General features: G+C 43.1%; 187 protein-coding genes, 6 tRNA genes and 1 riboswitch (1 of these 194 cut by a window edge). Of the genes, 116 read left to right on the top strand and 77 right to left on the bottom strand.

Annotated elements, in window-relative coordinates; all coding sequences use genetic code 11:
• Nucleotides 1–145: the 5' portion of a type IV-A pilus assembly ATPase PilB gene (gene pilB, locus AAEY72_RS05570; RefSeq protein WP_352309754.1), read on the bottom strand. Its footprint begins 1,562 nt before the window's first position; 145 of the gene's 1,707 nt are visible here — the first part of the coding sequence; it begins with the start codon at nt 143–145; its stop codon lies off the left edge, out of view.
• Between the two features lie 732 nt (nt 146–877).
• On the opposite strand from pilB, the gene tpiA reads away from it, so the two are divergent.
• From tpiA to pnp, 14 genes are all read left to right on the top strand, one after another.
• Complete coding sequence (gene tpiA, locus AAEY72_RS05565; RefSeq protein WP_194620583.1) at nt 878–1,678, top strand: triose-phosphate isomerase; 801 nt, start codon at nt 878–880, stop codon at nt 1,676–1,678.
• A gap of 214 nt (nt 1,679–1,892) precedes the next feature.
• Entirely contained in the window at nt 1,893–2,201 is a 309-nt protein-coding gene (secG, locus tag AAEY72_RS05560; protein ID WP_010197739.1) for a preprotein translocase subunit SecG, read from the top strand.
• Between the two features lie 142 nt (nt 2,202–2,343).
• A tRNA-Leu gene (locus AAEY72_RS05555) sits at nt 2,344–2,427 on the top strand.
• A gap of 126 nt (nt 2,428–2,553) precedes the next feature.
• Nucleotides 2,554–2,630, top strand: a tRNA-Met gene (locus tag AAEY72_RS05550).
• Nucleotides 2,631–3,079: 449 nt separating this feature from the next.
• Complete coding sequence (gene rimP / locus AAEY72_RS05545) at nt 3,080–3,580, top strand: ribosome maturation factor RimP (RefSeq protein WP_010197742.1); 501 nt, start codon at nt 3,080–3,082, stop codon at nt 3,578–3,580.
• Nucleotides 3,581–3,721: 141 nt separating this feature from the next.
• Nucleotides 3,722–5,206: a transcription termination factor NusA gene (gene nusA / locus AAEY72_RS05540; protein ID WP_010197744.1), complete on the top strand. Its 1,485-nt coding sequence runs from the start codon at nt 3,722–3,724 to the stop codon at nt 5,204–5,206.
• Nucleotides 5,207–5,370: 164 nt separating this feature from the next.
• Nucleotides 5,371–8,094, top strand: coding sequence for a translation initiation factor IF-2 (infB, locus tag AAEY72_RS05535; protein WP_010197746.1), 2,724 nt, complete (start codon nt 5,371–5,373; stop codon nt 8,092–8,094).
• Between the two features lie 203 nt (nt 8,095–8,297).
• Nucleotides 8,298–8,708 carry a ribosome-binding factor A gene (locus AAEY72_RS05530; protein ID WP_352309753.1) on the top strand — a complete coding sequence of 137 codons (411 nt, stop codon included), beginning with the start codon at nt 8,298–8,300 and terminating at the stop codon, nt 8,706–8,708.
• Nucleotides 8,708–9,763 carry a tRNA pseudouridine(55) synthase TruB gene (truB, locus tag AAEY72_RS05525; RefSeq protein ID WP_352309752.1) on the top strand — a complete coding sequence of 352 codons (1,056 nt, stop codon included), beginning with the start codon at nt 8,708–8,710 and terminating at the stop codon, nt 9,761–9,763. Before AAEY72_RS05530 ends, truB begins: the two co-directional genes overlap by 1 nt.
• 409 nt (nt 9,764–10,172) lie before the next feature.
• Nucleotides 10,173–10,697: a type 1 glutamine amidotransferase domain-containing protein gene (locus AAEY72_RS05520; RefSeq protein WP_352309751.1), complete on the top strand. Its 525-nt coding sequence runs from the start codon at nt 10,173–10,175 to the stop codon at nt 10,695–10,697.
• 81 nt (nt 10,698–10,778) lie between these two features.
• A complete protein-coding gene (locus tag AAEY72_RS05515) occupies nt 10,779–10,940 on the top strand; it encodes a hypothetical protein (RefSeq protein ID WP_194620586.1) in 162 nt (53 codons plus the stop codon).
• A gap of 108 nt (nt 10,941–11,048) precedes the next feature.
• Nucleotides 11,049–11,225, top strand: coding sequence for a hypothetical protein (locus AAEY72_RS05510; RefSeq protein WP_189583622.1), 177 nt, complete (start codon nt 11,049–11,051; stop codon nt 11,223–11,225).
• 419 nt (nt 11,226–11,644) lie between these two features.
• Nucleotides 11,645–11,911: a 30S ribosomal protein S15 gene (rpsO, locus tag AAEY72_RS05505; RefSeq protein ID WP_010197757.1), complete on the top strand. Its 267-nt coding sequence runs from the start codon at nt 11,645–11,647 to the stop codon at nt 11,909–11,911.
• A gap of 670 nt (nt 11,912–12,581) precedes the next feature.
• Nucleotides 12,582–14,696, top strand: a complete 2,115-nt coding sequence (pnp, locus tag AAEY72_RS05500) for a polyribonucleotide nucleotidyltransferase (protein WP_352309837.1) — start codon at nt 12,582–12,584, stop codon at nt 14,694–14,696.
• 81 nt (nt 14,697–14,777) lie between these two features.
• Here the strand turns inward: pnp and AAEY72_RS05495 are convergent, their stop codons facing one another.
• From AAEY72_RS05495 to AAEY72_RS05465, 7 genes are all read right to left on the bottom strand, one after another.
• On the bottom strand, nt 14,778–15,470 hold the full coding sequence (locus tag AAEY72_RS05495; protein WP_352309750.1) for a tetratricopeptide repeat protein: 693 nt from the start codon (nt 15,468–15,470) through the stop codon (nt 14,778–14,780).
• Between the two features lie 248 nt (nt 15,471–15,718).
• Nucleotides 15,719–16,354, bottom strand: coding sequence for a hypothetical protein (locus AAEY72_RS05490; protein WP_352309749.1), 636 nt, complete (start codon nt 16,352–16,354; stop codon nt 15,719–15,721).
• A gap of 206 nt (nt 16,355–16,560) precedes the next feature.
• A complete protein-coding gene (locus tag AAEY72_RS05485; RefSeq protein WP_352309748.1) occupies nt 16,561–17,481 on the bottom strand; it encodes a haloalkane dehalogenase in 921 nt (306 codons plus the stop codon).
• 143 nt (nt 17,482–17,624) lie between these two features.
• Nucleotides 17,625–18,197, bottom strand: coding sequence for a hypothetical protein (locus AAEY72_RS05480; protein ID WP_352309747.1), 573 nt, complete (start codon nt 18,195–18,197; stop codon nt 17,625–17,627).
• A 27-nt stretch (nt 18,198–18,224) separates the two neighbouring features.
• The gene (locus AAEY72_RS05475) at nt 18,225–18,794 is read right to left on the bottom strand and encodes a hypothetical protein (protein WP_352309746.1); all 570 of its coding nucleotides are present in this window, start codon (nt 18,792–18,794) and stop codon (nt 18,225–18,227) included.
• A 152-nt stretch (nt 18,795–18,946) separates the two neighbouring features.
• Nucleotides 18,947–19,204 carry a YheV family putative metal-binding protein gene (locus AAEY72_RS05470; protein ID WP_352309745.1) on the bottom strand — a complete coding sequence of 86 codons (258 nt, stop codon included), beginning with the start codon at nt 19,202–19,204 and terminating at the stop codon, nt 18,947–18,949.
• Nucleotides 19,205–21,412 (bottom strand): M3 family metallopeptidase, encoded by a 2,208-nt coding sequence (locus AAEY72_RS05465; protein WP_352309744.1) that lies wholly within the window; start codon nt 21,410–21,412, stop codon nt 19,205–19,207.
• A gap of 454 nt (nt 21,413–21,866) precedes the next feature.
• Between AAEY72_RS05465 and AAEY72_RS05460 the strand changes: the two genes are divergently transcribed.
• From AAEY72_RS05460 to AAEY72_RS05450, 3 genes are all read left to right on the top strand, one after another.
• On the top strand, nt 21,867–22,979 hold the full coding sequence (locus tag AAEY72_RS05460; RefSeq protein WP_352309743.1) for an AOC03_06830 family ribosome hibernation factor: 1,113 nt from the start codon (nt 21,867–21,869) through the stop codon (nt 22,977–22,979).
• Nucleotides 22,980–23,191: 212 nt separating this feature from the next.
• Nucleotides 23,192–23,947: an endonuclease/exonuclease/phosphatase family protein gene (locus tag AAEY72_RS05455; protein WP_010200741.1), complete on the top strand. Its 756-nt coding sequence runs from the start codon at nt 23,192–23,194 to the stop codon at nt 23,945–23,947.
• A 73-nt stretch (nt 23,948–24,020) separates the two neighbouring features.
• A complete protein-coding gene (locus tag AAEY72_RS05450) occupies nt 24,021–25,016 on the top strand; it encodes an NADP-dependent oxidoreductase (RefSeq protein WP_352309742.1) in 996 nt (331 codons plus the stop codon).
• 168 nt (nt 25,017–25,184) lie between these two features.
• Here the strand turns inward: AAEY72_RS05450 and AAEY72_RS05445 are convergent, their stop codons facing one another.
• From AAEY72_RS05445 to AAEY72_RS05435, 3 genes are read right to left on the bottom strand one after another with little or no spacing between them, the layout of a single operon-like run.
• Nucleotides 25,185–25,802, bottom strand: coding sequence for an alpha-ketoglutarate-dependent dioxygenase AlkB family protein (locus tag AAEY72_RS05445; protein WP_352309741.1), 618 nt, complete (start codon nt 25,800–25,802; stop codon nt 25,185–25,187).
• An 11-nt stretch (nt 25,803–25,813) separates the two neighbouring features.
• A complete protein-coding gene (locus AAEY72_RS05440) occupies nt 25,814–26,704 on the bottom strand; it encodes an alpha/beta fold hydrolase (RefSeq protein ID WP_352309740.1) in 891 nt (296 codons plus the stop codon).
• Between the two features lie 39 nt (nt 26,705–26,743).
• Entirely contained in the window at nt 26,744–28,657 is a 1,914-nt protein-coding gene (locus AAEY72_RS05435) for an ABC transporter ATP-binding protein (RefSeq protein WP_189584125.1), read from the bottom strand.
• Between the two features lie 357 nt (nt 28,658–29,014).
• Here AAEY72_RS05435 and AAEY72_RS05430 point away from each other — a divergent pair, with 357 nt between their 5' ends.
• The 3 genes from AAEY72_RS05430 (at nt 29,015) to AAEY72_RS05420 (ending at nt 32,004) form a co-directional block, all read left to right on the top strand.
• Nucleotides 29,015–29,863: a DMT family transporter gene (locus tag AAEY72_RS05430; RefSeq protein WP_189583590.1), complete on the top strand. Its 849-nt coding sequence runs from the start codon at nt 29,015–29,017 to the stop codon at nt 29,861–29,863.
• Nucleotides 29,864–30,056: 193 nt separating this feature from the next.
• Nucleotides 30,057–30,947 carry a fructose bisphosphate aldolase gene (locus tag AAEY72_RS05425; RefSeq protein ID WP_352309739.1) on the top strand — a complete coding sequence of 297 codons (891 nt, stop codon included), beginning with the start codon at nt 30,057–30,059 and terminating at the stop codon, nt 30,945–30,947.
• A gap of 151 nt (nt 30,948–31,098) precedes the next feature.
• A complete protein-coding gene (locus AAEY72_RS05420) occupies nt 31,099–32,004 on the top strand; it encodes a hypothetical protein (RefSeq protein ID WP_352309738.1) in 906 nt (301 codons plus the stop codon).
• A gap of 100 nt (nt 32,005–32,104) precedes the next feature.
• On the opposite strand, the gene AAEY72_RS05415 is transcribed toward AAEY72_RS05420, so the two are convergent.
• Both AAEY72_RS05415 and thiC read right to left on the bottom strand, forming a co-directional pair.
• The gene (locus AAEY72_RS05415) at nt 32,105–35,917 is read right to left on the bottom strand and encodes an autotransporter domain-containing protein (protein ID WP_352309737.1); all 3,813 of its coding nucleotides are present in this window, start codon (nt 35,915–35,917) and stop codon (nt 32,105–32,107) included.
• Nucleotides 35,918–36,265: 348 nt separating this feature from the next.
• A complete protein-coding gene (gene thiC, locus AAEY72_RS05410) occupies nt 36,266–38,215 on the bottom strand; it encodes a phosphomethylpyrimidine synthase ThiC (protein ID WP_352309736.1) in 1,950 nt (649 codons plus the stop codon).
• Between the two features lie 248 nt (nt 38,216–38,463).
• A riboswitch (TPP riboswitch) is annotated at nt 38,464–38,610 on the bottom strand.
• A gap of 303 nt (nt 38,611–38,913) precedes the next feature.
• On the opposite strand from thiC, the gene pstS reads away from it, so the two are divergent.
• From pstS to phoU, 5 genes are all read left to right on the top strand, one after another.
• Nucleotides 38,914–40,080: a phosphate ABC transporter substrate-binding protein PstS gene (gene pstS, locus AAEY72_RS05405; RefSeq protein WP_189583584.1), complete on the top strand. Its 1,167-nt coding sequence runs from the start codon at nt 38,914–38,916 to the stop codon at nt 40,078–40,080.
• A 208-nt stretch (nt 40,081–40,288) separates the two neighbouring features.
• Nucleotides 40,289–41,242 carry a phosphate ABC transporter permease subunit PstC gene (gene pstC, locus AAEY72_RS05400; RefSeq protein ID WP_194620604.1) on the top strand — a complete coding sequence of 318 codons (954 nt, stop codon included), beginning with the start codon at nt 40,289–40,291 and terminating at the stop codon, nt 41,240–41,242.
• Between the two features lie 89 nt (nt 41,243–41,331).
• Nucleotides 41,332–42,240: a phosphate ABC transporter permease PstA gene (pstA, locus tag AAEY72_RS05395; protein ID WP_189583578.1), complete on the top strand. Its 909-nt coding sequence runs from the start codon at nt 41,332–41,334 to the stop codon at nt 42,238–42,240.
• A 77-nt stretch (nt 42,241–42,317) separates the two neighbouring features.
• Complete coding sequence (gene pstB / locus AAEY72_RS05390; RefSeq protein ID WP_194620605.1) at nt 42,318–43,238, top strand: phosphate ABC transporter ATP-binding protein PstB; 921 nt, start codon at nt 42,318–42,320, stop codon at nt 43,236–43,238.
• Between the two features lie 286 nt (nt 43,239–43,524).
• Entirely contained in the window at nt 43,525–44,307 is a 783-nt protein-coding gene (gene phoU, locus AAEY72_RS05385; RefSeq protein WP_352309735.1) for a phosphate signaling complex protein PhoU, read from the top strand.
• A gap of 242 nt (nt 44,308–44,549) precedes the next feature.
• On the opposite strand, the gene AAEY72_RS05380 is transcribed toward phoU, so the two are convergent.
• Both AAEY72_RS05380 and argH read right to left on the bottom strand, forming a co-directional pair.
• Nucleotides 44,550–44,840 (bottom strand): oxidative damage protection protein, encoded by a 291-nt coding sequence (locus AAEY72_RS05380; RefSeq protein WP_010200774.1) that lies wholly within the window; start codon nt 44,838–44,840, stop codon nt 44,550–44,552.
• A 450-nt stretch (nt 44,841–45,290) separates the two neighbouring features.
• Nucleotides 45,291–46,664: an argininosuccinate lyase gene (argH, locus tag AAEY72_RS05375; protein WP_352309834.1), complete on the bottom strand. Its 1,374-nt coding sequence runs from the start codon at nt 46,662–46,664 to the stop codon at nt 45,291–45,293.
• Between the two features lie 227 nt (nt 46,665–46,891).
• On the opposite strand from argH, the gene AAEY72_RS05370 reads away from it, so the two are divergent.
• From AAEY72_RS05370 to AAEY72_RS05345, 6 genes are all read left to right on the top strand, one after another.
• Nucleotides 46,892–47,917, top strand: a complete 1,026-nt coding sequence (locus tag AAEY72_RS05370; RefSeq protein ID WP_352309734.1) for a histidine kinase — start codon at nt 46,892–46,894, stop codon at nt 47,915–47,917.
• A 180-nt stretch (nt 47,918–48,097) separates the two neighbouring features.
• Entirely contained in the window at nt 48,098–48,835 is a 738-nt protein-coding gene (locus AAEY72_RS05365) for a LytR/AlgR family response regulator transcription factor (protein ID WP_189583566.1), read from the top strand.
• A gap of 194 nt (nt 48,836–49,029) precedes the next feature.
• The gene (gene hemC / locus AAEY72_RS05360) at nt 49,030–50,064 is read left to right on the top strand and encodes a hydroxymethylbilane synthase (protein ID WP_352309733.1); all 1,035 of its coding nucleotides are present in this window, start codon (nt 49,030–49,032) and stop codon (nt 50,062–50,064) included.
• Between the two features lie 160 nt (nt 50,065–50,224).
• The gene (locus AAEY72_RS05355) at nt 50,225–51,211 is read left to right on the top strand and encodes a uroporphyrinogen-III synthase (RefSeq protein WP_352309732.1); all 987 of its coding nucleotides are present in this window, start codon (nt 50,225–50,227) and stop codon (nt 51,209–51,211) included.
• Between the two features lie 99 nt (nt 51,212–51,310).
• On the top strand, nt 51,311–52,312 hold the full coding sequence (locus AAEY72_RS05350) for a hypothetical protein (protein WP_352309731.1): 1,002 nt from the start codon (nt 51,311–51,313) through the stop codon (nt 52,310–52,312).
• A gap of 50 nt (nt 52,313–52,362) precedes the next feature.
• Nucleotides 52,363–52,854: an acyl-CoA thioesterase gene (locus AAEY72_RS05345; protein WP_352309730.1), complete on the top strand. Its 492-nt coding sequence runs from the start codon at nt 52,363–52,365 to the stop codon at nt 52,852–52,854.
• A gap of 96 nt (nt 52,855–52,950) precedes the next feature.
• Here the strand turns inward: AAEY72_RS05345 and ribBA are convergent, their stop codons facing one another.
• Both ribBA and AAEY72_RS05335 read right to left on the bottom strand, forming a co-directional pair.
• A complete protein-coding gene (gene ribBA, locus AAEY72_RS05340) occupies nt 52,951–54,063 on the bottom strand; it encodes a bifunctional 3,4-dihydroxy-2-butanone-4-phosphate synthase/GTP cyclohydrolase II (RefSeq protein ID WP_189583552.1) in 1,113 nt (370 codons plus the stop codon).
• Nucleotides 54,064–54,391: 328 nt separating this feature from the next.
• On the bottom strand, nt 54,392–55,681 hold the full coding sequence (locus AAEY72_RS05335; protein ID WP_352309729.1) for a replication-associated recombination protein A: 1,290 nt from the start codon (nt 55,679–55,681) through the stop codon (nt 54,392–54,394).
• A 380-nt stretch (nt 55,682–56,061) separates the two neighbouring features.
• On the opposite strand from AAEY72_RS05335, the gene AAEY72_RS05330 reads away from it, so the two are divergent.
• The gene (locus tag AAEY72_RS05330) at nt 56,062–56,574 is read left to right on the top strand and encodes a type IV secretion protein Rhs (protein ID WP_352309728.1); all 513 of its coding nucleotides are present in this window, start codon (nt 56,062–56,064) and stop codon (nt 56,572–56,574) included.
• A gap of 81 nt (nt 56,575–56,655) precedes the next feature.
• Nucleotides 56,656–57,624: a hypothetical protein gene (locus tag AAEY72_RS05325; RefSeq protein WP_352309727.1), complete on the top strand. Its 969-nt coding sequence runs from the start codon at nt 56,656–56,658 to the stop codon at nt 57,622–57,624.
• Between the two features lie 136 nt (nt 57,625–57,760).
• Here the strand turns inward: AAEY72_RS05325 and gltA are convergent, their stop codons facing one another.
• Nucleotides 57,761–59,041 carry a citrate synthase gene (gene gltA / locus AAEY72_RS05320; protein WP_010200792.1) on the bottom strand — a complete coding sequence of 427 codons (1,281 nt, stop codon included), beginning with the start codon at nt 59,039–59,041 and terminating at the stop codon, nt 57,761–57,763.
• 1,027 nt (nt 59,042–60,068) lie between these two features.
• Between gltA and sdhC the strand changes: the two genes are divergently transcribed.
• From sdhC to AAEY72_RS05220, 20 genes are all read left to right on the top strand, one after another.
• Nucleotides 60,069–60,455, top strand: coding sequence for a succinate dehydrogenase, cytochrome b556 subunit (gene sdhC / locus AAEY72_RS05315; RefSeq protein WP_010200793.1), 387 nt, complete (start codon nt 60,069–60,071; stop codon nt 60,453–60,455).
• A 20-nt stretch (nt 60,456–60,475) separates the two neighbouring features.
• The gene (sdhD, locus tag AAEY72_RS05310; RefSeq protein WP_227500963.1) at nt 60,476–60,862 is read left to right on the top strand and encodes a succinate dehydrogenase, hydrophobic membrane anchor protein; all 387 of its coding nucleotides are present in this window, start codon (nt 60,476–60,478) and stop codon (nt 60,860–60,862) included.
• Nucleotides 60,863–61,323: 461 nt separating this feature from the next.
• Nucleotides 61,324–63,174 (top strand): succinate dehydrogenase flavoprotein subunit, encoded by a 1,851-nt coding sequence (sdhA, locus tag AAEY72_RS05305; RefSeq protein WP_210540909.1) that lies wholly within the window; start codon nt 61,324–61,326, stop codon nt 63,172–63,174.
• Nucleotides 63,175–63,354: 180 nt separating this feature from the next.
• Nucleotides 63,355–64,065, top strand: coding sequence for a succinate dehydrogenase iron-sulfur subunit (locus AAEY72_RS05300; RefSeq protein WP_010200796.1), 711 nt, complete (start codon nt 63,355–63,357; stop codon nt 64,063–64,065).
• An 856-nt stretch (nt 64,066–64,921) separates the two neighbouring features.
• A complete protein-coding gene (locus AAEY72_RS05295) occupies nt 64,922–67,801 on the top strand; it encodes a 2-oxoglutarate dehydrogenase E1 component (protein WP_352309726.1) in 2,880 nt (959 codons plus the stop codon).
• A gap of 141 nt (nt 67,802–67,942) precedes the next feature.
• Nucleotides 67,943–69,193, top strand: coding sequence for a 2-oxoglutarate dehydrogenase complex dihydrolipoyllysine-residue succinyltransferase (odhB, locus tag AAEY72_RS05290; protein WP_194620615.1), 1,251 nt, complete (start codon nt 67,943–67,945; stop codon nt 69,191–69,193).
• 246 nt (nt 69,194–69,439) lie between these two features.
• Nucleotides 69,440–70,894: a dihydrolipoyl dehydrogenase gene (gene lpdA / locus AAEY72_RS05285; protein WP_352309725.1), complete on the top strand. Its 1,455-nt coding sequence runs from the start codon at nt 69,440–69,442 to the stop codon at nt 70,892–70,894.
• A gap of 159 nt (nt 70,895–71,053) precedes the next feature.
• Nucleotides 71,054–72,220 (top strand): ADP-forming succinate--CoA ligase subunit beta, encoded by a 1,167-nt coding sequence (gene sucC / locus AAEY72_RS05280; RefSeq protein WP_240216310.1) that lies wholly within the window; start codon nt 71,054–71,056, stop codon nt 72,218–72,220.
• A 151-nt stretch (nt 72,221–72,371) separates the two neighbouring features.
• Complete coding sequence (sucD, locus tag AAEY72_RS05275) at nt 72,372–73,247, top strand: succinate--CoA ligase subunit alpha (RefSeq protein ID WP_110922029.1); 876 nt, start codon at nt 72,372–72,374, stop codon at nt 73,245–73,247.
• 115 nt (nt 73,248–73,362) lie between these two features.
• Entirely contained in the window at nt 73,363–74,361 is a 999-nt protein-coding gene (pseB, locus tag AAEY72_RS05270; RefSeq protein ID WP_352309724.1) for a UDP-N-acetylglucosamine 4,6-dehydratase (inverting), read from the top strand.
• Nucleotides 74,361–75,533 (top strand): UDP-4-amino-4,6-dideoxy-N-acetyl-beta-L-altrosamine transaminase, encoded by a 1,173-nt coding sequence (gene pseC / locus AAEY72_RS05265; protein ID WP_352309723.1) that lies wholly within the window; start codon nt 74,361–74,363, stop codon nt 75,531–75,533. The genes pseB and pseC overlap by 1 nt, the downstream gene beginning before the upstream one ends.
• Nucleotides 75,526–76,215: a pseudaminic acid cytidylyltransferase gene (pseF, locus tag AAEY72_RS05260; RefSeq protein ID WP_352309722.1), complete on the top strand. Its 690-nt coding sequence runs from the start codon at nt 75,526–75,528 to the stop codon at nt 76,213–76,215. Before pseC ends, pseF begins: the two co-directional genes overlap by 8 nt.
• The gene (gene pseG, locus AAEY72_RS05255) at nt 76,212–77,330 is read left to right on the top strand and encodes a UDP-2,4-diacetamido-2,4,6-trideoxy-beta-L-altropyranose hydrolase (RefSeq protein WP_352309721.1); all 1,119 of its coding nucleotides are present in this window, start codon (nt 76,212–76,214) and stop codon (nt 77,328–77,330) included. The genes pseF and pseG overlap by 4 nt, the downstream gene beginning before the upstream one ends.
• 58 nt (nt 77,331–77,388) lie before the next feature.
• A complete protein-coding gene (gene pseH / locus AAEY72_RS05250) occupies nt 77,389–78,297 on the top strand; it encodes a UDP-4-amino-4,6-dideoxy-N-acetyl-beta-L-altrosamine N-acetyltransferase (RefSeq protein ID WP_210540901.1) in 909 nt (302 codons plus the stop codon).
• A gap of 1 nt (nt 78,298) precedes the next feature.
• Nucleotides 78,299–79,339 carry a pseudaminic acid synthase gene (gene pseI, locus AAEY72_RS05245; RefSeq protein WP_352309720.1) on the top strand — a complete coding sequence of 347 codons (1,041 nt, stop codon included), beginning with the start codon at nt 78,299–78,301 and terminating at the stop codon, nt 79,337–79,339.
• Between the two features lie 20 nt (nt 79,340–79,359).
• Nucleotides 79,360–82,848, top strand: a complete 3,489-nt coding sequence (locus AAEY72_RS05240) for a capsular polysaccharide export protein, LipB/KpsS family (protein WP_352309719.1) — start codon at nt 79,360–79,362, stop codon at nt 82,846–82,848.
• On the top strand, nt 82,841–85,054 hold the full coding sequence (locus tag AAEY72_RS05235; RefSeq protein ID WP_352309718.1) for a polysaccharide pyruvyl transferase family protein: 2,214 nt from the start codon (nt 82,841–82,843) through the stop codon (nt 85,052–85,054). The genes AAEY72_RS05240 and AAEY72_RS05235 overlap by 8 nt, the downstream gene beginning before the upstream one ends.
• Before the next feature lie 378 nt (nt 85,055–85,432).
• Nucleotides 85,433–86,305 (top strand): UTP--glucose-1-phosphate uridylyltransferase, encoded by an 873-nt coding sequence (locus AAEY72_RS05230; protein WP_352309717.1) that lies wholly within the window; start codon nt 85,433–85,435, stop codon nt 86,303–86,305.
• 3 nt (nt 86,306–86,308) lie between these two features.
• Entirely contained in the window at nt 86,309–87,976 is a 1,668-nt protein-coding gene (gene pgi, locus AAEY72_RS05225) for a glucose-6-phosphate isomerase (RefSeq protein ID WP_352309716.1), read from the top strand.
• A gap of 48 nt (nt 87,977–88,024) precedes the next feature.
• Nucleotides 88,025–89,371, top strand: coding sequence for a UDP-glucose/GDP-mannose dehydrogenase family protein (locus AAEY72_RS05220; protein ID WP_352309715.1), 1,347 nt, complete (start codon nt 88,025–88,027; stop codon nt 89,369–89,371).
• Nucleotides 89,372–89,465: 94 nt separating this feature from the next.
• Here the strand turns inward: AAEY72_RS05220 and AAEY72_RS05215 are convergent, their stop codons facing one another.
• On the bottom strand, nt 89,466–90,953 hold the full coding sequence (locus AAEY72_RS05215; protein ID WP_352309714.1) for a phosphohexomutase domain-containing protein: 1,488 nt from the start codon (nt 90,951–90,953) through the stop codon (nt 89,466–89,468).
• Nucleotides 90,954–91,135: 182 nt separating this feature from the next.
• On the opposite strand from AAEY72_RS05215, the gene mazG reads away from it, so the two are divergent.
• The 8 genes from mazG to yjgA all read left to right on the top strand — a co-directional run bounded on the left by mazG (nt 91,136) and on the right by yjgA (nt 98,964).
• Entirely contained in the window at nt 91,136–92,002 is an 867-nt protein-coding gene (gene mazG, locus AAEY72_RS05210) for a nucleoside triphosphate pyrophosphohydrolase (RefSeq protein WP_352309713.1), read from the top strand.
• A complete protein-coding gene (locus AAEY72_RS05205; RefSeq protein WP_352309711.1) occupies nt 91,999–92,373 on the top strand; it encodes a ComEA family DNA-binding protein in 375 nt (124 codons plus the stop codon). The genes mazG and AAEY72_RS05205 overlap by 4 nt, the downstream gene beginning before the upstream one ends.
• 166 nt (nt 92,374–92,539) lie before the next feature.
• Complete coding sequence (pcnB, locus tag AAEY72_RS05200; RefSeq protein ID WP_352309710.1) at nt 92,540–94,846, top strand: polynucleotide adenylyltransferase PcnB; 2,307 nt, start codon at nt 92,540–92,542, stop codon at nt 94,844–94,846.
• Entirely contained in the window at nt 94,839–95,369 is a 531-nt protein-coding gene (gene folK, locus AAEY72_RS05195; RefSeq protein WP_352309709.1) for a 2-amino-4-hydroxy-6-hydroxymethyldihydropteridine diphosphokinase, read from the top strand. Before pcnB ends, folK begins: the two co-directional genes overlap by 8 nt.
• Nucleotides 95,370–95,445: 76 nt before the next feature.
• On the top strand, nt 95,446–96,246 hold the full coding sequence (gene panB / locus AAEY72_RS05190) for a 3-methyl-2-oxobutanoate hydroxymethyltransferase (protein WP_352309708.1): 801 nt from the start codon (nt 95,446–95,448) through the stop codon (nt 96,244–96,246).
• 64 nt (nt 96,247–96,310) lie between these two features.
• Nucleotides 96,311–97,231, top strand: coding sequence for a pantoate--beta-alanine ligase (gene panC / locus AAEY72_RS05185; protein WP_352309707.1), 921 nt, complete (start codon nt 96,311–96,313; stop codon nt 97,229–97,231).
• A 50-nt stretch (nt 97,232–97,281) separates the two neighbouring features.
• Entirely contained in the window at nt 97,282–98,241 is a 960-nt protein-coding gene (rapZ, locus tag AAEY72_RS05180; RefSeq protein WP_352309706.1) for an RNase adapter RapZ, read from the top strand.
• A gap of 210 nt (nt 98,242–98,451) precedes the next feature.
• The gene (gene yjgA, locus AAEY72_RS05175) at nt 98,452–98,964 is read left to right on the top strand and encodes a ribosome biogenesis factor YjgA (RefSeq protein WP_010200860.1); all 513 of its coding nucleotides are present in this window, start codon (nt 98,452–98,454) and stop codon (nt 98,962–98,964) included.
• A 153-nt stretch (nt 98,965–99,117) separates the two neighbouring features.
• On the opposite strand, the gene AAEY72_RS05170 is transcribed toward yjgA, so the two are convergent.
• Nucleotides 99,118–99,738 (bottom strand): thiol:disulfide interchange protein DsbA/DsbL, encoded by a 621-nt coding sequence (locus tag AAEY72_RS05170; RefSeq protein ID WP_210540887.1) that lies wholly within the window; start codon nt 99,736–99,738, stop codon nt 99,118–99,120.
• A gap of 415 nt (nt 99,739–100,153) precedes the next feature.
• On the opposite strand from AAEY72_RS05170, the gene ubiG reads away from it, so the two are divergent.
• The 4 genes from ubiG (at nt 100,154) to AAEY72_RS05150 (ending at nt 103,249) form a co-directional block, all read left to right on the top strand.
• Nucleotides 100,154–101,035 carry a bifunctional 2-polyprenyl-6-hydroxyphenol methylase/3-demethylubiquinol 3-O-methyltransferase UbiG gene (gene ubiG / locus AAEY72_RS05165; RefSeq protein WP_352309705.1) on the top strand — a complete coding sequence of 294 codons (882 nt, stop codon included), beginning with the start codon at nt 100,154–100,156 and terminating at the stop codon, nt 101,033–101,035.
• A 71-nt stretch (nt 101,036–101,106) separates the two neighbouring features.
• Nucleotides 101,107–101,817: an HAD family hydrolase gene (locus AAEY72_RS05160; protein WP_352309704.1), complete on the top strand. Its 711-nt coding sequence runs from the start codon at nt 101,107–101,109 to the stop codon at nt 101,815–101,817.
• Nucleotides 101,818–102,057: 240 nt separating this feature from the next.
• Nucleotides 102,058–102,831, top strand: coding sequence for a YciK family oxidoreductase (locus AAEY72_RS05155; protein WP_352309833.1), 774 nt, complete (start codon nt 102,058–102,060; stop codon nt 102,829–102,831).
• Nucleotides 102,832–102,982: 151 nt separating this feature from the next.
• A complete protein-coding gene (locus AAEY72_RS05150; protein ID WP_010200867.1) occupies nt 102,983–103,249 on the top strand; it encodes a DksA/TraR family C4-type zinc finger protein in 267 nt (88 codons plus the stop codon).
• Nucleotides 103,250–103,355: 106 nt separating this feature from the next.
• On the opposite strand, the gene AAEY72_RS05145 is transcribed toward AAEY72_RS05150, so the two are convergent.
• On the bottom strand, nt 103,356–104,561 hold the full coding sequence (locus AAEY72_RS05145; protein WP_352309703.1) for a CobW family GTP-binding protein: 1,206 nt from the start codon (nt 104,559–104,561) through the stop codon (nt 103,356–103,358).
• Nucleotides 104,562–104,616: 55 nt separating this feature from the next.
• A complete protein-coding gene (gene ompR, locus AAEY72_RS05140; RefSeq protein WP_025651114.1) occupies nt 104,617–105,375 on the bottom strand; it encodes an osmolarity response regulator transcription factor OmpR in 759 nt (252 codons plus the stop codon).
• Between the two features lie 359 nt (nt 105,376–105,734).
• Between ompR and AAEY72_RS05135 the strand changes: the two genes are divergently transcribed.
• Nucleotides 105,735–108,272, top strand: coding sequence for a helix-hairpin-helix domain-containing protein (locus AAEY72_RS05135; protein ID WP_352309702.1), 2,538 nt, complete (start codon nt 105,735–105,737; stop codon nt 108,270–108,272).
• 145 nt (nt 108,273–108,417) lie between these two features.
• On the opposite strand, the gene AAEY72_RS05130 is transcribed toward AAEY72_RS05135, so the two are convergent.
• From AAEY72_RS05130 to AAEY72_RS05120, 3 genes are all read right to left on the bottom strand, one after another.
• Nucleotides 108,418–108,882 carry a hypothetical protein gene (locus AAEY72_RS05130; RefSeq protein WP_352309701.1) on the bottom strand — a complete coding sequence of 155 codons (465 nt, stop codon included), beginning with the start codon at nt 108,880–108,882 and terminating at the stop codon, nt 108,418–108,420.
• A gap of 435 nt (nt 108,883–109,317) precedes the next feature.
• Nucleotides 109,318–110,154 (bottom strand): hypothetical protein, encoded by an 837-nt coding sequence (locus AAEY72_RS05125; protein WP_352309700.1) that lies wholly within the window; start codon nt 110,152–110,154, stop codon nt 109,318–109,320.
• Nucleotides 110,155–110,577: 423 nt separating this feature from the next.
• Nucleotides 110,578–111,882 carry a saccharopine dehydrogenase family protein gene (locus AAEY72_RS05120; protein WP_352309699.1) on the bottom strand — a complete coding sequence of 435 codons (1,305 nt, stop codon included), beginning with the start codon at nt 111,880–111,882 and terminating at the stop codon, nt 110,578–110,580.
• Between the two features lie 470 nt (nt 111,883–112,352).
• Between AAEY72_RS05120 and AAEY72_RS05115 the strand changes: the two genes are divergently transcribed.
• The gene (locus AAEY72_RS05115) at nt 112,353–112,508 is read left to right on the top strand and encodes a DUF1328 domain-containing protein (RefSeq protein WP_010200882.1); all 156 of its coding nucleotides are present in this window, start codon (nt 112,353–112,355) and stop codon (nt 112,506–112,508) included.
• A 141-nt stretch (nt 112,509–112,649) separates the two neighbouring features.
• Here the strand turns inward: AAEY72_RS05115 and AAEY72_RS05110 are convergent, their stop codons facing one another.
• From AAEY72_RS05110 to AAEY72_RS05095, 4 genes are all read right to left on the bottom strand, one after another.
• Nucleotides 112,650–112,943, bottom strand: a complete 294-nt coding sequence (locus tag AAEY72_RS05110; protein ID WP_189583409.1) for a 4a-hydroxytetrahydrobiopterin dehydratase — start codon at nt 112,941–112,943, stop codon at nt 112,650–112,652.
• Nucleotides 112,944–113,191: 248 nt separating this feature from the next.
• Entirely contained in the window at nt 113,192–113,485 is a 294-nt protein-coding gene (locus AAEY72_RS05105; RefSeq protein WP_352309698.1) for a GNAT family N-acetyltransferase, read from the bottom strand.
• Nucleotides 113,486–113,778: 293 nt separating this feature from the next.
• Nucleotides 113,779–115,113: a fatty acid desaturase family protein gene (locus tag AAEY72_RS05100; protein WP_352309697.1), complete on the bottom strand. Its 1,335-nt coding sequence runs from the start codon at nt 115,111–115,113 to the stop codon at nt 113,779–113,781.
• Between the two features lie 322 nt (nt 115,114–115,435).
• On the bottom strand, nt 115,436–116,731 hold the full coding sequence (locus AAEY72_RS05095) for a flavin reductase family protein (RefSeq protein WP_352309696.1): 1,296 nt from the start codon (nt 116,729–116,731) through the stop codon (nt 115,436–115,438).
• 514 nt (nt 116,732–117,245) lie between these two features.
• Here AAEY72_RS05095 and ettA point away from each other — a divergent pair.
• Entirely contained in the window at nt 117,246–118,907 is a 1,662-nt protein-coding gene (gene ettA, locus AAEY72_RS05090) for an energy-dependent translational throttle protein EttA (RefSeq protein WP_010200887.1), read from the top strand.
• A 113-nt stretch (nt 118,908–119,020) separates the two neighbouring features.
• Here ettA and plsB read toward each other — a convergent pair whose 3' ends face one another.
• Nucleotides 119,021–121,798 carry a glycerol-3-phosphate 1-O-acyltransferase PlsB gene (gene plsB / locus AAEY72_RS05085; protein WP_352309695.1) on the bottom strand — a complete coding sequence of 926 codons (2,778 nt, stop codon included), beginning with the start codon at nt 121,796–121,798 and terminating at the stop codon, nt 119,021–119,023.
• Between the two features lie 293 nt (nt 121,799–122,091).
• Between plsB and ybaK the strand changes: the two genes are divergently transcribed.
• Complete coding sequence (gene ybaK / locus AAEY72_RS05080; protein WP_352309694.1) at nt 122,092–122,580, top strand: Cys-tRNA(Pro) deacylase; 489 nt, start codon at nt 122,092–122,094, stop codon at nt 122,578–122,580.
• A 70-nt stretch (nt 122,581–122,650) separates the two neighbouring features.
• Nucleotides 122,651–123,025, top strand: coding sequence for a 5-carboxymethyl-2-hydroxymuconate Delta-isomerase (locus AAEY72_RS05075; protein ID WP_352309693.1), 375 nt, complete (start codon nt 122,651–122,653; stop codon nt 123,023–123,025).
• Between the two features lie 54 nt (nt 123,026–123,079).
• Here AAEY72_RS05075 and AAEY72_RS05070 read toward each other — a convergent pair whose 3' ends face one another.
• Nucleotides 123,080–123,547 (bottom strand): hypothetical protein, encoded by a 468-nt coding sequence (locus AAEY72_RS05070; RefSeq protein WP_352309692.1) that lies wholly within the window; start codon nt 123,545–123,547, stop codon nt 123,080–123,082.
• A 145-nt stretch (nt 123,548–123,692) separates the two neighbouring features.
• The gene (locus AAEY72_RS05065; RefSeq protein WP_352309691.1) at nt 123,693–125,513 is read right to left on the bottom strand and encodes an acyl-CoA dehydrogenase C-terminal domain-containing protein; all 1,821 of its coding nucleotides are present in this window, start codon (nt 125,511–125,513) and stop codon (nt 123,693–123,695) included.
• Between the two features lie 405 nt (nt 125,514–125,918).
• Between AAEY72_RS05065 and AAEY72_RS05060 the strand changes: the two genes are divergently transcribed.
• Nucleotides 125,919–127,058, top strand: a complete 1,140-nt coding sequence (locus tag AAEY72_RS05060) for an FUSC family protein (protein ID WP_352309689.1) — start codon at nt 125,919–125,921, stop codon at nt 127,056–127,058.
• 81 nt (nt 127,059–127,139) lie between these two features.
• Here the strand turns inward: AAEY72_RS05060 and aroE are convergent, their stop codons facing one another.
• Nucleotides 127,140–128,000, bottom strand: coding sequence for a shikimate dehydrogenase (gene aroE / locus AAEY72_RS05055; protein ID WP_352309688.1), 861 nt, complete (start codon nt 127,998–128,000; stop codon nt 127,140–127,142).
• Nucleotides 128,001–128,372: 372 nt separating this feature from the next.
• Here aroE and AAEY72_RS05050 point away from each other — a divergent pair, with 372 nt between their 5' ends.
• A complete protein-coding gene (locus tag AAEY72_RS05050; RefSeq protein WP_352309687.1) occupies nt 128,373–129,047 on the top strand; it encodes a hypothetical protein in 675 nt (224 codons plus the stop codon).
• 15 nt (nt 129,048–129,062) lie between these two features.
• Nucleotides 129,063–130,091 carry an aminotransferase class IV gene (locus AAEY72_RS05045; RefSeq protein WP_352309686.1) on the top strand — a complete coding sequence of 343 codons (1,029 nt, stop codon included), beginning with the start codon at nt 129,063–129,065 and terminating at the stop codon, nt 130,089–130,091.
• 10 nt (nt 130,092–130,101) lie between these two features.
• Here AAEY72_RS05045 and AAEY72_RS05040 read toward each other — a convergent pair whose 3' ends face one another.
• On the bottom strand, nt 130,102–130,245 hold the full coding sequence (locus AAEY72_RS05040; protein WP_352309684.1) for a DpnD/PcfM family protein: 144 nt from the start codon (nt 130,243–130,245) through the stop codon (nt 130,102–130,104).
• Nucleotides 130,246–131,010: a DpnI domain-containing protein gene (locus AAEY72_RS05035; protein WP_352309683.1), complete on the bottom strand. Its 765-nt coding sequence runs from the start codon at nt 131,008–131,010 to the stop codon at nt 130,246–130,248.
• Between the two features lie 169 nt (nt 131,011–131,179).
• Here AAEY72_RS05035 and mltG point away from each other — a divergent pair, with 169 nt between their 5' ends.
• The gene (mltG, locus tag AAEY72_RS05030) at nt 131,180–132,475 is read left to right on the top strand and encodes an endolytic transglycosylase MltG (protein ID WP_352309682.1); all 1,296 of its coding nucleotides are present in this window, start codon (nt 131,180–131,182) and stop codon (nt 132,473–132,475) included.
• 165 nt (nt 132,476–132,640) lie between these two features.
• A complete protein-coding gene (tmk, locus tag AAEY72_RS05025) occupies nt 132,641–133,273 on the top strand; it encodes a dTMP kinase (protein WP_352309832.1) in 633 nt (210 codons plus the stop codon).
• A 302-nt stretch (nt 133,274–133,575) separates the two neighbouring features.
• Here the strand turns inward: tmk and AAEY72_RS05020 are convergent, their stop codons facing one another.
• The gene (locus AAEY72_RS05020) at nt 133,576–135,807 is read right to left on the bottom strand and encodes a cation:proton antiporter (protein ID WP_352309680.1); all 2,232 of its coding nucleotides are present in this window, start codon (nt 135,805–135,807) and stop codon (nt 133,576–133,578) included.
• Nucleotides 135,808–136,471: 664 nt separating this feature from the next.
• Between AAEY72_RS05020 and AAEY72_RS05015 the strand changes: the two genes are divergently transcribed.
• The 9 genes from AAEY72_RS05015 to AAEY72_RS04975 all read left to right on the top strand — a co-directional run bounded on the left by AAEY72_RS05015 (nt 136,472) and on the right by AAEY72_RS04975 (nt 144,653).
• Nucleotides 136,472–137,926, top strand: a complete 1,455-nt coding sequence (locus AAEY72_RS05015) for a Do family serine endopeptidase (RefSeq protein ID WP_352309679.1) — start codon at nt 136,472–136,474, stop codon at nt 137,924–137,926.
• A gap of 245 nt (nt 137,927–138,171) precedes the next feature.
• Nucleotides 138,172–139,380: a hypothetical protein gene (locus AAEY72_RS05010; protein ID WP_352309678.1), complete on the top strand. Its 1,209-nt coding sequence runs from the start codon at nt 138,172–138,174 to the stop codon at nt 139,378–139,380.
• A gap of 433 nt (nt 139,381–139,813) precedes the next feature.
• Entirely contained in the window at nt 139,814–140,719 is a 906-nt protein-coding gene (gene dapA / locus AAEY72_RS05005; RefSeq protein ID WP_189583329.1) for a 4-hydroxy-tetrahydrodipicolinate synthase, read from the top strand.
• A 147-nt stretch (nt 140,720–140,866) separates the two neighbouring features.
• Nucleotides 140,867–141,187, top strand: a complete 321-nt coding sequence (locus AAEY72_RS05000; protein WP_352309677.1) for a hypothetical protein — start codon at nt 140,867–140,869, stop codon at nt 141,185–141,187.
• A 140-nt stretch (nt 141,188–141,327) separates the two neighbouring features.
• Complete coding sequence (purC, locus tag AAEY72_RS04995) at nt 141,328–142,041, top strand: phosphoribosylaminoimidazolesuccinocarboxamide synthase (protein WP_010196111.1); 714 nt, start codon at nt 141,328–141,330, stop codon at nt 142,039–142,041.
• A gap of 273 nt (nt 142,042–142,314) precedes the next feature.
• Nucleotides 142,315–142,698 carry a CDI toxin immunity protein gene (locus AAEY72_RS04990; RefSeq protein ID WP_352309676.1) on the top strand — a complete coding sequence of 128 codons (384 nt, stop codon included), beginning with the start codon at nt 142,315–142,317 and terminating at the stop codon, nt 142,696–142,698.
• Nucleotides 142,699–142,876: 178 nt separating this feature from the next.
• Nucleotides 142,877–143,326, top strand: a complete 450-nt coding sequence (locus tag AAEY72_RS04985; protein ID WP_352309675.1) for a hypothetical protein — start codon at nt 142,877–142,879, stop codon at nt 143,324–143,326.
• 312 nt (nt 143,327–143,638) lie between these two features.
• The gene (locus AAEY72_RS04980) at nt 143,639–144,271 is read left to right on the top strand and encodes a DNA-3-methyladenine glycosylase (protein WP_352309674.1); all 633 of its coding nucleotides are present in this window, start codon (nt 143,639–143,641) and stop codon (nt 144,269–144,271) included.
• A gap of 70 nt (nt 144,272–144,341) precedes the next feature.
• Nucleotides 144,342–144,653, top strand: a complete 312-nt coding sequence (locus AAEY72_RS04975) for a YqfO family protein (protein ID WP_352309673.1) — start codon at nt 144,342–144,344, stop codon at nt 144,651–144,653.
• Between the two features lie 178 nt (nt 144,654–144,831).
• Here the strand turns inward: AAEY72_RS04975 and AAEY72_RS04970 are convergent, their stop codons facing one another.
• The 4 genes from AAEY72_RS04970 to AAEY72_RS04955 form a co-directional block, all read right to left on the bottom strand.
• Nucleotides 144,832–145,194, bottom strand: coding sequence for a hypothetical protein (locus AAEY72_RS04970; protein ID WP_352309672.1), 363 nt, complete (start codon nt 145,192–145,194; stop codon nt 144,832–144,834).
• A gap of 202 nt (nt 145,195–145,396) precedes the next feature.
• Nucleotides 145,397–146,086, bottom strand: a complete 690-nt coding sequence (locus AAEY72_RS04965; protein ID WP_352309671.1) for a hypothetical protein — start codon at nt 146,084–146,086, stop codon at nt 145,397–145,399.
• Between the two features lie 1,140 nt (nt 146,087–147,226).
• On the bottom strand, nt 147,227–147,430 hold the full coding sequence (locus AAEY72_RS04960; protein WP_010196100.1) for a CsbD family protein: 204 nt from the start codon (nt 147,428–147,430) through the stop codon (nt 147,227–147,229).
• Between the two features lie 454 nt (nt 147,431–147,884).
• Nucleotides 147,885–149,114 carry an NADH:flavin oxidoreductase/NADH oxidase family protein gene (locus tag AAEY72_RS04955; RefSeq protein ID WP_352309670.1) on the bottom strand — a complete coding sequence of 410 codons (1,230 nt, stop codon included), beginning with the start codon at nt 149,112–149,114 and terminating at the stop codon, nt 147,885–147,887.
• A 178-nt stretch (nt 149,115–149,292) separates the two neighbouring features.
• On the opposite strand from AAEY72_RS04955, the gene AAEY72_RS04950 reads away from it, so the two are divergent.
• Nucleotides 149,293–149,979: a TetR/AcrR family transcriptional regulator gene (locus AAEY72_RS04950; protein WP_352309669.1), complete on the top strand. Its 687-nt coding sequence runs from the start codon at nt 149,293–149,295 to the stop codon at nt 149,977–149,979.
• 211 nt (nt 149,980–150,190) lie between these two features.
• The gene (locus AAEY72_RS04945; RefSeq protein WP_352309668.1) at nt 150,191–152,353 is read left to right on the top strand and encodes a molybdopterin oxidoreductase family protein; all 2,163 of its coding nucleotides are present in this window, start codon (nt 150,191–150,193) and stop codon (nt 152,351–152,353) included.
• Nucleotides 152,354–152,484: 131 nt separating this feature from the next.
• Here the strand turns inward: AAEY72_RS04945 and AAEY72_RS04940 are convergent, their stop codons facing one another.
• Complete coding sequence (locus AAEY72_RS04940; RefSeq protein ID WP_352309667.1) at nt 152,485–153,810, bottom strand: D-amino acid dehydrogenase; 1,326 nt, start codon at nt 153,808–153,810, stop codon at nt 152,485–152,487.
• 92 nt (nt 153,811–153,902) lie between these two features.
• Nucleotides 153,903–154,655, bottom strand: coding sequence for a CAF17-like 4Fe-4S cluster assembly/insertion protein YgfZ (gene ygfZ, locus AAEY72_RS04935; RefSeq protein ID WP_352309665.1), 753 nt, complete (start codon nt 154,653–154,655; stop codon nt 153,903–153,905).
• Nucleotides 154,656–154,954: 299 nt separating this feature from the next.
• On the opposite strand from ygfZ, the gene AAEY72_RS04930 reads away from it, so the two are divergent.
• Both AAEY72_RS04930 and hemL read left to right on the top strand, forming a co-directional pair.
• On the top strand, nt 154,955–155,308 hold the full coding sequence (locus AAEY72_RS04930; protein ID WP_057758016.1) for a zinc ribbon domain-containing protein YjdM: 354 nt from the start codon (nt 154,955–154,957) through the stop codon (nt 155,306–155,308).
• 103 nt (nt 155,309–155,411) lie between these two features.
• Nucleotides 155,412–156,713 carry a glutamate-1-semialdehyde 2,1-aminomutase gene (gene hemL, locus AAEY72_RS04925; RefSeq protein WP_352309664.1) on the top strand — a complete coding sequence of 434 codons (1,302 nt, stop codon included), beginning with the start codon at nt 155,412–155,414 and terminating at the stop codon, nt 156,711–156,713.
• 133 nt (nt 156,714–156,846) lie between these two features.
• On the opposite strand, the gene AAEY72_RS04920 is transcribed toward hemL, so the two are convergent.
• Entirely contained in the window at nt 156,847–157,245 is a 399-nt protein-coding gene (locus tag AAEY72_RS04920; RefSeq protein WP_352309663.1) for a lysozyme inhibitor LprI family protein, read from the bottom strand.
• A gap of 283 nt (nt 157,246–157,528) precedes the next feature.
• On the opposite strand from AAEY72_RS04920, the gene AAEY72_RS04915 reads away from it, so the two are divergent.
• A complete protein-coding gene (locus tag AAEY72_RS04915; protein WP_352309662.1) occupies nt 157,529–159,277 on the top strand; it encodes an AMP-binding protein in 1,749 nt (582 codons plus the stop codon).
• A gap of 127 nt (nt 159,278–159,404) precedes the next feature.
• On the opposite strand, the gene AAEY72_RS04910 is transcribed toward AAEY72_RS04915, so the two are convergent.
• Nucleotides 159,405–159,836 carry an Mpo1-like protein gene (locus AAEY72_RS04910; protein ID WP_352309660.1) on the bottom strand — a complete coding sequence of 144 codons (432 nt, stop codon included), beginning with the start codon at nt 159,834–159,836 and terminating at the stop codon, nt 159,405–159,407.
• A gap of 390 nt (nt 159,837–160,226) precedes the next feature.
• Between AAEY72_RS04910 and ppx the strand changes: the two genes are divergently transcribed.
• From ppx to tilS, 3 genes are all read left to right on the top strand, one after another.
• A complete protein-coding gene (ppx, locus tag AAEY72_RS04905) occupies nt 160,227–161,753 on the top strand; it encodes an exopolyphosphatase (RefSeq protein ID WP_352309659.1) in 1,527 nt (508 codons plus the stop codon).
• Between the two features lie 198 nt (nt 161,754–161,951).
• Nucleotides 161,952–162,755 (top strand): acetyl-CoA carboxylase carboxyltransferase subunit alpha, encoded by an 804-nt coding sequence (locus AAEY72_RS04900; protein WP_352309658.1) that lies wholly within the window; start codon nt 161,952–161,954, stop codon nt 162,753–162,755.
• Nucleotides 162,756–163,118: 363 nt separating this feature from the next.
• Nucleotides 163,119–164,693: a tRNA lysidine(34) synthetase TilS gene (gene tilS / locus AAEY72_RS04895; RefSeq protein ID WP_352309656.1), complete on the top strand. Its 1,575-nt coding sequence runs from the start codon at nt 163,119–163,121 to the stop codon at nt 164,691–164,693.
• Nucleotides 164,694–164,723: 30 nt separating this feature from the next.
• Here tilS and AAEY72_RS04890 read toward each other — a convergent pair whose 3' ends face one another.
• Entirely contained in the window at nt 164,724–165,221 is a 498-nt protein-coding gene (locus tag AAEY72_RS04890) for a GNAT family N-acetyltransferase (protein ID WP_352309655.1), read from the bottom strand.
• A 229-nt stretch (nt 165,222–165,450) separates the two neighbouring features.
• Here AAEY72_RS04890 and proC point away from each other — a divergent pair, with 229 nt between their 5' ends.
• Together proC and AAEY72_RS04880 are read left to right on the top strand one after the other, a co-directional pair.
• Nucleotides 165,451–166,281: a pyrroline-5-carboxylate reductase gene (gene proC / locus AAEY72_RS04885; protein WP_352309654.1), complete on the top strand. Its 831-nt coding sequence runs from the start codon at nt 165,451–165,453 to the stop codon at nt 166,279–166,281.
• Nucleotides 166,282–166,413: 132 nt separating this feature from the next.
• Nucleotides 166,414–166,983 carry a YggT family protein gene (locus AAEY72_RS04880; RefSeq protein WP_010196074.1) on the top strand — a complete coding sequence of 190 codons (570 nt, stop codon included), beginning with the start codon at nt 166,414–166,416 and terminating at the stop codon, nt 166,981–166,983.
• A gap of 81 nt (nt 166,984–167,064) precedes the next feature.
• On the opposite strand, the gene AAEY72_RS04875 is transcribed toward AAEY72_RS04880, so the two are convergent.
• Nucleotides 167,065–167,871 carry a hydroxymethylpyrimidine/phosphomethylpyrimidine kinase gene (locus tag AAEY72_RS04875; RefSeq protein ID WP_352309653.1) on the bottom strand — a complete coding sequence of 269 codons (807 nt, stop codon included), beginning with the start codon at nt 167,869–167,871 and terminating at the stop codon, nt 167,065–167,067.
• A gap of 453 nt (nt 167,872–168,324) precedes the next feature.
• Here AAEY72_RS04875 and AAEY72_RS04870 point away from each other — a divergent pair.
• From AAEY72_RS04870 to AAEY72_RS04860, 3 genes are all read left to right on the top strand, one after another.
• A tRNA-Ser gene (locus tag AAEY72_RS04870) sits at nt 168,325–168,414 on the top strand.
• Between the two features lie 176 nt (nt 168,415–168,590).
• Nucleotides 168,591–168,667: transfer RNA gene (locus AAEY72_RS04865), tRNA-Arg, on the top strand.
• A gap of 277 nt (nt 168,668–168,944) precedes the next feature.
• The gene (locus tag AAEY72_RS04860; RefSeq protein ID WP_352309652.1) at nt 168,945–169,598 is read left to right on the top strand and encodes an RDD family protein; all 654 of its coding nucleotides are present in this window, start codon (nt 168,945–168,947) and stop codon (nt 169,596–169,598) included.
• A 62-nt stretch (nt 169,599–169,660) separates the two neighbouring features.
• Here AAEY72_RS04860 and AAEY72_RS04855 read toward each other — a convergent pair whose 3' ends face one another.
• The 11 genes from AAEY72_RS04855 to AAEY72_RS04805 all read right to left on the bottom strand — a co-directional run bounded on the left by AAEY72_RS04855 (nt 169,661) and on the right by AAEY72_RS04805 (nt 179,319).
• Nucleotides 169,661–170,641, bottom strand: a complete 981-nt coding sequence (locus AAEY72_RS04855) for a calcium/sodium antiporter (protein ID WP_060490271.1) — start codon at nt 170,639–170,641, stop codon at nt 169,661–169,663.
• Nucleotides 170,642–170,953: 312 nt separating this feature from the next.
• Nucleotides 170,954–171,334 (bottom strand): aspartate 1-decarboxylase, encoded by a 381-nt coding sequence (gene panD, locus AAEY72_RS04850; protein WP_010196068.1) that lies wholly within the window; start codon nt 171,332–171,334, stop codon nt 170,954–170,956.
• Nucleotides 171,335–171,434: 100 nt separating this feature from the next.
• Nucleotides 171,435–172,016, bottom strand: coding sequence for an aminoacyl-tRNA hydrolase (pth, locus tag AAEY72_RS04845; RefSeq protein WP_352309651.1), 582 nt, complete (start codon nt 172,014–172,016; stop codon nt 171,435–171,437).
• A gap of 205 nt (nt 172,017–172,221) precedes the next feature.
• The gene (locus tag AAEY72_RS04840; protein WP_010196063.1) at nt 172,222–172,911 is read right to left on the bottom strand and encodes a 50S ribosomal protein L25/general stress protein Ctc; all 690 of its coding nucleotides are present in this window, start codon (nt 172,909–172,911) and stop codon (nt 172,222–172,224) included.
• Between the two features lie 432 nt (nt 172,912–173,343).
• Nucleotides 173,344–174,291 carry a ribose-phosphate pyrophosphokinase gene (locus AAEY72_RS04835; RefSeq protein ID WP_010196062.1) on the bottom strand — a complete coding sequence of 316 codons (948 nt, stop codon included), beginning with the start codon at nt 174,289–174,291 and terminating at the stop codon, nt 173,344–173,346.
• A 110-nt stretch (nt 174,292–174,401) separates the two neighbouring features.
• Nucleotides 174,402–174,477: transfer RNA gene (locus AAEY72_RS04830), tRNA-Gln, on the bottom strand.
• A 242-nt stretch (nt 174,478–174,719) separates the two neighbouring features.
• Nucleotides 174,720–174,795: transfer RNA gene (locus AAEY72_RS04825), tRNA-Gln, on the bottom strand.
• Nucleotides 174,796–175,009: 214 nt separating this feature from the next.
• Nucleotides 175,010–175,489, bottom strand: coding sequence for a hypothetical protein (locus tag AAEY72_RS04820; protein WP_201593611.1), 480 nt, complete (start codon nt 175,487–175,489; stop codon nt 175,010–175,012).
• 77 nt (nt 175,490–175,566) lie between these two features.
• The gene (gene ispE / locus AAEY72_RS04815; protein WP_502945348.1) at nt 175,567–176,523 is read right to left on the bottom strand and encodes a 4-(cytidine 5'-diphospho)-2-C-methyl-D-erythritol kinase; all 957 of its coding nucleotides are present in this window, start codon (nt 176,521–176,523) and stop codon (nt 175,567–175,569) included.
• Between the two features lie 54 nt (nt 176,524–176,577).
• Nucleotides 176,578–177,222, bottom strand: a complete 645-nt coding sequence (gene lolB / locus AAEY72_RS04810) for a lipoprotein insertase outer membrane protein LolB (protein WP_352309648.1) — start codon at nt 177,220–177,222, stop codon at nt 176,578–176,580.
• 180 nt (nt 177,223–177,402) lie between these two features.
• Nucleotides 177,403–179,319, bottom strand: coding sequence for a tetratricopeptide repeat protein (locus AAEY72_RS04805; RefSeq protein WP_352309647.1), 1,917 nt, complete (start codon nt 179,317–179,319; stop codon nt 177,403–177,405).
• 441 nt (nt 179,320–179,760) lie between these two features.
• Here AAEY72_RS04805 and hemA point away from each other — a divergent pair, with 441 nt between their 5' ends.
• The 4 genes from hemA to AAEY72_RS04785 all read left to right on the top strand — a co-directional run bounded on the left by hemA (nt 179,761) and on the right by AAEY72_RS04785 (nt 183,911).
• Entirely contained in the window at nt 179,761–181,158 is a 1,398-nt protein-coding gene (hemA, locus tag AAEY72_RS04800) for a glutamyl-tRNA reductase (RefSeq protein WP_352309646.1), read from the top strand.
• A 413-nt stretch (nt 181,159–181,571) separates the two neighbouring features.
• Nucleotides 181,572–182,708 carry an aminotransferase class V-fold PLP-dependent enzyme gene (locus AAEY72_RS04795; RefSeq protein WP_352309645.1) on the top strand — a complete coding sequence of 379 codons (1,137 nt, stop codon included), beginning with the start codon at nt 181,572–181,574 and terminating at the stop codon, nt 182,706–182,708.
• A 272-nt stretch (nt 182,709–182,980) separates the two neighbouring features.
• Nucleotides 182,981–183,418, top strand: a complete 438-nt coding sequence (locus AAEY72_RS04790; RefSeq protein WP_352309644.1) for a YeeE/YedE family protein — start codon at nt 182,981–182,983, stop codon at nt 183,416–183,418.
• Between the two features lie 73 nt (nt 183,419–183,491).
• Entirely contained in the window at nt 183,492–183,911 is a 420-nt protein-coding gene (locus tag AAEY72_RS04785; protein ID WP_240216239.1) for a DUF6691 family protein, read from the top strand.
• Nucleotides 183,912–184,036: 125 nt separating this feature from the next.
• On the opposite strand, the gene AAEY72_RS04780 is transcribed toward AAEY72_RS04785, so the two are convergent.
• Nucleotides 184,037–185,701, bottom strand: a complete 1,665-nt coding sequence (locus AAEY72_RS04780) for an AMP-binding protein (RefSeq protein WP_352309643.1) — start codon at nt 185,699–185,701, stop codon at nt 184,037–184,039.
• Nucleotides 185,702–185,991: 290 nt separating this feature from the next.
• Between AAEY72_RS04780 and AAEY72_RS04775 the strand changes: the two genes are divergently transcribed.
• Nucleotides 185,992–188,127 carry an NADPH-dependent 2,4-dienoyl-CoA reductase gene (locus tag AAEY72_RS04775; protein WP_189583222.1) on the top strand — a complete coding sequence of 712 codons (2,136 nt, stop codon included), beginning with the start codon at nt 185,992–185,994 and terminating at the stop codon, nt 188,125–188,127.
• A gap of 98 nt (nt 188,128–188,225) precedes the next feature.
• On the opposite strand, the gene AAEY72_RS04770 is transcribed toward AAEY72_RS04775, so the two are convergent.
• Complete coding sequence (locus AAEY72_RS04770; RefSeq protein WP_352309642.1) at nt 188,226–189,188, bottom strand: hypothetical protein; 963 nt, start codon at nt 189,186–189,188, stop codon at nt 188,226–188,228.
• Between the two features lie 239 nt (nt 189,189–189,427).
• On the opposite strand from AAEY72_RS04770, the gene AAEY72_RS04765 reads away from it, so the two are divergent.
• Complete coding sequence (locus AAEY72_RS04765; protein ID WP_352309640.1) at nt 189,428–190,630, top strand: serine hydrolase domain-containing protein; 1,203 nt, start codon at nt 189,428–189,430, stop codon at nt 190,628–190,630.
• 72 nt (nt 190,631–190,702) lie between these two features.
• On the opposite strand, the gene AAEY72_RS04760 is transcribed toward AAEY72_RS04765, so the two are convergent.
• From AAEY72_RS04760 to AAEY72_RS04750, 3 genes are read right to left on the bottom strand one after another with little or no spacing between them, the layout of a single operon-like run.
• Nucleotides 190,703–191,605, bottom strand: coding sequence for a tetratricopeptide repeat protein (locus AAEY72_RS04760; RefSeq protein ID WP_352309639.1), 903 nt, complete (start codon nt 191,603–191,605; stop codon nt 190,703–190,705).
• A 26-nt stretch (nt 191,606–191,631) separates the two neighbouring features.
• On the bottom strand, nt 191,632–192,189 hold the full coding sequence (locus tag AAEY72_RS04755; RefSeq protein ID WP_352309638.1) for a hypothetical protein: 558 nt from the start codon (nt 192,187–192,189) through the stop codon (nt 191,632–191,634).
• 3 nt (nt 192,190–192,192) lie between these two features.
• The gene (locus tag AAEY72_RS04750; protein ID WP_352309636.1) at nt 192,193–193,449 is read right to left on the bottom strand and encodes a PAAR domain-containing protein; all 1,257 of its coding nucleotides are present in this window, start codon (nt 193,447–193,449) and stop codon (nt 192,193–192,195) included.
• 551 nt (nt 193,450–194,000) lie between these two features.
• Here AAEY72_RS04750 and AAEY72_RS04745 point away from each other — a divergent pair.
• Entirely contained in the window at nt 194,001–195,104 is a 1,104-nt protein-coding gene (locus AAEY72_RS04745; protein ID WP_010196024.1) for an alkene reductase, read from the top strand.
• 165 nt (nt 195,105–195,269) lie between these two features.
• Here the strand turns inward: AAEY72_RS04745 and AAEY72_RS04740 are convergent, their stop codons facing one another.
• Nucleotides 195,270–196,271 (bottom strand): pirin family protein, encoded by a 1,002-nt coding sequence (locus AAEY72_RS04740; RefSeq protein WP_352309635.1) that lies wholly within the window; start codon nt 196,269–196,271, stop codon nt 195,270–195,272.
• Between the two features lie 168 nt (nt 196,272–196,439).
• Nucleotides 196,440–197,753 (bottom strand): BaiN/RdsA family NAD(P)/FAD-dependent oxidoreductase, encoded by a 1,314-nt coding sequence (locus tag AAEY72_RS04735; RefSeq protein ID WP_352309634.1) that lies wholly within the window; start codon nt 197,751–197,753, stop codon nt 196,440–196,442.
• A 363-nt stretch (nt 197,754–198,116) separates the two neighbouring features.
• On the opposite strand from AAEY72_RS04735, the gene AAEY72_RS04730 reads away from it, so the two are divergent.
• The 9 genes from AAEY72_RS04730 (at nt 198,117) to pgsA (ending at nt 210,261) form a co-directional block, all read left to right on the top strand.
• Nucleotides 198,117–198,995 (top strand): branched-chain amino acid ABC transporter permease, encoded by an 879-nt coding sequence (locus tag AAEY72_RS04730; protein ID WP_010196018.1) that lies wholly within the window; start codon nt 198,117–198,119, stop codon nt 198,993–198,995.
• Nucleotides 198,996–199,044: 49 nt separating this feature from the next.
• Nucleotides 199,045–200,142: a branched-chain amino acid ABC transporter permease gene (locus AAEY72_RS04725; RefSeq protein WP_352309633.1), complete on the top strand. Its 1,098-nt coding sequence runs from the start codon at nt 199,045–199,047 to the stop codon at nt 200,140–200,142.
• Complete coding sequence (locus AAEY72_RS04720; protein WP_194363516.1) at nt 200,139–200,906, top strand: ABC transporter ATP-binding protein; 768 nt, start codon at nt 200,139–200,141, stop codon at nt 200,904–200,906. The genes AAEY72_RS04725 and AAEY72_RS04720 overlap by 4 nt, the downstream gene beginning before the upstream one ends.
• On the top strand, nt 200,906–201,748 hold the full coding sequence (locus AAEY72_RS04715) for an ABC transporter ATP-binding protein (RefSeq protein WP_010196012.1): 843 nt from the start codon (nt 200,906–200,908) through the stop codon (nt 201,746–201,748). The genes AAEY72_RS04720 and AAEY72_RS04715 overlap by 1 nt, the downstream gene beginning before the upstream one ends.
• A gap of 5 nt (nt 201,749–201,753) precedes the next feature.
• Nucleotides 201,754–203,724 carry an AMP-dependent synthetase/ligase gene (locus AAEY72_RS04710; RefSeq protein ID WP_352309632.1) on the top strand — a complete coding sequence of 657 codons (1,971 nt, stop codon included), beginning with the start codon at nt 201,754–201,756 and terminating at the stop codon, nt 203,722–203,724.
• Nucleotides 203,725–203,870: 146 nt separating this feature from the next.
• Nucleotides 203,871–205,100, top strand: coding sequence for an ABC transporter substrate-binding protein (locus tag AAEY72_RS04705; protein WP_189583181.1), 1,230 nt, complete (start codon nt 203,871–203,873; stop codon nt 205,098–205,100).
• 391 nt (nt 205,101–205,491) lie between these two features.
• The gene (gene acs, locus AAEY72_RS04700; protein WP_352309631.1) at nt 205,492–207,462 is read left to right on the top strand and encodes an acetate--CoA ligase; all 1,971 of its coding nucleotides are present in this window, start codon (nt 205,492–205,494) and stop codon (nt 207,460–207,462) included.
• Nucleotides 207,463–207,682: 220 nt separating this feature from the next.
• Nucleotides 207,683–208,837, top strand: a complete 1,155-nt coding sequence (locus AAEY72_RS04695) for an NAD(P)/FAD-dependent oxidoreductase (protein ID WP_352309630.1) — start codon at nt 207,683–207,685, stop codon at nt 208,835–208,837.
• 743 nt (nt 208,838–209,580) lie between these two features.
• Nucleotides 209,581–210,261, top strand: coding sequence for a CDP-diacylglycerol--glycerol-3-phosphate 3-phosphatidyltransferase (pgsA, locus tag AAEY72_RS04690; protein ID WP_189583172.1), 681 nt, complete (start codon nt 209,581–209,583; stop codon nt 210,259–210,261).
• Nucleotides 210,262–210,390: 129 nt separating this feature from the next.
• On the opposite strand, the gene AAEY72_RS04685 is transcribed toward pgsA, so the two are convergent.
• Complete coding sequence (locus AAEY72_RS04685) at nt 210,391–210,885, bottom strand: pyridoxamine 5'-phosphate oxidase family protein (RefSeq protein WP_189583168.1); 495 nt, start codon at nt 210,883–210,885, stop codon at nt 210,391–210,393.
• 452 nt (nt 210,886–211,337) lie between these two features.
• On the opposite strand from AAEY72_RS04685, the gene purL reads away from it, so the two are divergent.
• From purL to AAEY72_RS04670, 3 genes are all read left to right on the top strand, one after another.
• Nucleotides 211,338–215,336: a phosphoribosylformylglycinamidine synthase gene (gene purL, locus AAEY72_RS04680; RefSeq protein ID WP_352309628.1), complete on the top strand. Its 3,999-nt coding sequence runs from the start codon at nt 211,338–211,340 to the stop codon at nt 215,334–215,336.
• A 235-nt stretch (nt 215,337–215,571) separates the two neighbouring features.
• Entirely contained in the window at nt 215,572–215,748 is a 177-nt protein-coding gene (locus AAEY72_RS04675; RefSeq protein ID WP_352309627.1) for a hypothetical protein, read from the top strand.
• A gap of 134 nt (nt 215,749–215,882) precedes the next feature.
• Nucleotides 215,883–216,740 (top strand): restriction endonuclease, encoded by an 858-nt coding sequence (locus AAEY72_RS04670; RefSeq protein ID WP_352309626.1) that lies wholly within the window; start codon nt 215,883–215,885, stop codon nt 216,738–216,740.
• A 145-nt stretch (nt 216,741–216,885) separates the two neighbouring features.
• Here the strand turns inward: AAEY72_RS04670 and AAEY72_RS04665 are convergent, their stop codons facing one another.
• From AAEY72_RS04665 to AAEY72_RS04610, 12 genes are all read right to left on the bottom strand, one after another.
• Nucleotides 216,886–217,779: a hypothetical protein gene (locus AAEY72_RS04665; RefSeq protein WP_352309625.1), complete on the bottom strand. Its 894-nt coding sequence runs from the start codon at nt 217,777–217,779 to the stop codon at nt 216,886–216,888.
• A gap of 1 nt (nt 217,780) precedes the next feature.
• A complete protein-coding gene (locus AAEY72_RS04660) occupies nt 217,781–217,957 on the bottom strand; it encodes a hypothetical protein (RefSeq protein ID WP_352309624.1) in 177 nt (58 codons plus the stop codon).
• A 119-nt stretch (nt 217,958–218,076) separates the two neighbouring features.
• Nucleotides 218,077–219,102, bottom strand: coding sequence for an L-threonine 3-dehydrogenase (gene tdh / locus AAEY72_RS04655; RefSeq protein ID WP_352309623.1), 1,026 nt, complete (start codon nt 219,100–219,102; stop codon nt 218,077–218,079).
• 77 nt (nt 219,103–219,179) lie between these two features.
• Nucleotides 219,180–220,370: a glycine C-acetyltransferase gene (kbl, locus tag AAEY72_RS04650; protein WP_352309622.1), complete on the bottom strand. Its 1,191-nt coding sequence runs from the start codon at nt 220,368–220,370 to the stop codon at nt 219,180–219,182.
• A 233-nt stretch (nt 220,371–220,603) separates the two neighbouring features.
• A complete protein-coding gene (locus AAEY72_RS04645) occupies nt 220,604–221,350 on the bottom strand; it encodes a pyridoxine 5'-phosphate synthase (protein WP_352309621.1) in 747 nt (248 codons plus the stop codon).
• A 44-nt stretch (nt 221,351–221,394) separates the two neighbouring features.
• The gene (locus AAEY72_RS04640) at nt 221,395–222,270 is read right to left on the bottom strand and encodes an N-acetylmuramoyl-L-alanine amidase (protein WP_352309620.1); all 876 of its coding nucleotides are present in this window, start codon (nt 222,268–222,270) and stop codon (nt 221,395–221,397) included.
• A gap of 65 nt (nt 222,271–222,335) precedes the next feature.
• Nucleotides 222,336–223,589: a hypothetical protein gene (locus AAEY72_RS04635; protein WP_352309619.1), complete on the bottom strand. Its 1,254-nt coding sequence runs from the start codon at nt 223,587–223,589 to the stop codon at nt 222,336–222,338.
• Between the two features lie 60 nt (nt 223,590–223,649).
• On the bottom strand, nt 223,650–224,423 hold the full coding sequence (locus tag AAEY72_RS04630) for an MOSC domain-containing protein (RefSeq protein WP_352309831.1): 774 nt from the start codon (nt 224,421–224,423) through the stop codon (nt 223,650–223,652).
• 213 nt (nt 224,424–224,636) lie between these two features.
• Nucleotides 224,637–225,050: a ribosome silencing factor gene (rsfS, locus tag AAEY72_RS04625; RefSeq protein ID WP_010195955.1), complete on the bottom strand. Its 414-nt coding sequence runs from the start codon at nt 225,048–225,050 to the stop codon at nt 224,637–224,639.
• A gap of 129 nt (nt 225,051–225,179) precedes the next feature.
• Complete coding sequence (locus tag AAEY72_RS04620) at nt 225,180–226,115, bottom strand: nicotinate-nicotinamide nucleotide adenylyltransferase (RefSeq protein WP_352309618.1); 936 nt, start codon at nt 226,113–226,115, stop codon at nt 225,180–225,182.
• Nucleotides 226,116–226,474: 359 nt separating this feature from the next.
• Complete coding sequence (pta, locus tag AAEY72_RS04615; RefSeq protein WP_194620713.1) at nt 226,475–228,622, bottom strand: phosphate acetyltransferase; 2,148 nt, start codon at nt 228,620–228,622, stop codon at nt 226,475–226,477.
• 132 nt (nt 228,623–228,754) lie between these two features.
• On the bottom strand, nt 228,755–229,987 hold the full coding sequence (locus AAEY72_RS04610; protein WP_352309617.1) for an acetate/propionate family kinase: 1,233 nt from the start codon (nt 229,985–229,987) through the stop codon (nt 228,755–228,757).
• Nucleotides 229,988–230,686 lie beyond the last annotated feature (699 nt).

Genomic DNA, 230,686 nt, shown 5'->3' with positions numbered 1-230,686 from the left:
ATTTATTGTCTACCAAATAAGGCACGAGTCCGATCTGCTGCTGCTGTGATTCCGTCTGCGCAGTTTTCATATGCGCTTCGCTCACGACACCTTCGTTAATCAGCTGCTGGGCTAGACCACCGTATTTATTGGCTGTAATAGACATAATAACCTCTCTTTGATATCGAATGTTTTGCTAAAATCCGCTTGCTAGGCATTGATAGTTTTCATGAGTAGCCTTTTATCACTAATTATCGCTAATGCTTGTTGTAACCGTTTGAGATAAATAATTTTAAGCGGCTGCCATTTTTTAGTATTAGGGTCTGTTGAACATTCAAATATTAGGACTGCTGATCGCTAAAATCGCATCAAATTAGGCGTAAACCGACGATAATGTCGAGACCTTAGCTATGTTTACAACAACGCTTGGGGTGATTTTAGCATCAGCCTTTCAGGGCAGGGCTATTTTTTGCCAATACATGGCGAAATTGTCTAACCTAGAATGACTAGGCGTCAAAAACTTCACTGCGTATTGTCTAAAAAATAGCCACTGCCAGTGCCACATTTGAATGTTCAACAGACCCTAATAACACCGTGTGGAATTGATATTGTTTTAACGGTTATGTTTTTCAAAAGCTATATATATAGAATATGGAACTATATAAAGATGGAACTATATATAAGGTATGCTGCTATTTAAAGTATTTCGCCCTTAACTTAGACCATGAGGCATTAATCTACAGAGCGCCATAACTGAGTAAAATACAATGAAAACAGGATGGCCATAAAAGCCATTCTGCTGCAGGTCGCACTATACTATAGCACTTGTGAAATATTTGTTATACTGGCGCGCATATAAGCCAAATTGGCAGGAATACATGAGACAAGGTAGATGAGTATGCAAGCTTGGGTAATTGGCAATTGGAAGCAGAATCCAGCAACGAGCCACGACGTCAATGCGCTACTAGACAACTTATTAACTGCAGTTGATACTGAAGAGCAAGTGGTCAAAAATAGCTGCAGGTTAATGGTGGCTCCCAGTTGTATTCACTTAGCTGCTGTCAGCGCCCGCTTAAAAGATACCTCAGTGCTGTGTGCCGCGCAAGATATTAGTGCGCATAGCGCGAACACTGGTGCGTATACGGGGGATTGTTCTGCGCAGCAAGTTGCTGATGCTGGCGCAACTTGGACGATACTTGGTCACTCTGAGCGCCGTCAATACCATCAAGAGACTCATGAAAGCTTGCTGCAAAAGCTGACTCATGCGTTGACGCAAAATTTAGGCGTAGTATTTTGTATTGGTGAAACCCAAGCACAATATGACGATAAGCAAACACTGGCGGTCATTGATACTCAATTATCGGTTGTAAAGGATTTACTTGCGCAACAGCCCGAGCTTGCTGCTTCATTGTCTGAGCGCTTAATCATTGCCTACGAGCCAGTATGGGCGATTGGGACGGGCAAAGTGCCAACAGTAGCAGAGGTTAGCACCACGCATCAACATATTAAGCAAACCGTCACAGGCTTTGCTGAGTCGTTAGAAGCAATGACTGTACTATATGGTGGTAGCGTCAATGTTGATAACGCCGATAGTTTTGCGGCAGATCCCATGATAGATGGCGCATTGGTTGGTGGTGCTTCATTAAAAGCAGACAGTTTTCTGATGATTGCCAACGCTTTTAGTCGCGCGCTTGGTTAGGGTAAGGTGATGAAACAGCGATTTAATCGCTAACTTGTCTAAAAAATGTCTTTATCAGTTGGCAAAAGTAGGTTTAACAGTGCCCTTGCAATCGTGTACAATGCGCCTTATTTATATAATCGATTTGGCAGCATTACAAGTTAGTTGCTACCACTATTAACTCTAAGATTTATTTTCCGTTATCTGTCGTCATTACGCGGCAAAAGAGGCCACCATGTTTACGTTTATATTAGCCCTGCATATTATCGTGGCGATTGCCATGATCGGCTTGATCTTGATACAGCATGGTAAAGGGGCAGATGCTGGGGCTTCTTTTGGTGCTGGCTCGTCAGGTACGGTATTTGGTGCCGCAGGAACTGCCAACTTTTTAACACGTGCGACTGCAGTATTGACAGTCATATTTTTTATCACCAGTATGACCCTTGCTGTTCATGCACGTAAGCAGGCAGAAGATCAGTTTCGTTTAGATGTTCCTGTTTCAGCTCCGCAAACGCCGCGCCCATTAACGCAAAATCCTGAGTAAGTGTCTTTTAAGTAGGCAGTGCTTGCTATTTTGGCACGTTAGATTTACAATGCTTTTCTGTTTTCGCAAGACCTTATCTATTGATGCCTACCTTAAGCATCATTTACGGTAGATTAAACGTTAGAGAACAGAGTAGCAAAATGCGATTGTGGTGGAATGGTAGACACGCCATCTTGAGGGGGTGGTGGCGAAAGCTGTGGGGGTTCAAGTCCCCCCAATCGCACCAAGTTTTATAGACGTAGCATATAGCGTCAGGTTGGATTTTTTAGTAGAGAATACTTAATTTAGAATTTATTTAAAAAAAGTATTGACACTTCTACGAAACCTCCCTATAATATGCGTTCTAGATTGATGCGGGGTGGAGCAGTCTGGTAGCTCGTCGGGCTCATAACCCGAAGGTCGTTGGTTCAAATCCAGCCCCCGCTACCACTTTTTATACTGATGTTTTGTACACTAAATTTGTCAGTGCCGATTAGCCCACCATTATGTTTGTGGGTTTTTTTGTATCTGTGAGTCAGGGTTGTCGCGGTATCTGCCCTACTTATGCTAAGCTCTATGCCCATAGAGTACTATACTTACTATTCATCTACTTACCGCCACTTGCGTGACTATTCGCAAGCGACGCTGCCTTTTACTTCATACTCTTTTATTGATCATTTTGCTTTATATATAATAAGCACATTCATCAGCTGAGCTTGATGTTCCTAGGTAATGTCCTTATATATAGTAGATGTTAACCGAATATAATACTGAGCTAGTGCTATTATATAATAGATAAAACACCTAACGATTGCTGTGAGCCGCGCAAATAAAAAAGTAATAAATAATGTGGTTCATTAAGTACGACAGATAAGTAAATAGGAAGATATAAATAAATTATGAAGCTTTCGACTAAAGTTGCAGAACTAACTACTATTATTGCCCCTGCGGTAGCTGCATGTGATGTGGCGCTGTGGGGCGTAGAGTTTACCCCACAAGGTAATCGCTCGTTATTGCGTATTTACATTGAAGCTTTACCTGAAGAAAAAGCACAGGATAAGCAGGTAAGTATCGAAAACTGTGCGGCGGTTAACCATCAGGTAAGCGGCATCCTAGAGGTGCATGATCCTATTGCTGGTGAGTTCATTTTAGAAGTCTCCTCACCTGGTTTTGATCGGGCGTTCTTTTCAGATGACCAAATGTATGATTACGTCGGTCAGACTGTGAGCTTGCGCTTGATACAAGCCATTGGTGAAGGCGATAAAAAACGCCGCAAAGCAACAGGTACTTTAGACAGTATCGATGCAACGTCTTTAAAATTGACGTCTACCGATGGTGAACAGTTTGAGATTGCTTTGAGTAACATTGATAAAGCCAACTTGATTTATGAAGATGTCTAATTTCAATATTCAATGGTAACGCAATTCAGTATTAATCAATATTTTGACCCCTAAATAGGGCGTGACTGACGATGACAACACAACGTCAATATGCCAATTATAAAATTTAAGTCAATTATAAAATGATAGGACAGGTATAGCATGAGTCGTGAAATCTTAACGGTAGTAGAAACTGTCAGTAATGAAAAGGGCTTAAATCCTGAAGATATCTTTGAAGCTATAGAAGACGCTTTGGTGGTATCAACCAAGAAAAAAGTCTATACCGAACAGCCAGAAGTAGAGGTGCGGGTATCAATTGATCGTGCAACTGGCGATTATGATACATACCGTTATTGGACAGTGGTTGCCGATGAAGACCATGAAATGCCAGCCTGTCAGCTTGCTATTACCGACCTTGATCAAGAAGAATGGTCAATTGGTGATATTAAAGAAGAACAGATTGAATCCATTGAGTTTGGTCGTATTGCTGCCACGCAAGCCAAGCAAGTTATCATTCAAAAAATACGTGAAGCTGAGCGTGCGCTAGTAGCAGACGCTTTTGAGCCACGTGTTGGTGAAATGATGTATGGCGAAGTAAAAAAGCAAACACGCGATGGCTATATCATTGATTTGGGTGATAACGCCGAAGGCTACTTATCACGTGATCAGATGCTACCACGTGAGCAATTACGAGCGAAATCTCGTATCAACGCCATTTTATATCATGTAAACCGTGAAAATCGTGGTGCCCAGTTATTATTGTCGCGCACTCATCCTGAAATGCTCTCGGCATTGATGCAAAAAGAAGTGCCTGAAATTGCAGAACAAATCATTGAAATCCGTAACGTTGCTCGTCTGCCAGGTACTCGTGCTAAAATAGCCGTCAAAACCAACGATCATCGCATTGATCCGGTTGGCGCTTGTATCGGTATGCGTGGTACGCGTATTCAAGCGGTTCAGCAAGAGTTGGATGGTGAGCGTATTGATGTGGTGGTTTGGTCAGATGATCCGGCTCAATTCATTATTAGCTCTTTAGAGCCAGCAGATGTTAGTAGTATTATCCTAGATGAAGACATGCAGACCGCTGATATTATCTTTAGCACCAACGATCAGTTAGCGCGTGCGATTGGCTCACAAGGTCAAAACGTCCGTTTAGCCTCTGAATTAACGGGCTATAAGCTTAATATGATGCTCGAAGAAGAGTATCAGCAGCGTCAACAAAACGAATCGAAAGCGTTCATTGAATTGTTTTATGAGCGTCTAGAAGTCGATAAAGATTTAGCTCAAGCGCTTGTCGATATTGGCTTTACCAGTATCGAAGAAGTGGCTTATGTGCCAGTTGAGACTTTCTATGACATCGAAGGTTTAGACGACGAAGCGATTGACATGATTCAAGAACGTGCTAAAGAAGTCGTCATCGCTGATGAGCTAGTCAAACAACAAAACATGAAAGAGCCAAGTCAAGAGTTACAAGATCTTGAAGGAATGACCGTCAGTTGGGCTTATAAAATGGCTCAAAAAGACATCATTACTGTTGATGACTTGGCAGAACAAGCCGTCTTCGATTTAGAAGATATCGAAGGATTAGATACTGAAACCGCAGGAAAACTCATCATGAAAGCTCGGGAATCTTGGTTCAATGAATAAGCGGTAACTGCATATCGCTGTCTTTTAGTGATATGCTATCGATAATAAAGTGCTGGTATAAAGTCGCATAATACATGCAACCTAACCACCAGCCTTAACCCAATCATTTGTAGCCAACAACTGAATTGAACATATAGCAAATAATAGACAGTAGGTGATAATAAATGGCAGATAAGACCGTCAAAGAACTGGCAGATATGGTAGGCAAAACCGCAAGTGCTGTAAAACAGCAACTGGTAGATGCTGGACTGCCTGCTCGCGCAGAGGATGACCTAGTCACCGAGCTTGAGCAAGAGAAGTTGGTGACGTATTTAAAGCAAAGTCATGGTCAGCAAGATAAGCGTCGTATTAGTCTCAAGTCTAAAACAACGAGCACCGCGCGTGTGACCGGCTCTTCAGGTAAATCTAAGAGTGTCAATGTGGAAGTGCGTAAAAAGAAAGTATTCGAAAAGCCTGATCCAGAAAAAATGGCTGAAGAGTTGGCTGCGCGTGAGCAAGCGATGATTGAGTCGCAAGAACGTGCTGCTAAGGACGCTGAAGAGCGTGCTGCTACTAAGAAAAAATCTGAAGAGCGTCAAGCAGCAACCTTAGCTGCGATGCGTGCCAGCTTAGGCTCTAGCAAAAAATCAGACGATAAGAATGACGACATTTCTACTTCAGTTGTTGTGAAAAAGGGCGGTAAGACTACTATTGAAGTCAAGCCTAAAGAACAGCCGAAGAAAAAAGTTGCTGCTACGAAACCTAAAGTTGAAACAGCAGCTGAGCGTAAAGCTCGTGAAGTACGTGAAAAAGAAGAAAATCGTCTACGCGAAATTGAGACAGAAACACGCCGTGTTCAAGCTGAAGAAGCGCAAAAGCGCACACTTGAGCAAATGCGTAAAATGGCTGGTAAATATACGGATCAGCCTGCTGCTGAAGTTCGCAAAGATGAGCCATTGGCTGAAGGTCTAGTCGGTGACGCATTAGAAGAATCATTTGAAAAAGAACGTCGTGAAATCAAGCGCGGTGCAAGTAGCACTGGTGCTCGTGGTCGTCGTCGTAAAAATCAAGATGAGCGTGAGATCAAAAACCGTAAAAATGGTTTACGTTCAACGCAAGCGTCACAGCATAAGTTTGAAAAACCTGTTGAAAAAATTGTCTATGATGTCGAGATTAGTGAGCAAATTACTGTCGCAGATCTTGCCCAGCGTATGGCAGTTAAAGCCCGTGAAGTCACTAAATTACTCATGAAAATGGGTGAGATGGCTCGTGAGTCAGATACGATTGATCAAGCGACAGCCAGTTTGATTGTTGAAGAAATGGGTCATAACCCAGTACCAGTTAGTGATACTAAGGTTGAAGACGATCTACAATCTGCAGTCAATGAACGCAGCAGTAACGTGCAAACACGTCCACCAGTCGTAACTATTATGGGTCATGTCGACCATGGTAAGACTTCATTGCTAGATAAAATTCGTGAAACGAAAGTAGCGAATGGCGAAGCAGGTGGTATCACTCAGCATATCGGTGCTTACCATGTAAAAACCGGTCGCGGTGTGATTACTTTCTTAGATACCCCAGGTCACGCAGCCTTTAGTGCTATGCGTTCACGTGGTGCGCAAGCGACTGATATCGTTGTACTGGTTGTCGCAGCTGATGATGGCATGATGCCGCAAACGGAAGAAGCTATCGACCATGCACGTGCTGCTGGTACGCCGCTTATCGTTGCCATTAATAAAATGGATAAGCCGGGCGCTGATCCTGACCGCGTACTCAATGAGTTGACTGCCAAAGAAGTCGTCTCAGAAGAGTGGGGTGGCGATACACCAATGGCGCGTATCTCAGCCAAAACGGGTGAAGGTATTGACGAGCTATTAGAATATATCAGCATCCAAGCAGAACTAATGGAATTAGAAGCGCCGTTAGATGGTGCTGCGCAAGGTGTGGTGATTGAGTCAAGACTTGAAAAAGGTCGTGGTCCTGTTGTTAGTGTTCTAGTCAAAAAAGGCACACTAAAACAAGGCGACTTGGTTCTAGCGGGCGAGCATTACGGTAAAGTCCGTGCGATGACTGATGAACATGGTCAGCGTATTCAGTCAGCGGGTCCTTCTATCCCTGTAGAGATTTTAGGATTACCTGAAACACCTGCAGCTGGTAGCGAATTCCTAGTCGTTACAGATGAGAAAAAAGCCCGTGAAGTGGCTGATTTCAGAACCAATCGCGAGCGTGAACGTCAACTTGAGCGTCAGAACGCCATGCGCTTAGAGAGCATGTTCGATCAGATGGAACAAGGCAATGTGTCATTCTTGAACATTGTATTGAAAACTGATGTCCGTGGTTCGCTCGAAGCATTACTATCGGCACTGAATGAGCTGTCAACTGACGAAGTAAAAGTTCGCGTCATCAGTTCAGGTGTTGGCCCTATCTCGGAGTCTGATGTAACGCTTGCAGAATCTAGCGAAGCGGTATTGTTAGGCTTCAACGTTCGTGCAGACGCGACCGCACGTCGTAAAGCAGATGCAGCCAACATGGATATTCGCTATTACAGTGTTATCTATGGCTTGATTGATGATGTAAAAGCAGCCATGAGTGGAATGCTTGCGCCTGAACATCGTGAGAAAATCCTGGGTGTTGCTGATGTTCGAGAAGTATTCCGTTCTAGTAAGTTCGGTGCAGCTGCCGGTTGTATGGTGGTTGAAGGTACAATCTATCGCAATAAGCCTATCCGTGTACTGCGTGATGACCAAGTTATCTTTACTGGTCAGCTGCAATCATTACGTCGCTATAAAGAAGACGTTAATGAAGTACGTACTGGGATGGAGTGTGGCCTAGCCGTTCGTGGTTATGATGTCGAAGCTGGTGATAAGATCGAAGTCTTTGAAATTCAAGAGTTCGAACGTACTATCTAAAGTCACCGCTCGATAGTAAGGTCTCTAATCATGCAAGACGCTTAATCAGCTGAGCATATTAGTATCTCCTTCATATCTAGCTGTACTTAGGCCTAGCAGGTACATCCTGCTAGGCCTTTTTTAACAAATATCAGCCCTTAAATGTATTAATAAGCAAACGGGCTAATCCATAAAAATAGGCCATATCAAATTAAGGTAACAATATGAACCAACGTTTACAGCGCTTATCCGATCAAATTCAGCGTGAGCTTGCTGTTCTTATTCGTGACGCAGTCAATGACCCGCGTCTGACTGGTTTTGTCACTATCTCTAGTGTCAAGGTCAGCCCAGACTTAGGGTATGCGGACGTTTATGTCACCATCATGGAGCCAGAGCTTAATGACGCGATGACCAAAACCAACCACGAAGAAAGCATCAAAGTGCTGAATAAAGCGGCAGGTTTTTTGCGTACCGAATTGAGCCATAGTCTCAAAACGCGTACGACTCCACGTCTGCGCTTTCACTATGATGAAGTAACGGCTCGTGGCAACTATATGATGGACTTGATCAGTCAAGCGGTCATCAAAACTGAGCAGAATGAAGATGAAGTCGACAGCCAAGAAAATGATGATTAATGACAATGACTAGTCAAAAGACAACGGATAAACAAAAAGTCTCCGGCGTTATCTTAGTTGATAAGCCACAAGGTATGACGTCACAGCAAGTGGTCTCAAAAGTGAAGTATTTGTTTAAGTCTCCTGCACATGACAGCAAAAAAGCTGGTCATACAGGTACGCTTGATCCCATGGCCACTGGTCTATTGCCTATTTGTATGGGTGAGGCCACGAAGTTTAGCCATTATCAACTTGATGCCGACAAATCTTATCAAGCGACGATATTGCTTGGTAGCCAGACAGATACTGGTGATGCTGATGGTCAAATCGTTGGACAGGTGTCTATTCCAACTTTTGATCAATCAATATTGGACAAGGTTGCTCAACAGTTTTTAGGGGCTCAGCAGCAAATACCACCGATGTATTCTGCCTTAAAAAAGGACGGTAAAAAGCTTTATGAGTATGCCCGTGCTGGTATCGAAGTAGAACGAGCGCCAAGAGATATCGTGATTAAGGCTATTGATTTAAAAGCTATTGATAACGAGCAGATTCAATTGACGGTGACTTGTACAAAAGGTACTTATGTGCGCGTATTGGCAGAGGATATTGCCAAGATAATGGGCACATTAGGGCATTTAATCGCATTGCGCCGTATGCAGGTCGGAAAGTTTAGCATAGTGGAATCGATTTCTTTATCAGCGTTAGAGGCGCTATCGTTAGATGAGAGACAGGCACAGCTCCTTGCTATTGATGCATGTGTCAATATCGAGGCTGAGCTTACATTGACTGCTGAACAGTATACCCGTGTCCATATGGGGCAACGATTGAATGTCTTTGAGCAGCTTACTGATGATTTGCGCGATTATATTTCAACCAGTATTAGCCATCAGTCTTCTGTTTCAAAAAGCAATGACACCCCACTAGATAGCGATATCGTCAGTAGTGACGATGAACAACCATTGCTCCACGAGATAGCGGTAGATATACGCTTGCTAGATGAGCAAGGGGAGTTTATTGGATTGGGCGCTGTTAGTCTCAATGGCCGACTACAACCCAAGAAATTAATCCAGCGGTAGGGTTATATTTGCTAAGCTTTTCGTGTTTCGTATGTTTCATGTGGCTATGAGCCAATTAATCCTTTTTAAACTTACTAACAGTTTACACTAATCACATATCCTCACATTTTATTGCAGGTTTCACCTATGGTGAAACCTGTTTTTTTTGTACATTAGATAAGTCAGCTAGAGAAGGCTAGAAGAGATAATCAATGTAATAAAAATAAAAAATACACTAATAAGAAAAATTTACAATAATAAAAGACGCTTAGGGAATAGTTTCAATAAGGAAATTTTTGCTACTGGAGTCTCGATACTAAATAAAAACAAAGAAGTACTATAAAAACAAGAAGTACTCGTAACAAAAAAAACAGATAAATCAACAATAAAATTTATATATAGAATCACAAATATAAAGACGAGAAATATTATGAAAACGATCGCTTTCTTACTACACAATAATTTTGAACAAGCAGAGTATGAAGATGTTAATAACCAACTGAAAGAAAAAGGTTATAGCACACTGCTTATTACTACTAACGAAGACAAAAAAGTTCAAGCGATGAATCAGGATGTCAATAAAGGTGACACTTTCACCGCTGACATCTTTGCAAGTGAGGCTAAAGTTGATGATTATGACGCGCTAGTAGTGCCAGGTGGTACTGTAAATGCAGATACCATTCGAGGCAATAAAGAAGCTCACAGTATAATCAATGCAATTAATGAAGCAAGTAAACCGTTGGCGGTTATCTGCCATGCACCTTGGGTACTTATTAACACGGGTATCGCAAAAGGTAAGACCTTAACGGCGTACCACTCATTGCAAACAGATTTGGAAAATGCGGGAGCAAACTTCGTTGATAAAACCGTACAAATTGACGGTAACTTAATTACTTCGCGTAATCCAGATGATATCGAAAATTTCGTTGATGCTATCGATAAAGCCTTGTTTTAACTGGCTTTGTAAGATATTAACAATGAACATATAGCATTAATCTACCAATAACTATAACCAACCATGATCGAGGAAAATATTATGTCAAACTCTAATCCAAACGATACCAAGCTTGAGCAACAACGTTCTGAATCAGCAACTGCAGCTCTTAAAAGCCAAACCGAAAATAACCATACTGAAGAGTCAGAAGCAGCGGCAGATCGTATTGCGGACAATTTAGAAAATGCTAAAGAAGACAAGTAGAGTATTTAAAGTGTCACTCATAGCTGGGTGACGCTATTACATTTTTTTAGCTTGGTATCAATAATTATAAAACTAAATAGTTCAGAAAATAATAACTTAGGAGCTAATATGAGTAATTCACCGAATAATATGGACGAGCAAGAAAAAGAGATTGAAAAGCTTGCAGAAGACATCAACCCTAGCGAACATGACACTCCGGATAGTTTAGCGGAAGTCACTACGGCAGCCCCTCTTGCTGATGATGAGCTAGGTGGTAATGCTACTGAGAGCGATGTGAAAAAGTAATACGCTAGAATTTTGTAATGGCTATCAATGTAGTTGCTGTGCTTGTAACGGCTGTGAATGTACCTTAGATTATTATATTGGCAATTTATCTTGCCATGAAACTATTATGAAAAACTGCTACTAGTTCAGCAGTTTTTTGGTATAATAACCGTCACATTTGAATTAATATTTTAGATAAAGCAGGTTGCTGAACTCACTGTTCAAAGCAGATGATTGAGTTAGGCAATATTCCGCTGATATCTGGCTTATTTTCAAGTGGTTTTTTATAACACATTGAGCTTGTCGTACACTAGGTCAACTCTAGTAATGCAGGGTTGTCCTGAATGGCGTACAAGTTACTTTATTTACTATTCTATAGCTTTTAAGATGGCTTAAATTTGAGTGCATCTTGGATGCTTTTAGCATTGCCGGAGATATTTATGCTAACTAATACTGATCGCGAACAAATCATTTCTCAATACCAGCGCGGCGAAAACGACACTGGTTCTCCAGAAGTTCAAGTAGCTTTGCTAAGTGCTCGTATTAACGATTTGCAGAACCATTTTAAAGCGCACAAAGCTGATAATCATAGCCGTCGTGGTCTTATCCGTATGGTTAACACGCGTCGTAAATTGCTTGATTACCTAAAAGGTAAAGATCTTGGTCGCTATACCACTCTTATTAGCCAGTTGGGTCTACGTCGTTAATTTAACGACAATAGTACGAGCGATCGCTAAAATAACAAATGCCATCCTGTGGCGCTATTTTGAATTTTTTGCTAAATCGCTTGGAACTTGCTTGTTGCTATCGATAAAATAGATTTTTCTAAAACGGTGTGGAATAGTTTCACACCGTTTTTTTATGCTTGTTAATATAGATGATTAATCTCAAATATTTTCACGCTATAGTTTTAGAATTTTTTGTAAAACTAAGAGTTAACTCAATGCTGATTTGAGTCGTATCTAGGGAAGACTATAAACAACAGCCCTGTTTTGCAATTAATTGGTCAATGGCTAGAAATCACTGTAAAATAATGCTTGGTCAGTTTTATGCCATTGCTACTATCTGTAGTAGCATCTTAGCAAAGATAGAAAAAACATCGTATATGTATGGTTGCTGCTTGGCATAAGCTTTGACTATATTGATGAAAAAACGAATCTGAACGACTAAAAATATGTAATAGTACGATGTCTACTGTAGACAAATGCATAAGATAGGCAGGTGACACTATCAGTCTCATCGATAGGACTTGCAGATAAGAGACTTGTTCCTCAGGAGCTAGAGACAAAGAATTTTAATGACAAATATCAGCGCGCTTATGACGTTGATATTATTTTCGTCAGTCAACATTAGGAAAATTATATGACAAATCCGACAATGTTCAATACTGTTAAACGTGAATTCCAATATGGCAGCCAGCAGGTTGTTATCGAGACAGGGCGTATCGCCCGTCAAGCCAACTCTATTTTAGTTCACATGGGTGGTGTTACTGTCCTAGTGGCTGCCGTTGTTAAGTCTGATGCGAAAGAAGGCCAAAACTTCTTTCCATTGACTGTCAACTATCAAGAAAAAATGTACGCAGCGGGTAAAATCCCAGGTGCTTATGGCAAACGTGAAGGTCGTGCGAGCGAGTTTGAAACATTAACGTCACGCTTGATTGACCGTCCGATTCGTCCGCTATTCCCTGAAGGTTATGTGAATGAAATTCAGATTACCGCGACGGTTGTATCGTCAGATAAGACTCAATCAGCAGATATCGCTGCATTAATTGGTGCTTCAGCGGCACTGGCTATCTCTGACGCGCCATTCAATGGTCCAGTCGCAGCTGCCCGTGTTGGTTTCATCAATGGCGAGTACGTACTGAACCCAACAATCGAGCAGCTCAAAGAGAGCGATCTTGATTTGGTTGTGGCTGGTACTAAGTCTGCCGTATTGATGGTTGAATCAGAAGCAGCAGAGCTTTCAGAAGATCAGATGCTAGGTGCAGTACTTTACGGTCATCAACAGCAGCAAATCGTTATTGATAACATTGCGTCAATGGCTGAAGAAATCGGTACTGCTAAGCAGCAATATAGCGCTCCTGAGCGTGATCAAGCACTTACTAGCAGCATGAAAGAGCAGTTTGGCGAGCAAGTTGCTGACGCTTATACGATTACTGATAAACAAGCGCGCTACACTAAGCTTGACGAAATTAAGCAATCAATTATTGATACGCTTGCTGGTGATGCTGAGTCAGAAGCCTATGCTGATACGGTATCTGAGCTTAAAGAAATCTATAACGATCTTAAGTATCGTACGGTTCGCGACAATATCTTGTCAGGCAAGCCGCGTATTGATGGTCGTGACCCTGAAACCGTTCGTGCGCTTGATGTGCAAGTTGGTGTATTGCCATATACGCATGGTTCAGCATTGTTCACACGTGGTGAGACGCAAGCATTGGTTACAACCACGCTTGGCAACAGCCGTGACGTCAACATGATTGACTCATTAGGTGGCACTATCCGTGATCATTTCATGCTGCATTATAACTTCCCGCATTTCTCAGTCGGTGAAACGGGTCGTGAAGGTATTCCAAAACGTCGTGAAATCGGTCATGGCCGCTTAGCACGTCGCGGTGTACAAGCAATGCTTCCAGATAGCGAACGCTTCCCGTATGTCATCCGTGTGGTATCAGAGATTACTGAATCAAACGGTTCATCTTCTATGGCATCTGTTTGTGGTGCAAGTTTGGCATTGATGGATGCAGGCGTACCAATTAAAGCCCCAGTTGCTGGTATCGCGATGGGTCTGGTTAAAGAAGGCGAGCGTTTCGCTGTACTATCAGACATCTTAGGTGATGAAGATCATCTTGGTGATATGGACTTTAAAGTTGCTGGTTCTAAAGACGGTATTACTGCGCTTCAGATGGACATCAAAATCGAAGGTATTACCCCTGACATCATGGAGCAAGCGCTTAAGCAAGCCCATGCCGGTCGTATCCATATCCTAGATGCGATGAATAAAGTATTGCCTGAGAGCCGTACTGAAATCAATGCGCATGCACCGAACTATGCCGTTATCGAAATTAATCCGGACAAAATCCGTGACGTAATCGGTAAAGGCGGCGCGATGATTCGTCAGCTAACGGAAGAAACTGGCGCAGTTATCGATATCGACGATGGTGGCACGATTCGTATCTTTGGTGAAAACAAAGCAGCAACCAAAGCAGCTATCGGTAAAATCGAAGCATTGACTGCTGAAGTTGAAGTGGGCAAAACTTACGAAGGTACGGTCGCTCGTATCGTTGACTTCGGTGCGTTCGTTAACGTCTTGCCAAACACTGATGGTTTAGTGCATATCTCGCAAATCGCAGAAGAGCGCGTTGAGAATGTCTCTGACTATCTCAAAGAAGGTCAAACCGTTAATGTACTTGTACAAGACGTCGATAACCGTGGTCGCATTAAGTTGACTATGAAAGGTGTTGAGCAGGGTTCAACCTCACCTGCTGAATAAGTACTTTCGCTTGATATAAAAAACCGCTTTGGGCTGTTAGTTAATAGCACTCAAGGCGGTTTTTTTGTAATTTAAAGAGTTTTATTCATTCAAATCGCTATAGTACTTGCAACCTGGTTGATAACCTTCATCACAAGACTGCTTATAGAGATTTTTTGCTTTACTCTTATTCTGGGTTACACCGTCGCCTACCTCATACATAAAACCAAGACTAACTTTTGCGCCAGCATCACCTTGATCAGCCGCTTTCTGATATAGTTCAAAAGCTTTCATGTGGTCTTGAGGCGTACCCATACCATAATTATATATATCAGCAAGACTAACTTTTGCGCCAGCATCACCTTGATCAGCTGCTTTTTTATACCACTCTATAGCCTTTGCATCATTTTTAAATGCACCTCTATCATCTTGATACATATATGCAAGACTAGATTGTGCAGGGGCATAGCCTTGATTAGCTGCTTTTTGATACCATTTAAATGCTTTCATATGATCCTTTGTTAAGCCCCAACCCCATTTGTACATTCCACCAAGACTGTTTTGAGCCTCATAATTTCCCTGATTGGCTGATTTTATGTACCATTCAATCGCTTTCGTATAGTCTTGTTCGATACCCGTGCCGTTGGCGTATATTTTACCAAGATCAAATTGAGCTTCAGCATTGCCTTGATTAGCCAATTTTTGGGTTTGATTGAAGTCTAATGCAATAGCTGATACAGACAACATCGCTGCTACTAGAAATACAGTTATCTTATTTATGGGCGCATTTTTCAATTTCGTATCCTAGTTATATTAAGTTCCACTATAGCTACTTTATAAATTGCTTTATTGATTAGGGAAAACATAAATAGTATAGCTCTTTGAACAAGATATTAACGTTCTCATCATATATACCTATCTCCTGTACTGAACCGCTAAGACGTTTAATCGGACAACAAAAAATCCAACGCCAAACGGTCATAGTAGACGTTCAACATTGGATTGATAAAACTCTAGAATAATTGTCTAATTAACCAGAGTAACTATTCTTGATCTAACTTGTCGATCATACCTTGATATTTTTCTTTTTTAGCAGCGATCTTTTTGCGTTTTTCTTCTGCCGTCGCGACCAAATTTTTGGCGACGTCTAAGCTCTTATCAAAGGCCGCTAATTCAAGATCTACCGCATCCAATAGTTTGCCAAGCATCATAGCCGTCGCTTTTTCAGAGACATCCTGAGTCATACCACTAGCATCAGATTTAAAGTCGTCTTTCAGCTTTGACGCCCACTGATAAATGCCTGCCATGGTAATGCTAGATTTATCCTCTTGATCAGCATTATCTTTTTTACTGGTCTTGTCTTTTTGATTAGACTTGCTGTCTTTGGTGTTTTTGTCAGACTGAGCGTCTTTATCGTCACTATTAGATTTGTCATCTTGATTAGATTTTTGATTTTTATCAGAATCTTTATTCTTGCTTGCTTTATCTGACGTATCACTTTTAGCAGTACTATCGTCTTTAGCTTCCTCGTAATCATGCTCAGCGTTGTACGCTTCAAAGTCGCCGTCCTCAAATACCACGGTATCCTCTCTGACCACTTCTACGCCAGTCACTGCTTTATTGTTGGTAGATTTTTTTGAATTCTCAGCATTAGTGTTTTTTGCATTGTTGTTTGACATAGCTTGTTATCCTTATTTAAATTTGAATGTAATAAGTTTTTATAGTATTTGCCTATAAAATGGATACTAAGCTAAGCGCATTTTTTTATCAATATATGGATATAAATATACCGTTTAATGCCTACAGGAAGATACATGCCATGGTTTAAAGCATTAAACGGTAACAATTGAGCTGCATGTGATAACGAAGAAAATATTAAATTTTCTTAATCATTATTAATAGGGTTGTCAGCAATAAACTGAGCCAGTAGCTCAGCCAGTTTTTCGCCTTGGTCTTCTTGTAAGAAATGACCACCGTCAATAATAGTGTTATGGTTTTGACCTTTAGTTCCAGGGATAAGTTTTTGCATGATTCGATCACCACCACCAGTGACAGGGTCAGAATCGCTAAACAGGGTAATGAAAGGTTTATTAAACTTGCTAAGCTCGCCCCAGGCGGCACGGTTTTTTGTTGAAGCAGGATCGTCCGGTGTGGTCGGTACTAGTATGGGGAGCTGTCTTGCACCTTCTTTGTACGATTCATCAGGGAAGGGTGCATTATAAGCATCGACTACTGCCTGTGATAGCTCGGTCGTAGTGCCACTATTAATAATGCTACCGACATGAAACTTCGGAGTATCTTGTGAGAATTGCTGCCACTTGCGGAAGCTTTCTCCTGGATCGTGATCTCCCGTGGGGAGCATGGTATTTCCAGCTGCTACTCGAGCAAATCTGTCTGGATTTTCTGCCACGAGACGTAGACCAATGAGACCACCCCAGTCTTGACAAAATAATGTGATATTTGTTAAATCTAACTGATCAAGTACGGATTGCATCCAGTCGACATGGCGCTGGTAGGTATAATCCGTACGGGCGGCAGGTTTATCTGAGCGCCCAAAACCAGGGAGATCTGGCGCGATGACACGATGTCCAGCCGCTGTCAGTATCGGTATTACTTTACGATATAGATAACACCATGAAGGCTCGCCATGTAGTAGTAAAATTGGATCGGCATCCTTGGGACCTTCATCGAGATAATGTACACGCAGCTCACCGCCTTCGCCATCATCGACCATCATATAATGCGGCGAAAAATCGTAATCGGGTAGGTTTTCAAAGCATGAATCGGGGGTTCTAAGTATTTTCATAGGGTATCCTTATCCTGATAATAAATAACCGTGCTTTCTCAAACAGTAAACACTCATTTAGCATAGCATTCAAGCCGTTATCGGTGTCATGTTTTTTGAGTGTTAAAGATGGTGCTATGCACCAGCAAACATCCTATTTGTTCTTAGATATCGATACTTTTGGGTACGTGCACATCAATACGCAGCTTAGGAAGGTCTTGTAGTTGCTGCGTCAGTAAAGGCAAGATATCGAGATGCCAGTCTAATGGCAATGAGTTTGCGACGTTCGATTCAGGAGGCGAACTGCCTACAGTACTGTGTAAATGACTATCGATAAGCGGGCGGGCAAATAGGGCAATTCTGCGGATGCCTTGATGGCGAATAAGAGGAATAAGCTGGTGGTGCAAGTCTGTTAAAGCGTCAGTGAGCCAGCGCGACCGCGTCGGATGATAAGGGTGATCTGAGATAACAAGATTGGCAATATAACTGGGTTGATTGTCATTACTGCTGATGCCAAGGCCAGCCTGTTCTCGTGTGCGTTTGTGGAGTAAACAGCTACCAGCGTTTAGACTACCGTCACGGCACACGCGACGATAGTGATGGTAGTTATCAGCGAATAGCGTCTTGGTTCGTGCGAGGATAGGGTCGAGCAGGATGCCGGCAGTATTAACTGGTAAGATAAGTAACTGGGCACTGCTGTTTAAAATAGGGGCATGCGTCAATTGTAGATTCGCCATCGTCAGCCCCTTTAAAAAATAGTATGTTTATTCTGCGTTGGCTTGTACTGTACTTTCTGCTTCTAATTGTGCGATTTGTTGTTCGAGCAAGGCAATTTGATCTTCCTTCATATCCGTCAATTTTTTATTCATCGCTAATTGTTCAGATGCCAGCTTTTCTTGGGCAGCCCAGCGTTTACGCTCATCTTCTAAGCGATCAATTTCTTCTTTGGCCAGACTATCCGTCTTTGGTAAAGGAGCGCTTAAGATGGTAGCAGGTCTTGGTACTTGACTATTTGAGTTGTCAGCTGTATCAGTGGCGGTCGCATTCTGATCAAGGACAGTCTCTTCATTCGTTATAGCGTCATCACTATTGACCTCACTGAGGACATTTTCTGCTGGCATAGCAGCAGACTGTGCAGCCTCGTTTTGCTCAGCGATTGACGGTGAGCTGTTGCCAGTTTTGCTAGTCTCAGGTACAGATTGCGCCCAAACTAAATAGCCGATAACAATGAATAGCAGTGCCAATATAATCGCTATCCAGATTTTACGGCGCGATTTAGCGGCTTTTGCTTTTTCACGTTTGCTCAACAAAGGATGCTTTTTTTTATTTTTCATACTACGGTCAATTTATGTCAAAGATATAAGTAGCCATACTATAGCAAACTCAAAATAAAAAGCCTATCTATTGCTAGATAGGCTTAAAATACTGTTAAATAATAAAGCACTTAAAAAACTTTTAAGTATCAGTATCAGTATTATTTGTTTGCTTAAGTTTTAAATTTTACCGTGCCACTGGTGCCTGTTGCCATCGCATCACGAGCGAGTTGGTCTTCCGCATGATTTTTGGCGCTGATGGCATCAGGGTCGGGGCGATGTTCCGTATGGCTACATTTAGTACATTCAATATACTCATCAGGCACAGGCGTCATAATATTTACCTGTACCACCGCGTCCATCACCTGACATTTGGGACAGCGGACACCCGCCAAAAATCGGCGCTTTGGGCGTGACGATTGATAACGCATCTAAATAACCTCGCGATTGCTTTTGGCATTGGCGGCATCGACGTTTTTAACATTGCTAAAGCCACTGTGACGCAATAAGGCCTCAATACTGGCGCTACGACCACGGAAGTTCTCAAAGTTAGTCTTGGCAGGGAAGCTACCACCAACCGATAAAACAGTCTCACGGAAAGCTTTACCGGTCACTGGATTAAAAATACCTTCTTCTTCAAACCTACTAAAAGCATCTGCAGACAATAGCTCTGCCCATTTATAAGAGTAATAACCTGCCGCATAGCCACCTGCAAAGATATGACTAAAACCATTGGCAAAGCGGTTATAGTCAGGCGTTTGCATGATGGCAATGTCGTTACGAACCGTATTTAAGGTCGCCAAGATACCATCATAATCAAGTGCTGGCGTGTGTGCATGAATCAATAAGTCGAACAGTGAGAACTCGATTTGACGTAGGGTTTGCATGCCGCTTTGGAAGTTTTTTACTGCCAGTAAGGCTGCAAGTTTGTCTTTAGGCAAGGGCTCGCCAGTCTCGACATGGCTACTGATAAGGGCAATACCTTCAGCATCCCACGCCCAGTTTTCCATAAATTGACTGGGCAGCTCGACTGCATCCCACTCAACACCATTAACACCCGCGACATCACCGACCGTCACTTGGGTTAAAAGATGATGTAGCCCATGACCAAACTCATGGAACAAGGTCAGTACTTCATCATGGGTTAATAGGCTTGGTTTGCCATCGAGGGCAGGCGTGAAGTTACCGACCATAAAGCAAACCGGTAGCTGCTGATGGTCTTGCTCATCATAAGTATAACGCGACTGAAAACCACTCATCCAAGCGCCACCGCGCTTACCGCTGCGAGCAAATAAATCAAAATAAAAGCCGCCAAGCAAGTTATCGTCAGCATCAAACAACTGATAGAAGCTTACCTCGTTATGCCATCGCGAGACAGATGTGCTCTCACTAGCTGTCTTATCACTACTTTGCTCTTGTACTTTGATGCCGTATAGGCGCTCAACAATGGCGAACAAGCCGCTAATGACTTTTGGTAATGGGAAGTATGGGCGTATCTCTTCTTGTGAAAGACTAAATTCGCTTTGTTTTACTTTTTCAGCGATATAAGCACTGTCCCAAGGCTGCAAATCATCAATGCCATAATCTTGCGCATATTTTTGCAGTTGCGCTAAATCCTGCTTAGCCGCTGGCGTGGCTTGCGTGGCCAAATCGCGTAAAAAGGTTTCTACTTCTGCCACGTTATCTGCCATTTTAGTCGATAGCGATACCTCTGCATAATTGTCAAAACCTAATAGCGTGGCTTTTTGCTCACGTAATTGTAGGATTTGACCCATGATATCGGCGTTATTCAGCGACTCACCTTTTTTATTTGTATGACCATCAAATTCTGAGGCACGCGTGACGTAAGCGCGGTACAACGTCTCACGTAGACTGCGGTCGTCAGCATGAGTCATGACCGCAAGGTAAACGGGGATATTTAAACTTGCTACGCAATAAGGGGTCGGCAACGCATCGATATCTGCTTGCGTGAGGGCGCCGCTGGCAAGCTCACGGGCTTTATACTGTTCGCCTGCGTCTGCCAATAGTGCCAAACCACTTTCGGTCAAGCCCGCTAATTGCGCTTGCTTAAGTGGTAAGGCATAGGCTTGGGTAGCATCCAATATATTGTCTGAGAACGTCGCTGACAAGGTTGAGAGTTCACTTTGAATGGCAGCAAATTTCTCTTGCTCAGCTTTAGGTAGCGCCACACCTGACATCTCAAAGCTTCTAAGCGCAAGCTCAATGGCACGAGCGCGCGCAGGCTCAAGCGCTGCAAAAAACGCTTTATCATTCACGATAGCTTGATAACGACTAAACAGCGGCTGATGCTGCCCCACACGAGTGCCGTAAGCAGACAGCTTAGGCAACAGCTCATGATGCACATGACGAATCTCATCATTGCTCATCACGCTATTGAGATGCGACAAAATACCCCAACTGCGATCTAATGCTAGATTGATATGATCAAAATTCATCACATCGCTCAGAGCTTGCTCAGCAGTGACATCAGCAGGACTGTGGTTGCTGTCAGTATGGGCTGTCATTTCATCTAAAAAAGCATTGGCATCGTCTATCGCGCTAATGACTTGGCTTTGTAATGCACTTGGTGAAACATTGGCAAAATCGACAAGACGTAAATTTGGAGAAATGGGTGTCATAAAGGTATCCGATATCTGATATTAGTGAATAAATTATTATTGGTTAAATATGGTTTGGTATAAGTGATTTGCGTGATGTAACACACAGAGTATAAAAGGCTGTTAGTTACTTTTTTATTTTGCGGTCTTATACCTATCTTATATAAAAGATGGGTTCATTTAATGAAAATGCAACCTACTCACTGACAATACAGAAAGTAAAGCGACGAGAGGGTCGATATTAAATATGTTTAAATGAGATAAACCTGCCTTTTATAACAACATAGATTGTTCTACTTACAAAGCACTATCATTTGCTTGCAAATTGACCCTACAGCAAGTGAGGTTTGACTGTTAGCATCAAGGAAATGGAATAAAAATATCAAGCCCTATTGATAAACAATTTATAGAGAAAATGACTCATAGAAAAATTTACAACGTTGAAAGTAAATGATAATAAAACAAGGAGCAGTATATGAAAGCGACTCTTAAAAGTTTACGTGAAACTAAAGCCAATCCAGCGGTCAGTATCTTTGTTAAGACACATCGAGCGCATCCAGCCAATGAGCAAGATCCAATCGCTCTAAAAAACCAGCTAAAAGTCGTAGAAGATCGCTTAACCAAAGAATATGATAAGAGTACAGCGACAACTATCTTAGATAAGATTCACGCTAAGACCAGTGAGTTAAACCACAATTATAATCTCGATACCTTAGCCATATTTGCCAGTACCGACGATGTACAAATGATCCGTATGCCCATCGATACCACAGAGCGTGTGGTGATTTCGGACAGTTTTGCCACGCGCGACCTAGTTCGTGATATGGCAAGTGCCGTTCACTACTATACAGTCGTGCTGACCCGTGATAAGGCTCGCCTGATCGAAGCATCAAATGATCGTGTCATCAGAGAGTTTGATAAAGATGACGATGCACAAAACAATATGGAAAGCATCGCATTCCCTGTCGAAAATAATGGTCTTCATACGACAAGCGATGGTGGCTCTGATCGTTCTGTAAGTAATGAAAGCAGCCATTTAAAAGAATACTTTAACCAAGTCGATAAGAGCGTACAAGAGCTGTGGGGCGAGCATAAAATGCCTCTTGTCATCGTTGGCGATGCCAAAAATATCGGTTACTACAAAGAAGTCTGTGATCGTCCAGAAAACATCATTGCCACGGTATCAAACGCCACCAATCTAGAAGATGGCAGTGCACAGCATATCGTCGATAGTGTACAAGAAGCGGTAGAAGAATATCGTACGTCATTACATCATGCTGCTTTGGGCGAGATTGATAAAGCCCGCGGTGCCAATATGTTGCAGACTGATCTACAGGAAGTATATCGTAGCGCGTTCCAAGGTGCTGGCGAGACGCTCTATGTACGCCGTGGCTATATACAATCTGCCAAAATTGATGAAAAAGCGCAGACTCTAAGTATTGCTAATGATGCTACCGCAGAAGGCGTCACTGATGATGCGATTGGCGAAATCATTGAGCATGTGATTCATAATGGTGGCGAGGCTGTGTTTATGCCGCAAGACATCATGGGTGAAGACCAACCGATTGCTCTAGTGACTCGCTACTGATTCAAAAAAACTGGCTATCAATGATGTTCATCGACGAATTCGCCATTGATAGCATATAGGTATAATATGAGAGCATTGATTCGATAAGAATCAATGCTCCTTTTGCATTGATGCACTTCTACATTACTAATTGGCCACTCGTTTTTGATGATAAGTTTTTATGCAGTGCTATCAACTTTTACTATCCAAATACTGAGTTTATGACTATATCTATGACTACCACCTCTTTTGTTCTAACCAGCTATAACATTCACAAAGGCATGTCGCCTATGAATCGCCAAGTGAAAATGCAAGGTATTGCCCATGCGCTTGAAGTCATAGAGTCCGATGTGCTGTGTTTGCAAGAGGTGCAAGGTCAAAACCTCAAGCGCAATATGCAATACAACGAATATCCTGACCAATCACAGCATGAATGGTTTGGTGAGTATCTGCAGCTGCAAAATAGCTATGGCAAAAACTCAGAATATGAAAACGGTCATCATGGCAATGCCGTGCTCAGCCGATTCCCGCTAGATCCAAAACATAATGTCAATATTACCGTCAATAAGCTTGAGCAACGCGGCGTCTTGCACTGTGAGGTACAGCCTATCGGTTGGGAGCGACCTGTCGTGGTATTGTGCGCGCACTTGAACTTATTTGAGCGCGATCGTCTCAAGCAATATGAAGCCATTGCCAACTATGTGCGCAATGAGATTGCGCCTGACCAACCGCTTATTTTGGCAGGCGATTTTAACGATTGGAAAAAACTGTCTTGTGATAAGTTGGCGTCCAGTCTCGGCATGACCGAAGCTTTCAAACATTGTCACGGCAAGCTGTCGCCTACTTTCCCAGCCAAGCTGCCAGTCCTCAGCTTAGACCGTATTTATGTACGTAATCTAAGGATTAAGGATGCATGGGTACACACTGGCAAACCTTGGTCAACGCTATCTGATCACTTGCCCATCAGTGCTGAACTGATGTTGCCATAGCGCAAACCATCTACTGAAACGCAAACCCGTGACTAAAAAATAAAATAATAGAAACCCACAAGGATGATGAACCATGTCTAATACTCAAATACCAATCACTCAACAGGCCGTACTTATTCGTGAGTTTGGCGAACCCGACGTTATGAATTATGAGGATAGTGTTGCTGTTCCTATTTTGGCGGATGAGCAAGTCTTAGTAAAAGTAGCCTACGCAGGCATTAACCCCGTTGATTACAAAACCCGTCAAGGAAAAGGGTGGGGCGCTGATAATATTCGCAAAGATAAATTTGATCATGATCAGCCAGCGATTTTAGGCTTTGATATGTCAGGAGAGGTGGTCAGTAGCAATAGTGGACAGTTTGCTGTTGGTGATAAAGTCGCCGCCTTGACTTTCAATGGTGGCTGCTATGCTGAGTATGTGGCAGTCGATGCCAAATTGCTTGCCAAAGTGCCAGAGTCAGTCACATTAGAGCAAGCAGGTGCGCTGCCCTGTATCGGACAAACGGCGCTACAATTTGTAGAGTTTGCTGATATCAAAAAAGGTGAGCATGTCGTCATAAATGCACCAGCAGGCGGCGTCGGTCATTTGTTGATCCAGTTGCTCATGAATAAAGTGTCGCAAGATAACATTAAGGTGACGGTAATTTGCTCGCCAGAAAAATATGCCAAGCTCGATGCGTTAATAGATAAATCCAAGCTGACGAGCTGGATTGACTACACTAAAGAGGAGGTATTTCCTGACTTCCAAGCCGATGTGCTGCTTGACTTGGTCGGTGGGGATGCAGGGGTACGCGCGCTTGATGTACTCAAATCTGGTGGCCGCGTTAATGTGCTACCAACGATCTGGGTTGATAAGCTCGTCGATGCTGGTAGTCAAAAAAGCTTAAACGTGGCTGGTTATAAAGCGCAGCGTAGTGGGCAAGATATGGCAAGAGTGTTAGAACAAGTGGGCACTGGTAAGCTCAAATTACAGATTCAGCAGACGTATCCGTTATCTGAAGCCGTGGCAGCACATCGCGAGCTACAAAAAGGCGATACCTTTGGTAAGATTGTTCTAAAGGCAGACTAGGGCGTGTCCTCAATTCAACCGATAGCAACCTAAATGGGCTAAAAATGGTTAAATTTTGCCAAACATCGTCAAATAGCTAGGTAATATCTCGATATTATCTGCACTATTTTCCTTGCTTGACTGCAATTTACCTCATTTTTATCACCATTTTTAAAATGATGACACGCCCTAATCGGGCAGCATCTGCCGAAACGTGAGACTAATGCGCCCTTTAGCGACTGATTTTGTCTTGGTGATGGTGTGCTTCCAGTAGGCTTGTGTATCGCCATGCATGACAATAAGCTGACCAGACTCAAGATAAAGCTCGACTTTATCTTGGGTTTTTTTATGCTTAAAGACAAATTTTCGCGTGGCACCGAGCGATAGGGCAGCGATAATTGGCTGACAGCCTAACTCTTTTTCGTCATCTGCATGATAGCCCATGCCATCGCTACCTGAGGGGTAATAATTCAACAGACAAGAATTAAAGTTAGCGACAATTCCAATATTTGCTAGTTGTTGTTCGACATGCTGTTTCATGTGAAACACTGTTTCTGACCATGGGATACTTTGGCGGGCGTGTCCAGAGTAGTGATAGCTGCTATTGTTTCCACCCATCCAAACGATTTGACGCGTGGTGACATGGGTCTTGCCAAACAAAGTGACAATGTCAGCATGCCAAGGCAGTTCGCTTAGTAAGAGGTCGTAAAGCTCATGGCTATTCTCGACAACGATGCCCAGATCATTGAGTATCCCTTCATAAGGCAATAGGTTATCTACAGGACTAGGGGCAAATAAATCAGTCATAAGCTAAAATTTTAACGATTAAAATTCTGTAGGATAAAAGTGGCGCATTGCTTCGGTGCTTCTATAGGCAATAGATGTCCGTTCTCAGGCATGATAGTAAGCTGGTTAGCGGGCACAAATTTTTGCCAATTATTACGAACTTTATCGTTAATAAAAATAGTCGGCTTGCCAATGATAAGTTGGTAAGGCACCTTGGTTTTCGCCAGCTTCTTTAATGCACCGTCGATATAAGGGATGCCAAAATAATTCGCTATCTCTTGTTCGGGAGTGAATATAAATGCATAACGTCCATCGTCTTGTTGTATTAAGCTTTGTTCGGCAAACAGGTACAAGTGCTCATCAGAGATGCGTCGATAAGCGCTCTTTTCTCGTAGGTTTTTATAGAACTCATCTATATTTGCCCAAACCTTTTGCTTGGTTAAAGCACTTTTAAAAGGTTGACGTTTAAGCTTAACGGAACGAGGTATCAGCTTATACAACAGCGCTTGCGATTTGGTAAAAGTTACCGGCTCAATCAAATACAACTCAGAGAATAGATCAGGGCGTTTAGCCGCTGCCATAGCAGTAGCGGTAGCGCCTTGTGAATGTCCAATGCCTATAACAGGACCATCTTGAGTCTGCTCTAAAAACTGAATAAGCAGATCGGCATCTTGCTCACGCGTTAATACACGGGCTTTTGGCTGGTCATACCAATAGCCGCGCATCGCGAGAGAGCTGATGTCAAAACCAGCAGAAAGCTCTGTCAACAGGGGCTTGTAGTTACCTACTGTAAAACCATTGCCACCATAAAAGTGCGCTTTAGGGCGTTTGGTTTTATTATTAGCCGATGTATTCAACGAGCTCAAATCATAATAGCGTGCCTTTTGACCACCGATATCGATACTGTTTGTGAATGCTTCCATAAAAGTAACACTGCCTTATGATTTATTATTCATCAATAATTAATTGTTTTCGCCTAAGAAGCCGCCACTTTGACGCTGCCATAAGCCAGCATACACCCCATTTAATGCCAATAGTTCATCGTGGCTACCTTGCTCGATAATCTGACCTTTATCCATGACCACCAGTCTATCGAGTGCGGCAATCGTAGAGAGACGATGGGCAATGGCAATAACTGTTTTGCCCGTCATAATATCATTCAAGCTTTCAGTAATGGCAAATTCAATCTCAGAGTCGAGTGCACTTGTCGCTTCATCTAAGAGTAAAATCGGCGCATTTTTTAGCATGACACGTGAGATGGCAATACGCTGACGCTGGCCGCCAGATAGTTTAACCCCGCGCTCGCCCACTTGTGTATCCAGACCAGTGTTGCCTTTATCATCATATAAATCTTTGATAAATTCCCAAGCCTGTGCTTGCTCAGTGGCAAGGATGATTTCTTCATCGCTGGCATCAGGGCGACCATAGGCAATGTTTTCACGGACAGTACGATGGAGCAGCGAGGTATCTTGCGTGACCATACCGATTTGTTGACGTAATGACTCTTGAGTAACTTCGTCAATCGCTTGCCCATCGATGTAGATTTTACCTTTATCCACATCAAAAAAGCGCAATAATAAATTCACTAAGGTTGATTTACCAGCACCTGAGCGACCCACCAAACCAATCTTTTCACCCGGTTTAATATCTAGATGGAAGCCATCAAGTAGTTTGACTTGTGAATGGGTAAGGGCTGTTCCGGCAGTATTAACCTCGTCAATGCGCTCGCCTTCGATATCATCGTTTTCACTTTCATAACTAAAGTCAACATGATCAAAGACGATATGGCCATCAGTCACTTTTAGCGTAGCAGCGTTAGGTGTATCAACGATAGTCTGCGGTGCAGATAGTGTACGCATACCATCCTGAGCGGTACCAATGCTTTCAAATAAGCTGGCTGTTTGCCACATAATCCACTGCGTCAAACCATTGAGTCGCAAGGCCATCGCTGTGGCTGCGGCAACAGCACCAACACCGATATCGCCTTGCTGCCATAAATAAATGCCAATCCCAGCCGTACTACTCACTAAAATGACACTAATCAGATGGGTTGAGACCTCTAAATAGCTGACCCAGCGCATTTGTGCATGAACCGTCCCTAAGAACTGACCCATGGCGTTCTTGGCATAACCCAGCTCACGGCGTGAATGGCTGAACAATTTGACAGTCATGATATTGGCATAAGCGTCAGTGATTCGGCCAACCATCAACGCACGGGCATCAGCCTGTACGATAGCCGTCCGTTTAAGCTTGGGAATAAAGAAGCGCAACGCAATGCCAACCAGGACAAACCAGATAACAAATGGGATGAGCAATAAGCTGTCTAAGTTAAATAAGATAACACCAGTCGTAATAAAATACACGATCACGTACATGAACATGTCAGTGACCGTCATCACCGTATCGCGTACGGCTAGAGCCGTCTGCATCACCTTAGCAGAAACGCGACCAGAGAACTCATCTTGATAAAACTGCATCGACTGCCCGAGCATGTGCTGATGAAAACGCCAGCGCATTTGCATCGGAAACACGCCTTGAATCGACTGAAAATGAATAAACGAAGATAAGGCAATCCAAAAGGGACTCAATAGCATGACCGCTAGCATCAAAAGGAGCATATCACCTTTTTCAGCCCACAGCGTCTGCGGCGTATAGATACCCAGCCAGTCGACGATATTACCAATCCAAGCAAACAGCATAGCTTCATAAATGCCGATACCCGCCGACAAAATCATAAAAAAGAGTAGCCAGCCACGCAAACCTTTAGTACACGCCCATAAAAACTTCATCAGCCCGTCACGAGGTGAGGGCAATGGCATAGGCGTATCAGGAAAGGCGGGTAGACGGTTTTCAAAAAAGCGAAATAGAGCATTCATAGGCAAGGGTAGAACATCAATAGCAATACGCCAAGACAAACGCTGGCAAGCATTGTCTTGAACATTTATTTGTGTGAATAGGAAGTTACGCTATTTTAACAAAACTTCGTAATCACGCCTGCATGCTAATTGTAAATTGACAATCAATAGCTGCCTACGTTTACTACCTGTTAGCAAAAGCATTATAAATAGATTGCTGTATAAAACATATTTTGTTACATTCTATGATTTTATTGAGCAGAAGATATGGCTTAGGGCCTGTTCTCATTTTTGGCTAATCTAATCGCTTCCGTTTAGGGCGTGTTTGAGTAAACGAATAATAAATACACAAAATTGCAGCTTAAAAGGTAGACGTTCATGATGTATTTAACCATCGCGGTACTATGTAGTGTCGCTGTGTCAGTACTTTTAAAAATATTACGTCAACGAAATATCGATATCCGTCAGACTATCGTCGCCGGTTACCCAGTAGCGTTCTTACTCACTTGGTTTTTATTGAAGCCAGACATCAGCGGACTTAGTCTGTTAGGAAGCGCGTGGGGGATTATCATAGCGCTTGGCGTATTGCTGCCTGCCGTATTTATCATTCTTGGGCGCGCGATTGCAGCGGTCGGCATGGTGGCAACCGATGCTGCCCAACGTTTATCACTCATCATTCCTATCGTTGCTGCTTTTTTATTATTCGGTGAGATGCTGACGGGTACTCGTATATTTGGTTTGGTATTAGGGTTTTTAGCTCTCGGTGCTTTGGTTTATCGTCCACAGCAGGGCGGCATGGACAAACAGGCGCGCCAAACGCCGCTTTGGTTATTTGGCGTCTGGGCAGGCTATGGCATTATTGATATTCTATTCAAGCAAGTTGCCAAGCAAGGGTCCGCCTTTCCGCTAACCTTATTTATAAGTTTCGGGCTGGCAGGGCTGTTACTGTTTATTTATTTGCTGATCACGCGGGTACGCTGGCAGGGCAATGCCCTCATGGCAGGAGTACTGCTGGGTGCGCTGAATATGGGCAATATTTACGCTTATGTACGGGCACATCAAGTATTGTCTGAGTCACCAAGCATTGTGTTTACTGGTATGAATGTGGGTGTCATCGCAGTGGCAACTATCATCGGCGTTGGGGTATTTAAAGAGCGGCTCAATCGTATTAATATAATAGGGCTGTTATTGGCAGTTGGCTGTGTGGCAGTACTGTTTTTAGCTTAGCAAACACCCTAATAATTTAGCCCAAATCCATCAACGTCGTTGCGATTTATAAAATCGTTAACTTATCAGATATAGGCACGCAGGGCATCCTATGATAAGGTTGCTTAAAAACAGCAAGACTGATATAAGCTGACAAAAAGCGATTTGCTTTGAGACACTTGACCTCAATGAATAACAATAGGATGTACACTCAATGGAATACCAGAAGCAATTACAGCGTATAAAAAATGGTTCAGGCTTCATCGCGGCGCTTGACCAAAGTGGGGGCAGTACGCCAAAAGCACTCGAAAATTATGGCGTGAGCAGCGACGATTATGACAATGATGATGCCATGTTCGATCTCGTACATGAGATGCGAGCCCGTATCATCACGTGTGAGTCTTTTGATAATGAGCGCGTGCTTGGGGCGATTTTATTCGAAGATACCATGGAGCGCGAAGTTGACGGTAAGTCGACAGCTAACTATCTGTGGGAAAACAAAAATATCGTGCCATTTCTTAAGGTTGATAAAGGTTTGGCTGAACAGATGAACGGCGTGCAAGTCATGCGCCCGATACCTGATTTAGATGCGTTATTGGACAAGGCCAAAAACTATCCAGTATTTGGTACCAAGATGCGTTCAGTGATTTATGAGCCCAATGTCGATGGTATCGCGCTAGTTGTGCAGCAGCAATTTGATGTCGCCAAGCAAATCATCTCAAAAGGCCTGATGCCAATCGTCGAGCCAGAAGTAAATATTGATGGCACTAAAAAACATGACTGTGAGCTGATACTTAAAACCAATCTGTTGCATAATCTGGATCGTTTAAACGACGATCACCAAGTCATGCTGAAATTGACCTTGCCAGAGGAAGCGGGTTTTTATCAAGAACTGATTGATCATCCAAAAGTGCTAAAAGTGGTGGCTTTATCGGGTGGCTATAGCCGGAGCGATGCTTGTGCTAAGCTAAAACAAAACCCAGGTATGATTGCGAGCTTCTCACGTGCCTTTACTGAAGGTCTAAGTAAGCAGCAAAGCGATGAGGAATTTTCTGAAACCATTAACAACTCAATTGAAGATATCTTTGAGGCGTCGAAAGTTTAAGCAATAGCTATTCAAAATAAAATTTATAATCCCAGTAAACTTTATGTTTGCTGGGATTTTTTTATTGCTTTAATTCTATATTGAACTTATTATTATCCGAATTAAGTTCATCCTTTTATGAGCTTATTTATCATAAAATGGAGCTCTTCTGATGAATGTACGTTACTCAAGCTTGTTATTAGTTTCTATATTAGCTTTATCTGGTTGTGGCGGTGGTTCAGATTCAGATAGTGGTGATTCTTCTGTTACTCCGAATACTGGTAGTCCTTCTGTAGAGCAAAATACTAACACTCAACAGCGCCAAGAGCCTGAACCTTTTGCTGGCTCTTACAGTGGCGTAATCAACAGTGATTTAAAAGACATCTATAATACCTATTTATCAATGAGCACTATCGTCAATAATGATGGTGAATTTTGGATGGTATATATCAATAATGGCTTCATTTATAATGCCAATGATTTAGTATTTGGTTTGATAAATGGTAGATTTGAAAAAAGTAGTAATCCAAATTTCACCTCATTATCATCAAATGCTACTGACTATAGTTTTACCAGTAATAGTGTTGGCACAAGATCCATTGATCTTGACCTTGGCAGACAAAATGGTGCTGATTTTACTTTTTTTGAAACTGTGGTTTATGAAGATGCGTCTAATCCAGAAGGCTTTGAGGAAGAGCTCCGGTACCCAGTATTCTTAGACTACAATCAAGGAAATTCTACAGATAAATTAGAGGATTACAAAAGGGTTTACCAAGGTGCCTTAGTGACTACGAGCACGCGTAGTACTGCTAGCATGGTCACGAACGCTATCTCAAAGGGAAGGATGGGATATAGTATTGTGGATGAACAGGGTTGTATTATTGAAGGGGATATTACTTTTGACCCAAAATCTATTTATCTTCGTGTGGATGGAAACGTAGACAACTCAGCCATCACTTGTCATCTAGAAGAGGGCAAGGTACATGGCCTTGTAACTAAAGATGATGATAAGTCCAAGGTTTTGATGCTTGTTAATGACGATAACAAAGAAGCATATGTATTTAGCGTCGTTAGTTAAGCAACCAAATATCTCTAATATTCAATTAAGACCAATAAAAAAAAGCTTGCCCCTAATCTAATTAGAGGCAAGCTTTATTGTTTTATAGCGGTATTAAAGATTAGAAGGTGGTTTGTAATGCAAGGGTAGCACCTTGGTCATCATAGTTATCACGCCATTCGCCGCGATAACCTGCTGATATTTTCATACTGGCAGTCGGTGCATAGCTAAGCCCGATACCGGCGATACCAATCTCTTGTCCAATCTCTTGTCCAATAGTAGTGAATTCATCATTAGGCATTCCGATGAAGCTGGCAGTAATATCAGAACGACGATCACCATTTTCGATCGCTGCCGCCAATTGACCAGTAAGTGCTAGTGTTGGGGTTAAAGCTTGCGATAGGTTTAGACCAGCTGTCCAACGCAATGATTCATATTTATTTTCATCAACCATTAAGTTGTATACACCTGCACCCGTTTCACGATAGCTATCGCTTTTTGCATGAGCGTAGTTCAGTTGTGCGAATGGACTGATATTACGTTGCTCAGTGCCAATGCGATAATCGACTCCCAAACCTGCCTGCAACGTATCGACTGAATAATCAGAGCTCGCAATATTATCAGTTAATATCTGAATATGACGCTCACCTTCAACATCACTTCTACCAGCGCCCGCATGGAAACTCATATTAGTGGCTTCGTTAACAGCATAACGTCCGTATCCGAGAACCTGCCAGCTCTTAGTTTCTAGTTTATGCTCTAAGTAGCTTTCTTCGGTATCTGCATCGCTTTCAATATAAGAGACAGCGACCCCTAAGTTAAGGTCATTGTTAATCGGAGTATCTAGACCAACAATAGCGCCATAGCCTTTAGAGTCGTAGCCAGTGATACCATTCTCGCCCTCATGACTACGGTCGTTACCGATGATTTGTGCCCAAATATTACGTTCAGGTGCAGTCGGAGTATGAGCGAAAATAGCATCGCTAACCGCGTAATTGGCATCAGTGAGGATGCGGTTGGTCGCACCCATAAATAATGGCTGTAACTGATTGGCAGCTGTCGCAAGCTGAGCCTGATTGAAGTTGATGGTAGAGTTAATCAAGCTATCAGCCAATACATTATCACCATTTGTCACGCGGTCCTGAATGGCTTTGTCTAATACATAAGCAATACCCAAATCATTCCGGTTCGATTGACTTGATACCGATTGAACAAAGGTAGTATCAGTAGTCGGAGTCGGAGTCGGAGTCGGAGTCGGAGTCGGAGTCGGAGTCGGAGTCGGAGTCGGAGTCGGAGTCGGAGTCGGTGTTGGAGTCGGTGTTGGAGTCGGAGTCGGAGTCGGAGTCGGTGTTGGAGTCGGTGTTGGAGTCGGTGTTGGTGTTGGAGTCGGTGTTGGTGTTGGAGTCGGTGTTGGTGTTGGTGTTGGCGTCGGTGCTACCATTTTCAGACTAACGGCATCAGCATTACTATAATCTGCTGCAAAGCTTACTAATGGACTATTGTCGCTGACGGTTTTGAATTCACCAGTACGAGTCGTCGCTTTTACAATGTCTTTCCATTCTTTATCTTTTGCTACATTAGCGATGACTTCGTCAGCATAAATGAACAGATTTCCTTTGCTGATATCAACTGCTCCATTAATGAGAAATTTTCCATAATTTTCATCGATTGTGCCATCTTCATCCCAATCAAGTAGACCAATAGTAAGTGTTTCATCATTGCCCATGATGTAATTACCATTAAACTTCAGCGTTCCTTGAGTAATGGTTAAATCACCTGTCCATTGCTTGCTGCTTTCACTAATCTCTAAAGTTCCTAATCCATACTTTGCAAATCCACCGTTTTCATCCTCTACGTTGAGCTTACCAGCATTGCCAGTAATTACTGCATTAGGATTGATGACAACATAGGTTCCAACTTCACCGTTATTATTACCCGTTGTTTCGAACGAAATACCTTTTCCACTTACTTCAATTAAATCATCTTTAGTAAAGTTAGCAAACAAATTAGGTTGATCTGTTGTAATTCTAAACTCACCACCATCGATAAAAATATTAGAAAGAGTAGAAGCTGTATTGCGTTCAATACTATTAGTTGATATAACACCGCCATTAACTAAGTTGAGCGTGCCAGATCCTGTATTGCCTACGATTAACTTCGGTGTGACAAATGTACTGTTATCGATAGTCAAAGTACCAACAGCGTTTGCACTATTTTCACCTCTACCACCAATATAAGTAGTATCAGTTGCTCTAGCCAAACCGGTATAAAAAGGAGTGTTTGATACTTTGAAGGTACCAGAGCCTTGCTGACCAATGACTAAGTTAGTAGTCTGGAACTGGTTTCTACCATCGATAGTCATAGTACCTTTGCCAGAAGCACTACTACCCAATATAGTATCTCCATAAACCTGAATAGTATTACCATTTATAGTAGGCGACTCTGTTTCTTCATCTGCACGAGTCATAGTGACGGTACCAGTACCATTTACACCAACTAATAAGTTGTTATCTACATTGACGTAAGCATCATTGCCGGTAATGTTTAAATTACCATTACCAGAGGTGCCGACTACCATTTCAAGAGTCTCTACTCTGGCATCGTTAATGTTTAATTCTCCAATAGCACTCTCACCATCTTCATCAAAACCGCCAACTTGAGTGACTCGGTCAACGATTAGAGTACTGTTATCACTAACATTTACAATTCCTTTGCCATTGAAACCGCCAAGTAAAAAATCTTTGGTAGTAATCTTGGATTCTTGCCCTGATACATTGATAGTACCTAAGTTTTCGACGCCAACGATAATAGTTTCTTGATTGTTCCATTTACCACCGCTAGACAGATTTACTTCGCCTACAGCACTATTTTCTTGAGCTAAGTCAGCATTGTTCGAATTTAATATAGCATTATTTGTGACGTTGATAATTCCTGAGCCTTCTCGACCTACTATTAGGCTGGAGCTAACATTAGCTACAGAGTTTACGTCGCTGATAGCCAACGTACCTTCAGAACCTGATAGATCACCTACAGACATTTTATCGCTAGTGACGGTTCCTGCATTACCAATACTTAGTGAAGCACTTTCGGTTGTTCCTATGAAAAAACTATCTTTAACATCGATTTTTGATCCTGCACCTTTAACCACCACCTTGCTTCCTGCAGAACCTATATTATTAGCAACAACTAAAGTGTTAGTGGTAAGGTTACCGCCATTTTGAACAGAGAGACTACCTGTACCATTATCGCCAACAAAGACATTATTCTGAGCAATCAAATTACTTCCAGTACCGTCAACGACTACATTGCCTATTGAGTCTGTCTCATCAGCAATAATCAAATTATTTGTTATTGCATTGCCTGATTTAGTTATATTTAAACGCCCACTAGTATTTGAACCGTAGCCTAGTATTATTTTATCAGTAGCCTTTAACTGCCCATTGTTAGTGATATTAATTTCACCATCAACGAGTCCTCCTATGGCTATAGCAGGCGCACTCAATAAAGCATTATTAACAGTCACTTTACTAAATCTATCAACACCTACAGTACTACTAACACCAGCTTCTACAGCGGCGCCATTTTCAATAGAAACGTCTGTATCTATAGCTAGCACTTTACCATCTGGGTTTGCACCAAAGTTAATTTGATTATTTGGTGCTGCAAGGACAGTTCCTGGATTAGTTATCAAAACACTACCATTGATAGCAACAATATCTTGATACTCTGTACGTTGACCATCATTGACTACAATGTCAGCTGCCATCGCCGTCCCTGACAAAGAAAGCATAGCTAGTGCTAAGGGTGTCATTATGAGCTTGCTAGCTGTTTGCGATTTACCAGACGCGGATTTACCACGAGATTTGGCAAGCTCGGAGACGCATTGATAAACACCTAAAGCACGATTAAAAACAACACGGTAAACATGATTCATACTGATAACCTTAACTCTAGTCGATGTTTAAGTAACGAATTATTACTCATTAACCGTATATTACTTGATTTAAGCCGCTTGTCTATAACTTATTACACAATTGTTTGTATTGAAATAACGACAATAAAAAAGCTCGAAACTAACGAGAGTTTCGAGCCTTTATAATGCAACGTTTTTTAGTACTTAAAATCAAACCTCTTGATACAACTGACGACTGTCAGAATGACATTTCTTGGTCATCTCCGTCCTACCTCAACGAATTTTTTCAGCAATGGCTTCACCAAATTGTCCAATGCGCTTCGTATTCAAGTTTTTAACCAAATGACTAGCATCTGTTAAGTCGCCCGCTTAAGGCATTGCTTTTTGGTTAGCGGCATTTTTGTCCAGTCCTGCCGCATAATCTCGCACGTTCTGAGTGATTTTCATCGAACAGAATTTTGGCCCACACATCGAGCAAAAGTGCGCTGTCTTATGCGCGTCTTTCGGCAGCGTTTCGTCGTGATATTCACGCGCCGTATCTGGATCGAGTGCTAGATTGAACTGATCATCCCAGCGGAATTCAAAACGCGCTTTAGATAACGCATTGTCACGTGCTTGTGCGCCTGGATGACCTTTGGCCAAATCAGCAGCATGGGCGGCAATTTTATAAGTGATGATGCCGTCTTTGACATCCTTTTTATTGGGTAGACCCAAATGCTCTTTTGGCGTGACATAACAAAGCATCGCAGTGCCGAACCAACCAATCATCGCCGCTCCAATGGCACTAGTAATATGGTCATAACCCGGTGCAATATCAGTCGTTAATGGCCCTAACGTATAAAATGGCGCGTCCGCACACAGCTCAAGCTGCAAATCCATATTTTCTTTAATACGGTTCATCGCGACGTGACCCGGTCCTTCAACCATCACCTGCACATCATGCTCCCATGCCACTTTGGTCAGTTCACCCAAGGTTTTGAGTTCGCTAAATTGCGCTTCGTCATTGGCATCTTGTAAACAACCCGGACGTAGGCCATCACCCAAACTAAAGGCGACATCGTAGGCTTTCATAATCTCGCAGATATCTTCAAAGTGCGTGTATAAAAAGCTCTCTTGTTGATGCACCATGCACCACTGCGCCATGATAGAGCCGCCGCGCGACACAATGCCCGTCAGGCGTCCGGCAGTCATTGGCACATAATCCAGCAGCACACCTGCGTGAATGGTGAAATAATCAACGCCTTGCTCTGCTTGTTCAATTAAGGTGTCGCGGAATATCTCCCACGTTAAATTTTCAGCCACGCCATCGACTTTTTCTAGCGCTTGATAAATGGGTACGGTACCAATCGGCACTGGTGAGTTACGAATCAGCCACTCGCGGGTTTCGTGAATATGATTGCCGGTGGACAAATCCATGATGTTATCCGCGCCCCAACGTGTTGCCCACGTCATTTTCGAGACTTCTTCATCGATAGAAGAACCCAGCGCTGAGTTACCGATATTGGCGTTAATTTTGACCAAAAAATTGCGCCCGATAATCATGGGCTCAGATTCAGGGTGGTTGATGTTGTTGGGAATGATGGCACGTCCAGCGGCCACTTCACTACGCACAAACTCAGGCGTGATGACCGTCGGCGTATTAGCACCAAAGCTCTCTCCATCATGTTGGCGTATGTCCGTCAAATCATGCTGCTTTTGGGTTTCACGGATGGCAATGTATTCCATTTCAGGCGTAATAATGCCGCGACGTGCGTAGTACATTTGGGTGACGTTGCCTGTTTTGCCATCAACATCTTTGGCACGGCGCGGTTTATCAATGTGAGCAAATCGTAAGTTGGCAGTGCTGATATCACGCGCGCGCGTTTGTCCATACTGACTTGACAGACCTGTTAACTGCTCGGTATCTCCGCGTTCGTTTATCCAGCCTTCACGTAGTTTTGGCAGACCTTTTGTGAGATCGATGGTGGCATTGGGGTCAGTATAAACACCTGAGGTGTCATAGACATAAAACGGTGGGTTTTGCTCCCATTCGTTCTCAGAAACGCCTTGCACAGGGGTAGGATCAAGCGTTATTTCGCGCATCGGTACTTGAATATCGGGTCTTGAGCCTTCGATATAAATTTTACGTGAGGCGGGTAAGATACGGTGTAAGTCGCGGGCATCTTCTTCAAAGCGCGCGTCTGTTTGATGACGATGGGCAGGGGTTTTTAGGGCATCTGCTTTTTTATCCGCTTTGCTGGCAGTCGCGTTGAGCGAAGCATTGGCTGGGATATGAGTTTGAGCAGCTTTTGTGTTCGAGGTAATGTCTGAAATAGTCATATGCTGTCCTAGCGTGTTGGTCTAATAGTATAGGCAACACCGCCAGAATCTGCGGGGGTAAGCATATATGATACGGACAAATTCAATCGTAAAAAAAACTGCTAGCGCTATCAAACCTAAACGTAGTCAGTGATCTTTCGCTGATTGAGGGACGGAACTGATTATTAACGCTATCCACCAGCACAAAAAATACTGGTAGAGGTTGGCGATAATAAAAAGGCATTTCTGCACGCCCTTTGTACTTGTATAACATATGCTTAAGACTTCCCTGCGTCGGTACTAACCGCATCAGGTTCGGCGGGTGATCTCTCAGCGAATGTATTAAAAGGCGGTTACTTTAATAAAGCGAATTTAATAAAGCCAGTCTTTAACACACCGCACCCCGAGTCTGTCAGTGTTGTGAATCTTATTCATACTAACAAAATTCTGCACCAACGGCTAATAGTATTTGGCTAAGCATACAACAACTTAAGGTGGCGTCTGATGGTTTCTATGAGTATGGTTGTATCATGTTGATATATATAAGTTATTGATATAATTCGTATTTATTGAAAATATAGCAGTGCTACCTGAATATTATGTAAAGCGAATGAAAGATTGTGACAACTGTCATCAAACTGTCATAAAGATTTGGCAAGATAGCACGCATATCACAAACAATGCTTTTTCATATCGTTGTTAAACTTCAGGAGTCCTACATGCGTTATTCGTTATTAGCAGTAGCCGTTAGTTGTACATTAATGCTCACGGCATGTAATAAATCAACCGACACGGCAGAGCCCACTGCTGATACTAGCAGTAGCGCTGTTACCACGGCTGAGTCAACCTCTCAAACAGCCTCTTCTGCTACCACAGGTTTTAAATCTGCTGAAAATATCGCCATGAATATCACGGGTGCAGGTGCATCATTCCCGCAGCCTATCTATGCCAAATGGTCTTATGACTACAATGGGGCAACTGGTGGCCAAGTCAACTATCAATCTATTGGTTCATCTGGTGGTATCAAACAAATTCAGTCAAAAACCGTTGATTTTGGTGCTTCTGATGCACCGATGACGCCTGAAGAGCTTGAAGAGTCTGGCCTTATTCAGTTTCCGACAGTTATTGGTGGCGTCGTGCCAATCGTCAACATCGACGGTATAGAGCCGGGCGCATTGAAGCTAGACGGTACGACCTTAGCAGATATTTATTTGGGTAAAATCAGTAAATGGAATGACCCAGCTATCAAAGCTATGAACCCAGATTTGACCTTGCCAGACGCGGCAATCACGACGGTATTCCGCTCAGACGGTTCAGGTACGACTTTTAACTTCACGGACTATCTGGCCAAAGTATCACCAGATTGGAAAGACACGGTTGGTGTTGATAAAACCGTTAAATGGCCGACCTCTGCGACTGGTGCAGGCGGTAAAGGTAATGAAGGCGTATCAAGCTACGTAAACCGTATGAAAAACTCTATCGGCTACGTTGAGTATGCATACGCTAAGCAAAACAAGATGTCACATACGGCATTGAAAAATGCAGCTGGCAACATCGTGCAACCATCAGCTGAGACCTTTGCTGCGGCAGGTGATATTGATTGGTCACAACAAGAAGGCTTTTATAAAGTCATCACCAACTCTGAGACTGACCAAGCATGGCCTATCGCTGCTGCCACCTTTATCTTAGTCCATAAGCAACCAGAGAATCCTCAGCAAGTTGCTGGCGTGTTGAACTTTTTTGACTGGGCTTATAGCCAAGGCGATGACGACGCTATGGCACTAGATTACGTACCATTCTCTGATACGGCAGTGGCCTTGTTCAAAGCAAAATGGAACGACGTAAAAGGTAGCGATGGACAGCCTGTCTATAAACCTGCTCAGTAATTCGATAGTCATTATTTAATAACGATCGAATTACCCTTTCAAACAACTATTCTCCGGTAGTTGTTTGAAAGGTTTTATCACAGCGAATTTAATCGCAAAGCCAATGATACTTATAGCCTCTGATACTTATATCTGTTGAGTTTGTTGTGATAAAACCTGATAAATACGCTCATTTTTTAATCTTATTCTATTGAATGCTGAGACACTTATGACAGACTTAAGGTCCCAACTGGCTAAACAAAAACGTTACGATGCTTTATTCGTTAACTCCACCAAAGCATTTGCCATACTGGTATTGATGTCTCTAGGTGGTATTTTAGTGTCGTTAATTGTCGGGGCTTGGCCAAGTATTCAAGAGTTTGGTCTGGGTTTTTATACCAGCAATAACTGGGACACGGTCGCCAATGAATATGGTGCACTTGCACCCATCTATGGCACCTTAGTGACCTCATTTATCGCCATTCTGATAGCCGTGCCAGTGAGCTTTGGCATTGCCATATTTTTGACCGAAATGTGTCCTGCTTTTCTAAAAAAACCACTTGGTATCGCCATTGAGCTATTGGCTGGTATCCCTTCTATCATTTATGGTATGTGGGGTTTGTTCGTCTTCGCGCCGTTTTTTGGTGATCACATCCAGCCATGGTTTATTGAACACGTCGGGCCTTTACCGATCATCGGTAAACTGTTTGCAGGCGCGCCGATGGGACTGGGGATGTTCACAGCGTCCTTGGTGCTTGCCATCATGATTATTCCCTTTATCGCTGCCACCATGCGCGATGTTTTTTCCGTCGTGCCAGACTTATTAAAAGAATCAGCCTATGGCATGGGCGCGACGACTTGGGAAGTCATGTTCAAGATTATTTTGCCGTATACCAAAGCTGGTGTGGTTGGTGGTGTTATTTTAGGGCTGGGTCGCGCATTGGGCGAGACCATGGCGGTGACTTTCTTGATTGGTAATGCCTTTAATATCAGTCCAAGCCTGTTTACCTCTGGGGTTACGATTACCTCAGCGCTGGCCAATGAGTTTGCCGAAGCGTCTAGTGAGCTGCATCTGGCATCTTTATTACATTTAGGCTTAATCTTATTTGTGATTACTTTCATTGTGCTGTCCATAGCGAAGCTCATGCTCATGCGCATGGATCATAAAGCAGGCAATCGCTAAGCCAACGTTGTATCAGCACGATAGAGATTAATGTTGTCTAAAAAGATTATCTAAAAAGGCTATCTAAAAAGATACGGGAAACGAATGTTATGCCTAATCAAGCTATCAGAGCTACTACCGCATTACCGACGAAGACAAGCTTTGAGGCACGTTATAACAAAAGCCTTTATAACAAGCGTCGTCGTCTGAATAAGCTTGGATTGGGCTTTGCGTTGTCGGCGATGGCGTTTGGTTTATTTTGGCTATTATGGATTTTACTGACCCTGTTCGTTGAAGGTTTTCAAGGATTGGTACAGTTGCCAGTATTTACGGCTGATACCCCGCCACCGATGAGCGCAGGTGGCCTACGCAACGCCATTGTCGGCTCAATCATGTTGGCGTTTTCAGGCTTGTTTATCGGGGCACCGATTGGGCTGATGACCGGTATTTATTTGTCAGAATTTTCTCAAGGCAGTATGCTAGGCAAGGTAACTCGTTTTTTAAACGATATTCTGCTATCAGCACCCTCGATTGTGATTGGTCTCTTTATTTATGCGCTGATGGTCAAAGGCAATAACTTTTCTGGTTGGGCAGGCGCATTGGCTTTGGCATTAATCGTTATTCCTGTCGTCGTACGCACCACAGAAAATATGCTCAACTTAGTGCCCAATAGCATCCGTGAAGCGGCCTATGCCTTGGGCACACCAAAGTGGCAACTGGTAACCAAAGTCACGATCAAAGCTGCCAAAGCCGGATTGACCACAGGCGTATTGTTAGCCTTTGCCAGAATCACTGGTGAGACGGCACCGTTATTATTCACCGCGCTGAACAATCAATACTTCAGTACCGATATGGGTAAGCCCATTGCCAACTTGCCCAACACCATTTATCAGTTTGCCATGAGTCCTTATGACAATTGGCATACCTTGGCATGGTCAGCGGCATTACTGATTACCTTGTCTGTATTGATACTGAATATTTTGGCGCGGTTTATTGGCAACCGTGGTCACAGCAAATAACAGCTACTAAAAATCAGGCCTCATCGATTTTTACTTAAATTTATATCACTTTTCATTGAGTTAGGTTGGATAATATTATGAATGATGTCATCAATAAAGCGCCTAAAAAAACGGCGGTTAAAAAGTCTCATATCACTGAAGACAATCTATTAACCAACCCTTTATCGACCAGTGCACAAATGGCTCAGCCAGATGCTGCAAGCTTTAACAAGCAAACACTGCATGATATTCCACAAAATATGCCGCCTGCAAAATTGGAAGTTCGAGATCTGAATTTTTATTACGATGATTTCCAAGCATTAAAAAATATCAATATTGATATCCCTGATAAAAAAGTGACCGCGTTTATTGGCCCATCAGGTTGCGGAAAATCAACGCTGCTGCGTACCTTTAATCGTATGTATGATCTGTATCCGGGCATGCGGGCAGAAGGTAATATCAATATTGACGGTGCAAATATTTTAGACAAAGACGTTGATGTTAATTTGCTACGCGCACGAGTCGGCATGGTTTTTCAAAAGCCGACACCATTCCCAATGTCGATTTACGACAATGTGGCGTTTGGTGTGCGTCTTTATGAAAAATTAAGCAAAGCTGAGCTGGATAATCGAGTGGAATGGGCGCTGAAAAAATCAGCATTATGGCCTGAGGTTAAAGACAAACTTAAAGCCTCTGGACTGTCATTGTCCGGTGGACAGCAGCAACGCTTATGTATAGCGCGTAGTGTCGCCACCAAGCCGGAGGTATTGTTACTCGACGAGCCAACTTCCGCACTTGATCCTATCTCTACCGGTGCTATTGAAGCGCTGATTGAAGATCTCAAAAACGACTATACCATCGCTATTGTGACGCATAATATGCAGCAAGCGGCACGGGTGTCAGACTATACGGTTTATATGTATTTAGGCGATATGATCGAGATGGGCGAGACGGATCAGATATTTACCAAACCGGCGCAAAAAGCGACGGAAGATTATATTACGGGTCGTTATGGCTAAGCGCATTGATGATTAATAAGTTGGGCGACGCTTAGCGTCAGCCGTCAGTCGCTTTTCATTAAGTGATAATGTCAGTCATTACGCTGATGGTTATGTACTGATCATCAAGCACTGATAATAAGACGCTGATAACAAGCAAATAGGATGAGCACTTATTGTGAGCAATCATTCGAAGTTTTTGACATTGACCGAGGTATATCGGCAGCTCGGTTTTGAGCACTCAAACAATGTGCCCTTTAATAGGCACACGGTGTCATCGAAACCCAGATTTCAGGGAATACGTTCTATGCAAAATGATAAGCATATCTCTAAAAGTTTTGACCAAGATCTTGATGAAGCGATTCGACTGTTTCTACACATGGGTGATAGCGCGGCCAATCAAGTCGCCAAGGCAATCCATGCATTAACCGATAAAAACCAAGCGTTGGCACAAGAAGTGATTGATATGGATTTTGATATCAATCGTATGGAAGTCGATTTGGACGAACATATTTTATTACTGGTTGCCAAACGTCAGCCAGCTGCCAGTGATTTGCGTTTGGTCATGGCCATCAGCAAAGGCGTGGTTGATTTAGAGCGCATCGGTGATGAAGCGGTGAAAATCGCCCAGATGACAATCAAAATTATCGCGCAAGGTAAGACTGAGTATGGGTATGCGGAAGTTCAGCATTTGAGCAACCAAGTTCGGCTGATGGTACATAATGCGCTGGAAGCTTTTAGCCAATCAAACGCTGAGCAAGCCTTTGAAGTCATGCGTAATGATAAGGTGGTCAATGATGAGTATCAGTCGGCCATTCGCGCCTTGATGACTTATATCATGGAGGACTCGCGCTATGTCTCAAAAGTCATGAATATCATGTGGGTACTGCGTGCGCTTGAGCGTATCGGTGATCATGCGCAGAACGTGGCAGAGCTAGTTATTAACTATATCAGCGGTCAGGACGTGCGTCATTCAGACTATGCTGAGGTCGAAAAAGCGGTGCAAGAAGCCAACGATCGAATGGCTGCACGCCAAGCAAGCGCAACATCCGTTAACGATGCTGGCGCAGCAAACAAGACTGAGGATTGATAGGGTATTTAACACACTTTATAGTCGATGTACTCTAAAAAGAACATAGTGCTACTGGGATGCTGTCTTCAAATTTAGGTTGCGCAGCCTCTGGGAACGCAGCACGCAAGTCAAATTTATCCCAGTAGCGTGTTTAAATTTATATAACAGTTTTATGTTCAACAGACCCTATAATCTATAAATAAAAAACGCGCTATATTATTTATATAGCGCGTTTTTTTATAGCAGAAAATCAAAAATAATTAGCTTTCTGGCGTCCAACCTTGCGCGCGCTCATAATCTTCATTGTCTAAAAATTTATCACGTTGCTCGGTTAAAAACTGCTTGGCTTTAGGATCCATCATGCTTAGATGATTTTCGTTAATCAGCATGGTTTGGTGCTCAATCCATTCTTTCCATGCTTTGTCAGAGACCGTTTCTTGCAGCTCTTGACCTTTTTTATTAGGAAAAGGTGGATGTGGCATCTTTGGCAATTCTTGCTGATATTTGCGGCAAAATACCGTATTGGCTTGTGGATTAAAACTCTCAGTCATGAGGCAGTCCTTATTGTATTATTAAATCGAATATTAGGGTCTGTTGAACATTCAAATATTAGGACTGCTGATCGCTAAAATCGCATCAAGCTAGGCGTAAACTGACGATAATGTCGAGACCTTAGCTAGGTTTACAACAACGTTTGGGGTGATTTTAACATCAGCCTTTCAGGGCAGGGCTATTTTTTGCCAATACATGGCGAAATTGTCTACCCTAGAATAACTAGGCGTCAAAAATTTCACTGCGTATTGTCTAAAAAATAGCCACTGCCAGTGCCACATTTGAATGTTCAACAGACCCTAGTATCCACCTATGATAACGGTCTTGGTGGATTTAGCCAAGCCTATCAGGTGTATAGAAGGTAACAGCCGCTTTATCTACTGATGTTAATAAAAAACCCGCCTAGAGAGCGGGATTTTTATTAATAGATGCTAGTTTTATTAAAGGTTTTACGCAAATACTTTTAAGCGTGCGCGACCATTAACGACGGCTTGCTTCACTTGATTGGGCGCTGTGCCACCTAAATGATCACGAGCTGCCAATGAGCCTTCTAGTGTCAGATACTCAAAGACATCGTCACCAATAGCATCGCTAAACTGCTGTAGCTGTGCCAAGGATAAATCACTCAAATCGACGCCTTCTTTGATACCCAAAGCGACGGCATTACCCACCACTTCATGAGCATCACGGAAAGCGACACCGTTACGTACCAGATAGTCTGCCAAATCAGTCGCTGTCGCATAGCCTTTCATAGTAGCAGCGCGCATGTTTTCTTTATTTGGGGTGATGTTCGGTAGCATGTCACCAAAGGCCAATAAACAGCCGGTAAGCGTATCGACGCAATCAAAGAGCGGCTCTTTGTCTTCTTGGTTGTCTTTATTGTAGGCGAGGGGTTGGCTCTTCATCAGGCTCAGCAAGGTCATGAGTTGACCAAAGACACGGGCTGCTTTACCGCGTACCAATTCAGGCACATCAGGGTTTTTCTTTTGCGGCATGATAGATGAGCCGGTACAGAAGCGATCTGGTATCTGCACAAAGTTAAACTGCGCTGACATCCATAGGATAATCTCTTCGCTCATGCGTGACATGTGCATCATCAAGATAGAAGCAGCTGATGTGAACTCAATAGCGAAGTCGCGATCTGAGACAGCATCAAGCGAGTTTTGGCAAATACCTTCAAAGCCCAACAGTTCAGCGGTAATCGTACGATCGATCGGGAACGTCGTGCCAGCAAGCGCGGCACTACCAAGCGGCATCTGATTGATACGGCGACGCGCATCGACTAGACGTTCAGTATCGCGGTATAACATCTCAAACCAAGCCATCACGTGATGACCAAAGCTGACTGGCTGCGCGGTTTGCAAATGGGTGAAACCAGGCATGATGGTATCAGTATGCTGCTCAGCCAAATCAAGCAAACCACTTTGCAAACGTACCAATAGTGCGATGATATTATCAGTCTCTTCGCGCAGCCATAAACGGATATCGGTGGCGACCTGATCATTACGGCTACGACCAGTGTGTAGCTTTTTGCCCACTGCACCGACGATATCTGTTAGGCGCGATTCAACGTTCATATGCACGTCTTCAAGCGCAATTGACCAATTAAATTCACCGGCTTCGATCTCTTGCAGCACTTGTTGTAGACCGTCAATAATAGTCGCAACGTCCTCGGCGCTTAAGATATCGCACTCTTTAAGCATGGTGGCATGCGCAATCGAGCCTTGAATATCATGACGGGCAAAACGTTGGTCAAAGCCAACCGAAGCGGTGAAGGCGGCAACGAAGCTATCAGTCGCTTCACTAAAGCGTCCGCCCCACATCTGTTGGCCTTGGCTGTTTTGTGGCGCTGCGTTTGTTATAGGGGCATCTGTGCTAAAATCAGTGGCAGATGAATTTTTATTTGAATCGGGATTACTAGGATTTGAAGAATTGGCGTTCATATCGGTCTAAGACAAGTCAAGAGAATAAGATCTCAAGTATAGCAAATGATGAGGTTGCCTTACTAGCTGCGCGCTTAGAGTTTTTTATTCCTAAGCTCATGGATGTCATGAGACCTTGGCAGTGGCTGCTGTATATCTTTTTTTGGTCGCTGTTTGTGACGGTGATTGACCGTCATGATTTGGCAACTTGGTCAGAATTTATGATTAAGTTTATGAGCCGATTTGTACAAAATACAGTAAGCATCATCCCTTCATTGTACTTAATTGATCATTTACGCCCTGTCTTTACACGCATGAGCATCGTTAAAGCCAGTATTTATGTGCTGATGCTACTTATGGTCGCCTCTGGCATAACCATGACATTAGTCATGTTGATCATGCTTAATGTGGGCTGGCTTGAATACAATCTGCAAAATTTTATTATAGAGGTCCTGTTCGATACCATCATTGGTGGTGGCTTTACCTTGGTATTCTTACTGTATTTTTTACGCCGCTATCGTGAAGTCAACGCGCTCAAGCAATCGTTTGAATATAAATTGACAGCGCAAAACGATGTGATTAAAGCGCGCCTTGCCCCGCATTTTTTCTTTAATACCATTAATACTTTAGTATCCCTTATCGAGTCTAACCCATCACGAGCCGCCGACTTATTACAGCACGTGTCAGCATTATTTCGTGCCAGTTTTGAGGGTGCCCGTGAGATTAGTTTTGAAGAAGAAATCGCGCTTTGCGAGCATTATCTTGCCATTGAATCTATTCGTTTGGCGGACAAGCTCATCATCAATTGGCGGCTACCTGACGAGGATGTCATGTATGACATGGTCATCACCGCTTTGATGCTCCAAAGCGTGATTGAAAAAATGCTACTCAATGTGGTTGAAATGACCACCGAAACCATTTATATCGATATTGAAGTAACGTGGCAACAGCATCGCGTGACGATTACCATCAGTGTGCAACTGCCCAAAAAAACCTTAATGGTTCACTACGATTTGCGTCAGCACATGAATTTTTATATTCAGGCCGAACGTTTACGCGCCTACTTTGGCCAAAGTGCCGATATTCAAAGTACCGTCACTAGTAAGCAAATCGTTACTGTCATAGATTACCCTCTTCAAGACGTCAGTCTATGATTTTTATCTGGTTATATTCTCTTTAGTAACTGACCGTGGCATATTTATTGCAGCATTTATACTATTATTATTTTCGTTATTAGTTTTAAAGGATGGCGATAACAGCTTAAGGATAAATGTTATTATGTTACTGATACGATTAAAGAAATATACTAGGTACGCCGTAAGAAAGGAGTTTCCATGCGGATTGTAGTTTGTGATGATGAGCCGTTAGCACGTGAGCGTTTGGTTAGGATTGTGCAGGAGTCAGGTCATCAAGTGGTTGCGCAAGCAACGACAGGCGCAGAAGCCATCGTGGCAGTGAAAACTCAACAACCGGACATCATTTTATTAGATATTCGCATGCCTGAAATGGATGGGGTTCGCTGTGCGCAAGAGCTTGCTAAGCTTGAGCACCCGCCAGCGATTATTTTTGTCACTGCCTACGATCATTATGCGATTGCCGCGCTAAAAGCCAATGCGATCGGTTATTTATTAAAACCAGCCAATAAAGATGAATTGCTAGAAGCACTTGCTAAAGCGAAAAATCTAAACGCAGCGCAGTTAAATGAGATTCGTAAGCTCGAAGATCCAATGGCACGTCCCGTCCGTGAACATATTGCGGCACGTACCCACCGCGGTGTTGAGCTGATTAAGCTCAAAGATATTTACTACTTTACGGCTGATCAAAAGTATGTCAAAGTTCGCCATAAAGACGGTATTGTCCTCATTGATGAGACCCTAAAAGAGTTGGAACAAGAGTTTGAAGACCGCCTGTTTCGGGTACACCGTAATGCTATTATTAATCTCAGCTTTTTGGACTTTTTAGAGACCTTAGATGCGGGACAGTATCAGATACGGTTTAAAGGTATTGATGAGACGCTAGCGGTTAGCCGCCGTCACCTGCCAGCGTTACGTGAAAAAATTCAGAGTATGTAACACACCATTGTCATAGCGAAATAATCATCCCATATCATCAAACCCTTATTTATGCTTAAATAGGGGTATTTTTTTGCGTCGGCAGTCATGGTAAATGGTCTTTATCGCCATTTTATAAGGTAAATTTGCATGACTGTTTCGCATTGACATCGCATGAACATTGCACTGTCGTATCGAACTTATTGAGGCCCTTTATGAGCAATCCGCAGCAACCTGCTTTGACCACTTTAAATATCGCCACACGCCAGAGTCCGTTGGCGCTATGGCAAGCTGAACATATTCGTGATCGCCTGCTAGAGATGTATCCTGACTTGACCATTAATCTGCTAAAAATTGTCACTAAAGGTGACAAAATTTTGGACACGCCATTGGCCAAAATCGGCGGTAAAGGTTTGTTTGTCAAAGAGCTTGAGCAAGCGCTGTATGAGAACCAAGCAGATATCGCCGTGCACTCATTAAAAGACGTGCCCATGCAGTTGCCGGAAGGCTTGATGCTGGGTGTTTATTGCAAACGCGCTTCACCAACGGATGCTTTTGTTTCCAATACTTATAATAGTATTGATGAGTTGCCACAAGGTGCGGTGGTTGGCACGTCAAGCTTGCGTCGTCAGTGTCAAATTAAAGCCTATCGCCCCGATCTACAAATCAAAACCTTGCGCGGTAACGTTGGTACCCGTTTGGGTAAGTTGGATGCTGGGGATTACGATGCGATTATTCTAGCGACCAGTGGTTTACAGCGTATTGAGCTTGATGAGCGCATTCGCGGCGAGCTTGATATTGATGCTTGCTTGCCTGCGGTTGGGCAGGGTGCTCTGGCAATTGAATGCCGTGAAGGTGATGATGAGGTGATAAAATTGCTTGCACCGCTCAATGATGATAAGGCTCGTATTCGCCTTATCGCTGAGCGCGCGCTAAACCGTCATTTAGAAGGTGGTTGCCAAGTGCCGATTGCGGCTTATGCCGTTCTACAAATGGCTGATGAAACAGCTGCCAACAACGATGACAATGGTAATAATGGCAACAATGATAATGGCAATGTGTTGTGGCTCCGTGGTCGTGTGGGTCAGGTCGATGGTAGTGAACTACTAAAAGCGGACAAGCGTGTCACATTAGTCGGTACGCAAGAAGAGCAAGAAATACAGGCCAATCAACTTGGTATTGATGTTGCTAATATACTGCTTGCCGATGGTGCTGGTGCTATCTTATCAGCGATTTATCATCCTGAATGATATTTGAGTAGATAATATTAGAATAAATAATATCTAAGCAAATGGCATCTAAGAATAGTATTTCTGTATGGTGAGTAGCTTAATCATAGAGTGGTAATTACTTATACTGACTCTGATTAAGCTCACTTTAATTTCATAAGCATTGTTTTATGGTCGGTTTATGATTTGTTCAACATCACAGTTCACAAATTCGCCTCACTCAACTGAGCAATCATCAGCGCTGCCGCAAGTAGTCATCAATACGCGCCCGATAGAGCGAGCAGCGCCACTGACGCAGTGTCTACAAGCGGCAGGGCTTTCGGTCATTGAGATGCCGATGTTGGCATTGCAAGCACGTGCAGCGACCGATGAAGACAGAAAAATGATGCGGCAATGGCTGGCTGGTGACTATCAAGCACTGGTTATTGTCAGTCCGACCGCTGCGGCCTCAGGGTTAGCCATGTGGCAAGCGCTTGAGGTTGAGCGTTACAAGCAAAACAACATTACTGAGCTGGCAGAGTCCGCATTGGCGGCGCTAGAGACGCCAAGCCATTTGATTGCGGTTGGTGAGGCGACTGCTGCTGTCCTCAATGATGCCAAGCTACCGGTGGCAAGTTATCAGGTGCTTCAACCTACCATTGCCAATAACGAAGGTATGCTGGCGATGCCTGAGATAGAAAGTCTACAAGCGGGCGATAAACTATTGATATGGCGCGGGCTTGGCGGACGTCGTCTGCTGGTCGATACCTTACAGGCGCGCGGTGTACATATCGATAGTATTGCTTGGTATGAGCGCATCATGCCTGACGAGGCGCAGAGTCAATATGAGCAATGGCTACAAGATTTTCAGGCACAAAACGCATCAAAAACCATAGCATCAGCAGACAGAATAAAGCCCGTCGTCGTGATCAGTAGTGGTACTGCCTTTGAGTATTGGGCAAGTATTGTTGAAGCAACAGTAATAAAGGCTTCAGAAGCGACGAATTTAGAAGCAATTGCAAATCAAAGCAAGATCGACAATGCAGTGCTTAAATTATCAGACTTTACTTATATCGTATTGGGCGAACGCTTGGCAAACATGGTCGCAGAACAGCAATTGAGCTATTGGCGTGTGGAAGATTTGGCGCCGGAAACCATTCTGGCAGCTATTAGCGCTAAAGTCCTATAGAAAAAACGATTTCTTAATAACCAGACAACACTTAAAGCGTGATACGCTTTTTTTGTTCGCTTTAAATAGGTTTAACCCTACCCATAACGGTACTGTCTTATGTCAATAAATTCTGAATCATTATCTAAGGAACCTTCTGCTATCCAGCAGCGTCGGCAAGCAAACACCTTGTTGTTGCGTCTACAATGGTTGGTGATTTTGCTACTTATCGCGGCATTATTATTCTTATATATTAGCCATCAACGTTTTCAACATAGCGTCAATGAGCGTCTGCAAAGCAACGAGCAGGTGGTCAGCCGTCTAAATGAGATGGATGATCGCATATTTGCCATGAGTCAGCAGACCTTACCAGAGCCGAACGTAGCGACCAATAACCAAGCTCAGAATCAGCTGGATTTATTGCGTATTCAAATACAGGCAGCCAATAGATTATTGGCCGACAATAACGATAGCGCAGCGATAGACTTACTACGTGGTCTGCATTGGCAATTGGCACAAAGCAGCAATGAGATTGCCCCAGCGTTGACCGTGGTCATTAAGCAAAGTTTGCTCAAAGATATCGAACGCTTGCAAGCACAAAGTGCACAACCAAGCCCATGGCAAATCCAAAATCTAGCGATTCAAAATATTCAAGATTTTTTGCACAGTCATGAGCGTGCCGCGAACAGTAATAGTAATGGCACTAGCAATAATAATGGCAATGAAGGTACTCAGCAAAGTAGAGCAGCAAGCAATAATAACCTTGCTTTGACACGCCGCCAATTAACCATTCACGAAGTTATCATGACATTGAATTTAGCGAACCAAGCCAGCAATATGCGTGAACAAGATCAGCTGGTCAGCTATCTGACGCAAGCTCGTAAACAACTAAAAACCTTAGTGCCACAGTCTTCTATGACTGCTAGCAAACAACCTGCGCAAGCAGCAAAAAATGCGACGAGTGCTGCTGAAAGTACAAACGATCTGGCCAAGAACTTAGAAACAATGAAAGCGCCAAGCGATATTCCAGAAGTACTCGATTGGTTAGATAGACTGATTGCCAATGCACCAAAACCAACGCCACTGTTGACCACGCAAATTTTGGACAAGCCCCAAAATTAGGCCGATTCTCAAAAATTGAGACACAGACAATACAAGCAATAAGGTAAGTTATGAGCAGTTTTGATAAGCAATCAGGTTTGGTCTCTGCACCAGAGTATTATCCTCGTCCTGACGAATTGGCGCATTATCCTGTTATTCATCATCAGCCGATTCACTGGGGCGAGATGGATGCGTTTAACCACTTAAACAACGTCGTCTATTACCGTTATGCTGAGTCAGCGCGTATTGCGTATTTGCAGACGTTAGGGATGTTTGATGGCAGCATGGTCACCGTATTAGCACAATCCAGTTGCCAGTATTTGCGTCCCGTGACCTATCCGGATACTTTATTATTAGGCGTTCGTTGTCAACGTTTGGGCAATACGAGTATAACCATAGAGTATCGTTACTATAGTACGGCGCAATTGGCTATCGTTGCGACGGCTGAAGCAGTCGTGGTGCGCTTAGAGAGTGATGGCAAAACTAAGTTGCCTTGGACAATCGAGGAGCGTGAACGACTGCTCGCATTAGAAACAGACGTTGGACACACGCCTAAATTTTAAAAATTAACACCTAATAAATATAAAAAGGCACGCTAACATTACGCTAGCGTGCCTTTTTTTAAGCTTGATTTTTCGACTCAATAACACAAACAGGTTTTAGTCTTGCTGCGGCGCATGCACAAAATCAACCACGTTCAGATCAAAGCCTGATAATGCATAAAACTTCATTGGTGATGACAATAGGCGCATATCACGGACACCTAAATGACGTAATATCTGTGCGCCAACACCAACGCTACGATAAGGCTGCTGCGTGAGCGTTGATTGCGATTCATTATCTGCAGCTTTATCTAACGCATCCCCTAAATCAACGGGTTGGTTGCTACCAATCCAAACCAATACACCGCGATCTGAGGCGCTAATTTCTTTTAATGCCGCTTGTACGCTCCAGCCACTACGGCCAGTCATGTCATTTTTAGCCGCAAACAAATCACGTAATGGATGGAAGCCATGAACACGTACCGTACTGACGCCTTCGCTGACATCACCTTTAACTAACGCTAAATGAGTCTCATCAGCACCAAATTCACGGAAGCGATGCAAAGTGAACGTACCATGTTCAGTCTCAAAAGGATGTGATTCTACTTCTTCTACTGTTTGTTCATTGGCGATACGATAGTTGATGAGATCAGCAATCGTACCAATTTTAAGGTCATGCTCTTTAGCAAATATTTCAAGATCATCACGACGTGCCATCGTACCATCAGCATTGATGATTTCGACGAGCACAGATGCTGGCTCAAGACCTGCTAAGCGTGATAAGTCACAACCGGCTTCGGTATGGCCTGCGCGATGCAATACGCCACCATCTTGCGCGATGATAGGGAAAATATGGCCAGGCTGTACAATATCTTCAGCTTTAGCAGTAGCAGAAACTGCCGCTTGAATCGTACGGGCGCGATCGGCAGCGGAAATACCAGTTGTAACGCCTTCAGCCGCTTCAATTGATACGGTAAAGTTGGTGCTGAATTTAGCTTCGTTGCGTTCAGACATCAGTGGTAAAGACAGCTGATGCGCACGAGCTTGTGAGATGGTCAAGCAGACTAAGCCGCGAGCATGGGTAATCATAAAGTTGATATCTTCAGGGCGCACATGGGTCGCTGCCATGATGATATCACCTTCGTTTTCGCGGTCTTCATCATCCATCAAGACGACCATTTTACCAGCACGAATGTCTTCGATAATCTCAGGAATCGTATTTAAACTCATAGTAAATCTCAATGTCTTATTATTTATAGATAGGTGTGATTTGGAATATAGAGCATTATCTACCTATTGTAGCAGCAGATGATACAAAGCGCTGTTACGGTCAAGCAAAGCGCGCTATCAGTAATGTCATTCAATAAAAAGTGACGCACTTAATAGCTTGTATAGTTCATTATGAGGTCATTTTAACGCTTTTCATCGCAACGTGCTGTGTCATCTTCCCACTATATCGTTCAGTATGTCAAAAATCGTCATAAGTATTATCAATGAGCGCTACCATTTATGCATTAAAGCACACATTGGATAATGAACTGAGCCGTGTTATACGTGGTTAGTCATTACTCGCCGCTTGGTCTTTCAACCAATCCATAAATTGCTTGCTGTGCTGCTCGCGCTGATTGTCTGCAAACTCATAAAAGCGTGTGCCAATTAAATTGTCTGGCAAATATGACTGCGGATAATAGTGGTTGGGATAATCGTGCGGGTAGACATAGTCTAGACCATAGCCTTGATTGCGCATCAATTTGGTCACGCCATTACGCAAATGGAGTGGTACGGGCGAGGCATCTTTTTCTGCCAACGCCATTGCAGCATTGATCGCTTTATACGTGCTATTGCTTTTGGCACTGGTCGCCAGATAAACCACCACTTGCCCTAAAATTAGACGTGCCTCAGGCATGCCAATAGACTGCACACTGCGCAATGCGGCATCAGCAAGGAGTAAGGCATTTGGATTGGCATTGCCGATATCTTCACTGGCCAAAATGACCAAACGCCGCGCAATAAAATCAGCAGGCTCGCCGCCAACCAGCATCCGCGCCATCCAATACAAAGCTGCATCAGGATCGGAGCCACGGACAGATTTTATCATTGCCGATATAATATCGTAATGCTGCTCGCCATCTTTGTCATATCTTACCAAAGCGGTTTGTGCCACTCGGCTGACCAATCCATCATCAATGATAACCGGCGACTGTTTAGCATCAGCCGTTTGAATGGCAAGCTCTAATACATTCAGCGCCTTTCTAGCATCACCATGTGCCAGTTGGCTAATCGTATTTTGCGCTTGTAGATCGATAGTCAGATTTTGCAGAATGTTATCTTCTTGCATGGCTCGTTGCAATACTGCGCTGATTTGCTCTGGTGTCAGAGGTTCTAGACGATACACTTGGCAACGTGATAGCAGGGCGTTATTGACACTAAAGGAGGGATTTTCCGTAGTCGCACCAATCAAGGTAATATCACCAGACTCTACAGCGCCCAGTAATGCATCTTGCTGAGCTTTGTTAAAACGATGAATCTCGTCGATAAAGACCACTGGTGATTCAAAGTTTAAAGAATCTTTGGTATCTAGCACTTCACGCAATTGCTTAACGCCAGTATTCAAGGCGGATAGCGCATGAAAAGGCCTGCCAACTGCATCAGCGAGCAGCATGGCAATGGTGGTTTTGCCGATACCTGCTTCACCATGCAAGATAATGGACGGCAGATGTCCTTGCTCCACTAAGCGTCTTAATGGCGCACCCTCTGCTAATAAATGTTCTTGACCAATAATAGCATCAAGAGTCGTGGGGCGCATACGCTGGGCGAGTGGGGTATCGGCATGAAAGTTAGGCGGCATAGGACTCTCTATTATAGGGTCGGATAATTATGGCTTTACTACAATGACAGAGTGACTTGATGAAGCTGTTTTGTACAGAATAAATATTCGGCAGTCGCTATTTTTTGTAGAAAAACAAAGCTATTTGATAATCAGTATTAGACATCAGTGGTAAAAATAAGCTAATTTATACAAACAGCCCTTAATCATTGCTCTTCATAACTATTATAGTTGAGCTGCTAGGCTAACGTAGATTGACGTTAAGAAAAATCGGCTAAGTGTACAGCTTATGTCTTAGATATTTGTTTTTAAATGCTTGTTTTTCCATGCTTGGGTTTCAGTGTTTGCACCCCTATTTAATGATTTAGCATGATTCACTAGCGTAAGGTAACTCATTAACGATGTATCAGCAGACTCTCAAGCAGTTTTTACAAGCAAGATTTTCAAAAAAACAATCACGAAAGCTGACTGCTGGCGAGATAGCGCTCGCTCATTCGGTATTCGGTAACAGTATCACGCTCGCTGATGTTCACCTTAAAACCGCGCGCTGGGTACTCAAAAATTATGCGGTCAGCCCTAATGGTAATATTTACTTCCATCCGGCAGATTGGATAGCAGATTTTAGCCATGCGTCCATTGGTAAGCAAAGTTGGCTCATACACGAGCTAACTCACGTTTGGCAGCTACAACAAGGATTAAAAGTCGTGCGTGGTGCGACTATCAATCGCCGTTATGATTATGTGCTAGAGACGGGTAAATCCTTTTTTACATATGGTATCGAACAACAGGCACGCATGGTACAAGACTATTTCGTACGTCGGCAACTTGGAAAAGACTGTCAAGATCTAGAAGCTTGTATTCCATTTCTGACCGTACATGCTGTGAATAATGCGACAGATAAAAAGTACGACTAAAAAAACGACATAAACCAGCAATGGATTGCTGTGATAATTCTAACTTTTATTATTTTGCATTAACAAAGGATATGTACTCTGATGTTTAAATTTTTGCCAGAAACGCTGGATAATGAGGCTCATGATAGCGACATGAATAAAAGCTTCTCAGACAAAAGCACCAGCTCTCTACGTTATCCCTCAACGTTACTTGTAGTAATGCTAAGCGGCATATTGCTATTGAGTGGTTGCCAGCAAGCAGACACGCAACCTGAGCCAAAGGACAGTCAAAGCACTGAACAGACGAGTGCTGAAGACAGTCAACCAATGCCGCAAAGTGATTCGGCTGCTGCGCGTATCAAACAGTTTCAGCCACTGTACGTCGCTCAAGCACAAGGGTTGCAGCGTCGACTACAAGCAGAGTATGAGTCATTACAAGCTGCTGACGCATCAGATGACGCAGATCCTTTATTGCTTGAAGGAGCAACTCAGGACACTGCTAATCAGGCCAGTACCCCAGTGACTGATAGTCTTAAGTCAGGAGCAGATGCCATCGACAGTAATGAGTCTGAGCAAGCATCAGTGCCAGTAGCCACTGATAGCGCGGTTAGTCTGGATACTGAGATGAATACCAGTACTGAAGTTGGTGAGCGCGATTTGACTGTACTTAAGCGTATCAGTCTCGAGCCGCGTAAACCTGTGATGATGATTGAAGAGCAAATGATAGAAAGTTATAAGCAAGCGATGGACGCGTTATATCAGCCTGTGACTACGCCGCTTAGTGCAGAGGATTCTGATACGCTGATTAATATAGCCACTTTGACACCGCAGTTATTCGAACATGCAGAAATCGCTGGCAGGGTCAGTGCAAAAAGCCCAGCGCTGGCTCGCTTGATTATTCAACACCAAGTCTGGGAGCAAATAGAAGCTCAGCAAGTCATCGATATGCAACAAATGAAGGTTGATCAGCAACAAGAGTTTGAGACATTGATGACTAAGTTTAATGACACCATCGAAGGGTATGATGAACAGATTGCTAAATATGAGCAGACATTAAAAGAATTCCAATAACACCCCACGTCGTTCTGAACATAAGGATTGAGTTATCAGTAATTTTTAGTAAAACCGATAATATTGATCTAAAAAACGAAGCAATAAAAAATCCCGCACGATGGCGGGATTTTTTATTGCTCAAATACTATTTTGCTTACTTGCGATCTTCGACCTTTACAAAATCACGGCGCGTTTCACCAGTATATAACTGACGTGGGCGACCGATTTTGAATGGTGCACTGTGCATCTCTAACCAATGGCTGATCCAACCAGAAGTACGAGCCAATGCAAAGATTACGGTAAACATTGACGTTGGGATACCGATAGCTTTCAAGATGATACCAGAGTAAAAATCAACGTTTGGATATAGGTTACGCTCGATGAAGAACGGGTCTTCTAGTGCAATTTTTTCTAGCGCCATCGCCAATTCAAGCTTAGGATCATTGATACCAAGTGCTTCTAATACCTCATCACAAGTCTCTTTCATTACTTGCGCACGTGGATCGAAGTTTTTGTAGACACGGTGACCAAAGCCCATTAGCTTCACTTCACGGCTTTTTACTTTTTCCATGAATTCAGGCACGTTCTCGACAGTACCGATTTCATCTAGCATCTCAAGAACAGCTTCGTTCGCGCCGCCATGTGATGGTCCCCAAAGGGCTGCGATACCAGCAGCGATACACGCATAAGGGTTAGCACCCGTAGAGCCTGCTAAACGTACCGTTGACGTAGAAGCGTTTTGCTCATGGTCAGCATGCAAGGTAAAGATTTTGTCCATTGCACGAGTGATGACATCGTTTTTCTGATAATCTACATCAGCAGGCGTGGCAAACATCATGTATAAGAAGTTTTCAGCGTAGTTAAAGTCATTACGCGGGTACATGAACGGTTCGCCTTGAGAGTATTTGTAACTCATTGCAGCAAGCGTTGGCATTTTAGCAATCAGACGAATAGCCGTGATTTCACGATGCTCTTCGTTACTGACGTCTAGGTTGTCATGATAGAAGGCTGATAAAGCACCAACGACACCAACCATAATAGCCATTGGATGCGCGTCACGACGGAAGCCTTCAAAGAACTTACGCAATTGGTCATGGACACCTGAGTGCTTACGGATCTTTTCAAAGAAATCTGCTTTTTGCTCGGCATTAGGCAATTCGCCATGAACAAGCGCATAAGCCACTTCTAAATATTCAGCGTTGTTTGCTAATTGATCGATAGGGTAGCCGCGATGCAATAACTCGCCTTTGCCGCCATCAATAAAAGTAATTTTTGATTCAACAGGTGCGGTTACTTTAAAACCAGGGTCATAAGACCAAAAGCCCGACTCTTGTAAAGCCGCAACATCGATAACTGGGCGCCCTAAAGTACCTTTAATAATTGGAAGTTCGTATTCTTTACCATCTACGGTTAGTTTGGCGTGAGTGTCAGCCATAAATTCCTCTCCATTGGTTGTAACTTGTTAGAATAAAAATATACCGACGCACAGCCTCGCGCCATTACTAGTAAAACGGTCAAAATGTTTTTAACGTATTTAATATGCAGGCTATATTAGCAGCAATTCTCTATGATTTGAAAAAACTTTTAGCAGCAAAGGCACCAACTGGTGTGGTTTCATAGTGTCTATCTACTGTAAATTTTGTATCAAAATATGTCTGCTTGGTTATTTTGCTTAAAAACTGCCCTTTTAGAGCGTTAAGGCAAACTCTATTATGCGCATAATATCTGCATCGATTTACCAAAATAGAGCAAAGCGTATTTTGGCTATCTATGCTAAAAACAGACTGCGTATGAGTAGTAGGCGAACGGAATGGGTCATCTAATCCGCTGAGCTGAGTCGTCAGGGGGGGGTTAGTATTGCACAAATTCGCTTGTTTGTTAAATAAGCCTTCTTATTTCATTAGTTTAGGGATAAATTTGTAATTGTCGCCCAGTCATTTTATAATTAGCGTTACTTAACTGGCACTCGCTTTGTGCGAATTGATAAGTGGTCATGATATAGTGTCGTTTAAAGCTGACTCTATCTATATTTAGTGACGACTAGACGGTGACTGTTTAGACCAGAGCTGTACGTGATGGTCTGATAGATCTTGTTAACTGTCCTATTTTTAAGTAATGAGCCTATTTTAATTAATCCGCTTATGGTTCATATTGATGTAGAGAAGACAGTGATCTTTTTCTATGTGAAAAGTATCAGTAAAAATAGAATAGTTAATCGCTCTAACGAATAGTGCGCTTACTTGTTGGTTAGTCGATAAGCCGCTATTAAAAAGCTTATCAATTTAACGAGTCCCGCTACACCGTTTACCATCCGACCATTTCTTCATATTTAGCGCAAACTAAACGAAGTCAGCTAGCTCTTCCTTACTTTATTCGTCTCGTGTGTTGCTCAATACCTAACTTGATACTATTTATATCAAGCATTGGTTGTTAGCAGATACAGGAGTATAACCGCAAAAAGGATGCCCGCTGTGAAAAGCAACCGACCTATTGATCTGCCTTTAAGCCAAGTGATTAGCGTTAATCGCTCACCGATTGCGATCGCCTCAATCTTGCATCGTATCTCTGGCATTATTCTGTTTTTATTGATTCCTGTCATGCTGTGGTTACTACAGAACTCATTGGCGTCGCCTGAGAGTTTTGAGACCGTATTTGACAACGTACTTGTGCGCTTTTTAGCATGGATATTCGTTGCGGCGATTGCTTATCACTTTGTGATGGGTATCAAGCACTTATTTGCTGATATGGGCATGAATGAAGAACTAAAATCTGGCCGCACTGCGTCTATGGTTAGTTTTGTGATTGCAGCGATTCTAATTGTCGCGTCATTTGTATGGGTGATGTTCTAATGATTAAAAATGATTCAGGAATCAAAAGTGCGACTGGTCTGACCGGTTCAGGCTCACGCGATTGGATTATCCAGCGTATTAGCGCTGTCGTTTTAGCTGTTTATAGTGTGGTATTGCTGGGCTTCTTTTTGACGCATGGCGACGTTACTTATCTTGAATGGTCATCATTCATGACCAGTCTGCCTATGCGCTTATTTAGCTTAGTGGCGGTACTTGCACTAGCTGGCCATGCTTGGGTTGGTATGTGGACCGTGTTCACTGATTACATTACCACTGGCAAATTAGGCTCAAGCGCAGCAGGTCTACGTTTAGTCCTACAGTCATTGATGATTATTGCTATTTTAGTGTTTTTATTTTGGGGCATCATGATTTTTTGGGGTACTGGTTTCGGTGTTGTTGCCGTTTAACTATAGCCAATCCCTATAATATGAATACGGCGTCAGGCTCGCTTAGTCTACTATTTGTAGTACTTCACTCGTCTTACTTGTACCCATATTATATTGAACAGACTATATAGATAAATCCTATTTATCTATATCCAATAACGGATGCACCCAGTAGCACTAGTGACTGATCAAGCATTATAAAGTCGTCCGTTAGTGGTTAAAAATAGTCATAGCCAATCATAGCGTTGGATATTACTGACTTAGTCAGTCACTTATATAATAGGTGCGCTATGGTTTAGTCAGTGAGCGAACCCAATATAAAGATAGATATGCAAATTAGGTGGCTAAAGGTTGTTTGCGTCATCCACTTGGATAATTTCAAGTAGGGGCGAGACAATACAGTGTTTTGTCCAGCAATAGGATGATTTTGAGACAGCCTTTTTATTTACTTCTAAGCATTAACAGGCATTAGGAAAACCGTAATGGCAACTAGACAAGATAATACCATTAGTAATATTAAGACCCTAAACTACGATGCAGTTATCGTTGGTGGTGGTGGCTCAGGTATGCGTGCTTCACTACATTTGGCAGAAGCGGGCATGAAGGTTGCAGTCCTGACCAAAGTATTCCCAACGCGTTCGCATACTGTTGCTGCTCAAGGCGGTATCGGTGCAAGTTTGGGTAACATGAGCAATGATAACTGGCACTTTCACTTTTATGACACCGTTAAAGGGTCAGACTGGTTGGGTGACCAAGACGCTATCGAATATATGTGCCGTGAAGCGCCAAAAGTCGTCTATGAGCTTGAGCACATGGGCATGCCGTTTGACCGTAACGAAGATGGCACGATCTATCAGCGTCCGTTTGGTGGTCATACCTCTAACTATGGCGAAAAAGCGGTACAACGTGCTTGCGCCGCTGCTGACCGTACAGGTCACGCACTATTGCACACGCTATATCAAAAAAACCTAGAGCAAGGTACTGAGTTCTTTATCGAGTGGATTGCTCTTGACTTGATCAAAGACGAAGCCGGCAACATCAATGGTGTTATCGCGCTTGAACAAGAGACTGGTACTGTAGCTGTATTCCAGTCACCGATTACTGTCCTAGCGACAGGTGGTGCAGGCCGTATCTTCGCCGCATCTACCAACGCTTATATCAATACTGGTGACGGTATTGGCATGGCAGTACGTGCTGGTATTCCATTACAAGACATGGAGTTCTGGCAGTTCCACCCAACAGGCGTTCATGGTGCAGGCGTACTATTGACCGAAGGTTGTCGTGGTGAAGGCGCTATCTTACGTAATAAAGATGGCGAAGCATTTATGGAGCGTTATGCGCCAACTGTGAAAGACTTGGCACCACGTGACCTAGTATCACGTTCTATGGATCAAGAAATCAAAGAAGGCCGTGGTTGTGGCCCTAATGCTGACCATATCGTTATGGATATGACGCATCTAGGTGTTGAAACCATCATGAAGCGTTTGCCATCAGTATTTGAGATTGGCAAAAACTTCGCTAACGTTGATATCACTAAAGAGCCGATTCCCGTTATCCCAACCATTCACTATATGATGGGCGGTATTCCAACCACGATTCATGGTCAAGTAATCACTCCTGATCTAGAAGCGGGTACGGATGAAGAAGGTCTATATACGAAAGGCACTGTCGTTAAAGGTCTTTACGCTATTGGCGAATGTGCTTGTGTCAGTGTTCACGGTGCCAACCGTCTAGGTACAAACTCACTACTTGATCTATTGGTATTTGGTCGTGCGGCTGGTAAGCATATCGTTGATGAATTCCATCACGCTGATCATAACTACAAGCCACTTGATCCTCGTGTGCTTGATTTTACAGTGAAGCGTTTAGACAAACTGCAACAGTCTACCGAAGGCTATAACGCTCAAGATGTTGCGGACGAAATTCGTGCGACCATGCAGACACATGCCAGTGTATTCCGTACGCAAGCAATGATGGACGAAGGCGTTGAGAAAATTTTAGCGCTAGGCGACAAAATCGACCAGATTCATTTGGCTGATAAATCACAAGTCTTTAACACGGCCCGTATCGAAGCTTTCGAAGTGGCTAATCTATATGAAGTGGCTAAAGCAACAATGATATCAGCAGCGATGCGTCATGAAAGTCGCGGCGCACACAGTGTGTCCGATTATGACCGTCCAGAAGATGATGATTATGCACCAAACGGTCGTAACGATCATGACTGGATGAAGCATACGCTTTGGTACTCAGAAGGCAACCGCATTATTTATAAGCCAGTACGCAAAGTGCCATTGACCGTTGATTATATCGAGCCAAAAGTTCGCGTCTATTAATTTTTGACTGCGCCGCTGGTCTATATGAACAGCGTTAACGTTTTATCCCTTATTAATTTATTAAAAAGGTGACCGCCAGCTACATGCTCATGCCAGCGCTGTGATAAAGATACTCTATCTAGCGCTGATATGTTGCAACCTTTGTACGCCCGCCATCACCTACGTGTGGAGTTTAGCATTATGAGCCGAGGTACTCGCACCATCGAAATCTATCGCTACGATCCTGATCTGGACGCAGCGCCACGTATGCAAACCTATACAGTTGAGTTGTTAGACTCAGATCGTATGTTGCTTGACGTGTTATTACGCCTAAAAAAGGAAGATGAAACCATCACCTTCCGTCGCTCTTGCCGTGAAGGCATTTGTGGCTCTGATGGCATGAACATCAATGGCAAAAATGGTCTAGCTTGTCTTATCAACATGAACACGCTACCCGAAAAAATTACTGTTCGTCCGTTGCCGGGTTTACCTGTGGTTCGTGATTTAGTCGTCGATATGAACCAATTCTACGAGCAGTATGAAAAAGTACACCCGTACTTAATCAACGATCAGCCAGCACCGCCAACAGAGCGTTTGCAGTCACCTGAGCAACGCGAAAAGCTAAACGGTCTGTACGAATGTATTCTATGTGCGTGCTGCTCAACCAGCTGTCCATCGTTTTGGTGGAACCCTGATAAATTCTTAGGTCCATCTGCACTATTACATGCTTATCGCTTCGTCGCTGATAGCCGTGATGGTGATACGCAAGCGCGTTTGGCACGTTTGGATGATCCGTTCAGCCTATTCCGTTGCCGCGGTATCATGAACTGCGTTTCAGTGTGTCCAAAAGGTTTGAACCCTACCAAAGCAATCGGTCATCTACGTAACATGCTGATAGACCAAGCAGGTTAAACGAGTTAAGCGCTGCTTAGTTTATGTACATATCATAATGAAACACCGTCTCAGTATTAGGCGGTGTTTTTTATTAGCTAGATTTGCGTACTGGTAGGAGATAGAAGGGGTATATCTGTTTACTATTTGGAGAGGCGCATTTGGCTAAAACGCATTAAATCGCTGGTCAAAAGTAAGCCAGTATTAACAATACGTTGGTAGTATGTAAGAAGTCCTGTTATGTAAACGAACTGTCTATATAATTAGCAGTAGAAATGCACGGAGTAAGAGGTTTATAATAGATATTCATTATGTAAATACCTACTATTGAGCAAACAAACTATGTCGTGCAAGGCATGCATGCTAAGCTATACAGCAATGTATGTTTGCCAAAAATGACAATAAATATCCTTCATAAGAAGACATTTCAGCGAAAATAGCCAATTTATAGGCTAGCTGAACGATAGGGTATTTGCAAAAGGTATTATCATTAATAAATTGGTTATAGCTGATAGCAGTATATATAAATTAATGTTGTGAAACGAGTCAGACAAGAAAACTGGACGTTCACAAATAATTTTATCAGATGGCTATTGTTTGAGCTGAGTATTGTAGTAGCGCCATCATTATTACTTGACATATTTTTTATCGATAATGATGAATGTTACTTATTACAGTAGGAACAACGATGCCTTATATTAGTTGTCAGAATATTAGTCATCTAGTTGTCAGAATATTAGTCATCAGAAATTATTAATCATCAGCAATAGCAAATCTTATTACTGTTTAAGCTCAAAAGTCAAAATATCAAATGTACAACGAACGACACAATAATAAGCACGATTCCATTCATTTATCTATCAAATAGACGATTATTATGAATAGTATAACTAAAGAAGCCGCAGACGTAGAACATACTGAACTGGCCGCTGATAATGCCAACTATATCGAAGTGCTTTATGAGCAATACCTGACCGACCCTACTAGTGTTGATACGGATTGGCAAGCGTATTTCGAACAATACAAATCGCCAAACGATGCTCAGCATAATGCTATTAAAGACCAGTTTTTGTTACTTGCTCGCAATCAAACGGCGAACAAGAGCACTCCTGCAACCACAACGACTAGCAATGCAGCTGACTGTGCCGACCCTAAGCAAATGGGCGTACAGCAGCTGATTTCTGCTTATCGTCGCCGTGGTCATCGCCGCGCAAAACTCGATCCATTAGATCTGCACCCACGCGCTGAAGTGGAAGATTTGACGCTTGAGTATCACAATCTTTCAGAAGCCGATCTAGACACCATATATCCCACCAATGATTTGAATATTGGCAAGGACGAAGCACCGTTACGTGAAATTATTGAAATCATGGAACGTGTTTATAGCCGCTATATCGGTATCGAATATATGCATGTTACCACCAGTACAGAAAAGCGCTGGATGGAAAAATATCTCGAAACCAATCTGGGTTATATTGAGTTCGATACAGACAAGCGACTATCTATCCTTGAGCGCTTAACCGCTGCCGAAGGTTTAGAGAAATATTTGGCACGTAAATATACGGGCGTCAAGCGTTTCGGTTTAGAGGGTGGCGAGAGCTTTATCCCTGCTATCAATGAAATCATCCAACGTGCTGGCGGTTATGGCACCAAAGAGATGGTTATCGGTATGGCGCACCGTGGGCGCTTGAACTTATTGGTGAATATCTTAGGTAAAAAACCTGCTGATTTGTTCGACGAGTTCGATGGTAAAGTTCAGCCAGAAAAAGGCTCAGGCGACGTTAAGTACCACAACGGCTTCTCATCTAATGTGATGACGCCAGGTGGCGAAGCGCATTTGGCTTTGGCTTTTAACCCGTCACACCTTGAAATCGTTGCGCCAGTATTGCAAGGGTCAGTACGTGCCCGTCAGGTTCGTCGTAATGACCAACCTCTTTTAGACAATAAAGGCGGTAACTCAGTCTTGCCAATAGTCATCCATGGCGATGCTGCTTTTGCTGGTCAAGGCGTGGTTCAAGAAACGTTCCAAATGTCACAAACTCGTGCTTATACCACTGGTGGTACGGTACATATTGTGATCAATAACCAAGTTGGTTTTACGACCAGTCGTCAAGAAGATGTTCGTTCAACTGAATACTGTACTGACGTTGCCAAGATGGTACATGCACCTATTTTACACGTGAATGGTGATGATCCTGAATCGGTCGTGTTTGCCGCACAATTGGCATTAGATTATCGTCATCAATTTGATAAAGATATCATCATTGATCTTTTCTGCTATCGTCGTAACGGCCATAACGAAGCAGATGAACCTTCTGCCACTCAGCCTTTGATGTACGCCGTTATTAAGAAACTGCCGACGACTCGTACTATTTATGCACAGAAGCTTATCGCAGATGGTATCTTGAGTGCTGAACAAGAAAAGCAATACGAAGATGAGTATCGTGAGTCTTTAGACCGTGGTGACTATGTTGCCAATTCACTGGTTCAAGAACCTAACGAGCAGCTATTTGTAGACTGGAAACCTTATCTAGGACATGATTTGGTTGATGACTGGGATACCAGTGTCGATATCGACATCCTAAAAGGTTACGGACGTCGTATGGCTGAAATGCCAGAAGGCTATAAGCTTCAGCGCCAAGTTCAAAAAGTCGTTGATCAGCGTTTGGCTATGCAAACTGGCGAAGAGCCTCTTAACTGGGGTGCTGCTGAGACATTGGCATACGCATCTTTAGTCGATAACGATAAAGTATTGGTTCGTATTACTGGTGAAGATGTGGGCCGTGGTACTTTCGCTCACCGTCACAGTGAAATTTACAATATCGATGATGGCAGTATGTATGTGCCGTTGGCTCATATGAGTGAAACACAAGCGCGTTTTGCCACCTATAACTCATTGTTATCAGAAGAAGCCGTACTGGCCTTTGAGTATGGTTATGCAACGACCGTACCAAACGCATTGATCGTTTGGGAAGCGCAGTTTGGTGACTTCGTCAACGGTGCGCAAGTCGTCATCGATCAGTTCATCTCGAGTGGCGAAACCAAATGGCAGCGTGTATGCGGTCTGACTATGTTGTTACCACATGGTTTCGAAGGTCAAGGCCCTGAGCATTCATCGGCGCGTCTTGAGCGCTTCTTACAGTTATGTGCTGAAGACAATATGCAGGTCATTACGCCAACGACGCCTGCGCAAATTTATCATGCCCTACGTCGTCAAGCAGTGCGTCCGATTCGTAAGCCATTGATCGTCATGTCACCGAAAAGCCTATTGCGTCATAAGTTGGCTACGTCAAATCTCGAAGAGCTGGCCAACGGTAAATTTGAAACAATATTGCCAGAAATGGATGAGCACAACGCAGACAACGTGACTCGGATGGTGCTATGTGGTGGTAAGGTTTATTATGACTTGCTAGAACAACGCCGCGCGCTCGGTCTTGACCATGTCGCCATCGTCCGTATCGAACAACTTTATCCATTGCCAGAAGAACGGTTGATTGCTGAAATTGAAAAATACAGCAACCTCAAAGAAATCGTTTGGACGCAAGAAGAACCACTTAATCAGGGCGCTTGGTATTACTTGGCACCGCATATGTTCCGTATTGTGGTACCGCATCCAACCAAGGCAAAAGTCATGGAGCCAGTAGCACGCCCTCCTAGTGCTGCCCCTGCGACAGGTTCTGCGAAATTACACGTACAACAGCAACAAGCATTAATCGCTGGCGGTCTTGGTATTAGTGTGGACGAATTGTCTAAGTAGCAGGTTGTCAAAGTAACAGACTAGATAAGACAAATGAATCAGGCGATGACAGTCAGTACGGTGTAAATACTTTAAATCGGTACTGACTGCCTATCACGACTTAATAATAAATAGCAGTATCCAAATCTAAGGAGTATATCGATGGCTGAGATCAAAGCCCCCGTTTTTCCAGAATCGGTTGCCGATGGCACAATCGTTGAATGGCATGTCACTGAAGGCCAACAAGTAAACCGTGATGACCTATTGGCCGAAATTGAAACTGACAAAGTTGTATTAGAAGTTGTGGCACCTGATGATGGAGTGGTAACCAAAATCGTTAAGCAAGTTGATGATACCGTATTGTCTGATGAGTTAATTGCAGAGTTTGAAGCGGGCGCAAGTGGCGCTGGTGCAGACGACAGTGATGCTCCTTCTGTAAATCCAGATCAGCCAGCTGCTCCAGTACAAGCAAAGCAAGCGGCAGATGGCGGTGAGCCAGTACAAGTAACAGATAAGAAAGAAGAAGCTGATCATAAAGATCAAAGCCCAGCAGTCCGTAAAGCGGCAAAAGAGAGCGGTGTCGACCCTAAAGATGTCGAAGGTAGTGGTCGTGGTGGTCGTGTAACCAAGACTGATATGGCAAGCCCGACACTAAAAGCAGACAGCTCTATCAAGTCTGATAGCGGCCGCCCAGTAGCTGAATCAGCTGGTGAGCGCACCGAAAAACGTGTGCCAATGACACGCCTTCGTAAGCGTGTTGCTGAGCGTTTATTATCAGCGACGCAAGAAACTGCGATGCTGACGACGTTCAACGAAGTTAACATGAAACCGTTAATGGACATGCGTACCAAATATAAAGATCAGTTTGAAAAGCGTCATGGCGTTCGTCTAGGCTTTATGTCGTTATTCGTCAAAGCAGCGACTGAAGCGCTAAAACGTTTCCCAGCAGTGAACGCATCACTGGATGGCGACGACATTGTTTATCATGGTTTTTATGATATCGGTGTAGCCGTATCGTCAGACCGTGGTCTAGTAGTTCCTGTATTACGTGATACCGATCGCATGAGCATGGCAGATGTCGAAAGCCGTATCCGTGAACTTGGTGGCTTGGCTCAAAAAGGCAAGCTTGGTCTAGATGACATGACTGGTGGTACTTTCACTATCTCAAACGGTGGCGTATTCGGTTCACTCATGTCAACGCCTATCTTGAACCCGCCACAAACCGCTATCTTGGGTATGCATGCCATCAATGACCGCCCTATGGCAGTTAATGGTGAAGTTAAAATCTTGCCAATGATGTATCTTGCACTATCTTACGACCATCGTATGATCGATGGTAAAGAAGCGGTACAGTTCTTAGTTACTCTCAAAGAGTTGGTCGAAGATCCAACCATGCTCCTCTTAGACCTATAAGCTTCTAAGCTTGTATTGGCAACCGCCGATACAAGCTTTTTAACTTTGGTAGCGTGGTATAAATAGTTTTTAATGATGCTACCGTTTCGAGTAGCAACGTCAGCAGCTATATTTTATTAGCGTTTTTTGATAAATAAATGTGTGGCGTTGATATAGTGTATTAACTAGCAGCGAGAAACATCGTTTATTTCTTAATAAAATAAACAATAGCATAAATGATAAATAAAATAGAAATAGGAACGTACTATGAAAGACAGTTATGATTTAGTCGTTATCGGCGGCGGTCCTGGTGGTTACGAAGCAGCTATCCGTGCAGGACAGCTTGGTATGAGCGTTGCTTGTATCGAAAAACGTGTTTATAAAGGTGAGCCAGCGCTTGGCGGTACTTGCTTAAACGTTGGTTGTATCCCATCAAAAGCACTGCTTGATAGCTCGCATCGTTATGAAGCGACCAAGCATGATCTCGATGAGCATGGTATCAGCACCGGCGATGTCGCTATTGATATCGAAAAAATGATAGAACGCAAAGAAGGCATCGTTAAGCAATTAACTGGCGGTGTTGCGGCATTATTAAAAGGTAATGGCGTTGACTGGTTACAAGGCTGGGGCACGTTGGTTGATGGTAAAGGCGCTGATAAACAAGTTAAATTTGTCGCTTTAGAAGACGAAGCAGAAAGCACTATTACCGCTAAGAATGTGATTCTGGCGGCAGGTTCAGTGCCTATCGACATCCCAGTTGCCAAAACTGACGGCGATCGTATCGTTGATTCTACTGGCGCGCTTGATTTCACCTCAGTCCCTAAACGTTTAGGCGTTATTGGTGCTGGTGTTATCGGTCTTGAGCTTGGTTCAGTATGGCGTCGTCTAGGTAGCGAGGTTGTAGTCTATGAAGCGCTTCCTAGTTTCTTAGCAGCCGCTGACAAAGACATCTCGAAAGAAGCTGGCAAAATGCTGAAGAAGCAAGGCCTTGATATCCGTGTCGATACCAAAGTAACCAATGCTGAAGTCAAAGGTGATCAAGTGGTCGTCACTAGCGAAAACAAAGGTGAGTCGAGCGAAGAGAGCTTTGATAAACTAATCGTTTGTGTTGGTCGCCGTGCTTATTCTGAAAAATTACTTGGCGATGACAGTGGCATTCAATTGACCGAACGTGGTCTTATCGATGTGAATGATCAGTGCAAAACCAATCTTGATGGCGTTTATGCCATTGGCGATTTAGTCCGTGGTCCTATGCTTGCGCACAAAGCAATGGAAGAGGGCATGATGGCTGTGGAACGTATCCATGGCGAAAAAGCTCAAGTTAACTATGACACCATCATCAATGTCATTTATACTCACCCAGAAATTGCATGGGTAGGCTTAACTGAGCAAGAAGCTGAAGCAGCTGGCTACGAAGTTAAAACAGGCTCGTTCAATCTAGCGGCTAACGGCCGTGCATTGGCTCAAAGCGAAGCAGAAGGCTCTATCAAAGTAGTGGCTGATGCTAAGACAGATCGCTTGTTAGGTATGCATGCTATCGCTGCTGGTGCTGGTGATATCGTCCATCAAGGTATGATTGCGATGGAATTTGTCTCCAGTATCGAAGACTTGCAGTTGATGACTTTTGCGCATCCAACGATGTCAGAAGCTGTGCACGAAGCGGCGCTATCTGCAGATGGCCGTGCTATCCACGCTATTCAGCGCAAAAAACGCAAGAAATAAGCAGTTGCTCGTTTAATTATTATCGATTTACAACCTGATTGTGGTATCGCTATTTTGGCGATAGCCACGATCATGAGTGCGTCAGACGTATGATTAATATATGCATGGGCGCACTTGATTTCACTTTTTATTAATTGTAAAAAATAAAGGATACAATCAATGAATTTACATGAGTATCAAGCAAAAGAGCTATTAAAAAGCTACGGTTTGCCGATTCAAGAAGGCATCCTCGCCTATAGTGGCGACGAAGCTGCTGCTGCTTTTGATAAAACGCCAACTGACATTGCGGTTATCAAAGCGCAAGTACATGCTGGTGGCCGTGGTAAAGCGGGCGGTGTAAAGCTGGTTAAAACTCGTGAAGAAGCCAAGCAAGTAACTGAAGAGCTAATCGGTACTAACCTAGTAACGTTCCAAACTGATGCTGATGGTCAGCCAGTAAATTTTGTATTAGTTGCAGAAGATATGTACCCAGTACAAACTGAGCTATATCTTGGCGCAGTGGTTGATCGTGCGACTCGTCGTGTTACCTTCATGGCATCAACCGAAGGTGGTGTTGATATCGAAGAAGTAGCAAACGAGACGCCAGAAAAAATCTTCAAAGTACATGTTGATCCTTTAGTTGGTCTAATGCCTTTCCAAGCGCGCGATGTTGCGTTCAAACTGGGTCTAGAAGGCAAGCAAATCAACCAGTTCGTTAAATTGATGACTGGTGCTTATAAAGCTTTTGTTGAAAACGACTTTGCATTAATGGAAATCAACCCATTAGCCGTTCGTGAAAATGGCGAAATCGTTTGTGTTGATGGCAAAATCGGTATCGATTCGAATGCACTATATCGTCTGCCTAAAATTGCAGCACTACAAGACAAAACTCAAGAAAATGAGCGTGAGCTTAAAGCAGCTGAGTTTGATCTAAACTATGTTGCCCTAGAAGGTAATATCGGTTGTATGGTTAACGGTGCTGGTCTTGCGATGGCGACCATGGATATCATCAAATTGTATGGCGGCAAGCCTGCTAACTTCTTGGACGTTGGCGGCGGCGCAACTAAAGATCGCGTTGTTGAAGCATTCAAGATCATTCTTGAAGACAGCAGCGTTGAAGGTGTTCTAATCAACATCTTCGGTGGTATCGTACGTTGCGACATGATTGCAGAAGCCATTATCGCTGCTGTTAAAGAAGTCGATGTACAAGTACCTGTCGTTGTACGTCTAGAAGGTAATAATGCTGAAAAAGGCTTACAAATTCTAGAAGAGTCTGGTCTTAAGCTGACTACAGCTCAAGGCCTAGCAGATGCCGCTCAAAAAATTGTCGATGCTGTAAAAGCATAATATATTTAAGGCATAGTCCTTAAAATATAAGCGTTTAAGCATAGTAGTCAACGCGTGATAGTGGCTTTTATATAGAAATTGACCATTAACATTGAATAAAAATGGTGTTGAGAGTCGCTATTACAAGACAACCGAATACAAGGAATAAATAATGAGTGTATTAATCGATAAAGATACCAAAGTATTGGTACAAGGTTTCACTGGTAAAAATGGTACGTTCCACTCTGAGCAAGCGATCGAATACGGTACTAAAGTAGTCGGCGGCGTAACGCCAGGTAAAGGCGGTCAAACGCATCTAGGCCTACCAGTATTTAATACTATGGCAGAAGCTATGGAAGCAACTCAAGCTGATGCTTCTGTTATCTATGTACCAGCACCATTTGTACTAGATTCTATCGTTGAAGCAATCGATGCTGGCGTTAAGTTGATCGTAGTGATCACTGAAGGCGTACCGACTATCGATATGCTAAAAGCAAAACGCTATCTTGAAGAAGCGGGCGATGTGCGTTTAGTTGGTCCTAACTGCCCAGGCGTCATCACTCCAGGCCAGTGCAAAATCGGCATCATGCCAGGCCATATTCATCAACCAGGTAAAGTGGGCATCATCTCACGCTCTGGTACATTGACTTATGAAGCGGTTGCTCAAACAACTAAGCTTGGTTTTGGTCAGTCAACTTGTATCGGTATCGGTGGTGATCCTATCCCTGGTATGAACCAGATTGACGCACTGAAATTGTTCGAAGCTGATCCACAAACTGAAGCTATTATCTTAATCGGTGAGATCGGTGGTACTGCTGAAGAAGAAGCTGCTGCTTATATCAAAGACCATGTAACTAAGCCAGTTGTTGGTTATATCGCTGGTGTTACGGCTCCAGAAGGCAAGCGTATGGGTCATGCTGGCGCTATCATCTCTGGCGGTCAAGGTACTGCTGAAGAAAAATTCAAAGCGTTTGAAGATGCTGGTATCGCGTATACACGTGACCCATCTAAGCTTGGCGAGAAGCTAAAAGAAGTTACTGGTTGGTAATTCAGAATTAATTCTGTAATGTAACTACTAAAACCATGTTGAAATATCAAGAAGACACCCCTACAATGGGGTGTTTTTTATTGATTTGATAATAGTGATTCTAGGGTGAGAAAAAATGTTAAGTAATTCAACGATTTTAGTGACAGGTGGCACAGGTTCTTTTGGACATAAATTTATTCCAATGACTCTTGCAAAGTATAATCCTAAGAAAATTATCATTTTCTCTAGAGATGAAATGAAGCAATGGGAAATGGCGAAGCTATTTGAGGGTGATGATCGAGTAAGGTTCTTTATTGGTGATGTGCGTGATAAAGAACGCTTATATCGAGCATTGGATGGTGTTGATTATGTTGTACATGCTGCTGCAACCAAAATTGTTCCAACAGCAGAATATAATCCTTTTGAATGTGTAAAAACAAACGTGCATGGGGCAATGAACTTGATCGATGCTTGCATAGATAAAGGTGTTAAAGGCGTAGTTGCATTATCAACTGATAAAGCAAGCAGTCCTATAAATCTATATGGTGCTACTAAACTCACTTCTGATAAATTATTTGTAGCAGGAAATGCTTATAGCGGTCAGCACGTGTCTAAGTTCTCTGTCGTAAGATATGGTAATGTGATGGGATCGCGTGGATCAGTAATTCCTTTCTTTTTGTCAATCAAAGAAAGAGGCGAGCTACCTATTACTGATGATCGTATGACACGTTTTATGATTACTTTGGAAGAAGGTGTTGAGCTTGTATGGCATGCTTTTGAAGATATGGAAGGTGGTGAGATTTACGTTAAAAAAATTCCATCAATGAATATTATGGACGTAGCAAAAGCTGTAGCACCAGAAGCTACAACTAAGGTAGTTGGTATTAGACCAGGTGAAAAACTACATGAGCAAATGATTGGCGCTGAAGACTCTTATTATACCTATGAGTATCCAGAGCATTTTAAAATCTTACCAACCATTAACAATTGGGGTCATTCACCTGAGAGAGTAAAAGACGGTAAATTAGTTCCAGAAGGTTTTGTTTATTCAAGCGATAACAACACAGAATGGATGCCAAGAGAAGAACTTGAGTCTTGGATAAAAGAAAATAAAGATAATATTGGTAAAATATAATGGAATTTATCCCATACGGTCGCCAAAATATTACAGAGGAGGACATTGACGCAGTCGTCAATGTTCTTAAATCTGACTATTTAACGCAAGGTCCTAAAGTACCAGAATTCGAAAATGCAATTAAAGAGCATTGCAATGTCGAATATGCTTTGGCAATGAATAGTGCTACTTCAGCCCTTCATGTTGCATGTTTGGCTTTAGATGTTGGCAAAGATGACATTGTTTGGACGACACCCATTACATTTGTAGCATCTGCAAATTGTGCTTTATATTGTGGTGCTACTGTAGATTTTGTAGATATTGACCCGAAGACTTATAACTTGTCCATTCAAGCGTTGAGAGAGAAGTTACAGGCTGCTAAAATAGAAAGTAAGCTACCAAAAGTGGTTATCCCTGTACACTTATGCGGCCAGCCTTGTGATATGGAGAGTATATATGCGCTTTCTAAGGAGTATGGGTTTTCTATTATTGAAGATGCCTCTCACGCAATAGGCGGCAATTATAAAAATGAACCTATTGGTAGTTGTCAATATTCAGACATCACGATATTTAGTTTTCATCCAGTGAAAATTATCACGACTGCTGAAGGTGGTGTAGCTACCACTAACGGTAAATATCTAGCACAAAAAATGGACTTATTACGTAGCCATGGTATTACTCGCGACTATGAGTTGATGACACATGAACCTGATGGCCCTTGGTATTATCAACAAGTTGACTTGGGTTATAACTATCGGATGACAGAAATGCAGGCAGCACTTGGGGCCTCGCAAATAAAAAGATTACCAAGTATCACAAAAAGTCGTCATGAAATTGCAAATAGATATGATGTGAAATTAGCCAGTCTTTCCGTGACTGTGCCTTTTCAAATTGAAAAGTCTTATTCTGGACTTCATCTTTATGTAATTAGATTAAAGCTTGGTGATATTAAAGCGACACACTTAGAAGTATTCAATGCTTTACGTGCAGCCAATATTGGGGTCAACCTTCATTACATTCCTGTCCATCTTCAGCCTTATTATCAAAAGCATTTTAATTTCCAAATGGGTGACTTCCCACAAGCGGAACAGTACTATAAAGAAGCTATTAGTTTACCTTTATACCCAGATTTAACTGAAGAGCAACAGGATTATATTGTTGAAACTTTAGAAGGCGTATTAAAAAATGACTAACATAGCAGTAATACCTGCCAGAGGAGGAAGCAAACGGATACCACGGAAAAATATTAAAACGTTCCATGGCAAGCCATTGATCTCTTACTCAATAGAAGCGGCAATGAAAAGTGAGTGCTTCGATAGAATCATTGTTTCTACTGATGACGAAGAAATAGCAGAAATATCTATAAAATTTGGCGCTGAGGTACCGTTTTTTCGTAGCAACGATCTATCTAATGATTTTGCAGGAACTACTCCAGTGATTCAAGACACTATCTTGCAACTTGATGATAATAATATTGAATATATATGCTGTATCTATGCGACAGCACCTATGTTGTCGTACCAAGATATACGTTCAGGATTGAATTCCATTACATCGGAAAAAGACTGTAACTATGCTTTTAGTATTACTACTTATGATTTCCCGGTTCAACGTTCCTTATTATTGAATCAGCAAAACAAGGTGGCAATGCACAATCCAAACCTATTTAATAGTCGTTCCCAAGATTTAGAAGAATGTTGGCATGATGCAGGGCAATTCTATTGGGGTACTAAAGATGCTTGGGAAAAAGGGTTACCCATCTTTAGCTCAAATGCTATAGGTCTAAAGCTTCCTCGACATCGCGTACAAGATATTGATACTTTAGAAGATTGGCATATGGCGGAAATGCTGTATCAAATTTGGAGCAAGGATTGAGAACGATAGGTTTTAGAGTTGACGTAGCTGAGCATATAGGAACAGGTCACTTACAACGTTGTCTTACATTAGCTCGTGAATTTAGGAAGATTTCCATCTCGAGCATTTTCTTTGTCAGAGAATACGATAAAGAATTGTTGAGTTTAATCACTATTAGTGATTTTATTTATCATGTCATTGGGTATTCTTCGTTGGAAAATATTTCTGAAGATCATTCATATTGGTTAGGAGTTTCTCAGGAACAAGATGCTCAAGAGTTCATTTATGCTGTTTCTGAGCAACCCATAGATATGATAATCATTGATCATTACTCACTTGATAGCGTTTGGGAAGACATGGTAAAAGATACAGTATCTTTACCTGTAGCAGTAATTGATGACCTAGAAAACCGCAAGCATACTTGCGATTTACTGATTGATCAAAATTACTGGCCCAATCCCAACTCTAGATATGATGGTTTGGTATCTAGCCATTGTTTACGGTTATTGGGCCCAAAGTATGCTCTGCTTAGAGATGAATTCATTTCTTTACGAGAGCCAAAAATGCAAAAATCTTCAAATAAACTTGAGACTGTATTAGTAAACTTTGGAGGCGTTGGTAATCTGCGAGTCTGGAAATCCTTTTTACCTGCTCTAGTTAAATGCCATAAGTTTAATTTTCATGTTATCACTGGCAAATTATCTTCAGAAGATTTTCATTACTGTGAAAATATAGTCAAACAGTCCAAGCATATATTTTTAGAAGAGAAAACTGATCAGATGTCATATTTAATGAAAAGTAGTGATTTTGCTTTGGGTGCTTGTGGTTCTACAGTATGGGAAAGATTCTGCTTAGGGCTAAATTCAGCCTTGATCGATGTGGCAGATAATCAAAAAGATTTGGTAAGCTATTTACATGAAAGAAATTTAATAGATTACCTAGGCAGCTTGGATAATATAACGGTAAATTCTATATCCAAATATCTTACTGATCTATCGATGAATAGTTTGAAATATCAAAAGCGTAGAAAAGAGATTATGCAGCTAGTAGATGGTATGGGCGCAGATAGAGTAGCAAAAAATATCATGCTTATTCACTCCAATAAGTATAATGAAAGAGTTTTAGGTACAATTTAGATAGATATAGGTCGGCCATACTGTATATAAATAACTAGAATAGTTAAGGGATCTAAATATGTTTAAAGGTAATTTTCGCAAATTAGTTGATGAAGACATTAATAGACTATATGAGTGGAGAAACAGAGATGAAATCCGATTGAATATGTACAATCACGATATTATAGACTATGAAACTCATGTATCTTGGTTTAATAAAGTGGGGCAGGATAGTACTAATCAATATTTTATTTACGAGCAAGATGGCAATCCTCTAGGATTAGTTTCTTTTACTAATATTGATAGTTCTAATAAAACTGCTTCATGGGCTTTTTATTCCGCAAACGTTTCGATAAGAGGAATCGGTTCTGAAATGGAAAGGTTAGCGCTTGATTATGCCTTTAAACACTTAGAGTTAAATAAGCTTTATTGCGAAGTTCTTGATTTTAACTTCCCTGTAGTTAAGTTTCATCGTAAGCATGGCTTCAAAATTGAAGGTATCAAGAAACAGCATTATTGTAGAGATGGTAAATATTATGATGTATATCAGTTGTCACTATTCAAAAAAGATTATGATAAAATCTCTAAAGACGATTTTAAACCGAGTATCAACAAATACTATAAATGGAATTTTTCGGTAGAATCTTCTAAAATTGACATTTTTGCTGATTTTTCAGGGGATAATAATCCAATTCATATTCAAGATGAGTCTGCAATAGAATTGGGGTTTGAGGGTAGAATTGCTCATGGAGCAATTTTAGTTGCTGAAATTTCACGAGTAGCTGCTTCAGATTATCCTGGACCCAACACTATCTATGTGGGCCAAGATCTAAAATATTATTCACCTGTTTATCCAGATATGGAAATAATTGGTCAAGCAAGTTTACTCACTCAAATAGGTAGATATTGTCTTATTGAATACAAGATGTTTGATAAAGATAACAAGCTATTGATGACAAGCCTTTCTGAATTCTTAATAGGTAAATAATATGAAAATTAACGATAGAAACATTGGTAGAAACTTTTCTCCTTATATTATTGCTGAAATGTCAGCAAATCATAATGGTGATATCGAGAACGCATTTCGAATAATCGAAATGGCTAAGCGTTGTGGAGCTGACGCAGTGAAAATGCAAAGTTATACGGCTGATACTATTACTTTGAACTCTAATAGAGATGAGTTCAAAATTAAAGGCGGTTTGTGGGAAGGCCAAACATTGTATGAGCTGTATCAATCTGCTTATACTCCATGGGAATGGCATAAACCTTTGTTTGATCGAGCCAGATCGATTGGTATTACTATGTTTAGCTCGCCGTTTGATACTACTGCAGTTGATATGCTAGAGGACTTGAATACGCCAGCATACAAAATCGCAAGCTTTGAAGCGATTGACTTACCACTTATTAGGTATGTTGCTCAAACAGGCAAACCTATGATTATATCGACTGGTATGGCAAATAATGAGGAGATAGCGGAAGCCATTGAAGCTGCGCGAAGTGGTGGTTGTGAGCAGCTGGCAATCTTACATTGTGTCAGTGGTTATCCAGCACCATCTAGTGATTATAATCTAAGAACCATAGTAGATATGCAGCAGCGCTTTGGATTATCGACAGGGCTGTCCGATCATACATTGGATAACACTACAGCGATAGCTAGTGTGGCTCTTGGTGCCAATATCATAGAAAAGCATGTAACCTTAGACAGAAGTGGTGGGGGTCCTGATGATAGCTTTTCTTTAGAAGCGTCTGAATTGCAGCACTTATGTGATGCTAGTCGTATATGTTGGGAAGCATTAGGTGAAGTAGATTATGGTCATAAATCGAGTGAGAAAGCCAACGTACAGTTTAGAAGATCATTATACTTTGTAAAACCATTAAAAGCAGGAGATATCATTACTCCTGACTCTATCAGAAGTGTAAGACCAGGTTTTGGGCTACCTCCCAAGATGTTGGAAAATATTATTGGCAAAACAGTATCAGTCGATGTTGATTATGCTACGCCTGTGACATCCGAAGCTATTGCAAAGTAATATAGTAGAGTATATCAAGTATGATAGATAAACAGTCCAAAGCCCATCAGAAATCCGAGTTAGCCGAGTATTTTTCAAAACGTACTCAAAATCATTGGAAAAAAAAAGTACCAACTGGTAAAGACTATCAATTCGTAGTTCATGACCCTTATGAAATATTTGGAGAAGATAGTGGTTTTGAAAAGCTATATTTGGTAGGAAAAAACTGGGTAGAAGGTACAGATAAGCCTATAGCAGTTGCTATAGGTTGTAATGACTGGAAGTTTGGATTCATTGCAGATTATTTAGATGAATTTAGAGTAGCATTTGCACCGCGTAAATTAACAAACTATAAAATGATAGGCGTAATGCAGCGTTTATCTATCAAACCTGAAGTAATAGTAATATGGGGCTACAATGAAAGCACATTTTTAAACAGGTATATAAGCTATAAAAACATAGATATATGGCGTGTAGAAGATGGCTTTATACGTTCAGCCAACCTTGGTGCTAGTGGGGCTACTCCATACTCGCTCGTTTTTGATAAGTCCGGCTTATACTATAATTCTAATAATCCTTCTGACGTTGAAAAAATTCTAAATAGCCATGATTTTAATATTAATAGCAATCTAACAGAAGAAGCGTCCAAGCTTTTACAACTCATTATAGATCTAAAAATATCTAAATATAATCCTCCAGCTATATTTCATGATACTAGTCTTAAATTAAAGAAAAGAGTGCTAGTCATTGGACAAGTAGATAATGATGCATCAATTCGATACGGTAATCCTGATAAATGGACTATGGAGGATATGGTTCGGCTAGCTAAATATGAGCACCCAGACGCAGAAATACTTTATCGACCTCATCCAGAAATATTCAAAGGGTTTCAAGAATCTAATTTTAAGAACACCAATGTAGAGCTTTTTGCTGAAATATTATCGCCTGATGAGCATATTATTGAACTATTAGAGAGAGTAGATCATGTTTATACTATTACCTCACTTACAGGGTTAGAAGCCTTATTAAGAGGTAAGACAGTAACTGTCTTAGGAAAGCCCTTCTATGCAGGATGGGGTCTGACAGACGATAGATGTATATTCGAATCAGATAGACGTACAAGGCAGCTTACATTGTTGGAATTGTTTGTTGGTGCTTATCTAATATATCCGAGATACATAGTAGGGGTTAAAGAGCAGTCTAATGATAATATATATCCATTATTCACTACTATACACAAAATACGTAGTGAAATATTACAGTTGACCTACCAAGCTGATTACAAAGATATATTAGATGATAGCTTAGAGACTTCTATACAACTTAATGTTCAGCACGCCTTGAGAAATATTTCTACTTGTAATAGTAAATCATATCAAGAAATATTCATTTTTTTTAAGCCTTACATAATAGATGATTTTGTATTGAATTACATTTGGAGTGAATTACCACAAGAGAGCAAGCAGGGTTTTTTGCGTGCTATATTGAATATATGTGATCAAGATATCATTATTGAGTTTTTATATGATATAAAGGATCAGATAGATCACTTGCTCCTAAGTGAACTAATATCCAACTTCTTCCCCAACCATAAAAATATAAGCTTGGGCGAAGTTGAAGAGTTTTTTAAAGAATTTAATGCCTTAGTTAATGAACCTCATCCACAGCAGAAAATCCTTATAGAAGAACAAAGCTTAGATGAAAGCTTGAACGAGTCGGATTTTAAAGAGCAAAACTTTATAGAGAAAAATTACAAACTAAGTAAGCTATTAACAAGCCAGCTTAATTTTTTTAGTTCAAGAAATGATTATGTTCAATCACTAGTAATTATCAAAAAGCTCATACGGTTAACAGCTAGTTCAACAGTTAAAATTAATCACCTTAATGTAGCTTCAAGAACTTTATACAATAAGTTTAGCTTCAATCAGTCCTTGGGTGTTAGCTTGTTATCAATGATGGTTAATATAGAGAAGAACAATAGGAGAGCACTAAATCAGTTTATCGATAATAAGTTCATAATTGAAAATTATAATATTCCAGCACTTATAGATGAAATATTATTATCTATAAAATTAAATCCAGAGCTAATCTCTAAGTATCGTGTTTTAACTGGTAGGAATTCTGTTTGGTTTGATATTATTGGGTCTAGCGCTTATTTAAGTACTGATAAAACCATATCTAGATTAATGGGGTTAATCGAACATGGGGATTATATCGCTTCTAAAAAACTGTTTTTAGAGTTATACAACTCAAAAAATACAAGACCTGATAAATTACTTAAGGTCTATACGGATTTTCTGCATTCTGAAGGACAGGATATAGAAGCTATAAATATACTAGAAAACTATTTAAAGTTCAATACGAGTGAATTTATTATAAAACAGTTAATACGTTTGAACATATTCATCGGTGATTTTGATAAAGCAGAAGAATATATAAACTATTGTATTAATATAGGGATGGAACTGAACTCTACATTTAGTATGCCAGTTTTACAACAAAGAGGTAGGATTGGTGAGGCATACGCGTGCTATATCAATGAAAACTTTACCAATGATATTGGTTTTTTATTAGGAAACAAGTTCAGAGAAGCTAACAATATTTCTGATATTGGCGCTAAAGATAATAGTTTGATATTAGCTGTTTACGGGCCTGGTGATGAAATCAGGTTTATGTCTATCTATAACGATTTTGAACAAGCTTATTTATCAAAAGCATTTACTATTTCATGTGATTATAGACTATATAATATTCTTTGTAGGTCTTTTAAAAATATAGATTTTTTACCTATTCGTAGAACAAGAGGCTTTAATAAAAACTACCCAGTATGTGATTATGATCGACTGCCTTCTACTACGCTTACTACTATTTTAGATAATTCTGCATTTGACAAGATAGTTGATTACGATAAAGTATATCTGGTCACAGATTTTGTAGGAAAATTTAGAGAAAGTTACTCAGACTTTACTGGTAAAAAGTATCTTTATGCTGATGTTGATCTAATTGATAAATATAAGCAACGTTTACAATCTTACAAGACATCTGGTAAAAAATTAGTGGGGTTAAATTGGAGAAGTAGCTTAACGAATTTTACTCGTATGGAGCATTACCTAGATATAGAACAATTACAGCCTCTTTTTACAAATGATAATATTCAGTTTGTAAACTTGCAATATGATGATTGTACCGAAGAGTTAGTATGGTTGGAACGTAAATTCCCTGGAAAAATGATCAATTTTAGTGATATTGATCAATATGATGATCTGGACGATGTAGCAGCTTTAATGATGTGCCTAGATTTAGTTATTGCACCTGCTACAACAGTCGCAGAATTAGCAGGCGCTTTAGGCGTAAATACTTGGTTGTTTTCTAATTCTTCACAGATTTTATGGAGAAAAGTAGATGATAAGGCGACCGATGTATGGCACAACTCAATGACTATTGTAGATGTCCCAGATAAAGGTGATAAAAATGTATTGGTCAGCGAGTTAACAATGAGACTTAATAATTTTGGTTTTTCTGATGAGTAGTATTATTTATCTTAATTACACAGCGATTGACCCTCATATAGGCTGTATTGGAGTATGCTATGCTCATTTAACATCTCTATTTAGTAGAAACATAGTAGTAGAAACCTATAGTAATTCTCAGATCAAGCAGTATTGGAAGGGCGATCGCCCTTCTTCTCTTGAATACATACAAAATAGTGCAATAGCTAATAGACTTTACGCATGTGATGGAATAGTGATAAATGGTGAAGGTACCTTGCATCATAATAGAGGTTTATTTTTGTTGGCTATAGCCGAGTATGCAATAAATATTGGTAAGCCAGTTTTTTTGATCAATGCTACCATACAAGAAATTGACGGTTTTGATGATGTTTTTGGGAGGTTTACTGACTTAGCTGTGAGAGAATTTGCTTCTTATGATTACCTGCGTCGTAAGGGCATTGAATGTCGACTAACGGTTGATAGTATAGTAAACGCGGATTTTAGTAATGACACTAATATGGACTTCAATTCAAAAATAGTAGTTAATGATTGGCATCCTCACGTAGAATCAGTTGTTTATCCTATTGTTAGCAAAGTCCAAGCTGATTATGATGTTTTATATTATCCATTACAAAATAACAAAGCCTATGAAAGCTGGCAGCACACTGTTGCTAATTATCAAACAGCAGAGTTGATTATAGCACCTAGATATCATTCAATTTATCTTAGTGGGCTAGCAGGTAAACCTTTCGTAGCTTTACCTTCTAATTCTCATAAAGTGGAAGGTATCATAAAATCATCTGGTCTTCCCTTACCAATATGTTCTCATCCAAGAGATCTTGAAGGTTTTATAAATCAGGCTCTGAAGAGTCGAAGGTTATATGAAGAATTTAAAGAGTTTTTAGAAGAAAGTAAAAATAAGGATTTTGAAGTTTTTGATAATTACTATGGTTTACCTCTTGAAAGCTATATCCTAAAAAGTACTAGGGTCATTAATCAGTGGCATGAAAAGATTGCTAACCATCATAGTATATCTGAGTCTAATTTCTATAAAGATTTACTAAGAAAAGATATGCTTTTAAGTAAAAATAGCTTAGCAGTTAAAAATGATGTTATAAAAAATCGTCTCTATACTATTTATTATAAAAAATATAGCACTATTTTTATAAAGGATAGTAATTTAATATTTAATTCGGCCCTTGCAGCTTACGGGGTAAGAGACTTTGTTGCTTCTGAAAAACTATTTCAGCTATTGATCGACTTAAATGCCAAACTTGCTTATAAATACTTAGAGTATCTATATATGGATCTAGATCGTTATCCTGAAATATTGGATGCTGCATCTAAAAACATGGATGATTGGAACCAAGCTAAATACATCTACTTACTTCATAGTCATAAAATGCAAGAGGCTTGGGAGCTACTACATTTTCGACCTTTCAGTAAAAATTTGATTGAAAAGGGAAGCCACTATTCCCTTCATTTAGATACTCAGAAAATCACAGTGATAATGGAAGGTGGTATTGGTGATCAAGTTAAGCAATCATTAGTATTCAAACCTCTCAGTGAAAATTTTTTTGAAATAAGTATAGTCTGCGATGCGAGACTAATAGCACCTTTTAAGAGAGTAAATCCCAATTTTAGTTATATAGATCAAAATGATTTTCTGAATGATCACTGTGTGATGGTGCCAGCTCAAGATTTGTTTCGCTATTTCAGGCACGATTTAGAAGATATTTATTTAACTTTAAAGGTTGATAAAAACTTGAAAGAATATTGGTCCACTTTATTTAATAGTTTTGGGAAGAGTAAAATAATTGGTGTGTGCACAGGTACGGAGATAAGTACTCCCGAGAGAATAGCTAATATATTCTCAGCTAAAAATTATAATAAAATATTTGAAGTGTACAATGATTTTTTGTATGTAAACATTGGTATACCAAAATTTAATAATATCAACGTATATGAACCGAAAATAGATAAAAAAAATGACATTGAAAATGTTTTATCGATAATAGAGTGTTGTGATTTCATAATAACACCTCCGAATAGTTTGCTGGATATCTGCGGCGGTTTAGGAAAAAATGTTATCGCCATTTCTACTGGTAATAAATTTATTTGGCGATTTGATAAAGATTATCATGATATATATCATAAGAACACTAAATGGGTTGTGACGAAAACGGTGGATAAGAAGACCATAACCATACATAAATGCATCAGTATTATTGAAACGATGTTATGATTGAGAATGTATTGCTTAATAAATTCTTGTATTATTTTGACGTCATTAATTTTCACATTATCGACTAGAAAAGCAATTGCTTAGTGAGGGATACCCTCAAAGTAACATGTCATTCGGTAATTCTCCTAAGAATAAGGGCACTTGAAAGTAAAGATTAACTGCTCAGACGTCATCAGCAGGAGATTATCATCAAAAAGTCACGCTTTACTGGTAAAGCTTTGAGCTCAGTATTTATTGTCCTATCAGTGCATTGCTAATGCTCCCTATGAATTAACCGTTCTTTTGCCTTGCAGTTAATACAGCAATCCATTCGCAGTTCAAAACTATATGTATAGCTCTCTTCCATATTTGTTTTATCTTATAATGTAACCTCTTCTTATGAAAAAAATCACTCACGCCGTTATACCCGTTGCAGGCTTTGGCACACGTATGCTACCGCTATCTAAATCTGTGCCAAAAGAGCTATTGCCACTAGGTAATCGTCCCGCTATCCATTATGTCGTCGAAGAGGCGATTGCTGCTGGTATTAAGCATATTGTCTTGGTTGGTCATGCACAAAAAAGTGCGATCGAGAATTACTTCGATATCAATGCTGAGCTGGACAGTCAGATTAGAGCGAAAGGTAAAGACGCGCTGGCGGATAGCTTAAACTGGTTACCAGACGATGTGACAGTCTCTATGATACGCCAAGGCAAGGCATTAGGTTTGGGTCATGCGGTACTCGCGGCTCGCCCCATTATTGGTGAGCATGATTTTGCCGTATTATTGCCCGACGTTGTGCTTGATCCGTTTACCAATGATATGACTGCTGATAATTTAGCCTTTATGATTGATGCTTTTGCCAACGATGCACACTCACAGATATTGGTCGATAATGTTGCCGATGAAGATGTGCATAAATATGGTATTGCTAAGCTGAGCGACGCTATTGAGATTGATGAGCAATCAGATACTAATACTAGCTTTAAAGTCGCAGGATTTGTAGAAAAACCTAGTTTAGCAGAAGCCCCCTCAAAGCTAGCTGTTGTAGGACGTTATGTCTTTAGCAATCAAATCTTTGACTATTTGACTAATACCAAAGCCTCGGTCGGTGGTGAAATTCAGCTGACCGATGCTATCGATGCCTTGATTAGCGAATACGGCGTGAATGTCACAACCATGCGTGGCGACAGCTATGATGCTGGTGACATGCGTTCATATATGCAGGCGTTTATCTATTTTGCCGAGCAACAATTAGCAGGCGATGAATAGCTGATGAATGAAATAAAGGGCGATAACGCTTACAACAGTGCTCGAAATTCTACCTACTGGCAGCAATTGCAAACGCTTGCGAAGCAACCATGGTCATTGGCAGCCTTGTTTGCGCAAGATGATAATCGTGCTGAGCGCTTTAGTATGCAAGCTGGCGCGCTATATATGGACTATAGCAAGCAATGTATCGATGAGCAGGTGCTGGCAAGTTTATTACAGCTAGCCGATAGTTGTGAATTGTCCACACGGATTGATGCACTCATGCAAGGCGCTATGGTGAATACCAGTGAAGAGCGAGCAGCCTTGCATACGGCACTACGTTTGCCCGAGACGGCAGAGCTGAAAATTGGTGACCAAAATGTCGTCTCTGACGTCCATCATAGTCTTTCACAAGTAGCGCGGTTATCTGAACGTATCCGCAACGGTACATGGCGTGGATTTTCGGGTCAAGCCATCACGGATGTGGTTAATATTGGCGTCGGTGGCTCTGATCTTGGACCGCTCATGGCGACTACCGCGCTGGACGAGTGGGCAGATACAGACATTGAAGTACATTTCGTCTCCAACATGGACGGTACTCAGCTTGATAATCTGCTCAAGCATCTTAATCCTGAGACCACCTTGTTTATCATCTCGTCCAAATCCTTTGGCACGGTTGATACGTTATCTAATGCTAAGACGGCATTATCATGGCTGCTTGCCACTGCCAAGCTGCGCGCTGGTACGGAAGACAGTGTGTTACGTCGTCACTTTATTGGCATATCGGCCAATAGTGAAAAAATGAGTGCGTGGGGTATCCATCCAGAGCATCAGCTACAGCTTTGGGAGTGGGTTGGCGGTCGATTCTCTTTATGGTCGGCGATAGGACTTGCGATTGCCATTCGTATTGGTATGGCGGGTTTTAAAGCATTATTAGCTGGTGCGCATAGTATGGACGAGCACTTTGCGCAAGCTGATTTTTCAGAGAACCTGCCAGTATTATTGGGTTTGCTTGCTGTTTGGAACAGTACTTTTTTACAGGTGAATGCCCATACCGTACTGCCGTATGATGGTCGTCTCAGCTATTTGCCAAGCTACTTAACTCAATTAGAGATGGAGAGTAACGGTAAATCGGTCACCCAACATGGCGATCATATTGACTATGATACTTGCCCGATTCTATGGGGTGAAATTGGCTCCAATGCTCAGCATGCGTTTTATCAGTTGCTACATCAAGGCACACAGCAGGTGTCTTGTGACTTTATTGCTTGTGTGCGTCGCTATAGTGGTCAGATGAAAAATGCGCCATTACAACAGCAGCATGAGCTGTCCTTGGCCAATTGCTTGGCGCAAAGTCGGGTGCTGGCCTTTGGTAATGCTGCGCTCCAAGAGTCTGAGGTGCAAGTAGCGTCTGCTGCGGCAAAATATAAATACTACCGTGGCAATCAGCCTTCAACCACGCTGCTGATCGATGAGCTGACGCCGCATAGTTTGGGAGCGCTGGTTGCGCTTTATGAACACAAGGTCTATGTGATGGCCAGTATCTGGGATATTAACCCGTTTGATCAATGGGGCGTTGAGATGGGCAAGCAGATGGCAGAATCTGTACATCAAGCCATGCAGCAAGAGGTAAGCGGTCAATTTGATACCTCTACCGATCAACTATTAAAGCATATCAAGCGTTGGTCTTAACGTTACTCGCATACTGATATTAATATAAACATATCGAAAGGTCGTTCTATGTCAGATGAACTGAGTCATAAATGTAAAAAACCGTCCGTCTGCGTGCTCGTTGGTCATAGTATTGAGGCCATTACCAGTGCCGTGGTGCTGGCAAGCTTGGGTCAGACTGTTCATTTATATGCAGACGTAGCGATGCTAGAGCGGCAGTTGCAGCAATATAGCTTTGAGCATCACTTGCAAGCGCTGTGGCAAATGTATGAGCAGCAGCAAATCATTCTAAGTAAAGCGTTGCCAGATAGTGCTGATACATTAATAAAAGGCTATGAATCAGTAGGTCATGACGAAGCGAATACTCAAAGCATTGTGGCACTTTATTGGTTGTTTTTAGACAGTATCAAGCCAGTATGGGCAGAAGACAGCTGGATTACCGCATTCAACCACAGCCATCAACAGGCGCTGCCTGTGATTATGAGTGGTATTGAGAAACTAGGCATTGTCTCAGTACTCGCTCAGAATTTGCAGCGCGCGTGGGTATATTATGTGCCGTTTGTATTCTTGCAAGACGGTGATGCTTATAGCTCGATGCTGAACCCTGCATTGTGGTTACTCGGTGAAAAAACAGCCAACAGTAGCCAGCATCTAGAAGTATTGAAGCCGTTAATGCAGCATGCGCATGCCGCTCATCATGCTGATATCGCAACGATAGAGTTTGCCCGTAGCAGTATCATGGCGATGCTCGCGACGCGAGTGAGTTTTATGAATGAGATGTCACGCTTGGCTGACAGTCAGCAGGTTGATATCAAGCAAGTCAGTCGTATTATGGGGCTAGATGAGCGTGTCGGTAGCAGCTATCTGCAAGCAGGCTGGGGCTTTGGAGGCAATACATTGCCGACCGAGCTGGCTAAATTACAGCAGTCGAGCGTGAGTCATAGTTTAGATATGCCGCTGTTACAGTCAGTCATGCACATCAATGAAGACCAAAAAGAGCTGATATTCCGTAAATTCTGGCAATATTTTGATGGCTTTATTGATAATAAAACGGTGATGGTTTGGGGCGGTAGTTATAAATCAGGCTCTGGACGTACTGCAGGCTCAGCCATACATCCATTACTAGCATTGCTGTGGTCTTATAATATTCGTACTTTGGTGTATAGCGATAAAGCACAAGATGAACTTGCCGCGCTTTATCAGCAGCAACCATTATTGCAATTGATTAATACTCCTTATCAGCAGCTAAATGCCGCACAGGCTGTTTTTATCGTTAGTTGGTCGCCACAAGATCAACTAGATATTGCCAAGCTTAATCAACAGGCGATGCCAGTATTTGATGCGCAAAATGTAATGACACGCTCGCAGATAGATAGTTTAGTGGGCGACTATTTAGGTATTGGTCGGTCTAAATAGTTCTATTCAATTTTGTTTATTGCTAAAAAAGCTCGCTGATAATAATCAGCGAGCTTTTTTTGATTTTAAGTAGGGCGTATTAAACGGTATGGATTTACGCTGGTACAGCACCTTTCGCCGCTAGCCACTGTTGAACTTCTTGAGTTTTAATAGCCAGCAGTTCTTTATCACCACGACTTTCGATGTTTAATCTGATCAGCGGTTCGGTATTGGAAGCTCGCAGATTAAAGCGCCACTCGCCAAAGTTAAGGCTCAAGCCATCAAGCATTGATTTGGTTGGATTTTCGCTGCTAAATTTTTCCTCAATAGCGCTAATAATCATTGGCGCATCATGAGTGGTGAGACGAAAATTAAGCTCGCCTGAACTTGGATAAGCTTGAATATAGCCGCTGACCAATTCTGACAAGGTTTTACCTGTGACAGACAATAGCTCGATGGTGAGCAGCCAAGGAATCATACCGCTGTCACAATAGAAAAAGTCGCGAAAGTAGTGATGGGCAGACATCTCGCCGCCATAAACAGCGCCAGAATCACGCATGACTTGCTTAATAAATGAATGTCCAGATTTACTGATGACAGCCTTACCATTATGCTCTTTAATCACTGCCTCAGTATTGTAAATGACACGTGGATCGTAGACGATTGACTCATTTGGGTACTTATTCAAAAACGTTTGTGCAAGCATGCCTACCACATAGCTACCATCGATAAATTCACCATGTTCATCGAATAGAAAGCAGCGGTCAAAGTCGCCATCAAAAGCAATACCAAGGTCGGCTTTATTTTCCAAAACCGCGTGTTGAGTCGCGACTCTATTGGCTTCAATCATAGGATTAGGGATGCCATTAGGGAAGCTGCCATCTGGTGTATGATGCAGTTTAATCACTTCAATGGGTGCGCCCGCTTGCGCAAGTTGGTCAATTAATAAATCAACGACGGGTCCCGCACTGCCATTACCTGAGTTAATAACCAGTTTCAGCGGTTTTAATTTATCGGTATCTATAAAGCTGATGACGTGATTAACATAAGCACTTTTATCAGTCAATAATTGCAACGTTCCTGATTGGTTTTCAGTGGTGAATTGCCCAGATTCTGCCAATGCTTGAATCTCTGCTAAGCCATCATCAGCGCTAATGGGTTTTGAGTGTTCTTTAACCAGTTTTAAGCCATTATAATTGATAGGGTTATGACTGGCAGTGACTTCGATGCCACCCAACGCCTGATAGTGACTGGTGGCAAAATACACCTCTTCTGTACCGCTCATGCCCAAGTCAATCACGTCGATACCCGCATCTATAATACCAGCGATGGTCGCTTGTTTTAATTGCTCGCTTGAATGGCGAATGTCACTACCAATAACGATGGCAGGTTTTAGAGTTGCCATGTCATTGTCATGAGCCTTAACCGAAGCATGATAACGCTGAGATAAAATCTGTGCAAAGGCACGACCAATACGATAAGCAATGGCTTCGTTTAGATTTACCCCAAGCTCGCCGCGAATATCGTAAGCCTTAAATGAATCAATAATAATAGGATTAAATGCAGTTTCTGGCTGATAAAAAATGGTCGCAGACGTAGACATAATGATAAAATTCCTTGCGCGTGTGCAATGATAAAATAATAAAGTAGATAGCACGATTATAAGCCAATCAAGGTTCAATGATACACTAAGCGTTCAATGATGAATAAGACACGCAGCAATCGTTATTGATTAAATTTATACTAACCTACCAAATAAAATAATAAACGAAACGAGTATCCCTCATGAGCAGTCAAAACAATAAAATAGCAGCGCCTGCACCAGTACAAGGAACGCCAACTGCCAGTGGTGAATTAGACGATTTATTGGCTTTGATGGCACGGCTACGTGTTGACTGTCCGTGGGACAAAAAGCAAACCAATCACAGCCTAATTCCTTATGCGATCGAAGAAGCTTATGAGCTAGGTGAAGCGGTACAGAGTGAGGATGATGAGGATATCAAAGGCGAGCTTGGTGATGTGCTGCTACAAGTTGTTTTCCATTGTCAGATGTATGCGGAGCAAGGTCGCTTTGATATGAGCGATGTTATCGCCACTTTACAAGAAAAGCTCATTCGTCGTCACCCGCATGTGTTTGAGGCTGAAACCCTCGAAGATGACGTGGCAGTAAAATTACGCTGGGATGAGATTAAAGCGGAGGAGCAGCAAGCGCGCGAGGCACGAGGTAAACCCAAACGTCGTCTAGACAATACCAAAGCGGGTAGTGCGCTCATGCAGGCACAAGATGTACAAAAGCAGGCATCAAAACTTGGATTTGATTGGGAAGGCGTTGCAGGGGCAGTGGATAAGCTGGATGAAGAGATTGCCGAGCTAAAGAGTGAATTGATAGATAAATCTAAAACTGAAGTCAAAAAAAATATCAGAGAGGTTGAAAAGGAGCTGGGCGATTGTATGTTTGCATTAGTCAATGTCGCCCGTAAATTGAACCTTGATGCAGAAGCAGCAACGCTGACGTGTGTGCATAAATTTAAGTCACGTTTTGGTTATATTGAAGCGCAACTGGCGGCAGCTGGCAAGCGTTTAGAGGACAGCGACATAACAGAAATGGATGCATTATGGGAAGCGGCGAAACGATATGAACGATCATCATGAACGCTCATTCTAAAGTCTCGTTTACCAGTTTAGTCAAGACTGCTATTTTAGGTTATGTTTTGGCTATTCTGATGCTTAACAATGCTAATGCTGTGCCCTGTTTTGATAATCCTCAAAGTGCTTATGATTATCTTTTATCGCAAGAAAATGCCAAAACTCAAGCGCGTGAGCAATATACCGTGAATATCAATCGTGCCAGCGAAGGCGAGCTGGTTTCGCTAAATGGTATTGGTAGTAGCAAAGCCCAAGCGATTATTTTATATCGTGAAATGTTCGGTAGTTTTAAGACAGTAGATGAGTTAGCAAAGGTCAAAGGTATTGGTGCAAAAACGGTTGAGAAAAATAGAAGACGTTTAAGTGTGCAGGATTAATGGCCGTGTTTTGCATTAATTAACCCTAATATTGACAAAATAGCACGTAAGTACATGTCATAACGCACCCAGCGCGCGCAAAATTTGTTAAACTAGTGAGTACATCCGCCTGATAAACGCTGTGTTCGTCAGGGGTGGTTAAAGAATACCGGCGAGGAGTAGATGCATGGCCGAGCGTGCCGCCAAGCAGTTAGAACTGAATAAATCTGAATTACCCAATTCCATTACTGAAGTAATTGCCACCTTGACCCGAGCTGGGTTTGACGCCTATATCGTCGGTGGCGGCGTGCGCGATACCTTATTGGGTCTGCGGCCCAAAGACTTTGATGCTGTCACTGACGCCAAGCCGCATGAGATTAAAGACGTCTTTGGCAAGCGCTGCCGTATTATCGGTCGCCGCTTTCAGTTGGCGCACGTGTATTCAGGCCGTGAGCTGATTGAGGTCGCTACCTTCCGTGGCCCGCCCACCAGCAGTGGCACCACCAATCAAGATGGTATGATCCTGCGTGATAATGTTTGGGGCGATATCCAGCAAGATTTCTCTCGTCGTGATTTTTCGATCAATGCGCTTTATTATCAGCCACTTAAAGGTGTGGTTCATGATTTTTGCGGTGCGCTTGAAGACATTGATAATAGGATCATTCGTCTGTTAGGTCATGCGCCGGTTCGTATTGAAGAAGATCCAGTACGCTTATTACGGGCGTTACGTTTTAAAGCCAAGCTCGGTTTTGAGTTTGATGAGGCATTGTCTGAGCAATTTCATGATGGTAATTGGGCGCTGCTTGAGCAAATATCACCGCACCGTCTCTATGATGAAACGCAGAAAATGTTTACGGGTGGCTATCTGGTGCCATTGTTGCCGTTATTGTTTGAATCGGGTGCGATTGATAGCTTAATTATTTATCCACCATCTGAGCCCAGTCCTTTAGTAAAACAAGTGGCTATCAATACGGATAAACGTATCGCGGCAGGCAAAAGTATCAACCCAGCATTTTTCTACGCAGCCATATTATGGGAAAACTACCTGCATCAGTTAGAAAAAGCCAAAAAGCGCAATATGCCATTTGCTGAAGCGCAGATGCATGCGGCTGGTAAAGTCATCGATCGTCAACGCATCAAGACCGCTATTCCTAAATTTGCAGAGCAGTTTATCCGTGATATTTGGATATTGCAGCCAAAACTAGCGGCTCCGCGTAGTAAACAAATCGTTCAGCTCTCTGAGCACCCACGCTTCCGTGCGGGCTTTGACTTTTTACTATTGCGCGAACAGTGCGGTGATGCTGAGCATCCGCTATCCGAATCGACCAATGATATGGGCGACTGGTGGCAAACGTATCAAACCTTGTCTGAACAAGAGCAAGAGCAAGCGATTGATGATTTCGATGAAAATATTCGTCGCGGTGCCTATAAGAAAGGGCAGCGAGGGCGCGGACGTAATCGCCAAAAGCCAGAGTCAAATATAGTGGATGAATCGATGTCTAATCAAAACAACACTAAGCGTAGCAAAGCCAATGGCAGCACTGATAAGCATAGCACTGAAAATCACAGTACTGAGAAAAATGGTCATGAACAAGCCGTGGTAAATGATTCGTCAAATATCCCCTCACGCCGTCGCCGCGCTGCCAGCCAATCTACTTCTGCCAAGCAGTTTAGTGGTAATAAAGATAAAGGTCATGACTCGCAGCAGGTAAAACAAGACAGTAATGAGCTTGCTCAGCTACAGCAGTTGTCTCTTGCTAATACCAGCAGTCAAACTGCAAATAAACGCCATCACTCTAAGCCTGCGCCATTGTTTGTCATCGAGCACGCAAACGTCGTGCCGCCATTACAAAAGCAGCTATCACCTGCTGATAAGCCTAAGCAACGTCCAGAGCCTGTGCAGAAAAAGTCAGCTACTAAGAATGCATCAGCTGATAAAGATGGACACAATCAGAATGCAAAAACTGATAGCAAGGCTGATCGTTCAAATAAGACCCAGCAGCCTAAGGATAAACAGCCAGAGGTTACGTCACCTGCTGCTAATGCCTATCCTACCCGTTCGGTAGCAAGAACGCCTGCGCTCGTCACTATGAACAATGAGCCGATACCGCATAAACGCTGTCGCCGTCAGCCAAGTGTAGACAATACTAATCTTGCTGACAGCACCGAGAAGCAAGTAGCTGCTAATAACACCGATAAAACTGAAGCGGAGTACACCAAGAAAGCACCTAAGCCAGCAGCTCAGTCTACTAGTAAAGCTAAAAAAACAGTAGAACCTGCAGCAACTAAGACGGCAGGGAATAAGACAGAAGCTAATAAAGCGACTGTATCTGCGAAAGCTAAGAAAGCAGCAGAGGCTAGGTCTACTAAGAACAGTCAAAATGCTGATAGCAAATCGTTGGCCGGTCAAGTGAGTAATAATAAAATGGGCGATAATAAAGGCCCAGTACCATCGAAACGTCGCCGTCGCCAGCCCAGTACCGATAATGTCTAGTATTGCTGACGATGTGGATAATGTTGATTGGGCAACCTGCTATGTGGGCTTGGGTAGCAATCTAACCAATGAGTTGGGTTCGCCGGTAGAACACTTACAGCAGGCATTGCAAGGGTTACGAGAGCATAAGCAGATACGCGAGGTTCAAGCTTCCTCATTTTATGCGTCGGCGCCTATGGGGCCACAAGATCAGCCTGACTTTGTTAATGCAGTGGCTGGTTTTAAGACGATATTGACCCCCTTTGAGTTGCTCGCATTTTGTCAGCAGCTAGAAGAGCAGGCTAAGCGGGCACGCTTACGACGTTGGGGTGAGCGTAGTCTGGACGTCGATATCTTGTTATATGGCGACACGCGAATTACCGAGCCGCAGCTAACCATACCGCATGCTGGACTGCTTGAGCGTAATTTTGTCTTGTTACCGCTGCGAGAGTTAGCCTCAGCGCTCATCATTGATGGTATATCGATAGATGATTATCCATCTAGTAAAGATTGGACAGGGTTAAAATTATTATCAAGCGACTGATAAATTTTGGGTCATAGGCACGATAATAGTTAAAGGTATTTATAACTAAAGGCATTGAAGATTAATCGAGGGTCATATGACGACGTTATCTACTTTAAATAAATTCAAAAAAGACGGCACCAAGTTTACTTGCTTAACGTGCTATGACTCGATGTTTGCACGGATGATGGACAAGGCACAGATTGATACCATTTTGATCGGTGATAGTTTGGGTATGGTGGTACAAGGCCATGATTCCACCTTGCCTGTAACCGTTGATGATATGGCTTATCATACGGCCAATATTGCCCGTAGTAATAAATACGCACTGATACTGGCTGACTTGCCGTTTATGAGTTATGTGACCTTGCCAGAAGCGGTCGCTAACAGCCGTCGATTGATGCAAGCTGGCGCGCATGTGATTAAAATCGAAGGCGGTAGTGAGCTTTGTGAACTGGTGACTACATTGGCGCAAGCAGGTACGCCCACTTGTGTCCATCTTGGATTGACCCCGCAATCAGTCAATGTGTTTGGCGGTTATAAAATCCAAGGTCGCGGTGACGCAGCAGCTGATAAATTGCTTGCTGATGCCAAAGCAGTGGTTGCCGCAGGTGCCGCACTTTTAGTATTAGAATGCGTACCTGCTGAGCTTGCGAAAGCGGTTACAGAAGCGGTTACAGTACCAGTGATTGGCATTGGCGCTGGCGAAGATACGGATGGCCAAGTGTTGGTCATGCATGACATGCTGGGCATGGCTCATGGCCGAGTACCTCGCTTCGTTCATGACTTTTTAACTGATGAGCGCAATAGTACGCACAGTATCGAAGGCGCCTTTGCCCTTTATCAGCAGTCAGTACGCGACGGCAGTTTTCCAACTGAGCAGCACCAATTTAGCTAATTTTTTTAGCCAGTCTTAACGAGTCTTTTGGTTTTTACGATTATCAGTAGAAGAATATTTAACGATGCCAATCATTTATCAGCAGATTTCAGAGTTGCGCGCCGCTCTACAGCCTTATCGTGGTCAAAGAAATGATAAACCAGATAGCGCTCAGCGTATTGCTTTAGTACCAACGATGGGCAACCTGCATGAAGGTCATCTGGAGCTGGTAAGCATTGCTAAGCAGCATGCCGATATTGTGGTGGTGAGTATCTTTGTCAATCCTACCCAGTTTGGGGAAGGAGAGGATTTTGATAGTTATCCACGCACCTTGGAGGAAGATGTCGCTAAGCTAGCAACGGTTGGTGCAGATTATGTTTTTGCACCCAATGTCGATGAGATGTATCCGGTATTGCCACCATCGACCACAGTTCTTGCTGGTGCCATTACCAATCAATTATGTGGTCAATCACGTCTTGGTCACTTTGATGGTGTGGGTATTGTCGTCTCTAAATTATTCAATATCGTGCAGCCTGATGTGGCGGTATTTGGACAAAAAGACTACCAGCAACTAGCGATTATCAAACAATTAGTACGTGATTTGAGCTATCCCATTGAGATTGTGGGTGCACCTATTGTTCGCGCTGTCGATGGCTTGGCGCTGTCTTCACGCAATCAATACTTGAGCGCAGCAGAGCGCAAAACAGCTCCCGTACTTCATATGGAACTGCAACGCCTAGCACAGAAACTAGCACAGCAGTTAACGAGTAATAAGCAGGGTATGCAAGGGTTTGACGCATTACTAGCAGAAACGCATCAGCGTATTAGCGATGCTGGCTTCAATATCGATTATCTAGAAATAAAAACTGACCAGCTAGGGACTATTGATACTAGTGATAGTAGTGAAGCAAACGGTAATGGTAAAAGTAGCCATTTAATGATTTTAGTCGCTGCTTGGCTAGGGCGGGCACGATTGTTAGACAACCAATTAGTGACGGTACATTAGCCGTTGTAACGTAGTAATTTGCTGGATGCAATGGACTAGGATGACGGATCATGGATGCAAACAACAGTAAGCAAACAGAGCGGGAAGTGGGGGCTGTAACGAACGATGAGCGGCTGAGTATTTTAGTCGTGTCAGGGCGTTCTGGCTCAGGTAAAACGTCAGTATTGAATATCCTAGAAGATTTAGGCTATTATTCTATCGATAATTTACCGTTATCATTGGTGCCTGATGCTGCCAAGAAGCTGGTCAGCGATAGTGGTATCAAACGCATCGCGCTTGGTGTTGATATTCGTACCCCGCGCGCTGACTTATCTAATTTCGCTGAGACCCATGACATTCTAAAACAGACTTATGGTAAGCGGGCTGTTGAAGTAGTGTATGTGACCGCGCAAGAAAGCACCTTGGTTGCACGCTTTAATGCAACGCGACGCGTTCATCCGTTGATGTCACAAGATGTTGACAGTGATAATGCTAGGCATATCGCTTTCAATCTACCAGCCGCGATCAAAAAAGAAGTTGAGCTGTTAGAGCCCATTGCCAGCCACGCTGATATCACAATTGATACCAGTATGCTTAATATCCATCAGCTCAAAGACACGTTGCGTGCCTATGTCGGTATTGACAATCAAATTGTCATTAATTTGCTGTCTTTTGGTTTTAAGTACGGCAGCCCAATTGATGCTGATTTTATATTTGATGTTAGGATTTTGCCAAACCCACACTGGAAACCTGAACTGCGCGCCTTGACTGGTCTTGACTCTGAGGTCGGCGAATTTTTTGCAGATTATCCAGAAGTGGTTGAAATGACCGACGATCTCGAAAGGTTTTTAAGCCGTTGGCTGCCTGATTTTTTACACAATAACCGTCATACCGTGACAGTGGCAATTGGCTGCACTGGTGGCAAGCACCGCTCAGTATTTATTACCGATAGTTTACAACGTCGTCTTGCCGATGCGATGCCAAACACTATAAAAGTGTTGGCGAAACATCGTGAAAAAAACCGTTGGTAGTTATTGGTAAACATTAGAATATGTCCTCAATTTAATTGATGGGCTAAAAATGGCTAAATTTTGCCAAACAGCGTCAAATAGTTGGTTAGTATCTTGATATTATCTGCGCTATTTTTCTTGTTTGACTGCAATTTGTCTTATTTTTATCGCCGTTTTTAGAGTGAGGACACGCCCTAGTACTTTTATTATTCATTATTTTGGAACGCTTTTATGATTGACTGGTCAGAACATGATATGCGCGTCTCGCGCACAGAACTCAAAAAATCCCATGAGCGCTTACAACAGTTATCGATACCACTTGCCAGCTTGTCGAAAAAACAGCTGAAAAACCTGCCAGCCAGTGATTATTTTATGGCAGAGTTGATGGCTCTTGCGGATATCACCAGTGCCACTGCGCGTATTAGACAGACCAAGCGAGTCGGCAAATTGATTAGCGAAGAAAATCGCCATGAATTGGTAAAAGCTTTATTCGATGCCTTTTTTCCAAAAGAACAAGTCTCTAAAATAGAAAGCTGGTCCGAACGTCTCAATATCAATGATGAAGGCACACTAAAGCAGTTTGTCAAACAGTATAAAATTTCAGAGCGCAACAGTCTGTATCAGTTATTGCTTTGGATCGAATACGCCAAGCACACGCACGATGACGAGCTGATGATGGAGTCTAAAGAAGATTTAGCCAGCTATATTCGCGAAGTGACAATCTTATCGGATTTAAAAGGATAGTTGTCCTAAACCAGCTATCGGTAAAGCTACTAATGACTGTATAAAACCCTATCGAAGTCTAAACACAAAAAAGCCAATCATGATTGATTGGCTTTTTTAGCGGCGTTAATACAGTCTAATTAAAGATAATTAACGTCATAGACATGCCTGTGTTTATTTTTTCTCAGCACGTGCTTTGTCAACTAAGTAATCGACAACCTTAACTACTTTGGCGTCTTCACCCGTTACCACGTACTTGCCTTGTACCACAACAGCGGGTACGCCCGATAGCTGATAACGTTTAGCGCCTGCTTGTGAGCGACCAATTTTTGTACCAACGGCAAATGAGTTATAAAGGCTGTTGAATTTCTTTTGATCAACACCTTGAGATGCATACCATTTGCTTAATGAAGCTTGGTCAAACAGTTTTTTGCCATCTTTATGAATGGCATCAAATAACGCATCATGGGTTTTGCTTTCATAGCCTAGGAGTTGAGCAGAATAAAAACCACGGGCACTGGCTTCCCAAACAGGGTTAAGCGCTGCTGGCGTTTTGAAGAATGCCACATCTTTGTCTTTGTTTTTTGCCCATTTTTCCATATGTGGATTAAGCGCATTACAATGCGGGCAACCATACCAAAAGAATTCACGCACAATAATAGCATCACCGGTGATTTTTTCTGGATTGTCTAGCACGCGATAATCTTTTCCGGCGACATAATCGGCTGCTTGTGCGCCCATACTGGCGATTCCAATGGCGAAAGCCAGACCAGTCAATGTAATGACACGTTTCATACTTTTTCCTTGAGAGGTAGAGACTGAGAGTTTTAGGAGTTTGAAGGTATAAATGACAAAGTGTCGAGTATAATCAACCTACAGTAGAGTACCGACTATAATAACGTAAAATAGGTGTGGTTGTGAACCCGATTCTTAACTAACGGTTGTAAACCTGTGAGCTATTATTTAAGGTATCTTACTTATCACTATTTGAGTTTCAAAATTGAAAATTTTAATCAAGTAAAGGCAGAAACTGCCATTGGAGCAATAGTTGCTATAAAGTAAACAGCATACGGTGATGATGACGTTCAAGTATTTGCTAACCTCATTCACAATCCGTGACGATGTACTCACGACAAAACCGCCGCTTGCATGCTAATATTAAGTATATAATCGTGCACTGTATACGATAATAACTCTAAAGGAAAATGCTATGAGCGCAGCTTTATCTTCGTCTTCTGTAAATGATCAAGCGACCAGCCGTTTCGATGATGCTGATACTAATAATACGGTTACGGATGATACTGTGGCTGATAGTACAACGGCTGCCACGATAAATGTGGATCCTAGCGAAGTCGACAAGTTTAATAAACTGGCGAGCCAATGGTGGAGCAATGCTGGCGCGTTTGCAACTTTACATGAAATCAATCCACTCCGCCTGAACTGGATAGAAGAAAATATTAAGCGCGGCTATCAAAATAGCGATGATAGTACAAACGCTAGTAAGACTGCTGAGATGGGTCTGACTGGCAAAAAAGTGCTCGATGTCGGTTGTGGCGGCGGTATATTGTCTGAGTCGATGGCACGTCGCGGTGCTGATGTGACCGGTATAGACTTAGGGACTGAAAACCTAAAAGCGGCCACGCTTCATGCCGAGCAAAGCAATTTAGAAAAGACGTTGCGCTATCAGCATATCCCAGTAGAGCAGCTAGCAAAAACCCATGCGGGTCAGTTCGATGTGGTGACATGCATGGAAATGCTTGAGCATGTGCCTGATCCAAGCTCGATTGTGCAGGCTTGTTTTGAGCTGTTAGCGCCTGGCGGTGTGTGTGTGTTATCGACGATCAACCGTAATCCCAAATCGTATCTGTTTGCTATCGTTGGCGCCGAATATGTATTGCGCTTGCTTGACCGTGGCACCCATGATTATGCCAAATTTATCACGCCTGCTGAGCTGGACAAAATGGCAGTTACTGCTGGGTTTACACGCCAAGATATCATTGGCCTACATTACAACCCAATAACCAAGCGTTACTGGCTGGCACAAAACGTCGATGTCAATTATATGATAGCCGTACAAAAGCCAAAGGCTTGATAGTTTAAGTCATTGCTTATCGTCCCATCATTAACGCACCAAACACCTCACTAATTAAAAGAGTATGCCTTATGAGCCAATTCGTCAAAGCCGTTTTATTTGACCTTGATGGGACGCTAATCGATACTGCCGCTGACTTTGTACGGATTATCGGTAAAATGAGCCGCGAAAACGATTGGCAAGCCCCGCCTGAAGCGCTTATTCGAGAACAAGTTTCTGCTGGTGCGTCAGCCATGGTCAAGCTTATGCTGCATCAAAATGGGCAAGACAGCGTTAGCGAAGATGATTTACTTGGTTTTCGTCAGCAGTTTTTGGATGATTATGCCGCAGATATTTGTATTGATAGCTGTGTATTTAGCGAGTTAGAAGAAGTGCTGACCACACTTGAGAAAAAAGGCGTACCTTGGGGTATTGTCACCAATAAGCCGCGCTATCTAGCAGAGCTACTGTTACAAAAAATGCAGTTAGATGAACGCTGTGCGGCCTTGGTCTGTCCTGAGGATGTGTCACGTTCCAAGCCTGATCCAGAGCCGATGTATATGGCATTAGAGAAACTCGGTATACCGCGCGGCGCTGCTGGCTGTGTTCTCTATGTCGGCGATCACATACGTGATATTGACGCTGGCAATGCCGCTGGCATGTCGACGATTTTGGCCGCTTATGGCTATATTCCACTTGAAGATCAGAAAAGCTTAAAGAAATGGGGTGCAGATTATATTACTGATACCCCTGCGCAGCTGAATAAACTTTTACTTGCTTCGGGTAAGTTCGAATATCTATAACTGATCCAATTATAAATAATTAAACTATAATTAGATCAATTGTAGGAACATCAACTATAAGTAAATGACTCATGAATATGTCATCTGCAATAGTTGCCTTTAAGTAAGTCCTTCTAAAAATAAATGCTTTTGAAATTAAATACCTTTAATAATAAATAACAAGCAGTGAGTCATACCATGAGCGACAATGTTAAGCAGTTGGCGACCGAGCAGAACCATCAAGCAGCCACGGGAAATGCGATGCAACCTTTAACGCACGACAATATTCGTCAGTTTGTGCCACCTGTTGATTGCTTAGACGGTAAGACTATCTTGGTAACAGGTGCAGGCGATGGCATTGGACGCGTCGCTTCATTAACCTACGCCCGTTATGGTGCCACGGTTCTACTATTGGGTCGCACGAGTAGCAAGCTTGAATATGTCTATGATGAAATTGAGAGCTTGGGTGGCAAGCAGCCAGCCATGCTACCGATGAATTTAGAAGGTGCAACCTATGCAGACATGCAGAAGTTAGAAAGGCTTATCGACAAAGAAGTGGGTCAGCTTGATGGTATATTACACAACGCTGGTATGCTCGGACAATTGACGCCGCTTGAGATGTATGACATTGATACTTTTGATCAAGTAATGAAGGTCAATTTTACGGCGACTTTTATGCTCACCCAAGCGTTGTTACCGCTGCTAAAAGATGCGAATCATGGTTCCATTGTCTTTACTTCTAGCACGGTCGGTACGCATCCTCGCGCATTTTGGGGTGCTTATGCGCTCTCCAAGCAAGCCGTCGAAGGAATGAGTGATATCTTTACTCAAGAGACGCAAAATACGACGAATCTGCGTTTTAACTGTATCAATCCTGGTGGCACTCGTACCAATATGCGCGCTCACGCTTATCCGGGTGAAAACCCAATGTCTCTTAAGACACCTGAAGACATTATGGCGGGCTATGTTTGTTTGATGAGTGACGCCAGTATCGGAATACGTGGACAAGTGGTAGATTTACAACCAAAAGATTAGCAGAGAAAGATTACTGTAAAAACCATAGCGTTATATATGTTTTTTACAGTCGCTGGCGGGTTGTAATTAGGCTTAGAAAGCCCCATCTATCTGTTCTTAAAGACTTTTATCTTATAAGATATTAATAATAATAGACAAAAAGGATAAGATTATGGCAGGTGGCTGGTCAAAAGATGGTGCCGAGCACGAACAAATGGATGCGACGGTCAATGATGCGCTTGAGCGCGCGAGGCGTGCGCAACCAACGGGTAAGAGTGCAGAATTTTGTGATGAGTGTGGCAACCCGATTCCAGAAGCGCGTCGTATTGCCGTGCCGGGTGTGCAGCATTGCGTCGGCTGTCAAACCGAGCTTGAGCAAGAGGCGAGAGCTGCTGAACTGTTTAATCGTCGCGGCAGTAAAGACAGTCAATTGCGCTAATTAGTACAAGTTAATTAAAAAAAGACCAACCCTACTATTTTACTTAGTAGTGTTGGTCTTTTTTTTGAACGTAGTATTTTTTAAAAGGTAGTCTTGTTATAGGTAACTAGGGCGTGTCTTCAATCACCAGTTCCATCAGCTCATTGTCGCAAGCCTGCCAATCTAGTGAAGATAATAATAGTGGTGTATTCTCTACTTCTGCTTTGTTAGACACTACACCGTTATCTATAACTGACTGCAAAATCACCTCTAGTCGGCTATCAATTTGGGCGCTCGCCGTGGTGATAGTCAAACTGTCAGGCGTAAAGTTAATCTTTAACCAACCATCAGAGGTGTTAACCAAGCCTTTAATACGTTGCCAGTTAGGCAGCCTTAACAACCATTCTTGTAGACCATCAGCATTAAACACATAATGTGCAGGCAAGCGCCAGCCACCTAGCAGTACATCTTGTTGTTGCTCATGATAGCGGTAGGGTAGATCGGTATCTGCCTCTATGTCTCCAAGACTTTGGTCGTTCTCTGTAGCTCGGTTAGACATCAAGCTAGTAAATGGCTTTAAAGAAGTACGAATCTGATTAGGCTTGGTTTTATCGGTAGCGCATTGCTGAGAGATGGTATGGCTTGGTTTGGTCAGCTGTGCTATCAGCGTTGATGAGTGGGTACTCAAAGCAGTTGTATTATTTGAGCTATTATCTTCGGTTCGAGAGAGAGACTTTGTCCAAATGACAGCCACCTCAGAATTGAGCATTGCTATCCACTCTTGTAAAGCCTTGAGTTCATCTGCATCCAGTTGCGTATAGCGATTGATCACTAAGACATCAGCATCACGGACGTGCGCTTGAAAACCATCGTGCGAACGATACTTTTGTTGTTGCCATTGCACACCACTTAGCACCGTAATGACGGCCTGCATATTGAGCACTGTCTGCCAATGTGGCGCGCTCAGTTGTTGTATCAACTCGCGCGGATGTGCCAATCCAGTGGGTTCGATAATAAGACGCTGCGGACGATGGTCACTAAGCAGGCGAGTAATCGCAATTTGTAGGGGCAGTTGACTGGTACAACAAATACAGCCACCACTGACTTCACGAATGGCAATGCTACCTGCATCAGCATTGTCGTCTTGCGCACTTGCTAGCAGCGCACCATCAATGCCAATACGCCCAAACTCGTTAATTAATAGCGCCCAGCGCTCATCGGCGGGCTTGCTAGAGAGTAGCTGGTTGATGACGGTGGTTTTACCCGCGCCCAAAAACCCTGTCACCAAGGTGCAGGGTATGTTTTGAATCATGGTTGATGTGGTCAAAGCCATTATTGTCTAAACCATCGTCATAAGTGGTTATAAAGCAGCAACTATAAAGTAAATACTATTCACTTTTTGCCGTTTCGACTTCGGCTTCGTCAGGAACGAACACGTAGCCTACGCCCCAAACGGTTTGTATATAGCGGGCTTGCGAAGGGTTGTCCTCTATGAGGCGGCGCAGACGTGAGACTTGTACATCGATAGAACGCTCCATCGCACCCCATTCACGACCACGAGCTAGATTCATCAGCTTATCGCGAGTTAACGGCTCACGTGGATGCTGAACCAATGCCTTTAATACTGAAAATTCACCAGTTGTTAAGGTAACGACATTGCCGTCACGTTTGAGCGTACGAGTCGATAAATCAAGTGTCCAAGGTCCAAACTCAACCACTTCTAGCTGATGACTTGGCGCACCAGGCAGCTCGCGATTTTGACGACGAAGTACCGCTTTGATACGAGCAAGCAGCTCTTTTGGGTTAAAGGGCTTAGGCAGATAATCATCCGCGCCCGCTTCAAGACCAGCGATACGATCAGCATCGCCGCCTTTTGCAGTCAGCATGATGATTGGAATATCGCCATTGTCTTCACGCAGACGCTTACAAATACTAATGCCATCTTCACCCGGTAGCATCAAGTCCAACACCACCAAAGAAAAAAGCTCACGTTGCATCAACTTGTCCATTTGACTGCCATCATGGGCAGTACGAACGACGAAGCCATCATCTTCTAGGAAGCGTTGTAATAAAGAACGCAGACGGGCATCATCATCGACCACTAAGATACGCTGAGTCAAAGTATCGGGGCTGTTATTGTCAGGCATACAGGCATCCTCTTATAAAAATTATTATTAGTAGAAATTATCAGCAAAAACACTGTCGTTATTTTATGGTTGAGCCATTTATTATAGAAATTGCATATAAATAAAAAACTTTTGTTCAATTCGTCAGTGCGTATCAATATTTGTGCTCTTGGTACTTTAGTGTATAAGATTGCACCGCCAATTGCATCACCTGTAGGCATAAATGCTGTATGCGTTTGTTTAACAAGGCTACAGAACTTAAGATAGCAACCGAATTAAGCTATAAAATCACAGATAAATAAGGAAAAGATAAAAAGGATTTTTATTCATGCAGCTTTTGCTATAATGCCAAACACCATTTATCAACGATTGATACGTCTATGAGTAGCACTGATACCTTAACGCCATCTCAAACCTCGACAAATGCACAGGTTTTGGATGCAACCACACACGCGAATATTCACGACAAGCTTGCTCGCGCGCTTGGCATTAAGACTGCTCAAGTCAATGCGTTTGTCAAACTTTATGATGAAGGCGCGACTGTTCCGTTTATTGCGCGTTACCGTAAAGAAAAAACGCAGAATCTTGACGATGCGCAGCTGCGAGCTTTAGAGAAGTCGCTCAATTATGAGCGCGACATGGCAACGCGTCGCCTTAAAATTACTGAGCTGCTTAGTACGCAAGGCAATTTGACCGACGAGCTACAGACGCGTATTGATAACGCGACGTCTAAACTTGAGCTTGAAGACATCTACTTGCCTTATCGTCCGCGTCGCCGTTCACCAGCGGCCAAAGCACGCGCTGCCGGTCTCGATGTGGCTGCTCAAGCAGTCTTAACACAAGAGATTACCCCAACAGAGGCACTGGCTGACTATCAAGCGCCATCTAGTATCTCTGACGATAGCGGTAATGAGATTGAGGTCGACTTTAGCGATATCGACAAGCAGTTGGCTGGCGTACAAGCCATCATCGTTGATGAATGGACGCAGGCGTTAGATCTGCTGGATAACTTGCGCAGTGGTTTTGCCAAAACGGCCAGTATCGTCTCGGCAGTTGCCAGTGATGATAAACGAGAAGTTGGCGAGAAGTTTAAAGACTATTTTGAGCACAGTGAAAGCCTTGCTCGTCTACCCAATCATCGCCTATTAGCGATGCTACGTGGTCGCCAAGAAAACGTTTTGGGTCTCAAAATTGAAGGCGAAGATACTCCTTTTATCGAAAAGATTATTGCTCATTTTGATATCGATGCCAAGGCACCTGCTGCCCGTCGTGAGTTTTTAGCAGAAGCGGCGAGTAGCTTGTGGAAAGAAAAATGGCGTCCGCATATTGAACATCGTCTATTGACTGAAAAACGTTTGACCGCTGAAGCAGATGCGATTGATGTGTTTGCCAATAATTTACAGCACCTATTGATGTCAGCACCTGCTGGTCGTAAGGTTATCTTAGGCGTTGATCCTGGTATTCGTCATGGCGTAAAAATGTCCATCGTTGATGCCCAAGGTCATGTCATGTTGGATAACGAAGACAAGCCAGTTGTCGCTACCGTGTATCCGTTTGCCCCTGATAATAAGATGGATGCAGCTAAAAAAGTCATCGATGAGCTGTTAAGCACTTACAACGTTGATTTGGTCGCTATCGGTAACGGTACGGCGAGCCGCGAAACAGATGCGATGATTAAAGAAATTTTGGCTGCCAATTCTGAGCTAAAAGCCAAAGCGGTTATCGTTAATGAATCAGGCGCTTCTGTTTATTCGGCGAGTGAGCTTGCCAGTGATGAGCTTGCCAATTTAGACGTATCCGTACGCGGTGCGGTTTCTATCGCGCGTCGCTTACAAGATCCACTGTCAGAGCTCGTTAAGGTTGATCCAAAAGCCATTGGCGTTGGTCAATATCAGCATGATGTCAACCAAAACCAGTTGGCCGATAGCTTGGATAAAGTCACCCAAGATAGCGTGAACGCGGTTGGGGTTGATGTAAATACGGCAAGTCCTGCTATCTTAGCGCACATTGCTGGTTTGAATAAAAACGTCGCCCAGCAAATCGTCACTTATCGTAAAGAGCACGGTGCGTTTGATAGCCGTGAGGCGCTCAAAAACGTCCCACGTTTGGGTGCTAAAACCTTTGAGCAGGCAGCAGGCTTCTTACGCATACACGACGGTAGCAATCCACTTGATGCGACTGGTGTGCATCCAGAAAGCTATGCGCTGGTTGATAGCTTACTTGCGCAAACCGGTAAAGCATTGCCGGAAGTATTGGGGAATGATGGTGTACTAAACACGATCGACACTACTGCGCTTGCTGCAAATGATGACAATATCAGCGTAAAAGCAATTATCGAAGAGCTTGCCAAACCTGCTCGCGATCCACGCCCTGAGTTCAAAACGGCTAATTTCCGTGACGATGTCAATAGCATCAAAGATCTGAGCGAAGGGATGACGTTAGAAGGCGTGGTTACCAATGTGACGGCTTTTGGTTGCTTTATTGACGTTGGTGTCCATCAAGATGGCTTGGTGCATATCTCACAGATGGCCAATGATTTCGTTGCCGATCCAATGAACCGCGTCAAGCCGGGTGACATCGTGTCAGTACGTGTTATTTCTATTGATGAAAAACGTGGTCGTATCGGGTTTAGCATGAAGCCTGAATCTGAGAAACCTGCACGCCCAGCAGCAAAACCTACTGCGAGAGATGCTGGTTCTGATGAGAAGGGTAATCGCTCGCGTAGTGACCGTCCAACTAGCAGTCGCCCAGCTGCTGATAAACGTCCGTCTAACCCACGTGGTAAGCGTCAGGATAAAGACAACGCGAGCAACAATCGTAGCAAAGCGCCAAGGGCTGATAAAACAGAAGTGCCAAGCAAAATGGGTACGTTGGGTGCATTGCTGCAAGAAGCAGGTGTGACTAAAACTAAAAAATAAGTGGCTTTATGGGTTTCTCAAGTCATTTCTAAATAATTAACAGCAATAATCAATAAAAAAGGCAGCCATTAGGCTGCCTTTTTTATTGGGAATATATTTGAAACATATATTACTAGAAATGCTTTAGCGTGGCTAATAACTCAGCTTATTGGTCGTCTTGTTCCGACTCTAATAAATCCTCTTCATCTAGCATGTCTTCTTGTGGATCTTCTTGTAGCATCTCTTGTTGTTGCATTGCTTCTTCTGGATCTTGCATGGCTTGTTGTTTGGCTTGCATAGCCTGCTGTTGTGCTTGCTGCATAGCTTGTTGTTGTACTTGCATATCTTGATCTTGTTGTTGTGCTTGAAGCTTAGGCGCCATTTGCTGTTGATTAGCGCTGCTATTCACGCTTGCTCTTGAGATGCGCTGAGTTTCGCTGATCTGAATCGAATTAGATTGATTTGGTACTGATTGATTATCAGCATTTACAGCTTCAGTCTCGAGTGTGGTAGCGGTAGTAGTGTTTTGCATATTTGCTTGTGCAGTCTCAGCAGGTGCTGCCATGGCCAAGCTTGGGATAGTAAGTGCGGCACCAATAAGTAACGATAAAGGTAGGGTACGGTTTTTCATCAGTTGATTCCTCAGTTTGCATTCTTATAGTGTCAGCTTAAAGTATTTCAAACTTGACGCTTATTTACATGCTTTCGTTTATCATAAATTAATTTAGTATTTTGAATATATATATTTAGTATATCTAACATTTAATGTGTAGATAAAATAAAATCATGACAACCGTATAGCGATTATCATGACCAATTTGAACGAAAAGCTTTATAAAATCATCTAATAAAACTCTAAGCAAGAGAATACCAACTAAGCCATTATTATTTCAGTAGTACATAGATTAAAAATCTAACAGACGAGCGCTCGCAGGTGACTTTGTGCAACTATTGTATTCTTATTGTCAGGTGAGAATATGAGCGCTGCCACCTTATCTTTAGGTATGTCAGTTACTAAATAAGCGCATGACCTACTGAGAGTCAAGCCTTTGTCCTGTAGAAAAAACTATTCGACGATGACATATCTACCAGTCGTAGGGTCGATAACGCGCTGCTGTAAGTCATTATCAGGGACACGGATAACTGGGAAAGTCTGGCTAATTTCTGTACTGTCGATTACCTCGGCATCTGCTGCTTCGCCAACGACGACGGTACGTCCAGCGTCTTCTACAGCAATGGCAGTACCGTTAGCCGTGTTGACACGTTTGATTTGATCCACGGGGGCAACGATTACTTCTTTTACCCGATACTTAGCGGGTCGAATAACACGAGTGGTTTCGATAATGACTGGCTCTACACTGCGCTCTTCAGTAATCGCAAGTTGTGCTTCTGGCGCGTCAGTTTCAGTGACTTCAGCCATAATCGGTGTCGGGAATTTGGTGCCAAAATGATTGTCACACTGTTGCATACTTAGACGGACAGGATTGCCGTTTTTGTCCATATAAACGTTGACTGGCATATCAGCAGCGATGGGAACGTATTTTCCGACCAAGGCACCCGATACCCCGTAGCGACCATTCGATTGTCCAACGCCTAAATCACAAGCGCCTACTGCATAGTCGCTAGTATTCAAGTTATTGCTGTCAACGACATTCTGTGGAATCATAACATCAGATAAGCGCATTTTTTTGACAGAGGTTTCACCAGCTTGGCGCTTGGGATTTTGATACGTATAAGGGGTATAAAATTTGGCTGAGCCATCTTTGACAGCAGTGACGCACTCGTCGTAACTGTCGTAGCCTACGTTGCCGTGAGTATCGGTCGTCATCCCAGCATTTGCATTACTGCCAATCATTGCCAGACCTGAGGTGATGACAGCGGCGGTCAATATATTCAATTTCATAGTTACTTCCTTTTAATTATAAATAGATGTGTTGTAGTCAGAATGGTGACTTGCTTATATGGCTTATTTTTATACTGAGTCATTAGTGAAAGTCGTTAGTGAAATAATCACCTATTTAATAAATAACGTCATGACGTCATAGTTTCTAATTCAACGTTTCTGCCTTAGTGTTTCTTTACTTTAACTTTTTTAATGCTACGTCAGTTGCTAATAGATGGCTGTGACATCAGGCTAAGAATGTGTAGCATAATGTATAAAAAAAGCGAAAACTGGCAACATTGTTCACCAAAAATGTACGTTATTATTATTTATTAACATCTGCTCAAAATTCATGGGAAATTTCACCTATTAAAAAACCGTACCTTGTTACCAAGATACGGTTAGTAAAACCTAAGGCTTTATCACTCTAGAATCTATAAAAGTCTAACCCTCGACTATTTCGAAGCTAAGACCTGCATGCGTTTCTAGGCGCGTTAGCAGTTTATTGCCCATTGCAGATGCTGGCGTCCAAAACCCACCACAGACATCGTCTTTGCTAATATCTTGCGCTAAACACAAGGCCGCTTGTGCCAGCATGCGTGATGTACTGCCATAGCCAGGATCTTTGTCGCCCGTTACTTTGGTATTGATGGTGTCTTTATTGGTAGTCTTTCCAAAAAGACGAATATCGTAGTAACCATTATCTTGATCAGACTTCGACGGGCCAGAGCCAGCTTTCGGTAAGACGTGCTTGGACAGTAACTCGCGGCTTGGCTTAATCATCATCGCGGTGGCAAATCCTAACAGCCCAGCGCTCAGGGCATAGCTCGACAGCTTACCTTTTATGCCATCTGTCATCCACATGGCTTCGTCATATTTAAAATCGCGTCCATATTCATAGCCGAGTAATTGGTTACTGCGATGCACGATACGGGTATTGATGCTTGCCATCACAAAAGGAGCCAACCAGCGTTTGTGCTCACTGTCATATTCTGGCTTGCTGATATTGGCTTGGCGTACGCTAGGCACGTCTTTATCATCATTAAGCAGATAAGGGTTTGCCACTTGCTTACGACGTGATTTATCTTGTCCCACTTCTTCAAAGATAGTGGCCATTGACGCAATCGTACCACCAGATAAACCCCCTTTCGCCGCTTTTACGCGCATGTGAATCACATCACAAGTGCTATCGAACTGAGCTTCTGCCTGCTGCTGGGTAAAATAAACGCCCAAATCTGACGGGATAGAATCAAAACCACAGGAGTTGACGATACGAGCACCACTCTCTTTGGCAGTTTCTTGGTATTTGTCCATCATGTCTTTGATAAAGATAGCTTCACCGGTGAGATCGACATAGTCTGTACCATTTTCGGCGCAAGACTTGATTAACGGCTCACCATATTTTAGGTAAGGGCCGACGGTTGAGATAATGACTTGTGTTTGTTTGGTCATCTTATCAAGACTGGCAGCGTCCTTACTATTGGCTATAATGATGTCTACTTTGTTCTCAAGCTTGGACTGTAATTCGTTAAGCTTGTCCTCGTCACGACCCGCTATCGCCCACGTGACGCTATCGCCATTTTTATTTTTGGCATCAGACAAAAAGCTTGTTAAATAATGGGCGGTAATTTGCCCAACGAAACTTGTCGCACCATATAAGACGATGGTGTAAGGACGCTGTTCACTACTGGTCTGCTTGTTATCATCTGCTGCATTTATAGTCTTTGAAGTATCCGTATTTGTAGCCATATTTATTATCCTTAATAAGTGTTTTTTATATGTGATCTCATACTGAATGGTAGAAATAAAAAATCATTTTTTATATGCCATTGACTCTATTCTAAGACATGTTAACCGTAAGTAGAAACCCGTTAGTGTGAACTGTGATGGTTTATAGCAGACTATAAGAGGGAAATGCTAGGGATTGAGGGGTATTTTACTATCTCTACATATAAATCTCGAAAAGCCAAGAAAAAATATCAGCATATTAAGATTTGCTACAAAGGTTACATAACCTACCGATATTATTACCAAAATGAACGTTTATCGGTGCGAAACATTGCTAATCTATGTTTGTAAGCAGTTATAGACAGTATTAAAAAAACAACAACTTAAAATGGATATTGGATGAGGTAAGGCAAATATTAGTAACGGTCGTTTATAAGGTCTGTTATATGTGTCTTAGCATCTGATTTTTGATAATTATTGAGGAGAAATCTATGTTTCGCTGGGCTATTATTTTTGCCGTAATCGCACTTATCGCAAGTTTCCTAGGGTTTGGCGGTGTCGCTGGACTGTCTGCAAACTTCGCATACATTTTACTAGCATTGGCTGTGATCTTGTTCATCGTCGCGTTTGTTAGTCGTAAAATGTAATGATAAGTTGAACAAAATAAACGTTACTCAGTAATAAGAAAAAGTCCTCGATTGAGGACTTTTTTTATGGGGATTTTTTACTAAAGATATTGCTTGAATTGTTAAATACGTCTCTATATATAAAAGAGGCGAGTTAAATAATTATAAATGTTTGGGCTGAATAATATGTTCCATACGTTTGGCCAAACGAATATCAAGACTGGTAATACCGCCCGTATCATGGGTCGTTAGACGCACATCTACGACGTTATAAGTATTGTGCCATTCAGGATGATGTTCGAGTGCTTCGGCGTGAAATGCAACTTGGTTCATAAAGCTTATGGCTTCGATAAAGTCGTTAAATTTATAGCTCTTAATGATGCCGTTACCATCGCGCTGCCAGCCAGCCAAGTCTTCTAGCTGTAGATCAATTTGTTTGTCAGATAAACTACTCATAGCGGTCTCCTTTATTATTATGTTGGATTTACTGGTCGAGTATTCGCTAGCTTTTGGTTATTAGTAGACTTCTCCATTTTAGTAAATGCTATATAAGTTTTATGATTAAAATAGGGCAAAAAACCCACCTACGTTTGATATCTTGTCACATATTTAACGATAAATATATGATTGTAGATAGCAAACAAATAGGAGGGTAGTGTGGCATCAATTGTTGGATTTTAATAGAGCTAAAGGATGGTATTCGACTATACCAAATCTTGATATTCAGGGTGCTTGCTGATGTAAGAGGCAACAAACGAGCACTGTGGCACGACTTTTTTATCCTGTTCGCGCGCATAGTCTAGCGCATGTTTGACTAGACCTGAACCGACACCGCGCCCACCCAATTCTTGCGGTACGATAGTATGGTCATAGACGAGTTTTCCGTCGCGTTCTTGATAGCTGATATAGCCAGTGTGACCATTGATTGAGGTCTCAAAACGTTTGGCTTGTTCATCATGGACAATATCTAAGTGTTTTTTGTCAATATTATCGCTCATATAGCACTCCATTTTTTATAAGTTTTCGCATCATGAATGTTTGTACGAAATGACTTGTTTTTATAGTTAGTTATTTCTTTATGTGAGTCATTGCTAGTCTTTATTATGAGTCATTGCTCATAGATATAATAGATACTTACGAATGCTTATGGTAAATACAGATAGGCGAAATGTTACCGTTAGTACTAGGGCGTGTACTCATTTCTATCCTCATTTTTATCATGATTTTTAAATGAGTACACGGCCTAGATAAGCTCTACAGATGACATTCTCTGCAATCATTCTTATAACATCTACTTGGCATAAAATAAGGCGTTTTGCACCACAGGCGGTAGATATTTGCTTAAGCCGCGCATGAGCGGTTCATCTTTTGGTTCGACAACATTATTTGCATGCGCTGGTAGATTGGATTGTGCTTGCAAATGTGCCTGCCATTCTTCTGCACTTGGTTTGCTAAAATGCTTGATACGACCTATTACTTGTTTGAATTGGCGACCAAACCGACCAGTGTTATAAGACAAGCCATACTTTTGGCAGATTGCCTGTACTTGTGGCGCGATACGAGCGTAATGGCGAGCGGGCATATCAGGAAAGATATGGTGCTCGATCTGGTGTGACAAATTACCCGTTAAAAGATGAAACCATTTGCTACCTTGAATATTACTAGAGCCAAGGATTTGACGGACATACCAGTCCCCTTTGCTTTCGTTAGCATCGAGATGGGTGTAGATATGCGCCTGTTCGGTAAAATGACCACAGAATATCACTGCCCACGTCCAGATATTGCGAGCAATATTGGCAGTGAGATTGCCGCTTAATGTACTTATGCCGCTACGGCGCCCCAACGTTACTGCTGCTAAGGCTGGCAAGGCAATATAGTCTTTGCCCACTTGCCGACCGATTTTGGCAAATAAAGCACGAGATTTCTGCTGCATGATGTTATACAGATCAGGAGAGTCCGCATACTCATCAGTGCTGATTTGAATATCATGAAAAGCAACCGCCCACTCAAATCCAAGTGCCAGTCCTGCGGTACTAAGCAGGTTGTAGCGATCTTCTGGTACCCAAGGCTGCTCATCAGTCACTCGAATCAAATGATAACCCACATCATGATCGCGACCAACGATATTGGTGAACGTATGGTGTAGATAATTGTGCGAATGCTGCCATAGTGGGGCAGGACAAACGATGTCCCAATCAAACTGCTTACTATTCAGATGCGGATGCTGCATCCAGTCATATTGCCCGTGCATGACATTATGACCAAGCTCCATATTGTTTAAGATTTTGCTAAAACTTAATAGGGAAGTACCCAATAACCAAGTCGCCACTATACGTCGTCGTGATGACAGTCGACCTGCTACAGCCAGCAGACCACGTGCCAGCACTTCACTATAGACGACGGTGGTATAAACGCGCTGAATATAGCGAGCATCATCAGCACCCAGTGAGTCCATCACGCTCTGATACAGCGTGTTTAGCTCAGCAGCCAATGCTTCTGTACGCGCTTTTGACAATTGCGAGCCGCTCAAAGTTGGATATAAACCTTGCTTTGGCGGTACAGTCGTTAATCCAGAAAATGTAGGCACGGCAGACTGGGCGGTGAACATAGAGGGTAATAAGCGCATAGATAGTCCTTAACCGAGACTGCTTAGGGTGTCAGACGACAGCGTCGGTCCAATGATTCAAGTGAGTTTTAGCATATAATATGCTAAAGCGTTAATCTATCGAAATCTGGTACAAGTTGCTGTATTTTAGTTAGTTTACCTAGAGCAGGTCTTAATTAAACAGTAATAATGATAAGAATAATTAATGAGTGAGCGGGGCTTTATTTTTGGTTCACAAGGTATTTTAAACGCTGTAAAACCGTTAATAAGGCGGTACCAACACTTTAAGTCTATCTATAAAAAATCTCTATTAAAAATAGCCGCTTAATAGAAGCAACACGCTTTATACATCTAAAATAACTTCTGTCATTGGTATATTGATACAGGTCTGAATGGATTCATAACCATTGCTGCTCACTTTGCCCGTTTGGATATTTTTGACGACACCGCTTATTTTTTGGCAGCGACACAGCTGGCATATTCCTTGTCTACAACCATAGCTTAGCCGTATGCCTGCTTGCTCAGCCCCTAAAAGCAACGTGGTGCGACTACTAAATTGCTGCTGTCGCCCGCGTAAATATACCGTTTGTGCTGCTATATCTGCCGTTTTGCTTGACTCACCTGTGCCAACGTTCATATCAGCATCGGTCAATGCCGTGCCAAAATGTTCGATAATTACGTTGTCTCGTAGTGAGTGCTTGTTGGTTAAGCTCTCTTTATCTATTGGCGGGCTTAGTGTGTCAAGGGCGCGGTAAAGCCCTGCTAATAATGAGGATGAGCCGCAGGCGAATATCATCGACTCTGCTAATGATAATGGTAGCAGTGATAAAGTTGCTGCGTCTAAGTGTCGCGTGCCTGCTAGATAGCTACTTGGATCAGTGGTATTAACCATATAATAAGCAAAGTTGGGATAGGTGGTAGCTAGTCGTTGCCAGTACGCTTGAAAAGGCGCTCTTGCCAATGTCGAACGATAATAATATAGCAAAGTAACGTGACGTCGTTGTGTCAATGCTTGAGTAATCAACCCTAACATTGGGGTAATACCGCTACCACCAGCGACAAACAAGAGGGGCGACTGCTCAGAGTGTGGCAGTCCACTTTTTTGCTTGGCTAATTTTTCTGATGTATCCGCTAAGGTAAAGTCACCGCTCGGAATGCTACTATTAAATACCGTACCAAGTGGCGCTTGTTTGGTCAGATAGTCCGAAACCAGCCCTTGCGATTTGATAGCAATAGTGACGGTAGCATGTAGAGTGTTGCTAGCGCGATCCTCAGTATTATGGTCAGCGTCATTAGCAACGCTATTGTCTACAAGATTTTTAGTAAAAATAGCATCATATAAATTTTTTGGCTGAGGAAACAGCCCAACCAGCGAGTAACTGCGCTGATGATTGATGCCATCGATAGGCACGGTCAAATGAATATATTGACCACCTTGCCAGCTATCATTGACCGAAAATGCCTGTCGTTTGAATGCCTGATTGACTTCAAATTGCAGCGCAATCAATTCTTCGTTGAGCACCTGCCGTGCCACAAGGCGAAGTTTGGGTGTGGTCAATGACCAAAACGGATGCAAGCGCGACCCAATAAAATCAACGAACGCGCGTTGGATAATCTCAGGGCGGTAGCCGGTCGTCATAGAATACCTTTTATCATATGCTTTTCAATCATTGTAAAGTCGTGCATTTGACTGCTCGCCTAACTGCTTTTGCCGTCGTTTTATCAGCGTTTATACATATTAGAACAGACAAAAGAACTCTACAATTATTGAAATATTTTATTAAGAATATCTAATATCTTAACGGCTATTCATTAATTTTGCGAAAAATTTGCTGCAACTTTTTGTGGGGTTTATAAAACAGAAGCGTATCAGGGTGATATGATTATTGTTCAAATTAGGGCTTATACTGACTATTATAGGCTGCATTCAAGCAAATAATCTTGTGCTGATAGGCGTAAAAACTTGCGCTTATAGGTGCAAAAATACGAAATCAATGCCAAAGAGTGCTAAAGCCATCTACTAGCTTGCAGGGTATGCGCCACAATGCGATAATGGCCTATAATTTGTAACCCTGATTTTGAGGTGCAGCACGCTTGGCATCATTGCTAAGTATGATTTGCTTGCCTCTTCTATGCAGTCTATCGGAGTGTTAATGGCTCAATATATTTACACGATGAACAACGTGTCAAAACTTGTTCCACCTAAGCGTGAAATCCTAAAAAATATCAACCTATCGTTTTTCCCGGGTGCCAAAATTGGTGTACTCGGTATCAACGGCTCAGGTAAATCAACCTTGCTGCGCATCATGGCAGGTGTGGATACAGAATTTAGTGGCGAAGCACGCGCGCAAACGGGCACCAAAATCGGCTATTTGCCGCAGGAACCACAGCTTGATGACAGCAAAGACGTACGTGGTAACGTCGAAGACGGCATGCGCGAAGCGTTAGATGCGCTCGCTCGTTTAGATGCTATCTATGCTGAATACGCTGAGCCTGATGCAGATTTCGATAAACTTGCTGAAGAGCAAGGCAAAATGGAAGACATCATCCAAACATGGGATGCCCATAACTTAAGCACTCAGTTAGAAAAAGCCGCTGATGCCTTACGTCTGCCGCCATGGGATGCGGATGTTAGTAAACTGTCAGGTGGTGAAAAACGCCGTGTGGCGCTATGTCGTTTGCTATTATCACGCCCTGATATGCTATTACTTGACGAACCGACCAACCATTTGGACGCCGAATCTGTCGCATGGCTAGAGCAGTTCTTGCAGAACTACAGCGGTACTATCGTTGCCATTACCCATGATCGCTATTTCTTGGATAATGTCGCGCAGTGGATTTTGGAGCTTGACCGTGGCCATGGCTATCCGTACGAAGGCAACTACACTGAGTGGCTAGAGCAAAAGAATACGCGTCTAGAGCAGCAGAATAAGCAAGAAGAATCCTTTGCTAAAGCACTGAAAAAAGAGCTTGAGTGGATTCGTAAAAACCAAAAAGGCCAACAAGCCAAGTCTAAATCTCGTGTACAACGCTTTGAAGAGTTGAACTCAACAGAGTTTCAGCAGCGCAACGAGACGGCTGAGATTTATATTCCACCTGGTCCACGTTTGGGCAACAAGGTTATTGAGATTAATGACATCTCTAAATCATTTGGCGATCGCTTGCTCTATGAAAACCTAAGTTTTAACGTCCCAGCAGGTGCTATCGTCGGTATTATTGGTCCAAATGGTGCGGGTAAAACCACGCTATTTAACATGATTACCGAACGTGATACGCCAGATACTGGAACCGTTGATTTGGGTGAAAGTGTCAAAGTCGCTTATGTTGGTCAGGTACGTGACAACTTAGACGATAGCAAAACCGTTTGGGAAGAAGTGTCTGACGGCCTCGACATCATCACTGTTGGTGAATATACCACGCCAAGTCGTGCTTATATCGGTCGCTTTAACTTTAAAGGCTCAGATCAGCAGAAGCATGTCGGGCAGTTATCTGGCGGTGAGCGTAACCGCTTGCAACTGGCGAAGACGCTAAAGCAGGGTGCGAACGTATTACTCCTCGATGAACCATCAAACGATTTGGATATCGAAACCTTGCGTGCGCTAGAGGATGCGATTCAAGTATTCCCAGGTACCGTCATGGTCGTGTCGCATGATCGCTGGTTCCTTGACCGTATCGCCACCCATATCTTGGCGTTCGAAGAAGAAGGCCCTGTTTGGTTCGATGGTAACTACTCTGAGTTTGAGACCTACCGTAAAAAGACCATGGGTGATGCTGCCACTCCTAAGCGTATGAAGTATAAGAAGATTACGAACTAATACGGCTGTTTAGTATATTGCAATCCAATAAAAAAGACCTCTAATCGTTAGAGGTCTTTTTTTGTGCTTCATTTACTTAAGATAACTGGTTATAAATCAATTCCAGCTAGAGATTAGCGCTTGCGCCCAAATTTACGCTGCTTTTTATTACTAATCTCAGTAATCGCATGGGTAATTTCCTCTTCGTCTAAGCTGGCGACTTGCTGCAAGATTTGCATCATATCAGGCGTTAGCACGTATTTGGCATGATGCGCAATGTCATGAATACGGTGGTCAAAGGTCAGTATGCCCGTTTCATCGTCCTTTTGTAGATAGTCAAGGCGGGTCAAGGCGCTAATAAAGCTAGTAAATAAGGCGCGGTCAAAGAAGTCAGGAATGTCATCCGCATACAGCACAGACAAGCGCTGACCGAGCAAGTGGCACAGATCAACGACTTCGTTTTCAGTCAGGTTGCCAGAGCCTTGTTGAGCAAGGAGGGCAAGCGTCATAAAGTAACGTTCAAGGCTTTGCTCAACTGGTGTCGCAAGCACTTGTAGCTGCTGATAGCATTTGCTATTGGACTCGGGGACGCTAAGTACACCATCACCCAACTCGACGATCAGTCCATGACTGAGCAGATTATCTACTTTTTTGTTGAGCGTTTCGGCTAAGCCATGTGCTGGATAATATAAAAACAGCTCACTTTGTAAAAATGGATATAACTGCTCGGCAATATTATCCAAACGACTGCGTTCGATACGTCCATTGCGCGCGACTAAAGCGGCTAGGAATGATAGCAGAATAAAGACATGCAAAATGTTATTGCGGAAGTAGCTAAGCAGTGCTGCTTGCTTGTCTGCGACCTGAATGATGTCGCCTAAAATATGTGGAATACGTTCGATCAGTTTGAGCTTGACCCCATAATCGATAATCTGCTGCGGGCTCATATCAGTGATGACTGTATCCTCTGAATAAGCCAGCTGCTGAGCAAGACCTTGATAGAGCGCGATTTGCTCACGGCAGATATCTTCATCTAGTGCCGCTTTGGGAGCGGATAGGAGTACTAATGACAGTAACGATACGGGATTGACCACCGCAGCTTTATTGATATGCTGCATGATTTTTACACCGATGTTGTCGACCATGGCGCTGGTTTTGGCATCGAGTGGGGTATCAGTGCGATCAGTCGGTAAGCTATTGGCTGCCACATCGAATTTTGTCATAAAGTCGCTAAGGCGAAGCGGTTTGCCAAAACTTAGATGGACATTGCCAAAAATGCGCTCAATTTTACGACCAACTTTGAGTAAGCCGATTAAAGATTCAGACTCTTTTGGCTTGCCTTTTAGTTCGCCCACATAAGTACCGCCTTCCATAATTCGCTCATAGCCGATGTAAGTTGGAATGAATACCACTGGCTTATTGGTTTGGCGTAACTGGCTGTGTACAGTCATCGCCAGCATGCCCATCTTTGGTGGTAGCAGACGTCCTGAGCGTGAGCGACCGCCCTCGATGAAGTATTCGATAGGCGTATTACGAGTAATAAGCGTATGCATATATTCGCGCAACACAGCGGTATAAAGCGCATTACCACGGAAGCTACGACGAATATAAAACGCCACCGCTCCGCGTAATAGTGGGCCTAAGACAGGCACATCTAAGTTATCACCTGCTGCAACGTAAGGGATGCTCAGACCACGCTTGTAGATAACGTAAGACAGTAGCAGATAGTCGACATGACTACGATGACAAGGCACGTAGATGATTTCGTGATCTGTTGCCAGCTCGCGCACTCGCTCAAAATGATGGACTTCTACACCGTCATAAAGCTGTGTCCATAACCACGTCAAAAATCGATCAAAGACACGAATAATCGGGTAGGAGTAGTCATTCACCATTTCATTGGCATAGCCCTTCGCGAGGCTACGGGCGTCACGAACATTGATCCCCGATGCTTCGGCCTCAGCTTCTATCGCATGCTTAATCGCTGGTGAATAAACCAGCTTATCGACCAAGTTGCGTCGATCTGATAAGTCAGGACCGAGCATACTGGCGCGCTGCTTATCTAGGTAGATTTTGAGCTGTTGTTGCAGCATGCGCACCATCTCACGATTGCCATCGGCAGCTGCGACCAACGCATAACTTGGTACGGTATCCGCCTCATTGGTGCCATCAGTGGTTGAATTGACTGAATCAGTGGCAATAGAATCAAAGACAGCAGGGCCTTCTACGTGTCCTTTAAGATTGTCATTAATAAGGGCACGCAAGTCTTGCGGTGGATGGAACTGGACAAAGGTATCGCGTCCCATCACCCCAATATTAAATAACTGCTTGGTAATGCTAGGATCTTCCCAGTTATCAGCCGTTAAAAGCTTAAAGAGGGAATCTTCTTTCTCAGGTGCGCGTCCCCACAATATAGATACCGGCACCAAACGCACTTTTAGCTCTGGATACTGTAAAACAGCAGACACCAAACGAGAAAGGCGCGGCGATAGCTGATTGTCTTTGGCATGGGGATGGTGCAAAAATATGATGGCCGCATTTTCTTTAACATTATGGGCGACGTCATTTACCCCAACCAGTGCTGGTGGCAGATTGTGCTCTTGCGTCTGCAAATCGATCAAAATACTGTTGGAGCGCGAATAATCTTGCAGCACATAAAATCTTAGCGTCTGATCGTCAGTATCAAACTCTGGCAACTCACCCAACAGCTTCGGCTTAACAGCGATATCGAGCAGTTGACCCGATACCTTGCGATATAGCTGATTGATGGGGGCATTCGAGTAAGGCTTAGTCGCAATTGCAGCGTCATCGGTTGCTGCATCGCTGCCTGTCGCTGACTGGCTATCGGTCGCGACTGGCGCTTTAAAAATCCGTTTTTTTAGGAACTTATTCTTTAAGAAACTGGGTATCATAATGGATATCAAAATTAGTAAATTGTATTGCCCTCATGATGCCATAAAAGCCATCAAAGCGATATATTGTGTCTGTATATACTGCTAATATTAATACGATTTGGTGACCATTTCGAGCGTTAAATACCGTGTGAGATGCTTAATTATTTGAGGTATAAAGGCTTTAGCGCAATGATATAGTGGCGTAAACTACTACTAAATATCAAACTTTAGATCGCTATCGGTTGAATTGAGGACACGCCCTAATCTTTACTCTCACTTATTTCAATTAAATAACCATAAGTTAAATACCTATGACTCCTGCTATCAAACTTGCCAAACAGCGCGGCCTTGATTATCAGCTGCACGAATATACTCACGACAGTAATGCCGCTTCTTATGGATTGGAGGCTGCCGAAAAACTGGGCATTCCAGTAGCTCAAGTGTTTAAGACTTTGGTGGTATCTACTGACAATGGCTCACTGGCAGTGGCTATTTTGCCAGTGGACAAAATGCTGAGCTTCAAAAAAATGGCCAAAGCCTTATCGGTTCATAAATTGATAGCCTGCAAAAAAGTACAAATGGCAGACCCTAAGCAAGTCGAACGTAGTACAGGTTACGTACTGGGCGGGGTCAGTCCCCTTGGACAAAAGAAGCGCTTGACGACCGTCATCGATATGTCAGCTGAACAGCAGCCAACCATTTATGTGAGCGGTGGTCGCCGCGGGTTAGAAATCGAATTACCACCGACACAATTGGCTGCCACTCTTGAGGCCTGTTTTGCTGATATTACCGATGACTAATGGTTAAACTCAGACTTGATATGGACACTAAATTCTCACTCATTATTCACACTTCTTTAAGGATAGACTCATGCCGCATTTAACCATCCAAGCCACACCCAATGTCAGTATTGCTCATGAAGAATCATTGCTCAAGTCGCTCAATAAAGTGCTATGGGACAGTGGTCAGTTCAAACAACAAACTGATATCAAAGCACGCATCCTACCCATCCAAACATTTCTGGTGGGTGTGGAAGATGATGAGCAGGCCAATGGATTTATTTACGCGCATCTAAAAATGATGACAGGACGCGATATTGCCGTTCGCAATCAGTTGGCAGAGCTATTGGTCGCAACGATAGAAGATCAGTTGAGCGCCGCGCAATCGGGACGTTCAGCATTGCAGATATGCGTGGAAGTTGAAGAGATTAGTGCGGTCTATCATAAAAAAATGCTTGGTGATTAGTATTAGTAATCAATATTTGCCGTGTGCTTTACCGTTACTCGTATTTTAGTAAATCTACAAATACTCGCACAGTGGCTCGCTGGCATACTTAGGTAAGACAATCACTTCAACGCTATAACCTGCCGTTTGACCTTGGGTGGCCATTAGATTACGAGCAATGCGCAATCGATAAGTCCCCGTGGCAGGCAAGCAGCCTTGATAAATGATACCGCCTTTGGTGCCATCTTGTGTGCCATTGGGCATATGCAGCACACCGACATTGGCAGTCTCAGGCGTACCAGCAAGTGATGCAATATTAATGATGGCATATTGCCAACTGTTGGCGTGAAAACGATACCAGTGCTCGTTTTCATTAGGCTTTAGCTGACCAGTTACCGTGCTACTGATAGCACCTTTAGCAAACTGAATAGGGGTGTCGCTACTTTTAGCCAACGCACTATTCGCGCTAACACCTATTAATGTGGCACTTAGCAACAGCATTTTTATCACTCGTGCGATTAACAAAGTGCTTTTGTTATTCATGGACAACATCATTATCTCCTCACTGAGTTTGTTATCTATCTATTATTTCCAGATCTAGTATTCTCTGACTTTTAGTTAAGCATAAAAAAGCGCCTAAATAATAGGCGCTTTTTTTATCAATGATTGATGAATTTATTTTTAAATCTTAATCTAAGAAAGCAAAGTTTTCGATTTTCATGGCAGTCATGCTGCTGCTTGGTGCAACCATACCTTCGGCGTGACCTGAGGTACGTGGCAATAGCTTATCGAAGTAGAACTCAGCAGTTTGGATTTTGGCTTTGTAGAACTCTGGTGATTCTGTACCGCCATTTTCAAGCTTGTCATAAGCGACAGCCGCCATACGTGCCCAGTGATAACCCATCATGACATAGCCTGAGTACATCAAGAAATCGTCTGATGCTGCTGAGATGATTTCACGGTCTTTACGTGCCATCAGCATCAAGCGTACAGTCAGAGTGTTCCACTCAGCACAAAGCTTGGTCAATGCCCAAACGAATTTACGCATGTCTTTATCAAGTGCATACTCGCCACACCATTTCATGATGCTTGAGGTGTAATCGCGGATGATTTTACCTTTAGACTGCAAGATAACCTTACGACCGAGCAAATCAAGTGCCTGAATACCAGTTGTACCTTCGTACATAGTAGCGATACGCGCATCACGAGCGATTAGCTCCATGCCCCACTCTTTGATATAACCGTGACCGCCATAAACTTGCTGACCGTGTTTGGCCGCTTCAATACCAAGCTCAGTTAAGAAGCCTTTGAGGATAGGCGTATAGAAGCCAAGTTTATCATCCCATTTTTCAAACTCTTCATCATCGCCATTGATGATGCCTTGTGCCATTTTATCAGCATAGCGGGCTGAATGATAAATCATCGAGCGACCGCCTTCAGCAAAGGCTTTTTGGGTCAATAGCATACGGCGTACGTCAGCATGATGAATGATCGCATCAGCTACTTTTTCAGGATCTTTCGTACCTGACAACGTACGCATTGAGCGACGATCTTTCGCATACGGTAGGGCGTTTTGGAAAGACAGCTCAGTGTGCGCCAAACCTTGGATGCCAGTACCGATACGAGCGGTGTTCATAAAGGTAAACATGGCTTTTAAGCCTTTGTTTGGCTCACCGATGAGGTAACCGACCGCATTATCAAAGTTTAGGACGCAAGTTGCTGATGAGTTGATGCCCATTTTGTGTTCAATAGAACCACAAGAAACGCCATTGCGCTCGCCAATTTCGCCTTCAGCATTTGGCAGAAATTTCGGTACGATAAATAATGAAATACCACGTGTGCCTTCTGGTGCGTCCGGTAGACGTGCTAGCACAATGTGAATGATGTTATCTGTTAAGTCATGCTCACCACTTGAGATAAAGATTTTGGTGCCGCCCAGCTTGTAGCTACCGTCATCTTGTGGAATGGCTTTTGACTTTACTTGACCCAAGTCAGTACCACATTGTGGCTCAGTCAGACACATGGTGCCTGCCCAAGAGCCTTCGACCAATTTATGTAGATAAGTCTCTTTTTGCTCATCTGTACCATACTGTAAGATGGTGTTGATACAGCCTGTAGATAGACCAGGATACATTGCCCATGGCCAGTTCGCCGTACCGATCATTTCAGCTTTAATTAGGTTCAATGAAGTCGGTAAGTTCATACCACCGTATTGTTCAGGATAAGAAATACCTTGCCAACCGCCTTCTACGAACTGGTCATAAGCGTCTTTGAAACCTTTAGGGGTTGTGACTACGCCATTGTCAAAATGACAGCCTTCTGCATCAGCTGGCTGATATAAAGGTGCCAAGACGTTTTCGGCAAAATCTGCCATACCTTGAAGAATCATATCAACGGTTTCAGGGTCAGCGTTTTCGCCATTGTCTAAGCTTTTATAATGCGTTTGATAGTCGAACACATCATTTATTAAAAACTTGATATCACGTAAAGGTGCTTTGTAAGTTAACATAGTCGGTCTCTTTGGTTAATTCGCTGTCGTAGACTTAGGATTGAAAACCAGAGTTTATTCGAGCGGATGTTTGCTTATTTTGATACAAATGAATGATATTGTAGATGGTGAGTTGAACTTATTAAAATATCGTCTGTAATGACAGTCGCTAAGTGTTACTTAATAAAAGTTAACTATTATGATAGTTATCCAAGTATAAGACTTCTATAACGACAAATATATAACTTATAACTAATATTCATAATTCGTACTATTATATATTAAATTAAGTTATGTGTCGGTAAAATATTCACGTTTAAATAATAGCATTACGAGTCATTTTCATTCAAACATCGTGCAAATTAAAGTAAGAAAGACAATGTTTCATCAATCGGCGCAATATCGAGGCAAGAGGAAAATCGATTTATGAGCGCATCAAAGCGTAAGGCAAGTTGGATAACTTGGCTGGCAGAACGGTTTGCCTATATTAAGTCGTTAGTGTTGGGTGAGCTGCCGCATTTGTTAACAGTTAGTCGCAGCAAAAGACCATGGCATATGCCGATTATCGCTGCCATTGCCATTAGCTTCCCCGTGTTCGTCGGTGCTTATTTTGATGCTTTGTCTTCAGGTATTAAGGCTTCGCTGGGGGCAATGATTATCCTCAACTTGCCGTTGTCAGGCACACTACCGTATCGTTTGGTGACGGTCATGGCGTGGGGATTTGCCATGGTGTTGAGCTTTGCGCTCGGACTGATCGCTCAGCAGATACCTGTGCTCAGACTGCCCGTATTTGCATTGCTTGCTTTTGCCATCGTCATGTTGGGTCGTTACTATCGACAGCCGCCACCGGCAGGATTGTTTGTGATGATGGCAGGGGCGATCGCGTTATTTATTCCTGTGCCGTTGGCGCAAGTGCTATCAGCGACAGGGCTAGTGATGTTAGGTGGTGGTATGTCGATGTTACTAGCGCTGTTATATAGTCTGTTTTTATTAGCGACGCGTCCTACTGTGCCTGCGCCCGTTTATCTTTATGAATCGGACATGATTAGCGACAGTCTCATTGTGGCCAGCTTTGTGAGCTTGGCGTTGGCCATCGCGATTTTGCTAAAGATGCCTTATCCCTACTGGGCGGCTGTGAGCTGTTTCATCATTATTCAAGGCATGCAGCTACGCACGATGTGGATCAAACAAATGCATCGCTTACTCGGTACATTAGTGGGAATGGCAGTGGCGAGTTGGATGCTGTCGTGGGGTCTATCGATATGGGGCGTTGCGATCGCTATTTTGATAATGATGCTCTGTATCGAGTCATTAGTCGATCGTCATTACGGCTTGGCAGTGGTATTTATCACGCCGTTGACGATATTTATCGCTGAATATGGCAGCATGTCGCTGGTGCCGCCCGTCGCCGAGGAGATCATTCGTGTGCGTATGCTTGATACTACGATTGGTTGCGTGGTGGGGCTTAGCGGTGGTCTGGCCATACACTCAAGCCGTTTGCGTGTGCCGCTACGACAAATAGAAGCTTGGCTGCTCGCGCGTTTTGGTCAAACAACGAAAGAATAAATGAAAGGCGTATGACAAACTTGTCTGATTCGGCTTCATACGCCTTTGTGGTTCAAAGCAACATATAAATGACGGTCTGATTTATTTGGCGTTGAGAGCTTTAGTGGCTTGTACGACATCGATGCTATGACCTGTCCAGCGCTCAAAGCTTAAGGCAGCTTGTCCGATCAGCATGCCGTAACCGTCTGAGGTCCGCGTCCCACGTGCCGAAAAATGCTCTAAAAATGGTAGAGTACGACCATACATCATGTCGTAGGCATATTGCGTGTTTAGCGTGTCGTTCAGTGGCAAGGTCTCGCCCGATAGACCAATCGATGTCGCATTAATAATAATGTCAAACTGTCCGCTCAACTCGCTAGTCGTACAAGTAGTAATCTGCTGCTGACTAATAGACGTACTGGCAGCGCTAAGCTCGCTGACCAAGTCGGTGGCTTTGCTCACTGTGCGATTGGCAATTGTGAGTGTTGCGATACCGGATTGAATCAAAGGTAATATTGCCCCGCGCGCGGCACCACCAGCGCCAATGATGGCAACGCGAGCACCATCCAGCGGCCAGCCTAAGCTGGTGATATGATTGATTAACCCTTGCCCATCGGTATTATCGCCGTACAGCGCCTCTGCTATCGGCGTGCCACTGTTTAATAGTGTTTTATTGAGCAGGAGTGTATTGACCGCACCGGCGACTTTGGCGTGCTCTGATAAGCCACCACGCGCCTGACAGCACGCATAAGCGACTTGTTTAAAGGGAACCGTCACATTGGCACCCACACCGCCACCATGAAAAAATGCCTCGACGACCGCGGCAAAGCTGGCTGCATCATCGGGACAATACTGGCGTTGATAGCGAATATCAATGCCTGCTTGCGCCGCAAATAGCGTATGTATTTCAGGAGATTTACTGTGGGCAATTGGATTGCCAATAACGATAAAGTGCTGGGTCATAAGTAGTCCGCTGGCAGTAAGGGCATGAAGGAGTCAGATTGATAACCGTTCAAACCCATTCATCATAAGGGATAACGCTATGTTTGACAAATAGGGCGGTTAAGCGACAAATACACGATTGAACATAGGGGTTTAAAACGTGAGGTCTTTAACAAATCTGTACTGTCTGGGAGTGGTATCCGTAACGTAAAGGGTAGTCAAGCGTTCAGCAGTTGGGTAAACTAGTGAGCATAAAAATCGATATCAATATGCGCTAGTAACTGCTAGGTTATCACCAAGCTTTTTAATAAAACATTCTTCATTATCAGTGGCGTATCTGCCAGCTCGTTAATACTATTTTGAGATCAATCTAAAAGTGTGAGTACATTGTCCATGTTGAATAATAACCTACAGACCTTGATGGTCAGTATGATAATGGCAGTTGGCGTGACGTTGAGTGGCTGTGATAGCACCAAAGAAGACGCCCAAGATCCAGAGGCTGGCGCGGCAACCACTAGCGAGCAGACCGCCAAAGATACTTCTACGCAGACCGCTCCGACTGACACAGCTGATTTAGATGGTGCGACTGCTCAGCAAGGCACACCAGTAAAATATGATGTACTGGCATGGGGCGCTGACCAAGTAGAGCCGATCACGGTTGATGAGCTAGATGGTATCAAAGCGACCTTTGGTAAAGTGGTGAGTACCGACGAAAACAGCCTAGACTATGCCAGTAATCCAGCTTCTAAGTATCGCTTTATGAACACCGATGCGCCTTATTTAGATATTATCGATTCCGAAAAATATCTGGAACTTGGCTGGTATTATGCCAATCCAACTGACTCTGATAAAGAAAAAGAGCTGAGTCAAAATCATGCCAAAAAATCCTATATGCTAGCGCGTCAGCTGATGGGTGATGACGGTGGCAAAGTGCTCGCTGATATGCTGAACGGTCAGATTATTAAAGATAAAACCATCGGTGGGCAAAAAATAGAGTTGGCGAAATGTGAGTTTTATAGTTGTATGCTGGTGCTTAATAAAGCTGCTGCTCAAACAGACAATAGCTAAATGGTGGAAGCTATCATGCCACCGTCCAACAGCTGGATACGCCTGCAACCTCTAAGCGAGGCTAGCGATAACGCAGCAGAGATAGCGTTAACAATGTCATTAGACAATCGCGGACTGGCATACGGTGATGGCTTTTTTACTACTATGGGCGTCATCGATGGGCTGATACTGTGGTCGGACTATCATCAGCAGCGCCTTGACTCTCATGCCGACGCTCTACAGCTCGATATCGATAGCCAAGCGCTATTGGCCACTTTGCAGACACAGGCCAAGCAATTGCAGCAAGGCATGCTTAAGCTTATCGTCACCCGCGCGGCGCAAGATGTCCGTGGTTATGGTTATGCGCCAAGTACATCCGGTAGTGCTTGCGAGGTCTGGCTCAAGTCTTCCGCCATGCCTATCGCCACTGCTGAGCAGCTACGTCTACCGAATGGACGCTTAGTGCCTGTGCAACCAGTGGCTTCTGCCACTTGCTTGTCTTCACAACTCGCCTGTCTACCGCCACCGCTTGCCGGACTTAAAAGTCTCAATCGCCTCGATAATGTGCTGGCAAGCGCTGAGCTACAACGCGTTAAAGCCCAAATATTAAAATCCAATCCCTTCTTACCAGCCAATCATTTATCGTCCAATCATTTATCAGCGAGTGCCGAACCCAATATCGGTGAGGGGCTGCTGCGTGATATGAGTGGGCACTGGGTTGAAGGGACGATGAGTAATGTGTTCTATCAATTATCAGAATCGCCATTCGCAAAATCGTCCAATCCTCCACATCTTCAAAACAACAGCAATTATCTGAGCACTGGTCAATGGTATACGCCCTCTATGGCGCAATCGGGCGTCGCTGGCGTGATGCGGCAAGTGCTTATCGATGGGTTATCCACCACAGAACAGCCAGTTATCATTAGGTCGTTATCAGATAAGGATTTACCGCATTTAAGCCAACTGTTTTTTTGTAATGCGCTACGCGGAATTATGCCAATGAGTAGTTTGAAGTTATTGTCGGGTGAAGTCGTGGGTTTTAAAAGTCAAAAAAATATCGGCTAAATAAAGCCGTTTATTCTCGCGCAAAAATATTAAATTTAGTATCAATGAAATCATCGGGATATAAAACAACCTCTTCATTACGATACATATCTTGCGCTTTTAATAGTGCTTCTTGCTCGTTTTTTGCCCTAATTTCTACGATGTTCTCCAGCAATTAGTACAACTTTCGATATTGCCCACGACCTACAAATTCGATAATGCCTTTGTCACGTAACACTTGTAATTGTTGGCGAATTTTATCTTTAATGTGATTGTTTTCGGGATGTTTGAGCTTTAACTCATCAGCAAAAGCATAAACTTGATTGAGAGAGAAATTCACATCCAATCTATCGATACATTGCCAAACATCTAATGTCCAGCCACGTGATGTGATAGATTGCTCGCGTAAAAACAAGGTTTTTTGAAATTGCTCGGTGACATTATCGCGTGGTATGACTTGCTGGTCTTTGACCAAAAACACTTTCCCCGATTCGGGCACTTTGCGCAAATCAATATTGCAACCAACCCAACCAGCGCGTTTGGCAGTAACGGATAATGGTTTGCGTTTTATAATCATGTCCGGCTGAAAGAATTGCTTAGGAATGATCAAAAAGTTATTCACCCTATATTCTTGCGAATAGGTCAGAAAGAAAAAACTGGGATTATTATCACTATTGATACGTTCAATCATAGTGTCATAAGCACCATCATTAATAATGTTGCTTAATTTTGCCTTTTTACTTTTTAGCTCATACTCCTCATGACAGTTTGAGCAATAAAAATCAGCGACAGGTTGGTTATTAACAAATTCAACCAATGGCTCGGCATTACAATTAGGGCAATAGCTTTGGTTCGCAACCCAATCTTCACTGAGTACACGAATCCTTTGGGGTTCAGATTGATAGTTTGCAGCGAGAGGTTGGTTGAAATGTAGATTCATAATAAGTTTTCGTTGTAGTAGACAAAACAAAAATATCAATAAAAGCGCAGGAATATTCAGCCATATAATTTAATCTAAACACTAAGTTAATTCACAAGCTAAGCAAATACCATTGAAAAGCGCACGGTTCAGTGCTAAATTCTAGCAAACCTCTGCCTTGCGAGTTGCCATGAGCAATCCAACACCTGAAACGCCTCCTGAACGTCCTAATGATACTCCATCCAATGAGCAAGAGGGCGCTGTTGACGAGCGCATCGCTGGCACGCCATCGAATGCCAAGCCAGTCTTGGATGAGGCTGCAGGCGAGGAAGTGCCGGCAACGGATATCTCGCTCATCAGCGGCAAGACTAAGCCGCGTAAATATAAAGTGGACAATCAATCGTTCTTTATGCAGCGTGGCTATCAGGTATTGCTTGTGCTGGGGCTTATTGCTGCGTTTCTCTTAGTCATAGTCTATCAGACACTGTTTGGACGGATTGAGCAGCCGCAGCAGATGGTCACGATCGAGCAAGGTCAGACCTACTACGGATTACTGCCGCAGTGGCAACAGCAGACGCCACTGTTTTCTGCTAGTGTCGCCAAGCTTTATATTAAGTCGCAAGTCGATGCACCACTACATGCAGGCATTTATCAATTACCAGAGAACCCAACCATCGCTGAGGCGCTACAAGTGCTCGCGCAGGGTGCCAAAGCGGCAATGGTAAAAGTGCAAATTATCGAAGGTAAAACGTCTAAAGACTTATATCAATCGCTACGTGATAACGACAATATCAAAAAAGAAGTGCTAATAGCAGACAGCGGTGATGCTAGTAACGCCAGTATTGCTCAAGGGCTGGACTTGGTCGGTATATTGCCAAAGAGCGTGACCAACAGTAACGACCCTATCGTCAATCATAATCTTGAAGGGTGGTTTGCGCCTGACACTTATTATTACGGCGAGGGCACCAGTGACAAGCAGGTATTGACGGATTTGTATAAGCGTCAGCAGCAAGCGTTGACCAAAGCATGGGAAAATCGTGCGCCTGACCTGCCTTATAAAAGTCCTTATGAAGCACTGGTAATGGCCTCTATTATCGAAAAAGAAACCAGCGTGGCAGAAGAGCGTCCCTTAGTATCAGCGGTGTTTAAAAATCGCTTGGATAAAGGCATGCGCATGCAGACCGATCCGACGATTATCTATGGTATGGGCAGCCGCTACGATGGTAACATTCGCCGTAAAGACATCGACGAAAAAACATCCTACAACACCTATCAAATCGATGGTTTGCCGCCTACACCGATTGCGCTACCGTCTGCGGCCTCTATCGAAGCCACCTTACATCCAGCGGATAGTGAAGCGCTGTATTTTGTGGCGACAGGGAATGGTGGGCACAAATTCACCAATAGCTTGGCTGAACACAATCAGGCGGTAAAAGAATACCTGAGTGTCATGCGTGAGAAAAAATCTCAAACGCCGCCGCAGTAAACCATCGATTTACTTTTCATAAAACCTATCATTTACTGAGCGCTATAAAAATTCATATAGTGCTCATCAATGACATAAGGTCATATCATGTCAGCATCTATACCAGCCAACTTGTTGCAAATCAATTCAACTCAAGCCACGACTGATATTACGGATACAGCACCTATGCAAGGGCGCTTTATCAGTTTTGAAGGCACTGAAGGCGTGGGTAAAACCACTGCCATCGAGCAGTTATGTGCGCGCTTGCAAGATAGCGGTATCGACTATTTGCGTACCCGTGAGCCGGGTGGTAGCCCATTTGCAGAGCGTCTGCGCGAGATATTATTGGATCCAGCGACGGAGATCAATGACGATACAGAGCTGTTGTTATTGTTTGCAGCGCGCTGCGACCATATGCAGCAGGTAATATTGCCAGCACTACAGCAGGGAACATGGGTGATATGTGATCGATTTACCGACTCTACCATTGCTTATCAGGGCTTTGGGCGTGCGCATGGTGACGCTACTGTACGAGTCAAAATTGATGCGCTTATCACTCAGTTCGTTACCCAGTTGCCCGAACTGACTTTATGGTTGGATTTGCCAGTGTTAGAAGGCATGGCACGGGCGGGTAAACGTAGCGCTGCCGATCGTTTTGAGCAGCAGGCGACTGAGTTTTTTACGTGGGTGCATACAGGTTTTAGTACGCTCGCAGCCGAGCACCCTGAGCGTATCCAGCGTATCGATGCCTCAGGTAGCGCTGAGGAGGTCAGCACACGAGTATGGCAAACAGTTGCGACAAGATTTCATCTTAGCTAGGCCGTGTCTCCAATTCACTCGATATAGTCAAAATACCCCAAAAACGCTACGATACTGCTGATATTAATTTTCACTGACTATAGTCATCTACATGGGCTAAATCTTGCCAAACATCGTCAAATAGCGCCCTATAAAAAAGCCCTCATAATCATTATGAGGGCTTTTAATTTGCTTATTAGCTTTTCAGAAAATATAGTCATTCCACTATAAAAGTATTACAGTGTTAACCTCGCTTGAAGTATCACATATACATCTACACTCGGTTGCCTTGTACTACTTTTAAATTGAATCGACTATAGCGTTTATGGTTTATCCGCATCCTTTTTTACCGAATCTTTCACCTTCACATTGTTGGCGGTATTGTCATGATCTGAGTCAGGTAGGCGGTTAGGATCGAGCGCACCACTTTTTATCTTGGGCGCACTACCATTGCCGTTTGTACTACTATTAGTCGACTTACTGGTTTTTGACGTTGCCGTTGAGTTATCTGCCATCACCCCTTTGTTGACTGTGTTAGTAGAGACGTCTTTAGCTTCCGCTCCCTGACGTTTATCTATCTCAGCCTTGACGGTTTTTTTCGCTACGTCACTCTCTTTATCAACCGCTATGGATGGCTCTTGCTCTGGCGTATCAGCGATATCTTCCACCATCTCTTTTTCTTTGCGCTTTTCAGGCGCTTTGGAGTTGGCTTCAAAACTGGCATCTGCGGCAGCACGGGCTTGCTCTTGTTTTGGCGTGACGTCCACTGGCTTTGGCTGGACTTCATCATCAACGACTAGAGAAATGAGCTTGCGATCACGTGGTACTGATCCTTCGAACTTATCAGTGATGACTTGCAGCTTGCCTTCTTTGTCTAGGGTATAGAGCGGCACGAACTGCTTATTGTCGGCTTTATACTGCTCAAACGTATAGCTGTCCGTAATGTTGGTGATTTTAATACGGGCTTTTTTGGACAGCATACTGGCAAGTTTGGTATAGGTTACGTCTTTGCCAAACAACCACTGCGAATGAAAGTTTGACTGCTTATCATCGCGCTCACTTTTCACTTTTTCATCGCTGAACTTGAGGCGATAGAGCTTGCGCTCGCCGAACTCATGGCGGTAATGAATCTCAGACAAGGTATTCATCTCTTTATCCATACTCATCGCGAATAGATGACCAATACCGATAAGGTCAAGATGATGGTCAGCGTGATCGGAGATGGGGTTGCCAAAATAGGTGCGCAGACCACTCATACGCGCGCGGGCGATATTGGTATAGTTATTATGAGCGACGATGACATCGAAGCCTTGGTCTTTTAAGGAGGTTGCGATTAGCAACGCAACTGGATTGGAGCCAACGATAAGAATACCATTGGTCTCAGGCTCACGCACGCCAAGTAAATTGCCCACTACTTTTGCACCCAAGCCCTGAATCATGACCGTACCGATGATGACCATAAATACTAAAGGTACGAGCAGCTCAACGCCCTGAATATCATACTCTTGCAAGCGAATCGCAAACAGCGATGAGATAGCGGCGGCGACGATACCGCGCGGTCCAATCCAGCTGATCATTAGCTTTTCATTGGTTTTTAGGTTTGAGCCAATAGAAGATGCCCAGACCGATAAGGGACGCGCCACAAACATTACGATAGCGAGTAGCACCAAGCCTGCAAAGCCCACACTCATTAAGCTTGCCAGCTCCACACGTGCCGCAAGAATAATAAATAATACCGAAATAAGTAGAACGGTTAATGATTCATTGAATTCTAAAATAGTCTCACGTGGGAACTTGGGCCAGTTCGCCAGTGCGACGCCCAAGACGGTGACGGTTAGCAGACCAGACTCATGCTCTAAATGGTTGGAGACAGAGAATAAAACCAAAACAAAAGCTAAGGTAAAGACATTGCGTAAAAACTCAGGCACCATATGGCGGCGCATTAAGAACGCCAATGCCCATGCGCCAGCCATACCAAGCGCCGTTGCAAGCACGACAATTTTGGCAAATAGCAATATGCTGCTGGCTTCACCACCAGAGATAATATACTCATAGACCAATACCACGGCGATAGCGCCAATGGGATCGATGATAATGCCTTCCCATTTGAGGATATTGGAGATGGTCTTGTTGGGGCGCACACTACGTAACAACGGCATAATCACCGTCGGCCCAGTGACACATACCAGCGCCCCGAACAGCAACGCAATCAATGGATCGACATCGAACAATAGATAAGTCGACAGCGCGACGATAGCAATGGTGATGAGCACCCCGACCGACACCAGCATCTGTACGACCGTGCCGTGTTGCTTGATTTCATCAAACTCAAGGGTCAGTGAGCCTTCGAACAAAATAATCGCCACGCCCAAAGAGATGAACGGAAACATCAGCTCGCCCAAGACTAAATCAGGGTCGAAAACGCCGAGTACGGGTCCAACAATAATGCCAATGAGTAACAAAAATAAAATGGACGGTTGCTTTAAATACCAAGCCAACCATTGGGCGGCAATGCCGATCCCAACCACGCCGGATAACAATAGGGCGGTATCCATAAATTAATCCTTTTATAATCTTGTGATGCTGTCTAGCTATTAAAGTGGGTTATCGTTAGCGGCCAAAACCTTTTATAACGGCAAATTAATAATAACCATAGCCATCATGAATCATGGATGATATATATACTATATAGTAGTAAAGACAAACGCGTCTCTAGATAAATAAAAAAATGCTAGAAGCGCAAAAGATGGAAAATAAGGGCGTTAAAAGCCAATTCGATTAGTGTATAGTTCATAGCTGCCCGATGTGGCTAACTATTGTTTGCTAAAAAATTTATTAGGCTTGTTATCATATCATGATTTTATTTTATATATGTCAAGGGTCTGTCTGACGTGATAGCCGCGCGCCATCGTTCTGCGCTGACACATGATTAGGTGAACGCGCTATAAAAGATTACGAAATCGAGGGGATAAGACGACGGGGTATCAAAATGGCTTATATTCACGTCATTATCCTTACCCATCGCTACGACACAAACTGGCAGGCAAGTAATAGTAATAAGCTGACCAGCGTTCAAGATGGTTGCTTATAAATTGTTCCTTATAAATTATTGCTATAGATTATCCCTATAGATTTATACAAGCTTGCTATCTATTCTATTATGGCGATAATAGCGATAATATTGTTGCTAACAATAATAACCACTCATATGGAGACAATATGCCTATCAATATGTTTCAAGCGCAACCCACTATTCGTATGCAGCGTTGGTTGCAACGTAGCAGTTTGGCACTGGTTATCGGCACGGTAATGGCGATAGGCATTAATGCAGCCACTATGCCTCAGGCACAAGCAGCGGTCACCACTGCTGATTTCTCTGACTTGGTACAGCAAGTGACGCCAGCGGTGGCACGGGTCAATGTCACCAAAACGGTCAGTGAAGATGAGCTTGCCAAAGCGCAAACCGCCGAACTTTTACGTCAGTTCTTCGGGGATCGCTTGCGTATCCCAGATCAAGCAGCGAAGCCCGCGATTGAACACGCTTATGGCACTGCTTTTTTTGTCACCACTGATGGTTATATGTTGACCAATCATCATGTGGTTGCTGGAGCAGATAAAATCACCGTGACTCTTAATGACAGAACCGAGCTGGATGTGACCTTGGTGGGTAGCGATGAGCGCTCAGATGTGGCCGTACTCAAAGTCGTGGGTAATCAGTTCCCAGCTTTGCCCATCGGCGATTCAAACAGTCTAAAAGTGGGTGAGCCGGTGTTGGCGATTGGCTCGCCATTTGGCTTTGATTATTCGGCATCCGCAGGTATCGTGAGTGCCAAGTCACGCAGTTTTTCACGTGAGACCAGTGTGCCTTTTATCCAAACCGACGTAGCATTAAATCCGGGTAACTCAGGTGGACCTTTATTCAATCAGCGCGGTGAAGTTATTGGTATCAACTCACGTATCTTTAGCGGGACGGGCGGTTATATGGGCTTGTCGTTTTCTATCCCCATTGACGCGGCGATGGATATCTACGAGCAGCTAAAAACCAATGGTGAAGTCGCGCGTGCCTATATGGGTATTTATCCTCAAGACATCGATCGCAATCTGGCCGAAGCGTATAACTTGGCTCGTCCGCAGGGCGCTCTGCTTACACGTGTCTCACCAGACTCACCAGCACAAAAATCAGGTCTGCAATCAGGCGATATTATTTTGCAATATAATGATGTGCAGATTATGCGCGCCGCAGATTTATTGAATCTGCTCAATCGGGCACGACCCAATGATCCGTTCAGTGCTCAGATTCAGCGTGATGGCAAGCAAATGACGGTAAAAGGCACGCTAACGTATGCACCAAATGATGTCCGAGCGCAAAGCGGCTCACAGCAAGACGATGAGATACAACTGGGCTTACGTCTGCGCAATTTGACTCCAGATGAGCAGGCAGAGCTGGCTGTTGACAACAAAACAGGCATATTGGTCACGACCGTCGACCCGACTGGCTTAGCCGCCCGTTCAGGTATTTTCGCTGGCGATATCGTTACCAACTTTCATCAAAAGCCGATTGCGAAGGTCACGGATTTCTCCAGCGCTATCTCCTCACTTCCCAAAAAAGGGGTAGTAACGATTGAAGTCATGCGCCAAGGCATTCCTGGTATTATCGGCCTGCGCATTGAATAGCCACCATATAGTCAATCCACTATGCTTAAATGAAGTATCTCACTAAGCGTTGATAATTATACTTGTCTATCATAGAGCGCGACCTCTATAATGGCTGATTTTTTTATCGATTGATTTTGATGATATGCTATTGCTCGATTTAACTTTGATTAAGCGACATTGAGTTGGGCGCTGATTTGACTGAACAACATTAATTGACCACTGCACAAACGACTATTCATACCTCTATATACAGCTAGGTAATTATGACTGACCACGCTTTTTATACGCTCAGCATCACGACAGCGGCAGCATTGCTAGCGTATATCATCTTGTGGTCAGGATTACAGACGTTCAATGCCAATCCCACAAAACGCTTTTTGCGTATTTGGTCAAAATTGACGCTATATTATGCTGCTTATACCATGCCAGTTTGGGCGTTACTGTTGGTAATTGGGCGAGTACAAGAGGTGACGCCTCTACTGGCACAATTGTCACCGAGCGTTGTATTGATGGCTACCATCACGATGGGTCTGTACTTTTATACTGTCGTTGTGCAGCCCAATTGTTTGCGCGTGCAGCATCATGCGGTTGATTTAGACTTGTCAGCCCCGCTCACAGTAGCGGTATTAGCAGATTTGCGTATTGGCTTATATAGTGGCAAGCCGCGTCATATTCGCAAGCTTGTCGCTACCATCAATGCGCTGTCAGCAGATGCAGTGCTGATTACAGGTGACTGGCTCTATTACCCGAGCGCAGATTTGGTGGGGCAGTTGATGCTGTTTAAGGGAGTAAACAAACCCGTTTATACGGTGATGAGTACCTCGGATTTGCGTTATCAGTCGATTAATACCACCAAGCAAGGTCAGCCACTATTGAAAGATACTTTGGCCAGTGCCTTTGATGTGCTTGATATCAATTATATCGGGCAGCAATGTACGTCGTTGCCGCTTAAATGTGCCCAAACTGGCAACGGTCGATTAAGAGCAAATCAAACAAGCTCCATTAAAGGTCACCTGAATACCCGTACACAAACGCACCCAAAGGATAATCCAGTCGTGGCGGTGCTTTGCGGTTGGCAAGATGTTCCAAAACAATCGAGCGATGCCAAAACTTTGCAGGTACCTAGTAAAGTGGCGCTTAGTGCCGAAATCGCGCAGGCGACTAAACCTGTCATTATTCTTGCGTCACGATTTGATAGTATTAGCGACTTACCAAAATCGCTACAGCCGCGACCACTATTGATAACGGGGGCTGCTAAAGCGATACAGAAAAACATACTAAAGGCGCAAAAAAAGCAAGATATTCGCCGTATAGACAATCAATCGTCATTGTTGGGTAGTAGCCGGATGGGTAAGCAGCGCGGTCTATATCAGCATGGTAGCGCGCAGATATTTGTCAGTAGCGGAGTGGGTACTCGAGGATTGCCTTTTCGCTTGTATCGTCCGACTATCGATGTGTTGACGATTCGTTAAAACGACTCAAAAGCATTTATCCCAGTTTCATAAGTACGCTAAACTAACTATTAAATAATGAAGTCTATAATCAGTCACTCTTGCGCATTACCATCGCGTTAAACAGGGCTTAAAATGGCACACGATATACCTAGGCTGAGCATTAATTGACTGATAGCGGTCAAATCAAAATATGCTACACTAGTAAGCGTTTTTATGGCTATCAATAAACAACCTCGGCAATTGACAAAAATAATGTTAGTGCGGGTAGACCTGCACATGATTTTATAGTGCAAATGTCATTATTGTAGGTATATAAACACCCAGTATGAACATCAAGCAATACCTGTCATTGGCTTGTCTATTGACTTAAAAATGGATATGGGTAGTTGCAAATGATCGATCATGTGACAGCTTTAATAAAGCTAGGATAATACAACAGTAAGGCACGGTTATGAGCACAGCATACGACGAGATTAAAACCCGACTACAAGGTTCAATGGTAGCCTTGGTAACGCCCATGCACCCTGACGGCACGGTCGATTATAAACGTCTGGCCGATCTCATAGACTGGCAGATTGAGCAAGGCACCCACTGTCTCGTTGCCGTCGGTACCACTGGCGAATCAGCGACGTTATCGATGCAAGAACATAGCGATGTGATTCGTTACTTTGTGAAGCATGTCAAAGGCCGCGTGCCAGTGATAGCAGGTACAGGCGCGAATAATACGACTGAAGCCATCAAACTGACGCAAGATGCGGCGGATGCTGGTGCAGACTGTGCATTATTGGTTGCTCCTTACTATAATAAGCCGCCACAAGAAGGCTTGTATCAACATTATAAAGCCATTGCCCAAGCCGTAAACATCCCGCAGATGCTCTATAATGTACCGGGGCGTACCGTGGTCGATATCGCTCAAAATACGGTTGAACGTTTGGCTGATATCGATAATATCGTTGCGATTAAAGATGCTACGGGCTCAGTCGCTCGCGGTGAGCAATTGATTAAAGCGGTCGGCGATCGTATTGTCGTGCTATCTGGCGATGATGGTACGGCGCTTGATTTGATGCAAATGGGTGCCAAAGGCAATATTTCAGTAACGGCTAATGTCGCACCGAACGCCATGAGTGAGACGTTTTCGGCCGCGCTACGTGGTGATTTTGATGCCGCGCACAAAGTACATGACGTGATTAAGCACTTGCATCGTGATTTATTTATTGAATCGAGCCCCATTCCAGCAAAATATGCGTTACATAAAATGGGTATGATAGATACGGGTATCCGCTTGCCATTGGTTTGGCTAGCAGAACAACATCATGCCACTATTGATGAAGCGTTGGTTCGCGCAAATTTACTATAGATGCGTGCGAATTTATTATAGAAGTGAAGCATTGTAAATGCTGAGCCAGTCGCTGATGACATTGGCTTAGCAAGAACTTATAAGGTTCTATCAAAACGACGAGCCAATCGTCTAAATGAGCAAAAATTGCTAACTCAGAGAGATAATATGATGAAAGTATCATCAACCCCTACAAGAACGTTTCCTGCTATGATGGTTTTGGTATTGGGTAGCACACTAGTATTAAGTGGCTGTCAAATGACCAAAGGCTTTCTTGGTAAGCGCGATAATGGCAGCTTAGAGTATCAAGAGAGTAAGAAGCTTGCACCACTAGAGCTACCAGTGACTCAACAACCAGCAGCCTTTGTGCCGTTATACACAACCCCAAATGCAGGCGTAAACACGCTCACCTTACAGAACGAAGCAGGTAAGCAGTATCAACTGCCTAAGCCTCAACGCGCTGTCGCTGTGAGCGATGCTTCAAACTAAACACCGTATTTCCCTACTTACACCGCTGACTTTTTACTATGACTGTTCAGGACATGATGTTCTCATGAATGACGTCATATAGGATTCAGCGGTCGCTGCGCGTTTTTACCACATAAGCTTGAACGAACAGGAACTCCATAATGCAAAAGCAACAACTGCTGTATAAAGGTAAAGCCAAATCAGTCTATGAAACAGAAGACAACGACCTTCTGATTTTACACTTTCGTGATGATACCTCGGCGCTTGATGGTAAGCGTATCGAACAGTTGGCACGTAAGGGCGTGGTTAATAACCGCTTTAATGCTTTTATTATGCAAAAACTGGCTGCCGCTGGTATCGAAACTCATTTCGAAAGACAATTGTCTGATGACGAAGTGCTGGTCAAGCGTTTGGATATGATTCCAGTTGAGTGCGTCGTACGTAACTTCGCTGCGGGCAGTTTGGTTCGTCGTTTAGGCTTAGAAGAAGGCCAAGCATTGACGCCGCCTACTTATGAGCTATTCTACAAAGATGACGCGCTTGGTGATCCAATGGTCAATGAGTCACTTTCTGTGTCTCTTGGTTGGGCTACCGAAGCACAATTAGCAAAAATGGAAGAGCTGACTCATCAAGTGAATGATGTATTGAAAGCATTGTTTGATGCAGGCGATTTAATACTGGTTGATTTCAAGTTAGAATTTGGCGTATTTCATGACCGTATCGTTTTAGGTGATGAGTTTTCACCAGATGGTTGCCGTATTTGGGACAAAAATACCAAGAAGAAATTGGATAAAGACCGTTTCCGTCAATCATTAGGCGATGTTATCGAAGCTTACGAAGAAGTGGCCAACCGTATTGGTGTACCACTTAGCTAAGTCGTAAATGTCTAGCGCAAAACAAAAAAACTGAGCCATGTGCTCAGTTTTTTTATGGCATTATATGAATGATGGTACCCTAGTGAGGAATTTAATCTTTGGTTGTGGGCTAATGGTATCAAGGTTTTATTTTTTGAGATACGGGAAGGGTACTTCGTAGTGTACTTGTTCAGATATCTAAGATTGTTCGAAGCTAGGAGATATATTATCTCATTTAATAGAACTGAAAAATATTTTGTTAACCTCCTAAACAGATTGCATAAGTAGTAACTAATGACACTATTTGAAGAATGTAAAGAAGCATTAAAGGAAGATTTTCATATTGTAGAGGATGAGCAGAAAGCGATAGAAATCTTGCAAACTTTTCCTATACCCTATGACTATATAATGTGGTCTGAACTTAGCTATAAAGACTATGACCGTATGGAAGATATAGTAAATGATTTATCAATTTTATCTAATAAATCTCTATACGTTTTAGCTGATAACGCTGATGTGCCCGTTTTTAGATCCAATCTAAAAGTCATAATGGAGAACATTTATGATGTATCTGCTTTATCTCCTAAAGTATTCATATTTAATCAAGAGGTTATAATAGAGCCATTATTTCCAAGTGATAACTTGAGAGTTGGTTTAAAGAATGAACTTCCCAAATAGACTGTTCCTCAAGTGAACCACTCTGAACCTAATTTTTCTCTGTAAATTCGTCTACCATAAGCGCTGGTATGAGAGTATATGTTCGGTGCGCTATACAGGCATCGAACTATATGATGAAAATTTTCCAAGTTAATTTCTACGAGATTAACGGCATGGGTCAGATGTAAGGATAGTTATAATGAAATACATCAAACACTTTGTAAATTCTTATGGAGAGCATACTTGGGATTTTACGTACTACTATCATGAAGTAGTTCCTAAGATACTTAAACATAGGGAGGAGTTAAGCCCGATTTTATCAAGTGATTTAAACGGAATAGATAATAGAGAGAAGACGCTTAATAAAGGCACAATCCAGACGATTTATTATGATTTAGAAAATGATAGGATTTCGTTGAAGATCGAGCAAAGACAAGGCAAAGATTTAATAGAAATCATCTATTCCGATATTGTGAATGTTAATATCAATTGTTGTATATTACCAATCACCATAATGGTACATGAAGTAGACGTAACGACTGATGGTAATATTCTACATTCACTATTTTTATTAGGTGATACAGAAATAGTTTTTGAATGCAAAAAAATAGAATTGAAGGCTATGCCTCTTAAAAAAGTCACAAGTTAAGCTCGAAATTAACTGCACTGTCTAATTGATTATGTCAAAATAAAAGCATATATTTTGGGTTCAACTCATCAAAATATATAGCAAGAAACTTTGACTATACCCCAGCGGAACCAGCAAAACAGACCTCTTAATCAATTAATAGACCACTTAAAATAGACTGCTGTAATGGAACCACTCAAAACAGACTGCAAGATTTAATCACTTTTATCCCATTTAGATCGCTATCGGTTGAATTAAGGACACACCCTAATACTTGTTTATTAATATTTGCTCATGTCAATTAGATGATATAAATAAGAGAAGGTTTCGCTAATGTCTATTGCTTCATCAACTGTTTTGGACCCTAGTTGGTTTACTCGACCAACCTGTGTGGTCGCCGCTGATTTGATTGGCAAAGTATTGTGTAGAAAGTTAACGGATACCGATGGCACAGTGAAAGTATTGCGCATGCGTATCTCAGAAACTGAAGCTTATATCGGTAAGGACGACCCTGCTTGTCATTCGCATGCGGGTAGCCGAACGGCTCGTACTGAAATTATGTATGCGCAAGGCGGCATGTTTTATGTCTATCTGACTTACGGTGTGCATCATATGCTCAATCTGGTCAGCGGTGGAGAAGAGTCTCCTGAGTCGGTATTAATACGGGCTGGATTTTTGACCGACGATAGTGATCGTTTGATGGAAGAACAGCTTCTGAGCACGAATAAGCAACTTACTCATCCAACCCAGATGGCAGGTCCTGGCAAATTAACGAAGCGCTTACAAATTGATCGCGCGTTAAATGGCAAATCTATCAGTGTGGAGTCAGCAGTATGGCTCGAAGATGATGACTGCCAGCCACCAGTATCGCTGCGTCCTCGTATCGGCATTGACTATGCTGGCGATGCCAAAGACTGGCTATTGCGCTATATCTGGAGCGACCATCCTTCATTATCAAAAAAATAAAACGATGGCTGCGCTATGATGGTAATAGAGCTGCTCTCTCATGCTAATAGATAAAACAAAGGGTGACACTATGTATAAATTGACGGTTTTTGTTCCCGAAGCGGCATTAGAGCCAGTTAAGTCTGCTTTATTTGCAGCAGGCGCTGGTACGATTGGCAATTACGAGCAATGCTGCTGGCAAGTACAAGGGGTGGGGCAGTTTATGCCGCTGGCAGGCAGTGATCCGCATATTGGCGCGCAAGATAAGCTCGAAAAAGTTGATGAGTGGCGAGTCGAGATGGTGGTTGCCACTGCTAATATTGAGCAAGTCATTGATGTACTAAAGCAGGCACACCCTTATGAGACGCCTGCCTATGATGTCATCGAAGTGCTAGATTTTTGAGCTTTAGAGGTATAGTTGATACTAAATAAAATGGGTACATGACATGATGATGCGTTACTGGCACAAACTTTTCTTGCTTGCTGTGCCTACGCAGACAGAGGCTACGAAAAATTTATACCAGTCACGCTGTCTCTTTTTTATATTGACCTGACTATAGGTTATTAGCAGTGGTTTAGGCTTATTTGATCTTAATTACTTGATAGCCTGGATAGCCAAGTTCGATTTTATAATCTTTACTACCACGTGTGGCCTTTACCTTTATTTTGCTATCACCTTTTTTATATTTGACGTCTTTGACACGGTAGCCCATATTATTGACTTTATTGGCGGCTCGTTGTTCGATAGCTGGTTGATAAAGCTCTTTATCAACGTTTTTGATAGCTTTTTTATGCTTCTTATAGACTTTACTGTCTTTATAAACGTCCTCGTAAAGGTCGCCGTACGCATTGTAGCCGGGGGCAGTGACGCAACCTGTCGTTATCATTAACGCTGTGACCATAGCGGTGGCAACGGTTGGCTTTAGTAGGGTTGTAATATTCATAATATCCTCTTATCAAGTTCAAGTTTTTTGACAGTGCTATAAAAAATGGCCAAACAAACCAAGGGCTGGCTTATTTGACCTTAGACATCAATAGGTTAACGATGTCACAATTTTTATTCGATACTGCATTATTCTCAACATCTTATAATCTTAAAAGTTAATCTCAGTTCAATGGATTAAATATTTAATCGTTCAACAGACCCTAGTCTTTTTCAACTTTAATCACATTTAAGTTTGGGTAACCAAGCAGTATTTCATAGTCTTGCGAGCCACGTCTGGCTTCTATCTCGAAAACGCCGCGATTATTCTTTTCTTCCAGCTCAATATCTTTTACACGATAGCCCATAGCGCTGACCTTTCTGACCGCTCTTTGTTTAATCGCTGGATAACGTGATTCTCTTTTGATGCTGTCTTCGATATCGTCGTTCTTATAGCGATTTTTGTTTTTGTTACCTTTGTTCTTGTTTCTATACTTATCTTTTTTATCATAATCATGCTTATCGTAGTCATGGTCATTATCATATTTGTCATCGTAGCGCTTCTTAGACCAGTCTTGTCTGTTTGAGCTGATAAGCTTTAGGCTAGGATAAGTATACTTGAGCTCATAGGTTTGATTGCTCTTTTTGGCATAGGCGGTGATCGCTCGATTGCCTCGATAATTATCGGATTTGATGTCTATGACCTGATAGCCTTTACGACGCAAATCCTGACGCAACTTCTGGCTCACACGGTTGTAGCTAGCGTTATTATCATAACCCTTGTCACCGCGATAGACAGAGTTATTGTCATAGCCTGGCCCTACGACAGTACAACCGACCATCGTACATAGCAATGTGAGCGAAAGGCCAGCAGACCTCGCTGTTTTCAATGAGAATAGCTGTAAAATCTTCATGATAAAATCTCCTACGATATTTTTTTGATCGATAATCACGTGATTGATAATTATGTGATTGCTTTTCACCTCTAACAGCGTAATGCAGTTGATATATATTTGACTTAATAGCACCGATAAATTAGTAGCGCCGATAAAGAAGGACTTGATGCCTTTTTATATTAGCAGTCTTATTTGTTTGCTCTAATAACTGGAGAATATTGTGTTTTGAAATATTTTCTTACATTATCTATGATAAGGCACAAAACTTGATGTTAAGTGTCATTTGCGTTATTAAGTTGTAATTCCACGTTTAAGGATATGTCGCTTAAACCATCATTTATAAACAATCACTTAAACAACAATACGGCACATACCTGAGTATTAGCAATAAAAAAACCATAGATGCTATTTAAGCTTATGTCGTTTCCATAATTTGTAGGTATAACGGTGCTTGTATGTGGGCTATTTGCCAATATTTTTGACCACCATGTCAAAGACAGTTTCGTTGAATATGAGTTTATTTATCCCTCTATGTCATGTGGGGTAGGTATTGTTTTCTCCGCGTTGGCGTTCGTTGTATTGCCAAAGGGTAGGGAAGTATTTTGGGAAAAATGCTGATTTAAGAATATCAATAACATTAGAGTCAATTGGGCTTGTAAGCATATGCTTACAAGCAATGACGTTTACGCGACTTAACATCAGGGTGAGAATTAGGCATTATACATACACGGCATCAGGGAATGTAACTCAAGGATTGAGTTGACCGCATTAAGGATAATGATTCGTTTACTGGCATCAGGATGATAACGGTAAACGAAGAAAGGATACATAACCTTTGCTGATAGCAGTTAATGCTAGTAACCGTAGTAAATAGGGTAGGATGCCCGGTATCGCAACATGCTGAACGTTATGCAAGGATGCATAGATTACAGTCGTGATAGGTAACATGGATGGTTAACAATAAAACCGCATAACAATCAATTGCTATGCGGTTTTATCGTGTCTATAGGTTAAGAAATTTTTATTCAACCTGTTCTAAGTACGTCATTGAGTACTGTATAAAGCGTTAAATAGCTGCTAATAAAAAACCGCATGAGAATCATGCGGTTTTTTTACTTATCAAATCATCAATAATGCCATTGTGACTTAACTGATAGCTTAATATTTGTTTTCGCGACGCCAATCATCTACTTCGCGCTCAGCATCATCCTTACTATGGCCATAACGTTCTTGGACTTTACCAACCAATTTATCACGGCTGCCTTCAACGTGTAATAAATCGTCATCAGTAAGGTCAGCCCATTTTTGCTTAGCTGAGCCTTTCACTTGGTTCCATTCACCTTTCAGGGTATGTTCGTTCATTATTATATTCCTTTTTTTGATTATTAATTAATCCAGATATTTATCTCGTTTGGTTTTACTTAATGCTAAGTTCAGTAGCTGCTTTTATTTAGTTACCGTATATTTGATATCTATAAAAATAAGCTAACTGATGCGTCTAATATAGACTTTGAAAATCACGCTGTCTGTATAGGCAATGTTTAGAGTGTTACTTCATGATAGCAATCTGCATGAGTATGTTATGGAGACCATATTTGTGTAATAAATAAGGGGTGTTGTCAGTGAAATACGTAAATAATATAAGAAGTTTTCTACCAACCTATCAATACCATCAGGCTTTATCAACGGCTCAGATTTTGTATTCGTCTGTATTCAGATCGGAATAAAATGAGGACACGCCCTAGAACAGTTTCAGCAATCAGCAATGCCTATTTATAAAGGTGCAACACGCCTCTTATAAAAGTGCAAACACAAATTACTTAGCCAAATAATCTTGATAACGCTTGGTAAGTTTCTTTACTCGGAGACGATCACGAATCAATGAAAATAGGGGTGAAGCATTGGGTTTTGGTGGCTTTCCTGCACCCATACGTTGCAGCTGGCGCTTAATGACAGCCATAGTCGCAATCGCACTCAAGGTTTTGTCTTTCCACTGAACCACTGGATCGTAGGCACTGAGCTGCTCGTTTTCTTTCCAGTCATTAGGCAAAGCGGGATTCATCGCTAAGGCTGTGCCCATCCCAACAATATCAATGCCTTGGGCTAGGACGTTTTCTGCTACCGCCAAACGCCTGACACCGCCTGTGGTCATAATGGGCATGGTGGCCACTTGCGCAATCTCTTTTGCAAAGTCTAAAAAGTAAGCTTCTCGCTGCAAGGTTCGACCGTCTGCCGTTGTGCCCTGCATAGCTGGGCTTTCGTAACTGCCACCAGATAACTCCACCAAATCAACAGCAAGTCCATTCATTGCTAGAATAACGGTTTTTGCATCATCAGCATCAAAACCTCCACGCTGAAAATCGGCTGAATTCATTTTTATGGCGACGGCAAAGCGAGGCGAAACTTGTGCACGAACAGCTTTAATAACAGTGATTAATAAGCGCATACGATTTTCAATCGAACCGCCAAATTCATCGTCACGTTTATTGGTTAATGGCGACAAAAACTGAGAGATAAGGTAACCGTGAGCGGCATGAATTTGCACGCCGTCAAAACCAGCTTGTTCTGCTTTTAAAGCAGTATCGACAAAACGTTGAATCAGCTGCTCAATATCTTGATGGGTCATGGCGCGGGGTTTGCCAAACAGATGAGAGTGCTTTCCTAAATCAAGGCAAACGTCAGAAGGTGACAACACATCACCTCCCATAGCCGCATACACTTGGCGACCAGGATGGTTAATCTGCATCCAAACTTGGGTGTCATTCTTTTTGGCCACTTTAGCCCACGCTTCAAAAGGAGCTATATCACTGTCTTTTTCTAATACAATACCGCCCGGACCGGTCATCGCGCGACCATCGACCATCACATTACCGGTAATTAATAAGCCAGTACCACCCTCAGCCCAGCGTTGATATAGGCGTAAAATAGTAGAGCCGGGGACTTGTCCTTCATCTGCCATATTCTCTTCCATAGCAGCTTTGGCAAGGCGATTTGAGAGACTGGTGCCACAAGGTAATAAAAAAGGAGAAAAAACTGCTGATGTCATGATGGCAACCTAGAAGTATTGTTTCGTGAAAAATAAGTTTGACGATGAATTTGACTATAGACTTATAGTTTAAATGACTATAATCTTATAGTCGATATAGTAATTATTCCCATAAGTCATTTTAAAACATCAATCGAGGTCGATATTGAAGGTAAATGCTAGAACAGACTTCATTCGCATGGCTGCCAGTCCAGCAACCGAATCAAAGCGTGAGCTGGCAAAAGCCAAAACGCGTCGCGCGCTATTAAAGAGTGCCCTACAGCTTTATAGCGTAGAGGGCGCTTGTGGCATGAGCATGAATAAAGTGGCCAAGGGTGCAGGCATTGCTCAACCTAGCTTTTACAATCATTTTGATAGCCTTGATGCCTTGCAACATGAATTAAGCGAACAGCTCAAAGACAACTATCTATCCCCCATGCGTATGGCTTGGGTAACGATGATAAAAGATTATGATTTTTTGAATAAAGAGCAATTTAACCAGCGTTGCCAGTCCTGTTTGACCATGATTTTTGATGCGGCATTTCAGAATATTGCCTTGTTTCAACACCTCATCGAAGATCGTCCGCGCTTTGGCTCAAAGACAATAAATGCCGTGAATAAGGATTCGGAGCATAAACAGTTAGGCAATCTTATTACAGAAATACAAGAAGAGTGGACGGAGATATTCATTCAGGGACTACAGTTATCTGGTCGTTCTATTGAACGCACTCACGTGAATCTCTGTGTCGATATTGCTAGCGCACAAGTCCATGAATTAATTTTAGGCTGTCATCAAGAGCGTTATTCAAAACAACAAGCGATCACCATTTTGAGTGCAAATTTTGCTGCATTGTTTGGCAATTTTTTTGCACGGACGCAACAATAAAGAAAGTAACTTGTAGTTGGTTCAAAATAAAAGGGGCACGTTAAATATAGTGTTCGGTTGGGATAAATGCTCCTCGCTTGCTGCGTGCTTTGCACTCCAGAGACTTCGAAAAAATTATCCCAGCAATGCTATATTTTTTAAATTGAATCGACTGTATAAAACGAAAGTAGAACGGAAACTAGAGTCAATAAAAAACACAGGGAGCACGACTATGGCTAAAGAAATGGTAGCTGACGAACAAACACATTTTAGAACCTGCACATTGTGCGAGGCGATGTGCGGCGTTGAAATAAAACATGATGGTGAAAAAGTATTATCGATTAAAGGCGATAAAAACGATCCCTTTTCGCAAGGCTACATTTGCCCAAAAGCCACGGCCTTACAAGATTTGCATGAAGACCCTGACCGCTTGCGCCAGCCTGTTGAAAGAACCGCTGACGGTTGGAAGGAAATCAGCTGGACGGACGCCTTAGACAAAGTAGCGGCAGGCATCCAATCAGTACAGCAAAAATACGGTCAAAACGCCTTTGGGGTGTATCTGGGAAATCCGAATGTGCATAACATGGGTGGCATGCTAACGGTCAAGCAGCTATTGACCAGCCTAAAAACACGCAGTCGCTTTTCTGCCACTTCAATTGATCAGCTGCCGCATCATATCGTCAGCATGCATCTATTTGGTCACATGCTGCGTATCCCTGTGCCTGATGTGAATCGCACACAATATATGTTGATTATTGGTGGCAATCCGCTGGCCTCTAACGGCAGTATCATGACTGCGCCAAACATGCGCCAAAAGTTAAAAGATATAAAAGCTCGCGCGGGTAAAGTGGTTGTGATTGACCCAAGACGCACAGAAACCGCAGAGATCGCCAGCGAGCATCATTTTATTCGTCCCGCAACTGATGTTCTGTTATTACTAGCTATGTTGAACGAAATCTATGCGCAAGGCTATGCCAAGGTAGACAGTAGAGCAGCGGCTTTGGCCCCAGAGATTGATCGTATCGCCTCTTTTGCCAAAGACTATACGGCTGAGTCGGTAGCCAGCATTACTGGTATTACTGCACTTGAAATTAAACGTTTAGTGAAGGAGTTTTGCGAGGCTGAAAGCTCGGTCTGCTATGGTCGCATGGGTATATCGGTGCAAGAGTTCGGCTTGTTAAGCCAGTATCTGTCGATGGTCATTAATATCGTGAGCGGTCGCTTAGATGAAGTGGGCGGATTGATGTTCCCTAATCCTGCGGTCGATGTTGTCAATAGCTCGGGCCCAGGATATTTAGGCAAACGCCACAGCCGAGTAAGCAATCTGCCTGACTTCAATGGGGAGTATCCAGTGGTTGCGATGGCGGATGAGATGTTGGTAGCAGGCGAAGGTCAGTTGAAAGGATTTATGAGTGTCGCCGGTAACCCTGTCCTCAGTACACCAAATGGTGAAAAATTAGATGAAGCCTTGTCAGGGTTGGACTTTATGGTGTCGCTCGATTATTTTGTGACCGAAACCAGCCGTCATGCCAATATTATATTACCGCCTGTATCGCCATTAGAGCGTGACCATTACGACATCACGTTTAACGGTTTTGCGGTGCACAATGTCGCCAAGTATTCGCCTGCCTTGTTTGATCGAAAAGACAATGAAAAGCATGATTGGGAGATTTATTTAGAATTGGCTGATCGTTTGGATAAAGATGCCCCAGAAGCAATACAAAAAGAACGTGCAGCGACAAAAGCGTTTGGGCCAAAGTTTTTACTCGAGCAGGGTCTCAAGTATGGGCCTTATAAAGAGGTTACCTTGGATGTGCTGATAGACAATCCGCACGGTGTTGATTTAGGGCCACTGCACAGTATGCTGCCAGAGGCCATCAAGCATGCAGACAAGCAGATTCATCTCAATGTTGATTTTTATCAAGCAGATTTAGACCGTGTAAAAGAGATGATGCAGCAATATGATGACAGTCACATTTTGCTCATTGGCCGCCGTCATGTGCGCAGCAACAACTCTTGGCTGCATAATAGCCATCGATTGGTAAAAGGAAAATCACGTTGTACGTTAATGTTGCATCCTGAAACTGCTGAGCAGCAAGGCATTAAAGATGGTCAAGATGTCAGAGTGACGTCTCGGGTGGGCAGCGTTATCATTGCCGCAGAAGTCACTGATGAGCTGATGCCAGGCGTTGTTAGTATTCCACATGGCTTCGGTCATGGTCGCAAAGGCGTTAAGCAGAAGATTGCCCAAGCGCATGCAGGCGTCAGTGTAAATGACTTAACGGACGATACTTTGATTGATCAGTTGAGTGGCAACGCGGCAGTAAATGGTGTGCCAGTACAATTAGAAGCGCTTGAATCAGCAACAGATGACGCATTGGCTACGGCATCATAAATTTTGATGGGCAGCACAGTAATATAAGTCTTTCCCTAAATTTAAATTAAAAATAAATTAAAAAGAAGGCGCTTACTATAGGTAAGCGCCTTCTTTCTTTTGCATAATATTTTAATACATCGTTTATCCGATTAAGCGCTCATACCGACAAAGTCAAAATCCACGTTAGGGGTTTCACCTTGGATTAATAAGCTAATTGCTTTTGCAGAGCCGCAAGCATGCGTCCAGCCTAGTGTACCATGACCCGTGTTGAGCCATAAATTATCAAAGGTGGCCCCATCGTTGCGGCTACCGTGTTTCACTTGACCGCAATGTGCCCGTCCAATGAGTGGGACATTTGAGGGTGTCATAGGCCGCAGTCCCGTCCAGTATTGAACGGAATTTGCAATAATCCCTTTTGGGAACAACTGCTGTACGCGACGAGTAATGGCTTCGCAGCGCGTGGCATTTAAATCTAAATTATAGCCATTAAACTCCGCTGTCCCAGCGACCCGTAGCTTATCACCTAGTCGTGAGGTAACCAGTTTAAACTCATCATCAATCAGACTAACAAAAGGGGCTAAATGCGGTGCACGAGGGTTGATTTGATAAGTGGCTGAATATCCTTTGGCGGGAAAAATAGGTGCATGAATGTTCAGCGGTTTTAATAGGGAGACACTATAGCTGCCAAGCGCCAATACATGACTATCAGCACTAAAGGTCTGCGCGTTCTCGCCTTTTGGGCGAATGGTAATACTGTGCACATGCGGACGGGTAGAATTTGCATCAGTATTGAGTGCCAAAATCTCGGTATCATATAAAAACTGTACGCCAGCATCTATGCAGCGCTGTGCCAAACGCTGGGTAAATAGATGCGCATTACCAGACTCATCACGGCTGGTATAGGTTGCGCCAGTGAGTTTATGCGCGATTGGGTAAAGCGCTGGTTCCAAACTAACAGCGTTATTAATATCAATCACATGGCGCTCACAGCCAAGCGCTTGCATACGCTCGGTTGGTTCGATGGCTGCATCAAACTCAGCTTGGCTGGTATAAAAATGCATGATACCGCGCGTTTGCTGCTCGTAATCAATACCGATATCAGCACGCAGCTGTTGCAAAGCGTCTCTCGAATACAGACCCAAGCGCACCATTTGCACGAGATTGGCATCGGCTCTATCGGCGCGGCACTCTTGCAAAAACTGCATGGCCCATTTGAGCTGCGCTTTATCCGCACGCAAGCGATACAATAGCGGAGCATCTTCTTTAAATAGCCATTTGAGCGCTTTCATCGGAGTCGCAGGATTGGCCCAAGGCGTGGCATGCGATACTGATATTTGACCGCCATTAGCAAATGACGTCTGCATACCTGCCGCTGATTCGCGCTCAATCACGGTCACATCATAGCCTGCCTGACGTAGATACCATGCGGTGGTCACGCCCACCACGCCTGCTCCGAGTACCGCAATATGTGTCATAGGATTCTCTATGCTCATGTTAATCATGACGGTAGCGCTGTATTAAACTGCCATCACCTTCGCTGCGTCGCTTGCTTGATCCGACTTACTTCTTATTTTGGACGTGCAACATCTACTTGTAGTGCGGCTGGCAAGTCCAATATGCTCAGACCACTTTCTGCTAGCTGTTCAGGACGAGCCACGACCAGAGCAGTAAAGCCATCGTCATTTTTTATAGCATTGACCACTTGGATTTTATCGAGTTTGTCACCAGCAGCTGGTGCTTCACCGGTGCCTTGTACATAGTGCAAAAATGCTTTGGGGGCAGATTTAAAATAAATACGGGCGATGACTTCTTGACCCAAGTAGCAGCCTTTATCGTAATCCATGCCGCCGCGCTGATGTAGACGCAGCTCTTGTGGTTGGAACTGGCCCTGAGTCGTAGCCACGATCCAATAATTGCCAGTGGCTATGCTACATGCCATCCAAGCCTGCGTATCCTCAATGGTATTATGATCGTCTTTGTGGCTAAAAGTTGGCTCATTGGCTAATACACAAGGATAAATCGCTGCTGGGGCACTGGTCTCAAACTTTGAAAACGTCCCGTATTTATTCAGATGTGCTTGTAAAGACTCAGCACAATCAGCACTGATCACCACGTCATAATGCTTTTCTGCTTGTTTTTTGATCCAAATACCAAATTCAATACGACCTTTTAAGTTGCCGATGGCGGCTGCCTGATAGCTAAGCCCGAGTTTGGTGACGTCACAAGTCAATTGCCCTTGTAAGAACTTTTCGGCGTCCTCACCTTGAATGGTTAATTGCGAAAACTGCGGTACGGCTGATGGATTTGAAGACTGAGTCATTGTTATTATCCTTCTAATGAGAGCTTATTTAATAATAATATAGAGGGTAAATCGAAGTGATAAAAAATTATCTGATCGCTTTTGTCACTGACAGAATAGGTGAGTATAAATCTAAATGAGGCTAAGAAGAGTACCACAAAACCCCCTGTCATAAGAAACGTCATCACTAAGCGATGGGTTAAGCGTTAAATTGGGCATAGCGTCTTATTTTCAACCGTACAAATTGGTTAAAGATGGCGAGTTACGGTACAATATTAGCTCTACAATTAACCTAATGTACGATGGCTGCCGAGGATAGAATGAGCTTACCCAATTGCCCAAAATGTGATGCTGAATATACGTATGAAGATGGTGCGTTACTGGTATGTCCTATGTGTGCTCATGAATGGACGGCAGCTGAAACTGATGCAGCGCAAGCTGAAGACCAAGATGCCGTCATTCGCGATGCCGTCGGTAATGAGCTACAAGATGGCGATGCTGTGACCGTCATCAAAGACTTAAAGGTCAAAGGTTCTTCAATTGTGATCAAAGTAGGGACTAAAGCGAAAAGTATTCGTCTGTTGCCAGATGCGACTGACGGTCATGATATCGACTGCAAACTTGATGGCTACGGACCAATGAAGCTTAAATCATCTGTTGTCAAAAAAGCTTAAGCGGCTACGTTTAATTCAAAGAATAATACTAAAATCTGATAATAGTTAATCAGAAAGTTTACTTTTTATAAAATAATACAGAACCAATAAATAGAGAATAACTATGAGTACTAAAAACGAACAGCTCTTTGCGCAAGCACGCAAGCATATCCCAGGTGGTGTCAACTCACCAGTCCGCGCCTTTGCAGGGGTCGGTGGTACGCCAATCTTTATGCACCGTGCCAATGGCAGCAAGATTTATGACACTGAAGACAATGCCTATATCGATTACGTCGGCTCTTGGGGGCCAATGATTTTGGGTCATGCGCATCCAAAAGTCATCGATGCCGTTAAAAAGGCCGCCGATGATGGCTTGAGCTTTGGTACGCCTACACCGTTTGAAACAACCGTTGCAGATAAAATTTGCGAAATCGTGCCTAGTGTTGAAATGATTCGTATGACTAGCTCTGGTACAGAAGCGACCATGAGTGCGATTCGTCTGGCACGTGGTTATACCCAGCGTGACAAAATCGTTAAGTTTGAAGGTTGCTACCATGGGCATTCAGATAGCCTGCTAGTAAAAGCAGGTTCAGGTATGCTTGATATTGGTGAGCCAACCTCAAAAGGTGTGCCAGCGGACTTTGCCAAGCACACGATTACGATTCCTTATAATGATCCGCAAGCGATCAAAGACTGTTTTGAGAAATGGGGCGAAGAGATAGCCTGCGTTATCTTAGAGCCGATCGCTGGTAACATGAACATGATCATTCCGACTCAAGAATTCCATGACACCTTGCGCGCAGAGTGTACTGCCAATGGTGCGGTATTGGTATTTGATGAAGTCATGACTGGGTTTCGCGTCGGACTTGGCGGTGCCCAAGCACATTTCGGTATTGATCCTGATTTGACTTGCTTTGGTAAAATCATCGGTGCTGGCTTGCCAGTTGGTGCGTTCGGCGGTAAGAAAGACATCATGTCTTGCATTGCACCACTTGGCGGTGTTTATCAAGCTGGTACGTTATCAGGAAATCCACTCGCGATGCGCGCTGGTATTGCAATGTTTGAAGATTTGACGGCAGAGGGTTTCTATGACGAGTTAGCAGCGAAAGTTGATCGTCTAGTAGACGGTTTTCAAGCAGCAGCTGACAAGCATGGCATTCACTTGCGCACCAATAAATTGGGCGGTATGTTTGGAATGTTCTTTGTCAAAGATACTGAAACTGCAACGCCAAAGAATTTCGATGACGTGACAGAGTGCGACATGACCGTGTTTAATACTTTCTTCCACGGTATGCTCGATCGTGGTATTTATCTGGCACCGTCGGCTTATGAAGCGGGCTTTATGTCTATCAAGCATAGCGATGAAGATATTGATGCGTCTATCAAAGCTGCTGATGAGATATTTGCTGAAATGGCCAGTGCTTAATCTATTCTGATTATTCCAAAGTCATAAGTAACATTAATCTAGGCAATCAAAGCAATAAAAAACCAGTACCTTCAGAGGTGCTGGTTTTTTTATGGACATCTATTTTTTATTGCTACTTATTTTCTAAAGTTATCTATTTACTTTTGATGTTTTTAATATCGGCGTCTAATTGTACGCGTCGTTGTTGTGTATAAGTGGTCAAACAACCATTGAGCGCCATTGGATAAGCACTACCGCCACGAACCGAACTGGCAGAAAACTGGCAAGCTTTGTCTCTAAAATCAATCCATGACAATTGTACTGCTTTTAATTGTTTTTTCTCAGAGGTATTAAGTAAACGCTGAAAATCACGGTAAGACTGGTTCAGTTTTTTGTCTTCTACGGCCAGCTCAGCTGCAATACACTTGTTAATATCAGTCTGAGTATAAGCCTTGTCGCAGGTGTTTGCTGCGGATGCTTGAACACTGAAAAATAGTCCTGTTGACAATAAAGCAAGACAGCCGACGTTTTTAATATGGCTCATGATAAACATATAATCTCGTTACTGGTATGAAATGGCATTTAGCATAACATGGCTATATTTCGGACATATTTCAAATTTATGAGAGGTTTGGTAAATGTGTGTATGTGATTGCACCTATATTTTTAGGCTGATTCAGCTAAGTTTTTGACCTATATACTGGTCATAAAAGTCGATACATATGGCCCAAAAAATACTGCTAATAACAGAGCCCATAAAGTGACTCAGCCGCTTAAAAAATCGTTATTAGAGTGTGCTATGCTGAGAAAAACATACTCAGCAAGGACGCTAACTCATGACTACCAGCACCAATGATATGCCTAGCAGTAATACGCCACCGTTATGGCAAGCCTCGTATGAGAAACACGGACTAAGAAATAATCTAGATGTGTTAGAGGGCAAGCACAACCTGCTAGATTTATTGCAACCCAAGATAGATCAGCATAGTGATTCTGTGGCTTTTAGTATGGGGCCTGCCACGCTTACCTTCGCACAATTGGATATTGCCAGTCGCCGCTTTGCTGCTTTTTTACAAGCAAAAGGAATCAACAAGGGCGATCGTGTCGCTGTACAACTACCCAATATATTGCAGTATGCAGTCGTGCTGCTTGGTTGTTTACGCTCAGGCACCGTACTGGTGAATGTCAATCCGATGTACACCCATTATGAATTGGCACATCAGCTGACTGATTCTGAGTCCTGCGTACTCATTGTCCTTGATGGCATGGCATCCGCTTATGAGCAGCTCGATGAGGAAGTAAAAGCGCAATTGTTATTAGTCATACATTGCTCCATTGATCCCACTGTCGCACCTACCGATAACGATATCGCCTTGCTTACTCATATCGATCAGACAGCAAGTGCTACAAGCCAAGCAAATAACGCTCGCGAAAACACAGGCGATGTCGCCGCAAACGATACCTCAGCACACGGTGTAAGCTTTGCCCATATTATGAATACCTACCATGCTGAGCAATGTCAGCCCGTCACTATCGAGCGTGAAGATTTGGCTTTATTGCAGTATACGGGCGGCACGACTGGCAAGCCAAAAGGCGCGATGCTCACACACTATAATGTCATGGCCAATGTCTGTCAGTGTTATGCGATGTTTGGCAAAGCGATTGAAACAGGTCGCAGCGAGCAGATCAAAATACTCAATCCTTTGCCACTTTATCATATCTTTTCATTTACCGTTTGCGGTTTGCTTGGTATGTATGGTGGTTGGGAAGATATATTGGTCACCAATCCTCGTGACATCGATCGGCTAGTCAATACTATTGAGCAGCATCGTCCGCATGTCATTCCTTCGGTCAATACCTTGTTCATCGGGATGCTGCATCATCCAATGTTTGCCAGTCTTGATTTCAGCCGACTGGCACTCTCCATCGGTGGTGGTACAGCTATTATCAAAGCGGTCTCTGAGCAGTGGCAACAAGTCACTGGCATGATTATCAATGAAGGTTATGGCATGTCCGAAACCGCGCCAGTTATCTCTTTTAACCCGCCCGGTATAGATGGTTTTAACGGTAGCGTGGGTCTGCCACTCGCCATGATGGACATCAAAATCATGGATGACAACGGCTCAGCATGTGCTATCGGAACACCAGGAGAAGTAGGTATTAAGGGGCCACAAGTGATGCAGGGTTATTGGCGTCAAGACAATACTGATACCTTTAGTGCCGATGGTTATTTCAAATCAGGAGACATTGGCGTGCTGGATGAGCAAGGGTTTTTGACGCTTGTTGATCGCAAAAAAGACATGATATTGGTGTCAGGATTTAATGTGTATCCGAACGAATTAGAAGCGGCGTTGACTGAACATCCAAAAGTGCTTGAGGTAGCGGTCATTGGGATTGCAGATGCGCATAGTGGAGAAGTGCCAAAAGCTTTTGTGGTCAAAAGAGATCCAAGCTTGACGGCTGAGGAGCTGGCTGCTTTTGCCAGTGAGCGTCTGACGGGCTACAAACGTCCACAGTCTTATGCGTTTATCGATGAGTTGCCAAAGACGGCAGTCGGTAAAATTCTGCGTAAGTCTTTGCGCTAAATGAATGTGTCATTTCACTGATGAAAATGACCTGACATAAATAAAATCCTCAATACAAATTAAAAAACTGGGCTGCTATTTTTAGGAGCCCAGTTTTTTAATTTGTGCTGTATATAACGATTGAATTTTATCGTGATTTATCAAACTTGCGATCTTTTAAACTCAAATTGCCGCGTAACACATCGCTATACATACGAAAATCGCTGGCGAAGCTCTTTAAGGGAAATTTAAAAGAGGCAGGTTTGTTTTTTTCAAAAAAGAAATGACCAACCCAAGCACAAGCGTAGCCTGCCACGATACCCTTTAGCAATGGCTTTGGTGAACGGGCCTTGACAGATTTTGCCAAGCCCAATAAGCCAAAACTGCTGCCTGCGAAATGCAGTCGTCGGCACGCCATATTTTGATGTTCTTCTAAATAGAAATCGTAAAACTTCTGCTCAGTAGGCGTGGCAGCTTTTATTATGTCATGGTTCACTTGGCTGTTTGTCTGAGCATTTGCTGTTTGATTGCTATGCTGTGTTTGATTGCCATGCAGTGCTTGATTGGTGGTTTGATTCATTGTCGTCGCTTCCTTGCGGGTTATTTATTGATCATCTGTCCGTGGCGCTTTTTGTTACCAAAGCCGAACGGTTTTACTATGCGATGAGCACGGATTGGTTTAATAGAAAATTAGAATGGATAAGTAAGTGCTTGTTCTTTATTATAATATTTATGGTTTTTAATGTAGCAAATCACCCTGATTAACACAAGCGCCAAATGTGCTCTACTTGTCTGTGCTGGTGCGGGGCTTTAGCCAAGTGTGCGTCTTACTTGCCAGTGTTTGGCATAAATGCTTTAATGGCGAAACTCGCTGTGATTCGTTCAGTGATATAAGCTATTCATAGAGCAATTTTCTTATATTTCAGCAAATATCCTATCCTTTTTATCTAACACGGTAACGATATCTCCTATGCCTAATGACTATCTAGCAAACCCACCAATCGCCGAAGATGAAATGATGGCAGCCATTGATATTGGTTCGAACAGCTTTCATTTGGCCATTGCGCGTCTCGATCATGGTGAGGTACGAAAAGTGGTTTCCATGTCTGAAAAGGTGCAGTTGGCGGCAGGATTGGATAAAAATAATATCTTGGAGGCGGCAGCTGAGCAGCGCGGACTTGAGTGCTTAAGTCGGTTTGTGGCTCGACTCGATTCGGTGCCTGCCGAGCGCATCCGTGTGGTGGCGACCAATGCCTTGCGCCAAGCTAAGAATGCGAATGACTTTATTACTCGTGCCAATAAAATCTTGCCCAAGCCGATTGAAATCATCGCTGGACGAGAAGAGGCACGTTTGATTTATTTGGGCGTGTCACACACCAATGCCAGTAGCGATAAGCGTTTGGTCGTTGATATCGGTGGTGGTTCGACCGAATTCATTATTGGTCAAGAGTTCGACCCCCTATTGACCGAAAGCTTACAAATGGGCTGCGTTGCCTTTACCAAAAGATATTTTGATGACGGGCAGATTACCAAAGAAGCGTTTAACAATGCCATATCAGGCGCACGCAAAGAAGTATTGGCGATTAACGGGCGCTATCAAAAGACGGGCTGGAGCAGCGTGATTGGCTCTAGTGGCACAATTAAAGCAGTGCGTAACGTTCTTGTCTCTAAAGGTTGGGCGGATGAGCAAGAACGCATTACTTATAAAGGCGTCAAAAAGCTAGAAAAATTATTGATTAAGATTGGCAATGTCAATGATATTGAGCTTGAAGGGGTTAAGGAGCATCGCAAGGCCGTCTTCCCTGCAGGCGTGGCAGTGCTGCGTGCAGTCATGAAAGTGCTGGGCATTGAGACTATGACCTATTCTGATGGCGCGTTACGCGAAGGCGTCATGTATGACATGCTCGGGCGCTTTGCTAGTGAAGATGTGCGTGACCGTAGTGTGCTCGCGCTGATTAAACGCTACTCAGGGGATAAAAAACAAGCCAAGCAGGTGGTAAAAACCAGTCGTAATCTGTTTGAGCAAGTGAAGGCGAAGCTGTCACTCAGTAGCGACGATTGCGATTTGCTCAGGCGAGCGGCGTTTTTACATGAGATAGGATTGGCGATTAGCCATAGCAGCTACCACAAACACAGCGCTTATTTGCTTGAACATTCTGATATTCCAGGGTTTTCACAAGTAGATCAAAAGCGTATGGCACAGCTGATGCTCAATCATCGTCGCAAGCTCAAGTCGGATATGTTAGAGCAGACTTGTACTATTGGCGGTGATTCGCTGGTTTATCTATGCTTATTGTTACGGTTAGCAGTACTCGCGCATCACAGCCGTAGCGATAACGAACTACCAACGTTGCAGCTTCAAGTCATTGATACCAACTGCTGGCAAATCACAGTGACCGATAACAATGAGCATTATGCTTTTCTATTGTCAGATTTGCACAATGAGGTCGAGCAGTTTGCTAAGTGGGGCGTGACGTTAAGCGTGGTCGAGGCATAAGTGCTGAGCGCTAGCATTGAGTCGTTACTATTGTGATGAGTAAGCTACAGATTAACGTAACAAAAGCGGCTTTGTCAGTAATGTCATGCCATTTAAGATGTGCTACTATAGCTTCTATTGAGTTTACAACTGTACTTTTATCATCTACAAACCGATAACGATGCTATTGTTAAATATAATTATTAAAGGGAAAGGTCTATGAGCACTGTCTGGGATAGTGTGCAGCTTGCACGGCACGCCAAGCGTCCATTATTTATGGACTATGTTAATCAGCTGTTTACCGAATTTGATGAGCTGCACGGCGACCGTGCGTTTGCTGATGATAAAGCCATCTTGGGCGGGCTGGCGCGCTTTGACGGTATGCCAGTAATGGTAATTGGTCAACATCGCGGTCGTAGTACTCGCGAGCGTATCGCCCATAACTTTGGTATGGCCAATCCTGAAGGTTATCGCAAAGTGATTCGCTTGGTAAAAATGGCGGAGCGTTTTAATATTCCCGTGATGACCTTTGTTGATACTCAAGGCGCGTACCCTGGTATCGGCGCGGAAGAGCGTGGACAGGCGCAAGCCATTGCCGAAAGCATCGCAGTGTTTTCTAGCCTAAAAGTACCTATTATTGTGACCATTATCGGTGAAGGCGGCTCAGGTGGTGCGTTAGCGATTGGTGTGGGTGATAAGGTAAATATGCTGCAAAATAGCATTTACTCAGTTATCTCTCCGGAAGGCTGTGCCTCTATCTTGTGGAAAACAGCTGAAAAAGCACAAGATGCCAGTGAAGCATTAAAGTTAAATGCGATTAATTTATATCAAATGGGCTTGATTGATGCTGTCATCGAAGAGGGCGAAGGCGCTCATATTCAGCCACAGCCAGTCATGATTGCATTGAAAGCACTCATTGCTGAGCAGTTAGATGAGCTTAAGGATTTAGATGCGCATGAGCGTTGCGAGCTGCGCTATGAGAAGCTAAAAACCTTTAATTCAGAAGTGATGTTGCCTGCTTAATAGGCTGGCATTGTGCTTTTTTAGATTGGGCTTGTTTAGAGTGAGGTCAATTTATTATTGAGCACCTATTAAGTATTTAAGGCTCAGCTTTTGATATTAAATAGTTATCCTTAATGTTAAAACAAAAAGTGCTAAAATAAAAACGCGTCATTCTATGGCGCGTTTTTTTGTGCCAACTAACTTCTGCATTAATAATGTATATATATTCAGTGAAAAGTAGTATCGATACATCACGCACTGCTGATATCAATTTTTCTTGCTTGCTGTACCTGCGCAGACAGAGGCTACAAAAAATTGATATCAGCAATACCGTCGCGTTTCTAGGATATTTTGACTATAGCAACTCAATAAATAAGATGAATTATGACCAGCAGTGCAATCCTTCCATATCCTATTGAGCCGATAGCTGAGCTGCCAATTGATACTCATTTGGCTGAGGCGTTATTGACCAGTTTGGCTGAGTACAGTGAGGAGCTGCATGGTCGACGACTTTGGCTAGCTTGTAGTGGCGGGCGCGATTCATTGGCACTGGCGGCATTGTGTGTGCAACTCTATCGACAAGGTAAATTGCCATTTTTACCGCAATTACTGCATGTGAATCATGGTCTGCAAGCGGATAGTAGCGTTTGGGCGAAACATGTGGCTGATTGGGCAGAGGTGCAAAAAATACCGTGTCAGATTTTACATGCGCAAGTGAACGGTCATGATGAGCAGGCGGCACGGCAAGCACGCTACGGTGTCATGCGAGCGCAACTCAATCAAGATGATGTGTTGCTATTAGCGCATCATGCCGATGACCAAGCGGAAACGATATTAATGCGGCTGATTCAGGGAGCGGGGGTGAATGGGCTGTCGGGTATGCAGCCGTGGCGCATCCAAACGCAGGGCACACATCGTATGGCACTATGGCGGCCTTGGCTGACCGTCCAACGTGCCAGTATTAGCACCTATGCCCAGCATTTAAAACTGCCCTATATCGACGACCCGACCAATGACGCTGGCGACAATGTACGTAGCGGACTGCGCCGTGATGTTATGCCAGCATTAGCAAAATATAATCCCAACGTCATCGAAAATATTGCTCGAAGTGCGCAGCTACTAAGCGATGCGCAAGCGACTGTCAGCGCTCAATCAGCAAAAGACATGCATCACACAGCTATTAGTTCGCTACAGTTACCACCTGCGCAGCGTGTGCTAAATATTGATGAGCTACAGAAACTACCTTTTTATCGCCAACGCCAATTATTGCACCATTGGCTAGGTCAAGATGAGCCATTACCGCCCGCTAAGCAGCTAGTCGATGATGTCCTAAGATTAGCTGAGCGGAATGATAATAATCACCAAACGGAACTGTTTTGGCAAGGTCGTAAGCAGTCTTATACTATTCGTCGTTATCGGCAGCAGCTTTATCGTCTAAGCAATGATTGGTTGGCATGGCTTAACATGCCGCTTAATGAACAAACCCAAACGTTAGCCCTTACCAATCTATCCAACATTTCTAGCAATGGCTTATCTGAGAATAATTTGGCACCGATTCATTTACGAATGAGCACCGACTTTACTTGGCAGTTGCAGATATCACCTCAGGCATTGGCACAGTTATTAGACAATACGGAAGATGAGCGTGCGTTACAAACAGTAGTGAAGATAACAGCATTAGATCGCAAGCAGCGCTTACAGACTGCATTGGCATCGCGCCCACAATTAGGAAAAAAACTGTATCAAACGTTGGGCATTCCATCATGGCTACGTGAGAGTTTAATAGTGGTTAGTGTAATGTGTATTCATACAGATGAAGAATTGCCATTATTGCTAGCATCACCATTTGAAAGTTGGGTGCTAGGGACTGATAAGTCATCAACAGCCATTAGAAATGATAGTAGTATTTTAGACAGTGCTATCGGAAATGTTCTAAGTGTAAATAATTTTTTGCGGTAAATTTTACTCATTCTGAGTTAAGAAGTTAGATTATTTTTTTCTTACCATTTTGATATCTGTAATTTTAGTACTTTCGTAGCATTCTTCACTACTGTCCCCAGTATAGACAAAACCGAATTTTTTATAAAAATCGATAGTAGCTGCATTAGATTCTAGTACCCATAAATAAAAGTGGGTATTGATATTAGACTCTAAGATGTTTTGCAACGACGTCTTCATTAACTCAGTTCCTATACCTAGCCCCTGATATTCTGGTAAAACATACAAAGTCGTAATTTCATAGCTATTATTCTTATTAAAATATCCAATAAATCCTAAGCTTTTATGGTTAGTATCATGTGCTACCCAAACAACAACATCGGGATGAACCATTAATTCCTGCCACATTTTTATCTTTTCGAATAGGTTATTTTTATTGCTCATATAAGACTCTGGTAGCAAACCTAAGTAGGCAGCACACCAACTCTCAAAGTGAATGTTAGCAATATCTGTAAAGTCTTCTAGGCTGGCTTTACGCACGAAATACATCATTTACTCCAAAAACAATTCAAAAGTAGTTTAAAAGCTATGCTTCTTAATTTACTAATCAAGCTGTGGAAGAGTCTGTGACAATTTAGTAGTTGAATAGTGTTCTGGGCTAATAATGAGCTCGGGAATTTATCAAACGGTCGTAGTAGCAGTATGGTAAACTGAGTGTCATTTTAAATGCCATTATGTTACTTTGATTACCTTTGAATTTTTTGAGTAGGAGACATGTATGTCAGTATTAGATAATAAGAAAATCAGCTTCATCGGCGGCGGAAATATGGCACAGGCTTTGATTAGCGGGCTTGTGAGCTGCGGTATCAAACCGAGGTTAATTACTGTTGCTGATCCTAGTAGCGAGGCTCGAGAGCAACTGGCTGCTAAAGGGTTGAATACGGTTGACCCCACTGTGGATGCAACTGCTGCTATTATCGATGCTGACATTGTGGTACTGGCAGTAAAACCGCAAGTGATGAAACCGGTTGTGAGCGCTTTTGCCGATGTGTTAGACAAGCAATTGGTGATTTCGGTCGCGGCAGGTTTGTCGACGGATATTCTGTCAGGTATGTTGGGCGGCTATGGCAATATCGTGCGCGCGATGCCAAATACACCTGCCATGATTCAGATGGGTGCGACCGGTCTGTATGGTACGGATGATATCTCTGCGGAACAAAAGCAGTTAGCAACCGCGGTGATGGAAGCGTCTGGTCTGGTCATGTGGGTTGATGAGGAAGAGCATATGCATGCAGTCACCGCTGTGTCAGGGTCAGCGCCAGCATATATGTTTTATATCATCGAATCGATGGTCGATGGGGCAGTTGCTTTAGGTTTAGATAAAGAACAAGCCTCAGCATTGGCCATGCAAACCATGCTAGGCGCGGCAAAAATGGCAATGGACAGTGATGATGCGCCTGCTGAGCTACGCCGCAAAGTCACGTCACCGAACGGTACGACTCAAGCTGCGGTAGAATCAATGCAAGCCAATGAGATTGGTCGTCAAATCGGTGAAGCAATGCAAGCTTGTTATGACCGTAGCCAAGCGCTTAGCGAAGAGATGAAGTAATACCAATAGCCACCAGATACAACCAGCCACTTTGAGAGTGGCTGTCATCATAAATGGTTAATACTGGTCTCGATTATTCGTCTTTTATTAATTTTGTTGTTATTAGCGTACAAGCCCATTGAGTAGCAATTCATGAACAACCTGTTATTTCAAATTTTTGATTTGGTCACCACCTTCGCTATGATGTTGGTCTTCATCCGTTTTATGCTGCAATTTGCAGGGATGGATGCCAGCAATCCGATGATTGCTCCGGCTTACAAAGCGACCCATATCGTCGATGTGTTTGGGCGTATTTTCCCAACTGTCGGGCAAGGTCGTATCAGTATTGCCGCCATCGTGCTGATGTTTTTGATACGCCTGATTGATATCTCTGGTAAAGCCGCGTTGACCCATAAAGGCATCGCACCTGTCCCGCTATTTTTTACGGGTACCATCAGCTTGATATTAGACTTTTTACGCATGTGTCGCTATTTGGTCATCGGCTCTATCATTGTGAGCTGGATTGTCGTGTTTACTAAATCTGAGCATCCTATTATTGGTATCATCATTAATTTGGCTGAGCCAATCTTAGCGCCCTTTCGCCGTATCACACCAAACTTAGGCATGCTTGACTTGTCACCCATGGTCGCCTTTTTTGCTTTTATTCTGCTCGAAATGCTCATTGGTGGTTTGGCAGCGAGCTTTATGCCGATGTTGGGCTAGTAAAGTAAAGACAGAAAGCTAAGAAAAGATTCGCTAAAAAAGACGCTCTATTAATATAGAGCGTCTTTTTTTATTTATCGTTTATAGATTATTCTGAAAGTCTATAAAGCGATTAGGTATCAATTGGGCTTGGCTATCATCAGGGTGCGGAGCATCAGCCGCACGCAGGGTTTGTGTAATCCAGCTATCGGCTGCTTTGACCGCATCGATAAGCACGTCTCCCATCGCCAAGCGTCCAGCGATAAAGCTAGCCAGCGAGCAGCCAGAGCCATGAAATTCACCTGTTAGGCGCGGTAAAGTGCTTTTATGCACCATGTCACCTTGTATATATAAATATTGCTCGATATCACCGCTATCAAAATCGTGTGAGGTTTTGACCAATACGGCATAAGACCCTTGTGCGCACAGTTTTTTCGCAGCTGTATGCAAGTCTTGCTCACCGCTCAAGGCTCGCAGTTCATGAGTGTTTGGGGTAATTAGAGAGGCATAGGGCAGCAGCTTCTTGAAAGCGGCGACCAACGTCTGCTCGTCACCCAAACTACCGCCACTATTGGCAACCAACACTGGGTCTAGTACAAAAGAGGTGTGTTTCTTGATGACTTTATTAGCGAATAATCTAGTCATCATTTTTATATTATCAGTAGTGCCGAGCATGCCCGATTTGATCACCTTTACTGGCAAATCATCGAGCACTGCCATAGCTTGATTTCTGACTAATTCAGCGCTACAAGCTTCAAAACCAAAAACTTGCTGCGAGCTTTGTATGGTAATGGCCGTACAAGCAATGGCAGCATGACCACCTGCTTGACCAATGGCTTCGATGTCTGCTTGTAATCCAGCACCGCCTGAGGGATCCAATCCTGAAAAACACAGTACTACTGGTCGCATAATACTTCCTTTGACATAATCTAAAATGAGTAACAAATACTATAGACACCCACTACCAAAAAAGCCATAGCAGGTTAGAGATTGTGTATAGACGGTCAATCCACCAATCAATAACAACGCATACCAAACCCAAAAAGTACGATTAGCGGTGCCAAACTCGTTTAGTCTACAATGCGTAGCACTTACACTCGTTTTCCTTGCTACTCTAATTTTTGTGAATGGTATCAGATTAGGCTGACTGCTCTAAACCTCGTTTTTACTGATTATTCTGGTACTTTGGTCGTTCAAAAGGGTATAAGGCGACGTAAACAAATAAATATGATAAAAATCGCATTAAATCTGTAGACAACGCTTGCAATTCGTTTCGGCTTTGCTATAATACTCGCCCACGGGATAAGACGTATTATCAGCAATAATACTATTTTTTAGAACTTAAAAAGTCTTACATCGTTTGGTGAAGTGGGTGAGTGGCTGAAACCAGTTCCCTGCTAAGGAACCATACGTTTGCGCGTATCGAGGGTTCGAATCCCTCCTTCACCTCCATTTATAGTGTTGTTTTTAGAGTAGTATCGCAAAAAGTAGTGGTTGATTTTTTATCATTTAAAAAGAAATTTGATTTTAATGAATAAAGATGTTGACACAAGCGATATTATCTATATAATGACCAACCTAATTTACTACAAAGTTATTTACTGCGTAGTGAATGATGTGCAAAGTACGCGCTTGTAGCTCAGTTGGATAGAGCACTTGGCTACGAACTAAGGGGTCGGGAGTTCGAATCTCTCCAAGCGCACCATTTGCATTATCACTTCTTTAACCCAGTTAAAGAAACATTAAAATAATCGCCTGTCTTATGACAATTTGGCGGTTTTTTTATGTCTACAGTTTTTATAAAGCCACTATTTATAAAACTACTATTTATATTATAAAGCCATGTCCTACTTGTTATCCTCCCTCTAAATTTGAATAAACAGTCTTTTGCATCTGACGTCTTCTCTCATCATAATATACGATAAGCGCCTGAATTACGGTACAATGAGCGCTCTATTTTTCGCTTGCTATGGGCTTGTATCATGTCAAAATCGTCGTCAAAAGCGGCTAATAAAGCCAAATTGCCACCAAAAACCTCCATGCCTCGTGCCCCTGAAATTGAAGAACCAACGATTGCCAAACCTAGCACTCGTATGGCAGCGATCCTTTATGATGGGATGTTGATTTTAGCGTTGTTATTTTTGGTAGGGACTTTGCTGACGGTGATTGGCACACTTATGACTATGGAGACGGGTAGCGAGTCCTCACAAGCGCAGTCGCTGCCGACATGGTATCAAAACTTTATTATGACGCCGTCTTTTATACTGACGCTGGTGGGGTTCTACGGGATATTTTGGCGTCGCGGTGGGCAGACATTAGGTATGCAGACGTGGCGCTTAAAAACAGTCAATAATAGCGGTCATTTACTGACGTGGGGTCAGTCCTTTAAGCGCATTTTAGCCGCCTTTATCATGCCACTCATATTTGGCATTATTGGTAGTGTCATCGATGGCTCGCGGGCTATCTTATTAACCAGTGCTTTTTTGGGCTTCATCTTTAATTATGCTTTTTGCTTCTTCAATCCGCGTGGTCTCGCGGTACAAGATATGCTATCAAATACCATCACGTTAAAAATGCCAAAAGCAGAGAATGAAGGACTATGGCGGGTCATTAGAAACCGCAAGCAAGGAAAATAAACCGCATTATCATCGCCATAGTCTGTTCATGCATTTTTAGGTCTGTTAATACACTCTAAGCGTTACAGGTTGACGGTTTGTATCAGCCATAAAGTATAGCCGACAAAGAATAAGACCAAAGTCGACCCAGAAGTGCGACCGAATGGACGCTTACTCATAAAGGCAAACCCGCACAATACCAAGAGTAACAAGGTGACCAATCCCATAGCCACTATATCGCGCGATAAGATGATTGGACTGACTGTGATTGGCGCTATAAGCGCTGCGAGACCAACGACGCCCAAGGTGTTAAATATATTAGAGCCAATAATATTACCCAGTGCCATGTCGTGTTCGCCTTTACGGGCAGCTGATAAGCTCGATACCAGCTCAGGTAACGATGTCCCCACAGCAACAATCGTCAATCCAATCACCAGTTCGCTAACGCCCCACAGCGTTGCCAATTCTACTGCACCCCAAACTATAGCTCGTGAGCTAATGACCAGTAAAAGCATGCCGATAACTAAGCTGATGAGTCCCCGTGTTAGGGTTTGCTCGATATGTTCAGCATCGACGCTTTCTGCTATGGGTTCTCCTTCGTGCTCATGGTTGCCTTCACGTAAGCTTAGTACAATCTGAATGCCTAAAGTCACGACCAGCAGCGCTATCAACACAATCGCATCTGCTTGGTCTAATTGCCCATCACGCAGCTGCCATGCGGCGACCATAGTAATCAATACCAATAGAGGTAAATCACGCTTGATGATGCCCTTACGAATGATAATAGGGCTAATCAATACGGTTGCACCCAATACCAGCGCAATATTGATGATGTTTGAGCCATAAGCGTTGCCTAATGCCAAATCAGGGCTGCCTTCTAGTGCCGCCAATACCGACACGACCATCTCAGGGGCGGATGTACCCACACCCAAAATCAACACACCTATTAAGAAACTAGGGACGTTGAATTTTTTTGCTAAGGCAGTGGCGCCATCAACAAAAAGGTCTGCACTCCAAACAAGAATAGCTAGTCCGATCAATACTGCAATAACTGCCAACCACATCAGTCTGTTTCCTTATTAGTGTTAATACCAAATTAGTATTAATACCAAACCTAAAAATACGCTTAGCCGTGTCAAATTCATTTAGCCTAAAAACATAGCGCTGACATTTATTTTTCTGACGACTTCATCTTTTAAGAGTGGTATAAAATGTGAATTTGCCATATAAAAATGGCATAAAAAAAAGCTGAATCAGAATGGAGATTCAGCTCTCATATTAGCATAGCAGTTTTGGTTGGATAATAAGAATAACTTCAACAGCTTAGTCGATTGTTTATCCTTGCTTTATCCAAAAATCTTCGGTGTTCCAGTGCTTTAAGCCACTTGTACCGGAATGATGTTTGCTGTGTCTTTTACGGTGTTGTCTTCATTACAATAGACCAGTTTTGGCTGATACGTTGAAGCTTCAACTTCATCAAAATGCGCATAAGCACAAATGATGACGATATCACCCAAATCTGCCATATGCGCCGCAGCACCATTTAGCGAGATAATACCAGAGCCTGCTTCAGCACGAATAGCGTAGGTGCGAAAGCGCTTGCCATTGGTCACATTATAGATATCGATAGATTCATTTTCACGTAGACCAGCAAGATCTAACAGATCACCATCGATACCACATGAGCCTTCATAATGAAGCTCGGCATGGGTAACGCGAGCACGGTGTAATTTGCATTTAAGCATATTAAGTAGCATAGGTTGCTTCCTTAGCGTAACTGATATTAAATAACTAAATCAAAAGGTTAATGGGGACAGAACTGCCAAAATAAAAGGCCATTATAATAGCACCACTATATTATTCGGGTAATTTAAAGCCATTAATTTGTGAACGTGCTTTTTCGACATCACCACCTAGCAGTAATGGCAAGGCCTCAAAGGCAGCAGTCAATGCGCTATCAATGGCAATTTGCTCATCGGGAGACGCTTTAGAAAGGACATGCCCACTGACTTTAGATTTTTGACCAGGGTGGCCGATACCCACACGTAGGCGATGAAAATCATTACCGATATGCGGGGTGATATCACGCAGACCATTATGACCACCATGACCACCATCTGTTTTGAGCTTGATACTACCAGCGGGAATATCCAGCTCATCATGAGCGATCAACAATTCATCATTGTGGATGCCATAAAAATTAATCATGGGTACCACCGACTGACCAGATTTATTCATAAAAGTCAGCGGCATCAAAAGACGAACATCGTGACCATGAATTTGCCCGCGTCCTGTTACCCCGTGAAACTTTTTGTCAGGGGCGAGCGTGATATTAAACTGCTGCGCTAAATGATGGACGAACCAAAATCCTGCATTATGACGCGTAAACATATACTGCTGACCAGGATTACCAAGACCGACAATAAGTTTTATGGCCATAAAAACACCCTGCTTAAAGTTAATAAATGAGTGATAATGTTTGAAAAGTAAGACGACTCTATAATATTTAGCCTACATAAAAGTTGTCCTAATTTTCAAACATTACGGACAAAAACAGCAGGAGATATTCATCACCTGCTGTTTTTCTAACCAAACAAACCTTTTCTACGTAGCATACGATAAGTCGCTACATAGTAGTGGTTTATTATTCGCCGTCTTTCTTGTCTTCAGTTTCGCCGTCAGCATCTTGCTCAGTGGCTGGTACGTCAGCTGCATCAACGTCAGCTGCATCTTCGTCAACTTCTTCAACCGTTGGTGGCTGCATGTTAACGATAGTACGGTCATGGCCGTCTTCTAGCTCAAGCTCATGGATTACAACGCCTTCAGGAAGTTTGATGTCTGATAGACGGAACAAATCACCGATTTCCATACCAGATACGTCTACTTCTAGATACTCAGGAAGTAGTGATGGTAGGCAGATGATTTCGATGTCAGATACTAGCGTAGACAATACACCAGCAGCCGCAGTACCAGGCGCATCTTCACGACCAGTGAAATGCACAGGAACATTCATGTGGATTTTTTGACCTTTCACAATGCGCTGGAAGTCAGCATGCATTGGGAAGCCTTTAGCTGGATGGCGTTGCAAATCTTTGATAACAGCTTGGTGTTCTACGCCGTCAACATTGATGGTCAAAATGTGCGAGAAAAACGCTTCAAATTCAAGCGATTTTACCAATTCGTTAATCTTGATAGAGATAGAGGTAGGCTCTTCGTTGCCACCATAAATAATAGCAGGAACTAGATTCTGCTTACGTAGGCGGCGGCTCGCACCTTTACCTTGTTGTTCAGCAGAACGATCAACTGCGTTTAGCTCGAAATGGTTAATGCTCATGGATATAATCCTATAAAAAGAATGAAAAAGTGTCTGGTCATAAAAAGTGGATTTGCGACCGATCCACTAAGACGTGATGATAGCTAAGATGGCTAATGATTAATAATAACTAACAATCAATCAGCCTCTTAAACCATTCGCTCATAGCAAGGATTTCTATCACTATAATGATCATAAAAGTCATTATAGTGAGCATAAAAGCCATTACTTATCAGCGTGATCAGCACTTTTGGTAATATCGACCACTTTAGATAAGATAAATGGTCGGCACAGGCGCGCATTATACGTGGTTTTGTTGTGATAATAAAGACCTAGAAAAAAGGCTTACCTAAAAAAAGCGCCAAGTAATGATACTTGACGCTCTATTTTTTGCTATTAGGGCTTCGTGGTCACAGTGCTCACTATCAAAATCACTGCAATAACGGTTTAAAATTAGGCATCAAACATTGCGCTAATAGATTCTTCGTTGTTAATACGACGTAAGCTTTCAGCAAGCATTGGGGCAATACTGACCTGACGAATTTTGCTACATGCTTTAGCTTCAGCCGATAACGGAATTGTATCGGTAACGACCACTTCGTCTAGCGCAGATTCGCTGATGTTTTTCAGCGCATTACCCGATAGAACAGGGTGAGTAATGTAAGCTAAGACGCGACGCGCACCGTTTGCTTTTAATGCTTCAGCCGCTTTACACAATGTGCCTGCAGTATCGACCATATCATCAACGATCACGCAATCACGGTCACGAACATCACCGATGATATGCATCACTTGTGATTCATTGGCACGGGCACGGCGTTTATCAATAATCGCCATGTCAGTATCGCCCAATTGCTTGGCCATCGCACGCGCACGTACCACACCGCCAACGTCAGGTGAAACCACCATGATATTGTCATAGTCTTGTTTTTTGAGGTCGTTGAGTAGTACGGGCGTACCGTAGATGTTGTCAACTGGAATATCAAAGAAGCCTTGAATCTGATCTGAATGCAAATCAACGGTCATGACGCGATCGATACTAACGATGTTTAACATGTCAGCGACGACTTTAGCCGAAATAGGTACGCGAGCTGAACGAGGACGACGGTCTTGGCGGGCATAACCGAAATAAGGCATAACAGCTGTGATACGGCCAGCACTAGAGCGACGCAAAGCGTCAGCCATCATCATGATTTCCATCAAGTTGTCATTGGTCGGTGCACAAGTAGGCTGCATGATAAACACATCTTTACCACGTACGTGTTCTTTGATTTCCACGGCAATTTCGCCATCAGAAAAACGCGTGATGTCAGCTTTACCAAGAGGTATATGAAGGTGATCGGCTACGGTTTTTGCTAATTCTGGGTGGGCATTGCCCGTAAAAATCGCCAAATAAGGCATGACAGAAGTCCTATTGATTGACTCAAGCAGCGACCGCTAAGCAGTGTCAAACTGCTCAAATTCAGAAAAGAGTGGTGAAAATGATTGGAGACTACTATTACAGTAAAAAATGGTAGGGGTAGCTGGACTCGAACCAACGGATGTCAGGATCAAAACCTGATGCCTTACCAACTTGGCTATACCCCTGTAATGTCTAGGCTATGAACATCTGATATCTAATAGTAACTACTAGTTATTCTTAGAATGATGTCATCACCTGTTAGTTATCTGATAAACGATTAAACCGTCTAAAAAACAACTTTTTCCCTAGCGGTGTCCATTGCGAACTATACCGAAACTGGGATAACGTTGTCAATGACAATCAAAATAAGTGAGTATTTATAATACCAATTATAATCAGTGTCTATCGAACGCTTCGTACTAAAAAATGGTAGGGGTAGCTGGACTCGAACCAACGGATGTCAGGATCAAAACCTGATGCCTTACCAACTTGGCTATACCCCTATTGAGGCGACCTATTATAAGTAAATTTTCAGATTTTGCAAGTCATTTGCGGCTTTTTCTGCTATTTATTCTTAATTCATCAAGGACGGTATGATTTCGATAGGTATATGGTGAAAGTCGGTAATAAGGATTGATGCCTTACTGATATTCTCTCGTAGGGCTATATTAGTGAGCTTGAGACTAGCGTGTCTGGTACAGAATTTCCAAAGTAGTCTTATATGTTCCGAGGAGCAGCGTAAGACTCAACTGTATGCAACAGCTTTAGCAATGTAGCTAAGAACTCACTTTTCTTTATTCTTGAAGTGATAGTATTATTACTATCAAAAAATTTCCCAAAAAATATCAGACATTCATCTTCTTGGTAAACGTAAAATAGAGATTTGTTAGTAGATAAGTCATAGAACAAAAAGTTAGTTTTCTCACTACTGCTATCGTAAACTCCAGTTTCAGTTTCATAAAAAATATCGTGTAGCTTGCTTAGTGGTTTATTGATCAAGCTTTTATTTAGGTGAAATTCGCCATCAGTAATAAGTTCTATTTCTTTCTTAATATTGTTAACAAGTGGAAACGCATAATAATTATTATCTTGATAACTGATATTTACTGAGTTCACAATAATATCCATCACTATGAATGGCTTTTCCATTTCGTGTATTTTAAAAGCAATAGTTTCTGTATTTCCGAGAGTGATCATATTTTGCTCTTAAATGCTTTAGGCTTGATAGTATTTGCGGCTCTTACCTTTTCACCTATCTATAAAAACTTGCGCAGTTATAAACTCCCAACTATATATACCGAACAAGGCGCATCCGCAATCCATTTCGCCAAAAGTGCCTTATCAGTAGCAATATTCACATCTAACGGCAAAAACACTGCACTACCAGAGCCAGTCATACGTGCTGTACCCAATGCCTGCTCTTCTAAACGTTGCAAATATTGAAGCGCTTCATCGACAGCAGGGGCAAGGCTGGTCACCACTGGTGTAAAGACATTTTGGTAAGGCGCATTTAACTGTTTGTCATAGTCATTAGACTGACTCTTAATCGTCTCAATTGATAGTGGCGTAATATCGCGCTTTAATTCAGGGTGGGCGAACAGTTTGGCGGTATTCACATGCGCGTTTGGCGTTAGGACTAAGTATTGCTGCTCAGGCAAGTCAATCGCTGTCAGCTCCTCGCCAATACCCATCGCAATCGCATCTTGCCCAAAGATAAATATTGGTACGTCGGCACCCACTTTAGCACCGATTTTTATCAGCTCATCACACGTTAAATTAAGCTGCCAAATCTCATTTAATGTTAGTAGCGTCGTCGCGGCATTGGAAGAACCACCGCCCAAGCCTGCGCCCATCGGCAAATGCTTGTCTAAAGTAATTTCCACTGACGCTAATTGCTTAAGTAATCTGGTTGATTCTATGACAAATGCTAGCAATGCGTGTGCGGCTTTAAAAATCAAATTGTCATCTATACTGGCAGTTATTGCGTCTGCGCCAGTTAAGGTCAGCAGCTGAAGACAAAGCTTATTGGCATTTAACCGATTATCAGCCGTAGAAATCAATGCATCATCGGTCACCGAAAAATGCAAATAATCGCCCCAATCAAGCAAGCGAAACACGGTTTGCAAGTCATGATAGCCATCAGTACGCTTACCAGTAATGTGCAAAAACAGATTGATTTTTGCTGGGGATAAGCGAGTGATGGTCGTTTTAGCGCTCATATTATTTTGCATCGCCATTTGATTTATGAATGTTTCAATATTTCAACGTTTAAATATTTCAATGCTTTAACGATTCTGATGATCAATCGTCATGACGACTTTATTGCCTTGTGATTGTGCAGCGCTGATTTTACTAGGCAGCTTATCGTTGCCTTTGTAGGTAAAGCTAGCATTCCACTCACCATTAACTGAGCTAATCAAACGATTTTGATTGTCAAGGGTAGGGGCGGTGTCGGAAGGCGCTGGGCGACCAGATACCCAATACGGCATTTGCGAGATCGGTGCTTGCCAGCCAGTGGCTTTTTTGAGTAAGGTCTCAGGATCATCAGCGGTCAATGTACCAGTTTTTTCGCTGACTAATGTTGCCGTTTGACCATTGTATTCAATGTTGGTTTTACCAATCCCGAGTGCACCAATCAACTCAATCGCAAAGCGGTCGTTTTGTTGTCCCCACGCGTAAAAGGCACTGCCGCCTTGAGCACCGTTAGTATCATTAGCAGGTGTCGTAACGCCAATTTTGCCAGTGATATTGAAGCTCTCAAGCTTCTGTGGCTGCTGGCCACTTTGTCCCTGTACGGTGCTACTAGCTTGGTTTGTGCCGCTGGTGGTTTTTAATGACTGACAACCAGTCGTCACCAAAATGGCTGCTGTTAAAGCCGTCATTAGACTGAGTTTTTTGGCTTGAAAAGGGATTGTTTGTGATACTGACATGATGCTTCCTCAAAATTAACAAAGATAATAGCTTAAGCTGAATTTGTTACCCATTTATACGTCGCTGTTAGCTTCTTATAAGAGCCTTGTAGCTTTGATAACTTGGGTTTTGATAGCTTGCGCAATGGTTATGGCTTATTTGTTATACAAAATATTGCTTAAAAATGACGCCAACTGTCATTAATACAGTTGTATGCGGTCATTAACATTATGCTGCCCGAATGAGAAGCGCTGCTGTAGATCGGCGAGCAAGGCGTCGACTTTGTCATTATCCCCTAGGCCTTGATAAGCACGCAGCAATAGCGTCCCTGAGCGTAGAGTGGGTAAGACATCGTAAGGGGTTTGCAGGTAGTTGATCACTTGGCGGTAGTCTTCATTGGCCAAGGCGTTGCCTGCCAAGATATTCAATGCTTGCAGATGTAGCTCGTTATCGTAACGTGGGTCATCATAGCGAATTTGGATAATCGCTGTCGCTAGCGCCAACCCTTGCTCAGAGCTGCGCTCGTTGGAGAGCAATAATTGGGCGTAACTGAGCTGATAAGAGAGATTGTTAGGATCGAGCGCTTGTAAGTGATTGAGCAAGGTGCGTTTGACCACGTAGTCGGCTTTATCATCTAACAGCTGAGCACGGGCAAACAGTAACATCTCACTATTAGGATACTTACGCGCTGCCCGCGTCAACAACCGCAGCGCTTCCTCTGGCTCATTCTGTTGCCATAAAATATCGGCTTGTAGCACATAAGTGTCAGGCGCAAAGACGTTAAATTCTTTGCGTAATTTTTCTAAGGTAGCGATGGCTGCATCTACGTCATCATTAATCAACTCAAAAGCGACGACTTTTTTGCGTGCTTCTAGCACCAAGTCTTCTTGCATAACACCATTGAGATAGTATTTCGCTTGATCAAAGCGTTGCTGGCGCTCGGCACTGATACCGAGGTAATAATAGGCTTGGTCAAGGTAAGCAGGACTTTTTGCCAGCATATTGAGTAGGCGATCGGCACTAGGATACTCTTCGATGTCCAAGCTGACCAGTGCGGCCAATAAGGTGATCTCAGCATCATCAGCAAAGCGATTGTGCGCCTCCAGTAATAGCTGCCACGCTTGCTTGCTTTGTTTCAAATCCAGTAAGTAACGAATTTCGTATAGGTACAAGCTTTTGCTATCAGGATTACGCAGACGTGATTGGCTAACATAATTAATCACCATTTCAGGCTTTTCTATTTTGCGCAATATATCTGCTTTTAAGGTGACAAAAGGTACATAGTCAGGCTGACGCTCTAGCGCGCGATTGATATGGACGATGGCAATTTCAGGTTCGTTAAATTGGTATAGCAAGCCTGCCTTTAACACCGATAGCGAGGCATTTTGTTCACTATCAAGGGGCTGTAGGGCAGCAAGTAATTCTCGCTTGTCATTATCAGTATTAGGGTAAATACCGATAAGGATTTCGCTTAAGTCTGCCCGAGGGTCATAACGCAAGATGCGATTTAAGGTTTCACCTGCCAACAGATAATCGTGCGCGCGCAAGGCCAAATGTGCCACATAAAACCATGCGGGGACATGATCAGGATTTTGATCTTGCCACGTTTTGGCAAATTGTAAGGAAGCTTCGACACTCTCATTACGCAAAGATAAGCTAAGCGCTCTCTCAAACACTGCCGTCGCATCTTCTTTAAAAGATTGCTGCTTATAAATCATCACCGCCCGGCGTCTGTCATTGCGGTCAGCCGAAAACTCTGCATCCAAAAGCGCATACAAGCTTGGCTCGGTCAGCGTTGGTTGTGCGGCAATCGTCGGTGGTAAGCTATTTACATTCGCCACACTTGTTATTGTCGTTGTTGACTCGTTCTGTGTTGGTTTATTGGAAAATGTATTAGGATTAGTCGCATCTGTATTCATCATTGCGACTGAAGGCTGGCTTAATGAGGATTGATTATTAGTGGCATTATGAATGTCTGATGGGTCGAGCGGATTGGCCTGAGCGGGTGAGGCTAGGCACAAACAAATGGCCAACGATAGTGTTAGCTTATAACGTTGGCATAGACGTTCAATAATGACGTGTAATAAAGCGCGAAGGCTAGATTGATCGTTATGCACAAGTTGTGATCGAAATGATGACTCAAAAAAAATCATAAATAGCAGTGTACACCTATTGTTTACTCATTAATAAGGCAATTTTATCCTGATGATTTTAAAATAGACATCGGCAGCCAGTACCCATGATCGATATTATAAAAGGAGATTGAGGTGATAAACAATAGCGCCCGTGTTACTCAATTATTCGTCCAAAAAATCTATCAGGTAGTTGATTTGTTACTCATGCGCCCAGATACAAGCAAATAGTCACCACAGGTGGTCGAGTGTTAAATAAAGCCAGCAATAATGATATAATAAGCGGTTTTAGGTTTTCCTTTAAGCGCTGTTTGCTAAACACTGCTTTTCCAATTTATAAAAACTGCTTTTTTATAAAAACTGCCTTTGGCAAACGGCGAGCACGCTTGGCTGGCAAGTGAGCGTTATATTTATGGTCTATCAATAATGAGATTAGTGGTCATTGGGGTCAATCACAAAACCGCACCAGTCGCTCTACGAGAGCGCTTGGCGCTTGTGGGTGAGGATGTGGCTATCGCCCTTGAGCAGTTAGAGGCCTTTACCGATGGTAGTGTGATTGTCTCTACGTGCAACCGTACTGAGATTTATGCCCTCGTTCCGCAGACTTTGTCTCAGTCTCAGCAAGCAGTAACGTCGCCCACGGTCAATGACGTTACCTCGCCATCTTTTATCAGCAATACTAGCAATGCTGCGCTCAGCACCAATATCTCATCAGCGGCCATCAGCGCCCATATCGTGAAGATTAAAACTTGGCTGGCTGATTTTAAGCAACTGTCGCTCACCGAGATTGACCCATATCTATATGTGCACCGTGATACTCACGCCTTGACTCATTGGTTGAGGGTTGCTGCTGGGCTGGACTCTATGATATTGGGTGAGCCGCAGATATTGGGTCAAATCAAGCGCTCCGTACATATGGCGCAAGAACAAAAAGTATTAAGCAATCAGCTAGGTTGGATCGTCGATCAGGTATTCGCTGCTGCCAAACGGGTACGTAATGAAACCAAGGTTGGCGCTCAAGCCGTATCGCTCAGCTTTGCTGCGGCTAAATTGGTCACGCAAATTTTTGACGACTTGCCCAATCGTACTTTGTTGGTGGTTGCCGCTGGTGAGATGAATCGTTTGGTTGCCACACATATTGCGGGGCTTGGGGTGGGGCGGGTGATTATTTGCAACCGCAACCCTGAGCGTGCTGAGGCTCTAGCGGCTGAGCTGCGTAAACCTGGACGACAAGTGGAAGTCAGAACTTTGCAAGCGTTGCCGCAAGTGCTGGCAGAGGCTGATATTGTCAGTAGCTGTAGCGGTAGTATGGATTTATTAATAGATAAGACCATGACATTGCAGGCGCTAAAACGTCGTCGTTATCAGCCAATGCTGATGATAGATTTGGCGGTGCCACGTGATATCGATTCGACCGTGAGCCGCATAGATGACGTGTATTTATATTCTGTCGACGACTTGCAACATGTGATCGCAGGTAATATTGAACAGCGTCGTCAAGCAGCAGTAGACGCTGAGCTACTCGTTAGCCAATTGGTCGTCGAAATGGATCGACGCTTTCAAGTGCGCCAAGTCGGCAAAGACATTCAGCAGTATCGTGAGCGTACTCATGACCAAGTAGATAAGCTGCTTAATGAGTCTATTGCTAAGCTTAATGCTGAGGGTGCGAGCCCTGAAGATATCATAGCCGAGCTGTCGAGACGTTTAACCCAAACCTTGACCCATGCGCCATCCAAGCTGATGCGTAAAGCGGCACGCGAAGGGGACAGTGAATTGTTAGACTTTGTCGTCTCAGGACTAAAAGATGCCAATCGTGGACATTGATGCTGATTAGCACAGCATTTACCAATAAGCCGTATTTACCAATAAACAGTCAACAGTGCAAGTCATATCATTGCCTAGGCATATCGTTGTCAACCCTCGGTATCGGTGCTAATATCAAGCTCTCATTAAATAAATGGTTTGGATTAAGATACCGTACTGGTGTTCGCTAAGCGTATAGCTATGAATATATTGGCTTAGCGTTTATAGGCTTTATCAATATTCATTTTTAGCCCATTTAGTCGCTTCCGTTCAGATTGAGGACACGCTCTAGGCTAAAGTACAATATTGTCAGCCTTACGTCGTTTTCTGGTTTCTTATCCGATATTAGTACCTAGGCTGTATCCATATTTGGATATGGCTGTACTGAGACTTAAGCGCCATCAAATTATCTAACCATAAACTAGGAGCGTTCCATGACTGCATTACGTCAAGATATTGATCCAAATGGCCTATTAGAATATTCAGTGGTTTACACTGACCGCGCTCTCAACCATATGTCTAAAGTCTTTCAACAAGTAATGAACGACTTATCTAGCGAGCTAAAGTCAGTCTATAACGCCGATGCCGTCGCTATTGTGCCGGGTTCTGGTACTTATGGGATGGAAGCTGTCGCCCGTCAATTGGCAAAGGATGAAGATTGTCTGATTATCCGAAACGGTTGGTTTAGCTACCGCTGGACGCAAATCCTAGAAAAAGGCAATATTGCTAAGTCATCGACGGTATTGACCGCTGATCGTACAGAAAATACTGATGCGCCAAAGCCGTTTGCACCAGTCGATATCGATGTCGCTGTGGCAAAAATCAAAGAACAAAAACCAGCCATCGTTTTTGCCCCGCACGTCGAAACTTCAGCTGGTATCATTCTACCAGACGACTATATTAAAGCATTGGGCGAAGCCGTCCATAGCGTAGGTGGCTTATTGGTCATCGATTGCATCGCCTCAGGTTGTGTTTGGTTGGATATGAAAGCCTTAGGCATTGACGTGCTTATCAGCGCGCCACAAAAAGGCTGGAGCAGTACTCCTTGTGCTGGCTTGGTGATGCTAAGTGATGCAGCTGTCAAAAAAGTCGATGATACAGAATCTGATAGCTTTAGCCTCGATCTTAAGCAATGGTTAAACATCATGCGCGCCTACGAAAATGGCGGTCATGCTTATCATGCGACCATGCCAACCGATGGCCTGCGTCAGTTCCGCGATACTATTAATGAGGCCAAAGAAGTGGGCTTTGCTAAACTGTCTGACGCACAATGGGAGCTTGGTAACCGTGTCCGTAAGGTCATGGAAGACAAAGGCGTCAAAAGTGTTGCCGCTGAAGGCTTTAAAGCGCCAGGTGTGGTCGTGGCTTATACTGAGCGTGATGACATGCATAAAGGTAGCGCTTTTGCTGAAGCGGGCTTGCAAATCGCCGCTGGCGTACCATTAAAAGTTGGCGAACCAGAAAACTTTAAAACCTTCCGTTTGGGTTTGTTTGGTCTAGATAAATTGACGGATATTGATGGCGCGGTAACGCGTTTTGAAACCGCGCTTGATAAAGTATTGGCGAAGTAGCAGCTGTCGCAGAAACATGATTGGCTGTGCCAAACTTGCTTTATCTATTTGAAGTAGCACTGATGCTCGCTTTCCTTGCTACTCAAAATGGAATCTGTTTAACTTAAAAATACTGAGCCTTTATAACAATAGGTTCAGTATTTTTTTACCTTTTTATTATATTTTATAATATAATGTTTTTTAATAAATCGAAAGTTGTCATATGAGTTAGTTACTTATCAATGAATTAAGCAACTAAGCAACTGAGAAAACAAGCAAGCTAGGTAAATATTATGAATATACAAATAGACTGGCAAGTATTTACGCCTATCTCCTTAGTGGGTGGTCTGATACTGGGTGTAGCGACAGTTATTCTGCTATTAGGTATTGGGCGTATCGCTGGTGTCAGTGGTATTTTCTCAAATCTGCTTAAACCCAAGCAAGTAGAGATGTGGCAGGTATTGTTCATAGTTGGCATGGTTGTCTCGCCAATACTATATGGTCTGGGAAAACCGTTACCTGATATAGAGATGAGTACTTCTTTGCCATTATTAATTGGGGCGGGATTACTGGTTGGTTTCGGCACGCGCTTGGGTTCTGGCTGCACGAGTGGTCACGGTATCTGCGGTAATGCGCGTCTGTCACCACGTTCTATGGCAGCGACAGTGACTTTTATGTTGTTTGGCGTTGTGACCGTCTATATTGGTCGGCATGGCTTGGGTTTGATTTAAACAGCGCCATAGACAGCACGTTGCGAAGGCAGTGCTTGATACTATAAATAGAAGAGAATAGCGAGACACAACCATGCTAAAAAATATAATTGGATTACTGGCTGGATTATTATTTGGCTTTGGGTTATTGATATCTGGTATGACCGAGCCTGTTAAAGTGCAGGGATTTTTGGACGTCTTTGGTGCGTGGGATATTTCACTCGCACTGGTGATGGGCGGTGGTCTTGCAGTAGCGATAGTCGGTGTGCAGCTGGCTAAGCGCCAACAGACCAGTTGGATTGGCACATTGATTGAGATGCCAAACAAAACCACCATCAATAAAAAACTGCTTATCGGCGCAATGCTGTTTGGTATCGGTTGGGGTCTGGTTGGTATTTGCCCAGGACCAGGTATCGTGCTGCTTGGGACGGGACAATGGCAAGCGTATGTTTTTATTCCAGCGATGATCGTCGGGATGTTGGTCTATCAATGGCTTGAGCCGAAGCTTAATTAACATGAGCTTGGTTGATAGCTCAATAAAAGGGTCAGACTAATTCAATTAGGCTGACCCTTTTTTATCAATGATGTTTCATTAATATTGACGATACTTCCATATTATTCAAGCTTAATGATAAAAGTTTACTTGGCGCTTGCTGTGACTTTAGGCGTTTCATGTGCCAATGATTTGGCGGCTTGGCGCAGCTCAAATTTCTGTACTTTACCCGTACTGGTCTTTGGAATTTCGGCAAACACAATATACTTGGGCACTTTAAAGCCCGCTAAATGCTGCTTGCAATGTTCCATGACGGTATCGCGCTGCAAGGTGCTACCTTCATGGATTTCGATAAAAGCGACAGGGACTTCACCCCATTTATCATGTGGCGCGGCGACGACAGCACAGCTTTGGATTTCAGGCATTTTATATAAGACGTTCTCGACTTCAATACTAGAGATGTTTTCCCCGCCTGAGATGATGATGTCTTTGAGTCGATCCGTGATTTTGATATAGCCATCAGGATATTTGACGCCCAAATCACCCGTACGGAACCAGCCATCAGCAAAGGCTTCTTCGGTCGCTTTACGGCTTTTTAGATAGCCTTTCATGACCATGTTACCGCGCAGTGCCAGCTCGCCCATTTCCTCACCATCAGCGGCAACGGGTTCAGTCGTGCCTTGTTTGAACACGTCAAATCCCGTCATCAAATGCGACGTCACCCCTTGACGTGATTTTTTCTGCGCGCGGCCAGCGACATCAAGCGTATCCCATTCTTCTTGTTCTGCGCAGACGGTGACGGGCCCATAAACTTCAGTGAGACCATAAACGTGAGAGATGTGAAAACCCATCGCTTCCATGGCTGCGAGCATGGTCTCAGATGGCGGCGCACCAGCGACCCAGCCTTTGACCGTATGAGTGATGGCTTCTTTATACTCAGGTTTGCCGCCCGCAATCATATTGTGCACCACAGGCGCTGAACAATAATGGCTGACTTGATGCTTGGCAATCAACTGCAATATCAAATCAGCATCAATGTTTCGCAAGCAGACATTGACCCCAGCGCGCTCAGCGATCGTCCACGGAAAGCACCAGCCATTGCAATGAAATAATGGCAGTGTCCACAGATACATTGGGTGCTTGGGCATGTCCCAATCTAAAATATTAGAGACCGCATTGAGGGTGGCACCGCGATGATGATAGACCACGCCTTTGGGCTTGCCCGTGGTACCAGACGTATAGTTCAGCGCAATTGCATCCCATTCATCTGCTGGCTTTTCCCAGTTATCTAAGCTGTCTGAGCTGGCAATCAATGCTTCATAACTCATTTTTCCAAAGCGCTCGACATCGATAGCGTTGTCTGTCGCATGAATGACGATTAGGTTGGGAAAAGTCTCATCGATAATCTCAGCATAATCAGCAAACTCACTGTCTAAAATCAACACTTTGGCTTCTGAGTGCTGTAAGCAAAAGGTAAGCGCATTGATATCGAGACGGGTGTTTAAGGTACAAAGTACACCGCCTGACATGGGCACGCCAAAGGCACATTCGACCATCGCTGGGGTGTTGGGCATCATGACCGCGACGGTGTCATTTTTATCAATACCCAGTTTACGTAAGCCATCTGACAACTGCCTGCAACGATCGTAGGTCTGTTGCCAAGTCTGTGTGAGGTCATTGTGCTCTAGGTCATCGTAGATGATCGCAGTTTTGTCAGGATAAACTTGTGCACTGCGAATGATAAAATCGATGGGAGTCAGCGGTTGATAATTGGCAGGGGTTTTGCCGAGACCTGTGTGAAAGTCAGTCATGGAGATAGTCCTTTATCGTACTTTGAGTTTGGCTATTTTTATAGCTCAGGGTTTTTCTATTGATAATTAGCCTTTATTATAGCCAAAGGCGTGGCAAAGTTAGGCTGATTTTGTGGTTTTTACTTAACCAAATACCATAAAATTGCGCGATTAAAGAGGGTTGTCGATATAGTGCTCACTCATCAGTCGCTCGTCTGCGTAGCTGATAATAATAGCGGTGTGTTACGATACCAGTCATGTAAAACTGTAAACTGTGTTTAGATCAACAAACCATTCATAAGGAAAATGATATGACCGCCAGCCGCACTGCCAATTCTATTGAGACCGCTAGCACCAATGAGCACTATCCACATTTATTTGAGCCGTTAGACTTGGGCTTTACCACGCTAAAAAATCGCTTAGTGATGGGGTCGATGCATACAGGTCTCGAAGACCGTTTTTATAATTACGGTAAACTGGCAGCATATTTCGCAGAGCGTGCCAAAGGCGGCGTGGCGATGATGATTACCGGTGGTATTGCGCCGAATCGTGAAGGCTGGTTGTCGCCTGTCGGTGGCACGATGAACACCAAAGCTGATGTGATTAATCATCAGCGTGTCACTCGTGCAGCACATAAGTATGACAGCAAAATCATCATGCAAATTTTGCACAGTGGACGCTATGGTTATCAACCGTTTGTGGTGTCATCAAGTCCGATAAAATCACCAATCTCGCCATTTAAACCGCGTAAGATGAGCATTAAAAATATCGAGCAAACGGTAAAAGATTATGCCCGTTGCGCAAAGCTTGCTAAGCAGGCGGGTTATGATGGTGTCGAAATCATGGGCTCAGAAGGGTATTTGCTGAATCAGTTTTTATCGCGCCATGTCAATAAACGGACGGACGAGTATGGCGGTGACATTCAAAATCGTATGAAGTTTGCGGTTGACGTGGTTAAAGCGGTGCGAGAAGCTGCCGGTGAAGACTTTATTATTCTATTTCGCTTATCAGTGATTGACTTGGTCAAAGACGGTAACGTCATGGACGAAGTCATCACTGTTGCCAAAGCGTTAGAAGAGGCGGGCGTGACCATCATGAATACGGGCATCGGCTGGCATGAAGCTCGCATTCCGACGATTGTCACTAGTGTACCGCGTGCGGCGTTTGTTGATTTTACCGCTGAAATTAAAAAACACATCAACATCCCAATGATGGCGGCTAACCGTATCAATATGCCAGAAACCGCTGAAGAGATTGTTGCCAGTGGTCAGGCGGATATGATTCAAATGGCGCGTCCATTCTTAGCCGATGCCCATTGGGTTAATAAAGCCAAAAACGGTCAAGCCGATCGCATCAATACCTGTATCGCCTGTAACCAAGCTTGCCTCGATCATACTTTTGCCAATAAACGCTCAACTTGTCTGGTCAATCCTCAAGCCTGCTACGAGACTGAATTGGTTTATAAGAAAACCAAAAAACCTAAAAAGGTCGCAGTCATTGGTGGCGGTGTCGCTGGTATGTCAGCCGCTCATGTCGCCGCGCTACGTGGTCATAAGGTCACGCTATTTGAAGCAAAAGATATCTTGGGCGGGCAGTTCAATTATGCCAAAGTCATCCCGGGTAAAGAAGAGTTCTTTGAGACCATTCGCTACTATATCAATGAGCTTGAGCACTTAGGCGTCGAGATTAAACTCAATACCAAAGTCGATAAAGCCATGCTAGAGAAAGCCAAATTCCATCATGTCATCGTTGCTACTGGTGTGGTGCCTAGAAGTCTCGCAGGTAAGCTCGAAGGAGCTGACTTGCCACAAGTGATGAGCTATGCTGAATTGCTCTCTGGTGAAAAATCAGTTGGTGATACCGTCGCCGTCATCGGTGCTGGCGGTATTGGTTTTGACGTCAGTGAGTATCTGACCGCCAAGCATGGTCAGCCGCTTGATGAGCTAGGTCCTGAGCTGTTAAAAGACCCAAGCTATCGTCCAAAAGCGCAGTCAGTTAGCGAGTGGCGTGAAGAGTGGGGCGTAACTTCTGATACCGATTACCAAACTGAGGGCGGTCTGATTAAGCCTGAAGCCATCAAGCCTATTCGCCAAGTCTATCTGATGCAGCGTACCAAAGGTCGCTTGGGTAGTGGTCTGAATAAAACGTCGGGCTGGGTACATCGTGCTCATATCAAATCGCACGGTGTCATCCAAGTATCGGGTGCGCAGTACGATAAGATTACCAATGAAGGTGTTTGGATTACCAATAACCAAGGTCAAACTCAGTTGCTCCGTGTCGATAGCGTCGTGGTCTGTGCCGGTCAAGAGTCTGTGGTTGAGCTGATGCCAAATGTCGGTGATGCACCGGACGCGCAATATCACCTAATCGGTGGTGCCAAGCTTGCCGCTGAGCTGGATGCTAAACGCGCGATTCGTGATGGTGCTGAGGTTGCGGCAGCGATTTAAGACTGATTTAGATTTTTGGGTTTAAACGTAGAAGCGGTGAGATTAATTATCTCGCCGTTTTTTTGCTTTTCTCTTAAGGTAGTCGTCGCAATTATATTTTAGTCAAATATTTCTATTTCATAACCAAATAATAATAAGTATTTATTGTCAATTTCTGTAAAATTACTAGTTTGAGTATTATTATGTTGTAATAGTAGATCCAATAAACTACTTCTACATATTTTATAATTCTGTTTATAGGGTCTTTCGTTGCCTCTAAAGTTAGTCTCAAATTTTATACTCTCAATGAAATCCATAATAAATGCTTTGAATATTGCACTGCTTGAAAACACGTCTAAACCCATTGAATTAACTTGATATTTAAATTTTATTAAGTAATTATCATATGCGTCAGTCATTGAACTACTCATGACATCAAAACTAGTAGATTGCATGTAATAATCACTATCAACTTCCATCAGGCCTTTGACACCTACAAGCCTACCGCCGCCTCCAGTGTTATTTACTTCTATTGAAATGATTATTTCTGTTAATTTATACGACTCTCTTCTAAAAGGTAGTAAGTCTATCGACTCTTCCAACAAGTCAATTTCATTTGAAATAAGATTTTCTTTGTGCAAGAACTCGACTTTGAAAGTATGTATTTTCAAAAGAGTGAAAACTGGTATTTTAGCCTTAGCTTCTAATAAATAAAGATTAAATTGCTCTTCACTAATTTTGAGTTGAGATTTTAGCGCCTCTGATTGCTCTTTAAGAGCTTGTTCAGAACCTTTTTGAGCCTTGATAGATTCTTTGAGTTCAAATCGTTGTAACCTAAGTTCTTGACTTTGAATCAAGTAGGCTTCTATAAATCCATAGAATGCCAAAACAGAGAATACACCTGAAAGATATGCTCCAAACTCACCAATAGATACTGTTTGCAGATTAATCTTAAAGAAATAGTTAGCGATAATAGGAAATATTATGAAAGACAGGAGAAGCCATACTAGCGTGATAAGTTTAGCTCTAGTTGGAATTTTTATTTCTAATTCATCATCTATTATATCTTGATCATTCAACATTCTGCTTCGCCCTTAACCATTTTCAGGAAAACTTTTGTTATTTTATCTTCAAATGCATTTAATTCATATTTTATAAAATTTTGTTTATTATTACATGAAAGAATATGAGAACGTTAATCTTATTAGCTCTAAGCTCATCACCCAAAAAAACCCCCTCCCAAACCTCCCTATCCATGCTAAATTAAACCCTATCAACGATAGTCATATCTATCAATCACGCCATAAAAAAGGATTTTATAATGGTAGTGTTAAAGACACTGTTTAAATGGATCATTGTGCCCATCCTAGGTTTATTAATTATTATCAGCTTGGGCTTAGTAGTGACCGGTAATGCTTATATCTTTCGCGGTTTACAGCTTACTTACCTTAAAGGTGAAGCCACTGCCAATATTGATGATTATATCGATTTTGATAATCGGACTATCCGCGCAAAAGATGCTATCGAATGGGAAAAAGATTCCAATTTTGAGCAAGTCAAACTCACCACAACGTTGAAGAATGCTTTAGATACAGACCAAACGGTGGCCTTTGCTATTATCAAAGACGGCAAGCTACTGTACGAAAACTACTGGCAAGGTTATGGCAGCGATTCGCACACCAACAGCTTTTCGATGGCAAAAACCGTCACGACTATGCTCTATCTCAAAGCGGTGGAGGACGGATATATCGGTAGCGTTGATGAACCGATTACCAAGTGGTTGCCTGAATATGCGGACAATCAATACGCGCAAAATTGTACCCTCGCGGATTTATCAGCGATGACCTCAGGCTATGATTGGACGGAGGATTACTACTTTCCAATTAACCCCACCGCAGAATCCTACTATGGTCATGACTTAGTTAAGCAAATGGTCAATCGAGATTTCGTAGAGGCGTGTGGCGGTCAGTTCGAATACTCATCAGGTGATACGCAAATGCTCGGTATTGCTCTATCACGTGCGTTAGAACCTCATGGGTACACACTTTCTAGCTATTTGGAAGAGAAGTTTTGGCAACCTTTAGGGATGCAAGGCGACGCCTATTGGTCGCTTGACGGCTCAGAGAGCATTGAAAAAGTATATTGCTGTCTAAACGCCAGTGCGCTAGATTTTGCTAAATTTGGGCAGTTATTATTAAACGGTGGCGAGTGGCAAGGTGAGCAACTGCTTAGCAAAGCGCATGTTGATTTTATGATTACGCCAAACGCGAGTGCATTTGCAGAAGGGCAGGCGCAAGTTTATGGACATTCAGTGTGGACGGATATGGAGAGTCCGATTCCGTTTTATGCAATGCTTGGTCATTTAGGTCAGAGAGTATTAGTGTTGCCTGAAGAGAACACAATTATTGTGAGGTTAGGCAAGCAGAAAGGTTTACCCACACCAGTAGAAGGATTTAATTTAGAGCCAGATTTGGGTCAATATGTGACGGAGGTGAAAATGATTTTGGATGGTTTGGTGGAGTGATGGGATTGTTATACATTTCATAAACTAGTGGCTGTATGAGTTAAAAGCTACTGGCTCATACAGCTATCATTATCATTGGCTCATATCTTCAATATCACCTAATGTTAGACCAGTTTCTTGGGTGCTGTAGATAGTGATGCCAGTATCGTCAATTTTATTATTCATAACCAATCTACCGATGCGATTGCTTGCTTCTTGATTGCCTTGATCAGCTACCTTTTGATACCACTCAAAAGCTATATCATAATCTTGCGGCACGCCATAGCCATTCTCGTAGAGACCACCAATATTAAGTTGTGCCACATCTAACCCTTGGTCAGCCGCTTTGGTATACCACTCAAAAGCTTTGTCATAGTCTTGCGTCACACCGTAACCGTTTTCGTAAAAATTACCAATATTATTTTGAGCGTCAAAAGATCCATTGTTAGCTGCTAATAGATACCACTGCATTGCTTTTTGATAATCTTGCTCAATACCAATACTCTCATGATACATAATCCCGAGATTGAATTGAGCATCAGTGTATCCTTGGTTAGCAGCTTGTTGAAACCATTCAAGTTTTTTTATCTCATCTTGTTCGACAGCAATACCTTCATGATATATAACTCCAAGATCGAATTGAGCATTAGCATATCCTTGGTTGGCAGCTTGTTCGATCCATTCAAAAGCTTTTTGATAATTTTGATCTACGCCCAGCCCTTCATAATACATAATACCTAGATAATGTTTAGCAGGAACATAACCTTGATTAGCAGCTTTTTGAAACAGTTCAAAAGCTTTGTCATCATCTTCAGGGACTGAGTAACCTTCGTAGTAGGCTAGTCCGAGTTTATATATTTCAGCAGGGGGGCTTTGATTAGATAATATAGGTGTGTTTGAAGACTCCGCTGAACAAGCAGAAGTTATTAAGCTACTGGATAGCACTGTCGCTAGCAATATAGATTGAGTTAAGGTATAGAATTTTTTTTGATACATTATAATTCCTTCGGAAAAATTATTTATTATCTGGCATTAGTATGACTATACTGTGGCTCATTTAAGTCATAACAAGGTAAGCTGTAATCGTACTTAAGCTCCACCAAAGTACGTGCTTTAAATAAATCAATAAGATAATCATTTTGCATGTCGGTCATATACATAAAAATGGTAGCTTTATCCTTACATAGAATACGGACACGTTTGGCTGTTTTATCAGATCTACTTGAGGTATTAGCTATATAATCGTTTTTGTCAATTTTATCAGTCATATCTACCCAGCCTTCTTTGAGAAGAAAGCTATGTAAATGTAACAGTCTATTCTTGTCAAACTCGGGGCTTGCATATCTGGATGTGTACCACACATCCCTATTAGAATGACTATGATCGCTTACTTTGAAGTTCATAAACTTAGCAATATTATCAAGTTCGGATATAAGCCAGCTTTCTTTCTCAACCAATTCTTGTTGGTATATTTCAAGCTCTTTATTTGGTTCTAAGTCTACAGTCCATATAAATAAAATAATAACGAAAGCAATAAGTGAAATATCAGATAACTTATATTCTTTACCTCTTATTTTCACTGATTATTTTCCTACATACTTAATTATATTTCTTGCAGAGTTATATTTCATATCTGCTGCTGCTTCCATATTTGTAGAGCCTTTACCAGCGCCAAAAGAGGAACTCTTTTTATTACCTCCTAGAGAGAGTTGTTTACCTAAACTGAAAACCCCTCCAGTTACTTTTCCGTCATGAGTAGTTTCAAAAGCAGTACTTGCGGGGCCAAATTCAACCGAATATGAATGTCCTTGCCCTGATAATATAATGTCAGTAGCATTAGTACGACTTTCTCCGTTCCGGTTTATGATACGTCCAACTCCTATTTGCGCACTAATAGAAAGTGCCTTATTAGTGCTAACGTTAGCATTTGCAGCTACAGGCACATATACTTTTCCATTATGCACATTCACAACCATTGAGGTTTCTATAGCGAAGTGTTTAACACCGCCTCCGCCAACTATATATACAAAGTCTACGTTCGATCTTTGGCCAAATCGTAGCATGGCAGTTGCTGCTGAGGCCTTAGTTCTTTGGGGAAAGTCCTTTAATCCAGCTTCTATGACGCCAAGGTTTATAATCATGGCATTTTTAGTATGCTTGGCAACATTGACCGTGTTTTCACCAAACTCTTTCCCTTTCTTTTTAGTGCCACCCCAATATGAAGTTACAGTATCAACAGCTTCCTTATACGAATCTGACGCAAGAGCAGAGAGCTGATTTCCAATACCTTTTTCTTTATACCAAGTTGAATCAGAAGCCAATAGATCACTAGGGTTATCTGCTAGAGAATAACTACCTACATAATCTCCATCGCTATTGTATTCATCGACTGCAATATTGCTAGAGCTACGTTCTGAACCAGAATTACTTATTGGATCTTCTTCATGGTTGAACTCAATTACTTCAATAGCAAAGTGAATCTCTTCAAGTTTTTCCTCATCATTCTCTACAAACGAATTACTCATATCCAACTTAGGAAACACCAAAGGCGCTGCCTGCGCAACACTGCCTACATCAAAGTCAGACTCCGCAAATGACTGCTGACTAGCAATTAGCTTCGCGCCGCAGCTAGTGACATCGCCGCCGCGCGCAATGGGTGCACCATCCACAATAAACGACGGGTCACCCGTAAGAATAGTAGTGACCTTTTTGCATTTTTTACAAACAACTTTATCGCCTTTACGCGAGATAGGGATGCCGTTATGAGTGGTGTGCGGTGAACCAGAGATGACCGTCCCACCGTGTGAGGTTTTTGCGCCGACTGTGATATAGGCTGCCATAGTGCTACCTTGCTTAAATGCCCAACGTTTAGACGCTTATCGCGAATCTGTTATTTGCCTGACATTATAGAGGCCTAAAGCGTTAAAAATCAAACTTAAGTTCGTCAAAGCATGTCGTCTATATGCAAATTTAGGCACTACTTAGCGTAAAAGCGATTGACTGTACTAAAGATTCAATCATTTCACTTGTTTTCAATACCTAGCAAAAATCTAACCTTCCAACTCACCAATCAAGTATTCCCTGATATTTTCAATAAGGTGGGCTCGGGAGTCTGTTGAGTAAGACGTTGATAGTTAAGATTAGCTTTATCAAACAACAGGATTGATAAATTATCATTGAATATAAAGTCTTGTTCCCCATAATGTAGTCGAACTGCTCATAAGATACTTTGTGTATCGATTGCATGATTCAATCGCAAGCATGGATACATTTTATGAACTCAATAACTCATAAACTTTTCATAGCGCTGAGCGGATTGATTTATAGTAACGGGCATCTACAACAACGATCATCATTTGTAATAACAAACCAATTAGATATAAGGCATATCATGGCACACGATAATTTATTTGAACCACTCGATATGGGCACTCAAACCCTAAAAAACCGCATTATCATGGCACCATTGACGCGTCTGCGCTCTGTCGAGCCAGGTGATGTTCCGACAGCATTGGCAAGCGAATACTATTCACAGCGTAGTGGCGCTGGGCTTGTCATCACTGAGGCGACTCAGGTTTCTTTTCAAGCAAAAGGCTATGCTGGCGCGCCGGGTATTCATACCCAAGATCAAATTACAGCATGGAAAACCATCGTTGATAATGTTCATGCCAAAGACGGAAAAATCGTCGCACAGATATGGCATACCGGTCTGGTTTCTCATGAAAGCGTGCAGCCTGATGGCAAAGCGCCAATTTCTGCGTCAGATGTTCATGTTGGTATCCGTACCTCATTGCGCGATAGCAACAATCAAGCCATCCGTGTTGAAGCAACGACACCACGCCCAGCCACACTTGATGAAATTAAACAAGTCATTGCTGATTTTGCACAAGCAACCAAAAACGCTCAAGAAGCAGGTTTTGATGGTGTAGAGATTCATGGAGCTCATGGTTATCTATTGCATCAGTTTTGGGTTGAGCAAACCAACCAGCGCGATGATGAGTATGGTGGTAGTCGCGAAAACCGTGCTCGCTTGACGCTTGACGTTATCGATGCTTGTGTCGACGCTTGGGATGCCGACCATGTGGGCATTCGTATTTCGCCACTTGGTACTTTTAATAATGTCGAAGCTGGCTATAATGAAGATGAAAACATCTGGATGATTGAGCAGATTAATGACCGTGGTTTGATGTATTTACATTTGTCAGAGCCTGATTGGGCAGGTGGCACGCCTTATAATGATGAATTCCGTAAGCACATTCGCCAAGCTTTTAGTCAGACGATTATCGCGGCTGGTGGTTATACTGCTGAAAAAGCAGAGAGAAACATCAAAGCAGGTTATATCGATGCGGTCGCCTTTGGTCGTGACTATATCGCCAATCCTGATCTGGCCGAACGTATCCGCGAAGGCGCTGCGCTAAACGAGCAGCATCCAGAAAGCTTCTACGGCGGCGGCACTGAAGGCTACACCGATTATCCATTTCTAAACCAAGCATAATGGACTGTCAGCTAGCGTAAATGCTAAGCCAATAAATATCTGTAAAAGGTATATCCATTAAAAAGCCACCTTACTATCAATAGTGAGGTGGCTTTTTTATTGTCAATAATTTGAACATTTACTATGCTCATTTCTTATCGTTTTTATACTATTCAACAGACCCTACTACTTACCAAAATTACCTGTTTGATAATCGCGAAAAGTTTGTTTTAGTTCGGCCTGAGTATTCATGACAAACGGCCCATAACTGGCGATAGGTTCGCCAATGGGTTCGCCGCTTAATAGCAGTAATTTAACAGGTGCGACGGCTTTTTCAGTATCAGATGTTGCTGGATAAGTCAGCTGAATAGTGTCAGTGGCATCGGTAATAAATGAAGCAGACTGCTCCGTTTGTGAATCTATAGCTTGAGAGTTTATAGTACTTTTGATAGGTGCTACAAACTGAATCAGTTGACCCGCTGCGATAGGGGTGTCATTGACGAATAGCTCGCCTTCTTGTACCAATAATAAAACATTATGGCTGTTTGACACCTGTAGCGTCGTCGATCCTGCTGCATGCAGCTCGATATCCCATAAATTAATGGGTGTAAAGGTATCGGCTGCTCCAGTTATATCTTGCCACTCACCAGCGATGATAGCCACTTTACCAATGGTTGTTTGAGCAGCCTCACTATCATCTAGCAATTCAATAATCGGCATATCAGTCCGTCTAATGGACTGATATTTTGGCTCAGTCAGCTTGTGGGCGCTTGGTAGGTTTAACCACATTTGCACCATACTAAAGACGCCACCGCGCTGTCCAAAACTTTGTGAATGGAACTCTTCATGCAAGATACCGCGCCCTGCAGTCATCCATTGCACATCACCTTCGAAGATGATGCCGTTACCGCCAGTTGAGTCTCTGTGACTGATTTCACCAGAGTAAGCGATGGTCACGGTCTCGAAGCCTTTGTGTGGATGCTGTCCGACACCGTGAGGCTGCGCTTCATAATTGGGGTTTGGGGCAAAGGTCGTGGGCTTGCCATAGTCCAATAATAAAAATGGGTCAGTGTGGCTATAATTAAAATTGGGATCATCCTCAAGATGATTGACTAAGGTTTTCACATAAAAACCGTCACCGACCCAATGCGGTGCTTTGTCACCATGAATATGTTTAATTGCACGCATTGTTCACCTCGCAAGCCCGTGTTTATATTTACTATTATAATGATGGTCATCACAGTCAATCGTATATACAACGGATTGACACGTCCCCAGACGATAACTGTCTAGCTGGGGTCTATTTAGGGTTTATTTTTAAACTTATCAATAGACCCTATATAAAATCCACTGCTATTAAACCACTTCGCCGCAGACAAAGCCACTGGCCCACGCCCACTGGAAATTGTAGCCACCGAGCCAACCTGTGACATCCAATACTTCTCCGATAAAGTATAGGCCGTCCTGAAAGTTGCTTTGCATGGTTTTTGACGAGACTTCATTTGTTTTGACACCGCCGCGCGTCACTTCCGCGGTACGATATCCTTCGGTGCCAGACGGCTTAAGCTGCCAGCCATTGAGCATCGTACCAAGTTCAGTCAGACGCTCGTCCTTAATATTGGCCAGCTCTGTGTCTTTGATGTCATCCCACAAGTGCGTTTGCAGCGCTGCCAATAGCTTTTTAGGTAATGCGCTATCGGTATAATCAGCCAAAACGGTACGAATGAGCTGTCTGGGATGCGATTTTTTATGCGCCAAAAGTAGTATTGTCATATCGATATTTGGTAGTAAATTAATGCTGATGGTTTCGCCAATTTGCCAGTAGTTTGAAAGCTGTAGCATAGCAGGACCTGAGAGTCCGCGATGGGTAAACAACACAGGCAATTTAAAGGAGATGCGCTCATTACTGGCAATCACTGGCAGACTAATACCTGCCAAAGCACGGATAAGCTCGCCCGTTTTATCGGTGAAAGTAAAAGGCACGAGACTGGCATCGGTTGCGACAAGCGTATGCCCGAACTGCTGCGCCAATTCATAACCCAAGCCACTAGCGCCCATCGTTGGGATAGACAGCCCGCCAGTCGCCACCACTAAAGATTCACAGCGGTAGCCTGTTTGCGGCAGCTTGGTCTGGTTGCCTGATTCTTTTCTCTCTTGCTTTTCTTTTTTGCTGAGTTGTTTGGTTGTCAATAATTCAAATCGGGCATTTTTATCATTTTCGATGGCTTGAACGCTTTCAACCTGCGCATTCAGCTTTACTTGCACACCTACCGCGCTACATTCATCCAGCAGCATGGTCAAAATATCTTGTGCCGAGTCATCACAGAACAGCTGACCATGCTCACGTTCGTGGTAAGCAATTTTGTGCGCCTCCACCATACCAATAAATTCCCAACTCGGATAACGACTTAAGGCTGACTTACAGAAATGTTGATTGGCACCAATGAAGTGCTCAGGCTCTACAAAATAATTGGTAAAGTTACAGCGGCCACCACCCGACATGAGGATTTTTTTGCCAGCTTTATTGGCATGGTCTAATACCAGCACGCGGCGACCACGGCGACCCGCAGTGAGCGCACAGTATAACCCTGAAGCACCTGCACCGATGATGATGACATCGTATTGGCTGTTTGACTTAACGGGTGCGGCTTGGTTTTGCATTTGGCTCATGATAATGACCTATAGGGTAGGTTAAGATAATAGGTTTGAATAAACGATATAAAGTATCTCAATTATACCATGGCAATAATGGAAGTGTTTTTAGGTGAGTAATATAGATAGCTTTAGTCTGCTTGCTATAAATCATTGAATAACTTTACTTTTTCTATAGACAACAATTGATGATTGGTATAATGTAAAAATATGAACGTTATTCGCACCTATTGCTGCCACTTTTGTTGCCTATTAGAATTTTAGTCGTTTTTATTTGAAGGAAATAAATTTCTTCAAAAGTAGTTGAGTTAAAAAGCCAGCCGATTGAACGGCTTATTCAAACATTGTCACGGATGACAATGCTAAGACAAAAGGGACTTTATGGATATCCTACAACTGCTCATTAGCGGGATTGCTAATGGCTGTATATATGGGCTGTTAGCACTAGGTTTTGTGCTCATTTACAAAGCTTCTGAGGCAGTGAATTTTGCCCAAGGCGACATGCTTATGCTCGGTGCCTTTTTAGGCATATCTTTCATTAATGCCGATCAGGCAAACTTTCCCTTCTTATTAGGTATCACCTTTGCGGCTATTATCATGGGCGCATTCGGCTACTTACTCGATCGCTTTGTCCTACGCGGCATTTTTGGTCAGCCGCAATTTGCTATGGTCATCCTGACCATCTCGCTCGGATTCTTAATGCGTTTTGTCGCTGGAGTTATCTGGGGACATAGCCCAGTCTCACTACAGACACCATTCTCCGGCAAAATGTTGGCATTAGGCTCGCTGAGTATCGCCTATGTTGACATCATTATCATCATATCTACCATCGCATTAACCTCCATTTTATACTTCTTTTTTGCCCATACTAGACTCGGTATTGCGATGCAAGCCAGTAGTCAGAACCAAATGGCCGCCTATTATATGGGTATTCCCGTTAAGCGCGTCAATGGTATCGTTTGGGCGTTATCAGGGGTGGTTGCTGCGCTTGCTGGCATACTATTTGCCGCCAAAGGCGCGATCGAACCTTCTGTCGGCTTACTGTTCGGTATCAAGGCTTTTGCCGCTGCGGTCATCGGTGGATTAGGCTCATTGCCTGGCGCACTAGCAGGCGGGTTGTTGGTAGGGGTGATAGAGCCCTTTGCTGGTCGCTATCTACCGCTAGGCCTAAGTCAAATTGCGCCTTATGTGGTTATGTTGATCGTACTAATCGTACGTCCAGGCGGTATTTTTTCTCAAGTAAAACAGAAAAAAGTATAGAAGTTTTGAGTCAAGGATGACTAAAATATTTCAAGGATGAGTACTGCCCATGAAAGCCCAGTTTAAACACAGTTACGATCAAGATATTAATATCTTCGATGACAAACGCCAACTTATAAAATATGGTGTACTCCTCTTGCTGCTCCTGATGGCCCCTTGGCTACTGAGTAACTATTACATTAGTGAGCTTAGCGCCATATTGATATGGTCCATCTCTGGATTGGGTCTGATGCTCTTGACGGGGCACACCGGACAAGTCAGCTTAGGTCATGCCGCCTTTATGGCGATAGGCGCGTTTAGCCACATGGCACTGATGGCACGAGGGTGGAATTTTTTCCCTGCTTTGATTGCCTGCGCGTTCATTACTGGGGTCATCGGCGCGATCATTGCCAGACCGATCTTAAGAACCAGCGGTATCTATTTAGCCATCGCGACCTTGGCGCTTAGCATAATCGTCGAAGACATTGCTATCGTGGCTGAGCCTATTACGGGCGGTATCTCTGGTACCTTTGCCTCTCCTATTAATCTCTTTGGCTATACCATCGATCGCTACATCACGCCAAAGGCCTTTTATTACTTGTGCCTTGCGCTAGTAGTGCTGGTGACCTTAGGGTATATCAATTTGCTCAGAAGCGGCACAGGGCGCTCGTTCTTAGCCATCAGAGACAGTGAAGTCTCCGCCCGCGCGCTTGGCGTCAATGTACCGCAAGCCAAAACACTCGCTTTTAGCATATCTTGTGCGATTACCGCTGTTGGCGGCGCTATGTACGGGCATTTTGTGCAAGCGGTCAATTATGAGAGCTTCACCGTTATCATCTCCATCACCATACTATTGCAGATTGTCATCGGCGGTTTAGGCTCGATACATGGTGCGTTTTTTGGTGCTATTGTCGTGGTCTTATTGCCACAAGTGATAGCTATTTTAGGCGATGTCATCGGTCAAAGTACGGGCTCTAATATCACCAGTATTCCTGGTATTGATACGGCGCTATTTGCCTTAGTCATTGTCATCATGATCATCTATGAGCCACGCGGTATATACGGTATTTGGATAAAGATACGGACTTGGTTTCAGATGTTTCCGTTATATCGAAAAGGACTATTTCGTCGTTCCAAAACTTATCTTAAAACGGAGCGTATGCGATGAGCTTATTAAAAGTTGACTCCTTATCTATCGCGTTCGGTGGTGTCAAAGCCGTTGATAATATTAGCTTTGAGGTAAACGAGGGCGAGGTCTTCACGATCGTAGGGCCTAATGGCGCTGGTAAATCCACGATTTTTAACTTAATCAGTCGCTTGTACGAGCCGCTTAGTGGTCGTATTACCTTTGATGGTACTGATATTACCAAGCTACCTGCTCACGATATCGCCAAATTAGGCATTGCCCGTACGTTTCAAAACATCGAGCTGTTTGATCACTCAAGCGTGTTACAGAATCTGCTTATCGGTCGACATTCGCAGCGCAATACGTCGTGGATACAGGACGTATTATTTTTACCAAAGGTGCGCCGTAGTGAGCGAGAGCATCGTTTGCAAGTTGAGAAAATTATAGATTTTTTAGAGTTAGCCCCTTATCGAGATAAGCTGATCGCAGGTTTGCCTTATGGCATTAGAAAGGTGGTCGAGATTGCACGCGCACTAGCCGCTAATCCAAAGCTTATTTTGCTCGATGAGCCGGCATCAGGTCTCAGCGTAGAGGAGACGTCCGAGATGGCATGGTGGATCGAAGACATGCAAAAGGATCTTGGCCTGACTATTTTGATGGTAGAGCATGATATGAGTCTTGTGAATCGGGTGTCAGACCGAGTGTTGGCCGTCGCTGAAGGTAAGTTTTTGGCTCAGGGCACGGCAGCTGAGGTGCAAGCCAATCCACAGGTTATTGAAGCCTATCTTGGACAGGAGAGTGTGTAATGTCAGCTATTAAAAAATCACTATCCTCTGCCGCGCCGGCTACTGAGATGAATTTGGTCGACTCTGAAGTAAAAAACAACGTGCTTGAAGTGCGAAATCTAGAATCCGCTTATGGTCCAGTGATGGCATTGAGAGGCGTGAGTCTAGAGGTGCCCGAAGGTAAAGTGGTCACTATTTTGGGCGCTAATGGGGCGGGCAAGACGACGTTAATGAAGACCATCTCGGGTGTTATCAATCCTCGCAAGGGCGCAGTATGGTTCCACGGTGAGCGTATCGATGGCACTGAACCTGATCGCTTGGTCAAAAAAGGGCTGTCGCACGTACCTGAAGGGCGCGAGGTATTTCCCTTTTTGAATGTCGCCGAAAACTTGGCGATGGGCGCTTATACTCGGCGTGACAAGTCTGAGATACAGCGCGATGTCGAAATGATCTATGAGTATTTTCCCATCCTAAAAGATCGCCGTACACAAGCAGCGGGCACGATGTCCGGTGGTCAGCAGCAGATGTTAGCTATCGGTCGCGGGCTAATGTCACGACCCTCTCTCATGCTACTCGATGAGCCGTCTCTTGGACTGTCTCCCTTATTGGTACAGGAGATATTTGCGATTATTCGCCGGCTTAATAAAGAGCAGGGCGTTACGATTCTATTGGTTGAACAAAACGCCAGAGTTGCCTTAGCAGCAGCGGATTACGGTTATGTGTTAGAGACAGGGCGTATTGTCATGGCAGGCTCAGCGGACAAACTGATGCACTCTGATGATATTAAAGAGTTCTATTTGGGACAAACCAAAGACAACACTGCGGAAGCCACTCGTTGGAAACGCAAAAAGACTTGGCGATAATAATCATGACGACCTCTATTGATGTTCCTACTGAAAATAATACTTCACTTTCTCCTGCGGATGCGACGGTCACGAAGGTCACATCTGCCGTGTCAGTATCGTCTCACGACCACTCCAACGATAATGATTATGAAACTAATCGAAAGATACACAATGCGCCTTTCGATCATCCGCCCCAAATCCTAGAAGGGTGCGATACGCTGAGCAAACTCTGGCGACAGGTTTGCTTGAGCCGAGGCGATAGGATTGCTCATCGCGAAAAGAGCTTTGGTATTTGGCAGAGTTATAGTTGGCTTGACTATTATCATCATGGCTGTGATATCGGCATGGCTCTCATCGAGCTTGGCCTGAGCAAAGGCGATACCGTCTCTATCTTGAGCGAAGACAATAAAGAATGGCTCTATTGTGATATGGGTATCTGCGCCGTCGGTGGGATACCTAATGGTGTCTATACGACAGACAGTCCTGAGCAGCTTGCCTATATACTAAGTGATAGCCATTCTAAGTTTTTGATCGTAGAAAACGATGAGCAATTGCATAAGTTTTTAGAGATTCGAGAACAGACGCCTAACGTCAAAAAAGTTATCGTTTTTGAGCGTAAAGGTTTGCGTAGCCTAGATGATGATCAGGTTATGTTCTTAGATGATCTATATACGATCGGTCGGACTATTGAAAACGTAAGAGAGCGTTTTGGCGATTATATCGATCAAGGTACAGCGAACGATATACGCACCTTAATCTATACTTCTGGCACGACAGGCAATCCAAAAGGCGCGATTTTAACGCATGCCAATGTCCTCTTTGAGCTAAAAACAAGCATTGACATCCTCCCTATATTGCCTACTGATGAGCAGCTGTGTTTTCTGCCCTTATGCCATGTCCTTGAGCGGCTAACGTCAGTGGATCTACCTATTCATCGGGGCTGTATCGTCAACTTTGCTGAGAGCACAGAGACGGTATTTGAGAACATGAAAGAAGTATCGCCTGATACCTTTACCGCTGTGCCTAGACTATGGGAAAAAATGTACGCCTCCATCAGTAATATGCGTAGTGATGCTAGTGCGCTTAATGGCTGGGCATTTGATCAGGCCATAAAAGCAGGTCATGACCACGCTGATATCGTGATGGCAGGCAATACGCCCACGACAGGTCAACGACTGCGTTACGAGTTTTGGAACAAGCTGGTGCTACATAAAATTCGTGACCTGATAGGCATGAGTAATATTCGCCGTGCCACCACTGGGGCCGCGCCCATATCGCTAGATATTATCCGCTGGTTTCATGCGATAGGCGTGCCCATCTATGAGGGCTATGGCATGACTGAAAGTGCGGGCGTGATATCAGTCAATACACCTGAAGCACAGATGGCTGGTAGCGTAGGTAAGGCATTGCCCGATTCTGAAGTCCGTATCGCTGATAACGGGGAGATACTCGTAAAAGGCGCGAACGTGTTTGCAGGCTACTGGAACAAGCCCGAAAAAACCGCTGAAGACTTACGGGATGGTTGGCTACATACTGGTGATGTCGGCGAGATAAAAGAGGGCTATATATTCATTACTGGCCGTATCAAGGATATCATTATCACCGCAGGTGGCAAGAACGTCACACCCGCTGGGATTGAGAGCAAACTTAAATTTTCGCCTTATATCTCAGATGCCGTCATCATCGGCGATAGACGCAAGTATCTGACCTGCCTGATTATGATAGATCAGGAGAATGTCGAAAAGTTTGCGCAAGACAATCAAGTGATGTTCTCAGATTTTCGCTCACTGTGTCATGCGCCAGAGGTCATCGCCTTGATAGATGACGTTATACAATCTACCAACCAGACCTTAGCACAGGTGGAAACCATCAAGCACTTCAGGCTTATTGATGTGCTGCTCAGTCCTGAAGACGACGAATTAACCGCGACCATGAAATTAAAAAGAAGTTTGGTTGAGAAAAAGCATCATGCTCTTATCGACTCTATGTACTGATCTGGGGCTTGTCATTAATTAGCACCGTTCAGATTTTTTGACGTTATCTCAACCTTGAAAGTATCAATCTTAAAAGTATCAGCCTCAAAAGTATTAACCTTGAAAGCATCAAACTAACAGCGACTGGAGTCGCAAGGAGAAAGGCAATGAAATGGACATTCAAGACGACGCTACTGGCACTATCTGTCGGTACGATAGGTTTAGTAGGGTGTAGCAATTCAGAAACGCCCGCAGCAGCTGGTACAGATACTGAAACCGCTTCAACGAGTGATATGCCAGTGCAAGGTGTTACGGATACCGAGATTTTATTGGGCGGTGCGAATGATCTATCAGGTCCGTTCGCAGGATTCGGTAATCCTGCGGTAGCGGGTGCCAATATGTATTTCGATGAGGTAAATGCGGCAGGCGGCGTTAACGGTCGCATGATTCGTTACGTCGTTGAGGACCATTCTTATCAAGTACCAAAGGCGGTACAGGCTGCTAATAAGCTCGTTAGTCGCGATAAAGTATTTGGTATGCTGATGTCGCTTGGTACGCCGCATAACTTAGCGAGTTTCCCTATTATGGATCGCGCCAATGTCCCTAATATTATGCCGATCACTTTTGCAAAGCCAATGCAAGAAGAAGGGGCTTTCAATCGTCGTTATACGATGGGTAGTACGTATTACGACTCCATGAAAATGGGTATGGAATATTTGATTGCCGAAAATGATATTAAAAACTTATGCGTCATGTATATCCCCTCAGATTATGGTGAAGAGACCAATGAGGCGGCTAAGGATATCAGCGATAACAATCCTAATGTCACGTTAGTTCAGGCCAGCTCACATCGTCCTGATGAAACAGACTTTGCTGGTGCAATTGCTAAATTAAAAGAAGCCAATTGCGAGTTAATCGGCCTATCTCTTACGATACGCGGCGCTATTACTGCGGTAGGGACAGCGAACGCTATGGGCTGGACTGACGTGAAATTCATCGCTCCTGCAACGGGTTTCCATCCCGCAGTTGCCGAGGCACCAGGTGGCGCTAGTGAAGGTCTATATGCGGTTTCTTACTATAACGATTTGGCTTTGAGAGCGAATGAGCCTGAGACCAAAGCCTTTATTGAAAAGTATAAAAAAGTCACAGGAGAAGATGTATCAGCAGGTGCTATCCTTGGCTATACTTCAGCAAGAATCACGGTTGAAGGACTTAAAGCTGCTGGCAAAGATTTGAATGCCGATACTTTTAATACTGGTATGGAAACCGTTAGTTTTGTAGATGGCATCACAGGATCTACTATTGCGATTACTCCTGAAAGCCATGTTGCCTTTAACGATGTTTACTTATCACAAGTACAAAGCGGCGCATGGAAAACCGTTAAACAGCTCAAATAAGTAAATCCGATACGTTTAGGGAAATTTTGATAGCAACAAGCCATACATAAGTATGGCTTGTATCGTTTATAAACGTTGTGTTTTATATTTTAACTGTTTTATAAGTTTAAAATCCGTACTTAATACAAAATAAGCGATGAGCTACCGATAATAAAAATTAACTAGGATGACAAATTAGTCTCTTTATAAAGACTAGACTATCTGTGCCTAAGTATACAGATGTACAGCGAAATTGTTATGATTGACTGTTGATGCCTTGCAACCGTTGCGCTTATTTGTCAAACTATCATTAAGTGTCACACATTATGGAAGATGACTCTTATTGCCCGTATAGATGGTCGTTATAGACGATTATTTATATAGGTCATAATAATTAAAAAGGATGAACACTATGACCCAGAAATCATTTCCTATCGCCGCCGAGTTCATGGCTGCTGCCAATACCACGCCTGAGCAGTACCTCAAAGACTACGAACACTCTATCGAATCAACTGAGACAAGTGATGCTTTTTGGGCAAAGCGTGCTGAGCTAATCGATTGGATCAAAAAACCCACCAAAATCAGCAACGTTAATTATGATCTAGATGATTTCCGTATTAAGTGGTTTGAAGATGGTGAACTGAATATCTCCGTCAATTGCCTTGATCGACATATGAAAAAAAGCCCTTACAAGCCCGCCATCATATGGGAGGGCGATCATCCTTCATTGCATAAAATCATCTCTTTTAAAGAGCTATATGAATCAGTCTGCCGTCTAGGCAATGCACTGCGTAAGCTTGGGGTCGAAAAAGGCGATCGCGTCACGCTATATATGCCGATGATACCAGAAGCCATGATAGCGATGCTGGCATGTGCGCGTATTGGCGCGGTGCATTCAGTGGTCTTTGGTGGGTTCTCTGCGGAGAGCTTGGGCAATCGCTTAATCGATAGCCGCTCAAAAGTCGTCATTACTGCTGATGAAGGCCTACGTGGTGGCAAGCATACGCCGCTCAAAGCCAATGTCGATCACGCGTTAGATATAGATGGCACGGACAGTGTAGAAAAAGTCATCGTCGTCCATCGCACGGGTAGTGCCATACCGATGAGCGGTCACCGTGATGTCTGGTATCACAATCTGATAGACGGTGAATCAGAGCACTGTGAGCCTGAAGTCATGAATGCCGAAGATCCGCTGTTTTTATTATATACCTCTGGTTCAACGGGTAAGCCCAAAGGCGTACTGCATACCACCGGCGGCTATATCACCTATGCACTCTCTACCTTTCGTGATGTTTTTGATATTAAAGAAGACGATGTCTATTGGTGTACGGCAGATGTGGGCTGGATTACTGGTCACACATACTCAACTTATGCACCGCTTGCCAATGGCACAACGACAGTCATGTTCGAGGGTGTGCCAGAATATCCAACGTGGGCGCGCATCGGTCATATCGTCGACAAGCACGACATTACGATTTTATACACCGCACCGACAGCGATTCGCGCGATGATGAAAGAGGGGGATGCTTTTGTACGAGAATCAGATCGTTCGAGCCTACGCTTACTTGGTTCGGTTGGAGAGCCTATCAATCCAGAAGCATGGGACTGGTACTATAATGTCGTTGGTGATGGCAAATGTCCCATCGTCGATACGTGGTGGCAGACCGAGACTGGCGGTATTTTGATGGCACCTATTCCAGGCACCGTTGATCTCAAGCCAGGTGCAGCGATGACGCCACTATACGGTATCAAACCAGAGATTATCGATGGTGATGGTGCGGTACTAGAAGGCGCTGCAGAAGGAAATTTGGCGATTAATAGTAGCTGGCCGGGGCAAATGCGTACCATTTATAATGACCACGCACGCTTTTTGAAGACCTACTTTAGTGATTACCCAGGTTTTTACTTCACCGGTGATGGTGCCCAGCGTGATGAAGATGGCCATTATTGGATCACAGGCCGCGTCGATGATGTACTCAACGTTGCCGGACATCGTTTGGGCACTGCGGAGATTGAGAGCGCGGTGGTCGCTCATCCTGCTACTGCTGAGGCCGCTATCGTCGGTATGCCGCATGAGATTCGCGGTACAGGTATCTGCGCTTTTATCATCCTGAAATCTGGTGAAGAAAAAACAGACGCACTCAAAGCTGAGCTAAAACGTCATGTGCGCACTGAAATTGGCCCAATTGCCACTTTAGATGCCATCTATATGGTTGATGCGCTACCAAAGACGCGCTCAGGGAAAATTATGCGCCGTATTTTGCGTAACCTTGCGGCGGGACAGTATGTTGGATTGGGTGATTTGTCTACGCTTGCAGACAGCTCTGTGATCAATCAGCTGGTCGATGTGGTCAAAGCTGGTCGCGCAGAGAAGGCTGGTTAAGAGCGTTAACAATGGTGGTTTAACACTAGCTATTTTTGTTTGTCTATCACCGCTAAATAAAAGCCATGTTATCGAGAATAGCATGGCTTTTTTACGGAGATAATATTGATATTGAAGCCTTTCGAAGGTTAAATATGATTGATAGACATATTATTCAAAATATCCCTGCCATTGTCATAAACCCTTTTTTATCAAATAATTTATAAGGTCTACTGTCATTATGACTGATCACACTTTACTCTCAACTGATGAATCTTCACCAAAAATAGCGATCATCGGCGGTGGTCTAACAGGATTGCTGACTGCGACATTGTTAGAATGCGCCTCAAACCAGAACCATGCGCAATCAAATAATCCGCAAATAACCATTTTTGAAAAGTCACGCAGTGTAGGGCGCTTAGCCACCCGTTATCGTACCGATAGTCAAACTGGTAAAAATTGGCAATGGGCATTTGGGGCGCAGTTTTTTACCGCAAAAACGCCTAGCTTTCAGCAGTTTATTGCACCTTGGCTTGAGACTGATTTGTTACAACCGTGGTGTGCCGAAGTGGTTGCGTTAACGCCCGCCAATGGCAATACTGAGTCATCTGATATACAGCACAAAGATAAATGGGGTACTGCCCAAGCTCGCTACATCAGTACGCCAAAAATGACCAGTTGGGGGCGCGCATTAGCCGATGATTTGCAACATACCAATATAAAATTCAAAACTCGCGTCGCACCCTTTGCGCAATATCCCCAAAACCAAACCGATGACAAGACCGAGCTTTTCGATGAGTCTGGCAACAGTCTCGGCTGCTTTGATTGGGTAATTTGTACCGCGCCAAATGGTCAAGCACTAGAGCTGATGGCAGAGAGCGGCTTTACGGAATCAGCCAACATCGCCAAGCCCAAGATGCAGGCATGTTATACCTTAATGTTAGGCTGGGATGAGGTGCAATCGTTGCCTGCAACATTGACCAGTCAAACACCATCAAGGTGGGACGTGGCTTACGTAAACAATTCACCATTAGACAGAATATTCATCGAGCATCAAAAGCCTGCTCATAATGATTTGCTGCCCAGTGTTACCATTCATGCGCGTAACGACTGGTCAGAGACACATGTTGATGACGACATCGACACAATAACAGAGCAGTTATTGCAAGCCGCGCAGCACGCATTACATTGGGATGATGACACAGCGCCCAGTCAAGTAGACTGCCATCGCTGGCGTTATGCAGCAACGACTGTCGATAATAACGAAGCACTGGGTATCTTGGTCGATCCACAACATCAATGGATTGTCAGCGGTGACTGGTGCGGACACGGCAATATAGAAAGTTGCTATCAAATGGCAGTAGAGACGGTTCAGGCAATCAAGAAATTAACATAATGATGAGCAAGATATCGTGACATCGTCAATTCTATATCAATTAAATACGGTGTCAGGCTCATTTAGCCTACTATTTGTCGTGCTTTCAATCGTCTTGCTTGCTTCTTCATTTTACAATTCTCAGCACCTTTTGAAGTTAAAAAGTAAAAGTTGAAAAGCCAACGTAACGACGTTATTCATAGCCTTTTTGGCTACACCAAGGATTTACAGGTAAAAAAGAGCCACAGAGGAGGTGCTGTGGGCTGAGGAAAACTGATCGTGTAGATTGACTACAGGGCAGTAATGATAACTTATTATTATTGGTTTTCTTTGCTATTGTTTAACTAAGATTAGGGTAATAATGGAGAATTCAATGGGTGCATATATTTGCTTACAACTTTAAGTGTACAACTGTTTTATTACCTTCGCTATCATAGCGCAAATAATTCTCATTTGGTTATTTTAGTTACATGACATTACGTTTCTCGGTATCATCATCCCTTGCTATGCGTTGAGCAATTATTGCTGAACGAGGGATTTGGTTTATCAAATTGCAGGTGTTTACGACGTGTGAGTGTGTTATAAAATAGACAGCGCTATCACTATTTCAGCAGTGGATAGTCAAGATTGATGTATTGAGATAAAAGTAATGGCTGTCTTTAAGTACGAGCAGTAAAACAATACATCAAGAGATGGCATGACGACGTGCTGGAAAAATGCTAAGCTATCCGCCATTATTATGTCTCTATTAAACTGGGTTTGCCATGACTGAGAATACGCAAGTGCATACGCAGGAGCCGTCAAGTACGCAAAATACCAAAAGTATTTTTAACTTGCCCAATAACCTTACTATCGCGCGTATCCTAATGATTCCGCTGTTTGTGGCGATTGCATATTGGCCACCAGCCATGGGTATCGGGATGCCAGCTATTTCAGATAATGTGATTGCCCGAGTTGGCATGAGTGAATTCAGCGACAGCTTATTGCGGCACTTGTTACTGACGGGTGTGTTTATCATCGCGGCGATTACCGACTGGTTGGATGGCTACTTTGCGCGGAAGCTCAATGTTATGTCGGCGTTTGGGCGTTTTTTAGATCCCGTTGCGGACAAGCTCATGGTCGCCGCTGCGTTGATTATATTGGTTCAGTGGCATCCCAACATCATTATGGCGATAGCAGCGATTGTGATTATCTCGCGTGAAATCGCGGTATCAGCGCTGCGTGAGTGGATGGCGGAATTGGGTAAAAGTACCAGTGTCGCCGTGTCCTATGTCGGCAAGCTAAAAACGACCTTTCAGATGGTAGCTATCACGGTGTTACTGCTCAACTGGGAATCGCTCGAAATGATTGGCTATGTATTGATGGTCGCTGCTGTGATACTGACGTTGTGGTCTATGATGATTTATTTAAAAGCCGCTTGGCCATACCTAAAGCAAAGCGGTTAAACCTAAAGCAAAGCGGTTAAGTTCATAACCTTAGTATCAAAAACATAAATGTTAGACAACAAAAAACGCCAGTCGCATTAGCCACTGGCGTTTTTATGTTTTGCTATTTATCTTTTAGATAACTATTTCTTATAGCGTCACTGAGTTGTTCTCACCCAAGTTAGTCGCTTTCTTACCATCCATTACGGCGGCGGTGGTCATTTTAAACATATTGACCACTGAGCTGCCACTCAACCAGTATTCCGCACCATGTGGTACGACTTTGATTAGCTGGACGTTTGGATCTTCTTTACCTTGCTCGTAGAACGCATTATAAATTGGCGACCATAGCTCATCGAGCTTCTCTTGGTCTTCTACCAACTCTGCTTTACCATTGATTGAGACATAGTCTTTTGCATCTTGGCTGACATAGGCCAAGTTCACTTGTGGGTCTTTTTGAATGTCGCTGACGGTTTCAGTGCTCTTGTCACCGATGAACCAAATCTCTTTTGCACCGATGCTCGTCTCACTGGTAGTCATTGGGCAGGCATGTAAATGGCCTTCGTGAGTGCGAGTCGTCATCATGGCAAATTTCACTTCTTTTACCAAAGCTTGTACTTTATCGATATGGTCTTGTCTACTCATAGTTGATTTCCTTTTCTTTATAGTGATTAAATAATAATAGTGATTAAACAATTGGTTGTTTATATATTAGTAATTTTTATTCTGGCTAGATGCTTTCGACATGGTGAAAACAATCATTGTCCTAACAACTGGAACTAGAATACCGAGTTGTACCCATACATTTATATAGGCGACCAGTAATGCGATGTGAGTGTTTGTAAGGAGTATGAGGGTTAGGTAAAAATTGTGACGCTGTGTATTTTTGCTGTCTGATTATCCAGTACAAAGTTAAAAGAATAGCGATTAGGCCTTAGCGTAAGCCCGCTATTCTGCAAATATCTGATAGCAACAGAGCGCAACTTATCGGCAATTTATCTTGGTTTAGACCTGCTTATTACAGGGCTTCTTGTTATAATACGCAGACCATTTACTTAGCATGGCAGAGATGCCTTGATCTTACGGATTATGCCTTTATGATGACCATCGCCGGACAACCGTTTCTTACCGATTTTCAGACGCAGCAACTCATCAGTCAGTTTCAGCAAAAAACCGAGCTCAATGTCAGTCAAATAAGTACCCAGCAAGTGTATGTGCTATCACGCAAGCTCGAAGGTGATGAACATAAAAAGGCGTTAGACCTACTCGCTGTTGACAGTGCGACAGTGCTTGCCGACCCACAAGCTAATCAGATACAAGTCATTGTTGGTCCACGTTTTGGCACGATTTCGCCATGGGCAAGTAAAGCGACTGATATTTTTAATAACTGTGAAATCGAGCTTAATCGTGTTGAACGCGTCGTTGTTTATACCTTAACAATTGATGGTGACGCAGGCGAAAAACTACCAGTAGACGCTGAGCAATTATTGTTTGACCGTATGACGCAGAGCCTGGTTTATGATTTGAATGATTTGAACAAATTGTTTGATGATGAGCAGCCAGCATCATTGAATCATATTGATGTCATTGGACAAGGTCAGTCAGCATTAGAGTCTGCCAATACCCAGTTTGGTTTTGCATTATCTAGTGAAGACATTGATTATTTAATGAATGCTTATGTCAATGAGCTAAAGCGTAATCCAACTGACGTTGAGCTGATGATGTTTGCACAGGCAAACTCAGAGCATTGCCGTCATAAGATTTTTAACGCTGAGTGGACAGTTGATGGTGCAGTACAGCCAAAGTCACTGTTCCAAATGATTAAAAATACCTACCAGTCTAATCCACAAGGTATCTTGTCGGCCTATAAAGACAACGCTGCTGTGATGGCAGGGTCTGACGGTATGCGTTTTTACCCAATTCCGACTGACGCGATGGATGCAAGCTCTGCCCATCCTTATGACTTCCATCAAGAAGCAATCGACATTCTGATGAAAGTCGAAACCCATAACCATCCAACGGCTATCGCCCCGTATGCGGGTGCTGCAACAGGTGCGGGTGGTGAGATTCGCGATGAAGGCGCAACAGGTCGTGGTGGTAAGCCAAAAGCAGGTTTGACAGGCTTCCACGTATCACATTTGCATATTCCAGAGCTCGCTGAAAAATGGGAGCAGTCAGGTCAGTTGAGTACTCAGGCTTATGGCACGCCAGATCGTATGGCAACCAGCCTTGAGATTATGACTGAAGCACCACTCGGTTCAGCCAACTTCTCAAACGAGTTTGGTCGTCCTAACCTATGCGGTTATTTCCGTAGTTTTCAGCTTGATACCTCAGCGGCAAAAGACGGCAGCGAGATGCGTGGCTATCACAAGCCGATCATGCTGGCAGGTGGTTACGGCAATATCAAACGCAACCTCATTGAAAAAAACGCCATTCAACAAGGTGATTTATTGATCGTCCTTGGTGGCCCTGCCATGCAGATTGGTCTGGGCGGTGGTGCAGCATCTTCAGTTGATAGTGGTTCACTCGATGAAGGCTTAGACTTTGCCTCAGTTCAGCGTGACAATGCGGAGATGGAGCGTCGTTGCCAAGAAGTGATGGATCGCTGCTGGGCACTAGCCGGTAATGATGTCGATGCGAGCAATAATGGTAAAGACGGTAACCCTATCGTGTCATTGCATGATGTGGGCGCGGGCGGTATCTCTAATGCAATGCCAGAGTTGGTCAATGACCACGAGATGGGCGCGGTACTAAACCTGCGTAAAATTCCGTCGTTAGAAGCTGGCATGTCGCCAATGGCCATCTGGTCAAACGAAGCGCAAGAGCGTTATGTCCTCGCGATTCGACCAGAAAGCGAAGCCCAATTCGATGCCATCTGCGCGCGTGAGCGTTGCCCGTATGCCATCTTAGGATCAGCCACCGATGTGCGTCAGCTAGTCGTTGATGATACATTGCTTGCTGAGCAGCCAGTTGATATGCCGATGCAAGTATTGCTCGGTGGCACGCCAAAGATGAAGCGTAGCTTTAAGCGTCAAGAGAGCACGTTGCCAGCACTAGAGCTTGGCGATGTTAATTTAGCTGAATCTATTACTGATGTATTGCGTCACCCAACGGTCGCTAGCAAGTCATTCTTGATCAGCATTGGTGACCGCTCTATCACGGGCATGGTCGTGCGCGATCAGTATGTGGGTCGCTATCAAGTGCCCGTATCGGATTGTGCTGTGACAGCGTCAGGCTTGATTGCGCTAGATGGTCAGGTGATGAGCGGTGAAGCGATGAGTATCGGTGAGCGTACACCAGTTGCCTTAATCAGTCCGCAAGCGTCAGCACGCCTTGCAATTGGCGAAGCGATTACCAACATCGCTGGTGCACGTATTGCTCAGTTGTCTGATATCACGATGTCAGCGAACTGGATGGCAGCTTGCGGTGATGACGCGGAAGACGCAGCATTATTTGACGCTGTATATACCGTCGGCGAAGAGCTATGCCCAGCACTGGGTATCGCTATCCCAGTTGGTAAAGACTCGCTATCGATGCGTGCCAACTGGACTGACAGCAGTGAAGCAGGTGAGACGGATAAATCAGTCGTATCACCAATGAGCCTCGTGATTACTGCATTTGCTCCTGTGGTTGATGTCGCAAAAACGCTAACCCCTGAGTTAATCAATGGTGATAGCGCGTTCTACCGTATTGACTTGTCTAAAGGCAAGCTACGTCTAGGCGGTTCAATCCTTGCGCAAACGCTGAGCCAATTGGGTAACGATTGCCCAGATTTGGCACAGCCAAGCGACTTGGTCGACTTCTTTAACTTTGTCCAAGCGGGCAATGCTCAAGGCGTCATCAGCGCCTATCACGATATCGGTGATGGTGGTTTACTTGCAACTATCGCTGAGATGCAGTTCACCAGCCGTCAAGGTATCAAGCTGTCATTGACGGACGATAACTTACTCGGTCAGCTGTTCAGTGAAGAGTTGGGTGCGGTCATCCAAGTATTACCAGAAAACGTCGCGGCTCTCATGCAATTGGCAGAAGAGTTTAACGTTGTTGATATGCTGAGCCTCGTTGGTCAAAGCTCGGAAGAAGACAGCTTACTTATCCAAACGCCAACGCTCATGGGTGATGACACTCTTAGCTTTAGCCGTACTGAATTGCAGCAAGCGTGGACTCAGGTCAGCTATCAAATCGCGCGTCGCCGTGATAACCCAGCGTGCGTACAGCAAGAGTATGACTTAATCGCTGATGCGAGCCATCAAGGCCTCATCGCTGCGCCGAACTTTGATTTGAATCAAAAAGTTGAAGAGCCATATCTAAATAGCCGTGAGAATAAACCACGAGTCGCAATCTTGCGCGAGCAAGGCGTCAACGGTCAGACAGAAATGGCAGCAGGCTTTACCCAAGCCGGCTTTGAAGCGGTCGATGTACACATGAGCGATCTACTGAATGGTCGTATCAATCTACGTGACTTCGATGGTTTAGTCGCTTGTGGTGGCTTTAGTTATGGTGATGTACTGGGCGCAGGCTCTGGTTGGGCAAACTCTATCTTGTTCCATGACGAGCTACGCATGCAGTTTGTCCGCTTCTTTGCTCGTCCTGAGACCTTCTCACTAGGTGTCTGTAACGGTTGTCAGATGATGGCTCAGTTAAAAGATTTAATCCCAGGCGCTGAAAACTTCCCACGCTTCATCGCTAACGAGTCAGCTCGTTTTGAAGCGCGTACGGTCAATGTAAAAATCGAGCGTACCAAGTCTATCCTGTTCAAAGGCATGCAAGACAGCATCTTGCCAATCGCTGTGGCGCATGGTGAAGGCTATGCTACGCTAGACAACAACGAAATCGACGGTATGGCTAAACACGGTCAGCTTGCGATGCGTTATGTCGATAGCCAAGGTCATCCAACTGAGACGTATCCGCTCAATCCAAACGGTTCGGTCGGCGGTGTCACGGGTCTGTGTAGCACTGATGGTCGTGTGACGATTATGATGCCACATCCTGAGCGTAACCTAAAAGCCTATAACCACAGCTGGAAACCAGAAGAGTGGGACGAGGACGGCGCGTGGATGCGTATGTTCCGTAACGCTCGTGCTTGGTTGCGCTAGTCGCAAACCTAGATGCTTGATTAGCTTCGTTAAACTTGCTGAGCCTACGACATGTAGTGCTTGTGCATGTTTTCCTCGCTACTCAAACCTCTAGCAATTGCTTATAGTTTTAGGTAGCTGTTTTTAAAATAAAAAGGTGGGCTTAGGCTCACCTTTTTTGCGTTTGGAGTTTGAGTATTTAAATGTTTAAAGTAACGCCTTAATTTTGCTATTAAGTGATGTAGAGTAGGTTGGTGTGGAGCTTGCGACACCCAACGGTTTAGGGGAGCTAATCCCGCCTTCTACTTGTATCTACCAGTCTGGGCGCGGCGCTGGCTACGGTTTGGGTCGCCGCTTGCTTCGCGTCGCCACCCTAAGACCTAGTCATCGTAACTTGCCCAAACCAGCAGGATACCGCTACAGTCGGGGCTAGCGGTGACATCGTGTTCTTACGACTATTTGCTGGAGTTGAGAATAATAGATCTTTTATAAGTTTTAAGAATATACGCTTTTTTTAGATTAACAATTGAGCTACATTAAACATAGTTCAAAATCGAGGATAACAATATGTCTGATGGTAAAAATTACGAAATTTTCGTACAAAATTTGCAGCAGGCTCTTATTAATTCTGAAGAATTCATGTCACAAAATAACATAGAAATTGAACGAAATAAAAAAATTACAGATAACTGTGGGATAGACCGTGAGTTTGACCTATATTGGGAGTATGAAGTAGCAGGACTTACTTATAAAACCGTAATTGAGTGTAAAGATTATGCGTCCACGATTTCAGTTGAAAAAATAGATGCTTTAATTGGTAAGACAAAAGACATTCCAGACCTAATACCAGTATTTGCAACAAAAACAGGTTATCAAAGTGGAGCAAAGACTAAGGCTAAGCACAACAAAATTGAATTATTAATAGTACGAGAACAGAAAGATGAAGATTGGGAGGATAAAGAAGGCAATCCTCTTATTAAACAGATCAATATTAATATTCAAATTTCTCAACCAAATCGAATAAATAGCATTAAAGTAGAAGTTGATAAAGATTGGGTAGAAAAAAACCCTCACATTAATCTTGAAAAATATATTGTAACTCCAGAAATGCAAGATAAGGTTTTTGTAGAAGATATCGATAAACAGATGACCTACTCTTTTTTAGAGCTTAGCGATAAATTAAAGCTAGATTCTAGTAATTCAGGAGAACATTTGCACGAAGAAGTTTTCTTGGATGCATATTTATTAATCGATGAAATCAAAGTGAAATTAAAAAATTTTAAAATAGGCTACACTAGTTTTGAGCCAACACTTTTACCAATTAGAATTGATGACTCCAAGGAGTTACTAGGTGTAATAGAGTATTTATCTAAGAGTTCATCTACAGCTATTTTTAAAGATAAAATAATTAAAAACTGGAGATAAATAATTATACAGTTACTATGGCAAACAAGTAGATTGGTGTGGAGCTTGAGACACCCAAATATCTTAATTTGATAGTTTGGAAAAATAAGTTGTTTGGTTTCATCCTTCGACACCAATCCACAACTGTTTCTTAAGGTATACCCTTTCAATAAAACCAGTTGCCATTACGAAGCTTCTCCATATCTCTATTACTTGTGATACGCAACATGTTGGATATTGCTCCATTAGCTTGTTCGCGATCTAGCTTTGTAAGAAAGGCATTCACATCAGATTCATCCGCGTGAAGTATTTTATCTAAGTAATATCTTCGTTCATTTTCGTTCAGTGCGGTCTCTTGAAGTTGAAAGGGCCGGTGTAGTGCAGCTTGAAGCAATGCCGCTCTATACTTGTCATTCTCAATTACTTCAAAGTCTCGATCTTCTATGTCCATAGTCACATGAAAATCTGCGAATCCACTAGAGATAAAAACCATTAATGTATAAATACCATTTTCCGCTTTGGCTATCATACGTAAATTATTATAATCTACTTCTTTATGCATATTTTTTCCTGACAAGTCAGCCTCAGAATGTGCGTAAATAGTACCTAGATTAGATGAAGTTTGCGTTACCGAAGAGTTTTTATTTGGTGAACATCTCACAAGTTCATTGGTTTTCCCAGGTGAAAAGCTCGTTTTTGGATAAATGATATTTATTTTATTATCAGAAATATATTTGAAATTGATAGTATGACTAGTTTTATCTAGTAAGTTTGCATTTACGCATGAAAAATTTGTTTGCAACTCATTTGAATCGAGGTACTTCCCATCGACATAATCACAGTAAAAATACATCTCATCCATTTCAGTTATCATTTTATTTTCAGATATGTTAAATATCCAGTCAGTCTGATTTGGATCACCTCTTCGATTGCAGTCCTCTTGTGATATGCCAAATATACCTATAAATCTTTCGTCAGCTATCAATAAACTTGAAGCTTCAGATGTGCCTGTATTACAACCTGAAAGAAGCAACATTGATATGATTAAGTATTTTTTCAAACTACTTCTCCTCCAAACCCTTCTTTGCTTCCGCAATCAACTCATGAACCTTAGCCCTTTCCTTTAGCACGCAAGCATCATAGGGAGAGAGCGGCTCAGACGCTTGTTCTTTTTCCTTATCTTGTTTGGCTTTTTCTGCCAAATACTTTTCAAGTTTTTCGGCTTCAGAATCGCCCATAGTTTATCCTCCATATGATTTTTACCCTATAAAAAACGGCACTGAAATCAGTGCCGTTTTATCAGTCGTGATAATTTAAAAGTTAACCACGACTTCTCAAATACTGAAGCACCACGTTATCAATCCCAGCTCAAAATCACTTTACCGCATTGCCCACTTTCCATGATATCAAAGCCTTCTTGAAAGTCATCAATGTGCATGCGATGGGTAATGATAGGCGATAGATCAATACCGCTAATCAGCATTTGCTCCATCTGATACCACGTCTCCCACATCTCACGCCCATAAATACCCTTTAAGGTTAACGCCTTAAAGATAATCTTGCTCCAATCCACCGTGGTGGTGTTAGGCAAAATGCCCAAGAGAGAGATTTTAGAGCCGTTATACATGTTACTAATCATCGAATCAAAGGCCTGAGGCGAGCCTGACATCTCAAGCCCAATATCAAAGCCGTGCATTTTTAACTCAGCAATGGCGCCTTCGATGGTTTCACCTTTGGCTGGGTTGACGGTCATGGTCGCGCCCATTTTTTTGGCAAGCTCTAGGCGATAATCACTGATATCACTAGCCACAATATTACGCGCCCCTGCGAAACGGCAAATCGCCGTTGCCATCGAACCAATCAGCCCCGCACCCGTGATTAGTACATCTTCACCAAGTAGAGGAAATGAAAGGGCAGTGTGAGTGGCATTGCCAAAGGGGTCCATAATGGCTGCCATCTCATCGCTGATACGCTCATCGAGCGTGATGACATTATCAGCAGGTATCACCAAATATTCAGCAAACGCGCCATCGCGGTCGACGCCCACGCCGATGGTGTTTTCACACACATGCAGCTTGCCACGGCGGCAGTTACGGCAATGTCCGCAAGCGATATGTCCTTCGCCAGTGACTCGGTCGCCGACTTCAAAGTGCTTCACGCCATCGCCTATTTCACTAATGATGCCGACGTATTCGTGTCCGATGATCATCGGCGTCTTGATGGTTCTTTCTGACCACTCATCCCACTTATAAATGTGCAAATCTGTACCACAAATGGCGGTTTTTTTAATTTTAATTTTAACGTCATTGATGCCAACAGTAGGTTCTGGCATGTCTTGCATCCAGATGCCTTTTTTGGCATGGGCTTTAACCAGTGCTTTCATACTTTTCTCTTATTTAACGGTGTTGTACTTAATGGTTGAATCTAGCGAGTGAATACCGAACAAATACCGAACGGCGCTTAATCAATCACTTTCATTTGCTTGGCGACTTTGATAAAGGCAGTGATACACTTGTCTAGCTGCTCGCGAGTATGGGCGGCAGAGAGTTGGACGCGGATGCGAGCCTCGTCTTTTGGTACGACAGGGTAGAAGAAGCCAATCACATAAATGCCTTCTTCAAGCAGTGCATCTGCCATTTGCTGGGAGACGTTGGCGTCATAAAGCATAACTGCACAAATCGCCGATTCGGTAGGCTTGATATCGAAGCCTGCATCTTGCATTTGCTTCACAAAATAGGCGGTATTTTCATGCAATTGGTCTTGTAAGGTATTGTCTTGCGAAAGCATCTCAAACGCTTTTACCCCAGCCGCCGCTACCATAGGAGGAATGGAGTTTGAAAACAGATATGGGCGTGAGCGTTGACGCAGCATCTCAATCATTTCTTTTTTACCCGTCGTAAAGCCGCCAATAGCACCGCCAAATGCCTTGCCTAATGTACCAGTGATCAGCTCAATATCACCATGCAGATTAAACAATTCAGTCACGCCGCCACCCGTGCGACCGACCACACCTGCTGAATGTGACTCGTCAATCATGACCATGGCATCATATTTTTGTGCCAACGCATAAATCTCATCCATTGGCGCGACATTACCATCCATTGAGAACACACCATCGGTGACAATCAAGCGAAAACGCTGTGCTTGCGCCGCTTTTAATTGCGTCTCCAAATCCTGCATATCTGCATTGGCATAACGATAGCGCGCCGCTTTACATAGGCGCACACCGTCGATGATTGAGGCATGATTTAACGAATCAGAAATAATGGCATCCTCGCTAGCCAACAGTGGCTCAAAAGCACCGCCATTGGCATCGAAACAGGCCGCATAAAGAATCGTATCTTCAGTATTAAAAAACTTAGAAATCGACGCCTCTAATTGCTTATGCAAATCTTGCGTACCACAAATAAAACGTACCGATGACATACCGTAACCTGAGTTTTCAATAGCCTCGATAGCTGCCTTTTTAATCTCAGGGTGGTCAGACAATCCAAGGTAATTATTGGCACAGAAGTTAAGCATCTCACGACCATCGGCAATCTTGATTAGCGCATCTTGTGGAGAGGTGATCACACGCTCGTTTTTATACAGTCCTGCCGCGCGTATATCACTGATTTCTTGTTGTAAGTGTTTTTGAAAGGCTTGATACATAAATATTCCTTTTTTAGTATTATTGGTGTTCGTTTGATAATAGAGATATTAGAACTGCTGATAGAACCAAACTGTCGTCATTTTAAAATAAAATTGATACGCCAATATTGCCGTGCTACTGGTATGAATTTTACTTGCTTGCTGTGTCTACGCTGACAGAGGCTGCATAAAATATATCCCAGCATCACCGCATCGAGTGTAAAGTGAATAGACTATTTGCTTATTAGTATGGACTAACCACAAATTGCTAAATACTGACGCACGACATTATCCATGCCTTGCTCTAGCGACTCAATCGTAAAGGCATGACCAATTGACACCTCAGCGATATCACTAAGGGCGAGCAGATCAGCCAAATTATCCAAATTCAAATCATGACCAGCATTGACGCGGATATCGTTTTGATTGGCAAGGTTGATACAGTCGCTAAAGCGTTGCTTGACCTCATCGAAATCAATATTGTCATCGCTCTTATCATTACTGTAAGCGCGCGCCCATTCTTCGGTATACATCTCGATCGTCTGTACATCGCTCTCGATGACCGCTTTGATTTGTTCGATATCAGGGTCGATGAACACCGCACAGCGCGTACCGAACGCTTCCAGCTCTTTGCTCAACGTTGATAAAAACTCATGATGTGTGATGATGTCAAAGCCGTGATCCGAGGTCAGCTGATCGTCACTGTCTGGCACAAGCGTGCATTGATGCGGTTTTACCTCACGGATAATCTTTAAGAACTGCTCGTTTGGGTTGCCTTCGATATTGAACTCGATTTCTGGATAATCCTTTAAGAATGCACTGATATCGTAGACATCTTGGTATCTGATATGACGCTCATCTGGTCTTGGGTGTACGGTAAAGCCTTTGACGCCTAGGTCAATCAGCTTTTTTACAAAATACAATAAGTTAGGGTAGTCAGTACCGCGAGAGTTACGGATTAAAGCCAATTTATTCAAATTTACGCTAAACAATGTGCTCATAAAATTCCTTGTACAGCTCGTTTATTATTGATGACATAAAAGGGTTAATAAAAATCGTTGGTATCAGCATACTTCTTATTTAATGCCTTTAAAATAGCATAAGTCTCTAAATCTACTTCGCCTGTTGGATTAAGGGGTCGAAAGTGCAGCTGAAACGCATAGATGACATCACGACTGGCTTTGTCCCATTCGTCGCTACTGTTAATCTGATAGCCATAGTCACGAAATTGCTGCTTGATCTCAGGTATCGTTGCCGCTGCAAATGTGTCTATATCCATAAAAGCAAGCTTATCAGCGTCATCATACCAAGCGCCGATACCATACTCTTTATATAGCTGCTGCCAAGGGAACTTTGCACCGGGGTCTATCTTACGCGAGGGTGCCATATCAGAATGACCGATGATATTCTTTGGTGAGATGCCATATCTGCCGGTGATATCTTGCACCAGCTCCGCGACCTTTTTAATCTGCAACTCATCAAAAGCGACATAATGGTCATAAGGATGATACGCCAGCTGGCCGTCTTTTAATGCATTTTGATACTCAGGCGCAATTCCTGCATTGACGATTTCTATGCCGATAGAAGTATCGTTTAATATCGTCCGTCCTGCAAAGCCACCGTCACCCGCATGCCAAGCGCGTTCATTTTCTGGTACTAGATTATAAATTTTATCATCGTTATTATCTAACACTAGATAATGGGCGCTGACCTTGCCTGTGGTCAGTGTGTTGATAGATCGGTCATTGTCTGAGACCGTATAGTGCAGCACGATGGTTTTGATACGTTCGCTTTTGCCAGTGGCTTGGTAGGTTTTGCTATCTACGATGTAGCTTTCGGTGGTCGCGACGGGAGAGGTCGTGGTCACGCAGCCAATCAAAGGCAGTGTTAGGCCAAACGCTAAAAATATGTTTTTTACCATGAAATGCTCTGTAAGGGGAGGGTAGATAAGATGTTTGATATAATAGTTTTTCGTGTTTCGCCTACTTATAATTTGCTTTGCTCAATAGCGTTAATAACCTCATTACCTAGATTACGAGTATTTTTTTGGTTACCACTACCATTATCAAGCTTAATATTGAACTGATTAGAAAGATATCTTAGAGCGGGCTTAGCACTGACTACAGTACCATTTTTACTTATAAGGATTGTTGAGTCTTCAAGTTGAATAATTTCATAATCTTCAATTTGGACTTTTCTTTTTTCTGGACTATTCGAAGTTAGAAGTTTTTCGATTTCATAACTAAGTGTATCAGTCGCAAAGTCAATTAACTCTTCGATATTAGTTTTCCCCCATTGGCTTGATACCACATACTCAGAACCATCACCCGTTCTCAAAATATCACTATCATTCAAGAAATATCTAGCCCTGCCCTTAGCTCTAGCATGATCTTGAGCTACCTTTAAATTTTCTACAATCGGTTGAGAGTGAGCAATATTATCAAAATCATTAATTAGTGCATCAATAGATTGATTTCTATGTTGGTTAAAATGATATTTAATAACTTCTAGGGCAAGTCTACCTTTACCTAATTCCATATCATTAAATCGGTACTTTGAATAATCTCGTGAGCTGTCTTTACGAATATCTCTTCTTTCCTCTAATTTACGTCTTACCTTGATTTGATAATCTTCTGCTTCAGGTAAAGGAATGATTTGTTGAATATCAATCAGTATTTTTCCGTTATCGTTATAGGGCTGTATTTTCATACAAGTAATATCTAAATTACGTTCATTCAGCCAAATGACGGAAGTCGTTAACTCGGCAGAAAAATCTTGTGAGACTAAGATGGTTTTAACATCTTCTGCAAAACCTATTTCAACAGTGTCATTCTCAACAAAACCTCTAATTTCAGACTGTGCATCGTCTAAAGAGTAGCTAGGATCACCATTTCGTTGTTTATATTTTTGAAATACTTCTATAGCATCCTCAAATGTCATAGTTGAAATCATAGATGCATACCGTAGAGCTTGTAGCTCCATATGGTCGCCTGTTTCAGTCCTCTTTAGTTCAATGACAACTAAATTGGCTTGTTTATCAATAGCTAGCAAATCAATTCTTTTTCTTGAGCCTTGCCAGTCAGAGAATTCCTCTGCTATAACCATACAACCAGGAGCGATAATATCAATATTATTTTTAAAAGCTTCTTGTAAGTCATCTCGTTCAAAAATAGATTCAACTACAAAGCTAGTAGGCTTGATTGCTAATAGCTGCTTGTCCTCCAAGGCATAAATACTCATATTAATATTCTCATTGCTTAAATAGTACTAGTGATATTGTGTTGTTGGAACTTGTAGTTTTCAATCCTGTTGGATTTTCTTAGCCAACACCTTTTTCCAACTCTCCTCCAAACACTCGATCGCGAGCCATGGCTCAATCACTTCAGTATTGTATTTCTCTTTAGAATTGGCCAGTTGCCACAGTGTCTCAAGTGTCGCAAACGGATAAGGGCGCTCGATTAAATAAACTGGCAAATCTACATTAATCAGACCATCACGCACCACTTGGAAGTACCAGCCAGAGATACCTTGTTTGCTGACCCATGCTGCGATATTTGGCACTTTAGTAAATTGTCCGATTTGATCATTGATTTTGTAGCAGGGGCGTCGCGGTTGGACGATACGTAGCTGAACGCAATCGCCATCATTACTATTGTCTTGACCGTTCTCAAAATGCCCACCGTACTGATAAACGTCACCAATGCAAACCGTAGACTCAGTCATTTCCGGTAGACCATTGACGGCTTCGGTCGTGAGGTTTTCGCCCAATGTACCGACGCGCACTTTTAGACCAAACTCTGTATTGATATGCTCATAAGTTGCAGGTGCTAGTTGATGCACGGCTTTTAGCGGGCCACCATGATGCTTGCGATCGGCTTGCTCATCAGTGGTTAAGCCCATAAAGTTAACGGCGACAGAAGATTTGATAGGTGCTTTATCAATGGCGCTCATTTCTTCACGGGTGAATGGCATGGACTTGCCAGCACGCACACAGGTTAGGGTGGCAATATGTAGCGGCAAGTCTTGGTTAAAGTCTTGTTTGCTTTGTGCCGTTGCTGGTAACGTAGATATCATCGGTTCTGTGCTCATAAGCCGCTCTGATGGTTGGTTGTTTTTGAGGCAGTAATGCTGACTGGTTGCTGATATCTTAGCGTAATCTTTAACCATTTTCAGAATATTTATTAGGCACAGAGCCGCTTATTTTTACATAAAAAAAGACCAGAATAATCATCTGGTCTTTTTGGTAATACGTTTTTCAATGTTGAATGATTGTCGTAATCAACACTCTTATTTGTTTTTGTTACGACGACCGGCCGTTTTCTTCTCACGTGGCACAGCGACCAGCTCAGCCAACTGCTCAGGTGATGACCATAGGCCTTCTAAGTCATAAAACTCGCGTGCTTGTGGTGTCATCATATGGACGACAACAGCGCCCAAATCGATCAACGTCCAGTCAGAGTCGATACCGCCTTCACGGCCAAGTGGCATAAAGCCCGCTTGCTTAGCTTCAGCACCAACGCTGTCAGCCATTGCGCGTACATGGCGCTTAGAGGTACCGTCAGCGATCACGATGCGCTCCATCACGTCTGTCAAATCTTCTACATTCATTACAGTGATGTTCTTCGCTTTCATATCGTCTAGCGCAGTTTCTACAACGGTTAAGCATTCTTTTAAGCGTTCTTCAGTCATGGTGTTGGTCATAAAATTTAATCTCTTGAATCGTAAATATTAAAATAAATAGGTTAATTGTCAATTTGCCATCTCGCACTGACCAGATAGAGGCAGTGACGTATAGAGATATAATAGGCAAAAAACAAAGATAAGACAATTTTAACGGAATTGAGCAGCAGAATATAGCTGATGGGCAATAATATATTGATAAATAGCAGGATTTAGCCATTTAGCGAATGGATTGGATTCAGTATTGCCAATGATATCATTTATTGACGGGATAGATGTGATTTGCGCTTCGGCTGAGGGCATTATATTTGGTTGATTGCCCAGATTTTGTAGCTGCTGGCGTATTTGTGTGCTCGATATGGCCGATATAGGACGCGGGTCTATATAAATGCGACCTTGATGAGGGTTTTTCAAGACGCTACTGTCTGCTTGAGTTTGCGTGGGTGTAGGTGTAGGTGTAAATAGCGCGACCAGTGCAGCAGGAGAGTCGGTTGTTTTATTTTGCATTTCAACAGGTAACTGGGCGTGTAGCTGGTTTTTTAGATTGGCTAACGTCTGCATCGCTGGTTTTTTATCAGCAAGATAGTTGTTAATGTCAAAAAGGTTGTTATCACTGTCAGAAAAGCCACCACGGTTAAAAACCCAGAGGTCGACATAATCCGTCAGCTTGAGTCCGTCTTTCCATTTATCTAAGCTCCGTGCACTGTCCATCCCCATAATAAATATCAAGCTGTCATGCGGATAGCGCTGCCGTAAGGTGCGGACGCTATCGATGGTATAGACGGGCGGTGCTTGCCACAGCTCCAGCTCATCAATCTGTAATGGGGTATTAAGTGTTGCGAGCTTTAGCATTGCCAAACGGTGCTTAGGGTTGGTGCTTTCATTTTTAAAAGGCGAGCGGGCATTGGGCAATAAGGACACATGCAGTGCGCGCTGTTGCTGCTTCGCTATTGGCAATAAATGCTGGTAGACGTACATCGCCATTTGCAGATGACCCTTGTGTACTGGATCAAATGAGCCACCCAAATAGGCACGAATGGCAGGGGCAGTATTTTCTGCAAGGCAGTCATTGGTAAGGTTTGGCATAAATAAGTGGGTCAAATGGTCGGTAAGAAAACGTTATGATGGATTAAAAATAGACGATATAGTCGATACTAAATAAAATAGATACACGACATTATAATGCGTGACTGGTACAAATTTTTCTTGCTTGCTGTGCCTACGCAGACAGAGGCTACAAAAAATTTATATCAGTCACACTGTCTCTTTTTTATATTGACCTGACTATAGCGCTATTGTAGTGGGCAACGGAGCGTCTGTCATTAAAATGGCAATAAAAAGCCGACCATCATAGTGATAGTCGGCGGTGTTATATACTGCTAATCATTAAACTTTTAATCAGAAAACCGTATGACGCTTAAATCAAGTCACTTAAGTTAAGTCGCTTAAATTAAGTCGCTATGGGCTTGGATAGCAGTTAGCGCGATGGTATAGATAATATCATCGACCAAGGCACCGCGTGACAGATCGTTTACTGGTTTATTCAAGCCTTGTAGCATCGGCCCAACACTGATGACGTTGGCGCTACGTTGTACTGCTTTATAAGTGGTATTGCCCGTATTAAGATCTGGGAAAATAAAGACATTGGCTTGTCCAGCGACAGGTGAGTCTGGCGCTTTTTGCTTGCCGACACTCATGACAGAGGCCGCGTCGTACTGTAGTGGGCCGTCGACTTTTAGGTTTGGCGCACGCTCGCGGACGATTTGAGTTGCACGGGCGACTTTTTCGACATCCGCGCCTGTGCCTGATGAGCCAGTCGAGTAGCTGATCATCGCGACTTTTGGATCGATACCAAAGGCTGCGGCAGATTGTGCCGACTGGATGGCAATCTCTGCCAGCTCTTCAGCATTGGGATCAGGGTTGATCGCACAGTCACCATAGACCACTACTTGCTCAGGCAATAGCATAAAAAAGACTGACGATACTAAGGAATACTGCGGCGCGGTTTTGATTAACTGAAATGCGGGGCGTACCGTATTGGCAGTCGTATGAATCGCACCTGAAACCAGACCATCGACTTCATCTAACTGAAGCATAATGGTACCCAAGTACACGGTGTCCTTTAGGTATTCGGCAGCGACATCTTCGGATGTTTTACCCTTGCGGCGCTCAACGATGGCGGCGATATATTTGCTCATGTCGAGGCTGTCAGGGTCGATGATTTCTAGACCTTCAGGCAGCGTCAAATCACGGTTTTTGGCGACTTGCTCGACATCGCTACGCTTGGCAAGCAGTACACAGTTAGCGATGCCACGGCTTTGGCAGATGCAGGCAGCTTCTACGGTACGTGGCTCAGAACCTTCTGGTAGTACGATGCGTTTTTTGGCTTGCTGGGATTTTTTGACCAGCTGATGGCGAAATGCAGAAGGTGACAAGCGCGGCTCATGATTGCGGCTAAAGTATTCTTTAATCCAGCTTAGATCCAAGTGCGCAGCCACATAACGAGCCACTTCTTCAGCGCGATCAATATCATCGCTTGGAATCTCAGAGCTCATGTGTACAAGGCTCTGTACTGTCTCATAGCTGTCGCTTTCGACACTCATGACAGGGATGCCAGTTTTGAGCGCTGAATGCCAAAGCTCTGTAACCGTCGGGCTGGGTGTGATACCGCCAGTCAATACCAAGCCTGCCAGTGGAATCCCATTGATACAGGCCAATCCAGCGGCCAGCAGTAAGTCATCACGATCACCTGGCACCACGATTAAGGTGCCTCGCTTAAAGACTTCATTGACGCGTGACACTGAGCGCGCCGTTAGGCTAATACGGTTGATACGACGTGTTTTGGCTTCCCCAATGTTTAGCCATGTGGCATCAAGCTCTGTAGCAATATCCCATGTACGCGGCACAGATAATGAGTCACTAAATGGTACCACACCGATGAGGCGAAACGCTTCGGTATTGAACGAAGGCGATAAGCGCTGAACTTCTTGCATAAAGTTCTGGTCCAAGCTAACGACCGCTTCCCCAGGTGCGACAGGCTGATTGTCAAAAGTATTGGGCACATCTTGCACACGCATCAAAATCACGCCTAACGTACGCGAATCGATGACACCACCGAACTCACGGGCGTGCACATCCAGTTTGTCTGCTAAATAGGCCGGTTTGCTGATGTCAGCGGTACTGACAAATATAATCTTGGCATCCAAAGCATGAGCGATTGCTCGGTTGATTTGTGAGGCATAAGAGGTCTCGGTGGTCGGCACCAAACCTTCGCAGATGACCACATCATAGTCATCGCCGAGCGTATGATAATTGCCGACGACCTCTTCCATTAAATCATCAAGGTTGTCATCGCCGATCATGCGCTCGACGTGCTGACGGCTGATAGATTTGGGTGGCTTTAGACCAAAGGCATGCATGGCCAACGCACTTGAGCTGTCCAAGCTGTGTTGTTTATCAAGGGTGTCATCTTGCAAAAACGGCTTCATAAAGCCAGCTTTGATACCGTTATAGTCAAAGGCGCGAATCAGACCAAGCGCAGCTGATGTCACACCGATACCGCGACTGATGGGAACAAGTAAAATGGTTTGCATAGTGTATCCTACGGTTTATTATGTTTTAGACTTCGATTTATTATTGGCAGCATAAAAAATACTGAGCGCTTTATTCTATGTTTTTTATAACCATCAAAAATGATAAACGCTGAGTATAATATCTAAATAGGCTTATACCAAATTCAAGGCCTGACGCGTTTCTTGCGCGATACGGTATTCTTCATCCGTTGGTACGACCCAAAGCTCAATACTACTGTCATCTGCATGGAAGCTGCCTTCTTTACCACGGGATAGATCCGCGTTTTTGTCCGCATCTATTTTGATACCAAAATGACGCATCACTGCTAAGATGCTGGCACGCGTGGTCACAGAGTTTTCACCGATACCACCGGTAAAGACGATACCGGTAAACTCCGGTAGCGCACAGCTCAAGCTGGCAAGGTATTTACCAGCGCGGTAGCAGAACATCTCAATCGCAAGTTGCGCGTCTTTATGGCCTTCACTGGCTGCTTGCTCAATGGTACGTAGATCGTTAGACAAGCCTGATATGCCTAGCAGACCACTGTCACTATTGAGCATTTTATCAGTCTCTTCTAAGCTCATACCGAGTTGACGCTTTAGATGCATGTGCAAGCTAGGATCGACATCACCGCTACGCGTACCCATCATCAGACCTTCGAGTGGGGTCAGACCCATACTGGTATCGAGACTCTTGCCATCGTATACGGCAGCCACCGAGCAGCCATTACCGAGATGTGCTGTTAGCCAACCATGTGGCCCTTTAGACTCCGTGATTTGGCTGGTACGCTCTGATACATAGGCATGAGAGGTGCCATGAAAACCATAACGACGGATTTTGTGTTCTTCGTACAGGTACTTTGGCAGGGCATAACGAAACGCAACGGGCGGCATCGTTTGGTGGAAGGCGGTATCAAACACCACAACTTGCGGCATATCAGGATAAATGGCTTGTACCGCTTCGATACCCAACGCATTGGCAGGGTTGTGTAGTGGTGCCAGTATTTTTAGGCGTTTGACTTCTGCGAGTGCATGCTCGTCGACTCGCACAGCTGCTGAGTATTCACGGCCACCATGTACCACGCGATGACCGACCGCGATGAAATGGTACTGCTCTAATAGCTCAAGGATTTTTTGTAGCGCCAATTTATGACGACCACCCGGGATAGAGATTTCGAGTTTTTCGCCATTTAGAGTGGTGTGTTTGATACGGGCAGTATCCAGACCTAAGTTTTCGGCAAGACCAGTAATACGAGTAGAGTTGTCATCACTAATCAATGCATATTTGATAGAAGAAGAGCCACAATTAAGGACTAAAGTAGGACTGGTCAGGGTTGATGTGTCAGAGTTTTTATCATCAAAAGTGGTGGTCAGGCTGGCGCTCATACTCTATCCTTAGATTATATTTTATAAGTGTTGAATCATTATAGATTAACACGGGTTAAATAAACAAAAACCAGCCGTATTCATGCTGACATGCGTCAAACAAAAATAGGGCTGATTTTGGTCATTCTTGCACGGCCATACTTGTCGAGTGTCGATGAGGCGCTTGCTAGCGCGCTCGTCACAGCTGCAAGGTCGGGCTATAATGTAACATATTTTTGTGCTTATACCACGACCACGATAAGGTTTAAATTCAGTACTGAGCGTGTAATTAATACAACTGTGCACCGAGTATCATTGGGGTTTAATAGCTGCTAAAGCACTAAAACCATGAGCAATATAAATTGTAAGAAAGTTTGTCAAAAAGCTGCTAAATCGCTATTTGCTAACTAAAATGGTGCTCTCGTAATAGTTCTAAAGGTAATGTAGTACATCCAAAATAAAGTAACCCCTCAAAATAATACCAACGCTTAATAAATTTTTGAGTGATTCACAATTACTATGAATAGCCATTATGAATGGTCATTATTAATAGCCACTATGCGCACAGCTTTATAGAATAATGCTATGATTAAAACCTTGTCGTATCCTCCTGTTTTGGTGCTCGATTTTTAATTTGGTTTTTACTAGGGCGTGTCTTCATTTCAAAAATGGTGATAAAAATGAGATAAATTGCCGTCAAACAAGAAAAATAGCGCAGAT

Source organism: Psychrobacter sp. W2-37-MNA-CIBAN-0211 (assembly GCF_040309405.1).
Classification (GTDB): Bacteria; Pseudomonadota; Gammaproteobacteria; order Pseudomonadales; family Moraxellaceae; genus Psychrobacter; species Psychrobacter glaciei.
Note: the sequence above shows the minus strand (reverse complement) of the source record. Positions and strands in the feature narration are given on the sequence as shown.

What these genes read in the sequence shown, in the direction of transcription:
- tpiA (WP_194620583.1), top strand. Translation starts at nt 878, where the DNA reads ATGCAAGCTTGGGTAATTGGCAATTGGAAGCAGAATCCAGCAACGAGC.
- secG (WP_010197739.1), top strand. Translation starts at nt 1,893, where the DNA reads ATGTTTACGTTTATATTAGCCCTGCATATTATCGTGGCGATTGCCATG.
- rimP (WP_010197742.1), top strand. Translation starts at nt 3,080, where the DNA reads ATGAAGCTTTCGACTAAAGTTGCAGAACTAACTACTATTATTGCCCCT.
- nusA (WP_010197744.1), top strand. Translation starts at nt 3,722, where the DNA reads ATGAGTCGTGAAATCTTAACGGTAGTAGAAACTGTCAGTAATGAAAAG.
- infB (WP_010197746.1), top strand. Translation starts at nt 5,371, where the DNA reads ATGGCAGATAAGACCGTCAAAGAACTGGCAGATATGGTAGGCAAAACC.
- AAEY72_RS05530 (WP_352309753.1), top strand. Translation starts at nt 8,298, where the DNA reads ATGAACCAACGTTTACAGCGCTTATCCGATCAAATTCAGCGTGAGCTT.
- truB (WP_352309752.1), top strand. Translation starts at nt 8,708, where the DNA reads ATGACAATGACTAGTCAAAAGACAACGGATAAACAAAAAGTCTCCGGC.
- AAEY72_RS05520 (WP_352309751.1), top strand. Translation starts at nt 10,173, where the DNA reads ATGAAAACGATCGCTTTCTTACTACACAATAATTTTGAACAAGCAGAG.
- AAEY72_RS05515 (WP_194620586.1), top strand. Translation starts at nt 10,779, where the DNA reads ATGTCAAACTCTAATCCAAACGATACCAAGCTTGAGCAACAACGTTCT.
- AAEY72_RS05510 (WP_189583622.1), top strand. Translation starts at nt 11,049, where the DNA reads ATGAGTAATTCACCGAATAATATGGACGAGCAAGAAAAAGAGATTGAA.
- rpsO (WP_010197757.1), top strand. Translation starts at nt 11,645, where the DNA reads ATGCTAACTAATACTGATCGCGAACAAATCATTTCTCAATACCAGCGC.
- pnp (WP_352309837.1), top strand. Translation starts at nt 12,582, where the DNA reads ATGTTCAATACTGTTAAACGTGAATTCCAATATGGCAGCCAGCAGGTT.
- AAEY72_RS05490 (WP_352309749.1), bottom strand. Translation starts at nt 16,354, where the DNA reads ATGTCAAACAACAATGCAAAAAACACTAATGCTGAGAATTCAAAAAAA.
- AAEY72_RS05485 (WP_352309748.1), bottom strand. Translation starts at nt 17,481, where the DNA reads ATGAAAATACTTAGAACCCCCGATTCATGCTTTGAAAACCTACCCGAT.
- AAEY72_RS05480 (WP_352309747.1), bottom strand. Translation starts at nt 18,197, where the DNA reads ATGGCGAATCTACAATTGACGCATGCCCCTATTTTAAACAGCAGTGCC.
- AAEY72_RS05475 (WP_352309746.1), bottom strand. Translation starts at nt 18,794, where the DNA reads ATGAAAAATAAAAAAAAGCATCCTTTGTTGAGCAAACGTGAAAAAGCA.
- AAEY72_RS05470 (WP_352309745.1), bottom strand. Translation starts at nt 19,204, where the DNA reads ATGCGTTATCAATCGTCACGCCCAAAGCGCCGATTTTTGGCGGGTGTC.
- AAEY72_RS05465 (WP_352309744.1), bottom strand. Translation starts at nt 21,412, where the DNA reads ATGACACCCATTTCTCCAAATTTACGTCTTGTCGATTTTGCCAATGTT.
- AAEY72_RS05460 (WP_352309743.1), top strand. Translation starts at nt 21,867, where the DNA reads ATGAAAGCGACTCTTAAAAGTTTACGTGAAACTAAAGCCAATCCAGCG.
- AAEY72_RS05455 (WP_010200741.1), top strand. Translation starts at nt 23,192, where the DNA reads ATGACTACCACCTCTTTTGTTCTAACCAGCTATAACATTCACAAAGGC.
- AAEY72_RS05450 (WP_352309742.1), top strand. Translation starts at nt 24,021, where the DNA reads ATGTCTAATACTCAAATACCAATCACTCAACAGGCCGTACTTATTCGT.
- AAEY72_RS05445 (WP_352309741.1), bottom strand. Translation starts at nt 25,802, where the DNA reads ATGACTGATTTATTTGCCCCTAGTCCTGTAGATAACCTATTGCCTTAT.
- AAEY72_RS05440 (WP_352309740.1), bottom strand. Translation starts at nt 26,704, where the DNA reads ATGGAAGCATTCACAAACAGTATCGATATCGGTGGTCAAAAGGCACGC.
- AAEY72_RS05435 (WP_189584125.1), bottom strand. Translation starts at nt 28,657, where the DNA reads ATGAATGCTCTATTTCGCTTTTTTGAAAACCGTCTACCCGCCTTTCCT.
- AAEY72_RS05430 (WP_189583590.1), top strand. Translation starts at nt 29,015, where the DNA reads ATGATGTATTTAACCATCGCGGTACTATGTAGTGTCGCTGTGTCAGTA.
- AAEY72_RS05425 (WP_352309739.1), top strand. Translation starts at nt 30,057, where the DNA reads ATGGAATACCAGAAGCAATTACAGCGTATAAAAAATGGTTCAGGCTTC.
- AAEY72_RS05420 (WP_352309738.1), top strand. Translation starts at nt 31,099, where the DNA reads ATGAATGTACGTTACTCAAGCTTGTTATTAGTTTCTATATTAGCTTTA.
- AAEY72_RS05415 (WP_352309737.1), bottom strand. Translation starts at nt 35,917, where the DNA reads ATGAATCATGTTTACCGTGTTGTTTTTAATCGTGCTTTAGGTGTTTAT.
- thiC (WP_352309736.1), bottom strand. Translation starts at nt 38,215, where the DNA reads ATGACTATTTCAGACATTACCTCGAACACAAAAGCTGCTCAAACTCAT.
- pstS (WP_189583584.1), top strand. Translation starts at nt 38,914, where the DNA reads ATGCGTTATTCGTTATTAGCAGTAGCCGTTAGTTGTACATTAATGCTC.
- pstC (WP_194620604.1), top strand. Translation starts at nt 40,289, where the DNA reads ATGACAGACTTAAGGTCCCAACTGGCTAAACAAAAACGTTACGATGCT.
- pstA (WP_189583578.1), top strand. Translation starts at nt 41,332, where the DNA reads ATGCCTAATCAAGCTATCAGAGCTACTACCGCATTACCGACGAAGACA.
- pstB (WP_194620605.1), top strand. Translation starts at nt 42,318, where the DNA reads ATGAATGATGTCATCAATAAAGCGCCTAAAAAAACGGCGGTTAAAAAG.
- phoU (WP_352309735.1), top strand. Translation starts at nt 43,525, where the DNA reads ATGCAAAATGATAAGCATATCTCTAAAAGTTTTGACCAAGATCTTGAT.
- AAEY72_RS05380 (WP_010200774.1), bottom strand. Translation starts at nt 44,840, where the DNA reads ATGACTGAGAGTTTTAATCCACAAGCCAATACGGTATTTTGCCGCAAA.
- argH (WP_352309834.1), bottom strand. Translation starts at nt 46,664, where the DNA reads ATGTGGGGCGGACGCTTTAGTGAAGCGACTGATAGCTTCGTTGCCGCC.
- AAEY72_RS05370 (WP_352309734.1), top strand. Translation starts at nt 46,892, where the DNA reads ATGAGACCTTGGCAGTGGCTGCTGTATATCTTTTTTTGGTCGCTGTTT.
- AAEY72_RS05365 (WP_189583566.1), top strand. Translation starts at nt 48,098, where the DNA reads ATGCGGATTGTAGTTTGTGATGATGAGCCGTTAGCACGTGAGCGTTTG.
- hemC (WP_352309733.1), top strand. Translation starts at nt 49,030, where the DNA reads ATGAGCAATCCGCAGCAACCTGCTTTGACCACTTTAAATATCGCCACA.
- AAEY72_RS05355 (WP_352309732.1), top strand. Translation starts at nt 50,225, where the DNA reads ATGATTTGTTCAACATCACAGTTCACAAATTCGCCTCACTCAACTGAG.
- AAEY72_RS05350 (WP_352309731.1), top strand. Translation starts at nt 51,311, where the DNA reads ATGTCAATAAATTCTGAATCATTATCTAAGGAACCTTCTGCTATCCAG.
- AAEY72_RS05345 (WP_352309730.1), top strand. Translation starts at nt 52,363, where the DNA reads ATGAGCAGTTTTGATAAGCAATCAGGTTTGGTCTCTGCACCAGAGTAT.
- ribBA (WP_189583552.1), bottom strand. Translation starts at nt 54,063, where the DNA reads ATGAGTTTAAATACGATTCCTGAGATTATCGAAGACATTCGTGCTGGT.
- AAEY72_RS05335 (WP_352309729.1), bottom strand. Translation starts at nt 55,681, where the DNA reads ATGCCGCCTAACTTTCATGCCGATACCCCACTCGCCCAGCGTATGCGC.
- AAEY72_RS05330 (WP_352309728.1), top strand. Translation starts at nt 56,062, where the DNA reads ATGTATCAGCAGACTCTCAAGCAGTTTTTACAAGCAAGATTTTCAAAA.
- AAEY72_RS05325 (WP_352309727.1), top strand. Translation starts at nt 56,656, where the DNA reads ATGTTTAAATTTTTGCCAGAAACGCTGGATAATGAGGCTCATGATAGC.
- gltA (WP_010200792.1), bottom strand. Translation starts at nt 59,041, where the DNA reads ATGGCTGACACTCACGCCAAACTAACCGTAGATGGTAAAGAATACGAA.
- sdhC (WP_010200793.1), top strand. Translation starts at nt 60,069, where the DNA reads ATGCCCGCTGTGAAAAGCAACCGACCTATTGATCTGCCTTTAAGCCAA.
- sdhA (WP_210540909.1), top strand. Translation starts at nt 61,324, where the DNA reads ATGGCAACTAGACAAGATAATACCATTAGTAATATTAAGACCCTAAAC.
- AAEY72_RS05300 (WP_010200796.1), top strand. Translation starts at nt 63,355, where the DNA reads ATGAGCCGAGGTACTCGCACCATCGAAATCTATCGCTACGATCCTGAT.
- AAEY72_RS05295 (WP_352309726.1), top strand. Translation starts at nt 64,922, where the DNA reads ATGAATAGTATAACTAAAGAAGCCGCAGACGTAGAACATACTGAACTG.
- odhB (WP_194620615.1), top strand. Translation starts at nt 67,943, where the DNA reads ATGGCTGAGATCAAAGCCCCCGTTTTTCCAGAATCGGTTGCCGATGGC.
- lpdA (WP_352309725.1), top strand. Translation starts at nt 69,440, where the DNA reads ATGAAAGACAGTTATGATTTAGTCGTTATCGGCGGCGGTCCTGGTGGT.
- sucC (WP_240216310.1), top strand. Translation starts at nt 71,054, where the DNA reads ATGAATTTACATGAGTATCAAGCAAAAGAGCTATTAAAAAGCTACGGT.
- sucD (WP_110922029.1), top strand. Translation starts at nt 72,372, where the DNA reads ATGAGTGTATTAATCGATAAAGATACCAAAGTATTGGTACAAGGTTTC.
- pseB (WP_352309724.1), top strand. Translation starts at nt 73,363, where the DNA reads ATGTTAAGTAATTCAACGATTTTAGTGACAGGTGGCACAGGTTCTTTT.
- pseC (WP_352309723.1), top strand. Translation starts at nt 74,361, where the DNA reads ATGGAATTTATCCCATACGGTCGCCAAAATATTACAGAGGAGGACATT.
- pseF (WP_352309722.1), top strand. Translation starts at nt 75,526, where the DNA reads ATGACTAACATAGCAGTAATACCTGCCAGAGGAGGAAGCAAACGGATA.
- pseH (WP_210540901.1), top strand. Translation starts at nt 77,389, where the DNA reads ATGTTTAAAGGTAATTTTCGCAAATTAGTTGATGAAGACATTAATAGA.
- pseI (WP_352309720.1), top strand. Translation starts at nt 78,299, where the DNA reads ATGAAAATTAACGATAGAAACATTGGTAGAAACTTTTCTCCTTATATT.
- AAEY72_RS05240 (WP_352309719.1), top strand. Translation starts at nt 79,360, where the DNA reads ATGATAGATAAACAGTCCAAAGCCCATCAGAAATCCGAGTTAGCCGAG.
- AAEY72_RS05235 (WP_352309718.1), top strand. Translation starts at nt 82,841, where the DNA reads ATGAGTAGTATTATTTATCTTAATTACACAGCGATTGACCCTCATATA.
- AAEY72_RS05230 (WP_352309717.1), top strand. Translation starts at nt 85,433, where the DNA reads ATGAAAAAAATCACTCACGCCGTTATACCCGTTGCAGGCTTTGGCACA.
- pgi (WP_352309716.1), top strand. Translation starts at nt 86,309, where the DNA reads ATGAATGAAATAAAGGGCGATAACGCTTACAACAGTGCTCGAAATTCT.
- AAEY72_RS05220 (WP_352309715.1), top strand. Translation starts at nt 88,025, where the DNA reads ATGTCAGATGAACTGAGTCATAAATGTAAAAAACCGTCCGTCTGCGTG.
- AAEY72_RS05215 (WP_352309714.1), bottom strand. Translation starts at nt 90,953, where the DNA reads ATGTCTACGTCTGCGACCATTTTTTATCAGCCAGAAACTGCATTTAAT.
- mazG (WP_352309713.1), top strand. Translation starts at nt 91,136, where the DNA reads ATGAGCAGTCAAAACAATAAAATAGCAGCGCCTGCACCAGTACAAGGA.
- AAEY72_RS05205 (WP_352309711.1), top strand. Translation starts at nt 91,999, where the DNA reads ATGAACGCTCATTCTAAAGTCTCGTTTACCAGTTTAGTCAAGACTGCT.
- pcnB (WP_352309710.1), top strand. Translation starts at nt 92,540, where the DNA reads ATGGCCGAGCGTGCCGCCAAGCAGTTAGAACTGAATAAATCTGAATTA.
- folK (WP_352309709.1), top strand. Translation starts at nt 94,839, where the DNA reads ATGTCTAGTATTGCTGACGATGTGGATAATGTTGATTGGGCAACCTGC.
- panB (WP_352309708.1), top strand. Translation starts at nt 95,446, where the DNA reads ATGACGACGTTATCTACTTTAAATAAATTCAAAAAAGACGGCACCAAG.
- panC (WP_352309707.1), top strand. Translation starts at nt 96,311, where the DNA reads ATGCCAATCATTTATCAGCAGATTTCAGAGTTGCGCGCCGCTCTACAG.
- rapZ (WP_352309706.1), top strand. Translation starts at nt 97,282, where the DNA reads ATGGATGCAAACAACAGTAAGCAAACAGAGCGGGAAGTGGGGGCTGTA.
- yjgA (WP_010200860.1), top strand. Translation starts at nt 98,452, where the DNA reads ATGATTGACTGGTCAGAACATGATATGCGCGTCTCGCGCACAGAACTC.
- AAEY72_RS05170 (WP_210540887.1), bottom strand. Translation starts at nt 99,738, where the DNA reads ATGAAACGTGTCATTACATTGACTGGTCTGGCTTTCGCCATTGGAATC.
- ubiG (WP_352309705.1), top strand. Translation starts at nt 100,154, where the DNA reads ATGAGCGCAGCTTTATCTTCGTCTTCTGTAAATGATCAAGCGACCAGC.
- AAEY72_RS05160 (WP_352309704.1), top strand. Translation starts at nt 101,107, where the DNA reads ATGAGCCAATTCGTCAAAGCCGTTTTATTTGACCTTGATGGGACGCTA.
- AAEY72_RS05155 (WP_352309833.1), top strand. Translation starts at nt 102,058, where the DNA reads ATGCAACCTTTAACGCACGACAATATTCGTCAGTTTGTGCCACCTGTT.
- AAEY72_RS05150 (WP_010200867.1), top strand. Translation starts at nt 102,983, where the DNA reads ATGGCAGGTGGCTGGTCAAAAGATGGTGCCGAGCACGAACAAATGGAT.
- AAEY72_RS05145 (WP_352309703.1), bottom strand. Translation starts at nt 104,561, where the DNA reads ATGGCTTTGACCACATCAACCATGATTCAAAACATACCCTGCACCTTG.
- ompR (WP_025651114.1), bottom strand. Translation starts at nt 105,375, where the DNA reads ATGCCTGACAATAACAGCCCCGATACTTTGACTCAGCGTATCTTAGTG.
- AAEY72_RS05135 (WP_352309702.1), top strand. Translation starts at nt 105,735, where the DNA reads ATGAGTAGCACTGATACCTTAACGCCATCTCAAACCTCGACAAATGCA.
- AAEY72_RS05130 (WP_352309701.1), bottom strand. Translation starts at nt 108,882, where the DNA reads ATGAAAAACCGTACCCTACCTTTATCGTTACTTATTGGTGCCGCACTT.
- AAEY72_RS05125 (WP_352309700.1), bottom strand. Translation starts at nt 110,154, where the DNA reads ATGAAATTGAATATATTGACCGCCGCTGTCATCACCTCAGGTCTGGCA.
- AAEY72_RS05120 (WP_352309699.1), bottom strand. Translation starts at nt 111,882, where the DNA reads ATGGCTACAAATACGGATACTTCAAAGACTATAAATGCAGCAGATGAT.
- AAEY72_RS05115 (WP_010200882.1), top strand. Translation starts at nt 112,353, where the DNA reads ATGTTTCGCTGGGCTATTATTTTTGCCGTAATCGCACTTATCGCAAGT.
- AAEY72_RS05110 (WP_189583409.1), bottom strand. Translation starts at nt 112,943, where the DNA reads ATGAGTAGTTTATCTGACAAACAAATTGATCTACAGCTAGAAGACTTG.
- AAEY72_RS05105 (WP_352309698.1), bottom strand. Translation starts at nt 113,485, where the DNA reads ATGAGCGATAATATTGACAAAAAACACTTAGATATTGTCCATGATGAA.
- AAEY72_RS05100 (WP_352309697.1), bottom strand. Translation starts at nt 115,113, where the DNA reads ATGCGCTTATTACCCTCTATGTTCACCGCCCAGTCTGCCGTGCCTACA.
- AAEY72_RS05095 (WP_352309696.1), bottom strand. Translation starts at nt 116,731, where the DNA reads ATGACGACCGGCTACCGCCCTGAGATTATCCAACGCGCGTTCGTTGAT.
- ettA (WP_010200887.1), top strand. Translation starts at nt 117,246, where the DNA reads ATGGCTCAATATATTTACACGATGAACAACGTGTCAAAACTTGTTCCA.
- plsB (WP_352309695.1), bottom strand. Translation starts at nt 121,798, where the DNA reads ATGATACCCAGTTTCTTAAAGAATAAGTTCCTAAAAAAACGGATTTTT.
- ybaK (WP_352309694.1), top strand. Translation starts at nt 122,092, where the DNA reads ATGACTCCTGCTATCAAACTTGCCAAACAGCGCGGCCTTGATTATCAG.
- AAEY72_RS05075 (WP_352309693.1), top strand. Translation starts at nt 122,651, where the DNA reads ATGCCGCATTTAACCATCCAAGCCACACCCAATGTCAGTATTGCTCAT.
- AAEY72_RS05070 (WP_352309692.1), bottom strand. Translation starts at nt 123,547, where the DNA reads ATGAATAACAAAAGCACTTTGTTAATCGCACGAGTGATAAAAATGCTG.
- AAEY72_RS05065 (WP_352309691.1), bottom strand. Translation starts at nt 125,513, where the DNA reads ATGTTAACTTACAAAGCACCTTTACGTGATATCAAGTTTTTAATAAAT.
- AAEY72_RS05060 (WP_352309689.1), top strand. Translation starts at nt 125,919, where the DNA reads ATGAGCGCATCAAAGCGTAAGGCAAGTTGGATAACTTGGCTGGCAGAA.
- aroE (WP_352309688.1), bottom strand. Translation starts at nt 128,000, where the DNA reads ATGACCCAGCACTTTATCGTTATTGGCAATCCAATTGCCCACAGTAAA.
- AAEY72_RS05050 (WP_352309687.1), top strand. Translation starts at nt 128,373, where the DNA reads ATGTTGAATAATAACCTACAGACCTTGATGGTCAGTATGATAATGGCA.
- AAEY72_RS05045 (WP_352309686.1), top strand. Translation starts at nt 129,063, where the DNA reads ATGCCACCGTCCAACAGCTGGATACGCCTGCAACCTCTAAGCGAGGCT.
- AAEY72_RS05035 (WP_352309683.1), bottom strand. Translation starts at nt 131,010, where the DNA reads ATGAATCTACATTTCAACCAACCTCTCGCTGCAAACTATCAATCTGAA.
- mltG (WP_352309682.1), top strand. Translation starts at nt 131,180, where the DNA reads ATGAGCAATCCAACACCTGAAACGCCTCCTGAACGTCCTAATGATACT.
- tmk (WP_352309832.1), top strand. Translation starts at nt 132,641, where the DNA reads ATGCAAGGGCGCTTTATCAGTTTTGAAGGCACTGAAGGCGTGGGTAAA.
- AAEY72_RS05020 (WP_352309680.1), bottom strand. Translation starts at nt 135,807, where the DNA reads ATGGATACCGCCCTATTGTTATCCGGCGTGGTTGGGATCGGCATTGCC.
- AAEY72_RS05015 (WP_352309679.1), top strand. Translation starts at nt 136,472, where the DNA reads ATGCCTATCAATATGTTTCAAGCGCAACCCACTATTCGTATGCAGCGT.
- AAEY72_RS05010 (WP_352309678.1), top strand. Translation starts at nt 138,172, where the DNA reads ATGACTGACCACGCTTTTTATACGCTCAGCATCACGACAGCGGCAGCA.
- dapA (WP_189583329.1), top strand. Translation starts at nt 139,814, where the DNA reads ATGAGCACAGCATACGACGAGATTAAAACCCGACTACAAGGTTCAATG.
- AAEY72_RS05000 (WP_352309677.1), top strand. Translation starts at nt 140,867, where the DNA reads ATGATGAAAGTATCATCAACCCCTACAAGAACGTTTCCTGCTATGATG.
- purC (WP_010196111.1), top strand. Translation starts at nt 141,328, where the DNA reads ATGCAAAAGCAACAACTGCTGTATAAAGGTAAAGCCAAATCAGTCTAT.
- AAEY72_RS04990 (WP_352309676.1), top strand. Translation starts at nt 142,315, where the DNA reads ATGACACTATTTGAAGAATGTAAAGAAGCATTAAAGGAAGATTTTCAT.
- AAEY72_RS04985 (WP_352309675.1), top strand. Translation starts at nt 142,877, where the DNA reads ATGAAATACATCAAACACTTTGTAAATTCTTATGGAGAGCATACTTGG.
- AAEY72_RS04980 (WP_352309674.1), top strand. Translation starts at nt 143,639, where the DNA reads ATGTCTATTGCTTCATCAACTGTTTTGGACCCTAGTTGGTTTACTCGA.
- AAEY72_RS04975 (WP_352309673.1), top strand. Translation starts at nt 144,342, where the DNA reads ATGTATAAATTGACGGTTTTTGTTCCCGAAGCGGCATTAGAGCCAGTT.
- AAEY72_RS04970 (WP_352309672.1), bottom strand. Translation starts at nt 145,194, where the DNA reads ATGAATATTACAACCCTACTAAAGCCAACCGTTGCCACCGCTATGGTC.
- AAEY72_RS04965 (WP_352309671.1), bottom strand. Translation starts at nt 146,086, where the DNA reads ATGAAGATTTTACAGCTATTCTCATTGAAAACAGCGAGGTCTGCTGGC.
- AAEY72_RS04960 (WP_010196100.1), bottom strand. Translation starts at nt 147,430, where the DNA reads ATGAACGAACATACCCTGAAAGGTGAATGGAACCAAGTGAAAGGCTCA.
- AAEY72_RS04955 (WP_352309670.1), bottom strand. Translation starts at nt 149,114, where the DNA reads ATGACATCAGCAGTTTTTTCTCCTTTTTTATTACCTTGTGGCACCAGT.
- AAEY72_RS04950 (WP_352309669.1), top strand. Translation starts at nt 149,293, where the DNA reads ATGGCTGCCAGTCCAGCAACCGAATCAAAGCGTGAGCTGGCAAAAGCC.
- AAEY72_RS04945 (WP_352309668.1), top strand. Translation starts at nt 150,191, where the DNA reads ATGGCTAAAGAAATGGTAGCTGACGAACAAACACATTTTAGAACCTGC.
- AAEY72_RS04940 (WP_352309667.1), bottom strand. Translation starts at nt 153,810, where the DNA reads ATGACACATATTGCGGTACTCGGAGCAGGCGTGGTGGGCGTGACCACC.
- ygfZ (WP_352309665.1), bottom strand. Translation starts at nt 154,655, where the DNA reads ATGACTCAGTCTTCAAATCCATCAGCCGTACCGCAGTTTTCGCAATTA.
- AAEY72_RS04930 (WP_057758016.1), top strand. Translation starts at nt 154,955, where the DNA reads ATGAGCTTACCCAATTGCCCAAAATGTGATGCTGAATATACGTATGAA.
- hemL (WP_352309664.1), top strand. Translation starts at nt 155,412, where the DNA reads ATGAGTACTAAAAACGAACAGCTCTTTGCGCAAGCACGCAAGCATATC.
- AAEY72_RS04920 (WP_352309663.1), bottom strand. Translation starts at nt 157,245, where the DNA reads ATGTTTATCATGAGCCATATTAAAAACGTCGGCTGTCTTGCTTTATTG.
- AAEY72_RS04915 (WP_352309662.1), top strand. Translation starts at nt 157,529, where the DNA reads ATGACTACCAGCACCAATGATATGCCTAGCAGTAATACGCCACCGTTA.
- AAEY72_RS04910 (WP_352309660.1), bottom strand. Translation starts at nt 159,836, where the DNA reads ATGAATCAAACCACCAATCAAGCACTGCATGGCAATCAAACACAGCAT.
- ppx (WP_352309659.1), top strand. Translation starts at nt 160,227, where the DNA reads ATGCCTAATGACTATCTAGCAAACCCACCAATCGCCGAAGATGAAATG.
- AAEY72_RS04900 (WP_352309658.1), top strand. Translation starts at nt 161,952, where the DNA reads ATGAGCACTGTCTGGGATAGTGTGCAGCTTGCACGGCACGCCAAGCGT.
- tilS (WP_352309656.1), top strand. Translation starts at nt 163,119, where the DNA reads ATGACCAGCAGTGCAATCCTTCCATATCCTATTGAGCCGATAGCTGAG.
- AAEY72_RS04890 (WP_352309655.1), bottom strand. Translation starts at nt 165,221, where the DNA reads ATGTATTTCGTGCGTAAAGCCAGCCTAGAAGACTTTACAGATATTGCT.
- proC (WP_352309654.1), top strand. Translation starts at nt 165,451, where the DNA reads ATGTCAGTATTAGATAATAAGAAAATCAGCTTCATCGGCGGCGGAAAT.
- AAEY72_RS04880 (WP_010196074.1), top strand. Translation starts at nt 166,414, where the DNA reads ATGAACAACCTGTTATTTCAAATTTTTGATTTGGTCACCACCTTCGCT.
- AAEY72_RS04875 (WP_352309653.1), bottom strand. Translation starts at nt 167,871, where the DNA reads ATGCGACCAGTAGTACTGTGTTTTTCAGGATTGGATCCCTCAGGCGGT.
- AAEY72_RS04860 (WP_352309652.1), top strand. Translation starts at nt 168,945, where the DNA reads ATGTCAAAATCGTCGTCAAAAGCGGCTAATAAAGCCAAATTGCCACCA.
- AAEY72_RS04855 (WP_060490271.1), bottom strand. Translation starts at nt 170,641, where the DNA reads ATGTGGTTGGCAGTTATTGCAGTATTGATCGGACTAGCTATTCTTGTT.
- panD (WP_010196068.1), bottom strand. Translation starts at nt 171,334, where the DNA reads ATGCTACTTAATATGCTTAAATGCAAATTACACCGTGCTCGCGTTACC.
- pth (WP_352309651.1), bottom strand. Translation starts at nt 172,016, where the DNA reads ATGGCCATAAAACTTATTGTCGGTCTTGGTAATCCTGGTCAGCAGTAT.
- AAEY72_RS04840 (WP_010196063.1), bottom strand. Translation starts at nt 172,911, where the DNA reads ATGAGCATTAACCATTTCGAGCTAAACGCAGTTGATCGTTCTGCTGAA.
- AAEY72_RS04835 (WP_010196062.1), bottom strand. Translation starts at nt 174,291, where the DNA reads ATGCCTTATTTGGCGATTTTTACGGGCAATGCCCACCCAGAATTAGCA.
- AAEY72_RS04820 (WP_201593611.1), bottom strand. Translation starts at nt 175,489, where the DNA reads ATGATCACTCTCGGAAATACAGAAACTATTGCTTTTAAAATACACGAA.
- ispE (WP_502945348.1), bottom strand. Translation starts at nt 176,523, where the DNA reads ATGCAAAATAATATGAGCGCTAAAACGACCATCACTCGCTTATCCCCA.
- lolB (WP_352309648.1), bottom strand. Translation starts at nt 177,222, where the DNA reads ATGTCAGTATCACAAACAATCCCTTTTCAAGCCAAAAAACTCAGTCTA.
- hemA (WP_352309646.1), top strand. Translation starts at nt 179,761, where the DNA reads ATGAGATTAGTGGTCATTGGGGTCAATCACAAAACCGCACCAGTCGCT.
- AAEY72_RS04795 (WP_352309645.1), top strand. Translation starts at nt 181,572, where the DNA reads ATGACTGCATTACGTCAAGATATTGATCCAAATGGCCTATTAGAATAT.
- AAEY72_RS04790 (WP_352309644.1), top strand. Translation starts at nt 182,981, where the DNA reads ATGAATATACAAATAGACTGGCAAGTATTTACGCCTATCTCCTTAGTG.
- AAEY72_RS04785 (WP_240216239.1), top strand. Translation starts at nt 183,492, where the DNA reads ATGCTAAAAAATATAATTGGATTACTGGCTGGATTATTATTTGGCTTT.
- AAEY72_RS04780 (WP_352309643.1), bottom strand. Translation starts at nt 185,701, where the DNA reads ATGACTGACTTTCACACAGGTCTCGGCAAAACCCCTGCCAATTATCAA.
- AAEY72_RS04775 (WP_189583222.1), top strand. Translation starts at nt 185,992, where the DNA reads ATGACCGCCAGCCGCACTGCCAATTCTATTGAGACCGCTAGCACCAAT.
- AAEY72_RS04770 (WP_352309642.1), bottom strand. Translation starts at nt 189,188, where the DNA reads ATGTTGAATGATCAAGATATAATAGATGATGAATTAGAAATAAAAATT.
- AAEY72_RS04765 (WP_352309640.1), top strand. Translation starts at nt 189,428, where the DNA reads ATGGTAGTGTTAAAGACACTGTTTAAATGGATCATTGTGCCCATCCTA.
- AAEY72_RS04760 (WP_352309639.1), bottom strand. Translation starts at nt 191,605, where the DNA reads ATGTATCAAAAAAAATTCTATACCTTAACTCAATCTATATTGCTAGCG.
- AAEY72_RS04750 (WP_352309636.1), bottom strand. Translation starts at nt 193,449, where the DNA reads ATGGCAGCCTATATCACAGTCGGCGCAAAAACCTCACACGGTGGGACG.
- AAEY72_RS04745 (WP_010196024.1), top strand. Translation starts at nt 194,001, where the DNA reads ATGGCACACGATAATTTATTTGAACCACTCGATATGGGCACTCAAACC.
- AAEY72_RS04740 (WP_352309635.1), bottom strand. Translation starts at nt 196,271, where the DNA reads ATGCGTGCAATTAAACATATTCATGGTGACAAAGCACCGCATTGGGTC.
- AAEY72_RS04735 (WP_352309634.1), bottom strand. Translation starts at nt 197,753, where the DNA reads ATGAGCCAAATGCAAAACCAAGCCGCACCCGTTAAGTCAAACAGCCAA.
- AAEY72_RS04730 (WP_010196018.1), top strand. Translation starts at nt 198,117, where the DNA reads ATGGATATCCTACAACTGCTCATTAGCGGGATTGCTAATGGCTGTATA.
- AAEY72_RS04725 (WP_352309633.1), top strand. Translation starts at nt 199,045, where the DNA reads ATGAAAGCCCAGTTTAAACACAGTTACGATCAAGATATTAATATCTTC.
- AAEY72_RS04720 (WP_194363516.1), top strand. Translation starts at nt 200,139, where the DNA reads ATGAGCTTATTAAAAGTTGACTCCTTATCTATCGCGTTCGGTGGTGTC.
- AAEY72_RS04715 (WP_010196012.1), top strand. Translation starts at nt 200,906, where the DNA reads ATGTCAGCTATTAAAAAATCACTATCCTCTGCCGCGCCGGCTACTGAG.
- AAEY72_RS04710 (WP_352309632.1), top strand. Translation starts at nt 201,754, where the DNA reads ATGACGACCTCTATTGATGTTCCTACTGAAAATAATACTTCACTTTCT.
- AAEY72_RS04705 (WP_189583181.1), top strand. Translation starts at nt 203,871, where the DNA reads ATGAAATGGACATTCAAGACGACGCTACTGGCACTATCTGTCGGTACG.
- acs (WP_352309631.1), top strand. Translation starts at nt 205,492, where the DNA reads ATGACCCAGAAATCATTTCCTATCGCCGCCGAGTTCATGGCTGCTGCC.
- AAEY72_RS04695 (WP_352309630.1), top strand. Translation starts at nt 207,683, where the DNA reads ATGACTGATCACACTTTACTCTCAACTGATGAATCTTCACCAAAAATA.
- pgsA (WP_189583172.1), top strand. Translation starts at nt 209,581, where the DNA reads ATGACTGAGAATACGCAAGTGCATACGCAGGAGCCGTCAAGTACGCAA.
- AAEY72_RS04685 (WP_189583168.1), bottom strand. Translation starts at nt 210,885, where the DNA reads ATGAGTAGACAAGACCATATCGATAAAGTACAAGCTTTGGTAAAAGAA.
- purL (WP_352309628.1), top strand. Translation starts at nt 211,338, where the DNA reads ATGATGACCATCGCCGGACAACCGTTTCTTACCGATTTTCAGACGCAG.
- AAEY72_RS04670 (WP_352309626.1), top strand. Translation starts at nt 215,883, where the DNA reads ATGTCTGATGGTAAAAATTACGAAATTTTCGTACAAAATTTGCAGCAG.
- AAEY72_RS04660 (WP_352309624.1), bottom strand. Translation starts at nt 217,957, where the DNA reads ATGGGCGATTCTGAAGCCGAAAAACTTGAAAAGTATTTGGCAGAAAAA.
- tdh (WP_352309623.1), bottom strand. Translation starts at nt 219,102, where the DNA reads ATGAAAGCACTGGTTAAAGCCCATGCCAAAAAAGGCATCTGGATGCAA.
- kbl (WP_352309622.1), bottom strand. Translation starts at nt 220,370, where the DNA reads ATGTATCAAGCCTTTCAAAAACACTTACAACAAGAAATCAGTGATATA.
- AAEY72_RS04645 (WP_352309621.1), bottom strand. Translation starts at nt 221,350, where the DNA reads ATGAGCACATTGTTTAGCGTAAATTTGAATAAATTGGCTTTAATCCGT.
- AAEY72_RS04640 (WP_352309620.1), bottom strand. Translation starts at nt 222,270, where the DNA reads ATGGTAAAAAACATATTTTTAGCGTTTGGCCTAACACTGCCTTTGATT.
- AAEY72_RS04635 (WP_352309619.1), bottom strand. Translation starts at nt 223,589, where the DNA reads ATGAGTATTTATGCCTTGGAGGACAAGCAGCTATTAGCAATCAAGCCT.
- AAEY72_RS04630 (WP_352309831.1), bottom strand. Translation starts at nt 224,423, where the DNA reads ATGATATCTACGTTACCAGCAACGGCACAAAGCAAACAAGACTTTAAC.
- rsfS (WP_010195955.1), bottom strand. Translation starts at nt 225,050, where the DNA reads ATGACCAACACCATGACTGAAGAACGCTTAAAAGAATGCTTAACCGTT.
- AAEY72_RS04620 (WP_352309618.1), bottom strand. Translation starts at nt 226,115, where the DNA reads ATGCCAAACCTTACCAATGACTGCCTTGCAGAAAATACTGCCCCTGCC.
- pta (WP_194620713.1), bottom strand. Translation starts at nt 228,622, where the DNA reads ATGCAAACCATTTTACTTGTTCCCATCAGTCGCGGTATCGGTGTGACA.
- AAEY72_RS04610 (WP_352309617.1), bottom strand. Translation starts at nt 229,987, where the DNA reads ATGAGCGCCAGCCTGACCACCACTTTTGATGATAAAAACTCTGACACA.